Annotated in this window: 161 protein-coding genes, 2 tRNA genes, 1 other RNA gene and 1 pseudogene (2 of these 165 only partly in view); 69 read left to right on the forward strand and 96 right to left on the reverse strand. The window is 60.1% G+C overall.

Going from position 1 to position 230,686, the window contains the following annotated elements:
• The 3 genes from recJ to SH664x_RS19225 all read left to right on the forward strand — a co-directional run.
• A protein-coding gene (gene recJ / locus SH664x_RS19215; RefSeq protein ID WP_437203625.1) for a single-stranded-DNA-specific exonuclease RecJ crosses the window boundary here: on the forward strand, positions 1-328 show its 3' portion. The gene continues 1,382 nt to the left of window position 1, outside the view; 328 of the gene's 1,710 nt are visible here — the last part of the coding sequence; the start codon falls outside the window, past its left edge; its stop codon occupies positions 326-328.
• 88 nt (positions 329-416) lie between these two features.
• Positions 417-4,964, forward strand: coding sequence for an outer membrane protein assembly factor BamB family protein (locus SH664x_RS19220; protein WP_437203627.1), 4,548 nt, complete (start codon positions 417-419; stop codon positions 4,962-4,964).
• A complete protein-coding gene (locus tag SH664x_RS19225) occupies positions 4,964-6,169 on the forward strand; it encodes an amidohydrolase family protein (RefSeq protein WP_437203628.1) in 1,206 nt (401 codons plus the stop codon). The genes SH664x_RS19220 and SH664x_RS19225 overlap by 1 nt, the downstream gene beginning before the upstream one ends.
• On the opposite strand, the gene ribD is transcribed toward SH664x_RS19225, so the two are convergent.
• The 6 genes from ribD to SH664x_RS19255 form a co-directional block, all read right to left on the reverse strand.
• Positions 6,153-7,307, reverse strand: coding sequence for a bifunctional diaminohydroxyphosphoribosylaminopyrimidine deaminase/5-amino-6-(5-phosphoribosylamino)uracil reductase RibD (ribD, locus tag SH664x_RS19230; protein WP_437203630.1), 1,155 nt, complete (start codon positions 7,305-7,307; stop codon positions 6,153-6,155). The genes SH664x_RS19225 and ribD overlap by 17 nt on opposite strands.
• The gene (locus tag SH664x_RS19235) at positions 7,280-7,465 is read right to left on the reverse strand and encodes a hypothetical protein (protein WP_437203631.1); all 186 of its coding nucleotides are present in this window, start codon (positions 7,463-7,465) and stop codon (positions 7,280-7,282) included. Before SH664x_RS19235 ends, ribD begins: the two co-directional genes overlap by 28 nt.
• Before the next feature lie 50 nt (positions 7,466-7,515).
• Complete coding sequence (locus tag SH664x_RS19240) at positions 7,516-9,645, reverse strand: hypothetical protein (protein ID WP_437203633.1); 2,130 nt, start codon at positions 9,643-9,645, stop codon at positions 7,516-7,518.
• A gap of 416 nt (positions 9,646-10,061) precedes the next feature.
• A complete protein-coding gene (locus SH664x_RS19245) occupies positions 10,062-11,327 on the reverse strand; it encodes a hypothetical protein (protein ID WP_437203635.1) in 1,266 nt (421 codons plus the stop codon).
• A 126-nt stretch (positions 11,328-11,453) separates the two neighbouring features.
• On the reverse strand, positions 11,454-13,844 hold the full coding sequence (locus SH664x_RS19250) for an ABC transporter permease subunit/CPBP intramembrane protease (protein ID WP_437203636.1): 2,391 nt from the start codon (positions 13,842-13,844) through the stop codon (positions 11,454-11,456).
• Positions 13,841-14,626 carry an ATP-binding cassette domain-containing protein gene (locus SH664x_RS19255; RefSeq protein ID WP_437203638.1) on the reverse strand — a complete coding sequence of 262 codons (786 nt, stop codon included), beginning with the start codon at positions 14,624-14,626 and terminating at the stop codon, positions 13,841-13,843. Before SH664x_RS19255 ends, SH664x_RS19250 begins: the two co-directional genes overlap by 4 nt.
• Before the next feature lie 580 nt (positions 14,627-15,206).
• On the opposite strand from SH664x_RS19255, the gene SH664x_RS19260 reads away from it, so the two are divergent.
• The 5 genes from SH664x_RS19260 to SH664x_RS19280 all read left to right on the forward strand — a co-directional run bounded on the left by SH664x_RS19260 (position 15,207) and on the right by SH664x_RS19280 (position 20,369).
• Positions 15,207-15,280 (forward strand) — tRNA-Met (locus tag SH664x_RS19260).
• Between the two features lie 462 nt (positions 15,281-15,742).
• Positions 15,743-17,290, forward strand: coding sequence for a glycosyltransferase family 39 protein (locus SH664x_RS19265; protein WP_437203639.1), 1,548 nt, complete (start codon positions 15,743-15,745; stop codon positions 17,288-17,290).
• Positions 17,280-18,494 (forward strand): nucleotide sugar dehydrogenase, encoded by a 1,215-nt coding sequence (locus tag SH664x_RS19270; protein WP_437203641.1) that lies wholly within the window; start codon positions 17,280-17,282, stop codon positions 18,492-18,494. The genes SH664x_RS19265 and SH664x_RS19270 overlap by 11 nt, the downstream gene beginning before the upstream one ends.
• Positions 18,491-19,519: an NAD-dependent epimerase/dehydratase family protein gene (locus tag SH664x_RS19275; protein WP_437203642.1), complete on the forward strand. Its 1,029-nt coding sequence runs from the start codon at positions 18,491-18,493 to the stop codon at positions 19,517-19,519. The genes SH664x_RS19270 and SH664x_RS19275 overlap by 4 nt, the downstream gene beginning before the upstream one ends.
• A gap of 82 nt (positions 19,520-19,601) precedes the next feature.
• Complete coding sequence (locus SH664x_RS19280) at positions 19,602-20,369, forward strand: glycosyltransferase (protein ID WP_437203644.1); 768 nt, start codon at positions 19,602-19,604, stop codon at positions 20,367-20,369.
• A 55-nt stretch (positions 20,370-20,424) separates the two neighbouring features.
• Here the strand turns inward: SH664x_RS19280 and SH664x_RS19285 are convergent, their stop codons facing one another.
• Positions 20,425-20,778: a hypothetical protein gene (locus tag SH664x_RS19285; protein ID WP_437203645.1), complete on the reverse strand. Its 354-nt coding sequence runs from the start codon at positions 20,776-20,778 to the stop codon at positions 20,425-20,427.
• 317 nt (positions 20,779-21,095) lie between these two features.
• On the opposite strand from SH664x_RS19285, the gene SH664x_RS19290 reads away from it, so the two are divergent.
• The gene (locus SH664x_RS19290; protein WP_437203646.1) at positions 21,096-21,590 is read left to right on the forward strand and encodes a thioredoxin family protein; all 495 of its coding nucleotides are present in this window, start codon (positions 21,096-21,098) and stop codon (positions 21,588-21,590) included.
• Positions 21,591-21,830: 240 nt separating this feature from the next.
• On the opposite strand, the gene ggt is transcribed toward SH664x_RS19290, so the two are convergent.
• The 9 genes from ggt to ispG form a co-directional block, all read right to left on the reverse strand.
• Positions 21,831-23,546, reverse strand: coding sequence for a gamma-glutamyltransferase (ggt, locus tag SH664x_RS19295; RefSeq protein ID WP_437203648.1), 1,716 nt, complete (start codon positions 23,544-23,546; stop codon positions 21,831-21,833).
• Between the two features lie 56 nt (positions 23,547-23,602).
• On the reverse strand, positions 23,603-24,100 hold the full coding sequence (locus SH664x_RS19300) for a hypothetical protein (protein WP_437203650.1): 498 nt from the start codon (positions 24,098-24,100) through the stop codon (positions 23,603-23,605).
• Positions 24,101-24,178: 78 nt separating this feature from the next.
• Positions 24,179-24,622 carry a VOC family protein gene (locus SH664x_RS19305; RefSeq protein ID WP_437203652.1) on the reverse strand — a complete coding sequence of 148 codons (444 nt, stop codon included), beginning with the start codon at positions 24,620-24,622 and terminating at the stop codon, positions 24,179-24,181.
• Between the two features lie 63 nt (positions 24,623-24,685).
• The gene (locus tag SH664x_RS19310; RefSeq protein ID WP_437203653.1) at positions 24,686-25,078 is read right to left on the reverse strand and encodes a DoxX family protein; all 393 of its coding nucleotides are present in this window, start codon (positions 25,076-25,078) and stop codon (positions 24,686-24,688) included.
• 128 nt (positions 25,079-25,206) lie between these two features.
• Entirely contained in the window at positions 25,207-25,626 is a 420-nt protein-coding gene (locus SH664x_RS19315; RefSeq protein ID WP_437203654.1) for a VOC family protein, read from the reverse strand.
• Between the two features lie 41 nt (positions 25,627-25,667).
• Positions 25,668-26,162, reverse strand: coding sequence for an SRPBCC family protein (locus SH664x_RS19320; RefSeq protein ID WP_437203656.1), 495 nt, complete (start codon positions 26,160-26,162; stop codon positions 25,668-25,670).
• A gap of 804 nt (positions 26,163-26,966) precedes the next feature.
• The gene (locus SH664x_RS19325) at positions 26,967-27,560 is read right to left on the reverse strand and encodes a heme-binding beta-barrel domain-containing protein (protein WP_437203658.1); all 594 of its coding nucleotides are present in this window, start codon (positions 27,558-27,560) and stop codon (positions 26,967-26,969) included.
• Between the two features lie 278 nt (positions 27,561-27,838).
• Positions 27,839-29,152 carry a dihydroorotase gene (locus SH664x_RS19330; RefSeq protein WP_437203660.1) on the reverse strand — a complete coding sequence of 438 codons (1,314 nt, stop codon included), beginning with the start codon at positions 29,150-29,152 and terminating at the stop codon, positions 27,839-27,841.
• Positions 29,153-29,269: 117 nt separating this feature from the next.
• The gene (gene ispG, locus SH664x_RS19335; RefSeq protein ID WP_437203662.1) at positions 29,270-30,436 is read right to left on the reverse strand and encodes a (E)-4-hydroxy-3-methylbut-2-enyl-diphosphate synthase; all 1,167 of its coding nucleotides are present in this window, start codon (positions 30,434-30,436) and stop codon (positions 29,270-29,272) included.
• 299 nt (positions 30,437-30,735) lie between these two features.
• On the opposite strand from ispG, the gene ssrS reads away from it, so the two are divergent.
• Positions 30,736-30,937, forward strand: a non-coding RNA gene (gene ssrS / locus SH664x_RS19340) — 6S RNA.
• 279 nt (positions 30,938-31,216) lie between these two features.
• Here the strand turns inward: ssrS and SH664x_RS19345 are convergent.
• On the reverse strand, positions 31,217-31,990 hold the full coding sequence (locus SH664x_RS19345; RefSeq protein WP_437203664.1) for an MBL fold metallo-hydrolase: 774 nt from the start codon (positions 31,988-31,990) through the stop codon (positions 31,217-31,219).
• Positions 31,991-32,380: 390 nt separating this feature from the next.
• Between SH664x_RS19345 and ribA the strand changes: the two genes are divergently transcribed.
• Entirely contained in the window at positions 32,381-33,640 is a 1,260-nt protein-coding gene (ribA, locus tag SH664x_RS19350) for a GTP cyclohydrolase II (protein ID WP_437207275.1), read from the forward strand.
• Between the two features lie 46 nt (positions 33,641-33,686).
• Here ribA and SH664x_RS19355 read toward each other — a convergent pair whose 3' ends face one another.
• From SH664x_RS19355 to SH664x_RS19390, 8 genes are all read right to left on the reverse strand, one after another.
• Positions 33,687-34,445, reverse strand: a complete 759-nt coding sequence (locus SH664x_RS19355; protein WP_437203666.1) for an NYN domain-containing protein — start codon at positions 34,443-34,445, stop codon at positions 33,687-33,689.
• 156 nt (positions 34,446-34,601) lie between these two features.
• Positions 34,602-35,969 (reverse strand): Gfo/Idh/MocA family protein, encoded by a 1,368-nt coding sequence (locus tag SH664x_RS19360; protein WP_437203668.1) that lies wholly within the window; start codon positions 35,967-35,969, stop codon positions 34,602-34,604.
• Between the two features lie 634 nt (positions 35,970-36,603).
• A complete protein-coding gene (locus SH664x_RS19365; protein ID WP_437203670.1) occupies positions 36,604-37,428 on the reverse strand; it encodes a hypothetical protein in 825 nt (274 codons plus the stop codon).
• 369 nt (positions 37,429-37,797) lie between these two features.
• A complete protein-coding gene (locus SH664x_RS19370) occupies positions 37,798-38,997 on the reverse strand; it encodes a PmoA family protein (protein ID WP_437203672.1) in 1,200 nt (399 codons plus the stop codon).
• 93 nt (positions 38,998-39,090) lie between these two features.
• Positions 39,091-39,909, reverse strand: coding sequence for a 4-hydroxy-tetrahydrodipicolinate reductase (dapB, locus tag SH664x_RS19375; RefSeq protein WP_437203673.1), 819 nt, complete (start codon positions 39,907-39,909; stop codon positions 39,091-39,093).
• A gap of 62 nt (positions 39,910-39,971) precedes the next feature.
• On the reverse strand, positions 39,972-40,484 hold the full coding sequence (locus tag SH664x_RS19380; RefSeq protein ID WP_437203675.1) for a metallophosphoesterase family protein: 513 nt from the start codon (positions 40,482-40,484) through the stop codon (positions 39,972-39,974).
• 22 nt (positions 40,485-40,506) lie between these two features.
• On the reverse strand, positions 40,507-41,553 hold the full coding sequence (locus SH664x_RS19385; RefSeq protein WP_437203677.1) for an Ldh family oxidoreductase: 1,047 nt from the start codon (positions 41,551-41,553) through the stop codon (positions 40,507-40,509).
• Positions 41,554-41,765: 212 nt separating this feature from the next.
• Positions 41,766-42,344, reverse strand: a complete 579-nt coding sequence (locus SH664x_RS19390) for a DUF1990 family protein (protein WP_437203679.1) — start codon at positions 42,342-42,344, stop codon at positions 41,766-41,768.
• Positions 42,345-42,493: 149 nt separating this feature from the next.
• Here SH664x_RS19390 and SH664x_RS19395 point away from each other — a divergent pair, with 149 nt between their 5' ends.
• Positions 42,494-43,465 carry an MDR/zinc-dependent alcohol dehydrogenase-like family protein gene (locus SH664x_RS19395; protein WP_437203680.1) on the forward strand — a complete coding sequence of 324 codons (972 nt, stop codon included), beginning with the start codon at positions 42,494-42,496 and terminating at the stop codon, positions 43,463-43,465.
• Between the two features lie 79 nt (positions 43,466-43,544).
• On the opposite strand, the gene SH664x_RS19400 is transcribed toward SH664x_RS19395, so the two are convergent.
• The 7 genes from SH664x_RS19400 to SH664x_RS19430 all read right to left on the reverse strand — a co-directional run bounded on the left by SH664x_RS19400 (position 43,545) and on the right by SH664x_RS19430 (position 51,637).
• On the reverse strand, positions 43,545-44,918 hold the full coding sequence (locus tag SH664x_RS19400) for a hypothetical protein (RefSeq protein WP_437203681.1): 1,374 nt from the start codon (positions 44,916-44,918) through the stop codon (positions 43,545-43,547).
• Positions 44,909-45,784, reverse strand: coding sequence for a YiiX/YebB-like N1pC/P60 family cysteine hydrolase (locus tag SH664x_RS19405; protein ID WP_437203683.1), 876 nt, complete (start codon positions 45,782-45,784; stop codon positions 44,909-44,911). The genes SH664x_RS19400 and SH664x_RS19405 overlap by 10 nt, the downstream gene beginning before the upstream one ends.
• Before the next feature lie 412 nt (positions 45,785-46,196).
• Positions 46,197-46,997 (reverse strand): succinate dehydrogenase/fumarate reductase iron-sulfur subunit, encoded by an 801-nt coding sequence (locus SH664x_RS19410; protein WP_437203685.1) that lies wholly within the window; start codon positions 46,995-46,997, stop codon positions 46,197-46,199.
• Between the two features lie 60 nt (positions 46,998-47,057).
• Positions 47,058-48,992, reverse strand: coding sequence for a fumarate reductase/succinate dehydrogenase flavoprotein subunit (locus SH664x_RS19415; RefSeq protein WP_437203687.1), 1,935 nt, complete (start codon positions 48,990-48,992; stop codon positions 47,058-47,060).
• 130 nt (positions 48,993-49,122) lie between these two features.
• A complete protein-coding gene (locus SH664x_RS19420) occupies positions 49,123-49,815 on the reverse strand; it encodes a succinate dehydrogenase cytochrome b subunit (protein WP_437203688.1) in 693 nt (230 codons plus the stop codon).
• 360 nt (positions 49,816-50,175) lie between these two features.
• Entirely contained in the window at positions 50,176-51,207 is a 1,032-nt protein-coding gene (locus SH664x_RS19425) for a leucine-rich repeat domain-containing protein (RefSeq protein ID WP_437203690.1), read from the reverse strand.
• Between the two features lie 154 nt (positions 51,208-51,361).
• Positions 51,362-51,637 carry a hypothetical protein gene (locus SH664x_RS19430; RefSeq protein WP_437203692.1) on the reverse strand — a complete coding sequence of 92 codons (276 nt, stop codon included), beginning with the start codon at positions 51,635-51,637 and terminating at the stop codon, positions 51,362-51,364.
• A 599-nt stretch (positions 51,638-52,236) separates the two neighbouring features.
• Between SH664x_RS19430 and SH664x_RS19435 the strand changes: the two genes are divergently transcribed.
• Positions 52,237-55,365, forward strand: coding sequence for a secretin N-terminal domain-containing protein (locus SH664x_RS19435; RefSeq protein ID WP_437203694.1), 3,129 nt, complete (start codon positions 52,237-52,239; stop codon positions 55,363-55,365).
• 190 nt (positions 55,366-55,555) lie between these two features.
• Here SH664x_RS19435 and SH664x_RS19440 read toward each other — a convergent pair whose 3' ends face one another.
• Positions 55,556-57,562: an efflux RND transporter periplasmic adaptor subunit gene (locus SH664x_RS19440; RefSeq protein ID WP_437203696.1), complete on the reverse strand. Its 2,007-nt coding sequence runs from the start codon at positions 57,560-57,562 to the stop codon at positions 55,556-55,558.
• A gap of 592 nt (positions 57,563-58,154) precedes the next feature.
• On the opposite strand from SH664x_RS19440, the gene SH664x_RS19445 reads away from it, so the two are divergent.
• The 4 genes from SH664x_RS19445 (at position 58,155) to SH664x_RS19460 (ending at position 64,940) form a co-directional block, all read left to right on the forward strand.
• A complete protein-coding gene (locus tag SH664x_RS19445; protein WP_437203698.1) occupies positions 58,155-58,955 on the forward strand; it encodes an efflux RND transporter periplasmic adaptor subunit in 801 nt (266 codons plus the stop codon).
• Positions 58,956-59,206: 251 nt separating this feature from the next.
• Positions 59,207-61,435: a hypothetical protein gene (locus tag SH664x_RS19450; protein ID WP_437203699.1), complete on the forward strand. Its 2,229-nt coding sequence runs from the start codon at positions 59,207-59,209 to the stop codon at positions 61,433-61,435.
• A gap of 452 nt (positions 61,436-61,887) precedes the next feature.
• Positions 61,888-63,855: a TolC family protein gene (locus SH664x_RS19455; protein ID WP_437203701.1), complete on the forward strand. Its 1,968-nt coding sequence runs from the start codon at positions 61,888-61,890 to the stop codon at positions 63,853-63,855.
• Positions 63,856-64,052: 197 nt separating this feature from the next.
• Complete coding sequence (locus SH664x_RS19460) at positions 64,053-64,940, forward strand: phosphatidate cytidylyltransferase (protein WP_437203702.1); 888 nt, start codon at positions 64,053-64,055, stop codon at positions 64,938-64,940.
• Positions 64,941-65,215: 275 nt separating this feature from the next.
• On the opposite strand, the gene lpdA is transcribed toward SH664x_RS19460, so the two are convergent.
• Complete coding sequence (gene lpdA, locus SH664x_RS19465; protein ID WP_437203704.1) at positions 65,216-66,598, reverse strand: dihydrolipoyl dehydrogenase; 1,383 nt, start codon at positions 66,596-66,598, stop codon at positions 65,216-65,218.
• Between the two features lie 181 nt (positions 66,599-66,779).
• Positions 66,780-68,357, reverse strand: a complete 1,578-nt coding sequence (gene cimA, locus SH664x_RS19470) for a citramalate synthase (RefSeq protein WP_437203705.1) — start codon at positions 68,355-68,357, stop codon at positions 66,780-66,782.
• Positions 68,358-68,845: 488 nt separating this feature from the next.
• Between cimA and SH664x_RS19475 the strand changes: the two genes are divergently transcribed.
• From SH664x_RS19475 to SH664x_RS19490, 4 genes and pseudogenes are all read left to right on the forward strand, one after another.
• On the forward strand, positions 68,846-69,166 hold the full coding sequence (locus SH664x_RS19475; RefSeq protein ID WP_437203707.1) for a transposase: 321 nt from the start codon (positions 68,846-68,848) through the stop codon (positions 69,164-69,166).
• A pseudogene (locus tag SH664x_RS19480) lies at positions 69,112-69,555 on the forward strand (IS5 family transposase); the annotation flags it as partial. The gene SH664x_RS19475 and the pseudogene SH664x_RS19480, both read left to right, overlap by 55 nt.
• A gap of 260 nt (positions 69,556-69,815) precedes the next feature.
• Positions 69,816-71,933, forward strand: a complete 2,118-nt coding sequence (locus tag SH664x_RS19485) for a peptidylprolyl isomerase (protein WP_437203709.1) — start codon at positions 69,816-69,818, stop codon at positions 71,931-71,933.
• Positions 71,934-72,079: 146 nt separating this feature from the next.
• Entirely contained in the window at positions 72,080-73,873 is a 1,794-nt protein-coding gene (locus SH664x_RS19490; protein ID WP_437203711.1) for an ABC-F family ATP-binding cassette domain-containing protein, read from the forward strand.
• 218 nt (positions 73,874-74,091) lie between these two features.
• Here the strand turns inward: SH664x_RS19490 and SH664x_RS19495 are convergent, their stop codons facing one another.
• Both SH664x_RS19495 and SH664x_RS19500 read right to left on the reverse strand, forming a co-directional pair.
• Complete coding sequence (locus SH664x_RS19495) at positions 74,092-74,607, reverse strand: anti-sigma factor family protein (protein WP_437203713.1); 516 nt, start codon at positions 74,605-74,607, stop codon at positions 74,092-74,094.
• Positions 74,608-74,766: 159 nt separating this feature from the next.
• A complete protein-coding gene (locus tag SH664x_RS19500) occupies positions 74,767-75,369 on the reverse strand; it encodes an RNA polymerase sigma factor (protein ID WP_437203715.1) in 603 nt (200 codons plus the stop codon).
• A 522-nt stretch (positions 75,370-75,891) separates the two neighbouring features.
• Between SH664x_RS19500 and SH664x_RS19505 the strand changes: the two genes are divergently transcribed.
• Together SH664x_RS19505 and SH664x_RS19510 are read left to right on the forward strand one after the other, a co-directional pair.
• Positions 75,892-76,875: a DUF1559 family PulG-like putative transporter gene (locus SH664x_RS19505; RefSeq protein WP_437203717.1), complete on the forward strand. Its 984-nt coding sequence runs from the start codon at positions 75,892-75,894 to the stop codon at positions 76,873-76,875.
• 270 nt (positions 76,876-77,145) lie between these two features.
• Entirely contained in the window at positions 77,146-78,090 is a 945-nt protein-coding gene (locus SH664x_RS19510) for an epimerase (RefSeq protein ID WP_437203719.1), read from the forward strand.
• Between the two features lie 76 nt (positions 78,091-78,166).
• On the opposite strand, the gene SH664x_RS19515 is transcribed toward SH664x_RS19510, so the two are convergent.
• The 6 genes from SH664x_RS19515 to SH664x_RS19540 form a co-directional block, all read right to left on the reverse strand.
• A complete protein-coding gene (locus tag SH664x_RS19515) occupies positions 78,167-79,318 on the reverse strand; it encodes a hypothetical protein (protein ID WP_437203720.1) in 1,152 nt (383 codons plus the stop codon).
• A gap of 501 nt (positions 79,319-79,819) precedes the next feature.
• Positions 79,820-80,689, reverse strand: a complete 870-nt coding sequence (locus SH664x_RS19520) for a 4'-phosphopantetheinyl transferase family protein (protein WP_437203722.1) — start codon at positions 80,687-80,689, stop codon at positions 79,820-79,822.
• A gap of 2 nt (positions 80,690-80,691) precedes the next feature.
• A complete protein-coding gene (locus SH664x_RS19525) occupies positions 80,692-82,074 on the reverse strand; it encodes a hypothetical protein (protein ID WP_437203723.1) in 1,383 nt (460 codons plus the stop codon).
• Positions 82,075-82,082: 8 nt separating this feature from the next.
• Complete coding sequence (locus SH664x_RS19530; protein ID WP_437203724.1) at positions 82,083-82,844, reverse strand: SDR family oxidoreductase; 762 nt, start codon at positions 82,842-82,844, stop codon at positions 82,083-82,085.
• Positions 82,841-84,049: an aromatic ring-hydroxylating oxygenase subunit alpha gene (locus SH664x_RS19535; RefSeq protein WP_437203726.1), complete on the reverse strand. Its 1,209-nt coding sequence runs from the start codon at positions 84,047-84,049 to the stop codon at positions 82,841-82,843. The genes SH664x_RS19530 and SH664x_RS19535 overlap by 4 nt, the downstream gene beginning before the upstream one ends.
• 40 nt (positions 84,050-84,089) lie before the next feature.
• Positions 84,090-92,969: an SDR family NAD(P)-dependent oxidoreductase gene (locus SH664x_RS19540; protein ID WP_437203728.1), complete on the reverse strand. Its 8,880-nt coding sequence runs from the start codon at positions 92,967-92,969 to the stop codon at positions 84,090-84,092.
• 1,005 nt (positions 92,970-93,974) lie between these two features.
• Between SH664x_RS19540 and wbaP the strand changes: the two genes are divergently transcribed.
• Together wbaP and SH664x_RS19550 are read left to right on the forward strand one after the other, a co-directional pair.
• On the forward strand, positions 93,975-95,564 hold the full coding sequence (gene wbaP, locus SH664x_RS19545) for an undecaprenyl-phosphate galactose phosphotransferase WbaP (RefSeq protein ID WP_437203729.1): 1,590 nt from the start codon (positions 93,975-93,977) through the stop codon (positions 95,562-95,564).
• 458 nt (positions 95,565-96,022) lie between these two features.
• Positions 96,023-98,386, forward strand: a complete 2,364-nt coding sequence (locus SH664x_RS19550) for a polysaccharide biosynthesis tyrosine autokinase (RefSeq protein WP_437203731.1) — start codon at positions 96,023-96,025, stop codon at positions 98,384-98,386.
• Between the two features lie 128 nt (positions 98,387-98,514).
• On the opposite strand, the gene polX is transcribed toward SH664x_RS19550, so the two are convergent.
• The 3 genes from polX to SH664x_RS19565 form a co-directional block, all read right to left on the reverse strand.
• Positions 98,515-100,239 carry a DNA polymerase/3'-5' exonuclease PolX gene (gene polX, locus SH664x_RS19555; protein WP_437203733.1) on the reverse strand — a complete coding sequence of 575 codons (1,725 nt, stop codon included), beginning with the start codon at positions 100,237-100,239 and terminating at the stop codon, positions 98,515-98,517.
• A 219-nt stretch (positions 100,240-100,458) separates the two neighbouring features.
• Positions 100,459-101,967: a hypothetical protein gene (locus SH664x_RS19560; protein WP_437203735.1), complete on the reverse strand. Its 1,509-nt coding sequence runs from the start codon at positions 101,965-101,967 to the stop codon at positions 100,459-100,461.
• Between the two features lie 616 nt (positions 101,968-102,583).
• On the reverse strand, positions 102,584-103,687 hold the full coding sequence (locus SH664x_RS19565) for a Gfo/Idh/MocA family protein (protein WP_437203736.1): 1,104 nt from the start codon (positions 103,685-103,687) through the stop codon (positions 102,584-102,586).
• Between the two features lie 325 nt (positions 103,688-104,012).
• On the opposite strand from SH664x_RS19565, the gene SH664x_RS19570 reads away from it, so the two are divergent.
• On the forward strand, positions 104,013-105,161 hold the full coding sequence (locus tag SH664x_RS19570; RefSeq protein ID WP_437203738.1) for a metallophosphoesterase: 1,149 nt from the start codon (positions 104,013-104,015) through the stop codon (positions 105,159-105,161).
• A gap of 49 nt (positions 105,162-105,210) precedes the next feature.
• On the opposite strand, the gene SH664x_RS19575 is transcribed toward SH664x_RS19570, so the two are convergent.
• Positions 105,211-106,707 carry a hypothetical protein gene (locus SH664x_RS19575; RefSeq protein ID WP_437203739.1) on the reverse strand — a complete coding sequence of 499 codons (1,497 nt, stop codon included), beginning with the start codon at positions 106,705-106,707 and terminating at the stop codon, positions 105,211-105,213.
• A 385-nt stretch (positions 106,708-107,092) separates the two neighbouring features.
• On the opposite strand from SH664x_RS19575, the gene SH664x_RS19580 reads away from it, so the two are divergent.
• The 3 genes from SH664x_RS19580 to purN all read left to right on the forward strand — a co-directional run bounded on the left by SH664x_RS19580 (position 107,093) and on the right by purN (position 108,845).
• On the forward strand, positions 107,093-107,305 hold the full coding sequence (locus tag SH664x_RS19580) for a hypothetical protein (protein WP_437203741.1): 213 nt from the start codon (positions 107,093-107,095) through the stop codon (positions 107,303-107,305).
• A 156-nt stretch (positions 107,306-107,461) separates the two neighbouring features.
• Entirely contained in the window at positions 107,462-108,052 is a 591-nt protein-coding gene (locus SH664x_RS19585; RefSeq protein WP_437203743.1) for a hypothetical protein, read from the forward strand.
• A 139-nt stretch (positions 108,053-108,191) separates the two neighbouring features.
• The gene (gene purN / locus SH664x_RS19590) at positions 108,192-108,845 is read left to right on the forward strand and encodes a phosphoribosylglycinamide formyltransferase (protein WP_437203745.1); all 654 of its coding nucleotides are present in this window, start codon (positions 108,192-108,194) and stop codon (positions 108,843-108,845) included.
• Positions 108,846-109,026: 181 nt separating this feature from the next.
• Here the strand turns inward: purN and SH664x_RS19595 are convergent, their stop codons facing one another.
• Positions 109,027-112,545 carry an acyl-[ACP]--phospholipid O-acyltransferase gene (locus SH664x_RS19595; protein WP_437203746.1) on the reverse strand — a complete coding sequence of 1,173 codons (3,519 nt, stop codon included), beginning with the start codon at positions 112,543-112,545 and terminating at the stop codon, positions 109,027-109,029.
• Positions 112,546-112,750: 205 nt separating this feature from the next.
• Between SH664x_RS19595 and SH664x_RS19600 the strand changes: the two genes are divergently transcribed.
• From SH664x_RS19600 to epmA, 3 genes are all read left to right on the forward strand, one after another.
• Positions 112,751-113,956, forward strand: coding sequence for a UvrB/UvrC motif-containing protein (locus tag SH664x_RS19600; protein WP_437203747.1), 1,206 nt, complete (start codon positions 112,751-112,753; stop codon positions 113,954-113,956).
• A 139-nt stretch (positions 113,957-114,095) separates the two neighbouring features.
• Positions 114,096-115,064: a C-terminal binding protein gene (locus SH664x_RS19605; RefSeq protein ID WP_437203749.1), complete on the forward strand. Its 969-nt coding sequence runs from the start codon at positions 114,096-114,098 to the stop codon at positions 115,062-115,064.
• A gap of 190 nt (positions 115,065-115,254) precedes the next feature.
• Positions 115,255-116,262: an EF-P lysine aminoacylase EpmA gene (gene epmA, locus SH664x_RS19610; protein WP_437203750.1), complete on the forward strand. Its 1,008-nt coding sequence runs from the start codon at positions 115,255-115,257 to the stop codon at positions 116,260-116,262.
• A 228-nt stretch (positions 116,263-116,490) separates the two neighbouring features.
• Here epmA and SH664x_RS19615 read toward each other — a convergent pair whose 3' ends face one another.
• The 5 genes from SH664x_RS19615 to SH664x_RS19635 form a co-directional block, all read right to left on the reverse strand.
• The gene (locus tag SH664x_RS19615; RefSeq protein ID WP_437203752.1) at positions 116,491-116,910 is read right to left on the reverse strand and encodes a hypothetical protein; all 420 of its coding nucleotides are present in this window, start codon (positions 116,908-116,910) and stop codon (positions 116,491-116,493) included.
• Positions 116,911-116,971: 61 nt separating this feature from the next.
• On the reverse strand, positions 116,972-118,414 hold the full coding sequence (locus SH664x_RS19620) for a hypothetical protein (RefSeq protein WP_437203753.1): 1,443 nt from the start codon (positions 118,412-118,414) through the stop codon (positions 116,972-116,974).
• Positions 118,411-120,045 carry an ABC transporter permease gene (locus SH664x_RS19625; RefSeq protein ID WP_437203755.1) on the reverse strand — a complete coding sequence of 545 codons (1,635 nt, stop codon included), beginning with the start codon at positions 120,043-120,045 and terminating at the stop codon, positions 118,411-118,413. The genes SH664x_RS19620 and SH664x_RS19625 overlap by 4 nt, the downstream gene beginning before the upstream one ends.
• Before the next feature lie 58 nt (positions 120,046-120,103).
• Entirely contained in the window at positions 120,104-121,006 is a 903-nt protein-coding gene (locus tag SH664x_RS19630; RefSeq protein ID WP_437203757.1) for an ABC transporter ATP-binding protein, read from the reverse strand.
• An 877-nt stretch (positions 121,007-121,883) separates the two neighbouring features.
• Positions 121,884-122,216: a hypothetical protein gene (locus tag SH664x_RS19635; RefSeq protein WP_437203758.1), complete on the reverse strand. Its 333-nt coding sequence runs from the start codon at positions 122,214-122,216 to the stop codon at positions 121,884-121,886.
• 303 nt (positions 122,217-122,519) lie between these two features.
• Between SH664x_RS19635 and SH664x_RS19640 the strand changes: the two genes are divergently transcribed.
• A complete protein-coding gene (locus SH664x_RS19640) occupies positions 122,520-122,966 on the forward strand; it encodes a DMT family transporter (protein ID WP_437203759.1) in 447 nt (148 codons plus the stop codon).
• Positions 122,967-123,095: 129 nt separating this feature from the next.
• Here the strand turns inward: SH664x_RS19640 and SH664x_RS19645 are convergent, their stop codons facing one another.
• On the reverse strand, positions 123,096-124,814 hold the full coding sequence (locus tag SH664x_RS19645) for an ABC transporter permease (protein WP_437203760.1): 1,719 nt from the start codon (positions 124,812-124,814) through the stop codon (positions 123,096-123,098).
• Between the two features lie 332 nt (positions 124,815-125,146).
• Between SH664x_RS19645 and SH664x_RS19650 the strand changes: the two genes are divergently transcribed.
• A complete protein-coding gene (locus tag SH664x_RS19650) occupies positions 125,147-126,475 on the forward strand; it encodes a fibronectin type III domain-containing protein (RefSeq protein WP_437203762.1) in 1,329 nt (442 codons plus the stop codon).
• Between the two features lie 207 nt (positions 126,476-126,682).
• On the opposite strand, the gene SH664x_RS19655 is transcribed toward SH664x_RS19650, so the two are convergent.
• Positions 126,683-127,333 (reverse strand): hypothetical protein, encoded by a 651-nt coding sequence (locus SH664x_RS19655; RefSeq protein ID WP_437203763.1) that lies wholly within the window; start codon positions 127,331-127,333, stop codon positions 126,683-126,685.
• A gap of 146 nt (positions 127,334-127,479) precedes the next feature.
• Positions 127,480-128,529 carry a DUF1207 domain-containing protein gene (locus SH664x_RS19660; protein WP_437203764.1) on the reverse strand — a complete coding sequence of 350 codons (1,050 nt, stop codon included), beginning with the start codon at positions 128,527-128,529 and terminating at the stop codon, positions 127,480-127,482.
• Positions 128,530-128,917: 388 nt separating this feature from the next.
• On the opposite strand from SH664x_RS19660, the gene lexA reads away from it, so the two are divergent.
• The 4 genes from lexA (at position 128,918) to SH664x_RS19680 (ending at position 135,358) form a co-directional block, all read left to right on the forward strand.
• Entirely contained in the window at positions 128,918-129,538 is a 621-nt protein-coding gene (gene lexA / locus SH664x_RS19665) for a transcriptional repressor LexA (protein WP_437203766.1), read from the forward strand.
• 1,170 nt (positions 129,539-130,708) lie between these two features.
• Positions 130,709-131,680 (forward strand): DUF1559 family PulG-like putative transporter, encoded by a 972-nt coding sequence (locus tag SH664x_RS19670; protein ID WP_437203768.1) that lies wholly within the window; start codon positions 130,709-130,711, stop codon positions 131,678-131,680.
• 284 nt (positions 131,681-131,964) lie between these two features.
• Positions 131,965-132,375: a hypothetical protein gene (locus SH664x_RS19675; RefSeq protein ID WP_437203770.1), complete on the forward strand. Its 411-nt coding sequence runs from the start codon at positions 131,965-131,967 to the stop codon at positions 132,373-132,375.
• Positions 132,376-132,808: 433 nt separating this feature from the next.
• On the forward strand, positions 132,809-135,358 hold the full coding sequence (locus SH664x_RS19680) for an ATP-dependent Clp protease ATP-binding subunit (protein ID WP_437203771.1): 2,550 nt from the start codon (positions 132,809-132,811) through the stop codon (positions 135,356-135,358).
• A gap of 215 nt (positions 135,359-135,573) precedes the next feature.
• Here SH664x_RS19680 and epsC read toward each other — a convergent pair whose 3' ends face one another.
• Positions 135,574-136,548 (reverse strand): serine O-acetyltransferase EpsC, encoded by a 975-nt coding sequence (gene epsC / locus SH664x_RS19685; protein ID WP_437203773.1) that lies wholly within the window; start codon positions 136,546-136,548, stop codon positions 135,574-135,576.
• A gap of 467 nt (positions 136,549-137,015) precedes the next feature.
• On the opposite strand from epsC, the gene SH664x_RS19690 reads away from it, so the two are divergent.
• Complete coding sequence (locus tag SH664x_RS19690; protein WP_437203775.1) at positions 137,016-137,822, forward strand: CPBP family glutamic-type intramembrane protease; 807 nt, start codon at positions 137,016-137,018, stop codon at positions 137,820-137,822.
• Positions 137,823-137,953: 131 nt separating this feature from the next.
• Here the strand turns inward: SH664x_RS19690 and gatA are convergent, their stop codons facing one another.
• The 8 genes from gatA to SH664x_RS19730 form a co-directional block, all read right to left on the reverse strand.
• Complete coding sequence (gatA, locus tag SH664x_RS19695; protein WP_437203777.1) at positions 137,954-139,408, reverse strand: Asp-tRNA(Asn)/Glu-tRNA(Gln) amidotransferase subunit GatA; 1,455 nt, start codon at positions 139,406-139,408, stop codon at positions 137,954-137,956.
• A gap of 3 nt (positions 139,409-139,411) precedes the next feature.
• Entirely contained in the window at positions 139,412-139,705 is a 294-nt protein-coding gene (gene gatC / locus SH664x_RS19700) for an Asp-tRNA(Asn)/Glu-tRNA(Gln) amidotransferase subunit GatC (RefSeq protein WP_437203779.1), read from the reverse strand.
• A 274-nt stretch (positions 139,706-139,979) separates the two neighbouring features.
• Positions 139,980-140,159 carry a hypothetical protein gene (locus SH664x_RS19705; RefSeq protein ID WP_437203781.1) on the reverse strand — a complete coding sequence of 60 codons (180 nt, stop codon included), beginning with the start codon at positions 140,157-140,159 and terminating at the stop codon, positions 139,980-139,982.
• A gap of 454 nt (positions 140,160-140,613) precedes the next feature.
• Positions 140,614-141,027: a hypothetical protein gene (locus SH664x_RS19710; RefSeq protein ID WP_437203783.1), complete on the reverse strand. Its 414-nt coding sequence runs from the start codon at positions 141,025-141,027 to the stop codon at positions 140,614-140,616.
• On the reverse strand, positions 141,020-141,487 hold the full coding sequence (gene nrdR / locus SH664x_RS19715; protein WP_437203784.1) for a transcriptional regulator NrdR: 468 nt from the start codon (positions 141,485-141,487) through the stop codon (positions 141,020-141,022). The genes SH664x_RS19710 and nrdR overlap by 8 nt, the downstream gene beginning before the upstream one ends.
• A gap of 152 nt (positions 141,488-141,639) precedes the next feature.
• On the reverse strand, positions 141,640-142,368 hold the full coding sequence (locus SH664x_RS19720; protein ID WP_437203786.1) for a hypothetical protein: 729 nt from the start codon (positions 142,366-142,368) through the stop codon (positions 141,640-141,642).
• A 131-nt stretch (positions 142,369-142,499) separates the two neighbouring features.
• The gene (locus SH664x_RS19725) at positions 142,500-143,645 is read right to left on the reverse strand and encodes an alanine racemase (RefSeq protein WP_437203788.1); all 1,146 of its coding nucleotides are present in this window, start codon (positions 143,643-143,645) and stop codon (positions 142,500-142,502) included.
• A gap of 26 nt (positions 143,646-143,671) precedes the next feature.
• Positions 143,672-144,631 (reverse strand): DnaJ C-terminal domain-containing protein, encoded by a 960-nt coding sequence (locus tag SH664x_RS19730; RefSeq protein ID WP_437203790.1) that lies wholly within the window; start codon positions 144,629-144,631, stop codon positions 143,672-143,674.
• Between the two features lie 394 nt (positions 144,632-145,025).
• Between SH664x_RS19730 and SH664x_RS19735 the strand changes: the two genes are divergently transcribed.
• The 6 genes from SH664x_RS19735 (at position 145,026) to SH664x_RS19760 (ending at position 153,581) form a co-directional block, all read left to right on the forward strand.
• Positions 145,026-148,475, forward strand: a complete 3,450-nt coding sequence (locus tag SH664x_RS19735) for a pyruvate carboxylase (RefSeq protein ID WP_437203792.1) — start codon at positions 145,026-145,028, stop codon at positions 148,473-148,475.
• An 85-nt stretch (positions 148,476-148,560) separates the two neighbouring features.
• Entirely contained in the window at positions 148,561-148,992 is a 432-nt protein-coding gene (locus SH664x_RS19740) for a GNAT family N-acetyltransferase (RefSeq protein WP_437203794.1), read from the forward strand.
• Positions 148,993-149,140: 148 nt separating this feature from the next.
• The gene (locus tag SH664x_RS19745) at positions 149,141-150,190 is read left to right on the forward strand and encodes a rod shape-determining protein (RefSeq protein WP_437203796.1); all 1,050 of its coding nucleotides are present in this window, start codon (positions 149,141-149,143) and stop codon (positions 150,188-150,190) included.
• Positions 150,191-150,288: 98 nt separating this feature from the next.
• Positions 150,289-151,239 carry a rod shape-determining protein MreC gene (locus SH664x_RS19750; protein ID WP_437203798.1) on the forward strand — a complete coding sequence of 317 codons (951 nt, stop codon included), beginning with the start codon at positions 150,289-150,291 and terminating at the stop codon, positions 151,237-151,239.
• Between the two features lie 509 nt (positions 151,240-151,748).
• Positions 151,749-152,933: a DUF1559 family PulG-like putative transporter gene (locus tag SH664x_RS19755; protein ID WP_437203800.1), complete on the forward strand. Its 1,185-nt coding sequence runs from the start codon at positions 151,749-151,751 to the stop codon at positions 152,931-152,933.
• A gap of 282 nt (positions 152,934-153,215) precedes the next feature.
• Complete coding sequence (locus SH664x_RS19760; protein WP_437203802.1) at positions 153,216-153,581, forward strand: hypothetical protein; 366 nt, start codon at positions 153,216-153,218, stop codon at positions 153,579-153,581.
• Positions 153,582-153,608: 27 nt separating this feature from the next.
• Here SH664x_RS19760 and SH664x_RS19765 read toward each other — a convergent pair whose 3' ends face one another.
• The 4 genes from SH664x_RS19765 to hemP all read right to left on the reverse strand — a co-directional run bounded on the left by SH664x_RS19765 (position 153,609) and on the right by hemP (position 158,229).
• Positions 153,609-155,081, reverse strand: a complete 1,473-nt coding sequence (locus SH664x_RS19765; RefSeq protein WP_437203803.1) for a GNAT family N-acetyltransferase — start codon at positions 155,079-155,081, stop codon at positions 153,609-153,611.
• A gap of 27 nt (positions 155,082-155,108) precedes the next feature.
• Positions 155,109-156,206 carry an endonuclease/exonuclease/phosphatase family protein gene (locus tag SH664x_RS19770; RefSeq protein WP_437203805.1) on the reverse strand — a complete coding sequence of 366 codons (1,098 nt, stop codon included), beginning with the start codon at positions 156,204-156,206 and terminating at the stop codon, positions 155,109-155,111.
• Entirely contained in the window at positions 156,190-157,866 is a 1,677-nt protein-coding gene (locus SH664x_RS19775) for an NAD+ synthase (RefSeq protein WP_437203807.1), read from the reverse strand. The genes SH664x_RS19770 and SH664x_RS19775 overlap by 17 nt, the downstream gene beginning before the upstream one ends.
• A gap of 180 nt (positions 157,867-158,046) precedes the next feature.
• Positions 158,047-158,229: a hemin uptake protein HemP gene (hemP, locus tag SH664x_RS19780; protein WP_437203808.1), complete on the reverse strand. Its 183-nt coding sequence runs from the start codon at positions 158,227-158,229 to the stop codon at positions 158,047-158,049.
• Between the two features lie 289 nt (positions 158,230-158,518).
• Between hemP and SH664x_RS19785 the strand changes: the two genes are divergently transcribed.
• On the forward strand, positions 158,519-159,508 hold the full coding sequence (locus SH664x_RS19785; RefSeq protein ID WP_437203810.1) for a DUF1559 family PulG-like putative transporter: 990 nt from the start codon (positions 158,519-158,521) through the stop codon (positions 159,506-159,508).
• A gap of 99 nt (positions 159,509-159,607) precedes the next feature.
• Here SH664x_RS19785 and fmt read toward each other — a convergent pair whose 3' ends face one another.
• A complete protein-coding gene (gene fmt / locus SH664x_RS19790) occupies positions 159,608-160,591 on the reverse strand; it encodes a methionyl-tRNA formyltransferase (RefSeq protein WP_437207276.1) in 984 nt (327 codons plus the stop codon).
• 107 nt (positions 160,592-160,698) lie between these two features.
• A complete protein-coding gene (locus SH664x_RS19795) occupies positions 160,699-161,439 on the reverse strand; it encodes a metallophosphoesterase (protein WP_437203812.1) in 741 nt (246 codons plus the stop codon).
• A gap of 225 nt (positions 161,440-161,664) precedes the next feature.
• Here SH664x_RS19795 and SH664x_RS19800 point away from each other — a divergent pair, with 225 nt between their 5' ends.
• The 3 genes from SH664x_RS19800 to SH664x_RS19810 all read left to right on the forward strand — a co-directional run bounded on the left by SH664x_RS19800 (position 161,665) and on the right by SH664x_RS19810 (position 167,753).
• On the forward strand, positions 161,665-162,978 hold the full coding sequence (locus SH664x_RS19800) for a formylmethanofuran dehydrogenase subunit B (RefSeq protein ID WP_437203813.1): 1,314 nt from the start codon (positions 161,665-161,667) through the stop codon (positions 162,976-162,978).
• Positions 162,975-164,939 (forward strand): amylo-alpha-1,6-glucosidase, encoded by a 1,965-nt coding sequence (locus tag SH664x_RS19805; protein ID WP_437203815.1) that lies wholly within the window; start codon positions 162,975-162,977, stop codon positions 164,937-164,939. Before SH664x_RS19800 ends, SH664x_RS19805 begins: the two co-directional genes overlap by 4 nt.
• 63 nt (positions 164,940-165,002) lie before the next feature.
• Positions 165,003-167,753 (forward strand): MGH1-like glycoside hydrolase domain-containing protein, encoded by a 2,751-nt coding sequence (locus SH664x_RS19810; protein ID WP_437203817.1) that lies wholly within the window; start codon positions 165,003-165,005, stop codon positions 167,751-167,753.
• Positions 167,754-167,804: 51 nt separating this feature from the next.
• Here SH664x_RS19810 and SH664x_RS19815 read toward each other — a convergent pair whose 3' ends face one another.
• The 3 genes from SH664x_RS19815 to SH664x_RS19825 form a co-directional block, all read right to left on the reverse strand.
• Positions 167,805-168,038 (reverse strand): DUF1653 domain-containing protein, encoded by a 234-nt coding sequence (locus SH664x_RS19815; RefSeq protein ID WP_437203818.1) that lies wholly within the window; start codon positions 168,036-168,038, stop codon positions 167,805-167,807.
• 147 nt (positions 168,039-168,185) lie between these two features.
• Positions 168,186-169,724, reverse strand: a complete 1,539-nt coding sequence (gene miaB / locus SH664x_RS19820) for a tRNA (N6-isopentenyl adenosine(37)-C2)-methylthiotransferase MiaB (RefSeq protein WP_437203821.1) — start codon at positions 169,722-169,724, stop codon at positions 168,186-168,188.
• A gap of 260 nt (positions 169,725-169,984) precedes the next feature.
• Positions 169,985-171,409 (reverse strand): class II fumarate hydratase, encoded by a 1,425-nt coding sequence (locus SH664x_RS19825; RefSeq protein WP_437203823.1) that lies wholly within the window; start codon positions 171,407-171,409, stop codon positions 169,985-169,987.
• Between the two features lie 452 nt (positions 171,410-171,861).
• Between SH664x_RS19825 and rpsU the strand changes: the two genes are divergently transcribed.
• From rpsU to SH664x_RS19850, 5 genes are all read left to right on the forward strand, one after another.
• Positions 171,862-172,056, forward strand: a complete 195-nt coding sequence (gene rpsU / locus SH664x_RS19830; protein WP_437203824.1) for a 30S ribosomal protein S21 — start codon at positions 171,862-171,864, stop codon at positions 172,054-172,056.
• A 115-nt stretch (positions 172,057-172,171) separates the two neighbouring features.
• Entirely contained in the window at positions 172,172-172,720 is a 549-nt protein-coding gene (locus SH664x_RS19835) for an inorganic diphosphatase (protein WP_437203826.1), read from the forward strand.
• Positions 172,721-172,822: 102 nt separating this feature from the next.
• Complete coding sequence (locus SH664x_RS19840; RefSeq protein ID WP_437203827.1) at positions 172,823-174,202, forward strand: dipeptidase; 1,380 nt, start codon at positions 172,823-172,825, stop codon at positions 174,200-174,202.
• A gap of 54 nt (positions 174,203-174,256) precedes the next feature.
• On the forward strand, positions 174,257-175,540 hold the full coding sequence (gene serS / locus SH664x_RS19845) for a serine--tRNA ligase (protein WP_437203829.1): 1,284 nt from the start codon (positions 174,257-174,259) through the stop codon (positions 175,538-175,540).
• 152 nt (positions 175,541-175,692) lie between these two features.
• Positions 175,693-177,642 carry a YjhG/YagF family D-xylonate dehydratase gene (locus SH664x_RS19850; protein WP_437203831.1) on the forward strand — a complete coding sequence of 650 codons (1,950 nt, stop codon included), beginning with the start codon at positions 175,693-175,695 and terminating at the stop codon, positions 177,640-177,642.
• Between the two features lie 82 nt (positions 177,643-177,724).
• On the opposite strand, the gene SH664x_RS19855 is transcribed toward SH664x_RS19850, so the two are convergent.
• Positions 177,725-180,556, reverse strand: coding sequence for a hypothetical protein (locus SH664x_RS19855; RefSeq protein WP_437203833.1), 2,832 nt, complete (start codon positions 180,554-180,556; stop codon positions 177,725-177,727).
• A gap of 209 nt (positions 180,557-180,765) precedes the next feature.
• On the opposite strand from SH664x_RS19855, the gene prfB reads away from it, so the two are divergent.
• A protein-coding gene (prfB, locus tag SH664x_RS19860; RefSeq protein WP_437203835.1) for a peptide chain release factor 2 occupies positions 180,766-181,879 on the forward strand; the annotation gives its coding sequence in 2 pieces (ribosomal slippage) (positions 180,766-180,834 and positions 180,836-181,879; 1,113 coding nt in all).
• Between the two features lie 25 nt (positions 181,880-181,904).
• Positions 181,905-182,537 carry a DUF447 domain-containing protein gene (locus tag SH664x_RS19865; protein WP_437203837.1) on the forward strand — a complete coding sequence of 211 codons (633 nt, stop codon included), beginning with the start codon at positions 181,905-181,907 and terminating at the stop codon, positions 182,535-182,537.
• A gap of 54 nt (positions 182,538-182,591) precedes the next feature.
• On the opposite strand, the gene SH664x_RS19870 is transcribed toward SH664x_RS19865, so the two are convergent.
• Complete coding sequence (locus SH664x_RS19870; RefSeq protein ID WP_437203838.1) at positions 182,592-183,638, reverse strand: type II secretion system F family protein; 1,047 nt, start codon at positions 183,636-183,638, stop codon at positions 182,592-182,594.
• Positions 183,639-183,972: 334 nt separating this feature from the next.
• Between SH664x_RS19870 and SH664x_RS19875 the strand changes: the two genes are divergently transcribed.
• Complete coding sequence (locus SH664x_RS19875) at positions 183,973-185,004, forward strand: aldo/keto reductase (RefSeq protein ID WP_437203840.1); 1,032 nt, start codon at positions 183,973-183,975, stop codon at positions 185,002-185,004.
• Between the two features lie 113 nt (positions 185,005-185,117).
• On the opposite strand, the gene SH664x_RS19880 is transcribed toward SH664x_RS19875, so the two are convergent.
• Complete coding sequence (locus SH664x_RS19880) at positions 185,118-185,699, reverse strand: glycosyltransferase family 2 protein (protein WP_437203841.1); 582 nt, start codon at positions 185,697-185,699, stop codon at positions 185,118-185,120.
• A gap of 465 nt (positions 185,700-186,164) precedes the next feature.
• Between SH664x_RS19880 and SH664x_RS19885 the strand changes: the two genes are divergently transcribed.
• Positions 186,165-188,207 (forward strand): PrkA family serine protein kinase, encoded by a 2,043-nt coding sequence (locus SH664x_RS19885; RefSeq protein WP_437203843.1) that lies wholly within the window; start codon positions 186,165-186,167, stop codon positions 188,205-188,207.
• A gap of 372 nt (positions 188,208-188,579) precedes the next feature.
• Here the strand turns inward: SH664x_RS19885 and SH664x_RS19890 are convergent.
• The 3 genes from SH664x_RS19890 to SH664x_RS19900 all read right to left on the reverse strand — a co-directional run bounded on the left by SH664x_RS19890 (position 188,580) and on the right by SH664x_RS19900 (position 190,770).
• A tRNA-Asp gene (locus SH664x_RS19890) sits at positions 188,580-188,653 on the reverse strand.
• Positions 188,654-188,978: 325 nt separating this feature from the next.
• Positions 188,979-189,431 carry a response regulator gene (locus SH664x_RS19895; protein ID WP_437203845.1) on the reverse strand — a complete coding sequence of 151 codons (453 nt, stop codon included), beginning with the start codon at positions 189,429-189,431 and terminating at the stop codon, positions 188,979-188,981.
• A 133-nt stretch (positions 189,432-189,564) separates the two neighbouring features.
• Positions 189,565-190,770 carry a DEAD/DEAH box helicase gene (locus tag SH664x_RS19900; RefSeq protein ID WP_437203847.1) on the reverse strand — a complete coding sequence of 402 codons (1,206 nt, stop codon included), beginning with the start codon at positions 190,768-190,770 and terminating at the stop codon, positions 189,565-189,567.
• A gap of 273 nt (positions 190,771-191,043) precedes the next feature.
• Between SH664x_RS19900 and SH664x_RS19905 the strand changes: the two genes are divergently transcribed.
• From SH664x_RS19905 to SH664x_RS19920, 4 genes are all read left to right on the forward strand, one after another.
• Entirely contained in the window at positions 191,044-192,447 is a 1,404-nt protein-coding gene (locus tag SH664x_RS19905) for a hypothetical protein (protein ID WP_437203849.1), read from the forward strand.
• A 319-nt stretch (positions 192,448-192,766) separates the two neighbouring features.
• Positions 192,767-193,288: a YqgE/AlgH family protein gene (locus tag SH664x_RS19910; protein ID WP_437203850.1), complete on the forward strand. Its 522-nt coding sequence runs from the start codon at positions 192,767-192,769 to the stop codon at positions 193,286-193,288.
• 145 nt (positions 193,289-193,433) lie between these two features.
• Entirely contained in the window at positions 193,434-193,724 is a 291-nt protein-coding gene (locus SH664x_RS19915; protein WP_437203852.1) for a hypothetical protein, read from the forward strand.
• Between the two features lie 24 nt (positions 193,725-193,748).
• Positions 193,749-194,999 carry an FAD-binding oxidoreductase gene (locus tag SH664x_RS19920; protein ID WP_437203854.1) on the forward strand — a complete coding sequence of 417 codons (1,251 nt, stop codon included), beginning with the start codon at positions 193,749-193,751 and terminating at the stop codon, positions 194,997-194,999.
• Positions 195,000-195,030: 31 nt separating this feature from the next.
• Here the strand turns inward: SH664x_RS19920 and ahr are convergent, their stop codons facing one another.
• Positions 195,031-196,044, reverse strand: coding sequence for an NADPH-dependent aldehyde reductase Ahr (ahr, locus tag SH664x_RS19925; RefSeq protein WP_437203856.1), 1,014 nt, complete (start codon positions 196,042-196,044; stop codon positions 195,031-195,033).
• Positions 196,045-196,170: 126 nt separating this feature from the next.
• Entirely contained in the window at positions 196,171-196,383 is a 213-nt protein-coding gene (locus SH664x_RS19930) for a hypothetical protein (RefSeq protein WP_437203858.1), read from the reverse strand.
• Between the two features lie 488 nt (positions 196,384-196,871).
• Here SH664x_RS19930 and SH664x_RS19935 point away from each other — a divergent pair, with 488 nt between their 5' ends.
• The 4 genes from SH664x_RS19935 to SH664x_RS19950 all read left to right on the forward strand — a co-directional run bounded on the left by SH664x_RS19935 (position 196,872) and on the right by SH664x_RS19950 (position 203,362).
• Positions 196,872-197,609 (forward strand): GntR family transcriptional regulator, encoded by a 738-nt coding sequence (locus SH664x_RS19935; RefSeq protein WP_437203859.1) that lies wholly within the window; start codon positions 196,872-196,874, stop codon positions 197,607-197,609.
• Between the two features lie 19 nt (positions 197,610-197,628).
• Positions 197,629-200,820 (forward strand): DUF1553 domain-containing protein, encoded by a 3,192-nt coding sequence (locus SH664x_RS19940; RefSeq protein ID WP_437203861.1) that lies wholly within the window; start codon positions 197,629-197,631, stop codon positions 200,818-200,820.
• A 62-nt stretch (positions 200,821-200,882) separates the two neighbouring features.
• Complete coding sequence (locus SH664x_RS19945; RefSeq protein ID WP_437203864.1) at positions 200,883-202,352, forward strand: DUF1501 domain-containing protein; 1,470 nt, start codon at positions 200,883-200,885, stop codon at positions 202,350-202,352.
• 122 nt (positions 202,353-202,474) lie between these two features.
• Complete coding sequence (locus tag SH664x_RS19950) at positions 202,475-203,362, forward strand: alpha/beta hydrolase (protein ID WP_437203866.1); 888 nt, start codon at positions 202,475-202,477, stop codon at positions 203,360-203,362.
• A gap of 352 nt (positions 203,363-203,714) precedes the next feature.
• Here the strand turns inward: SH664x_RS19950 and SH664x_RS19955 are convergent, their stop codons facing one another.
• Both SH664x_RS19955 and SH664x_RS19960 read right to left on the reverse strand, forming a co-directional pair.
• Positions 203,715-204,005, reverse strand: coding sequence for a putative quinol monooxygenase (locus tag SH664x_RS19955; protein ID WP_437203868.1), 291 nt, complete (start codon positions 204,003-204,005; stop codon positions 203,715-203,717).
• Between the two features lie 351 nt (positions 204,006-204,356).
• Positions 204,357-205,436 (reverse strand): PDZ domain-containing protein, encoded by a 1,080-nt coding sequence (locus SH664x_RS19960; RefSeq protein WP_437203869.1) that lies wholly within the window; start codon positions 205,434-205,436, stop codon positions 204,357-204,359.
• 275 nt (positions 205,437-205,711) lie between these two features.
• Between SH664x_RS19960 and ilvD the strand changes: the two genes are divergently transcribed.
• Complete coding sequence (ilvD, locus tag SH664x_RS19965) at positions 205,712-207,391, forward strand: dihydroxy-acid dehydratase (RefSeq protein WP_437203871.1); 1,680 nt, start codon at positions 205,712-205,714, stop codon at positions 207,389-207,391.
• 307 nt (positions 207,392-207,698) lie between these two features.
• Here the strand turns inward: ilvD and SH664x_RS19970 are convergent, their stop codons facing one another.
• The 7 genes from SH664x_RS19970 to SH664x_RS20000 all read right to left on the reverse strand — a co-directional run bounded on the left by SH664x_RS19970 (position 207,699) and on the right by SH664x_RS20000 (position 217,703).
• Entirely contained in the window at positions 207,699-209,249 is a 1,551-nt protein-coding gene (locus SH664x_RS19970; protein WP_437203874.1) for an efflux RND transporter periplasmic adaptor subunit, read from the reverse strand.
• A gap of 294 nt (positions 209,250-209,543) precedes the next feature.
• Positions 209,544-211,520, reverse strand: coding sequence for an Hsp70 family protein (locus SH664x_RS19975; RefSeq protein WP_437203876.1), 1,977 nt, complete (start codon positions 211,518-211,520; stop codon positions 209,544-209,546).
• 241 nt (positions 211,521-211,761) lie between these two features.
• The gene (locus SH664x_RS19980) at positions 211,762-212,247 is read right to left on the reverse strand and encodes an N-acetyltransferase family protein (protein WP_437207277.1); all 486 of its coding nucleotides are present in this window, start codon (positions 212,245-212,247) and stop codon (positions 211,762-211,764) included.
• A 143-nt stretch (positions 212,248-212,390) separates the two neighbouring features.
• The gene (gene nadC / locus SH664x_RS19985) at positions 212,391-213,278 is read right to left on the reverse strand and encodes a carboxylating nicotinate-nucleotide diphosphorylase (protein WP_437203878.1); all 888 of its coding nucleotides are present in this window, start codon (positions 213,276-213,278) and stop codon (positions 212,391-212,393) included.
• A gap of 114 nt (positions 213,279-213,392) precedes the next feature.
• Entirely contained in the window at positions 213,393-214,208 is an 816-nt protein-coding gene (locus SH664x_RS19990; RefSeq protein WP_437203879.1) for a helix-turn-helix domain-containing protein, read from the reverse strand.
• Between the two features lie 266 nt (positions 214,209-214,474).
• Positions 214,475-217,243, reverse strand: a complete 2,769-nt coding sequence (locus tag SH664x_RS19995) for a serine/threonine protein kinase (RefSeq protein WP_437203882.1) — start codon at positions 217,241-217,243, stop codon at positions 214,475-214,477.
• Positions 217,244-217,409: 166 nt separating this feature from the next.
• Positions 217,410-217,703, reverse strand: a complete 294-nt coding sequence (locus tag SH664x_RS20000; RefSeq protein WP_437203883.1) for a hypothetical protein — start codon at positions 217,701-217,703, stop codon at positions 217,410-217,412.
• 235 nt (positions 217,704-217,938) lie between these two features.
• Between SH664x_RS20000 and SH664x_RS20005 the strand changes: the two genes are divergently transcribed.
• Entirely contained in the window at positions 217,939-218,658 is a 720-nt protein-coding gene (locus tag SH664x_RS20005) for a metallophosphoesterase family protein (RefSeq protein ID WP_437203885.1), read from the forward strand.
• A gap of 79 nt (positions 218,659-218,737) precedes the next feature.
• Entirely contained in the window at positions 218,738-219,742 is a 1,005-nt protein-coding gene (locus tag SH664x_RS20010; RefSeq protein WP_437203886.1) for an NAD-dependent epimerase/dehydratase family protein, read from the forward strand.
• A 177-nt stretch (positions 219,743-219,919) separates the two neighbouring features.
• Here the strand turns inward: SH664x_RS20010 and SH664x_RS20015 are convergent, their stop codons facing one another.
• The 5 genes from SH664x_RS20015 to SH664x_RS20035 form a co-directional block, all read right to left on the reverse strand.
• A complete protein-coding gene (locus SH664x_RS20015) occupies positions 219,920-220,909 on the reverse strand; it encodes an acyl-CoA desaturase (RefSeq protein WP_437203888.1) in 990 nt (329 codons plus the stop codon).
• 404 nt (positions 220,910-221,313) lie between these two features.
• Positions 221,314-222,243 (reverse strand): YihY/virulence factor BrkB family protein, encoded by a 930-nt coding sequence (locus SH664x_RS20020; protein WP_437203890.1) that lies wholly within the window; start codon positions 222,241-222,243, stop codon positions 221,314-221,316.
• A 111-nt stretch (positions 222,244-222,354) separates the two neighbouring features.
• Positions 222,355-225,141 (reverse strand): c-type cytochrome domain-containing protein, encoded by a 2,787-nt coding sequence (locus tag SH664x_RS20025; RefSeq protein ID WP_437203891.1) that lies wholly within the window; start codon positions 225,139-225,141, stop codon positions 222,355-222,357.
• A 125-nt stretch (positions 225,142-225,266) separates the two neighbouring features.
• On the reverse strand, positions 225,267-228,959 hold the full coding sequence (locus tag SH664x_RS20030) for a hypothetical protein (protein ID WP_437203893.1): 3,693 nt from the start codon (positions 228,957-228,959) through the stop codon (positions 225,267-225,269).
• An 82-nt stretch (positions 228,960-229,041) separates the two neighbouring features.
• A protein-coding gene (locus SH664x_RS20035; RefSeq protein ID WP_437203895.1) for a DUF1549 and DUF1553 domain-containing protein crosses the window boundary here: on the reverse strand, positions 229,042-230,686 show its 3' portion. Its footprint extends 824 nt past the window's final position; only the last 1,645 of its 2,469 coding nucleotides appear in the window; its start codon lies off the right edge, out of view; its stop codon occupies positions 229,042-229,044.

The following is a 230,686-nucleotide window of genomic DNA, read 5'->3' on the forward strand; positions in this document are numbered from 1 at the left end:
CCGTGAACTGGATCAACTCGGTCCGTTCGGTGCCAAGCATCGCCGTCCCGTCTTCTGCATCAACCGGGTCCAGCTGGCAGATCTTCCCACCACGATGGGAGGAGGAGGCCGACATCTCTCGCTGCGAATCCGGCAGGGGGACAAAGTTCTGCGCTGCGTCGCGTTCGGAAAAGGAGACTGGGCCGAGGAGATGTCGCAACTGCGGGGGGACTTTTCGATCTGCTTTTCGGCAGCCCTGAACTCGTTTCGCGGCTACGAATCGGTCGAGCTGCAGCTGATCGACTGGCGCCGACTGGCGGTCCCACAGGCCCCCACACCCGCCTGCTGAACAGCATTCGGCTTTGACGGATGATCACCTGCCGGTGACAATATCAGCATGACTTTGCGCACTCTCCTTTTCGCACACAGGCAGCGGCATGTCGATTGATCTGCGCCAGCTGGCGATCACAGCAGTGCTGCTGTTCGTCCCGATGATTCCGTTGGCTGAGGCTTACGGGCAGGCGGGAGATCCGGAACGGGCTGAGAACCCGCTGGGGCAGTTCTTCAAGGGGCTCGATCGTTCGATCAAGCGCGAGGCTGAGCAGATTGAATGGGCCAAGAGTGGCAAAGACCAGTTCGATGTCCGTCCCCAGCAGCGGCCCGAAGACCAGCGACGACTGCAGCGTGCCACGGAGCTGATGAAACAGGGACAATGGAACGATGCCATCGAGCTGCTGCAATTCCTCCTGGAGACCCCGGGGGATGCCTTTACGGTTGTCGGCAAGCGTGAATTTCGTTCCCTGCGAAACGAAGTGTATCGCCTGCTCAATGAGCTGCCGGCAGAAGGAAAACGAAACTACGAGAACCGCTACGCGGCCACGGCGCAGCGTCTGCTCGATCAGGCTCGACAGTCGCAGGACGAGCAACTGCTGTCGCAGGTCGCTGCCAACTATCGACTGACACCGGCGGGACGCACCGCCCTCCGACTTCTCGCGGACCGCAGTCGGGACCGAGGTGATTACGGGAACGCTGTCCAGCTGCGGATCTCCGCAGCTCAATGGGAACCAGATGCCCGGCTGCAACAGCAGGATCAACGGATTGCTGCGCTCCTGCTGGCCCGGAGCGGACGCCTGACCGAAGCGGAACTGATGGCGGCCGGTCAGAAAGAACTCATCCCACAGATCAGAAAACTGGCCGGACAGCCAAATTCGACTGCGCCGGATGTGATTGCTCTCCCGGTCCCTCGCAGCCTGCAACTCCCCTCCCCCGCCAACCCAGTCCTCTTGCCGCGCTGGACGGAACGACTGATTGAACGCTATGCGATTCGTGAACGGATCGATGAGCTGAACGACGATCTGCGGGAGCAGAATCGCGCCTTGCTGCCGACAATCACTCCACTGGTTGTCGATGACAAAGTCGCCTTTCGCACCCTGCGCAGTCTGCAGGTCCGCGACACCCGCAGCGGTGCTCTCCTCTGGGAGCGGCGGATGGACGGCAGTCCCGAAGAAATGATGACCAGTCCGGATCCCGCATTCCAGTACGTCCACGATCAGCAGCTGGAGAATAACGCCGCGGAATCCAACTTCTACGAACAGCATCAGGTGACCAGCCTGCTGTACCGTGATGAGATCTACGGCTGCCTGACCAGCGATGGCCGCTCGCTTTATGCCGTGGAAGAACAGGGGAGCGTCTCGTTTGCTGCTCCCCTCTACGCGTGGCAGCGGAATGAAGACAGCTCGGCGGGAAGAGCCCCCTGGTCGACAAACGAGATTACGGCCTACGACCTGGAAACCGGCCGGGTCTGCTGGACCATCGGCGGCAAAGATCTGGAGGAATCGTTTTCCCGTCCGCTGGCAGGGACGTTCTTCTTCGGTCCGCCGGTGCCGCGCGATGGCGAGCTCTATGTGATCGGCGAACGGGGGGGAGAGATTTCCCTGTTCTGCCTGTCCGCACAATCGGGGGAACTGAACTGGTCGCGGGGACTGGCTGCGGCAGCGCGCGGGCTGGGTGAAGATACGACCCGTCGATTCTGGCCGTGCCTTCCGCTGGTGCAGGATGGTCTGGTCGTCTGCCCGACCACGAGCGGCTGGCTGATTGCCCTGGAGCGCATGACCGGCGACCTCAAATGGGCGTTCCGGTATCCCCCCCGCATGGAAAACAGTTTCCGGGGCCGCAGCGACTATTCACTCCACTCGATCGAAGAGTTGAATCGACGCTGGATCGCCAACTACGTCCTGGCCGATCAGGGTCGTCTGGTCGTCGGTCCGCCCGAGCTTCCCGATGAATTCGGCGCGGTCCAGCCGATGCTGTTCTGCATTGATCTGCAGACCGGAAGCGAACTCTGGCGGCAGCCGAAAAACGACGGTCTCTATCTGGCCGGACTGTACGACCAGCAGGTGATCTGTGTCGGCAGCAACACCATCGTCGCGCGGCGCCTCGCCTCCAAAGGGGATGCCGCATGGACACTCCCCTTATCGCAGCGTCCTTCCGGTCGGGGCATCATCATCAACGGGAAGCTGTTCCAACCGGTCAACGGGGGAACCTTGTTGACGATCGATCTGAAGACAGGCAAGCTGGAGAGTGAGACGACGCTTCCGGGGGACAACCCGGGCCTGGGGAATCTCGCCTGGGCCGGAAAGCAGCTGATCTCGGTCTCCTACGAAGATGCTCTGGCGATCCCCGCCTCGGCTGCAGACAGTGCCGATCCGGCTTCGCCCGGCCTGCTCGCCATGCAGGAACTGCAGGCGGCCCAGCTCCTGCTGGCCAACGGCGATTCCGAAGCGGCGCTGCAAAAACTGCGGTCGCTCTCGGGAATCGCTCTCCCGGCACCACTCCGCAAAGAACTCGAAACCGCAGAGTTTCAGGCGCTCGTCAAACTGATCCGCAAATCGCCCGGGCAACGGGATCGTCTCCTCGACGAGATGCGGCAACTCGCTTCGCAGCCGGAACAGCAACAGACCCTGCTGCGGCTGGAAGCGGAGTTTTATGTCGCCGCGGGAGAATGGGAATCGGCGGTCCCGCTCTGGTTCCGGTTACTGCGCGAGTCTCCCCCGTCGACACGCTTTGAGGAAGAGACCCGTGAAATCCGGATTGATGCCTGGGTCGGCGGACGGCTGTTCGGGGTCTTCCGCTCGTTGTCCGACGAACAGAAAGACCGCTTTACGTCGCTGCTGGAGACGAACATTGAACAGCTCCCGCAGTCGCTCGAAGTCCGACAGCAACTGGCGATTGCACTGGCGTTCCATCCCCGCGGACACCGGATCGAGCTGGAACTCGCTCGCGAGGCGGAACGGGCTGGAGATCTGCCGACGGCAATCCTGCGTCGCCGACGGGCTGCGGACTCCACGGACCCCCTCCTGCAGGCGGAAGCGCTGCACGAACTGGCCACCCTGTACACCCGTTTGCAGTGGCGAGCCGATGCCGTTGACTGCTGGCAGCGGCTCCTCACCCTGCCGGCGCATCAGCTGAAGAAACAGGGCCTGCTGAACGCCGCCCGCGAATCGCTGGCAAAAGCGGAGGCCCTCCCCGCAGCTCCACCTGTGAAGTGGGCTTCAAACTGGGAAGTCGTCAGTGGCGGACCGGTTGGTGAACAGGAAGGACAATTGCCGATCACCCCTGTCGGTCAGGGAGTCCATCAATTCCAACGCTGGAGAATGCTGCACGATGAAAGTTCACAGCGCATCCGGTTCGAGGACCAGCACACCGGGAAACTCCTGTGGTCCTTTCCGTTGCGCAGCGCTCAAGGCATGGAGCATCATGCCAGTACCGGAGTGCGGCTTGTCGGTCCCTTCTGCCACATCATTCATCAGGGAATGCTGCAGACGCTCGCCTGGCCGGGGGAATCGGTCCGCTGGTCCTGGACCCCCAACGCCCGGGGCTCGGCGACCGGCCGACTCGCCGGTGTGATGGACCGCTCGAACTACAATTTGCAGTCGATCAGTTCCTTCACCAGCAATCATCTCCGGACCTATCGCAATCCGTCGGGATATCTCCTGGCGGCGAACGATCACGCCTTGCTACTCCTGTGCCGCAGCTGGGTGGCGCTCGATCCCCTCACGGGCGAGGAGCTGTGGCGTGACAAACAGGCCCCGGTCCGCGCTGTCGCCCATGCCCTCGGCTCTGACTGGTTCGTCACCCCCGTCGACTCGGTGCTGCGACTGCGATCCCCGATCGACGGATCGCTCTACGATGATCCGGAAATTGACAAGCAGCTGAAGCGGGCAGTGCTGATCGACGGGAGCGATCTGGTCCTGCTCGACAGCCATCAGAGATCGCTGCAGACCAAACAAGAGTGGACACTGCAACGTGTCACTCTGGAAGGTCAGCAACTCTGGTCGGTGCAGCTTCCGCCCGAAGCCGAACTGACGCAGCCTGATGCCGATCACCTCTTCTGGTTCAGCCGGACGCACGGGTTCGAGTTCGTCGATCTCCACAGCGGCGCCCGCACTCCCCTCCAGAACGCGCCCAAGATCCCGACGGGGACCAACCGTAAGATTTCTGTCCTGTCGGATGACGAACGGTTTTACCTGTTTATTGATGAAGGAGAGGTCCACTTCGTGTACGTCAACGGGCCCTCGATTCGGGTGACCGGCACGATCGACGCCTTTGATCGCTCCGGAAAGAAGCTCTGGAATCGCGAAATCACTCCGCTGACTAAGCCCGAAGTGAGCGAGAAAGGACAGGAAGAGGACGCAATCGAAACCAGGAAGTGGGTCCTGAATCTGCTTGTCCAGGACTTTCAGCAGATCCCGCTGCTGCTACTTGTTGGTGAGCGCTCCGGGCGCAGGGGCGAACTTTACTTTCAGCAGCTGCGGATCGTCGGCATCGACAAGCGGACCGGCGACCTGAAGTGCGACTGGTCACGCCCCACGGAATCGAGCGGCTTCGCCTATCTGCATGTGGACCTCTGGCAGAAGCTCATCGAGCTACGAACGTATCACGAGCGTTTTTTTGTTCAGCCTCAAGCAGAATCGACGGATCAATAATGCGGCTGCGTGCGCGGTGGATTTTTCCCGGTGACTCCCCACCAATTGAAAATGGCTGCATCGAAATTGCGAACGGACACGTGCAGCGACTCATCGACGAGTCTCGCGCTGCCGATCTTGATCTGGGGCAGATGGCCATTATTCCGGGGCTGATCAACGCGCATACGCATCTGGAGTTCAGTCACTTCACTCAGCCGTTGCAGCCGCTGGACCAGTTTCCCGAGTGGATTCGCAATGTGATTGCCTCGCGCAGAGACTTCACGGGTTCACCCGCCCATTCGCTGCAGCGGGGACTGACTGAATCCCGGCACAGCGGCGTCACCGGCATCGGAGAGATCGCCACGTCGAACGAGCTCTGTCGCGACGTGTTCCGTTCTTCCCCGATCGCCCCCCGCACTCTGGTCTTTCGCGAGATTCTGGGATTGCACCCCGATCGCATCGAGTCCCAGCTGGCAGAGGCCAACTCCTTCCTCGCACAACAGCCCACCCCCGAACCCATGCAAAGAGGACTCAGCCCGCACGCGCCGTACTCGCTGCACCCGGATCTGTTCCGGCGGCTCTGTGACGTTGCGGGGAACAGACGGGTCACCGTCGCCATGCATCTCGCGGAATCTCCCGCGGAGCTGCAACTGCTCCGGTCGGGAGATGGTCCGTTGCAGGAGCTGTTGACGGCACTCGGCATCTGGCAACCGAAGGAGTTCCGCACCCGGCTCAAGCCGTACGATTTCCTGCAGCGACTGTCGGAGCTGGAACGGGTCCTTGTCATCCACGGCAATTTTCTGGATGAAGACGAAGTTCAATTACTCTCGCAGCACCCGCAAATGTCCGTGGTCTACTGTCCCCGGACACACGCTGCGATGCAGGAGGGTCAACACCCGTGGCAAAAGTTGTTGCGGGAAGGAATCAATGTGGCGATCGGCACCGACAGCCGCGCTTCGAATCCCGACCTGTCCCTCTGGAATGAACTCCGCTTCCTGCAACAGCAGCACCCCCAGATTCCGGCGGAAGAACTGCTGCAGCTGGGGACCCTCAATGGGGCCCGGGCCTTGGGCTGGACCGATGTCGGACACCTGCAACCGGGAGCAATTGCCGATCTGTGCGTGATCCGTCTGAACCCAGAAGATCAGCACCACCCGAACCAGCTGTTTCAGGGAGAGGTCTGCGGTGTGCTGCAACAGGGGACCTGGGTCAGGTCGATCGTCTGACTCGTCCACGCAGGTAAAGATCACCGTCCAGGATCTCGACCGTCGGCTGCAGCAGACTGGAATGCTGCGGCATCTCCATCAGTCCGAGCCCGCCGATCGGCGCCAGAGCGGTCGCTCCTCCACACAGTTTGGAGGCGATGAAGCAATGAACTTCATCGATCAGCTGCAGATCGTGAAAGCTCCCCAGAACTCCGCTCCCTCCTTCCACCAGCAGATTGGTCATCCGGCGACGCCCCAGTTCCTTGAGCAGCGCGATGAGGTCCACGCGATCGTTTTCGGAATGTGGGCAGCACAGCACTTCCACTCCCGCACTGGTGAGCGACTCGACCCGCTCGGGGGGCGCGGATCGTCCCGTCACAACAAGCACCGGCGCTTCGCTTGCGGTTTGAACCAGCTGGGAAGTGAGGGGTAACAACGCCTGACTGTCGAGAACGATCCGGGTCGGCACGCGAGGGCCGGGGGGCCGGGCCGTCAGCAACGGGTCATCCGCACGCACGGTCCCTAGTCCTGCCAGAATGCCGTCCATCCTCCCTCGCAGCGCGTGCACTCGAGCACGCGAAACGGGATTGGAAATCCAGCGTGAGGCTCCGGTGCGGGTCGCAATCCGGCCATCCAGCGTCATCGCCCACTTGGCATGCACGTACGGCCGCTCCTGCGTAAACAGGGTTGTGAAGGGGGCCACCAGTTCCTCGGCAGCTTCCCGACACAGCCCGACGCTGACCTCAATGCCTGCTGCGCGCAGCTTCTGAAGTCCCCCGCCCGCTGTATGCGGGGCCGGATCCGGGACCGCCACAACGACCCTTTTAATTCCGGCCGCGATCACCGCGTCGGCACAGGGGGGAGTCCGGCCAAAGTGGGCGCAAGGCTCCAGAGTGACAAACAAGGTCGCTCCGCGGGCGCGGTCTCCCGCCTGCTGCAGCGCGTGCACTTCTGCATGGGGGCCTCCATAACGCTGATGCCAACCTTCTCCCAACACGCGATGGTCATCATCCACAATCACCGCCCCGACAGCCGGGTTCGGCTCCACCAGGCCGATACCCCGACGCGCCAGCGACAGCGCATGCTGCATGATGCGTTCAGCGACGTCCGTTTCTGCAGACGAAGAAGTATTCAGATCATCGGAAGGAGCGTGATCCATGAGAAACCGGTCTGCTGCAAGGGCTGCTGGATCGCAAAAAAGGGTCCACGTTCCATCGCGATTTCACCGCCGGCGATGGTGACAGAACGCAGAACGTCGGCAAAGAGAACTTTCGCAAAAGCTCTTCGCCGACGCTCTTCGATCGTACTCAGAATCACGAGAGTGAGTGTTTCCTTCAATGAAACGCTGCATCCCGTGAGGCATGGCTCTAATCAGGCAGCCAGAGCTTCGATGCCCCACCAGCGGGAGCCGCTTCCGCACTCCAGCCTGACGCCGACGACCCCGCCATCTCCGGCGTGAGGATCGCAGAATCCCAGGGGGCTTCGATTTCGAGCGTCCGGACAAACTGATCCAGATGCTCACGCACTTTCGGCAGCTTGGCTCCGTAGTAGTTCCACAGTTCCAGCAGCAGTTCACGGAAGCGGGGATGTTCGACATCGCGGGCCCGGAACGAGAGCTCGCGCATCTTCCAGACCAGCTGATGTTCGAAAGCCCCTGCCCGGGCTTTGGCCATCTGGAATCCACGCTCGAGCCAGGCCAGGGCCTCTTCGTCACGAAGCGACCGACCGCAGATGTCGGAAAGCAGCACCATCGCCTGCTCCGCTTCCGCCTCATGATTCTGCACCAGCGTCGGTCGGTGATCGACGAACTCGGTCAGCACGCGATACGCCAGATTGCAGTTCTTGGCGACCAGCGCCCGCTGACGAACGCGTTCGAACTGATCGTCCGGCAGATTGCGGATATCCAGTTGCTGAAACTGGGAAACGGATAGAGTGTTGAGGTCGAATTGCGATGTCGCACTGATCGGCTGCGGCGCGGGAACCTGAAAACGCTCCCAGAGTTCTTTCTGGTCGAGCATGACCTCCTGACGATCGAGAATGGCGTCGAGAACGCGAATGGCCGCTGCCAGCGGAACCCGCAAGGCGGCGTCGCCGATGGCGGCCTGCGGGCTTTTTCCCCCCAGAGCCTGCTGCGGTGTGGAAGGCCATGTCTCGTTGATCGACTGGGCGATGGCGGCCCGACGAAGTTCGTGACGCTGCCGTGTCGGGAAGCGGGGGGGGAAGAAGATCTGTTCCATCAGCTTCACGTCGTCCAGTGGAACGGTGCTGATGACTTCCCCTTCCTCGTCCGTCTTCTCGGAGAGCTTGATCAATTCTCCGCCGGCCTGTTCGAACAGCCGGATCGACTCATTGAGTGCGTCCCCTTCCAGACCGGTCAGATGAGCCAGCGCCGGTGCATCTTCGGTCTGATCGACCAGGGCGATACGACCAATCGTGCGCGGCAGCGTCTGCAGCGTCAGAGAAGCCGTTTCACTTTCCGGCGGCAACGGACGATCGAGAATGTCGTAAGCGGCAGCGAGCCCTGTGGCCATGGCTTCCGCATCACGCGGGACCCGGCAGACACGGTCTTCGTTGTCGAGGCGGGTCAGCAGTCGCGACAGGGATTCGACTTCGTAGGTGCGGAACACGTTCTTGACCGAGTTCTCGGGCAACTGGCGCTCCAGCAGCTGCGCGAGCGTCTCGACGTCGACAGCACGATCGAAATCGCTGTACAACCGAGCGGCCTGGTGCAATGCGGCGGCGGCCTCTTTTTCATTTCCATCCCAGGCGCGCATCAGACCGATCGTATGCCACAGCTCCGGGGAATCGGCATGTGTGGCCGTGATCTGCTGCAGCAGGTCTGCCGCTTCGGAGAAACAGCCATGCATGTACAGCCGCTGGGCCTTTTTCGCCTGCGCAGCGACATCGGCCGGGGCTTCATAGTGCGGCAGGGGATGAGCACCGCGCAGCGGATATGGGACGCTCGTGTCGGAATCGAGTTCCAGCATGGCCCGAATGGTCCGCTGCCGTTCGTGCTCACCTTCGAGCCGCAGCACAATGGCCATGTGCTGCCGGGCCGCCATGTCGTGATTATGATCGAGGTAATACGAGACCAGCTTGCCCGCCAGCAGGGCCACGACGCGCGGTTCGGCCGTCATGCTCTTGAGGAAAGCGCGGTGAATCACCTTCTTGCACGATTCGATCGGCTCGATATCGGTCATCGCCAACGCCAGCAGGGCATTGGAGAGAGGTTGTTCGGGGTTCTTACGCAAATAAGCGACGAGCCCATCCCGGGCTTCCACAGCGCGTTCATCGCTGAAGAGTGCCAGCGCCCGTTGGTTCACCAGCCACGCATTGTCGGGAAAGTCTTTCAACAGCTTATCGACAAGCTGCAAGGCCATTCGCGGCTGGTTATTCTCCTGCAGCCGCTCAATCTTCCCCATCTCCGGAAGAATCGCCTGACAGCAGAATTTGACTTTTTTGCCGCTGCCACAGGGGCAGAGTGCGTAGGAATCCATGAACACGGTTCTCCTGTGAGTGAGCAGCCGGTCTCAGTTTCCCTCGGAAATGCTGACGATCCGGCGCCGCAATATGAAAATCTTCTGATGAATATTCGTTTGATGTAATTGCAGTAGAGACAACGGCTTGAGGCTGTCTGCCAGAGACCGCATTTCCGGATCGCGGCCCAGATTCGTGCCCCCCGGAAACTGCCACTTTAATCAAAGGGAGGGGGAATTCACAGGCAGCCTGCGAGTCGCCGCCCCCTTGCGCTGGCCGCTCGCAAGTTCCGGCAGCCAGAGCACTTTGACTTTGGAATGCCCCGACCTCGTCAAGTGAAGTTGTTCGCTGACTCACGCGGGCTCCACGTTCCCGGTGGGGAACCGGTGCAAGACGGGTCTGAAAGAAACGCCCATGCAGCCCGTTGCCCCTCCGGTCAGGTGCCGGTCCCTTCACTCGCATCGCGGGGGTAGCTTTCCACCACGTCCCCCCGAAGGTGAAATGTGCTCCACGATTTCCACTTCTGGATGGCTGCCGCCCGGGCTTCGATCGTGGGAAAGTTCGCCGCATTCGAGGCATTGGTGGAGCGCCGGTCGAGAAAACCGTAGTCCGCCGCCTTCTGGCCTGTCAGCTGCACCAGTGCATACAGGGCCACATCTCCCAATTGCAGATCCGGCGGACGAACCACGCCCGGCCCTTTGCTGTTCTGCACCCGCGAGGACCGGGACAACACCATCCCATCTTCAATCAGGGGATGGAGGACTTCGATGGCGCTCTCCCCACCCCGTTTCGCCAGAAAGTCGACCGCTTCACGGGTGAGCTGAGGATTCTGTGCACCGTGACGGGCCGCCAGCACCTCTTCTGCGACAGAGAACCCGACCTCCAGGTTGAATCGTCTCGACATCTCCATCCGGCTCATCAACGAGGAGCCGACTTCAGACCCGACCCAGTGCCCGATCAGGCCGTGCATGGCCCGGACTTCCGGAGATTTCTCGATCATGCTGGTGACGCGCTGGTCCGTCAGCAACTTGTCGATCGTGTCGACGGCGATCGGGCTTGCCTTGTACCGGGGATGCGTTGCCAGCAGAACCACCGTCGCCACCGAGGCGAGATCGAGCTCGCGCGGATTGCGGCGATCGATCGCCGTCCGCAGTTCCAGGCAACGCTGCTCCAGTGCGGAGCCCCACCCTTCCGGCACCCGGACCGTCAGCATCCACAGGTCGGTTTCTTTCTGGATCATCCGCACGTACAGATTGCGGGCGGCAGGACCATCCCCCACGATGCCGTGATAAAACTCCCAGTGAGGCGCGATCGAGGGTGCCGCCTGCCAGGGATTTTCGCGAATCCAGTCGGCCTGCTCGGTAAAGGCCATCTTCTGCAGTTGATCGAGCAGCATCCGCGATCGATGCCGGACCTCAGGATCATCTGACTGCGCGGCATCCCCGACCGCCTGCATGCTCTGCACCCCCAGTTCCAGCAACTGCCGCTGCGCGGCAACACGCTGTTCAAACTGGGGATGGCCGAGTTGGCGAATCAGCTGCGGGACGGACTCCGAGCCGAATCCGGGGGTTGCCCGAACCGCCAGAATCGTCAGACAGACAATGATCGCGTGACGCAATCGCATCAGCAGTAAGCCGTCGTGCACGTCGAACTCGGAGACATTCCGCCCGGCGAGAACCGGCTGCGGAGGGACAACCTCCATGATCCGTTGCAGCCTCCCCTCTGGCAAGATCAACCTGCCATCCACACTCCCGGCGGCACGTGCGGCGCCGGTTTCTGCAACCACGGCTCCGCGCAAGAGATCCCGGTTCCAGACAGAGGAGACGGTTTACAGCACTCGAGCCGGGGTTCCGCCCACGAACGGTTCCACTGGAGCAGGAGCCGGCACCGTCTGCGGCCGGGAACGGATCAACCAGATGAGCAGTGCGGTCGCAATCACACCGCAGACCAGCAGAGTCGAGCTGCGGAACTCCAGCTGCTCGACCCCCTCTTCGGTGGAGAGAGTCAGAACACGCTCCCAGCCGGTTCCCCGCAGATCAGCAATCTTGAGTCGACTTCCAACGACCTGCATCCCATTGAACAGGAAGTGAAAGATCACCCCGGGGAGCAGGCTTTGGCTGCGGATCGCCAAGAGACCGAGCACCAGTCCCAACAGAGCGGCGTTGACCTGCATTTTGGGAATCATGTGAATGAGCCCGAACAGCAGCGATGAAATGACGATCGGCAGCACGGTATGCCGGGAACGCTGCAGGCCGCTCAGGATGAATCCCCGAAAGGCGAACTCTTCACAGACCGCCGGAGCCAGAGCAAATGCCGACAATGACAGCCAGAACGGAACCTCGGACAGCCCCATCGCCTGCATGATTTGTGAAACCCCCGGCGGAGGGGGAGGGAGATGCGGATCGAGCAGCTTGAGCAGTTCCGCCGTGAGTGGGAGCAAGGTCACCGCGAGTCCGACCCCCATGACGACAAATTTCCAGGACGGGAGGATGAACTTCATGGTCCTGCGAAAATCACTGGTCAACAGAATCGCCATCAGCAGGGGAGGCACGCCAATCGTCGCCACCAGAAACACGAACTGCGCTTTCACCATGCTGACGGGACTGGACAGGCTGTCGGCCCCCTGCATGGAAACCAGAAACACGAACTGCAGCAGTGCAATGATCACAAAACAGACCGCCGCCTCCGCGAAAGTGGGCGTCGGTTCCTTTTCCCGCAGCAGATGCTTCAGCCACAACCCGAGTTCAAAACGTTCCGCTTCCCGGAATAGGATGTCCTCGCGTTGAAACTGATCAATCGCCCACCAGAGAGCCATCAGACTGTAGGCGAAGCTGCTGACCAGCACCGGGATGGCATACAATCCCGCCGCCGCGGTCGAGGTCCCTCCCAGCAACAGCGCTTTCAGCAGCAGCGCCGGACCGATCACCGGCAGCACGCTGTAATAAGCTGTCAGCTCGATCCCCGGGTTGAGACAGAACACCGTCAGCCCCATCGTCACCATGAGCAAGGGGGTCAGATAATACTGCCCTTCCTTGCTGCTGCGGGCGAACATGGCCAATGACAGGCTCAGCGCGCTGAACAGCGCCGCCAGAGGAATCGCCAGCAGAATCACCCAGATGAGTGATGAGAACGGGGGAAAGGAGAGGTCTCCCAGGGGGGCCGATTTCACCGATCCGACTGCGGAGAGCATGTGCTTTCCCGTGAACCCCATGCTGGTCAGATTCAGCAGCGCCGTCATCAGGCTGAATCCCATCACCGTCAGAAATTTCCCGAGCACAATTTCCGTACGGGTCGCCGGCGAGATGAGGAGCGTTTCCATCGTCCCCCGCTCTTTTTCTCCCGCGCCCAGGTCAATCGCGGGATAGAACGCGCCCGTGACGGACATAATCACCAGCAACGCCGGAAAGATTTTACTCCAGACGTTGGCCGCCAGCTGGTGGGCCTCCGCCAGATCGACCGAGGTGACCGGCACCGGATTGGAAAGGTTGAGCGGCAGCTGGGCCGCCCGCAGCCGGACTTCCAGCAGCGCTTCATCCCATTTCCGCAGAGCCTTCCGCACCCGCTGATAGGCGATCTCGGATTTCTCATCTGCGCTGTTATGCAGAATCACCGGTCGGGGAATGTCGAGAGTCCCGCTCCCCTCCTGCTTGAGACGAAGTTCGTCGCTGACTTTTCGGTACTGTTCACCGAAATTCCGGGGAAAGACGATCAGCACCTGTGCCGGAGCTTTCGAGAACCAACTTTCCACCTGTTGCCGGAGTTGCTTTTCTTCTGCCAGCAGGTCAGCACCCTCGGGCGCATCGGCAGGGAGCCGATCGAGCTGCTGCTGCACACTCGCCAGCTGTTCAATCTGTGGCCGCTGCTGTTCCACCTGCTGGAGATAATTCCTGAGCAACTCCTGGTCTTCAGGAGGCTGTGCCTCCAGTGCACCGGGCCGATCGGTGATGACATCCAGTTTTTCGACGTCGGCCGGATGTTCAAAATAGGTCGAGTCAAAACGATCACCATCCAGCAGTGAGGGCTCGGGCAGCTGATCCGCTCCGACGATCACGACCTTCCGGGTCTGTTCGGAAAACGTCACCGTCATCTGCACCATGCCAATTCCCAGTGCGGGATACAGCAGCAACGGCAGCACGGCGACCATGAACAACGTCCGGCGATCGCGGAGCTGATCACGGACCTCACGCTGAAAGATCAGCTTGATATTCTTCCAGCTCATGACTGCGCAGTCTCCGCTTCCGCACCGGACACGGCAGCCGGTTGCCGGTCAAAGTCTCTGATCAATTTGAAGAACACCTCTTCGATGTCGGGCTGACCGAACTCGGCCGCCAGTTCCGGGACCGTCCCCGTCGCGAGAATCCGCCCGCGATGAATGATCGCGACGCGGTCGCAGAGCTTTTCCACTTCCCGCATGATGTGGGTGGAAAAGATGATGCACTTTCCCTGTTCGCGCAAACTGTCGATCGTTTCCAGGACGGCGCGGGCCACCAGCACATCAAGTCCGGATGTCGGCTCATCGAAGATCAGCACCGGTGGATCGTGCACGATCGTGCGGGCAATCGAAACCTTCTGCTTCATCCCGGTCGACATCTTGCTTCCCAGGACATCGCGAATTTCATTCATCTGCAGGGTCTGAAAGATCTCTTCCAGCCGGGCCCGCAGTCGATCATCGGGAATGCCGTACAGCTTTCCGTAATACTCCACCATCTCCCACGCGGTCATGCGGTCGTAGATGCCCGTGTTGGAAGACATGAAACCGATGTTGGCCCGAACCTGTTCGGGATGCTGCACGACATCGTGCCCGGCAATGTGGGCAAAGCCGGCTGTCGGCTGCAGCACGGTGCTGAGAATTCGCAAACAGGTTGTCTTGCCGGCGCCGTTGGGGCCGAGCAGCCCGAAGATCTCGCCGGCTTTCACTTCGAACGAGACATGATCCAGCGCATAGGTCGGCCCCCGTTTGAAGTCATCGAACTGTTTGGTCAGGTCAGAAACGCGAATCATGCGATGAAAGCATTCCGTCAGTCAGACAGTTTCTCCCGCGGGCAGAGAGAGTTGTCTGGAAGGTGATACGAATCCATTCTTACTCTCGAATCCGGAAGGGGATGCCCGCCGGGGAGCATCCTTCCCGGGATTATTCGAATGACAGACCTCAAGAGTCCGTTTTTTCTTCTTCGATCCTCGGAAGGAAATCCGGATTCATTCGGACCGGAGTCCGATTCGCCGGACTGTGACTGAAAGATGTCAATTCGCCACCAATTTTTCTATCCCGAGAGGATTGTGATTTTTCACCGGCCCGTTCTTACCACGCAGAGAGGGGCTGTGACCGTCACACGGCTGGCAGCGCGGGAACCGCCATGAGCAACCGGCGCCTGGCAAATCCGGAGCGGACGACCGGAAGAACGGAGTTCAGGCAGCCGCCCCCTTCATTCCGGCCTCCCGATTGTCTGGAATTTAACGATCCGGCGGACTCATCAAACAACGTGGGGACGGAGTTCTTTGCGATTCGACGCCAAAACCCCCAGATTCCTCCAAAAAACTGGGTCGACAATTGCCCGGCGTCCGATACTATGGGTCTACGCAACGCGGGGTGGAGCAGCCCGGTAGCTCGCGAGGCTCATAACCTCGAGGTCGTCGGTTCGAATCCGGCCCCCGCCACTTTGACAGATTTCCCGAAACCGTTTTGATTTCGGAAGTTCGTCACCCATTCGAAGAAAGCCGAGGTCACAAGCCTCGGCTTTTTGCATTGGGATTCTGGTTCGGAAGCTCCCCCTCCTCCGACGGGCGAGAGCATTGATCGCCGCTGCCTTGCCACGCGGATGCCAGCAATTCGCGAAACGAAACTCTTGTTGCGCGAACACGGGAGAGTTTTGCTGACGCCCCCCGCGGGAAGTCCCCTCCACAACCGGTAACGTCGGCCGAGACATGTTGAAAGGGGACCCGCCGGCAGCCGAAACGCCGCCCCCCTCCTCTGCGCCGGTAGATTAAATCTTAAAATGCTCTAAAACTGGGAGATCCAGTCTTCTGCAGACCGCAGCAGCTGGCCCTGTTCAATGCTCAATCGGCAGCGCAGGATTCCAGCAACCGCCACCCGCTCGATCGAGGGCGAAAGCGCAGAGCATGAACACCCTCGCCCCCTCCGCAGCCCCCCCCGAACCCGGCCAGCGCAGCATCCCCCGGGATCTTGCGTGGCTGGCGCTGTTCGCTGCCCTGTTTCTTCTCCTGCGAATTCCTGCGATGTTCTGCCAGCCAGGAGGAATGGACGAAGACTGGTTTGCGATCCCAGGCTGGACGGTCGCTCACGAAGGGATTCCCCGGGTCCCGTTCGCCCCGGAGCGAAACCCCGAAAGCTATTTCTGGGAAGTGGACACCATGCTGTTCGCGCTCCCCCCGGCTTTCCATTACTGGCAGGCCCCCTTCTTCTGGATTTTTCCCGCGGGAAACGGCACGGCCCGGCTGGCGTCGGCCATTGCCGGAGTCCTCGCGCTCGGGGTCCTGTTCCTGATCGCTTTACGATTGCTGCAGGACCGTATCGCCGCGTTGCTCGCCGTGGGTCTGTTTTCACTCGCCCGGACCTTTTACTTCCCCGCCACCTTTGCGCGGCCCGACATGCTCTGCGGACTGTTCGGACTGACGGCCATACTCTCCATGACGTACTGGGAATCTGCACGACAGAGTCGATGGCTGATCGCGACGGGCATTTCGCTGGGATTGGCGGGCCTGACGCATCCGTTTGCGCTCGTGTTCGCCCTGCAGGCCTGGTTCTGGCTGCTGCTGGAGCGTCGGAACTGGCTGCAGTTCGTGAAAGAATCCTCGCTGCTGATCGGAGTCAGTCTGGTGACATTCAGCCTGTGGCTCCCGCTGATCGCAGCCCACCCAGAGATCTTTCGGGCCCAATTCTTCAGCAATGTTCTGAACCGCTCTCTGACAACAGAAGGGGACGCCCCCCGCGCGGGCCTGCTGCAGGTTCTCCGTTATCAGGCGCAGCTGCTGAATGAGCACGCAGGCCCGATCCAGCTGGGAATGATGGGGGCGGGCATCTTTACGGTCGCTCAAAGCGCCTGGCGCCGGCGACGACCGGGAGAGTGCACACTGCTGGCGCTGACCCTCTCCTCCATACTGCTGCTGGTGGCCCTGCAGGGGCGTCATCCGACAAAAGGTTACTGGGTTTATCCAGCGGCACTGGCGTTCATTGGCGTTGGCCAGCTGGCTGCAATCGCTTTTCGCTGGACCGGCGAGCGTCTTGGCAGATGGGGACAGGGAATTCTTGTGCTGGGCCTGGGAGCGCTGCTGATTCCGGGAAGCGGACTGCGGGCGTCACTGGTCTATGCTCAAAACTACAACAGCTCCGATTATCACGCCTCACGATTCATTCGCAGGATCTTGGATCAATATCCCGCCGCAGCGACGTATCTGGTTGATCCGGCGTATGTCTTCGACAGCCAGCTAGCGGGTCGGAAGACCATCCTCGGCGTGGTCCACCCCTCTTACTTTCACGCACAGGAGCATCCATTCGATTATTATCTCGTCAGCCGCTACGGAATTGAAAATGGGATTCCGCAGCAGTTGAACACGGACCGGATTGCTCAATATGGTAAGAGAGACGACCCTTTCGCCTGTTATCTCGAAGTCCATCGACCCCGCCAGCGACCGAACCATGCAAACTGAGTCATCACGTCCGGACCGTGTGGCCGTTGTCGGCGGAGCGGGACATGTTGGACTGCCCCTGGCAATTCTGGTCTGTGATCGCGGTTTTGATGTCACGGTCGTCGACATCAGCACCGCCACGCTGGACAGGATTCGTGGCGGGGAGATGCCCTTCTTTGAACGGGGAGCCGACGAACTGCTGCAGAAAGTACTGAAGTCGGGACGGTTCCAGTTGACCGAGAGCAACTCCGCTCTGTCCGATCAGGACATCGTCATCGTGACGATCGGGACCCCGGTGGACGAGTACCTCGACCCGGATGTCCGCACCTTCGATCGCGTGATGAATGGTGTCCTCGACGTCATGCACGATGGCCAGATGCTGGTGATTCGCAGCACAGTCTTCCCCGGCGTGACCGACCGGCTGATTCGTCAGGTCGCGGACCGTGGCCTGAAACTCGACATCGTCTACTGCCCGGAGCGGATCGCGCAGGGCTATGCGGTTCATGAGTTGATCAAGCTGCCGCAGATCGTCTCCGGCAGCAGCCCGCAGGCAGTGCAGCGGGCCGCCGGTTTCTTCAAAGCACTCGGAGCCGAGGTGATCGAGCTCCAGCCTGTCGAGGCGGAACTGGCCAAGCTGTTCACGAATTCCTACCGCTACATGAACTTTGCCATCGCCAACCAGTTCTACATGCTGGCCGAGCGGCATGGCGCCGACTTCGAACGAATTCGTCACGCGGTGACGTACAACTACCCGCGAATGCAGGGCTTCTCCGGGGCGGGCTTCGCTGCCGGTCCCTGTCTGCTCAAGGACACGATGCAGCTCGCTTCGTTCAATCACAACCTGCTGACCCTCGGCCAGCATGCCATGATGGTCAACGAGGCACTGCCGCACTTTGTCGTGGAACAACTCAAACGCAAGCACGAACTGTATCCACTTACGGTCGGCGTCCTCGGCATGGCGTTCAAGGGGAACTGCGACGACCCTCGCAGCTCGCTCTCCTATAAACTGAGAAAGATCCTGAAACTCGAATGCCGCCGCGTGCTCTGCACCGACGTCTACATTCAGGATCCTGAATTTGTCCCGCTGGAAACCTGCATCGCGGAATCGGATCTGCTGATTCTCGGTGCCTGCCACGAGGAATACCGTTCGATCTCGACAACCAAACCGATTGTCGATGTCTTCGGCTTCCTTCCCCGCCCACAGTCGACAGAAAGTCATTCGTGAGCAAACGCATTCTGATTACCGGCTCGGCCGGATTCATCGGCTCCTACGTGGTGAAAGAATTTCTCGACGCCGGGTGGAACGTCGTCGGGGTCGATAACTTCTCCAAGTATGGAGAGTTGACTCCCGCGCACATCAATCATCCCCACTACGAATTTCATCGGGGTGATGCGAAAGATGTCGATCTGCTGAAGAAGCTGCTGCGCGGGTGCGATCACATGATCGCGGGCGCTGCGATGATCGGTGGAATTGCGTACTTCCATCGCCTCGCCTTCGACCTCATCGCGGAAAACGAACGGATCACCGCCGCCGCCTTTGAGGCCGCCATCGACGCCTTCCAGAACGGACAACTGCAGAAGATCACGGTCCTCAGTTCATCGATGGTGTTTGAGAACGCCACCGAGTTCCCGACTCCCGAGACCGCGGTCAAGACATCCCCTCCCCCGACGTCGACTTACGGTTTTCAGAAGCTCGCCTGCGAGTACTTCGCGTACGGAGCCTGGACGCAGTACCAGCTCCCCTACACGGTGATTCGCCCGTTCAACTGCGTCGGCATCGGCGAACGTCGGGCCACCAGCGATGAAGAAGTCCTCTCGGGCGATATTCAGCTGGCCCTCAGCCATGTTGTCCCCGACCTCGCCCAGAAAGTTCTGAAGGGACAGGATCCCCTACACATCCTCGGCGACGGGAATCAGGTTCGTCACTATACCTACGGCGGTGATCTGGCGCGGGGCATCCGCGTCTGCGTCGAGCATCCCGCCGCCCGGAACGAAGACTTCAACATCTCGACCGCTGTGGCGACCACCGTGCTTGAGCTGGCCGAGCTGATCTGGAACAAAGTCCACCTCGGAAAGAAGCCGTTCCGCTTCCTCAGCGACGAACCGTTCGCCCACGATGTGCAGCATCGGTCCCCCAACGTCGAGAAGGCCCGCCGTATTCTGGGATTCGAAGCGACGACGCCGCTGTCGGAGGTTCTCGATGAAGTCCTCCCCTGGATCCGCGAACAGATTACCTTGGGAACCATCTGACCGGGGCTCCCAAAGAACGGAATGATGGGAATGAGGCCGAAGGAATTGTGATCGTGATGCTTTACGGGAACAGGCGATTCGCATGACTTCGGCACCGATACTTTCCCTGATTGTGCCCGTGTTCAACGAGCATGAGAACTTCCCCCGGCTCGTGGAGCGGGTGGAATCGCAGCTGCAGCTCCCGTTTCGCATGGTCATGGTCTATGACTTCGACGGCGATTCGACAGTACCAGTCGCGCGGGAACTGGCAGCCACACGACCGTGGCTGGAACTGGTGCGCAATGACCTCGGCCGTGGACCGGCGAACGCCATCCGCGCCGGGTTTCAGCATGTCGACAGAGGCCCGGCACTGGTGGTCATGGCCGACCTGTCGGATGATCTGCGGGACATCCCCGAGATGCTGCGACTCTATTCCGAAGGGAACCGGATCGTTTGTGCCTCACGCTATATGCGGGGCGGGAAGCAGATCGGGGGACCGTGGCTGAAGCGGACCATGAGTCGAACAGCCGGAGTTTCACTCCGCTGGCTGGTCCGGTTTCCCACGCATGATGCGACCAACAATTTCCGCCTGTACGATGCGGCACTGGTCAACGATCTCGGCATCGAGAGCGAACGGGGCTTCGAGATTGCCCTCGAACTGACCGCCAAAGCGTTCGCCCGAGGCGAGAAGATCGCCCAGGTTCCGACCACCTGGACCGATCGCACCGCCGGAACGTCGACCTTCCAGATCCGCAAATGGTTGCCGCTCTATCTGAAGTGGTATCGCTACGCCCTGCTGGCCGGAGTCGGGCTCGTCCCTGACAGGAAGGTCAAGGGGAGCCCCACACCTGAGCCGGCACCGCGGCGCTGACCACCGAGTTCCTTCATTCGCAGCCCTCGCGAATGCAGCACCCGGCGGAGGCGTGTCATTCCTCTCGTGGCCGCATCAGCTTCCAGACGGTTTTCGAGTAATCCTCATCCAGCCGTGCCAGCTGCGACAGTCGGATATCGAGCGTCCGGTGCTGCCCTTTGGCATTCCTGACGAACACAAACGGCAGACAGAGCGCTTCAATCCGCAGAGGACCGGCTGGCCGTCGGGGACAATACGAATACCGCTGCGGCGTCATCGCAGATGACTCCACGAAGCACTCGCCCGCAGGAAACGTGGGGACTTCCACCACTTCCTGCAGCACAGCGATAAAGTCGCCGCAGCGCAGATCTTCCGGGCCGACCGGTCTGGCCATCGTCGAGGAACGGTGCTTGTGCAGTTGTGTCTTCATCACAGAGCTGACACAGCAAAGCGCCCGTGGTTCGTGTGATTGCAGAATGTCCCAGTCCCCTGCGGCAACGGAATCCGCGGTGGGGCCATCCCGTGGAAGGACACCGACCGCGCTGAACAGGCTCCAAGGCACTGCAGTGAAAAGCGGTGGGAAAGGGGCGAACTGCCGCATTATTTCAATGCACTTGGGGGTCGAGTGCCGGAATCTGCAGAGTTTTGAGACCGCTTCCTCCGATAAGAAACGCAGGGCGGAGTCTCTCGGTTGGCAATCAGCAGTCTTTGCCGATCGCAGTCTTATTGCAACAGGGATGGGTATCGATGAAATTGCTCTCTGTCGTCACGGCTGTTTCATTGTCAGTCGGCATGTTGTCGATCGCTGTCGTTGCTGCCCCGCCCACTCTCGGCTTCGGACAGAAACCGGCAGCCGTCCCGATCCGCTGGCAGAGTGACCTCCGCGCAGCCCATCGTCAGGCGGTGGCTGAGAACAAGCCGATCATGATCGTCTTCGGCGCGGAGTGGTGCGGCTTCTGCAAGAAGCTCGAAAAGCAGACGCTCGAAACGCCGCAGATGTCACAGTACATCAACGAGTCGTTCATTCCGGTGCATCTCGACCTCGACAAGGAAAAGCGGATCGGTGAGATCCTCGAGGTGGAAGCGCTCCCCTGCACCATCATTCTCAGCCCGAATGCAGACCTGCTGGGGCGGATCGACGGCTACCACAAGCCCGATCCGTTTCATCAGAAGCTGGCAGCCGCCCGAGCGAGCTTCACCACCGTCCGTACCGCCGCCGACGCCGCGCCGGCCCGCAAATAAACGGCACGGTTGAAGGGACCCGCGCAGGAGTCTTTGGCGGAATGTGGCTGCCCGGTTTTGGCCCCGGTTCCCGACGACTGTTCAGGAGGCAGCGGCGGTGCCTCCCCGGACGATGCAACGCCGGTGGGAAATGTTCTCCTCCCCCCTCCGACCATTCTTCTCGGAGAGAGGCCGGGTTCCGCCCGGATCTGATGAACCGGGACGCCCGCTCCACAGGGGCACGGAGCATCCCGATCGGCTTCACGGCTTGGCCGCATCGACTCCCATTACGCTCCCGCTGCGACGCTTATCAGCCACGCCGGTCAAGACTCCCGTGGCAGGATCGCGCTGAATTGAGTGCGCATCCCCCTGCCGCTTGCCATTGACCACCTTGTGTCCCATTTTCTTCAGCGATGCGACCAGCTCGGCGTATTTTGGATCGTCCCCATCTTCGAGGTGCAATTCATCCGGCAGCCACTGGTGATGCTGACGAGGTGCCGCTACGGCGTCCACCAGCGGCATCTCGAACACCAGCGAATTCAGAACGACACAGAAGACCGTGTTGATAATCGTGCGGCCTCCCGGGCTGCCGGTCGCCAGGACGACTTCATTGTCCTTCACGACAATCACGGGGCATTGTGAACTGAGCATGCGCTTGCCGGGAGCAATTTCATTGGCGGGCGTTCCGATGTTCCCTTTCAGGTCGGTATGCCCCGGCTTCACGTTGAAGTCGGTCATCTCGTTGTTGAGCAGGAAGCCCGCCCCCCGCACCACCACACGCGATCCCCAGCTCGCCTGCAGCGTGTAGGTGTTCGAAACCGCCATGCCCTGCGCATCGATCACGGAGAAGTGAGTGGTCGACGGGGATTCGGGGGTGAGTGTGATCTCCTCCGCCAGATCGACGCTCGGCGTGGCCTTGTCGAGTGAGATGGATTCGGCCACCTTTTCGGCGAAGTCGCGCTGGGTCAGCTTCGCAGGAACAGCCACGAAATCAGCATCTCCCAGATAACGGGCCCGATTCACAAAGGCCCGCCGCATCGCTTCGGTCATCAGATGCACGGTCTCGGGGGACCAGCGGCCTTTGCTTTTCAGGTCAAACTTGTCGAGCATCTGCAGCATGAGCACCAGACAGGTTCCTCCCGAGCTGGGAGGGGGAGCCCCATAGATGTCGTAGCCGTGGAAATTCACATGGACCGGCTTCCGGATCTTCGGCTCATAGCTGGCAAGATCTTTGGCGGTGATCAATCCATTCCCTGCCTGCATTTCCTGCACGATCTGTTCGGCAATGGGCCCTGTGTAAAATGCCTCGGGCCCCTGCTCCGCGAGAATTTCGAGTGTCTTTGCCAGTTCCGGCTGCACGAACCGATCGCCCGGTTTCCACGGGCTGCCGTCCGGCTTGCCGTAATACGAGATGAAGGTCGTTAAGGGTCGCGTGGTGCCGAGCATCAGCACGTCGTTCATGGAACGGGCGAGCCCTTCATCCACCACGAATCCATCGCGGGCGAGCTTCACGGAAGGGGCCACCAGCTTGCTCCACGGGAGCGTGCCATATTCCTTGTGAGCCAGAGCGAGTCCCCGAACCGTCCCCGGCACACCGACCACCTTGGCGGTCAGTCGGGACTCGTTGAAATCAAACATTGTCGAAGTTGCAGCCGCGGGCGCCTGCTCGCGGTATTCCACACAAACAACCGGGCGGCCATCGACCGGCCGCACCATCATGAAGCCTCCCCCTCCGATGTTCCCCGCTTCCGGCCATGTCACTTCCAGTGCCAGCGCCACGGCGATGCTGGCATCCACGGCGTTTCCCCCCATCGCCAGAATCTCGACACCGGCCTGTGCCGCCGGCTCCGAAACACAGGCGACCATCCCTCCGGTACTGGTCACGGCAACGGCCCGCTCCTGAGCCATTGTCAATCCAGGTGCCAGCCACACGGCACAGACCAGAGCCATTTCGAGACGCAGAGATTTGAAAAGCATTGTTCTCATGGCAACCCACATCGAAGACTAGGTAATGCTGCTGCGCGACGGACGGGTCATCGCGCTGACGCCTGTTGGCGAATTTGAACCGCAAGCTGGTTTCGAATATAGCTTCTTAGCTCCGGCGAGGGAGTAATCGGCGCGGATTTTACCCACTGCCGAACATTGGCCAGAATCAGGAACGGGGTTGCAATCAGCCCCATTGGCGTCCACCAGCCCATCAGCACCAGTTTCAACGTGGTCCAGGTCAGCCGCTTTCGGCCACAGTCCTGACAGCAGAGGAGCCGCTCCTGAATGTCCTCGCGAAACGGTCTTTCGATCAACGGATGACTCAAGGTATACACGTCGACGGGACCTTCCCCCTGACAAAGGGGACACTGGTCAAAATGCGCATTGACCAGCGTTTCCACGGAATCCTCCGGGATGTGGTACTCGATCAACTTGATCTGTCGCGTGAGATGCCGCTGATGACAGGAGCGATTGCAGTATTTGAAGGAGCCGTCGCGAGCCCCCGCCAGAATAAGAAATGCGCCACAGGTCTGACACCGTGCCATCGCTCAATTCCTGCGAACAGATTTCTCTCGCGCACGTCCCGACGGTGTTTCACCCGGAGTTCACCGGCAGGAGGGTGATTACATCGGCGGCAAGGATTCCATCCGTCGCTGCATTTCTTGCGGAGAGACCTCTTCAATCCGGTGTGAGAGAATCCACTGATGACCGAAGGGATCTTCAATGCGACCTCCGCGGTAGCCGTAGAAATGGTCCTGCACCGGGAAGATCACTTTGGCTCCGGCAGCCACAGCCCGTTCGAACGCTGCATCGGCGTTCTCGACAAGCAGATTGAGAATCACCGTCGTCTTGCCGGTCGTCTGCGGGCTGCTGTTGTAACGGGGATCTTCCTCACTGAGCATGATCACCCCCCCGGCCAGTTCCAGCTCGGCATGCACCACCATTTCCCCAGCGGTCAGGTGCATCGCGTTGACGGCTCCGAGAGCCTTGACGTACCAGTCAATGGCTGCGGCAGCGTTCTTCACAGCCAGCATCGGGCTGAGCGGCGGGAGTGAGGGGTTGTACATCGCGGGCCTCTTTCTCAGGCAGTTTCGTTACCGGTTCAGGGACGACCGCAACTTCGATTCGGCTCACTTCTGGAACGGCAGCAGCACCCGCAGGCGGGAGTCTCGCAGAAACAGCCCCAGCCAGGTCACAACGCCAATCATGACAGGTCCAATGAAAGGCTCGGACACCCGCAGATGCGTGGCGGTCGCTCCTCCCAGATAGCCTGTCAGCAGAATCGCACCGAGCGTGCGGGTCCAGGGAAAGACATACAGCAACGTGCAGACCAGTTCGACCACTCCCAGTGGAACCGCCAGCTCAACGGGATACCCCATCTTTGGCATTCCCTCAAGAACCGGCTGCGCCCGGGCAAGTTTCATCACCGCGCTCATCAGCAGCAACAGCACGACAAGCGTGCTCAGCACTCGTCCTGTCCAGATCATCCATTTCGGAGAGGGGGCGGGAGCTTCCAGACTCATGGTTTGCTTTCTTTCAGGACACGTTGACCTGACCGATCTGCAGGTCACTTCAGTTGCGGCGCAATACGGGTCCAGATTTGCAGGTGGCTGCTGAACTCAGCCAGCTGAACATCGACAGACTGGCTTCTTTATGACCCCGGGAACGGAGCGGGGACCAGCACCATCCACATCACTCCGAAGCGGTCTTCGACCATGCCGAAGCTCGGTGAGAAGAACGTGGCGGTCAACGGCATCTCGACCCGTCCTCCATCGGACAATGCCGCAAACAGGCGTTCGGCGGTGGATGTCTCCGCAGCGTTCAGAGCCAGGGCAAAGCCCTTAAAGGAAGGGGTATTTCCGCAGTACCCGTCGGAGGCCATGATCTTCGTCTCGCCGATCCGGAACAGCGAATGCATGACCTTGTTTTCGGATCCCGGAGGGATCTCTGTCGGCGTCGGACTTTCGCCGAAGCGGATCACTGCGAGGACCTCCGCCCCGACCGCCTGCTGATAAAACTCAAGTGCTTCCTCACACCGTCCATCAAAATACAGATACGTTTCGACGTTCATGAGAACTCCTTGACGGGTTGTGACAGCTCCGGGTGCACGCATCAGCCAGGTGTCTTGGCAACTTCGGCTTCGACGAGCGTCTTCAGATTCTTCAATCCCTGTTCGAACTGGTCCCCCATGAGTTTGTCCATGTTGACAAACAAACCCATCGCCTTCGTGACGAACGTGTTCGGTCCCCAGGTCGACCAGGTCAATTCCGTCTGCTCCCCTTCGGGCGCTAACACAAACTGGGTGTCTGTGGTGCATTCCATCGGGACCACAAAGTTCAACCGGATCAAGACCCGTTTGTCCGGATCACTTTCGATGATGGTCATCGTCCCTTCACCCACCTGACTGTTGCCAGCCCAGGCCATTTTGGCTTCCGCACCGGCCTCAGGTCCTTCAAATTTGTATTTCGCTTCCGGGTCGAGTTTCGCCCAGGGAGACCAGGCATTCCACAGGTGCAGATTGTTGACGTGAGGAAAGACGACCGCTGGAGGAGCAGCGATCGTGATCTTGCGCGTGACTGCGCAGTTCGTCCGGCTGCAGCAGCACAAGAATCAGAAACGTGCAGAAAGAAGCGAGCAGAAAGGCCAGAAAATAAAGCCTCCGCGGACGGGGGCCCCCCTGCGGAGCCAAAGAAGCAGGTGTGGAAGGTTGAGGATCATTCATGGCGTTTGACTTCAGGGGGAATACTGTTCGATCTTTGCCGCATGCTGGTGGGACTCTCTTCGACTCACCCTCCCCGTTCGCTGCCCGGGTAGGCCATTCGCGGAACCCGACAGGAAAGCAGACATTCCGGGGTCCAGCAGTCTCCGGGTGCGTTGAGGCTGGGTAACACTCGTCCTACGGAGGTCGGGACTGCGATCGAAGAAAAAAGGCCCAGGGCGACACACAGGAGTACTCTGATTTTGACCGACCTGTCCCGGCGACGTGTCGTCGAGCTCTGCATCATTCAAGAGACGTACTGCACGGGCACAGGATTGAGCAATCTGCTCCGGCACACATCTTGAGGCCCCTCATCCAAATTGGCAACGCTGCTGGCAGCCCCCCTTGCCTCGACTTCTCAACAGACCGGCCGAGAAGACAACCAACCAAACCGAGCCGGCATCTGGTTCGTGGACTCACGTCCGCGCGTTATCGACCAGGCGACGACAACTGCCTGCGGTTCAATGTCGTGATGCTCGAGCAGCGGCGCGGATCGTTCACATCCAGCAGGAACGAGTCGCGGAGCGATCTGTGCGGATCAGCCCCGAAATCGTCATCGTCACGTGAGGAGGTCGAAAGCCGCCCCTGCCCAACGCCGCAGGTGACGTTCCCTGCCCGGGACGCTCGCCGGGGGCACTGAAAAAAGCAGCCTGCTAGTGTGCGGTGTGAAGCACGTGCTTGCGGTTGGCCGCACTGCGACGGCCCCGCTGCAACTCGCCCACATCGTGGAACTCCACCAGTCCCCGGCCGGGAACCAGCATGGTTGTCATCCGCTCGAACTTGAGCTCATTTTCGTCGAAGACAATTCGGGTCTCCTGACGAGTCATGCTGAGCGGGCGATTGGTACTGCCGATATTCAGAATCCCGCCATCGATTGTCTCGCCGCTGGCGATCAGGGTCGCGGCGTATTTTCCGCGAATCTGAGTGAGTTCACTGCGACAGGAAAGACAGGTTCCAAACGGAATGACCGACAGCTGGAAAATCTGATTCGTCAGCGGTGCCCAGAGCCAGTAGCCACTCTCTTCGTACAGCTGGGTTTCCAGGGAGATCGAATCGACGACCCGCAGCGTGTAGGAAATCGGGTAGGCCCACTGATTTTCGAGATGATTGTAGATCGCGGGCCGACGCTCGAAGGAACGAATCTCCAGCGCCTTGGTAACACCCTGATCCGAACGGTGCGTGGACTCGCCCGCCCACGTTCCAATCAAGGCTTCCAGTGGTCCCCAGTCGTCACGGGGTTCCGTCATTTCCGCGTTCCTTTGGAGGTCACACCGTCGCAAACTGCGGCCCGGTATGATCTCAGATCGCGGCGGCGAGCCTTGGGAAGCCAAAAAAATCGTGTCGCGTACGCTGATTTTCAGAAGTTGTCGCAACGCTTCTGGCAGACGACAGCAAGGTCCGCCGCACGAGGCCTACTAGCGACACAACCTCTGTCGCAGACAATGGATACAACAACCATTAACATCGCGAGTCACCCAGAAGCCGGACAATCTAGGAAGCCTGGGAAACGACAAGAAATCAGTTCCTATTGATTCCTGTCGTATGTGGCCTCCTGGCCACGAGTGGTTGCAACGATTTTTCCGTCCACACACGCCGTACTACCCATCACCACGGTCCGCTCGATGCTCCCTTGCAGCGTCACCCCGTCCCACGGAGACCAGCCCGATTTCGTCAGCTGCTCGGCATTCCGAACGGTATGCGTTTTCTGAAGGTCGACGAGAACCAGATCCGCGTCGAAACCCTCACGGATGGCCCCCTTCCGGGCGATGCTCCAGACCCTAGCGGGGGCTGCACACATCCACTCGACAACCTGCTCCAGAGTGCAGAGGCCCCGGTGCGCGGCATCCAGCATCAACAGCAGCGAGTTCTCAACGGCGGGCAAGCCGGAAGGAGACTGCGGATACGCCTGTTGTTTTTCGGACAGAGTATGCGGAGCGTGATCCGTGGCAATGACTTCAATTGTGCCGTCACGCAATCCCTCCCACAGCGCGGCATTGTCGGCAGCGGTTTTGATCGAAGGATTCATCTGCACCAGCGTGCCCAGCCGGGCGTAATCTTCGACCTGAAAGAACAGGTGATGGGGACAGGCCTCCGCGGTGACCCAGTGGGGCCGGCCTCGCAGAAAAGCCACTTCTTCCGCGGTCGACACGTGCAGAACATGAAAACGGTGCCGATGGCGAATTGCCAGATCGACCGCCCGCCGCGTGGCGATCTGGGCGGCGACGTGGTCACGAATGCGGGAGTGGTCGGCAACGTCGGTGCTCCCGCTGAAGCGCGCCTTGTTGGTCCGGACCGTGGATTCATCTTCGCAATGCGCACAGATCGGCAATGTGGTTTCGGCAAAGATCCGTTCCAGGGCAGATTGTTCATCCACGAGCAGATTGCCGGTGCTGGAGCCGATGAAGATCTTGATTCCCGGGGTTCGTTGCGCCTGCTGGAGCACGTCCAGATTGTCTGCCGTCGCCCCGATATAGAAGCCGTAATTCACAACGGATTTTGATGCGGCCCGGTCGAGCTTGTCATGCAGCGCAGCAAGTGTGACCGTGGCCGGGTTCGTGTTCGGCATCTCCAGAAATGTGGTCACACCGCCCCGGGCGCAGGCCCAGCTTCCGGTCTGCAGATCCTCTTTGTGCTCCAGCCCCGGCTCCCGGAAGTGGACCTGATCATCGATCACCCCCGGCAGGACATGCAGCCCGCGGGCGTCGATCGTCTCATCCCGCCGGGCGGTCGCGGGTGGATCGATCGCGAGAATCCGTTCCCCTTCGAGCAGCAGATCGACCTGCCGGACCCCTTCCGGCAGAACGCAGCGGGCATTGGAAATCAGAGTGCGGTGGAGCATGGCGTTCGTGTAGACGGCTTAAGGTGAAACCGACCGCCGGACATGCGCCGGTCGTGTTCAAGGAAACTGAGTTCGTACAGATCCGGTGCCCGGCAGGGATGGGCCCCCGTCCAGATGTCAGGGTGCACTCACTGTCTGACCCGATTTCCGCTGGATGACCGCATCGAGTTCCGACCGCAGTTTCGGCAGGATTTCTTCGTAGGTGAATGCTCCCAGCGCTTCGGTTCCCCGCTTCAGATTGACGTGCGTCGGACCACACCACAGCCCCAGGTCCGCATCGTCCGTCTCACCAGGTCCGTTCACACGGCAGCCCATGACCGCGATCGTGATCGCGTACTGTTTGGCATAGGCGGTCATCTCCTTCACCTGCTGAGCGAGTTCGATAAACGCCTCGTTCTCCACGCGCGAGCAACTCGGACAGCTGATGATGTTCAGCGTATTGGTTCCGAAATCCACCACCGAACGGACACGTCCGGCGGCGATATCGGCCAGAATCTTTCGACCGGCATCGATCTCCTCTGACTTGCGGGAATTGGGCACCGTGAGCGATACCCGGATCGTGTCGCCGATCCCCTTGCTGATCAGCTGTTCGAACGCGACACGGGTTTTAATGATGCCATCGGGGGGCATCCCCGCTTCGGTCACCCCCAGATGCAGCGGGACATCGGGCCGGGTTTCGGCAAATCGGCGATTGACTTCAATGACGTGCCGCGGATCAGAATCCTTCAGCGAGACGCAGTAGCGGGTGAAGTCGAGCGAATCGAGAAAATCGCAGTGATCGAACGCGCTTTCGAGCATCGGCGAAATGGAATCGGCCGGGTCGTACTTCTGCTTTTTCGCCGGATCGACCGAACCGCAGTTGACGCCGACACGCAATGCACAATCGTTGTCTCGGGCAATGCCTGCCAGATAGCGGACTTTCTCCTGCCACGGCTTCTCACGTTCGTGGTGATACAGATGCCCCGGGTTGTACCGCAGCTTGGCGACATGCGGCGCGACCGCTTCCGCGAGGCGATAATTCTCCTGCAGGTCGACCGACAGGTTGGCGGTCACCTGCCTGGCGATCTCGGCCAGTGCCTCAGCATCTTTTTTACTGTCGACCGCCACACGCACGACATCGGCCCCGGCTGCCACGAGCTGGTTGATCTGCTCGACGGTGGCATCGATGTTCTGCGTATGAGTCGCCGTCATGCTCTGCACGGCAATCGGCTGCCCGTTGCCAATGGTGACGGAGCCGATTCGCACCGGGCGAGTCGGGTTGCGAGGTAACGTCCTTTGTTCCACGAACGCATCCATTTTGTGTCATGCACCGGGCTGCGACGCCGTCCGGGCTCATCAGAATTCAGGGATGGGAGCGGCAGCATCCGCGGGACCTGCCGGAGTGACAATCACACAGGGGACTATCATAGTGTCCTGCCCGCCTGAAGGCAGCACCAGTCCCTGCGGAACCGCAAGCAGTCGTTGAATGCAACGAAAAAACGTCGAAAACTGATCGTTTCCACCGAGTGAAAAAAGCGAGCAGACAGGGGCTTGTTCGTGCTCAGGGTGAGCGATACGATCTGGATGTTGGATCCACGATTCAACCACCTCTGCGGTGTTCGATACCGGACTGTATTTGTAGACCCGACTTCCATCCCGCAGGGAATCGTCCTGATTGGCCGCGTGTTTCTTCGCGCGTTCCGGAGATTCTTCGGAAGGCTGCGATTCACACAACCCGGTCAGGCGGTACCCACCTTAAACTGCGGGTCTGGACAAGCCAGTCCGCCGGCACAGTGCGGAGGTTTTTTGCTTTCTGAGGGGGGGGACGCGTTCCCGGAGAACGTCGCCGTGTGAAGAACGTCGCCGCCACGCCTCTCGCGATTCAAGGCGACTTCCCCCCGCCCAGAGGCCATTGCCAGCCATCGCCGCCGATCGGTACAGCCTGCCGATTTGGCCTCCAGATTGGCCTCACCGCGACAGAACGCCTTGCGTAGAGCGGGGAGGAACCAATTTCCTCCCCGGCTCAGCGGTGGCGACGCCACCCGGGAAGCGGGTCGCGCCAGAGCATCTCGCAAAAAACCTCGCTCAAGCCTTGGCGAGCTCTTCGTCCCATTCATCCAGCAGCGGCCAATCGACCGCACAGGTGCCGAAATCGGCCCGATGCTGATAGCGATCCAGCCGATCGAGCGTGACCTGCAACATCGCATTATCTTTTTTGAAGCAGGGACCGTGGCTGGGGAGCAGCCATTCCACATCACTCTCCTGAATCCGCTTGAGCGAGCGGATGAAGGCGGGAATGTCGGACCCATGATGAGCGTCGATATTCCCGACACAGCCATCACGATAAATATTGTCGCCGGAGAACAGCAGATTCCCCATGCGGAACGACAACTGGGCCGGTGCGTGTCCCGGAGTATGCCAGACTTCCAGTTCGAGGTTCCCGATCTTCAGGCGGTCCCCCTCCTGAATCGTCTGATCGAATTTGATCGCCGGGAGCGGAATGGATATGCCCTGAGCGGAAATCTCCGCATAGGTCATGATCCGTTCCCCTTCTGCCATCAAGGTGGCGGCGTTGGGATGACCGATCACCTGCGCCTGCGGCATCAGTTCTTTGGCCCGCTTGAGCCCCTGAATGTGATCCACGTCGGCATGGGTGGCAATCAGGTATTTGCACTGCGACAACGGAAAATCGAGCATCCGGATAATCGACACGATGTCATTGAGCGTGTCTTCGTATCCAATATCGATCAGGGCCCATTCGTCCCCGTCAAATACCAGATACACGCAGCAGCCAAGTCGGCGCCGGGCCTGATGATTCATCTCGAGGACGTGAGGAAACAGTTCACGTCGGGATTTCATGATGGCTCTCTTCTCGGATATGGCTGGGCAGAGTGACTGTTCTGCGTGGCTGATGGGAATCCGGAGATTCTAGCAGGATCTCCTTGAAGTCTGCCACACTTACAAGCGCCGACTCGCGGTTGATGGGTCGAATGACCAAATTCATCGTGGACTGACCGTTTCATTGGCAATTGCTCCCCGCGGATCACAGTAAAAATTGATGTGCCCGTCGAATTCCTCGAGAAAAACCGGAGCCCTCCGTTCTGAAACCCGTGATCCTGCGAACCTGCCGGCGGCGAGGTCATCTTTCTGGAGTTCACCCCCTATAATGAAATGAGCGCGGCCGGATGTGTCGCGCTCCGCGGAGGGAAACCCCTCCCCGTGGTGATGCGAATGAACCGGAATGCGATGATGACCGAACAGCAGCCTGTCAAACTCAGCTCTCTGGATGAGGCCCTGAACCGCCTGCGCGCCGGCGGAATGATTATCGTCCTCGACGCACAGGAGCGGGAAAACGAAGGGGACCTGATCTGCGCTGCCGAGTTCGCCACGCCGGAGATTGTCAACTTCATGCTCCGTGAAGCGGCCGGAGTGCTCTGCGCTCCTCTCCAGCAGGATGTGGCCGAACGCCTGCAACTCTCCCCCGTCGTCGATCGCGATTCGAATACCTCACCCCATCAGACCCCCTTTCTGATTCAGGTCGACCACCGCGACAGCGGCACCGGCGTCAGCACCACCGCCCGAGCGAATACATTGCGTGCTCTCGCCAGTCCGCAGTCGAAGCCCCGCGACTTCGTCAAACCAGGACATATCTCCCCCCTGCTCGCTAAAGAGGGTGGGGTCCTGCGCCGGGCTGGTCATACCGAAGCAGCGGTCGACCTTATGAAACTGGCGGGGTTGACGCCGGTCGGCTGCCTGATCGAAATCTGCAGCCAGCGCGGTGACGGCATGGCGGATCTCCAAGAACTCACAGAATTCAGTCGCAAGCATGACCTGCCGATGATCACCATCGCCCAGATCATCCAGCACCGCCGCATCCGTGAGAACCTGATTCACCGCGAAGCTGAAGTGGTGATTCCCACCGCAGACTATGGGAGCCCGACGTTTCTTTCTTACCGGGTCGATCACGACTCGCAAGAACCCCTGGCCATTGTCTGGGGAGATCTCAAATCCGTTTCCGCTCCGCTGGTCCGCATGCACTCCAGCTGCTTCACCGGTGATATTCTGGGCTCCCTCCGCTGTGACTGTGGCGACCAGTTGCATCTGGCGATGCAGATGATCGTCAACGAAGGCTGCGGCGTGGTGGTCTATCTGCCGCAGGAAGGAAGGGGGATCGGTCTGACCGCGAAGCTGAAGGCTTATCAGCTGCAGGATCAGGGACTGGATACCGTGGAGGCGAATCACCGGCTCGGGTTTAAGGCGGACCTGCGGGATTACATGGTCGGCCTGCAAATTCTGAAGGATCTCGGACTGGAGAAGATCCGGATTCTCACCAACAACCCGAAGAAGACCGAAGCCTTCGAGGAATGGGTCGATCTGAAAGTGGTCGAGCAGGTTCCGATTGTCGCCCCCCCGCACGAGCACCGCAGCCGGTACATGGATACCAAGCGCAAGAAGATGGGACACCTGCTTCCCGAACTGCCGCAGACGGGTCGCGATACGGAGGGTTGAGCCAGCGGAGGATGGCCCCGGGGGACAGCGCTGCCTCGCGGGCCCCTCAAGTCTCTAGCCGTCTCCGAACTTTAAAGTTCCCGCGGCTCCCTTCCTCGTGCTCCAGTTCAATCAGCTGTCCCGCCTGCAGGTCCTTCAGCAGGTCCACAAAGCTGTGATAGCCGTAGTATCCCTCATTGAATCCGGGGTAGACCCGACGAATCGCCTGTTTGAGCATGGAACTCCAGACGTAATCGTAGTCCTGTTCGAGTGAGGCCAGGACCTCCAGCACTCTGTCGGCGGCCTGCTGCTTCTTGCCGCTCTCCAGTTTGACTTTGACCGGCTGGGGTTTCGAAGCAGAACGAATGAGATCGTCGTAATAAATGAACTCGTCGCAATTGGCGATCAGCAGGTCTGAGGTCGAACTTTTGGCTCCGCAGCCCAGCACCCTCTTGTTATTTTCCTTGAGCTTGGAAACCAGCGGAGAGAAGTCGCTGTCGCCGGAGATCAGGGCGAAGACGTCGATGTGCTGCTTGGAATAACAGAGGTCCAGCGCATCGACAACCATATGAATGTCGGCGCTGTTCTTGCCGCTCATCCGGGTCTGCGGAATGTCGATCAGCTCGATTCCCTGTCCATGGAACTGGCGCAGCTCGTCCTGATAGTGACTCCAGTCGCAGTAGGCCCGCTTGAAGACAATCCGCCCTTTCTCCAGCAGTCGCTTCAATACGAGCTCGATCTGGAATTTGCCCGCTTTCATATGCCGGACACCCAGAGCAAGGTTCTCGAAATCCACAAAGACCGCAATCAATGGTTCCACTGACATGCTGTGGGTCCGCCGGGTTGCTGAAATCAAATCTGCCGACGGTCATGATAGATCGGCGGGGGGCGATTGGGTATCAGTCGCCGGAATTCTGCCGCGCAACAAAAACGCCCCGGGCCGAAGCTCGGGGCGATGGACGTTCATTCACAAGACCTGGGATCAGGCATCGAGATATTGACCGTAGTTCCCACGGTATTCCTTTTTGACCAGCTTCTGCACTTCCGGTGCATTGGTGGCCACCATCTTCTCGGCATCCCATTCGATCTTCTTGCCGTCACCCTTGGCAGCGGCGTAGACCGCCAGGTTCCCCAGCAGGATCGTTTCGGTCAGCGGGCCAGCGTAGTCGATGAAGTTCGATTTCGCCTGCTTCAGCTCACCCGTGATTGCCTGATGGAACTCCGTGAAGTGACCGGGCGACTTTACAAACTCGACTTCGGGAATCGGGACTTCCTTCCCTTCCTTGTCGAGCAGCACCCACGATTCGCCGTAGTCGTTGTAGGAATACAAGGTCAGGTCTTCACCGATGATGATCGACCCGCGCGGCTTGGCGTCTCCCTTGGCACCGCGAAGTTCGTAGCCATTGAGCAGCGACTCTTCCGGACGGAAACCCCCATCATACCAGTGCACGGGAACGAGGCCGTCACCTTTCGGCTGGGCAAACTCGAACACAATCTTCGAGGCATTCGGATAGCTGTCGTGATTGTGTCCGGTGCAGTGGGCCTGAATCGTCTTCGGATTGGCCAGCCCCAGACCGGCAAACGGCATGTTGAAGGTATGGCAGGCCATATCCCCGAGTGCTCCGGTGCCGAAGTCCCACCAGCCGCGCCAGCTGAACGGGTGATACCCTTCTCCGTACGGACGCTCTGGTGCCGGGCCAAGCCACAGATCCCATTTCAGGCTGGCCGGTGGGCTCTTGGCCTCGGGACGATCGCCCCCCTGCGGCCAGACGGGGCGATTGGTGAAGACATGCACTTCCTTGATCTTCCCCAGAATGCCGGACTTGATCAGGGATTCGGCCTTTCGCAGACCGTCCATGGAGGTTCCCTGATTTCCCATCTGGGTCGCCACGCCGGTCTGCTGGGCGATCTCCTGCAGTCGACGTGATTCCCAGACCGTGTGTGTGAGGGGCTTCTGGCAGTAAACCGCCTTCCCCATCTTCATGGCCATGGCCGCTGCGGGAGCATGCGTGTGGTCGGGCGTTGAAACGGTCACCGCATCGATCTTGTCGCCGAGCTTGTCGAGCATCTCGCGGAAGTCGAAGAACTTCTCAGCGTTTTCGAAACCGGGCCGGGTCGCTGACTTCTGGAGTTTATCGTCGTCGATATCGCAGATCGCCACGATCTCGCCATGCTTGGCCGCATCGGCGGAGTCGCTGGCCCCCTTGCCGGTCACACCGATGCAGGCATACCGGACCTTGTTCAGCGGGGACGGGTTTTGAGCAAACCCTGACTTGTGTCCCACCCAGACAGCAGCACCGACGGCCGCTGTGTTTTTGACAAAATCACGACGCGATAAACCGGACGACATAAAAGTTCCTCTCGAAAGGTCGCATTCCGGAAACGGCCTCAGCACCACTTCCGTAAGACTGGGATTCCTCAGAACCAAACGTGAGCTTAACGGACAACATAGGCATTTTCATCCCACATCCCGGCGCAGCAGCACTCCGAACTCACGCCACAAAGACATCATTTTTGAAGGCGACTGACAGCGCACTGATCGTGGACGCAAAAGGGCTCTGCACGGGAGTCCCAACCGCGTTTCCACCAACGTGGCATGAGATACTATTTGCAGCCTGAAGCTGTCCGGAAAGAACCGGAATCCGAAGAAAGACGCGGGAAATCAGAAATTTCCCTGAGCAAGTCGGGCCAGGTCGGACCGCCGCACCGAAATCATTGACGCAAGGGGAGACGCCGCCCACTCCCCCCGCGTTCTTCCGGGACTTTCAAAGAAATCGTTCGCAAAAGAAATTCAGGGGGCACAGCAGAAGAACTTCCGCGGGCACCAGAGATGCAGCTTCGGGAACGGCCTCGTCTCCGCAGACTTAGCCACTCGTCCCTTCAGCATCTTCTGACTTTTGATTGCCCCCTCCTCGTCTCGTGAACTGTTAGCACCTCACGAGACGGAACGCGTGCTGCGAGGGGACGGGAAAGTGCCGTCTGCTCTAGCGGACGTGGGCCAGCAGCCGCTGCTGATACTCATGGAAGCTGACCCAGCGGACTTCCTTCGACTGCAGCTTCTGCTCCCAGTGATTGATGTGTCGGCGATCCGCAGACTGGAATTCCCACGCAAAGGTATGATCAGCCCGCAGGCGAATCGGCTCGTTCAGATGCAGGCTGAGATCAACCTGCACCGGCAGCAGTGCGCGGTCCCGCATGGCGGTGTTGAGCTTGATCCGGGCCGCCGGATAAGTCGAATGCGGATGCAGCACATAGTTGAGCCGAGCCGCCCAGTCGGCATAGTGGAGATAGTTGGCAACACAGTCCGGCCGGTTCACATTCGCCGTCTTGACTCCATAATTCAGAGCACCGCCGTTCAGGCTGAGACGGTTCTGAGCGGCGTCAAACGCCTCGTGGAATTCGGGCTGCAGCTGAAACCGGATTGACGCCGCAATCTTGGTCGCAGCAGCATCCTGCCGCGCAGCGAGCTCCTCGATGTACTTCTGCGACTCGATCTGCGCGGTCTCCAGAAACTGATTGAGCTCGCTGAAGGAGACCTCAGTCGCAGTCAGATCCCGGCTGATGACGATAAACCGGTGATGCATCGGTTCGAAGATGACCACTTCACCCACTTCGTCCATGTAGTCATAGACTTTGCCGGCGTGAAACAGCGTGAGACTGTTGGAGAGAATGCGGCTCTGCTCGGGCCCGCGGGACAGATCGGTCACCCGGGTATAGACCCGCATATCCTGTGCACAAAGCGGGACGACGTTCAGAAGTGCGCACACGGTTGCGAACATCGAAAGCGCGAGACGTGAGGGTGCAATCACGCTGACCTCCGTGAGGATCGTTGAATTCAGGCAGGATGGGGCGGGTCAGCCGGGCACGATGTGAGAATCGTGGGGGAAAAGGATCAGGCGAACCGCTCTGACGGGGAAATCGAGATGTGAGCCGGGACTCTAAGCCCCTCCGCAAAACTGCGACAAGCGGAAACAGCCATATCGGGACTGTTCCCGGGCCCTCCGGTAAAGACTGCCGCAAGAGCCTGTCGACGCGCAGCGACACTTCCCCCAGCTTGCCACCCCGCCCTGTCGAAGGGCCACTTCGCCCAGGGTCCTGTGATCAAACTGTACAACCCGGCTGTCGGCTCTCGGCGGGGAACGTGGACGTGAATCGTCCTCCCACCCTCAGCTGCGACTTTACGGAGTCCATTCGATCTGCGGCGGTTCGGCGTAGTCCTTCCAGATCGATGCAAGTCGGTCGGCATCGAAGGGACCGTCGTTGGCCAGATACAGATAACGGCCGGAATAGGTTGCTCCCGGAGCGATATCAAACGCGCCGAGCACAGGAGGCGAGAAGACGAAATAGGGCATCTTGTCATGAATCCGCACCGGCTGCGGACTGCGAAAATTGCCGGGGTGCGAGAAGACAGCTAGCCCGGCCGGCTGCTCGTCGACCAGTCCGTGCATCAGAATCCAGTTCGGACGTGTGTGATTGCCGGTGCTCCGGTTCTTTCCTTCGCTGGTCAGAAAGTCGAAGCCCGGCTGTCGCCGCCAGACCCAGTTCCCGCGGGCCGCCATTCCTCCGTAGTGGTACTCTTCAATCCGGAGTGGCAAGGGGGTGATGTTCTTCTGCACAAACGAGATTTCAAACAGATGCCCCTCCCCGGTGGCCCAGCCGGTGACCGACCAGACCTCATCGAGAATGTCGCGAGGCGCGCCCTCTTTGAGAAACTGAATCGCCGCGAGACGGCATTGGAACGAGCCGAGAACCGGTCCGCTCGTCATGCCGAGCACTTCGCGATGTTCAACGGTCCCCTCCCCTTTGGCCTGGTTCCAGAAATCGACATGTTCTCCGTCGTAGGTCGTGTTGACCCACGCATTGAACAGCGCGTGCTGGTGATAATGGTCGGGAGGCATTTCATCTGTCACCAGCTTCCCCTGCGGCGTGAACACCGGATGAATGTGTCCGCTGCGACGATATCGGGGATCCGCTTCAGCCGGCGCAGGGACAACGTCGATGTGATACGACAGCGCGGGTCGACCATCGATCTCCATCCGCAATGTGCCCCCCTGCTCCTGAACGGTCACGCGGTTGGGAAACGATTCCGCTCCCGCTGGCGCTGCGCGAAGGTCATATCGACGGGTCCCTTGCGCAGCGAGTTCACCCAGGAGGAATGCCGCTTTCCCCTTCTCAACCAACTGCACCGGAATCAGCTGTCCCGACTCCAGATCGCGCAGCTGCAGTGCCGCAGCGTTCGCCAGGGATTCCGGCAGACTGGCCTCGACCGGACAGTTTTTCCGTTCGTAAGTCCCCGCGCGCAGCGTGAACTCTTCGGCACAGAGGTGCGAAATCAAGATGCAGCAGACCACCGGAAGAGCACGCAGCATATGGAGCATCAGGATCATCCCAGGCAAGACTGAATGGCTGTACTGACGATGGCCCGCTGTTCAAATGAAATTCAGGGACTCGCGCGACCCTCCCCGAGTGACTTACAGTCCGAGGACGTCGGCCATCGAGTAGACACCGGCCGATTGCGAGGCAACAAACTTCGCAGCAGCCAATGCTCCATGCACGTAGCTGTCGCGGGTCTGTCCCCGGACGTAGACTTCCAGCGTCTCGCCGAGCATGCCGAACACGATCTGATGCTCACCGACGTTGTCTCCGGTCCGGAGCGCGTGGAATCCGATCTCCTGACGGGGACGCTGCCCGGTCTGACCATGTCGGCCGTGCCGCTGCTCCGACTGCCCCATCTCTTCAGCGACGATCTGGCCGAACTTCAATGCCGTCCCACTGGGAGCATCTTCCTTGAAGCGATGATGCCGCTCCACGATCTCCACATCGACTCCGGTTGGCAGATCTTTCAGCGCACGCGAAGCTTCGCGGACCAGCTTCATCGCCACATTCACCGCCAGACTCATACTGGGTGAGATGACAATCGCTGTCTCCTGGGCGGCGGAGAGAAGTTCCTGCCGTTGATGCTCAGACAGTCCCGTGGTTGCTTCCACGAGAGGAATGCGGCGCTCGGCGCAGAGCTGCGCGATCGCGACAGCCCCTTCCGGTGTGGAGAAGTCAATGACGACATCCAGCTTCTCCGGCAGTTCAGCCGAGAACGGAACGCCGATCCGTCCGACACCGGCCACTTCGCCGGCATCCTTTCCCAGGGCGGGGGAATCGGGCCGCTCGATCGCCCCCACGAGTTTCAGTCCGGGATCCGCATGAATCAGGGCCACCAGCCGTTGCCCCATACGGCCCGCGGCTCCGTTCACAGCGACACGGATGGGGTCTTGTACCTGTGATGCGTGAGACATTCCTCAACCTGCAAATCTAACTTGAGAATTCAAAAACGAACCCGCAGCGACCGGCTGCGAATTCAGGAATCAGGATCATCCAGCAGGAGACGTTGGACCGTCAGGGTCGGCAGATCCACGATCGCGAACGAATGCGGATTCGCCCGGTGAATCGCGCCGGGATTGAGAACCAGCGTCTTCCCTTCCAGATGATGTTCGAACTTGTGCGTGTGACCGTAGCAGACCAGATCATAAGTATTGGAGGCAGTCGCCGAAACGTACTGCACCAGATCATCTCCATGCAGAAACGCGATCGACCGCCCTCCCAGCTTCAGCGAACCGAACCGCTCGTGGCAGGTCTGCCCACAATCCTCGATCGTGCGTCGCAGCAGCGCCAGACCTGCATCGCAGTTGCCGAACACAAAATGCGTCGGCCACGGGTTGAACAGGGGGATCACTTCCGGGGACACAATGTCTCCACAGTGCAGAACAGCGGCGATGGAATGCTCTTTCAGCAGTTCGACAGCGTGACGGGTGCGGGGCAGATCCCCATGCGTATCGCTGACGACGCCGATCTGCAGTGACGATGCGGACATGGCGTCCCCCCATTCCACTCTGTCACACAGAGAGTTTGACGTTCAGCGAAGCCGCCAGTTCGTTGATCTGCCGCCAGGTTTCATCCGGGATGTCGACCCCCTGAGCCAGACGCTGCTGCTTGCGACGCTGTTCAATTTCTCCGGGCATCAGAATTTCGTCGACCCCGGGCAGCCGACGGCAACCCTTGATCGACTCCAGATAAGTGGCCATCCACCGGTCGTATTCGGAGCGGGGCAGGAACCGCTCGATCTCGAGCAGGTGCAGCCAGACGCCGTTGGCACCGCGGGGAAGATCTTCGCGGCAGACGCCACTGCCCGACAGAATGCCGCAGAGCACATCGACCATCACCGACAGGCCGAAGCCCTTGTGACCCATCAAGGCGCCCCCCAGCGGAAGGATCGCTCCGTAGGGCTTGTTGTAGTAAGCATTCGGATCACACGACGGCTGACCGTGGCCGTCGATAATCAGGCCTTCGGGAATCATTTCCCCTTTCTGCTTGGAAACCCGCAGCTTCCCCTCCGCGGTAGCACTCGTTGTCATGTCGAGCACCAGTGCATCGCGACCGGCCGGAGCGGCGATGCTGATCGGATTCGTTCCGAGGCGGCGATCGATCCCCCCGAAGGGAGCCACCCCCCCCGGCCCCGGGGCATTCACCGCCATCAGGGCGACCATGCCGTTGTTGGCCGCCTCGTGGGTGTAGGCTCCCAGCCGACCGATGTGATTCACGTTCCGCATCAGCACGGTGGCCAGACCCGTTTCCTTCGCCTTCTGGAGCGCGAGGTCCAGTCCAAAGCGAGTGGTCACCTGACCGAAATTGAAGTGTCCGTCGAGAACCGCGTACGACGGCCCGTCCTTCAGCACTTCCGCCTGTGCTCCGAGCTTCACGTGGCCGTCACGCACGAAATCGACGTACTGATTCAACCGCATCACGCCGTGGCTATCGTGACCGACGATGTTTGCATCCGCCAGCTCGGAGGCGACGGTCGCGGCATCTTCCACCGAGGCGCCTGCCCCCACGAGAATGTCCTGAGCCAACCGGAACAGCTGATCGTGTTGAAACGTGGGCATTTGAAATCCAGCAAGAGAGAGACGAATTCAGAAAGGACTCGAAGACAAAACAGAACCAGGATCAGGGGCACTCAGGACAGTGGTCAGGATCAAGCACCGGACCTGCTCAGCTCCCGCCGGGAGCACCCCTTTCTGTCGATCTGTCATTTCAGAAACCGCAGTATAGGAGCGGTTCGATCAGAAAAAAATCGACTCCGACGCCTGTTGATCCGTCAGCCGGAGTGTCGCTGCAGGAATTCATGACGAATCCGTTGCAGGGCGGCCCGCGTGCAATACGCCTGAAACGGAAGGGCAATGCCGGTCCAGCGCGCCAACGCATTGGCCGCCTGCGAAAATGTGTGAATGCGGGCCGTCACGCAGCCATCGCTGAGCAGCAGCAGAAACTCCGCCTCCCCCTGTTCGGCATGTCCCTGCAGCGTACCATAGCGGAAGCTGACCCGCTCTGATGAGCGCTGAACATCGAGGACACGCACCGCGAAGACCAACTTCAGCGACAACGGACCGGGGGGCAGAAACGCCTGCTGAACAATGATGTCACCCGGCCGCATGAGTCGACCGGACCGGGACCAGTCCCCGGCAAACGTCAGGATGCGTGCCGGAAAGACTTCGTACCTCAGCAGAAAGTCAGTTGCCCCTGTGTCCAGACTGTGGACCGGACAAGGCGTGTCGATCAACAGCTCCGTTGTCTTCTCCGGAAGTTGACTGGCATCTCGGTAGGAGAGGGACAGGTCGCGTGCCTGGTCGAGGCAAGCAGCCAGCGCAGCACTGTGATCGCGAATCGAAAGTTGCATGGTGGCCGAGGACGAATCAAGGTATGGTGCCCGAAGTCTCGTCTCATTAGAGCAGGTGCAGGGGTGGATTGTCTGTTCCGGACCACCGCCTCACGTGGCCTCCTGTATTTGAGCACTGGTGCTTTTTCCTCCAGCAGCCCGATGGTTCCATGCGTGCAGTCACTTTCTCTGATCGCCTCCCTCTCTTCACCGACTCGCATACGCCGACACCGCATCCCACACACATTCCGATCCGCGTGCTGCAAGCCGGCATCTGCGAAACAGATCTGCAGCTGATTCAGGGATACATGAACTTTCGCGGAGTGCTCGGGCACGAATTCGTCGGCATCGCGGAAACCGGTCGATTCGCCGGCCAGCGTGTGGTGGGGGAGATCAATTGTGCCTGCCGTCAATGCGATGCCTGCGAGCGCTCGCTGGAAAGCCATTGTCCGCATCGGACCGTGCTGGGGATTCTGAATCACGATGGAGCGTTCGCCGACCGGGTCTGGCTGCCCGAGGCGAACCTGCATCTCATGCCTGACCATGTCAGTAATGACGCCGCTGTCTTTGTGGAACCGTTGGCGGCCGCCTTTCAGATTCCGGCGCAGGTCGACCTGGCTCCGTACCGCAATGTGGTCATTCTCGGAGATGGTCGGCTCGGGAATCTTTGCGCGCAGGTGTTGGCTCTGCTCGGTTGCGATCCGCTGGTGGTCGGCAAGCACCCCGAAAAGCTGGAGCGACTATCCCGCAAAGGAATTCGCACAACGTTGCTGGAACACTTGCCTGCTGCCCGCACGGCCGATCTCGTGGTCGACTGCACCGGATCAGCCAGCGGCTTCCCCACCGCCTGTCGACTGGTGCGTCCCCGCGGAGCCATTGTGCTGAAAACCACGGTGGCGGGTGAAAACGGACCGAACCTCGCTCCGGTGGTCATTGATGAAGTGCGGGTGTTCGGTTCCCGCTGCGGTCCGTTTGCCCCGGCCATCCGCGCGCTGGCCGAGGGGAGCATCGAGGTCGAGTCGCTGATCACCGCCCGTTATCCGCTCGAAGCTGCCCGTGAGGCATTTGAAACCGCCCAGCAGAAAAATCATCTCAAGGTGCTCTTCGAGATTGCGGGGCCGACTGCCTCTTCGAACATCTGACTTCATCACCTCGCAAGGGTAAGTGGCGGCACGCATTGCGGGACTCGAGCGAACGGAGCCATGCGGACGCTCCCCTGTTCTACGGCACCAGGACCGGCACGCGTGAGATCCGAAAGGGGACCACTTCGTTCACAATCAGCGTCGGAACATCGTAGATCAGCGACGCGGGAGCAATTCCATTCGCTTCCGGAATCACGCAGCGCAGCGTCTGCACATTTCCGAGCACTTCAATCACTTCCCGCTCGGTCACCGGCAGCGATTGCCCCTGCTCTCCTTCCCCGCGGAGATTCCGGTAGAGCATCGCCAGGCGATGCGATTCCCAGAACAGCTCGGGAGGATACGTCACCCGCAATGTCACCGTAGTTTCGGCGGCAGTGCGAACCGCCTGCACCAGCTGCACCTGAATGCGTCCACCCGTTGCGGTCATGCCCGGCTGATCAAGCGACAATCTGACCGGGACCCGTTGTGCTGCACAGCAGACTTCCAGTGTTCCCTCAAGCGTTGCCTGTGATCCGGTGATCGCATCGTCCCAATGAAAATCGAGTGTTCCGCGCGCTGACTGACGGTTGAACGAAAGATCGATGGTGGCCGACGGACTGAAAGGCCTCAGCAACACCTCATCGATCCGGCACTGAATCTGATTCGCCCGCAATGTGGCGAAGAATGGCTGCACGCGCGGCTCCACATCCACCTGCAACTGCATGCGCAGCGGCAACGGTGCTCCCCCGGGCGGTTGCTCCCGCACAATATGCAGGGCGTCGATCCGGAAGCAGTCCACAACGTCCAGAATCTCAGCGGGCCGACGGTTCGACGACGCCACCACCAACTGCCCCTCCCGATTCCAGTGCCATCCGACCTGCCCCTGTGCGCAGATCCTGCGGAGCATTGTCCAGAAGGGAGCCGCCACATCATCCAGCACCACGGGTCGCTGCTGCTCATCGGGCTGCAGTTCCTGGCGAATCGCATTGCCGCTGGCAGCGGACAACTTGATGAGCGCCTCCTCCAGTGACACCTGCGACGGCCTCTCCGCCAGCGCCGGCAAAGGCTTCTTCAGCATCTGACCGGCGATCCGGGCTTCAATGTCCCGATACGCTGAGGTAGCCACATCCGGATTCGCCCCGGCTGGGAGTTGCGACCTCCAGAGGAGAGGCAGCACAGCCGCTCCTTGCGCGACCAGCTGATCGCGGGCTTGTTGCCGAACCGCTTCATCAACATGCTGCAGGTCGCTGATCCAGGTGGAAAGCATTTGCGGCGTTGCGGGAACAGCCTCCTGCCCCAGAGCGGCGCTGTTCATCATGAACGCGAGCAGGCCCCACAGCCACACAAGGCGACGATCGACTTTTTCACGATCCGAGGAGTGCACATCAACCCGGCTGCGACACGCGGCGTTGTCATGCTCCCTCCGGTCACGGGCCGCGCGGGGACGGCGATGAGCAACTTGCTCTAGCGGCACAAAACCCATCCTGAAAGCTTGGTGGTGCAGGAGGCCAGTGCACTGCGGGTCCCCTGCCAGAGGCGGGCACACATCCCGGTGGTCTCCGGCACAGGGGTCAGCACGACCGGTACCGGAACGATCTCCCCGACCTGATAGACCTGGTACATCACGATCCCCGCAACCAGACTCGCCGGTGACACCCGGACCGGATTTTTCGCCTGCAGCCAGTCGATCGAGATCAGGGCATCGGTCACATACTCCGCACAATGCAGACCCGAATTGCGTCGACCCGTGAGGTGATGTTTGACAGAATAGGGCCGGCCGAGTTCACCCCGGAGCGTGAGTTCGAAAGTCGCTGCTTCCTCCGCTGTGAAGGGACGGACCGGATGCAACAGCGACACCTGTTCCACCTGCAGGGCGAGCAGAAATTCCCGCAGCGGCAGCTTCCGCACCCCGATGCCGCTGGTGCTGTCATAGACGAACGGTTCATCCCCTTCGAAGACGACCGCTCCCACGTGCGTATAGGAACTCCACGTAAAGATCCGGACAGCCAGGCAATCCCCTTCTGTGAAAATCAGAGAGCCGGTCTGGCACTGGGCGCGGATGCAATCCACTGCTTCATCGAAACTCGCCGGGACCACCTTCGCATCGGGAACCGGGACCGGGGAGTTCAGACTCGCGAACTGCCGGGAAGGAGCGATTTCCCGATCTGCTGCGCCCGACAGTTTTACAATCGCCGGGAGCAATCGACGGGAGTCGAACACGAACGGAGCAGCCGACTCCGTCTCCCGAAGAGAGGTCGGCATCGTCGCGGACGAGCCGGATTCCGATCCCCAGACCGGAGTTGCGGCCCACAGCATCAGAAACAGCAGAGATCGTGTCATGGCTGCCTCCCCGCTCAATCTTTCCAGAATCGTAGGCAGACATCGTACCTCTGCCCATCCCGATCCGGGAAGGATTCCGAAGAAGACCGGGACACCGAAGAGCGGTGTCCTTCCCGGAAACGGAGAACACCCGCGTCCGGAGTAGGGCGGAAAGTCGCCACGTCAATCCGCTGTCTGCCGCAAGAAAACTGCGGAATCACGCTCACGGGCCACTTCCGCGAGAGTCGGTGAGGGCCTGTCGGAAACAGTGCCATCACCGCGACTGAGGGGTGCCCCTCATGCGGACCACCGTACTCATTCGGCCCAGACATCACTGGCGGCGATCTGACACTTGATTCCCCCCATCAGGTCCGGAACCAGCACTCATCCCTGCAAATGAGAGGTGCGTGAGGACCGTGACAAGCAGCCGGCGCTAGCCGACACCGCCGGTTTCCGCTTTCTCTTCGCGAGAGAAGAGCGTCGCCTTGAAGTACTCGCGATTCAGACGGGCGATGTGTGTGACGGAAATGCCGGCCGGGCAAGCGGCTTCACACTCATAGGTGTTGGTGCAGGAACCGAACCCTTCCTGATCCATCTGCGCCACCATCCGCAGCACGCGGCGAGACCGTTCCGGTCCCCCTTGCGGAAGCTGGGACAGCTGCGACACCTTGGCCGAGGTAAACAGCATGGCCGAGGCATTCTTACAGGCGGCAACGCAGGCTCCGCAGCCAATACAGGCGGCGGCATCCATGGCCGATTCCTGGTCGTGCCGGGGAACGGGAATGCAGTTCCCGTCCTGGGCCTGTCCAGTGTTCACCGACACGAAGCCCCCGGCCTCGATGATCCGGTCAAAGGCACTGCGGTTGACCGCGAGGTCCTTGATGACCGGGAACGCGTCCGCGCGCCACGGTTCGATCACGATCGTATCGCCATCCTGGAACCGACGCATATGCAGCTGGCAGGTGGTCGTCTCACGATCAGGACCATGAGCCTGACCGTTAATCATGACACCACACATGCCGCAGATCCCTTCGCGGCAATCGTGGTCGAAGGCGACCGGATCTTCTCCGTGATGAATCAGCTGCTCGTTCAGAATGTCGAGCATCTCCAGAAACGACATGTCGGGAGAGATCGATTGCAGCTTGTATTCACGAAACTCGCCCCGGTCCTGGGGGCCATTCTGCCGCCAGACCTTGAGCTTGAGATTCAGTGCGTTCTTCGTGTGGCTGGTCATGTCCGTAAACTCTTCCGTCGAAGCCTGGCTGCCGGGGCAGCTGGGGTTTCGCCATGAAAACTATTTGTAACTTCGGGCGGTCATCTTCAACGTTTCGAAGTGCAGCTGTTCCTGATGGCGCACCGGTGCGCTGGCGTCGCCGGTGTACTGCCAGGCCGCCACATGGGCGAAGTTGTCATCGTCGCGACGGGCTTCGCCATCTTCGGACCGGAACTCTTCGCGGAAGTGACCACCGCACGATTCGCGGCGTTCCAGTGCGTCGAGCACCATCAATTCGCCAAACTCGAGGAAGTCGGCCACGCGGCCGGCGTATTCGAGCTGCTGATTGAACTGCGCGCCGTTGCCGGGCACATTGACCGTCCGCCAGAACTCGTCCCGCAGAGAGCGAATCTTCTGCAGGGCGTCCTGCAGGCCTTCGGCGTTGCGGGCCATGCCGCAGTTGTTCCAGAGAATCTCGCCCAGTGCCCGGTGAAAGCTGGTGACGGTCCGGTTCCCTTTGATCTTCAGCAGGCGGTCGATGCGGCCGACCGCTTCCTTCCGGACTTCTTCGAACTTTGGATGCGCGGTGGTGACCGGCTTGAGGTTCCCGGAAGCGAGGTGGTTGCCGACGGTATAGGGAATCACGAAGTAGCCATCCGCGAGTCCCTGCATCAGGGCACTGGCTCCGAGGCGGTTGGCGCCGTGGTCGGAGAAGTTGGCTTCCCCCAGCACGTACAGTCCCGGCACGGTGCTCTGCAGATGGTAATCGACCCACAGCCCCCCCATCGTGTAGTGGACGGCGGGGTAGATCCGCATCGGCACTTCATAGGGGTTTTCGTCGGTGATCTTCTGATACATGTGGAACAGGTTGCCGTACTTGCTGCGGATAACCGCTTCCCCCTGTTCCTTGATGGCCCGCTGGAAGTCGAGATAGACCGCCATGCCGGTCTCGCCGATTCCGTAACCGGCATCGCAGCGTTCTTTGGCGGCGCGGCTGGCCACGTCGCGGGGAACCATGTTCCCGTAGGCGGGATAACGCCGTTCGAGGTAGTAATCCCGTTCTTCTTCGGGAATATCGCCCGGCTGGCGGGTGTCGTCCGGCTTCTTGGGAACCCACACCCGGCCGTCATTCCGCAGACTCTCGCTCATCAGTGTCAGCTTGGACTGATAGTCCCCCTTCACCGGAATGCAGGTCGGGTGGATCTGCGTAAAGCAGGGATTGGCGAAGTAGGCACCCCGCTTGTAGCAGCGCCAGGCTGCGGTGACGTTGCAGCCTTTGGCATTCGTGGAGAGATAGAACGCGTTGCCGTATCCGCCGGTGCAGAGCAGCACCGCATGAGCGGCGTGGGTTTCGAACTCACCGGTGGTCAGGTTTCGGCAGACAATTCCCCGGGCCATGCCGTCGACCACGACGAGGTCGAGCATTTCGCGGCGGGCGAACAGCTTGGCTTTCCCCGTGCCGACCTGCCGCATCAACGCACTGTAGGCTCCCAGCAACAGCTGTTGTCCGGTCTGTCCCCGGCAGTAAAACGTTCGCGAGACCTGGGCCCCCCCGAAGGTCCGGTTGGCCAGCAGCCCCCCGTATTCGCGGGCAAAGGGAACCCCCTGAGCGACGCACTGGTCGATGATGTTCGGACTGATCTGGGCGAGGCGGTAGACATTCGCTTCGCGGGCGCGGAAGTCGCCCCCTTTGATCGTGTCGTAGAAGAGGCGGTAGACCGAGTCGCCATCGTTCGGATAGTTCTTGGCGGCGTTGATCCCCCCCTGAGCGGCGATACTGTGTGCCCGGCGCGGGGAATCCTGAAAACAGAACACCTTGACGTTATAGCCCAGTTCCGCCAGCGAAGCCGCGGCCGAGGCGCCGGCCAGACCGGTCCCCACCACGATGATGTCGTACTTCCGCTTGTTATTGGGGGCGACCAGCTTGAGGTCGTTCTTGCAGCGATCCCATTTCTCGGAGAGCGGCCCCTCGGGAACGCGGGGGTCAAGGATCGAGTTGGACGAAGTTTGTGTCATTGGTCAGTTCTCGGTTGTCATTGAAGTCAGACCAGCCTGCGTGCTTCCCGGTGGTTCAATGACAAACAACCACGGAGAAATGACAAATCCACTCTGGACCGACGTCTTGAAAAATCGTGCCCGGCTTTCCTCAGCCGGCGATCGCTCCCCAGTCCCGAATCCAGGCCACCACGGGGAAGCTGCCGAAGCCGACAGCCACCACAAAGCCAAAGATCCAGGAGGCGTAGCGGATTCCCATGGTGTATTTCGAATGGTTCCAGCCCAGCGACTGGAAGGCACTCTGCAAGCCGTGCGAGACGTGATACCCCAGCACGACCGATCCAATCAGGTAAATCAGTCCGCGTGAGGCGGTGGAGACAATCACCCGGGCCTTGGCAAACGGCTCGCTCTCTTCAAGTGCGGCGCGCCATCCGATTTCAAACTTGAAATCGCTGACATGCACGATGATGAACACCAGGACGATCATCCCGGTCAGCAGCATCGTCTGGTCTGGGGTCCAGCCACTGAGCACGATGCGGTCCCCCCGCTTCGATTCAGCGAGCGAGTAACCCTGCTTGCGGGCCGCCTGATTGGAGACCTGCAACCCGATGGCCAGCCCAATGTGCAGAGCCAGCGAAACGTAAAGCAGAATCTCCGCCGGAATCAGCAGTTCCGGGCTGGCATGCAGCTTCTTGGCGTACTCGTTGTAGACACCTTCACCGACATAGAGCAGCAGATTGCCGCCCAGATGCACGACGAGGAAGAAGCACAGGAACAGCCCCGTGAATGCCATGACATACTTCCGACCGACGGAAGATGTGAAAAAGGCCTTGAGCCAGTTCAACTTTCGGCTCCTTCGTATTCGGCTATCCCGTTTCCGCTTGGCTGCGACGGTGGAGCATTCATCAGAAAATTCGAATTGTTTTCGGCTGAAATCGGTGCCGCGCAGGCCATCAATCTGCGTTGATATATTCTGGCCAACACGAGCAGCCGCTGGAAAGCGGCTTTCGGATTATAGGCGCGGAGGGCTTGCCTGCAATGCGCCCGGCAAGTTCCCGTTCTGTTCTCGATTTCGAGCATCACCACGCGAAATCCATTGATTTTTACCTCGTCCCCCCGGTCCGGACCGATCGTCCTCCCGCAGGCAAAGCCTGTCGCGGAGAGGGCGGTTTGCTGCGGATTTGGAGGAAATCGACCGATCGCCTCAGGAGCCGGAAGCAGGAGTGGACTTCCGGAATTCGCCGGCATCGTACCGGGTCCAGAATTCCTGGGCGGACAGCGCCGGCTTTTCCCCTTCAAAGGAGATATCGATTTCCCGCAGGGAAGGCATTGAGCGAATCGCGTCAATTCCGTGTGTGATTCTGTCAGGTGAGAAGATCAGCCGCGATAACCGCAGTTCAGCCAGCGGTGTGAGGTCAGTCACCGCGCTGCCGGCCAGATTCAGCCGCTCCAGCGATTTCAACGAGCGGAGCGGCGACAGGTCCGTGACGGGAGTCCCCTGAATATCGAGGCTGACCAGTGACGTCCCCGCAAGGGGAGCGAGATCAGTGACCGCCGTCTCCCGCAGCCACAGCGTGCCGATCTGCGCGGTCTGGAGATCATCGAGCTGCTTGATCTTCGCCTGACACAGATTCAGTTCCTCCAGCCGTTTCCCGGCGAGCGGGGAAAGGTCGGTCACCGGACATTGATTCAGCCACAGTTTCCGGACAGGCACCTTCTTCAGCGGGGAGAGATCTTCAACAACACCCCCTTCGAGGTAAAGTTCACTGAGCTTCGCGGCGCTGGCGAGTGGTGTCAGATCCCGCACCTGAGTCCGCGAGGCATCGACGAATTCAAGCGTCGTAAAGTTCAGCGGGCTGATCTCGGCTATCGGACAGCCGGCGAAGGCGATCTTCTGCAGCGACATCCCCTGCAGCGGAGCGAGATCGGTGACTTTGGTCTCCGAGAGATCAATGACTTTCAACGGCTGTCCGCGCAGCGGTTCGAGCGAAGTGACCCCACTCTGCACCAGACCGGCGGTGACAAATCCGCCCCCGCTGCGCTCAAAATGGGCGTTGTCATTGGCCTGCAGCCGCTTGCGCATTTCGTCAGCGGAGACAAATGGCAGGGACGAGGAGGAACTCGCGACCACAGGCAGCTGGACATCCTCATCCGGGCTCGCGGCCGATTCGGTGGGAGGACGGGAGCAACCGGCGCAGGCGGTTGCGATCGCAAATAGCAGGAGGGTGGAACGCACTCTCGGCTCCTGAAGGGAATGTCACGAAAATGGAAATTGTTGAAGCATGGCAGAGTGGACCGCCATCGGGCGGGGTATTTGGGAAGCGTTTGGCGGGTCCGGGGACCCACAGGCTCGCCCGCGATCACCATCGCTGTTCCGGAGCGATCCGGAATCAGGAGCGTTTGAGCGAACCGGACTGCAGATCCTTGACAACTTCCGCCAGAATCGCCGCATCCTTCTTCTCCATCACGTTTTGAATACGTCCCGGAGGAACCTTCAGCCGCTCCATGGCCTCCAGTGCAGCGCCCCACAGCTTCTCTTTCTGCTTTTCCCCTTTCGCCAGATACAGGCTGGTCACCAGTTCTCCCAGCCGCTGTTCATCGATCTGGTCCCGGTTGTCGTAGAACCGCGAGATGATCTTCTTCTGATACGGCGTATAGTCTTTCATGGAAGGTATTTCAGTCTAGAGAACATTCGCTTTTGTGGTACCCGTTCTCGCCGCGCGAAATTGAGCATTTCATCACGCGAAACACTTGCTGTGCGGACACAGAAAAGAGCAACCTGCTCTCATCGAGGCGGTCACTGGGCCGGAAGCAGCCCGGGGTTCGGGAAATCGTATCCGGGCAGCGGTTCGAGCGTAAAGGCCGCAACATCCGTCACAAACCCTACGACCACTGCAGGCAAAGAGACCAAATCCCTGCAAATTTCGCTCGGGATCTGGAAAATTTCCCCCGAACTGTCCCCCTCCGGCGTATCTACGACCGGTTGATTGCGGTCTTGTCCGTGGGGTGGAAACAGAACACCGGAGAGCGAACGGGATTCGTCGGCGGAAATCTTTCACGGGCGATAGAAAAAAGTTTCCGCCGGTCATCCCCGCCAAGTATGATCGCTGGAGTCTTTCGGGCGTACTGATTTTGGACAGGGGCGACTTTCGACGGGTCGTGGTGCGTGTCTCCTGCATCGCAACATGGTCGACGCGATGCGGTCACAGCAAACCGCTTCCGTTGATCGCTTCGGGGCTTTCATTCTGCTGATCGGGAACTTTCAGTGTCATATCCAATGCGCCTGACTGCCTGTTGTTTTGCGATCGGCCTGCTGTTCCCTTCCCTGGGGGAAGCTGCCCCGTCGACGCGACTCCTCCCCCGGCTGGAACTCCCGTCGGCAGAAGGCTTTTCAACGGCAGGAACGATAGAGAAGGCTGTTTTTCTCGCGCAAGCCGCACCCGCGCAGCCCCCTCAGCCCTCTTCTGGTCCGATTGTCATCGGCCCGGATGGAAAGCCGGTCATCCCCGGACAGAACAAGCCCCCCAAATCCGGCGAAAGCAAGCCGGGTGAAACCAAGCCAGGTGAAGAAGGCAAGAAGCCGGACGATGCCAACAAAGAAGGGGCCCAGGTCGTCAAACGGCCGACCAAGCCAACAGACAAGGTCGACCCCCAAGAACTGGAAGTCCGCCCCGATGCCGATGGCCGCATCGCCTTCAACTTCAATGGTCAACCTTGGCCACGCGTACTGGAATGGCTGGCGGATGTCTCGAAACTGAGCCTCGACTGGCAGGAGCTGCCCGATGGCTTTTTGAACCTCCGCACCCAGCGGACCTATTCGCTCAACGAGGCGCAGGATCTGATCAACCGGCACCTGCTGGCCCGAGGATTCACCATGTTGCGGTCGGGCGAGATGCTGACCGTGGTCAACATCTCCAAGATGAACCCGGCACTCGTTCCCCGCATCTCCCCGGAGGAACTGGAGCAGCAGCCCGACTACGACTTCGTCAAAGTCTCGTTCCCCCTGAAGTGGATTCTCGCAGAGAAAGGAGTTGAAGAGTTCAAGCCGATGCTCAGCCCCAACGGGAACCTCACGGCTCTGAAGGAAGTGAACCGCATCGAGGCGATGGATGCTGTTGTCAATCTGCGCGATATCTACCGCACGCTGCAGATGGAGCAGTCGGCAGACGCCACGAAAAGCACGGTCGTCCGCGAGTTCAAACTCAAACATCGCCGCGCATCGGAAGTGATTCTCCTGCTGGAAACCATGCTGGGGCTCGATAACAAGAAACGCCCCTCAGGCGGAGGAGGCGGTAATCGAGGGGGCGATCAAAACGCCATGATGATGCAGCAGATGCAACAGCAAATGCAGCAGATGCAGCAACAGCAGCAGAATCAGAATCGTGGCAATCAGCCGGCGGGAAGTTCCAGTCCCGCACAGGAACCGCGACTGGTCGTGAATGAACGCGAAAACAGCATTCTCGCCAATGCCCCTCCTGACAAGATGGAAATCATCTCGCAAATGGTGGAGGCCATTGACGTTCCCAGTGAGAATGCAACCCAGCTGCTGGGGAACGTCACGGGTGTGAAGTCCTACCGGCTCTCCACCATCGCGCCGCAGCCATTACTGGAGATTCTCAAGGAACTGGGCGATCTCTCCCCGCAGTCGCGGCTGCAGGTCGACGAGAAGAACAGCACACTGATTCTCTTCGGAACACTTTCCGATCACTACACCGTGCAGACGCTGATTCAGCGGCTGGATGGAAGCACCCGCAAGTTCGACGTCATTCCGCTGCGCCGCACGACCGCCGATCAGGTGGCCGGAACGATCCAGTACATGCTCAGCGGCAAGGATGACGAGAAGAACAAAAACAACAACCGCTACGGCTACTTCAGCTTCTACGGCCAGCAGCAGACGTCCAATGACAATGAGGAAAAGCGTCCGTTCAAGGTCGACGCCGATGTCGAACACAACCGACTGCTGGTCTGGGCCAACGAAGCGGAGATGAAAGAGGTCTACAACCTGCTCGCCAAGATGGGTGAAGTCGTTCCCGGTTACTCGAACCCGGAGACGGTCCGGACCCTCGAATTGCCGAGTGGCCCCGAAGGAGACAAGCTGCTGGAACGGGTGCAGCAGATGTGGCCCGACAATCGCCTGCAGGTTCTCCCCGGCCCGGAAGTCAAAGCCACCTCACCGTCGGTGCCGGAGCCGTTGCAGCCAGCACCCGCTCCCCGCGAAGAACGTCCCGCAGCCAGCACTTCCGGAAACCCGGGCGCCGCCCCACAGCTTCCTCTGCAGCTCGCCCTTTTCGGCGACGACCTTCCCGGGTCAGCAGATCATCCACTCGCCTTGCCCCGCGATCCCCTGCAGATGCCCCAGGCAGCTGCCGGAGAACCGTTGCCGTCCCGGCAGTCCGGACAGCAGCCCGAGTCTCCGATTCTGCTGCGACGCGGTCCCAATGGACAGGTGATGATCCGCTCCGAGGATGTGGAAGCGCTGGATCAGCTCGAAGACCTGATCAATCAACTCGCCCCCCCTCGTCGTGACTACAAAGTCTTTCAGTTGAAGTACCCCAACACCTACGCGCTCGATATCGAATGGATTCTCAAGGATTATTTCGCGGAGGATGACAAGAAGAAAACCGGTAACTCCTATATGGACTACTGGTACGGTTACTCCAGCAACAACAGTAACGACAAGGGGTCGCTGCGGATGTCGCAGCGCAAGCCGCTCAAGATCATCTCGGACGAACCGTCGAAAACGGTTCTCGTGCAGGGGGCGACCCCCCAACAACTGGCGATTATCGAAGACCTCATCAGTGTCTACGACCGTCCAACGTCGACCGACCCGCAAACCGTCCGGGTCACCGAGTATTTCACCATCAAATACTCGGATGCCAAAACCGTCGGCACGACCATCAAGCAGGTCTATCGCGACCTGCTCAGTGCGAGTGATCCCGCCCTGCAGCCCAAACAGCAGGGGCAGAACAATGAGCAGCGGAGCATCACCTACAACTGGGGAAACACCTCATCTCCCAAAGACCGCACCTCCAGCATGGAAGAACCACGGCGGTTTAAAGGATTGCTCTCCGTCGGGGTGGATGAAGTTTCGAACACGATCGTCATCTCGGCGATCGGGCTGTTGATGCCGGAAATCCGTGAGCTGATCACCCGACTCGACGAGGCGGCCAACCCCCATACAACCATTCAGGTGATGTCGGTGCAGCATGCCGACGTCAAGCTGATGAAAGAACAGTTCGATAAGGTCTTCGGGTTTCAGGCGAACGTCCGCTCGTCACGGACCGGAGATCGCCGTCGCTCTCAGAACGAAGACCTGCAGAACCAGAACGGCAATCAAAACAACAACCAGAACAACAACAATAATAATAACCGCGACAGCTTCGACGACTTCTAGCGCAGGGGGCTCGTTTCCATCCCCGCGCAGCAAGCGTTTCACATCATGAAATGCTGACTTCCGCGTGACGAGGAGGGGCAATCAATCGCCGGAATGCTCTCACGCGGGAACTCTGTCAGGTCGCGCCCGCTGCAATGTTGGCCTGTCGACTGTCGGCCTCCTGCAATGCCGGCGGGCAGGCGGCACAGCCTCAGAACCAGAGCCGCTGCTGCAGAAATTCCACCACGTCCCCGAAGAGGACATAGAACAGACTCTTCTTGCCGCACTCAATCTTGGCGATGACTTCCGCTCCGATGTTTCTGTTGGGCAGATCCGCGGGATCGATGTCCGCGTAGCACTCGAAAATCGTCCCCTCTTTCTCGGATTGGTTCGACCGCGTGGCAATGTTCGTGAGCTCGCCGCGATGGCTCGTCTCAACCGATGTGGCCAGCACGTACTCCACCGGCAACTTGCCATCGGCTGACTTCCGCATCGCAGTCATCACATGCCCCATGCGGTACTCGGGAACTTCGAGCTCCAGCCGCCAGGGTCCCTCGGGCTGCATGACTTCCAGCAGCACTTCGCCTCGACGGACAGGCCGATTCTGTAAGAGTTGCTTCAGCTGGAAGGTCGCCACCACACCGTCCGCCGGAGCCCGGACGATCAGCTTTTCCAGACGGCTCTGCAGCTTGCGGAGTTTGGCCTCCGCACTTTCGAGCTCGACCTTGGACTTCGCCAGCTCACCCCGAATCCGGGCCAGGTCTTCAGGCTTGGTCCCTCGCTGAACGGCGTGCTCCTGATTCATTAACGACGAAATGAGCTTTCGCTTTTCCAGAATTTCGCTTTCGGTGGCGACCCGTTCCGCATCGAGCTCGTCACTTTCGAGCGTGATCAGCGGCTCTCCCGCTTTGACCTGCTGACCGCTGTCAACCAGGATTTCTCGAACATCCCCATCCCAGGGGGCAAAGACTTCGTGCTGACGAACAGGCATCGCCTGCCCCTTCCCTTCGACCCGATATTCCCAGGGGACAAAGGCCAGCGCCAGACCCAGCGCGGTTGTCCCGGCAAGGATCGCTCCCGCAATCCAGAGGCGGCGGCCTTTGAACCAGCGGACTCCCCGGCCGAGTGCCCGCCACACCGGGAGCAGAAAGATCGATTCATATCGTTCGCAGTTGTCGATGGCAGTTTCGATATGCTCGGTGAGCAGCTGAGTCCGCTCCAGCACGGTCTGCTTGGGGCGGGCCTCGGTCGCCTGTTCCACGATCAGACAGCCGATAATCTTGCGCTCGGGGCGAGACCGCCGGTTCTCCTCCTGCTGTTCATCGGGCATGAACGGCGCGGGTTGTCGTAGCGGGACCAGCTGCACCATGCGGGTGCGGCTCTCGGCCAGATAATTGGCGAGCGGTTCCTCCAGCGGCAACGGCAGATCTTCGATGGTACCGCGATAAGTGACCGTATTCCCGAGCCTGATGGCAGCATCGGCCAGGCGCGACATCAGCTGCACCAGATTGGCCCGCTGCTGGACGCCATCCTGCCCGCTGACGCCGTAAATCTTGGTCCGCCGTCCATGTTTGAGGGCGATGCTGAGCCGATCGCAGCCGATCAGCAGCCGGCCATCGTTCACGGCGACGGCGATCGTCCGCTTCAGATCGAGTGTCTGCTGGAGCTTCAGCAGAAACGCGTCAAACTTTTTCCAGAACTCTGAGGCGGGAGCGGCGACCTGCTGGTTTGCCTGCTCCTGCAGAAAGCGATTGAAATACGCCACCAGCGTATCGGCCGTCTCTTTGAGCTGGGCAATGCGTTCCGGCGTCGGCACGTTGAACGTAAAAAGTTCGAACAGCCGGATCGGCGCCTGCTTGGTGGGAACAGGAGCAATGATGATGCTGTGCGGTTTGAGTCCCGCTTCCGGGACTGAGCGATCCGTAATGGCCACGGTCTTCTGCTGCCGCAGGGTTTGCATCAGGAGCGAAACGTGGTCGGGATCGATGTGATAGAACCCGTCCACAGCCAGCGTTTCGAGCTTGGCCCCCGCCAGCATCCGCATCTCCTGCGCGGACTGGAACTCGACGATCGCTGCTGCAGCCAGACGTTCCTGTTCGACGACCGCCAGAATCAGATCGCGGGCGAACGCTTCCAGAGTCAGGGATTCATCCAGCAACGCTTCACAGCGTTTCCGGAGCTGGTCGACGCGCGATGAAGGGAGTGAGTCGCCGGACATAACCCTGGTTCGTTATTCTATGATGTCGTGGAACGGGCTGACGTTGCCGACAAGCCGGGGCCTATTAGAGCAGGTTGCTCTTTCCGGTGCCCGTGCGGCGGGCGTTTCGATTGATAAACTGCACAACTTCGCGCGGCGCGAGCGGGCTGTTCATCAATCAAAATGCACCGGAGCAGGTTGCTCCAGTCAGCGCCCGCGGAGCCTCTGGTTTCATGGAAGTGCTGCCCCCCTCCGCGGGGGAGAACGGGTATATCAGAAATGAAAATGCCCGAGCAGCGAATTGGGCAACTTTTTTAGTAGCTGTGGAAACGAATCGGAGATTCGCACTTGCCAGCGGGAAGGCAATCGGGGATTTTCCCCCTGCAGTGAGCGATATCACGCGCCGGGACTTCCCTTCTCGCGGCGCGGAGAGGTGTTGTTGATCAACCGGAACGCGCGCTGCGCGGGAACTGCCAAGCGTCACCTGCTCGAACGAGAAAGTGTCATGTCCGGTATTCTGCGTAAACTGCATCGGATTGTTTGCGGACTGTGTCTATTGGGGGTGTTCTCCCACAGAGGTGCCTCGGCAGAGGAGATCACAGTCGAAGACTGCATGACCTCGTTCGTCGAGAAGGTCACGTTTTCGACCGATCGGACCGGTGTGCTGCTGACCGTGCGGGAAGAGGGGGAAACCGTCAAACCTCAGGAAATCGTCATCCGTCTCAAAGATGAAGTGCCGGTGGCGCAGCTGGCGGTTGCCACCGCCAAAGCGGAGAGCGATGCCGATATTCATGCCGCAGTCAAAGCCGCCGAGGCGGCCCGGGTCGAGGCCGAAGCCGCACGTGATGCCAACCGTAAATCACCCGCCAACAGCCCCGCCTTCCCGCTGATTCAGGTGCAGAAGCTGCAGCTCAATGCCGAGGCAGCAGACCTGAAAATCGAGCAGGCAAAGACCGAAAAACGAGTCAACGAGCTGATGCGGGATCAGGCTGCCGCGGAACTGGCGACCTTTCGGATTCACTCCGGAATCGGCGGCATGGTGACACATGCTTACAAGCGTCCGGGAGAAGGCGTGCAGCAGGGGGAGCCGGTGCTGCAGGTCGTGAATACCGATCGGCTGCGGGTAGAAGGGTACGTCAATGATGTCGACGTGTTTCAGCTGAAAGTGGGGCAACCGGTCACCGTGACGCTCGACGTTCCCGACTCGGCGACAGAGCTGAAGCAGAAAAAATTCGGCGGAAAACTGGGGTTCATCGATGTGTCGATTCAGCCGCTGGGGAAAGTGATTCGGGTCTGGGCGGAGATTGACAACTCGGAAGGCCTGCTGCGGGAAGGACTGAAAGGGACCATGACAATTGACACGGCGGCCAAAGAGGACAGGTCGGCACTCACTGCTCCCGCTCTGACACGTTAGAGTCGACTCCACTTTCCAGTCTCCACACAGGCAGCGTTTCATGGACTGGAGGGTGCACTTGCCCCCAGGCAGGGACGGACTGCTCAAGGATTCAGAGCCGCAACGGGAACAAGTGAAGTCGACAGTCGAGAATGAAGCATCGTGTTGTGGCTCTCGGAATCCGAGCAGCTCAGGTCAGGTGGACCAGCAAGGTTAGTTTCTGAAACACCCCGCTCCTTCCCCAGGACCGGGGCTCAACGTCGTTAGCGCTGATGCAGATCCAGACACCCTCCACCGCACTTCGCCCCTCTTCCCAGCGGCCTGTTCCGCTGCGCAGGCGAAATGACCTCGTGGTGGAAGAGATTTACTACCGCGACATCCCATTTCCGGTCATCAAAGACCCGGTCGCGCTGAAGTATTACCGGCTGCAGCCTGAACAGTACGAAATCTTGAATCTGCTGAACGGTCAGCGCAGCCTCGAAGAACTCCGTGATGGTCTGCAGGCCAGGTTCCCGACGGTGCACATCACTCCGGTCGATGTCCAGTCGCTGATTACCGACCTGCACGAGAAAGGTCTGCTGATCAGCGAGCGCGCCGGTCAGGGCGAAACCGCATTAAAGAAACAGCACGAGGCCCGGCTGAAGAAGATTCGCGAAGTCGCGATGAACCCGCTGTACATGAAGCTGCCGGGATGGGATCCCGATCGGACGCTGACCCGGCTCGATCCGTGGTTCGGCTGGCTGTTCGACCTGCCGGCGATCTGCTGCATGCTCGGAGTGATTGCGCTGTCGTGGTTGTTCATTGCGATCCGGTTCGACGAAGTCCGTCAGCGCCTGCCGGAATTCCAGCAGTTCTTCAGCTGGCCGAACCTGATGTATCTCTGGCTGACGCTGGCGGGCGCCAAAACAATCCATGAGTTCGGGCACGGACTCTCCTGCAAACATTACGGCCGCGAATGCCACTCCATGGGGGTGATGCTGCTGGTCTTCAGTCCGACACTCTATTGCGATGTCACCGATTCGTGGATGCTGAAGAACAAATGGCAGCGGATCATGATCGGCGCCGCCGGCATGTACGTCGAAATGATTCTGGCCGCGGTGGCAATTTTCACCTGGTACAACACCCAGCCGGGCCTGCTGAATCACCTGGCGCTGAATGTCTTCTTTGTTTCGACCGTGACGACGGTGATTTTCAATCTGAACCCGTTGCTGCGCTATGACGGCTATTACATGCTTTCCGATTTTCTGGAGATCCCGAATCTTCGGCCGAAGGCGAGCAAGCTGATGCAGGAGGCTTTCAAATGGTGGGCACTGGGAATCGAATCGCCACCGGACCCCTTCATGCCGACCTCGGGGAAGTTCTGGTTCATCACGTTTGTCATCGCTTCGGCGATTTATCGCTGGGTGGTGCTGTTTGCGGTGACCTTTTTTTTGTATACGGTTCTGAAGCCCTATCGGCTGCAAAGCCTAGGGGTGATGATGGCCATCGGTTCGCTGGCCGGAGTCTTCATCGGTCTGTTCTGGAACCTGTTCCGGATGCTCTCCATGCCTCGTAACGATCCCCTCAGCCGCGTCAAAATCATCGGCACGATGATACTGCTGGCAGGGGTCATCGGCGGCGTGCTGATGATTCGGGTGCCCTGGTACGAAGAGGCGGCGTTCTACGTCGAGCCGGTGGGCGTGCAGAACGTCTACAACCTCGTGCCGGGGATGATCACTCAGGTGCATGTCCGACCGGGGGACGAGGTCGAGGCGGGGGCAAACATCGCCACCCTCACACTGCCGGAACTCGACGACAAGCGGGACCGCCTGCTCGATGAGCAACGTGTGCAGCAGCTCGAACCCGACATTTACCGGCAGCTGAAGGATCTGGACGGCAAGAACCTGGCGGAACAGCGGTTGGCGAGCCTCGCCGATCAATTGGCCGACCTGAATGAGCAACGCCGGCATCTGACGATTCAGGCTCCAGTCGCCGGTCGCGTCGTCGCGGCGCCCCGGGTCGATGTCGCGAAGCCGACACTCCTCAAAGAGCGGCTGCCGAGCTGGCACGGTACTCCTCTTGATGAAGAGAACTGGGGAGCATTGCTCGAACCGCGCACGCAGATCTGCAGCATCGCGCCGACGGAGAAATTCCATGCGGTGCTGCTCATCAATCAGGCGGACCGACATGACATCCGGCTGGGTGAAAAGGTCCGGATGAAGCTGGATTATGCTCCGCACCGGGTCCTGAACGGCACCATCACCGCGTTCTCGGACCGCGAGCTGGAGATCGCCCCCCCCGCCCTGTCGAACAAGTATGGAGGACCGCTGGCGACGGTGACTGACCCGCAGGGACGCGAAAAGCTGGCCAGCGGTGTGTATCAGGCCGATGTCGATTTCGACGAGGATCCGGGGGAACTGCGACTGGGGCTGCGAGGCCGGGCCCGCTTCATCGTCGAGACCCGTACGCTTTATGACTGGCTACGGCGGTGGTTCCGGCAGACGTTTCACTTCCGTCTGTGATCAACGCAGCCACCTGCTTCCGGCCGATTCTGCCATTCGGGGGCATTCCTTCGCTTGCGGATCATTCGGATTCGAAGCGACTCCTGCGTCTGTTCGTTCTCGCCCTGACTCGCTGCAGCAAAAAACGAGATTCCTTAGGGATCTACCAGTTGAAACTGGGAACTCTGGGAAGCCGTTACCGCTCACAGAACGGCGCCCGCTTATTCTCGCTGAATCGAATGTGATGATTTGAACTGTCGGGGAAACTCGTCCGAAATATGTCCTGCAGAGGGTGAATTCGGAAGAAGCCGACGTGCGGATTCCGAACACGAGTCGCCGGCCGTTGAAGAGATTGCATCCGCGCGTCTTTTCGGGGCAGCAGCAGCCGACTTGACCGGGTAGAAATTTTGGCGCCGGATGGCGGGGCGGGTTCCGCATCCGACGACGGCCCCCTGACAGGGCATTGGATCACAATGAATTTGCGTCAGCAATCTGCGGATTCTGCGCCGGCACTTCGCCGCGGCCTGACGCTGCTGCTGTGTATCTGTTTTCTTGTGCAGTCCAGCGGGTGCCGGCCACCGCATGGCCGAATCCAATATCTCACGGACAAGCGACCCGCCGACTACATTTCGCATGTCGAGCGGATCAACTATGTCGACGTCGACCAGCCTCCCGGTTCGGATGTCAGCTTTGCCGTACTGCCACGAACATTACGGCAGACAGAGCACGAAGAAATCTGGGATCTGACGCTGGCGGAGTGCATTCAGCTGGCACTGACCAACAGCACCGTCATTCGCAACGCCGGTCAGTTCCTCAGCCCCGGAAATCCGGTGTTGTCGAACCCGGATTACGCACCGACCGTCTACGATCCTGCGATTCAGGAAACCGGGGTGCTGTTCGGGCAACGAGGGGTGGAGGCTGCCCTCTCCGACTTCGACACCCAGTTCACAACCCAGATGCTGTTTGGGCGGAATGAAACCGTTCAGAACAACACTCTGTCAACGGGGTTGCCCGCAGGGGACACGTTGCTGCAGGAAACGGGGGTCTTTAATACTTCGCTGCAGAAATCGCTGGCCACGGGGGGCATTATCTCCGTCAGCCAGAGCTGGAATTACATGGGCCAGAACGTCGGAACCCCGCCGCAGTTGTTTCCGTCTGTTTATCAGGGAACGCTGCAGATGCAGTACCGCCAGCCGTTGCTGGCCGGAGCGGGGGTCGAGTTCACGCGCATCGCCGGACCGGTCTCCGACAACATTCAGGGAATCACCGGCGTGCAACAAGGGGTGATCATCGCCCGCATCAATAACGATATCGCACTCGCCGATTTCGAACGCTCGGTGCAACAGATGGTTCACGATGTCGAAGTCAGCTACTGGCAGCTGCATTCCACATACAAAACCTATGCAGTGCTGGTGCAGTCGCGGGACGAAGCCCTGATTTCGTGGCGCAAGGTCGATTCGCAGCTGCTGGCCGACACCGGCGAAGGGGGAGCCCATGAGGCCGAACTCCGCGATATCTACCTTGAGGCGCAGGGACGCACAGAAGTTGCCCGCGATGGAATTTATGCAGCAGAAGCCCAGCTGCGACTGATGCTGGGACTCCCCGTCAACGATGGGCGGGTGATTCGTCCTCTTGATGAACCGGTGACAGCCGAATTCATCCCCGACTGGTCCACCTCGCTGGCCAGTGCCTTTTCACTCCGCCCGGAGATTCGTCGGCAGAAATGGAATATCCGCAGCCTCGAACTGCAGCTGAAAGCGGCTCAGAACCTCACCCGTCCACGGCTCGACTTTGTCTCCAACGCGCAGATGAACGGTTTTGGCGACGACCTGCTCGATCAAGGGAACGGAACTCCGAGCGGACAGTTTTCCAGTGCGTACGAAGATCTCTTCAGTGGAAAGCAGACCGGCTGGAATCTGGGACTGGAATTCTCGGTTCCACTTGGACGACGGTATGCCTTTGCACAGGTCCGCACGACGGAGCTGCGACTCGCCAAGGCGCAGGCGATGCTGGGAACGCAGGAAGAGGAAATCAGCCACGAAGTGGCGGCGGCGTTCCGCGATCTTGCCCGCACGTACATGATGCTGGAGAACGCCTACAACCGCCTCACCACGGCGCGGCAACGCCGGGAACTGGTGCAGGCGCAGTACGAAGCCAACGCCGAGCGCTACACACTCGATGCATTGGTACGGGCCCACCAGGCGCTGGCTCAGGCAGAACTGACATTCACCACATCACTCGGCGAATACAACGTCGCCATCGCCGACCTCTATTTCCGGACCGGCCAGACGCTGCGGGTCAACAGCATTCACCTGCTCGAGGGTCCCTGGACCGATGCAGCGTATTGCGATGCAAATCGCCGCTACCAGGAGCGTCAACATGCAACACCCACACCCGTCAGTGACATGTTGACCCTGCCGGAGCCCTTCCCGCAGCAGTGACCGCGCTGCCCGATCGGACCGAACGAACCTGACCGGTAAACTCACTGCAGCCCACCGATGCGGAGGAGGGAGCCTCATCAGGAAAATGATCGCGGCAGTCGCGCGTCGGCCCGTTGCGTTTAGCGGCGGTTACCCGCATACTTCTGACGGTATGATTCTCCTGGTGGCGTAAGCCGCCGCCCGATGAAGTAAGACGCATGCTTGCCTGGCGACTCGGCCTGTCGGCCCTGATCATCCCGCTCCTGTTCGGGATCTTTTATCTCGACGTGAAAGCCGGGACCAAAGCCTATTATCTGCTCGGCCTGGCGATGTTGCTCGCCTGGCGCAGCACGATTGAACTGGTCGACATGTTTCGGGGACGATTCCCCCGTCTGCAGCTGCCGCTGCTGACGTTGTGTGTCTCGGTAATTGTGGCGGCCGGTTGGCTGATTCACTGGCGACTGCCGGGAACGACATTCGACCTGACCCCCATCACGGTCGCGTTTGCGCTGTCGTTTCTGTTGATCTGCGCTTCGGAAGCCCTTCGTTTCCGCGCCCCCGGTGGAATTGTGGAAACGCTGGGGGCCTCCACATTCATTATCGGCTATGCCGGGTTGCTGCTGGCACTGACCGCACAGCTGCGGTGGATCGCCGGCCCGCAGACCGGCTATGTCGCGCTCGGTTCGCTGCTGGTCTGTGTGAAGGGGGGAGACATCGGTGCTTACACGTTCGGTCGACTCTTTGGCCGGAAGAAGATGGCCCCTGCGCTGAGTCCCGGCAAGACCTGGGAAGGGGGCTATGGAGCCGTGGTCGTGGCGGCGCTCTGCAGCTGGCTGTGGTTCCGGTTCGCCGCACCCTACCTGATCCCCGGGGCACAACCGGGAGAACTCACCGCGATCCTGTTTTATGGAGCCCTGCTGGGGGTCATCGGAGCACTCGGTGATTTATGTGAATCACTGTTGAAGCGGGATGTCGGCGTCAAAGACTCCGGAAAGTTTCTGCCGGGGTTCGGCGGGCTGCTCGATCTGCTCGACAGCGTGCTGTACGGTGGTCCCGTGGCGCTCGTTCTGTGGAAGCTGCTGCCGCTGCTGCAGCTGGAGAAATGACCTCGCGGCAACCCGCCGAGTGTTCGACTGCTGAGTGTACAACTGCCGGGACATCGGGCTGCACCGGTGACCTGTCCCGCGACCCCGAACACTCTCGTGTGGCGTCTCGAAAATGTTCACCAGCGCAGGTGGAATGGAATCGCGTAAGTCTGCAGGCTCTCTGGGGAACCTCGCTGACGCTTCGGGCTCAGGGAAGTGGAAAGCTCCAATGAAAACAGGCACAGCGATCCGCGACCGCTGTGCCTGAGTGAGGTTCTGTCGAACAGCATCAACGATTACATATTCAGTGTCCGGCCATCGACTGCCAGTGCGGCTTCCTTCACCGCTTCGCTCAACGTCGGGTGAGCGTGGCAGCAACGGGCGATGTCTTCGCTGGTGGCGCCGAATTCAATTGCAGCCACTGCTTCGGCGATCAGCTCGCCGGCATGCGGGCCGATGATGTGCACGCCCAGAATGCGGTCGGTTTTCTTGTCGGCCAGCATCTTGACCTTGCCGTCGATATGTCCCCCTGCGCGGGCACGTCCATTGGCTGCGAACGGGAAGGAACCTTTACGGTATTCCACGCCCGCCTCTTTCAGCTGCTCTTCGGTTTTGCCGACCGTGGCAATTTCCGGTTCGGTGTAGACCACGCCGGGGATCGCCCCGTAGTTCACGTGACCGTAGCCGGAATATAGCTGTTCGATACAGGCGACCCCTTCTTCTTCCGCCTTATGGGCGAGCATCGCTCCGCCGATCACATCGCCGATGGCGAAGATTCCCGGAACGCTGGTCTGCAGATGCTCATCCACCTTAATGAAGCCCCGCTGATCCACCGCCACACCGACTGCATCAAGGCCAAGGTTTTCGGTGTTGGGCTTGCGACCGACCGCCACGAGCACCTTGTTACAGGTGATGGCCCCCCCTCCTTCGACCTGGACGTGGCACTGCTTCCCTTCGATCTTGACGCCGGTGACTTTCGTCTTCAGCTGGAATTCGAAGCCCTGCTTTTTGAAGATCTTCATCGCCTCGGCGGCGGTTTCGCCATCCATCCCCGGAAGAATGCGATCCAGGAATTCGAGAACGGTCACCTTGGCACCGAGTCGGCGCCAGACGGTTCCCATTTCCAGTCCGATGTAGCCGGCGCCGATCACGACGAGGTGTTCGGGAACTTCACTGAAGCTGAGAGCTTCGGTGCTGGTGCCGACGTATTCCCCGTCGACCTGAATCCCCGGAGGAATGGCCGACTGGCTGCCGGTGGCGATCAGAATGTTGGTTCCGGTAATTGTTTCCGGGGTGGCTCCTTCGATCGCCACTTCACCCGGCTTGACGATGCGGGCGTGCCCCAGAAATCGCTTGATCTTGTTTTTCTTCATCAGGCCATCGAGACCCCCCGCCATGGTGCTGACCACCTTGGTCTTGTGATCCATCATGCCGGCCAGATCGAGCGAGACTTCGCTGATCTTGATTCCCCGCTTGGAGAATGTGGTGTGAGCCTGTTCGTAAAGATGGCTGGTTTCGAGCAGCGCCTTGCTGGGAATGCAGCCGACCCGCAGACAGGTTCCCCCGAGCTGTTTTTCTTTCTCAATAATGGCGACGGTCTTGCCAAATTGAGCTGCCCGGATGGCAGCGATATATCCCCCGGGACCTCCCCCGATCACAATCAGATCAAAATCAGCCATGGACTCGACTTTTTAAAGTGCTGGTCAAATTGCTCAAAATTCTGCAGAGCGACCCTTGGTTCATAGAGATTTTCCCCCGAGAGTTCAATCGGCAGATGGCACATTCCGGGGTTCGAGGGAGAGAACCGGCCCAATCCGGCAGATTTTGTGCGGTCCGGGCTCTCCCCGCTCCGGCAGAATTCTACGCCGAAACCGCCCCGTCATCCTTGAAGAGCTTGAATTCGATCGCGTCCATCAGGGCCAGCCAGCTGGCTTCGATCACGTTTTCACTGACGCCGATCGTGCTCCAGACGTCGTTTTCGTCGGCACTTTCGATCACCACCCGCACACTGGCGGCGGTCCCCCCGGCCGAATTGATGACACGCACCTTGTAGTCGACCAGCCGCATTCCGTTCAGGGAAGGAAACAGCGGACTCAGCGCCTTCCGCAGTGCATTGTCGAGGGCATTGACCGGACCATCCCCCTCCGCCACTTCATGACGGATCGGGCCGTCGCCGTTCATCTTCAGCTTGACGGTCGCTTCCGTCATCGGCACGCCTTCCGAAGTCGTCTCCACATTCACCCGGTAATGCAGGCGGTGAAACTTCGGGACGTACGAGCCGGCCGTTTTCTTCACCAGCAGGTCGAACGACGCCTCGGCCGCTTCGAACTGGTAACCCAGGTTCTCCAATTCCTGCACCCGGGCGAGAATCTGCGCCATCAGCTGCGGATCCTGATCGAGATTGTACTTCGAGGTCTTCGCCACAATGTTCGACCGGCCCGAGAGCTCGCTGACCAGAATCCGCCGTTCGTTCCCAACCGTCTCGGGATTGATGTGCTCGTAGCTGTGGGCGATGCGGTTGACCGCATGCACATGCATCCCTCCCTTGTGGGCAAAGGCACTCCGACCGACATAAGCCTGGCCGGAGCGGAAATTCATGTTCGCCAGTTCGTACACATAACGTGACAGCTCGGTCAGGTGGGCCAGCCCCTGTCCGTGCTGGAGCACTTTGGCCTTTTTCTTGAGCGCCAGGTTGGCTGCCAGGCTGATCAGGTCGGCATTCCCGCAACGTTCCCCGATCCCGTTGATCGTTCCCTGCACCTGCACTGCTCCGATATCGACGGCGGCCAGCGAGTTGGCTACCGCCATATCGCAGTCGTTATGACAATGAATTCCGAGCGGAACACGGATTTCCCGCTGCACCGCCTTGAGTGTCTCCACGATCCGCTCGGGGAGACTGCCGCCGTTGGTATCGCAACAGACGATGAGCTCCGCTCCCCCTTCCTGGGCAGCGAGGAACGTCCGCAGGGCATAGTCGGGGTTGGCGGCAAAGCCATCGAAGAAATGCTCGGCGTCATAAAAGACGCGTCGACCCTCGGCCTTCAGGTAGGCGATCGAGTCGCGGATCATCGCCAGATTCTCTTCGAGATCGACTCGCAAGACCTCAAGCACATGCAGGTCCCACGTTTTGCCCACGACCGTGCAGACCGGCGCAAGCGAGTCCCGCAGCGCCAGCATACCGATGTCCTGATCGGCACTGACTCCCTTGCGGCGGGTCATGCCAAAGGCACAGACCTGTGCATGCTGCAATTCGAGATCGCGGACCCGGGTGAAGTACTCCAGATCCTTTTCATTGGAGAGGGGATAGCCCCCCTCGATGAAATCAAAGCCCATGTCATCGAGCTTTTTGGTAATGAGCAGTTTGTCCTGAAGAGAGAAGTTGACCCCTTCACCCTGACTGCCGTCGCGCAGGGTCGTGTCGTACAACTGAATTTCCATCGTGAAAGCCTATCTTCGCGGAGACCTGCTCTAAAACAACAAAAAAACCCCCTCAGATCAGCAGGGATCTGAGGGGGTGATCGTGACAAAAACGGTCAATCCCCGGATCCCGGACATGCAATAATCGAAATTCCGCTAATCAGCGGATTGCGACGATCGATGGATGTCCGGAGGGAAAGATTCAAAAGATGCCTCAAGTTATCTTCAGTACTGTTTCCAAAAATAGAAGATCGCCGACACAAGCGTCAACTGCGGAGTCCGATTTTTCTGAGAGTGTCCTGAGCCAGTTTCACAACCTTTAGATTACTGAACAGGATTGGCAAGGGATGTGCTTATGAGCAGGGTGAAAGGAGTCTTTCATGCTCATTACTCTGTCGAAATGGCCCGCGAGACGGCGGCCGAACAGGACAGGGTCCAGGACGGCCCCGAAGCCCTTTCTCTCTGATGCACAATGGTTTCTGATCGCGGATCTGTTTCCTGATCTTCCGGTGGGACCGCGTGGAGGACGCCCTTGGCGATCTTCTCGTGAGTGCTTGGAAGGCGTTCTGTGGGTACTGATTACAGGGGCCCGTTGGAAAGATTTACCAGAACGATACCCCTCACCAGTCACCTGTTGGCGACGCCATCGTGACTGGACTCGAAACGGGGTCTTTCGTGCAGCCTGGGATCGATTGCTCAGCAAGCTGCTACAGCGACGTGGCATCGACTGGGAAGAAGCGATCGGTGATGGCTCGTTTTCACGGGCAAAAAAAGGGGTGACGACGTGGGACGTTGTCATCGTGGCAACGGAACCCGCATCCTCCTCCTGACTGATGGACGAGGCATTCCACTCTCGGCATATACCACCTCTGCCAATTACAGCGAGGTGACCACGATCCAAACATTGATTGATCAATGCCCTCCACACGGCAAGCCGCGTCGCCTGCTGTACGATAAAGCTGCCGATGCCGACTGGTTGAGGGAACATCTTCTGTCCCGTGGCATCGAACTGATCTGCCCGCACCGAGACAAACGAACCAAGCCTCGACTGCAGGACGGTCGAGCATTGCGGCGATACGAACGCCGATACCGAATTGAGCGCACTTTCAGTTGGCTGCAGAACTGCCGCCGATTGATCACTCGCTGGGAATACTACGCCGAACTGTTCGAAGGCTTCGTTCACTTAGCCTGCCTGTACACCATCATCAAAGGGTTGTGAAACTACCTCCTGCCGCGGGTCGCCGTCTCCCCCGCACTGCCTTGTCTGGCGCGTCGGGCACATAACGACAGAAACGGTTGCAGCGATTATTTGCATTGCGCATCGGAAGTTACGTCCCGTCACTCCCCAGAAATTCTGCTGCTGCGATGGACTTCAGCCGATGAGACACCTATTGTGAAAATGGGTAATTATAAGCGGCTGCCACTGCTGTACGGCTTCGGGCTTTCCGCGTGCACTCGATTTAATGAAGAGATCAGGGCATGACATTCTCAGCGAGCATCCGTCGACTGCTGGCTTCAGCGACCGCTTTCCGCCCACAGGCCCGGCGCCGTACCGCACTCCTTCCCTGGATCATCGAGCACTGTGAAGAGCGCGTGCTGCTGGCGGGGAACGTGCTCGCCTCCGTCACAAACGGCACATTGACACTGAAAGGTGATCTCTCCAACAACTCCGTGCAGGTCGAAGTCAAAGGGGGAAACGTCGTCGTCAGCGGTCTTGACGGGACGACCATCAATGGCCAGGCCTCTTTCATTGCGGTCACCGGCGCGACGCAACTGTCCGGTGATCTGATCGCCGACCTCGGCGCAGGCCACGATAAGCTCGTGCTCAGCGACCACCTGACGGTGAAAGGAAGCGTGCTGATTGAAGATGCTGTCGGAAATACCACCGTCGGCCTCAATTCGGTCACCGTGGAAAAGGACCTGACGATCCAGACCTCCGCCGGAACAGATTCCGTCAGCCTCGAAGAGGTGACCATCGGAGGCCGCGCACGCATTCACACCGGTGGAGCAGCCGATCTGGTGGCTCTGCTCAAAGTTGAGGTGGCCGGCTCAACCCAGATCACCACCGGCGGTGGGTCTGATGGCATCTCGCTGGATGAGTGCGAGTTCTCGGGCTCTGTCGAACTGCGGACCGCCAGCGGCGACGATACGGTTCATGTCCGTGAATCCACGGTCGCAGGCCGCTTTGAAATGTGGGCCGGAACCGGGAACGACTTTGTGATGTTCGAGGATTCCACGGTGTCAGGCCAGACCCGGATTCTGCTGGAAAAAGGGAACGATTCCTTTATCGCTGAAGGGACCACCCGCTTCTCAAAGCGGGCGGTGATCCTGGGAATGGCGGGGCGTCGGGATGCCTTTGATCTCTCCGGCGAAACCACATTCGTGCGGGGCCGCGTACTCAGCAGTTTCCGCAAGCGAACTGTTGCCGACAGCCTGATCAACTCGAAGCTGAACGCAGCCAACACCGGACTGCTGACCCGCGCCGACGCGCTGCGAACGGCAATTGGGGAAACCGCCGAACCGTTCTCCCTGACCGCTGGGGTGACCTCCACGGAAGAGACCACAGCCGGGACAGGCACGACCATTACGCGTCTTTCGCAGATCGAAATCTCGGGGGTGACCTCACCGGGAGCCACCGTCACCGTCGATTCCGACAGCGATGGCCAGTACGACGATGTTTCAGTCGTGGCGGATGCGGATGGAAAATACTCCTTCGAGATCCCCGTCAATGTGGGGGCACAGGTCATCAAGGTCAAGGCGACCAATACGGATGGAGAAACGACCACCAAAGAGGTCAACGTCCATCGGGCCGTCGGCTCGGTTGTCGAGATGGTCACATCGCTCGGCAAATTCCAGGTCGAGCTCTATGACACGGAAGCGCCGCTGACCGTGGCCAACTTCAAGAGCTATCTGACCGATTACGTGAACTCGATCATTCATCGCTCCACAAAGACATCAACGGAAGGGCTGACCGTCATCCAAGGGGGTGGGTTTGTTCTCGACGGCACCGAACTCGAACAGGTGACTCCCAAGGCGCCCGTCGTCAATGAGTTCGCACCCATCAACTCCAACCTGCGCGGCAAGCTCGCCCTGGCGCTGCCCGCCAACAATATCGATGGCGGAACCAGCCAGTGGTTCATCAACGTCACTGACAACGCGGGGATCGATACCGGCTCCTACACCGTCTTCGGCGAAGTGGTCGGGACCGGCATGACCATCGTCGACGCCATCTCCGCGCTCGGAACGATGAACCTGAATTCGATGTATTCCTCCTCCGGCTCGGCACTGGGGACTGTTCCGGTCCGGAATTATGTCGGCTTCACCCAACCGATCACCGGCGTGCTGGATGTAGATGTCAACAGCACCATGGTGAACGGAACAGGGACCTCCTTCACCACGCAGTTGTCTGTCGGTTCGCGGATTCAGATCGGCAACCATGTCTCGATGGTCACCCAGATCGTGAGTGATACGCAGCTTGTTCTGGCTGCAGCTCCGACGACAACCATCAGTGATGCCGCCGCACGCACCGATGCCAAGCCGACCGCCGATCAACTCGTGGTCTTCTCCGGCATCAACGAGATTCTGCCGCTGGCGTAGGGGACGTCCCGAACGGTCGAGAATGCGTCGGCGCGGTGAGCCCCGCGCCGCGGCATCGCCCCTTGAAAGAGCAGCAAGGGCTTTACCCAGCCTGACCGCAGCCGTAACATCTTTGCTTCGACATTGGCAAAGGGATTGCGACTTCCATGGCTGTGCTGCTTCAACTACGTGACGCCGAAAAGAGTTACGGCGACCAAATGCTCCTCGACCAGACCTCGGTCACACTCTACGAGGGGGTCAAGGTCGGCTTCGTCGGTCGCAACGGCGCCGGAAAGTCGACATTGCTGCGCGTGCTGCTCGGTGAGGAAGAACTCGACAGCGGCGAAGTGACACGACATCCCGGACTGCGGGTCGGCTATCTGCGTCAGCACGATCCGTTTCAGGAGGGGGAATCCGCGCACGACTTTCTGATGCGCGATTCCGGACAACCCGACTGGAAGTGCGGCGAAGTCGCGGGGCAGTTCGAACTCAAAGGGGATTACCTTTACGGTCCGGTGAAGGCGCTCTCGGGAGGTTGGCAGACCCGCGTCAAACTGGCTGCGCTGCTGCTGCACGAACCGAACCTGCTGCTGCTCGATGAACCGACCAACTTCCTCGACCTCCGCACCCAGATTCTGCTCGAACACTTTCTGAAAGACTTCGATCAGGCCTGCCTGATCGTCTCGCACGACCGGGCGTTCCTCGGGTCCACCTGCAACACGACTCTGGATCTGACGCGGGGGAAGCTGACGATGTACCCCGGTCCGATTGAAGCCTTCCTGGAGTACGAGGCCGAACGCCGGGAACACGATGAACGGGCAAATGCTGCGGTGATCGCCAAACAGAAGCACCTGCAGAAGTTCATCGACAAAAACAAAGCCCGCGCGAGCACAGCCACCCGGGCGAAGTCCAAAGAGAAACAACTCGAGAAGCTGCAAACCGTTGAAATCGCCAACGATGAACCGATCGCCCACATGCGGGCACCGGTGGTCGTTCCACGTCAGGGACCGGCCGTGCGATGCCAGAATGTGGCGATTGGTTACCGCGACCACCAAGTCGCCAGCGACATCAACATCGAAATCGATCATGGCGAGCGGACCGCAATCGTCGGGGATAACGGTCAGGGAAAGACAACACTCCTCAGGACGCTCGTCGATTCCCTCCCCCCGCTGTCAGGAAATGTCCGCTGGGGATTCGGCTGCGAGATTGGTGTCTACGCACAGCACGTCTACTCCAGTTTGCCGCCGGACCAGACGGTGCTCGAATATCTGGATCGGGCAGCCAAGCCCGGCACCACGACGCAGCAACTGCTGGCTGGTGCGGGGGCCTTGCTCTTTCGCGGCGGCCACGTCAAGAAGCGGATCGGTGTCCTCTCCGGGGGGGAACGCGCACGACTCTGTATGGCCGGCCTGCTGCTGGGGACCTACAACGTTCTGGTCCTCGACGAACCGGGGAACCACCTGGACGTTGAGACGGTCGAGTCGCTGACACAGGCCCTTTTGAACTATGAAGGGACGGTGCTGTTCACCAGCCACGACCGGCACTTCATGAAGAACGTGGCGACCTCGATTATTGAAGTCCGCGATGGACATGTGCGGAACTATGGGGGTGGTTACGACGCTTATCTGTACTACGTCAACAAAGAGATCGAGGATGGTGAGCGGGAACTCGCTAAATCCCGGCTCTCCAAACCGCCCGCAGCCAAGACGGCAAAGGTCGCTGCGATTGCCCCCCCTGCCCCCAAACGGGACGAACGGGCCCTGCGCAAAGAGCTGACCAATCTCGAACGGTCGATCGCCAGGCTCGATCAGCAGAAACGGGAAGCCAACACAAAGCTGCTGGCCGCCACCGACCCCAAGGAAGCCCTCGAACTGCACAATCAGGTGACCGCGGTGACACAGGAGCTCAGCGCGGCCGAAGACCGCTGGTGTGAGATTCAGGCGGAACTCGAGGGGGCCTGAAAGCCGGTCGTCACCTCCGCAGTGGCCGCAGCGGTGGAGCCAGCGGTGGTGGTGACCTTGCGAGGCGAGTTTCGCGCCCGAGAGAGAGAGCTACTCGCTTACTCGGGCCCCTCCGCTGGAGCAGGTTGCTCTTTCCAACGCCCGCGCAGCAAGCGTTTCACATGATGAAATGCTCATTTCCGCATGGCGCGCACGGGGACATCAACAGCGAAGAGGCTCTACGGGATCGAATTCTTGACCGGTTGGACAGACTGCTTGTTCGAGCGGACGCGCTGATCCGCTTCGCGCGCCTCCCGGCTGACCCGGGAATAGGGAGGGGACGTCCGAGCCTCACCGGCCCATCCTGAGAGCGGAGGAGCCACCTGACGACCGACACCATGCTCGACCGGATGGTGAGACGTCTCGGGACTGTGGGGCCAGGCAGCCACCAACAGCAAAGCTGCGACGGCGACGGAAACGATGGGCATCCAGCCCGGTCGGTTCCAGCCCGAGCGTGGCGGCCGAGGCTGTGACAGCCGTGCAGCCAGTTCCGGCCAAAGGCTTCCTCGCGTTTCGTAAGTGCCCGTCTGCGTCGACTGCGCCAGCGCGGCCATGGACTGCTTCAACTGCCGCAGATGCTGTCGGCATTCCTCGCAGGTTGCGAGATGTCGGCGCGTCTCTTCCCAGGCGGATGAATCGACTTCATCCTGTCCCAGATGTAATGCAATTTCATGTTTTGCGTCACGACACTTCATCTGACGTACTCTTTATCTCGATGGGATCTGTGTCTCACACAGCAGCGGTTCCACAGCAGCTGTTCCACGGTGGCGATTCTACTGTGGCGATTCCATGGCGTCCGAACGGACATTCTCAGGCGATACAACAGGGAAAGCCCCGCTCCTCTCCCTGAGTGACTATTGACGTCGCTTTTCCCACAACTCCTGAAACCGGTTCCGGGCCTCGGCCACCCGCCAGCGAATCGTTGCTTCGCGACGATCGAGGATGGCTGCAATCTCCGAAGTGGAAAAATTCTCAAGATCCCGCAGCACCAGCACCGTGCTGTACTTCTCGGGCAGCTGCTGAATCACCAGCCGCACTTCCTGCTGCAGGTCTTTCTCCGGGCGGGGATCGTCCACCTGCGGATCAATCCACTGCTCACTGCTGCGATCCGAGAACAACAAGGTCCATAATCGACGTTTGCGACGGCGATGATGATCCAGCGCCAGATTCACGGCAATCCGGAAGAGCCAGGGGGAGAATCGTCGCGAGGGATCAAATTGGTCGAGCCGCTCATAGACCCTCAGGAAGGTTTCCTGTGCGAGGTCTTCCGCCAGATCCAGGTCTGTCACGAACCTCAGCAAGACACGCATCAGTCGACGCTCGTACCGCTGGACCAGCTGCCCGAAGGCGAGCTGATCTCCCCGTTTGGTATCGTCGACGAGGCGGGCATCGGTTGGTTGTGGCCCGCTTTCATATGCTGCATCGACTTCGTCCATCCGTCGCGTATCTGCTCGCATGGCTCGCCTCTCGAAAATTCGCTACAGCAATTACGCAGCTTTCAGACGAAGTGTTGGAAAGATTTTCGCAAGGGCTGAAATTCGGCCAGCCGACACATCCCCCTACCCAATTCTTAACACAACCAATAACCACCATGCAGCTTAAGACATTTCCCAACCGCATATAGACTCACTCGTCGTCCGTCAGACGCTTCCGAGAAAAGCCTGTCCAATATGCCACAAGTTGCATCAAACGCATCGGCAGATTCTGGGGGCCGAATCTGAAAATCATTGTCGAATCAGCCGGCTCACACGCAAGTCATTCTTGATGCCTTCTGCAATCCGCATGGATGTGGACGCAATTTCGTTCTGATCAGATCCGAATTTGCACCGATATTCCAGAAAATATCAAAACTCTCAGTTTGACATTTTTGTTGAATAAATTTATATCCACTACCGAATTGGTGTTATATCCAGCTTTCTTGGCGATCATCGCCGAGGTCAGGTGGCATCTTTTATTCGTGATTCTCTGGGACTTCAGCCATGCGTGCAAGAAAATTGGGGTTTACGCTGATCGAACTCCTCGTCGTGATCGCGATCATGGCGACGCTCGTTGCACTGCTCCTGCCAGCCGTGCAACAGGCACGTGAGGCTGCCCGCCGCTCGCAGTGCAAAAACAACCTCAAGCAGTTGGGGCTGGCACTTCACAACTATCACTCGACCTTCGACTGCTTCCCTTACGGTATGGTTCCGGGAACGAACCGAACGGATGCGGCATCACAGTATTTCCGGGCGCGGCCGAATGACGGCTGGTTCCGGATGCTGCTTCCCTATATCGATCAGGCGGCACTGGCCAACAGCATGGACTCCGGCTTCCCGGCAGTTCACAAAGACTCCGGAAACCGTGCATTGGTTGTCGGAAAAACGTTTTCGATCATGACCTGCCCCACCAATCCATATGCAGACGTCGGACGGCGGGCAACGACGCAGCAGTTCGCCGGCAGCGGCGGGGACGTGCAGGCTTCGATGTATCGGGCTGTGGCTGGGACCGCCGATGTCGGCGCGGGCCTCCCACGGGATTGCTCCACCGCAGCCCGCAGCTTTTGCCGCCACAGTGATGGCGTCACCAAAGGTGGCTATGAGGTGACTCACCTCGACAACACCACCGTTCGCGGCATTTTCGGGCATGGTGTGACCCGGCTGGGACTGCGGGATATCACCGACGGCTCTTCAAATACGTTCATGCTGGGGGAGACCAAGCCGCATTTCTGTCAGGACGGGTCGGTCTGGGGTGCCACGCCTTCCCTCTTCCACGTTCGCCTGAACTCATTCCATATGGCCGAAGTGGAGCGGGCGATGGAAATCAACAACTCGGTCTGCGCCGGTCACGCGAGCTACCACGTCGGCGGAGCTCAGTTTGCGATGGGAGATGGCTCGGTCCACTTTATCAGTGAGAACATCGACTACGCGGTCTACTGCTACCTGGGGGACCGGTATGACGGAAACGCTGTGAATGCTGGATTTTGATCATTCGCAGGGTTGAATTCACTGCCGCAGCTCGCACTCCCACGGGAATGCGAGCTGTTTTTTTGCGCTCCGCGAGCCTGAATTCGTCGCAATCCAGAATTGATCCAGATCGGTGGTGAAAATCGGGGAGTGATCTCGGTTCTGTCTTGAGCATTTTGACATTCAATTGCCCCTCTTTGCGGCGCTGCCGTCAGCATTTCCCCATACGAAACGCTGGCTGCGGGGCCACACGCAGAGCAACCTGCTCGAGTCCTTGTTCTGGAAACCCCGATGACAACCTCTCAAGTTGACCGTGGCCGTGTGGTGATTGCCGGGGGAAGCGGCTTTCTTGGAAGGTCTCTCACACAACATCTGACTGAAGCCGGGTGGTCCGTCGTGATCCTTTCCCGCAATCCTCAGCCCGACAAGACAGGTTGGTCACAACGCGAGTGGGACGCCCGCACGGTCGGTCCCTGGTTTGAGTCGCTCGAAGGAGCCGATGCGTTGGTGAATCTGACCGGGCGAACGGTGGACTGTGTCAAAACGCCGGAGAATCAGGACGAAATCCTGCGTTCTCGCGTCGAGTCCACTCGCGTGCTCGGAGAGGCGATGCGGATGCTGACAAATCCGCCCCCGGTCTGGCTCCAGATGAGCACGGCTCACATTTACGGAGACCCTCCGTCGCTGTGGTGTGACGAAAGCTCTCCCTGCGGATACGGCTTGGCTCCCACAGTCGCACAGGCGTGGGAGCAGGAGTTCGCAGCGGCCCTGTTGCCGTCACAGCGCTCGGTCGTGCTGCGAACGAGTTTCGTGATTGGTCGACGCCGGGGAAACTGGGGAGGAGCACTGGACCGTTTGGTGCCACTGGCTCGCTGGGGACTGGGAGGGACCGTCGGTTCCGGCACCCAGGGGATGAGCTGGATCCACGAATTGGATCTCAACAGGCTGTTCGAACGGGGACTCACTGACGCGACAATGCGGGGGACCTACATCGCATCTGCACCGCATCCGGTGCCGAATCGCGAGTTCATGCGGACCCTGCGTGATGTCCTGGGAATGCCGATCGGAATCCCCGCGTTGAATTGGATGGTGCGATTGGCTGCGCCGCTGATGCGGACCGATCCGGAATTGGCTCTCTACGGACGGTATGTTGTTTCCCGAAGACTGCGCGAAGAAGGTTTTGAGTTTCGCTTTCCCGAACTCAGGGCCGCCTTGCAAGACCTGCTGCCGCACTGAAGCTGGGGAGTGCCCGTCGTGCGTGGCAGGCTGAACCGACATCAGGCTCCCGCCAGGGGCGACTCAAAGGGCAGGCCTACCGCGCGGCGGCCTGCGTGTCCGGCAGGCTTTCCAAAAGTTCTGCCAGAGTCTGCGCGGGGCGATCGGTTGTCCCTCGCAGCAGAAGCTGCACTTCGCTGACCGGCAGGCTGGCACGATAGGTGTTCCTCACCGCGCTGACGATCGGATCGGCGGGGTAGAGTCCCATCATCTTGAAGTCGCCAAAACGGATCTGCGCCTGCACCGTGGGAGCGGTCCGTCCCAGCCGGAGGTCGGGCATGACAAGCGCCTGCAACGACTGCAACCCGTCGGAGGTCCCGAAGACGGTCAGCCGGGGGTCTCCCGCACCGGGATACAGGTGCAGGAAGATCAACTCATATTCATCGACCGGCAGGGGGTGGCTGGGATCATCACGCTTGTACGCGAAGGTCAGCACCATCGTGCGCGGATAGCGGGCCTCTTCCGGATTGTTGGGATCGGTAAAGAACCCCAGAACGCGAAACTGGCTGACCGCCTGACCGATCATTGGCTCGGCTTCGAGGGTCTGTGTGGGTGAGTTCTTGGCGAAGAAGGCAGCCTGCAGCTGTCCCTGAAAATAATTGCCGTGGACCGGATCGGACTGGACCGTCGGCTGAATCGCCAGCAGATGATCGGCGAGGTAGCTTTCGATCGTGGACTTGGAAAGTTTGGGAAGGGCCCGGCGGGCGGAAGGTTCGATTTCCAGACCGACGATACAAGCTGTCAACCGGCTTAGCCCCTTCGCATTGGGTGTCGGGGTGACGGACGATCCGGGCGGCTGCAACCGGCAACTGCGACCAGCGGCCAGTCGATATGCGTTGGCCAAGGCCTCTTTGGACCACGGAATCTCACGCAGTCGGGGGAGATCCGTCGAGAGGGGCAGCGGTTCGACATTGCGTGCCGGGGACGTCGACAGTGATCCGAGAACCGGCGGGAGCTGGAGCTCGTTGGGGCTTTCCACATCTTCAGCAGGCGGGGTCAGCGGCGGGACGTCGGCCCCGGCTTCCACTTCCGATCCCGGTTCGGTCTGAACCTTCGACCGGGGGGGAATAAACTTGTGGGCGACGGCTTTCTCCCAATCCCCGTCGAACATGCCGAAGACGACAACCACTCCCACCGTAGCAATGAGCAGCGTGATGGTGACAAAAATCAAGAATCCATTATGCCTCATTGATTGATTCCGGCTGAGTGAGAGCGATGTCGAATCTCAAGTGCGATTCGAGGGATCATGAACTCCGTTTGAATGATCAAGTCTGCTTGCAGGGGTGACGGGCCGCGTTGAAAACGTCAGCTCCCGTACTCTGCCTCTGTCTGAAACTTCGGACTGGACCGGCCCTTCGTCGCATCTCCGGTGCAGAGACTCACTGTGCGACAACCGGGCCGCACGGCAACGATGCTGCGTTGTGACGTTTCTGCGCTGTTCCTCATGCAACTGTTCGGAGACTCCACGACTGCACTTTAAGACGTTGTCGTCGAGCTTCCTGATCAGCTGTCGGCTTCTCAAACCGCTGGATACAAAAATTTCGCGAATTCGACCAGAGGAACTGCCAGCCATCCGGGCCGAGAGCAACGTTGTTCTGACCTGTTCCCCCACGGCAAGCGTTTCATCCGCTGAAAGGCTCACTGCCGCTTGGCGAGAACGGGTCAGTCCCAAAATCACGCTGCTTTCGTGTCAGGGAAGTTTACCAGTTGCCCGATATTTGACCACTGTCGATTCCACTCCAAAGTGACGTAATTCCTCGCGAATATTCTGCTTGTGGTCATTCCAGAGCTGAGGAAGCCACCCAGTCGCCGCAAGTTCCGGGCTTCCCGAAAGAGGTTCCTCCGTCCCGCAGCAAAGTGTTCCGACAACTCTCCGGGGGCTGCTGAGGTTCTCGCCGGGCGAATGCAGGCTGACTGCGGTGAACTGTCCGGCATCCTGCTCAAACGGGAACAGGTGACAGGCGAAGTCCGTGCCGAGGTTCTGCCCCTGCAGAGTGGCGCCGGGAGCCGCCTCTGACAGGGAGAGACGGACGTCCAGCAATGATCGCTGTTCGAGATCCCCCCCCGCCTTGAGGACCGCCTCTTTGGCTGTCCAAAGTCGACGCAACCGGGTTTCCCGCTGAGCGGGCTCCGCATCATTCAGAAACTCCTGCTCGTCCGGATGCAGCGCGATGCGGGCAATCGCGCTGACATTGAGCGGAACGGACGCCTCTTCCAGATCAAGCCCAATGGAGATTGCCGGATGACCGATGGCGATGGCCGAAGTCTCCCCGCTGTGAGAGACACTGAACGTCAGTGGTGCTGCGCCCGAGGGTGTGGTGAGTCGCGGTGCTCCGGTGATGGGCCATTGAATCTCCCGCGGGCTGCAGAGCAGTTCGTGAGCGGCGATCCAGCGGCCGAATCCACGGGTCACGAGGAACTGCCGCCGTTTGTCCGGATCGAGATACCTCCGGGCGCGGCCTAGTTCGGCTTCGGAGAGAACATCCCCTGGAAAGTTCCGGACGTCTTCCACCATCCGGAAAATCCAGATGTCGCACTCAGCCTGATTCATCAACGCCATGTTCAGGGTGTCCCAACCGCAGTCAGCAGATGTTTCAGCAGAGATTCCGCGAACCGCGCTGTTTCCTGCTGATTCAGGAATCGGGCATTGCAGCGGACCGTAAGATTCAGCCGGTTGTTTGTTTCGCAGAAGGCCGCACTGATCGGAACACGCGGAACGGGTGGAGCAAACCCTGCAATCTCCTGCAGCTGCAGTTCTCCAGTCAACGCCGGGAGCTGATAATCGCGTGGTCGGCGTTTGAAGCCCCGCGTCGTGTCTCCCAGACAGGTGAACTGAATGGTTGGGGTCAGCAGTTGGAGGCGTTCGACCAGTGCCACCGCTCCGGGAATGGAATCGGCCAGGGCCAGCCCGTTCAGGAACTCGACTCCAATATACCGCTGCTTCACATACTGCATTTCTCCCCGCACGCTGGCCAGCAGTTCGTCGAAACTGTTCCAGTTGGCCCGGCGCCGCAGAATGGCCACTCCCAATCGGTTGCAGGCGGGACATCTGGCATCGGAAGGCCGACGGAGATCGACCGGATTCAGAATCGTGATGTAGCGGCGACCCGTCTGCTGCGGGAAACATTCCGCAAACGCGGCGAATGTGGCGGCGAGTCCCAGATCGTTGACAGTCTGTTGTCGCTGTTTCAGCGTCTGACGCAGACTCTCGGTCTGATCAATCGAGAGCGAGTGCTCCGCGAGCCAGGCTGTTCTGCCTGACTGCGGGGGATATTTCCGGGGCAGGCGGGAGGTTCGGCCCCGCAGCGTGATATGCAGATTCCGCAGACTCTCTTTCAAGCCGATGGGAGCACGAAAGGTTTGAAACTGATGCCGCCGGAAAAGCAATCGCTGATCGTATGGCGGATCGCGCAGCGGCTCCTGCTGGCAGAGCTGGTCATAGGTCCAGAACCAGTCAACGAGAAACTGGCGGGCTCCCTGACCATCGCAACAGGCGTGGTGGAAGTCGAGCAGCACCAGAACGCCGCCTGACGATGTCCAGACCTGTGTCCGCAGGCCGGAGGTCTCCCGCAGATCAATGGCCGGAATCTCCTGCAGCGCAGGAGACACCAGATCCTCGGTTGGCGGGTGCACAATCATCGGGGGAGGATGCGGCAAGGGGGACCAGGCGAACTCACGTTCCGAACTCTGCACTAACCGACTCAACAGCAACGGCTGTCGCGCGAGGGCCCGGTCGTATGCGGCGCTCAGCAAGTCGATCTGACATGGTCCGTGAAACCGCATGATCACACGAAAGACCAGCGGCGTGTCCGGGGTGTCATGCCGGAGCATGAAGCGTTCAAAGACCGTCAACGGAAGATCGGCGGCCGGCGTTACCGCCTCCGCCGCGGAAACAGGCGAGGACTCATGCAGAGACTTTGGTTGTGAGATGTCGTTGGTTTGCATGAGACCGTTCAGATGCGTATGCAGGCTCCACCGTCGACAACGAGAGTCTGTCCCTGGATCAGATCGCTGAGCGGACTCGCCAGAAAGGCGACCGCATCGGCGACATGTTCCGCTTCCAGACGGGGCTGTTTGACCAGCATCCACTTTCGCGAGGCCTCAAGCAACTCAGCGCTGCCGGGCATGGTCTTGACCGCGTTGGTTTCCACCATCCCCGACAGAACGGCATTGAAGTTGATTCCCGTTTTCCCAAGTTCAAACGCGAAATGCCGTACGAGACTCTCAAGTGCTGCCTTCGAAGCTCCGATCGCCCCATAGTTGGCAAAGCCCCGCATCGATCCGTGGCTGGAGATGGCAACGACCTTTCCGTTCCCGGATGCCTGGAGATGCGTCGCCGCCGCTTTCGTCAGCCAGATCAGCGGCGCGGCATTCGTCTGGAGAATGCTGTCCCAGCTCGCTGGCGACACTTCCAGCAGCGGTCGGAATCCCCCCGCCGCGGCATTACTGACGACAATATCGAGCCGTCCCAGATGCTCGACAACGGCGTCCACAGCAGCCTGCACTTCGTCTGCATCGGAAATGTCGGCCCGGACCGCAATCGCTCGGCCGCCGGCGGCCTGAATCTGCCGGACGGTCTCGGTGGCGGCGTCGCGCGAAGACAGAAAATTGACCGCGACATCCGCACCGAGTTGCGACAGCCGGAGCGCACAGGCGCGGCCAATCCCCCGCCCTCCTCCGGTCACGAGTGCCGTTTTCCCCTTCAGGTCAATCATTCCGTCGTTCCGCATCTATCTGAATGTTCGCATCCGGTTGCTGTCGAAGAGGGGGAAGTGGTTGCCTCGGCGGCCGCCCCGGACACGATGACACCGGAATCAATCCGCTTTTTGACGAAGGTCTGCAGGGCGTGGAGACGTTCTTCACAGCGTCCCAGCAGGCCGGGCCGGGTCGCAGCCATCGTCCCACGCTGGACAGCAGGAAAGATGGCGACGTCTTCATTGAGAATCTGTTTGGTCACAAAGGGTGTGAACATCCCCCACAGGCGGGTCAGCGCGCCCGCCACCATTCCCCGACCGTGCGCCTCACGGCTGAAGTGAAAGGCGTAGCTCCAGGACTGCGTCGGCCCGGCCGGACAAACAACCTGGGCCACGGAAATCGAGTTCACATGCGAGATCAGCAGATTCGGAAACACGTGGTGATGCGAGTACGTTTCGATAAAGGGCTTCTTCATCAGGTGCATCATGAATCGCTCGGTGTCCCGGAGTCGACGATCCAGCCAGCGCGGCGTCAGGAACTGCGTCTGGAATGACGTTCCGTTGTCGTGAACAAAATGTTCGCTGCGGGATTCCCCGGGGTCTTCCACGAAGGTCTGGGGATGGACCACGGGGATGTGATAACTCTCCAACGCGCCTTCCACCGGAATTTTCCAGTTGACCGCATAGTCGAAGCGAAACTTCCTGGCCATGCGGTATTCGGGAAGCGAGAACCATTCGGCAAAGAGGGGGAAGCGGTCCCCGATCCACTCTTCGAAACTCGGACCCGACTCCGAGAGGCGAATGAAAATCAGTTCCCCGCACCGCGCCACGGGAAAGCGGTCGAGCGCATAGCGTCGATGATCAAAGTGCGGAAAGTTGCTCGCGCCCGGCAGTTTGCGGGTCCGGCCATCAGCTCCGTATTCCCAGCCATGATAAGGGCAGGCCAGCCGAAGAGACCGCCCTGCACTCCGGCTGACGATCTGACACTGGCGATGGGCACACACATTGCGCAGGGCGACGATTTCCCCCGCAAAGTTTCTGAGAACGACGGGAACTCCCAGCAGTTCCAGCGACACAAACTGTCCCGGCTCGCGCAGCTCTGATCCGCTGGCCACGAGGTGCCAGCTGGTACTGAACACGGCTGCGTATTCCTGCTGCCAGTGCTCCGGCGAGGAATAAGCCGCCGGGGGAAGAGGCGGTTCCAGCGATGTCTTGCTGTGATACATGAGGTCACTTTCGCGCGGCGATTGTCCGGCCGGCAGGGCGTTACAGTCCTGTCAGCCAGCCGACACGATAGCCCTCCGCGCTCGCCAGCACATCCCCATTTCCTCCCAGCAGCCGAAATGACAGCTGCATCCCCCGCTCATCCGCCTGTTCGGACTGCACGATCACGAGGCACGATTCACCGGGATCAGGCAGACGGCCGAGTCGCAGACGCGCGAATTTCACCGGCAGGCTGGGGCGTTGCTGAAGTGCTCCGGCGAGCATGGCGGCCCCGTACAGACAGGCGTCGAGCGCTGACAGATGGATCGACCAGCCGCTGGTCGGGCGTTCTTCTCCGGCAATCTGCACGTTGGCGTTGGCCGAGATGATTCCATAAAGCGTGTTGTCCAGCACACTGATCCGCTGCAGGCCATGCAGATCAGGACCATGAAAAATGGCCCCTCCTTCAGCCGGATACTGGACCGGCTGCCAGTGGAGGTGATCGATCGCGGGACGGGTCTCACGAACCTTCCACGGCTGGGGCGCGGTAAGGACCTGCCCCTGGAAATAAAGCTGATTGGCAGAGACCAGCCGCCCGTCGCGACGATGCAGGTCAGCGACCAGTCGACAGGCCGCTGCGGTGCCGGATTGAGGTTCCGCCTGCACCCGTAACGTGAGCGGCTCAGGGGTCGACCATTTCACGGCCTGACGGGCTTCGACATCGCGTAACTCGGTCACGAACGGAGCGCTGGTGACCGCGCGACCCCCTTCCGCCAGCAACTCCATGGCTGCCACGAACGGCAGAGTCGGCTTCTGCTGCACCAGATGCTGCGACAGGAAGCGGTCCCGCTGGGGATGGAGTTCCACTGGGAAGACACCGGTCTCCGCGGGGAGGCCCCGTTGATCCGGATCAAGCATCGGGAGCGGCCGGGGACTGACTGCCGTCCCCCGTTCAGCAAAGTAAAACTTGCGAACGTAGCGCCGATCGGTGATCAGCACTTCCGGCTCATCCCCCCCGAATTCGATCTCGTTGATGAGGTGCGTGATCCCCTCCACCGCCGGCATGAACTTCATTTGAATCATCTCGAGGGCCAGCCGGGTCTCCGGCTTCATCGCCATCCCGATATCCCCCCACGCATGCCAGTGGAAGGTGACGGCGGCGACTTCAGGGCGTTCACTGCGATAGCGATCAATCAGCTTGGCGAGTGAATCATTCGCCAGCGAGTAGTCGGTGTGTCCATTGGCGCCGAAACGTCCGCTGATGGAGCCGAAGGCAATCAGCCATTCCAGCGGATCCTGTCGGGTCGCTTCCATGAGGGCAATCGCCCCGTCGATCTTCGCCCGCAGACATTGGTCGACCTTGTCGGCCCGTTTACGATCGAACCGGGCATCCTGTCCGTAGCCGGCTCCGTGGATGACGCCCCGAATCGGACCGCTCTGCTCACGCACCTGCTGGAGTATCCCCTGAAGTGCTTCGCCATCGGAAATATCACAGGCGTGATAGCGAGCGGTGACTCCGGCTCGCTGCATCTCCCGGAGCGTTCTGTCGATTTCGACCGCTTTTTCCAGATCACGGGCAGCGGCAATCGGGTTCTCGCCCCGCAGATCCGCCTGATGCCGCACCATGCGTTTGAAGGCAGCCAGATCCTCTTCCGCCGCCTGACGCAGCTCGTTGGTCAGCTGGGGAACAGGAGCGGTGCCGATCAGATGCAACTTCAACCCATAGCGAACAGCCAGCTCCCGGGCGATGACGGCGGTAATCCCCCGACCTCCCCCGGTCACCACCCAGACGCCTCCCCGCTGGGGGAATCGCGGAGTGCTGTGTGCTCCCGGTTGCGGCAACGGCCGATGCACTGGCGTGACCAGCAATCGCTCGGTTCCATGCAGAGCGATTTCCGTCTCGTACGAGGGGGCAGCCAACTCGCGAAAGACGCCTTCCACGATTTCAGGAACGGTGGTGTCGCGGCTGACATCAATCGATTTCATGGGCGTCAGCCGATATCCCCGGCTCCAGGCCTCGACGGACATGGCTTTGACGAGCGCACTCAGCCCCCCTTCAGGACTGACCACCCCCTTGCCGCTGAACCCGAAATCGCCTCCCAGATTCTGCACCGCCACGAAACTGGACGAATCAAACGTTCCCGCATCGATCTGATGCTGCATCCACCGCTGACAGGTTCGATACGGAACTTCGAGAGCGCTGAAGCGGCGGGCGTTCCAATCCGTCGACCCGATCCCGTGCAGGGCGTCGGGATCATGGGAAGTGGTGATGAACAGATGCGGTGTCTGTTCGACAGCCCAGAGCTGGTCAAGCCATTGATCCAGTCCGCTCAGGTCGGAGAATTCCGGCAGCAGATGGCAGGTCTGCCCCAGAGCATTGCAGCGTTGCTGGATCTGCAGCGCGAGTTCGTTCTGTCCCAGAACCAGTGCGGCACCAGACAGGACCGGAGCTTCGGGCAACCCGGCGCGGATCGGAACGGGAATCACCCGCAGCGCCAGCCGCATCGTCTGTTCGGGGAGCAGACTGGCCGAATTGTCCAGTTCGTCAGCGGTGATCGTCGCGAGTTCTCCCGAGAGAACAGTCGCTGGTTCCAGCTGCGGCCGCTGTTGAAGAGCGACCGCTCCATTGGAAGCCGAAGAAGTTAAGGAGGTGTCGTTGCGAAATTCGGTCGAAGCGGCAGAACTTCCTTCGTTCCGGGATTCCGGCGGGTGATCGAAATTCGTAACGGGTCGACGAAAAGAATCGGCGATTGAATTTTCGTGAGGCACCGCGCCGTTCGATTTGGGAAGTCGGGACTCTGTCGGGCTTTCGATGGAGCCATTGCGCGGAGTCGACGACTGCGGCTGGTGATGTCCTTTTTCATCCACCGTCACCTGAAACGCGGTGGAACCACTGTGAGGCAGTTCGGCTCGCAGGAAGTCCAGAATCGATCGGAGCGTCGGGAAGCTCGTCAAGGTAATCCGGTTCGATGCAATCGACTGCAGGTCGTACTGCTGCTGTAGTTCTCCCAGCAGCTGGGCTTGCTTGATGCTGTCGATTCCCAGTTCTGCTTCCAGATCGGCATCGAGATCCACGACGTCCCGCGGGTAGCCCGTCTGGTCAACGACAAGATCAACCAGAAACCGTTGAATCGCCTCCAGATCAAAATCGGCGGCGGGAGTAACAGCGGGCGTCGCTTCGACCGAAGCCGGCCCTTCCCCGACGGCGTTTGGAATCCGGCTGACAATCAGCTGCGCGATCTGTTCGAGAGTCTGAATGTCACCCAGTCCGATATTCGCGGGAGCGACATCGATCCGGAAGTTCTCAGCCAGTTCGCCAATGATCTGAGCCTTCTTGATACTGTCGACACCGAGGTCGGCTTCAAGATCGGCCTGAAAATCGATGACGTCCGGGTCGTAGCCGGTCAGGTCGATCAACACGGTTTTCAGGTAGGAGCGGACCTGCTGGTCGGTGACCGCCGGAGAGAGTGGTTCCGCAACGGAATTTGTCGTCAGTCGTGGCTCAGGCGCGATCGCGAAGGGGGGCTGCGGGGCGTGACCATTCGTCCCGGGCGCAGATGTCGGCTGAGGTTCGACGGTCGCAGCACGGACCGTCTTCGCCGGGGCCGACTGTCGTTTCCGGTGAACGTCAATCACTGCGACTTCAATCTCCGGAGTTGCCGCCGGCAATCGCTCGGCCGTCTGGAGAACAGGGACCGGAGGGACCTCGCGCGGAGCAGCGGAGTCATCGTCGAGGGCGATGATCTCACAGGCTCCCTGCACCAGCAGGCGGCGTTCGATCGGATCCCGTCCCGGAACGTCGAGACTCAGACAGAGGGCCCTTTCCCCGGCGATCTCCTGATTCAATCGGGAGAGAATGGTGTTGGGACCAACCTCCAGCAGCAGCGTCACGCCATCCTGGAGCAGTCGCTCGACACAGGGAGCATATAACACCGGCCGGGTCAGCTGTTGAACCAGACTGTTGCGGAGATCCTGCGGCTCGGCACAGTAGCGGACGGTCGTCGTCGACAGGAAACCACAACGAGGGGGAGCGAACCGCTCGCGGGAAAATGCCTGATCGAGGAGTTGTTCCGCTGCGGTCAGCCGGGCGGTGTGGTAAGCCAGCGGCACCGGAATGGCGACCGAGGCGAGGTCATGCTGGTTGAGATGTTGCCGCAGTTGTTCCACATGCGCGAGCTCTGTGGCGATGACTGTTTGCCGAGGGGCATTGTGATGGGTGATCTCCGCCGGCAGCGATTGCTGACGGAGAGCATTGGCCACTTCGGCAGGAGTTCCCCGAACGGAAATCAGCTGTCCCGGTTCACGCAACGTCATCGCCACGGAATCCGAACGGGCTTTGACCATCCGGACCCCCTGCGCGGGTGTCAGGACTCCCGCGGTCACCAGGGCGGCATACTCACCGAAGCTATGACCGATCACCAGATCGGGTCGGCCCGTGAGGCCTTCGAGTTCGCTGGAGAGCGCGAGACCCAGTCCGAATGTCCACAGCTGGTTCCACCAGATGTCGTGCGGCGGGCAACTCCCCCCGGATCGAATCCGCTGCGTGAAGCCTTCGAGATGCAATTCCTCCAACGTCTGGTCGACCTGTTGAAGGATTTGTCGGGAGCGGGGATGCTGCAGGGCCAGCTCAGGCAGTTCGGAATGCTGGGATCCCTGTCCGGAGAAGCACCACGCTGTCCTGGGGGCGCTCTGCGCCTGCCAGAGAATCGCCCGTTCCGTCTCAAGGACACCCGCCTGTTTGCCACGCTCCAGTTGCCGGGCGACCGACTGCAGCCGCTCTGTCCACTGTGCCGAATCTTCCGCCAGGACAACCAGCCGGAAGGGGGCCGATGAGGAAAACCGCGAGGGGAGCCTGCCCCAGGCGGACTGCGGATCGGCGATCGCCGCATTAATCTGCTGAAGCAATTCAGTACAGGTACTCGCCTGCAGCCGAGTCAGCTGCAACCTGGTCCCCTGTGTCAGTTTCGATTCTCCGGCTGGCATGCGCGCGGTTTTTGGTCGTAGAGTCGGTTGTGATGTCTGAATGACGGCAGGAGTGGGAGACAATCCCGCGTTTTCCGTAGCGGCAGCCCTGATTTCCGAGAGCGATTCGCCTGTGGGAGCGGCTGTCTGCAAATGCCGATCCGAAGTCCGCATATGGACTTCGTACAGGCTCCGGTCTTCGCACGAACTGCTGAGGATCACAGCTTGCGCCGATTTGTGCGATTCAGCCTGCACCGACACTTTAATCATGCGGATCAGACTCTGTGACCCTGAGAGATAGCCGATCTGGCGAGTCAGTTCACGGTCGAAGGCATGCGCCGGCAGGGACTCGGTTTTCGGTTTGCGCTCGACTTGATCAATCACCCCCAGAATCGTTTCACCCGCGGCAACTGCATCGGAGAGCCGGCGCAGCAACAGGACAGCCACCCCTTCACCGGGGAGGATTCGACTCCCATCGTCGGGAAGGTCATCCGGATCGCCCGACCGCACCAGCCGACCTTGCAGATCGAGTTTCTCGAACGCAGTCAGATCCATCGCCCGTTGAGCGGTCCCGCAAATCGCGAGATCCCATTCGCCGGAGCGCAACTGATCCATCGCCGTGCTCAGCCCGGCCAGATCGGAAGCATTCTCGGCATCGATGGCGTACGCTCCCCCCATCAGGTCAAACACTTTGGCAATGCGTGAGGCGAGCGTGCTGGCGGTGAAGCTTCCCGTCTCGTCCAGCAGTGCCGACCGTTGATCGAGTACCCGGCGGCAATAATTCTCCACAATCTGTTCGACCGCCGGCGCGGGAGTTCCCCGTCGGCTGAGGGACTGACGGACCCGTCGTGAGATTTCCGGGAGTCGCAGTCCCAATTGCAGACTGCTGCCGAAATCTCCTCCGAAAAGGGTGCCGATCACAACTCCCGTCCGCTGGCGGTCGACTGACCAGCGTCCCCCATCGAATTCCTGAATCGCCTGCTGCACGGCGTCGAGCAGCATCATCTGGATCGGATTCGATTTCTCCGCCTGTTTGGGAGGAATCCGAAAACCGGCCGGATTGAATTTGTAATCACGAATGAAGCCCCCGTGGAAAGTCGGGGTCGAAAAGGGCTGCGGCGTGGCGTGGGAATGAACCGCGACCCCCGACCGCCAGCGATCGCCGGGTGGAGGGCCAATCATCGAGCGGCCGCTCTGCAGCAGCTGCCGGAACTCTGCCAGCGAATCGGCTCCGGGCAGAACGACTCCTCGTCCGACAATGGCGATCGGTTCCGCGACATCGCGGGACTTCGCCGGGGACAATGTTGGTGATGGGGACAATGTTGGTGATGAGGACAACGAGAGCGGGAGGTTGGCGGTTTCAGCAGCTTGAGCCCCCTCCAATACCGGAACATGAGCATTCAGTCCGCCGATCCCGAACGAACTGACCCCCGCGCGACGGTGCTTGCCCTGTCGATTCCAGGTCCGGCGACGGGTCACGATTTCAATCTGCCCCCGGCTCCAGTCAAACTTCTGATTGGGATTCTGAAAATTCAACGAGGGAGCAAACTCACCCCGCCGCAGCGACAGCAGTACCTTGATCAGTCCCACAATGCCGGACGTTTCCAGCGTGTGCCCCAGATTGGATTTCACGCTCCCCATGAACAGTGGCGTCGAAGTGCCGGCAGAGTCACGTTCCGCGAGAAGTCCGGCGACCGCTTCCAGCTCGGAAGCATCACCGACCTGTGTGCTGGTGGCGTGTGCCTCCAGATAGTCGATTTCCAACGGATGCCCGCCGGAATAAGCGCGTCGAATCGCGAGTTGCTGTCCCTCCTTGCGCGGCGCCCACAACGACTTGCCTTTGCCGTCCGACGAGATGCCGACACCTGTCAGGACTCCGAGAACCGGCAGCTGGTGGTGCACAGCGGTCGAGAGCCGGGTGACGACAATGGCCGCATACCCTTCGGAGCTGATCAGTCCACTGGCATTCTGATCGAACGGGCAGGACTCCCCATCGCTGCAGGCCTGTGACTGGGAAAAGAGAATCAAATTGTCGACGCCGTTTGTGGTCGCTCCTCCCACAATGGCCGCTTCGATCCGCCCGAGTCGCAAGGCCTGCATTGCCTGCTGTAATGCAAACAGTGACGAGGCGCACGCGGCATCACAGACGATTCGCGGACCTGTCAGGCCCAGCGCTGACGCGGGAAGCATCGCGGCGAGATTCGCCTGATATTGTTGAAACTGCGTGGAGGAGCGGGAAGGTGCTGTCTCGCGGATGCCACGAACCACTTCGTTCACGACATCGCGACGGACAGCTTCGGGAAGCCGACGGAACTCATCCACATCGTTCAGGAAATCGAGCCCCTCTTCGATCTGCAAGGCAAGATTCAGACGCCCGCCCAGCTGAGTTGCTCCGGAGTGCCCGACATAGACTCCGGCATTCCGGAACAGGGGATGACTCGACAGAACCGGACACTGACGCCACGCCCGCGCAGCGACGTCCGCGAAGCGGAGATGGACCGTGTCATAAATCTGCGCCACCGCAGCACTGCGTCCGAGATGCTGCGTCTCGAGTGGACTGTCAGGGACAAAGCCCCCCATCGTGGTGTAGGTTTTTCCCGGCTCACCCCGCCGGGGCGAATAATACAGTTCGCGATCCAGCTCCGTCGGTGTCAACGAACGGTAACTGCGCCGGCCTTCGAACAGCAGCTCTTCAAACTCGTGAAGATTCGTCGCTCCTGGAAGGAGACATTCCATCGCGACGACAGCGAGTGGCTCGTTCTGGAATCGAGAGGTGTTGTTCGAGCCGTTGCTGGCGGCACGGGAGGCTGATTGAGTCGGTGTTTTATCCGCGAGACGGTGCGGCTGCGGTTGGTCGCCGGATGAGGAGGAGATCGACGCCAGCTTTCGGACAGCGTTTTCTCCCCCCAGACTGCGGGTGACTTCGACAGCGGTGATCGAAGGACAATTCTCGATTCCACAGACCCGCAGCGCCGGGAGAAGCCGCGATTGATCGAATTTCGGATCATCTCTGAAATATGGGGAGAACGTCTCGTAAAAAAGTTGCGTCAGTTCATCCGTCGAAGTCATCCGCAGCGGCTGAGCCCGCAATCGCGTTCGCTCAGGGATGGCTGCCAGGAACGCACGGTCGAGCTCGCGGATGCTCGTTCCGGTCGGCGACGTGAGATGATACGTCTGTCCATGCAGTTCCGGCCGGAGGAAAATGTCGACCAGGGTTCGTGCCGTCCAGTCCACGGGGACGAGGTTCTTCCGCTCATCTCCGGTCAGCCCGACCAACCGCAGCAGCTCGCCGGGGGCGAGTTCCGGATTTTGCGCGGCGATCGCCTGATAGACGGCAAACGCGGCGTAGATCGTACGATCTCCATCAATCGCACCGGGGGATTGCGGATCGATAATGATCGACGGGCGGTAAATCGTTAGCGAATCAATCGAGCGGTGGGAGTGCAATAACTGCTCGCACTGCAACTTGCTCTGCTCGTAGTCGTTGGCGAACGGTTGCCCGCACTGGAGTTCATCCTCGCGGACACGCCCCGTCCTCAGTCCACAGACATACGCGGACGAAACGTAGTGGAACCGGTGGATCGCCGCCCTTTTGCAGACCTCCAGAAGTTGTCGGGTCCCTTCCACATTGGTTCTGTACGGTTCCCCCTGTGGATGCTGATTGGCCGGCTTGAACGATAGGCTGGCACCCGAATGGATGACCTGAGAACACGAGGCGGCCAGCCAATCCTGATCTTCTTGACTGAGTCCAAGGTTTGGAGAAGCAAGGTTGCCTTTGACGATTTTGGGTGGTGAAAATTGCTTTCCCAGCACCCGACTTGTAGCTTTTAGCTGCGACTCGATTCGCTGCTCTGCCGATTCTTGCCGCAGGTTGCGTACTAACACTGCAACCGGTGAGTGGCGACGCAAAAGTTCTGTCAGGATCGAACGGCCTAACAGACCTGTTGCGCCTGTGAGCAGTGTGTAGGTCTTGGAAGCCATGCACCAGCCAAAGTTCTGTAGGATTCTGGAGATCCGTTACGCGAGGCGAACTGGACCACCGTTTTCAACGCACGTTGAACGAGTGTCTTCGTGGGCTGGTAACCCCTCGGAGAGTTTATGGACAGTCCGTGCCGATTGCACGGACTGGGTTTGAAAATAGATACCCCCGACTTGAACCGTTTTGCGAACTTTGGGGGATTGTCCGCTCAGCATAAACGATTAATGGAAAGCTGACATGACCCATTCTGAAGAGTTGCTGCCTCCTCTCCAGATCGCCCAACGGAATTTTTCGGGATAATCGGCGAACAGATTCGACCTTCGCGAGATTATGGGTTCTATGGGCAAAAGGATGCTGGCGCGATTCCCGTCATTTCCACGATCTACCTGCAGAGACAGCGGAGGAGCGCGATTGTAACGCTGGTGTCACATCGGGGGGCGATCCACGGCCCCAGTCCCATCAGCCGTGCATGATACATGCACCCATTTGTTGCAAACGTGGAACGTCGCACCGCAGCCGGACAATGAATGGCCGTAAAAATGAGAGAAATTGACCTGTTCTACTTGAATTCTGTAGCGCAATCATGACGATGGGGCTGCCTTTTGCGCCGGTGCTGAATGCAGGCTGGGCAAAAATTGCTCAAGAAGTGTGCAAACGGAGTCTGAAATTCAGTGGGCGACTGAATCAAACCGGATGGATCCGAAGGGGTGGTTTCGATGCGGGAAGCTTGATGAGTTTGAGACAAGGGGGGGCAATCCCTGTCAAACACTCGAAAATCTCACGCATCCGATGAAGAGACAGCAGTCACAGGCGGAACATTGCACAAACAGTGTGAGTCTGTTTGAACGAAGCTGGATCTGACACGCTGACGCATGGCGGCGTCGGAACGAAAACTGCAAAGCGTTTTCGTGGATTCAACACGTGCCAAAGGATTGATGCAGGTTCGGCCTCCTTCGCCGCCATCGGACGGCATGGTCGGATCTTCCACAGTTGAAGAGATACATCGTATGCCCACCAAATTCTCAGCCACCGTCGACTATGCCGAGGATCTTCAGCGGTCGAAACTGCTGGATTCTACGCCAGTTTGCCAAATGGGCACGATTGAAGCGGCAGGAGGTTCCGCTCACCGGACCTCGCGGACAACTCGTTCCGCTCGCCCCTTGCAATCCTTCCTCGCCCAGGTCGCTCAGGACCTCAGAACGGGCCTTCCGTTGCTGCTGGCTGATGCATTGGGATTGATCATCGCCTTCACAGGTGCCGCACTGGTGGCCAATCTTGTGTTGACCAAAGCGGTCCCTTTCAGTTTGTTCAGCTTTACTCAGTCGGGACGCTATGCCAGCTGCCTGCTGATCTACGCGCTGCTGGGACTTTATCCCGGCGTCGGGCTCAATCCGATTGTCGAACTCAAAAACCAGATTCTCGGCACCGTGACCGCATTCCTGGGATTGGTGATCGCGGGAATCGCCCACAATTCCGGCGTGACACCGCAAACAACGGTGACCCTCGTGGCTGGCCTGTTCGCGCTGTTTCTGGTCCCGTTGGCCCGGGCCCAAGCCCGCGATCTGTTGGGGCGAACCACCTGGTGGTCACAACCCGCGCTGATCATCGGCGGAGGATCGGCGGGCTCCGTACTGTACGACACGCTGCTGAAGCGCCGCGGGATCGGCTTGCGGCCCATCGGAGTTCTCGACGATCTGGAGAGCATGGACGATGACACGCCTGTGCACCGGCGTTATCTCGGCCCCCTCAGCCAAGTAGACCGGATTGCCGCTGAACAGAAAGTCCATTGGGCTCTGATTGCCCTGCATGATCGACCCCAGGATTCCGTCGGACGTGCACTGGAGCAATGCCAATGCATTCCTCATGTCATTGTCGTGCCGGGGTTTGAAGAACTGCCGAGTCTCTGGAATCGCGCGCACGATCTGGGAGGTGTGATGGGAATTCATTTGCGGGAACGACTCCTCTGTCCTTCCGCGCAAATCCTCAAAAGAACATTCGACCTGACAGTCGTGATCCTGGGATGCATCGCCATCAGCCCGCTGCTGCTCGGATTGCTGGCCTTCAGCTGGATCGCCACCCGCAGCTTTTCGCCCGGCCCGATGTTCTATGGTCAGGAGCGGATCGGTAAGGATGGCAAGCGGTTTCTCGCCTGGAAGTTCCGCACGATGGTTGTGGGGGCCGAACAGATTCTTCAGCAGTACCTGAAGGAGAATCCGGAAGCTCGCGAAGAATGGAACGCCAACCAGAAGCTGCGAAATGATCCTCGCATCATCCCGGGGATCGGTGAAATTCTTCGCAAGACGAGCCTCGACGAGTTGCCTCAGTTGTGGAATGTCTTCCGGGGGGAAATGAGTCTTATCGGACCGCGACCGATCACTCCGTGTCAGATTCAGATGTACGGGACTGGTTTTAATCTCTACCGGAAAGTTCGTCCGGGAATCACCGGCCTGTGGCAGATCTCCGGGCGAAATCTGACGACCTTCAGCCAGCGTGCGCAGTTCGATGCGTACTACGTCCGGAACTGGTCGCTGTGGATGGACCTGTTTATTTTTGCTCGCACCGTGAAGACGGTGATTTTACGCGAAGGTGCGTTTTAGACGGTTTTACGAGTTTCCTGCGTTCCACTAATTTTACCGACAACGCCGCAAGGGAGTGCGGTCGGGCGAATGCCTCAGCAGGAGACATTTCCATCAGCCGGGACAAGGAGGTCGCTTTCTGCCCCGCTCTGAACAGAACTCCGCAAATTGCAACAGCGGAGAGGCCGCCAGGGAATTTCCGGACCCCATTCCGGCAGAATTCCAATTGCACTCCATTTTCGGCGCGCGAAGTGCTCCCTTTTGAGACACTTCAGAAGACGTCAAAAGGCAGCGGCGTGCCGGTCAACTTGCTCCAGCTTCCCGAAGCGAGCGACTGAGCCGATCTGTCAGTAAAAAACCGCGGACTGCACCTCAATAAGCTGGAATTGCGAAATTCCTGTGGGAGAATCAAAATGAGTTCTGATTATGAGGGGCGACCCGCGTCGCGACTCAGATTTTCTCCGACGAATGGCAGTTCCATGATCAGCGAGAGTGCACAGGATAAGCCCGCCCCCTTTCGCGGGCAGAACAGCCATGCTAACGGCATTCAAAGCCTCGATCTTGTGCAGACAGTCCGCCGACAGTTCTGGCTGTTGGCAGCGTGCACTGCTCTGGGGATGTTTCTCTCGGTCCTGTACTGGGCCTTTGCGCAAGACTGGTACGAGAGCCGCGCAAAAATGCTGGTGACGGTGAAAGATCCGGGATTGGCCAGCAAAGAAGGTATGAAGGCTGTCGGTCAGGCGGAAGTTCAGGACGATGTGCTCGCCAACCACATGGAAATCGTCTCCAGCCGCTTCCTGATCGGGAAGGCGCTGGAACGGGGCCACTTCGCTGAATTGCCATCGATCGCTTCGCATCTGACACCCGATTCGGATGCAATCGATTACATCCGTGGCAATCTCTCCTTGACCAAAGGGGGAGAAGGGGTGGCCCGCAACGCACGAACATTGAACGTGGCTTTGCGACATACGGATCCGCAAGACGCACAAAAGGTTTTGCAGGCACTCGTCTATGAATACGAAGGGTTCCTGGATGATCAGGTGAGTCGCGTGATGGGAGAAGCCAACCGGCTGATCCTCGAGGCCCGCTCTCAGGTCGAACGTGACTTGAAGGAAGCAGAAACTAAATACATCGAGGCCCGACGCAACGCTCCCGTCATCTTCCAGGGGGATGGGTCGAGCAACGTGTTTCTGGAAAAATTCCGCCGGTTTGAAACTGAACTTGTGGACGTGGAAATTCAGCGCTCCGCCATCAGCACCCGCCTGCAGAAGGTGCAGGATGCCCTCAACAATGTCAACGACAATGAAGGAATTCAGGAGAAGCTGGCCCTGATCGACACGGACAGTCTGGACCGGTTGGGGACTTTTGCCGGACTGCAGGTGAACGCTGCCCAGAGTGCCGAGTTCGTGGCCTCGCAGCCCATCCGTATGCAGGAAGCTGTTGCCAAAACCCAAGGTTTGCTGGAGTTGCAGTCACAGAAGCAGAAACTCGAATCGAATTTCGGTCCCGGTCATCCTGAGGTCGCCAACCTCGAAGGGCAGATCAAGTTACTCGAGCGGATGATCAACAACACCCGCGAAGAAACCGCCATCTCCAACGTGTTTGGCAGTTTGACTCCTGAGTTGCTCCTCAGTTCATATGTCGGATTCCTGAAGCACGACCTCGCCTCGCTCGACGAAAAGAAGGCCAAGCTGACGGCTTTGGCCAGTGTTGCTGAACAGGAATCGAAGAAGCTGGTGGAATTCGAACTCCAGGACCGCATGCTCAAGGCGGACATTGACCGCCGACAGGGACTCTACGATGGAATCGTCGATCAGCTGCGCAATCTGGATACGGCCAGCGGTCTGAGTGGTTATATCCACGAGGTGCTGGAATCCCCCCGTCTGGGCAAACGGGTTTGGCCCAAGCTGTCCATCTGCCTGCTCGGGGGAATGCTGCTCGGATTGACGGGCGGTCTAGGTCTGGGACTCGTGAATGATCAGGTCGATGCTCGCTTCCGCAGCCCGGCCGAGATCACAGAATCGACCGGGATTCCCGTGGTCGGTCAGATTGGTCACATCCGCAAGGCCCGTGGAAAGAAAGGGGCTGAGCGGTTCGTCGTGGATCCGCAGGCCCCCGAAGCCGAATCCTTCCGACTGTTGCGAACGTATTTGTTACGTGATGTGAAATCGGGGCGGCTCAAGCGCCTGTCGGTGACCAGTTGCCAGACAAAGGACGGAAAATCGACCATTGTGGCCAACACGGGTGTGATGTTCGCCGATGCGGGGATCCGGACGCTGATCGTGGACGGCGACATGCGGGCGCCGACGGTTCATCGTTTCTTCGATATGCAAAACCAGGTCGGTTTGTCCGATTTGCTGCAGGGGAAGCTCGATTTGGATGCCGCGATTCAGTCTCCAGGCATCGATGGACTCCACATCATTCCGGCAGGCACACCCGTCCGCAATCCGGCCGAGTTACTGCAGTCCGAAGCCTTTGATGAACTGTTGACGACGCTCGAATCGCAGTTTGACCTCGTCATCGTGGACTCCGGGCCGATTCTGTGGGTTTCGGATCCAGCGATCATTGCGCAGAAGTGCAAGGCGACCTTCCTGGTCATCCGTTCGTCGACCGACACCCGTCGGCAGGTTCAGGAGGCGGCCCGTCGATTGCAGACCGCGGAAGTGGAAGTGCCCGGGTGCATCATCAACACCTACGGCAGCAGCAAAGAGTTCACCCGCGATAATGGCTACGCATCGCCGTACCACTATTACTACAGCGGCTACTACCGCGGATACGGTCACCGCGTGGAAGAAGCTGCCGAAGCTGCCAAGAAAGAGCAGTCCAACGGCAGCCATTCCTAGTGCGGGCAGAGGGCGGGTCCACCCTTTGCGAATTCAAGGAGCTGGCGTGTTGAGCGGTCCGCACCGGGACGCGGGTTTGCGCCTCGCTCACGCAAGACGCTGGCCTCAAAGGGGAGGGACGGTCGCTTCTACCGTCGACGCTGTTGCAGCAACTGCATGAACTCGTCGAACGGAAGGGCGTTCGCCACATCGCGGCGGGTGAGCCCCGCGCGACGTGCCTGATCGACGCCGTACTCCAGCACGTCATAGCCTTCGGGGGAGTGAGCGTCGGTGTTGATGACGATGGGAATGCCATAGGCCTTCGCTGCCGCCGCCTGCAGATCATCAAGGTCGAGACGCTCGGGATGGGCGTTAATCTCCATCATGACCCCCTGCTCCGCTGCCGCCTGAAAGATCTCTGGAAAATCGATGTCCGCAGGCGCCCGGCGCGTCACTAACCGGCCGCTGGGATGCCCGATCGCACAGACATACGGGTTGTGAATGGCATTGAGCAGACGTTTCATGATCTGCTCTTTCGGCTGTTTGAGACCGTAATGGAGTACCGCGAGCACCCATTCCGCTTCTGCGAGAACATCATCCGGAAGATCCAGTTCCGCATTCTCCAGAATGTCGCATTCGATCCCGCACAGCACGTGAATGTCATCGAACTCTTCGCGCACCCGCCGAATCTCCTGCCAGTGAGCCCGCAGGCGTTCGGGACTCAGTCCATTCGCCATTGAGACACGTTGCGAATGGTCGGTCACGGCGATGTATTTCAATCCCCGTTCCCGCGCAGCGAGAATCATCTGCCGGATTGTCGCAGTGCCGTCGCTGGCGGTCGTATGAAGATGCAGATCCCCCTGAATATCACCGATCGTCAGCAACTCCGGGAGTCGATCCTGTTCGGCCAGTTCGATTTCTCCCCGATTCTCGCGGAGTTCCGGGGGAATCCATTTCAGGCCGACCGCCGCGTAGACCTCTTCTTCTGTCTTGCCTGCGACCAGATCGTCTCCCCGATACAGACCATACTCGTTCAGTTTCAGTCCCCGTTCCTGGGCCCGTCGTCTGATGACGATGTTGTGGTCTTTCGAGCCCGTGAAATATTGCAGCGCAGCCCCGAATGATTCAGCGGGAACGACGCGCAGATCCAGCTCCAGTCCGGAACGCAGGCGCACGCGCTGTTTGGTCTCGCCGCGCGAGAGAACCTCTGCCACCAGGGGATGCGCTGCCAGACGTTCCATCACCGCTTCGCTGTCGGAAGAGATCGCGAGCAGATCGAGATCGGCGCAGCTCTCCCGTCGACGCCGGCAGCTTCCGGCCACCTCGGCCCGACTGACGACCGGGAGCGACCGTAAGTCCGCGAGCAGTGTCTCCGCAGCAAGTCGCGCCGGCGCGATGGAGTACCGCTGACCGATCTGCTCCACCTGCTGTAGCCCAGCGAGGATGGTTTGTTCCGTCTTCTTGCCAAACCCTTTCAGCGGCGCGATGCGACCCGCTTCCGCAGCCGCTTTCAGGTCGTCCAGCGACTGGATGCCCAGTTCCTGATGCAGCCGCGCCGCCTTCTTTGGTCCCAGTCCCGGCAGTCGCAACAGCTGCAGCAGCGATCGAGGAAACGCGGCGTGCAGTTCCTCGAGCATGGGAAACGTTCCCGTGTGCACGAGACTTTCAATCTTCGACGCGATGTCTTTCCCGATGCCGGGCAAGTCTGTGAGCGGAGCCGCTCCCGATTCCGCCAAAGAGGCAATCGGCTCGACAAGATCAGCGACTGTTTGCGCGGCATTGCGATAGGCCCGCACGCGAAACGAATTTGCACCCTGCAATTCGAGCAGGTCGGCCGTCTCTTCAAAGACAGCGGCGATCTCGCGATTGTTCATATTCCCGGCATCGGTTGAGTGGATTAAAGAGGGGCGGTCAGTGGTTGATTCCCCGAGCCGACAGGGACTCAGGCCCGCCACGAGGAGATGTGCGGTGGTGAATGTCTCTCACATGGTCCGCGAACATTCCGGAGACGCTCTCCACGAAAAAAGCCCCCGGTGAGCGGATCACCAGGGGCCAGTATAGCGTGTTCAGAAGAGCCGGCGGGTAGACGTCGGTCAGTTGTTTTTGGAGGAACTTCCGCGGAAGCGGGCGGGGATCTGATCTTTCGGAAGCCGCTTGCCACCCAGCACGTCGTCGGTGGCCGCTGGCCGGGTCCCGGTTTTCAGATTGAACGGACGCTCATCACCCACGTTGAAGAGGCGTTGCTGGGGCTCGTGGCCAATGTAATTCAGGAAGTCACTGAACTTGATCGCCCGGATCCCCTGGCGGCGGGCTTCTTTCAGCAGGGCATCCCGCTGAGCCATCACGTCCTTGATCTCCTGCTGCTTGTCGGCGTCCGACAGTGGGAAATCGGTCGGGTCTTCGGTATCTCCGATCACCAGATATTTGGTCTTCACAGTCAGTTTGCCGTCGGCCGGAATGCGCTCGCCCTTGTCGTTCACTTCGACTTCGATTCCGGAGCCATTGGTTTCCAGAATGTTGTGCAGCAGTTCGCGATCGCTTTTGCCATCCTGATCCATGTCCAGCACACCGACAAAGGAGAAGTACTCCTTGCTCCCCTTGCTCCAGGCGGGGGAGTAGATCGGGTCATCAGGCTGAATCGGGCGGCTGACGTCTTCGGTCAGAATCCGCGCTTCGGCGAGATGCTTATCAATGATATTCGTGACCTGAATCTTAGCCTTGATGTCGGCTCGCCCCCGCCCAACGCCCAGATTGTTGCGGGTGTAGACGCTGAACGAGATGTGTTTCCGCAGATTGTCGTCGCTGCCGAGATTAATCCAGACGGTGCGGGTGGTGTTGTCCACGCGGACAATCGCTCCATCCGGCTTGTCGAAGCTCAGGTTTTCGAGGTCGTACAGCTGTTGTGTTTTGAAGTCCAGCTGATTTTCAAGCTCGGTGATCTCGGCGTCTTTCTGGCGGGTGGTGTTGACCAGTTCGTCGTGCAGGGTTTCTTTCTCGGCCCGTTCCCGCAAATACTCGCTTCGCCACTTGGAGATTTCCTGATCCTTGCCGGCGATCAGTTCGTTGCGATCGGCAATGGTCTTCTGCAGCTGGCTTTCCGAACTCGCCTGAGAAGCGGAGAGTTTTTCTTTTTCGGCCAGATGCATCGCCAGTTCCTGAGCGAGGCGGGCTTTTGTCTCCTGCACGCCGTTCTGCTCGGCCTGGGCCTGCATCTTGGTTTCATTCAACGTCGAGCGCAGCGACTGAAGCGTGGCAGCCACAGTCGGATTCGCGGGGTTCGGCTGCACCTGATCCATGCCGTACTGCGACAGGTCCCGTTTGACGGCCCAGACGACGGTGTTTTCCGGAGCGTTTTCCGCCGGACCGATCTCGGTAAAATCGGGGTATCCCAGCAGCTTCTTCAGCGTGCCGATTTCAGAGACGGCGGTGTTGAGTGCATTCGTCTGCACCGACGCCTTTTCGGTTTCCGCTTTCGCCTTTGCGGCGAGCAACGTGTTCTCTTTGGCGACCATGTAGCAGACGATGGCCAGGATCACGGTGGTCGCGACAAAAAAGACGAGCGAAAAATGGACGGCGGTTGGCTTGGAAGAAGACGCTGCCATGAAAAATCCTCTGAGGAATCACGACCGGTGGCCGCGGCCCCCGCTCTTACCGATCGGCAAGATCCGGAAAGCCCGCAGGGACATCACCACCGCGGTCCCCGCGGGAGCAATGACATTGAAAATCGACGACAGGAAATAGCGCGGTCCGGGCGCTGATCTGAACTCGCCTAGTCATTCTCGAATAGAATGAGCCGGAACTTCAGTGCGCGGTCGCGAAACCGGGGAATCGTTATATTCGTGGGAACGACACATTCCGCACGATGAACCCTCGATGCGGCCGCTTTCCGGTCAGTTCAAGTGTACGGCTCGGGCAAGCTGGGTCAAGTACGCATTCATTCAATGTGCGGCGGCAGCTGGAGTTGCGCCAGCTGTACCGATTGCGCGACTCGTATGCGTCGACCACCGCCGCGCAAAAGCGAGGCGTGCCGACGGAAAGTTTTAGAACCCGCCCGCACGCCTGACACACGATCGACACAGCCGTCATAGACAGAACCACTTCCGCCCACGACGGACTGAGAGCATTTTGACTCTTGCTTGCCCCGTCCCCGCGACGCGGATGTCCACCTTTCACCACCCGCAACGCCGGCAGCGCGGGCTCTGGAAAGAGCCACCTGCTCTAGTCGACATTCAGATCGAGCTTCACCCAACCCTGATCCGCGCTCGAGGCGAGCACCGCATCCGCCACCGCCTGAGCAGCTGCGCCATGGTCAAAACCGGGCACCGCCGGTCGGTTTTCCACGATCGCTGAAACCAGTTCGTAGATCAGATCGTAGCGGAAGACCGTGCTGGGAACTCCTTCGTATGGATTGCGTGGGCTACCGGGAATGACCAGAAATTCTTCCGGAACCTCGAGCGGTTGCATCGTCTCTCCCGTCTTGCCAACGAGAATGACATTCGGCTCCTGCAACCGATAAACCGCGGAGGCCTCGGAGCCGTTCACTTCGGCCCATTCGTGACCGAAGCCGTTGTGATGGTATCCTTTCATCACGGTACTCCCCTCCCAGACGCCGACGGCACCGCTCTGAAAACGTCCGATCAGAGCCGACCAGTCATCCACTTCCGAGGGGGGACAGGCTTTGCCGTCGACCGTCTGATCGCGCGGACAGAACTGCGCCACCGCTCCGCAGATCGCCTGCAGCGGCCCCATCAGGTCCATCGCCAGATCGATCCGGTGAATGGTCATATCGAACAGGTCACCCGCGCCGGCATGCCGCTTGTATTGTCGCCAGCCCCAGCTGGTCTCCGGCCAGTCGAGAAACCGCTGGCTCCGGAAATGTCTCGGTTCACCGAGCAACCCCGACTTCACCAGATGGCTCAGATATCGCATCGCCGGGGCAAAGCGGTAGGTAAACGCGGTCATGTGACGGACCCCTTGATCGCGGGCCGCCTGATACATTTCCTTCGATTGCTGGAAGTTCAGCCCCAGCGGCTTTTCGCACATCAGATGCTTTCCCCCTGCGATGCAGGCGAGCGCAATCGGATGATGCGTATCGTTCGGCGTGGCGATGATCACAGCATCGACATCGGGGTCACGGGCCAGGTCTTCGTAGTCGCTGTAGAGCTTGTTCACCTGCCAGTCGTGGCGACGCTTTTCCAGCAGCTCCTTGTTGGGATCGCAGACCGCCACGAGTTCTGCCCGTGAATCGAGACGAATTCCCGGAACGTGGTGATAATCGGAGACCGCGCCTGCTCCGATGATGCCAAATCGAACCTTCTGCATTGCCGTGCTCTTCTCCAGGATGTTTGTTCAGCGCATCAGCCAGCCGTCAGCAGCCGACAATGCGGTTCGGAGAACCCGAAGGGACTTCTGCCGCAGGAATTCCGCGAGAAACAGGGAAGGTTTCCCCGCGTCCGCGCGTGCAGAATATCGTCCCGTCACCCGCAATTAAAGAGGATCCGATGCGATTCAACATCTCTTCTGTTCCTACTGATGTTTCGCCCCCGTCCGGAACCACATTACACTTCCTCCCGGGTTGAACGTTCCTCCCGCAGGGGGACCATTCCCGGAAAAGGATGTCACCCGCATTCCTGATCGCAGACGATTCATGCTGAACTTCGCACTGCTCTGCCTGATCATCGTTGGTCACACCACGCTGTGGATCAGTTTCGTCAATCGCACGCACGCCTTGAAACTTCGCGAAGGAGTGCTGCGGCAGTTGCGGCATTTGCATGACATCATGATTGTGGCTTTCCCGCCGGTTCTTTTGTGGCGGGTCGGTTGGGAAGGCCCCCGGCTCCTGCGAGGGGGATCCTGGCTGGATGTCACCCCGTTCTGGCAACTGGTCATGACAGCGTGCATGGGGGGAGTGTTCGGGCTGATAGTGAGCCTGTGTCGAATGCGTCTGCACGGGGCCCGGCAACAGCAGACAGAACAGCGTGCGCAGACTTTCGATGTGGCTGCCGAACTGGGAGAGCGACCGGTCGCCTCCGGCCCCTATTTCTTTCTGACCCGACTTCCCCGCAACGAGCAGTTTCAGATCGAGGTGAATGAAAAGATCCTGCACCTGCCACGGCTTCCCGAAGAATGGCAAGGGCTGTCGATTCTGCACCTGTCCGACTGGCATTTGCAGGGAACTGTGAGGAAAGACTATTTCGTCCGCGCCACGGAACTGGCGCAGGAGACTGAGTGCGATCTGATCTGCTTCACCGGAGACCTGATCGACAACCTCGCCCAGCTCGACTGGCTCCCAACGACGTTGGGAGCATTGCGTGCCCCGCTGGGACAGTATTTCATTCTGGGGAATCACGACTGGTATCAGGCCCCGCAACAGATTCGAACGGGTCTCGCGACTCTGGGCTGGACCGATGTCGGTTCGCGATGTCTGATTCGCGACTACCGTGGCCAGGTGCTGGAGATTGCGGGGGACGAAACTCCATGGCTCGGGCAAGCTCCCCGATTTTCCTCCAACCCGGCGAGCTTTCGCCTGCTGTTGAGCCATACCCCGGATCATATTGTCCGGGCCCGCACTCAGAACGTGGATCTGATGCTCTCCGGGCACAATCACGGTGGACAGATCCGCTTTCCGGTGCTGGGGCCGATCTATTCCCCCAGTCTGTATGGCTGCAAATATGCCTCGGGACTGTTTCAGGAGGGGGAGACCCTGCTGCATGTGTCGCGAGGATTATCCGGCCGACACCCGCTGCGCTGGCGCTGTCGCCCGGAGGTCTCGAAGCTCGTGCTGCGAAGTTCGTGAGCGGTGCGGGAAACCGCGCTCAAGGCCGAAGGCCGGCGCGACGAGCAGCTCATGAGCTCGAAGACTCCGTCGACGGTTCCGGTGGCTCGGAAGCGGAAGCCGGTTCACTGGGAGGCAGCGGCCGCAGCACGAGCACGCGACGATCCTCGTCGACTTCAGCAATGAGCGCGTAGTCGATGCCGGCAACGATGTCATTCAGCTTTCGCGGAGTGGCAAACCGCACTACACACTCCTGCTCGTCCCACTTCCGGAAATAGAGGGGACGCTCGAGAGAAGTCCACAGCTGCGCAGCGACCTGTGTGTGCTCCTGAAGCGTGTACCCGCGCAGAATGACCAGCAGCTGATCTTCGGCAGGGAGTTTGGTCAGCACCTCTTCGCGAACTTCCAGTTCCTTCGCCAGATTCAATGCCAGTTGGTGGACTCTCGCCATTCTCGGGTCGCGTGGTGCGGGGAGTGGTCGTCGTCGGGATGGGATGACATTGCGGCCCCGGCCTGTGGTCGCAGCGGAACCTTTCGGCGCTGTGGACGGAGGAGGAGGAGGAGGAGGAGGAGTCGCTGAGGAAGCTGGCGCCTGTGTGCCGGGCTGAGGGGCCACCGCAACCGGGGGTTGTGGAATCGCCGAGGGAGCTGCAGCAGTTGCATGAGGACTCACAATCCCGGGCGCCGGGACTGCCGGCATTGTGGAAGGGGATGCGGTGGCTGTGACGCGGATCTGGGGTGGAGTGGGCATGGAGTTCCCGGACGAAGCGGCATGGGCCGACCGGCTCACCGCAGCCGGAGGAGTGATGCCCGGTGTCGTGACCACCGGCTTGTCCGCATCGAGTGGACTCTGAACGACTCCCCACCGCGCACCGGAAGCGGGAACAGGAGGACTTTCCGGCATGTCGATCGAAGCCTCCTCCTTCGCGATTGTCGGTTCGAGGAGGCGGGTCGATGAGAACTGCTGCAACAGCACAATCCCCAGGCAGGTGAGGCCCGGAAGCAGCAGGTCGCCCCCCTCCCAGTGGCGTGCTTCTCCCCGAATTCGGCAGATCTGCAGACCGAGAAATCCTAATCCAAACAGACCGGCCGCCAGCAGCAGCAACTGGTTGACGGACAACACCCCCAGCGCGGCACGCTCGCCCCCTGTTGTCAGCAGCACCAGCAGAGCAACGGTCAAAGCGATGGCTGTCCAGGAGTTTTTTTGCAGGCGGCTGCGTGGGGGCCGGACCGTCGCAGTGTCCGACGCCGTGTCCGACGTCAGAGGAACAGCCTCAGTTAGCGGCGGGGCAGACGTTTCTTCCGTGGGCGGAGTGCGTGACAGCGCCGGGAGCGGGAGAGAAACGCTCGCGCCGACATCCCCGTCGAGCACCTTCCAGCGGGGTGAAGGAACGGGGGATGTGTCGTCGATGGGAACGAGCTGGGGATCAGCTGGTAATTCGAGGATCGCCCCCCGTTCGGGGAGTGTGATGACTTCCTTGCAGGCGGGACACCGAATACGGCGACCGGGGCGGGACAGCCTGAGCTGCGCCTGACAGTGAGGACAGTCAATCACTGTGGGAGACATGATCTGCTTCCGGCAGAAGTCACAGAGAATTGCCCGAAACCCGCGAAGAGAGCGACCACGCCGTCAAGGCTGCGAAAACGACTGCTGGACCCCGACCGTGCTCAGTATCCTCTTGAAGATCGGGGAAGGCAATGGCGGGTGGGGGAGCGACCGGCGATTTGGAAGCAACGTCTGTGCGGGACGTGACGAAGTTCTGGCGCGGTCGCAACAGCCACGATCGGCTGCACCGTCTCCGATTGCTGTGGGTGGTCCGGGAGGCCCCGTCTCGAAGTGGATGTTGTCTGCAGAAACGAATATTCTTGATTCGTTAAACAGGTCACGCCGACGCGGCGTAAACTTCTGGTGAGCCCGGGTGAAACCGGCAGGGCTGATGAGGAGCAGATTCGTGGCAGAAACCGATTCCCCGACACAAAGTGAAGCTCAACGCCGTTACCGTGAATTCATGGAGCTGCTCCCTTTGACCTTGGCTCTGGCGGGGTTACCGACCAGTGATAGCGGCCGCTATTACAACGAAGAGCAGATTGAGACCCGACTCTTTACCATTCGTTACGCATACAAAGCCGCCCAGGGACTGGTCCGGCAGATTGCGGTTCGCTGAAACTTGTCTGTGACGACTCCTTCGTGACGTCGCGGCCATGACGGTCACCTGTTGTGGCGCAGGTCGACAGGGGGACGCGCAGGCGCGCATTTCGGCGGAACTCCATCCGGCAGCGCGATCAGGCGACAGCGGCAGAATTCCGAGAAAGAGGCTCCCATGCTGCCGACTGAAAATTCCTGGCCACTGATTGTTGTTCTTCTGCTGATTGCGTCCGGTCTGGGGGCAGGCTGGTTCCTGCAGCGTCGGGCCCCCTACCTGATCGGCATCGCGATTGCGGTCGGGCTGATGATCGCCGCTTTGATCGTCGACGCCCAGGTCGTCACCTTGCGGGAAAAACTGACCCAGGATGTGTATGACATGACATCCGCGTTCCAGCAGCGAGATCTGGACCGCACCATCCAGTTCGTGTCCCCGCAGGCCCGGAGCCTGCGCATGAAAATCGGGACCGCCTACAATGTCCTCAAGCTGGAAGATGACATGCGGGTGACCGACGTTCAGGTCGAACTTTTCGGCGAAGACACCCGCGCGACCACGCGGTTCCGGGTGAATGTGACGGTTGACGTCAATATGCCGAATACCGCGGAATACCGGGACCGAATCGCCACTCGCTGGGAGGCGAAGTGGCAGCTGGAAGGGAACGAATGGCGGATGATCGATATCTTCGAGCTGCATCCTTACACTGGTGTGAGAATGGACCGGCTGGACCCCTACGGGTCGATGGTTGAGAAAATCTATCCGAACAACTGATGACGGGCCGGAACGAGATCTTCCGGCGCGGGATCGGTGGTGAGATCCCCTCCACGGGCGTTCGGATGGCACGTTCCGATTGAGTGCTCGATTCCTAGCCGAGACCGCTTCCCCTTCCGCAGAGGCAGATGACAACGCGATGGCCGCCGACTCCCGTCCTTCCAGTTCCGAATTCCGCATTGCCGTGCTCGTTTCAGGCAGCGGAACCACGCTGCTGAATCTGTTAAAGCGTATCGAGCAGCAAGAATTGACGGCCGAGATCCCCCTGGTCGTCGCCAGCCGCGATTGCCTCGGTGCCGAACGGGCGCTGCAGCGCGGGCTCCCCACGTGGGTGCTGAAGCGGACGGATTACGCCTCTTCTGTTGCGTACAGCAACGACCTGTTCCATCGACTGCGTGAAGAGCGGATCGACCTGGTCGTGCTGGCGGGGTTCCTGAGCCGGATCATGATTCCGGAAGATTTTCAGCACCGGGTGATGAACATTCACCCCGCGTTGATTCCTTCCTTCGCCGGCCGGGGAATGTACGGCCAGCGGGTACATGAAGCGGTCGTCAGCCGGGGTTGCAAGGTCTCGGGCTGCACAGTCCATTTCTGCGACAATGAATACGACAACGGACCGATCATCCTGCAGGGGGCCGTGCCGGTGCAGGATGAGGACGATGCACACACGCTGGGAGCCCGGGTCTTCGCACTGGAGTGCGAACTCTACCCGCAGGCGATTCGACTCTTTCAGCAGCAGCGTCTCCGGGTTGAATCAGGACGGGTCCGGGTGCTCCCCGCCGCGGATCAATAGCAACCCGGCTGTGGAATATCCGCACCGGCCCCCATGGCATCTCTCCGCCCGTTCTTGCCGCGCACGGCGCGAGCACCGGAAAGAGCATTCTGCCTGCTCACCTCCTGTCCGCGCCATGCGGAGCTGCGATTCCTTCCAATCGAGACACTCGCAGGGCGGGCAGTGGAAAGAGCCACCGGCTCTAGCAGTTGCTCGTCTCGGGGGCCACTGCTTGCAGCGCCAGCTCTTTGAGTCCGCGCAGATCGAGCTTTCCCGTCCCCAGAATGGGGATCGTGTCCACCTGAATAAACGAATCCGCTGACGGCAGCCACAACTTGGGAAGCCCCGCTTCCGCGAGTTCGCGAATAACCTGCTGAACCGGTTTGCACAGCTGGGTGTAGAGGACCACGATTCGCTCACCCCGGTCGTCGTCCGGCACCGAAGTGACCGCGAGGGTGATTGCCCCTTCATCACCTCCCGGTGGTTCGCAGATGCGATAGAGCTCCTGTTCGATCCGGACGTGCGGCACCATCTCGCCGCCGATCTTCGAGAACCGGCTCTGACGACCGGTAATGGTCACAAAGCCGTCGGTATCGATGACCGCAATATCACCGGTGTTGTACCAGCCATCGTGCACCACCTGATCGGTCTTTTCCTGTTCGTGCAGATACCCCTGCATGACATTGGGACCTTTGATCAGCAGGAGCCCCTCAGTCCCGATTCCGCGATTCTCGCCCGTTTCCGGATCAACCACCTTGGCGGTGACTCCGGGGAGCGGCCGACCGACCGTCCCCAGCTTGGTTCCCTGTTGAAAGACATTCCGCGAACGGTGGTCAGGAATGTTGACCGCAGCCACCGGAGACAGCTCGGTCGTTCCGTAGCCTTCCGTCGGCAGAATTCCGAATTTCTCTTCGAAATCTTTCGCCAGTTCGACCGGGAGTTTTTCAGCACCGACAACGATCAGGTCGACCGATTTGAAGTTCTCCTGATCGCAACGTCGCAGGTACATTTTCAGGAACGTGGGAGTCGCCATCATGATCGTGGCAGCATGATCCTGACAGAGTCGGCCGACGACTTTGGCGTCCAGCGGGTTCGGGTGATAGATCCCGCGGACGTTGTAACACATCGGCAACCAGAGACAGGCGGTGTAGCCGAACGAATGGAAGAACGGCAGCACACCCAGCAGGGCATCCTTGTCGCTGAGGTTGAGCAGCTCATCGACCGCTTCGATGTTGGAACCGATGTTGGCGTGAGAGAGCACCACTCCCTTCGGCTCGCCGGTGGAACCCGATGTAAAGACGATCGTCAGTGTTTCGTCCGGAGAAATGCGGGTCAGCCCCAGCAGCCGTTCGAGAATCGGCGCCGGGATTGCATACGCTCCGAGAGCCGCCATCATCCGGTCGAAACCGGTCACCTGTGATTTCAGGTCTTCCAGATAGACGAACTCGGCCCCTTCCAGAGCATACGGTTTCTTCTCCAGAAACTTGCGGCTGGTGAGCACATGCTTGAGACCCGCTTTCCGCACGCAGTAGTTCAGCACATCGTCGGAGAGCGTGTAATTCAGGTTGACGGCCACCCGCCCATCAAGAGCGACAGCCATGTTCGCCAGACAGCCCCCGACCGAGGGAGGCAGCAGCAGCCCGACATTTTTTTCCTGGGCCGAGAAGACGCTGCGTCGCAGCACCCGCCGCAGAGCTAACGTCCCCGCCAGCAACCGGCCTCCGGTCAGGGCGGTCTTCATGGAGTCGACAACCTTGCCGCGCTGCAACGACTTCTTGCAATGCCGGATGAAACGACGAGCCGGGATCAGATCTTTTTTCGCGCTCATGAGTGTGGCCTCCGCACCAAGACGCTCGACTTCTTGTCGAACAAGAGCGGCATCACTGACGTTGAAAAGAGGACGCCCGAAAGAGAGGTCGACGGTGCCGAACAAATTTCGGGGCTTCCTCCAGAATAACTGATTCCATCTCCAGCTGAAGATGCTTCCCCACATTCCGTGCAAATATGCGGGAATGATCGGAGCGTTCGTCCCCTGCACGATCTTCAGCAACCCCCGTTGAAAGGGCTGCAGCTGGCCCGTGCGGGTCAATCCCCCCTCCGCATAGATACAGACAACCTCACCGCGCTGAATCGCTTCCCGGGCCACGGTGAGCGATTTCACGATGGCTTTGGGCCCGTCACTGGCGCGAATCGGGATCGCATTCATGATTTCTCCCAGCGGCTTGAGAATCGGCATCTGGGTGAAATCGGTATAGATCAGAAACCGGATCAGCCGGGGGAGGGCGCACGTCATCAGGACGCCGTCCATGAAGGAAACATGGTTACAGACAATCAGCGCCCCCCCGTGGGCGGGTACGTTCTCCTGCCCACGCACCCGCAACCGATACAGGCACCGGGCCAGCAGCCACAAGACAAACCGAAACGCCAGATCGGGCATCAGCCAGACCAGGTAAATCAGCACCGGAATCGTGATCAGACTGGTCACGACGAAAATCGATGTCGCGCTGAAGTGGAAAATGCCGCTGAGCAGGTAGTACATGCCGCACGAGAACACGATCATGCCGTACGAGATGAAGTAACTTCCCGCGAGGATCGTTCCCCGGTTTTTGCGATCGCTGCAGAACTGGAGATAGGCCTCAAGCGGGACGTCAAAAATCCCCGCGCTCACCCCCAGGAAGAACAGCCCCACGCACGAACCCCAGTACGCGATTTGACCGGTTGCGGGGAGGAGCGGATTCACCAGCATCCCCGAGCAGAACACCGTCAGCGAACTGACGATGATCCCGAACGCCCCGACCGGAAGCATGCCCAGCTCGACCGATCCCATTGTCCAGTACCCCGCCAGCAGGCTGCCGACGCCGACGCCGGCGATCAGAATTCCGAACAGCAGTCCGATGGCGGTCTTGTTCAACCCGAGAACGGTTTCTCCATAGGGGTCGACGTTCAACTGAGACAGGGACGCCAGAAAGTAAAAGAAACCGATCCCCAGCGCAGCGCGCATAATACGCCAATCGGTATTGAGCACCTTGAGCGCGGGAACAATATCCAGCACAGGATTCCACGTCGGCCGACGGTCGGGGTCGGCAGCGCTGGAGAATCCGATCCACAAGCTGCAGCCGAGTCCCAGTAACGAGATGCTGAGCAGTCCGACAGCGGCCGGCCAGACGTTCCTCCACTGGCCGCTGCCCAGAGCCGGTTCCGTCAGATCATACAGCGAGAAGCCGGCGATCGTCCCCAGACCAATCGCGATGAACGTACAGGTCGCCATGATGCCGTTCCCCCGGGCGAGCCGGTTGGTCGGCAGAATCTCCGGAAGGCTGCCGAATTTTGCCGGAGCAAACAGCGCGCTGTGAATCCCCATCAGAAAGACGAGACCGAACAGCACCCAGGCATTGCCGTAAACGATCGTCAGCACGGCCAGCAACATGATCAGGACTTCCGCAGCCTTGCAGCCGACGATCACCGCTTTTTTGGGAAACCGGTCCGCCAGCCAGCCCGCAATCGGGGTGAACAGCAGATAGGGGAGTGTCAGACAGACTCCTCCCAGTGCGACGGCTTCTTCTGTGCCGATGATCGGCTGAGCGATCGGAACCGCCAGCCAACGGAAAAAGTTGTCGTTGAAGGCACCCAGAAACTGAGTCACAACGAGGCTGACGAAGCTGACCGAATTCAGTCGGCCGCTTTGATTTTTCTCTTCCAAAGGTTTGTCTTCGACCAGCATGGTGAGGATCCAGGGAGGCGTTGGCGTGGTGGAAACGCTTCCTGAGGGCGAGTTTTCGGCGAGATTATCATGCGGCTTTTATTCCCAAAAGACCAAGATTGTCGCAACAGCCGGTCGCTTGGCAGTTTAAGGCCGGAGCGCGGGTTTCCGGAGAAGTCGGGACCGAATATGATCCGGAGCGCCGACCTCCAGGGAGGGGAAATCCATGCCGCCGAAACGAATCCAGCTGGCGACGACGGACGATCTGAAGGAATTTCTCGGGAACAGCCGCTATGAGGCGGTGCTGGCCCCCGCGCGTTCGCTGCCGCTCACCGCGTCACGCAAAGAGATTCGGCAGAGTCTTCGCCAGGAAGTCACGTCGGGCGCCGGCGTTTACGGGATGGCCGACGCCGAAGGGCGATTGATTTATGTCGGCATGTCGCGACGGCTGCGACACCGCCTGCTCTCCTATTTTACCTCGCAGGCCCGACGCAAGAAGGAAGCCCGGATCGGTCGACACGCGAAAACCCTGTTCTGGCAACCGGCAGCCCATGAACTGATCGCCTGGCTGCGGGAACGGGAGCTGATCCGGCAGTTTCGCCCGAACTTCAACGTGCAGGGACATCCGACCCGGATGAAGCTCGGCTATATCGTTTTGCCGCAGCAGACCGCCCCCTCCTTCCAGTTGGCGCCAAAAATCCCCCGCTCGCACGCCGGTCTGTGGGGGCCGATGCCCCTCACCCGGTGGACCCGGCAGGGAATCGTGGAACTTAATTTTCACTTCGGCCTGCGGGATTGTCCCCGCGAGACCCCGATGTACTTTCAGGGAGCCCCCCCACCACCCGAGGGGACGGAGCCGGCCGCCTGCATCCGGGCCGATCTGGGGACTTGCCTGGCCCCCTGTATTGGAAACTGTACCCGCAAGGCCTACGACAGGAGGCTGCAGCTGGCCTGCCGGTTCCTGTCCGGAGAAAAAGCGCCGGTCCTGGAGGAACTGCAGCAGGAGTTGAAAGCCGCGGCCCAGGAACTTCGTTTCGAGAAAGCGGCCAAGCTGCGAGATCGACTCGCCGCGCTGCAGCGAATCGACCTGCATCTGCGTCGCTTCCACGACTGGCGGAGCCAGGCCCATTTCATTTATCCCGTAACGTCCGGTCTGGATGGACAGGAATGGTGGCTGATTGCCGTTCGGGGAGTGATTGAACAGGCGGTTCCGCGACCGCGGACGGCGGACGAGAAGCAATGCCTGCTGGAGCGGTTGCAGCAAATCCGGCTCGCTCTGGGGGGCGAGGGAGAGCGATCAACTTTGACCGGACCGGATGAGTTCGCCGCAGCCCGACTTCTGTTCCGCTGGTTCCGCCTGCACGAGGATGAAAAAGAGAGACGGTTATCGCTCGCGAAGGGGAGCCGTCTTTGCCAAAATTCGCGCCAATAGAGCTGTTGGCCCAGTCCACTCCCCGCGCAGCTGGCATTTTTGTTCGCTGAAGTGCTCGCGACCGCGTGACGAGGACAGCTCGGTCAAATGTCCGAATGCTCTAATTATCACCGTCCCGAGCGATCGAAAGCACGTAACGATGGCGAATCATCGCGTTCTGATTACAGACCATCCCTGGCCGGGGATTGATATCGAGCAGCGGATCTTTGCCCCCTACGGCATTGAAATCATTGATGCCCCCGCGGAAGACGAAGCCACGCTGGCACGGCTGGCGGCCGATGTCGATGCGATCGCGACCTGCTGGGCGAAGGTGACGCCGAAAGTGATCGAGGCCGCCAAATCCTGCCGGGTGGTCTGCCGGATGGGAATCGGACTCGACAATATCGCTATTCCCACGGCGACATCACTGGGGATGCTGGTCACGAATATCCCCGATTACTGCGTGGAAGAAGTGGCCGATCACGCCCTGGCACTGATTCTGGCACTCGCCCGGGATATCGGGTTCTTTCACCTGCGGACCAAGAAGGGGGAATACAATCTCAAGGCAGGGCCGACCATGCATCGGCTGCGGGGGCGGACGCTGGGCCTCCTGGGTCTGGGAGCCACCGGCAAGGCGCTGTTCCAGCGGGCTCAGGCACTCGGGTTCCAGGTGCAGGCTCACACCGCCTCGGGCAATGATCATGGCACCGGTTGCAGGATGGTCTCTTTCGAAGAGCTGATCACCACCTCGGATGTCATTTCGCTGCACGCGCCGCTGACCGACGGAACCCGCAACCTCTTCAATACGGAAGCATTCCAGAAGATGCGACGCGGCATGATCTTGGTCAACACCGCCCGTGGAGCGCTGATTGATCACGATGCCCTGTGGGAAGCCATTCAGGGTGGGATCGTGCATGGAGCGGGACTGGACGTCTTCAATCCGGAACCCCCCGATCTCACCAATCCGCTCTTTCACGATGAGCGGGTCATCGTGACTCCGCATGCCGCCTTCGTTTCGGAAGAATCCCTGATCGAGCTGCGCGAGCGGGTCGCCCGGCAGATCGTGGCAGTCCTGAGCGGCGAACTGCCGGAGAATATCCGGAACCCGGAAGTATTGCAGGACAAGTAACCGAGACCGCGAGGTTCTGTGCCGTGCCGCGAGAGCAGTTAGACTTTTAATGGCTCCGCCCTCGCCGCGCGGATGTCAGCATTTCACGTCACGAAACGCTCGCTGCGCGGGCACTGGAAAGAGCAACCTGCTCTCGGCAGCTGCTCCAGTCTGATCCGTTCACGGCCGGCGCTGCCGCTGTGCAGAGGGGATGATGACCGAATCCATATCCGACTTCGCTCCGACCGCTGCGCTGGAAACGTTGCGGCGCCGCGCTGCGCTGCTGGCTGAGATCCGCGCATATTTTGCACGGCAGAGTTACTGGGAAGTCGAGACGCCACTGCTGTCGCGGGACTGTTGCATCGACGCCTGGATCGATCCGTTCACGGTGCCGCTGCCGCAGCAACAGACTGGATATCTGCAGACCTCGCCCGAGTTCGCCATGAAGCGGCTGCTGGTTGCCGGTGCCGACCGCATTGTGCAGATTTCCAAGGTCTTTCGGCGCGAAGAGGCCGGACCGCTGCACAACTCGGAATTCACCATGATCGAGTGGTACGCCCGAAACAGCGACCATCATGAGCAGATGGAGTTTGTCGAGGGACTCGTTCGGCACTGCTGGCAGTTTGCGGAACAACACGGGTGGGGACCGACGCCCAGACCTCTCCCCTCCCCGTTTCTGCGCCTGACCTACGAAGAGGCGTTCGTCCGCTTCGCCGGGATCTCTCCCGCACGCGCCACAATGAGTGAACTGACCCGTGCAGCTGAGAGATTTGTGCCATCGAGGTCGCTCCGGAATGCCGATCGGGATGATGTGCTGAATGTCCTGCTGGCAGAAGAGGTCGAACCCCGACTGCGACAGCTGTCGGCGGTGTTCCTGTATGACTACCCTGCCAGCCAGTCGGCTCTCGCCCGGATCCGCAATGATGATCCTCCCGTGGCCGAGCGGTTCGAGCTTTATCTCGGCGGCCGAGAACTCTGCAATGGCTATCACGAACTGACCGATCTGCAGGAGCTGCGGGAACGGATGGTGAAACTGGCTGCGAGGCGCCAGCAGCTGGGACAGTCTCCGTTGCCGACCGAAAGTCGCCTGCTCCAGGCGATGGAGGCGGGACTTCCTCCCTGTGCAGGGGTGGCGCTAGGGTTGGATCGTCTGGTAATGGGGGCACTGGGCGCGGATTCGATCCGCGATGTCATCCCGTTTCCGTTCGACCGGGCCTGAGTCCGTAAGCGCTCTCTGACTTCTGAAGACCGGAGGTTGCAGGTCACGCCAGGGCCCGCTTTAGTCGCTAGAGCAGGTTGCTCTTTCCAGTCCCCGCGCAGCAGGCGTTTCCTGCGATGAAAGGCGCAGATCCGCGTGGCAAGAACGGGTCGATCAACAGACAAAATCCCCGAACGGCAGCTCCCGCTTCAACTGACAGCGGATCCGAAAATGGACGCTGCATCCGGATCAGTGATGGGCGGAGTGGCCGTGTGCAGGTTCTTCGACAGGGGCTTCATCGAAACGACAGAGCTTGCCGCAGGCCCCCGAAAGCTGCACCGATCCACAGAACGACGCGATCACCAGCAGCCCGGTGACAAACACCCCTTTGCCAACCACATTGTCCGCTTTCAGCCCGTAGATGTAGTGGAACCCGGACTCCGGCACGGAGATTGAAGACCAGACGAGAATCGTCGTGAGCGCCAGCAGGATGACCCCGATCAGGCCACCTTGCATCAGGACCGGATAGAGCTTTCTCCAGTTCACCGCGAACAGCCAGAAAGCAACCCACAGCAGGAGCGGAGTCCAGGGAGAGATGGCCGCCACCAGAGCGACAAACAGCCCGGTCAGAGCCTGAATCACCTGCAGCAACGACTGGAACAGGGCCATCTTCTTCCCTCCCGATTGTCAGGACGTCAGGAACTCCGCTGGCACAATGCTCGGCTCAAGCTTACAGCTTTCCCTGCCAGCGCAGGAACCGCTGGGTCAGATCGTCGCGCAGCTCCTGCTTGGAAGGATCATTCCACAACGCCTTGAGCGGGAAGTTTTCCGGGACAGGTTTGTGGTTGAGTTCCAGCACCTGCTGCCAGATCAGAATCGATTTGAAGGCATCTTCGACGATCTCGTTTTCATCGTCGACCAGCACGTTCGTGTTCTCACCGATCTGGTACTCTTTGATCACCTGTGCGAGGTTCTCGAGACCTTTCTCCAGGTGAATCTGCGATTCTTCGAAGTCCTGAACCTCACGGAACAGACGCCGGCCTTCGGCCAGCTGATAACGGGCCTGCATCATCGCTTCCCGTTTTTCGATATCGCAGTGTTTCTTCCAGAAGGGATAGGAGGTCATCTTGCGATAGCGCTCCTGCCAGTCAACCTTCTCGGTCATGTCCCGATTTTCAGACTCCGCGATCTGAGCCAATTCCGCCAGACCCGCTTCATCATTTTCGAGCACAATGACTCCACCGGCACTGGTCGGCAGGCGTCGACGACCATAGATGTTGACCCATTCCTTGTACGCTTCTTCCCAGGCGGAGCGGATTGTTTCCGCCCAGACCCGGTACGCTTCTTCCCGTTTTTCCTTCGGCAGCTCGGTCAGGTCGATCTTCAGACCATCCTTCTGGGTGGACTTGGCGTAGTCCATCAGTGAGCGGTACGGGTAAGCGACGAACAGGGAGAGATCCATCTTGTGCTGCTCGACACCCGGATGATCCAGCGTGTCGTTGGCCTTCTGATACCATTCCCGCGCGACGAGGTAGTTGTCTTTTCCTTCGGGATTCAATTCTTCATCGGGTCCATTCTTCCAGCGTTCGGTATCCGGATCGACCAGAAAGAACTCGCGGAAGGCCTCGTGCTCATCGGAGTTTCCGATCTTGCGGCCGAGGTAGTCTCCCATGCAGTAGAACAGTTCCGGAGCCAGGCGGTTCCGCTCGGTTCCCCGCTTCAGGAACTTGGCCCCCTGTTTCACCCAGTAATAACGGTCGGAGACCTGATCGCATTCTGCGGAAACGTTGAATGCCAGGTTCCACGCCTGAAATTCCCACACCGCCTTAAAGTGGGGCTGCAGGAGGATGATCGACTCGACGGTGCTCTGCAGCAGCGAGAAGTTCTTGGTGTCTTTGTAGTGGTCGGCCTGATTCCAGAGAACGCTGGCAGCAACTCCCCGCAGACCGAGCAGCACCAGGTTCATGGTGGCGCTGGTGGGGTCGACATCTCCCAGGCTGGCTTCGCCCAGGTCATGCTCGCTGCGTGACTTGGCGAGAAAACTGGTCATCCCTTCGGATGTCCCGTTTTCCATGCGTCCGGCCGGGGCGCCCAGTAACACGATCGGCACGATCAGCGCAATGCCGATGACCGCGTAGATCACTTTCCATTGCTTGACGGTGAGATGGCTCATTTGTGTTCCAGCTCGCGAAGTTGAAGACTGAAATAACCGAGAATGAAGAGCGGAATAAAGTATCCCAGCGTGATGAGAATGCTCGGCAGCAGCAGCCCCACAAAGGGGACGTCAAAGCCGTTCGCCGGATACTCGCTGGTGTTGAAATATTTTAGGTCCGGGATCAGTCGCAGGACTACCTCTAAAAGCATCCAAACGACGCCGTCCATCAATTTAATCAGGTCGGTCCCCACGTTCTGCGGAAGCGGCGACATCACGTTCATCTGGGTGACAAGTCGATACATCGACTCGAAGACTCCCCCACCGACCACTTCACCGCGGGTCCGCAGCTCCGTGAGCGACTCGGCCAGCTTGTCGTGGAAGAAGTACCCCGTGAAGATCACGCTCGATGTAAAGATCGTGGCGACCGGGCCTTTCAGGAAGCAGCTGGCGGTGGTTCCGATCATCACAATCAAAACCAGCAGCAGTTCGAGTCCCAGACAGGACTTCGCATAGGTACTGAAGAAGGATCGATCGGGCAGACGGATGAACAGGTCCCGTTCGGCCACCCCCAGATACTGGGAGGGATCGACGCAACTGACCTCGATCGTCAGTTTGCCGTCATGGACGAGATCGTCGAAGATGTCGACCTCTTTCTCTGTACCGGTGACGTCATAGGCGTCGCTGTATTTCCGCTTGCGGGGAATCTCGACCACAGCGTCTTCCGTCCCCGTTGCGAACTCCTTCACCGGGAAGGTGCCGACGAGCACCTTCTGGCCAGTTTTGGGATTCACCAGCGTGAGGGTGAAGCGGATGTCCTGCCGGATATCTCCTTTGACCGTTCTAAACGCCTCGAACTTTTGCTCCAGGCGCAGCTTCCCTTCCTTCTTCATGGCGGGCAGGTTCAGATTGTCGAAGGTCCACGTCGCTGCGGCTTTGGTCGCCCCGGCGAGGAAGGAGCGGTAGCCCCAGATATCGCCGGTGTTGACACCGCCCGAAGCGGGATTCCCCTGCTGGTCGACATACGTCACTTTCCCGTAGGTCGGCACACGGGCAATCAACTGTTTCTGGGAATACTCCGGGACCTGTCGCAGGATCCAGACGTAACCCAGCACAGAGGTGACGAGCAGCACCACGGTCAGCACGCCGATATAACCGAGCATCCGGCCCAGAACGATTTCACTGCGGCGGACTGGCTTGGTCACCACGGTATGCAGCGAGCGGGCTTTGATATCCGCAGGCAGTCCCCAGCAGGAAACCAGCAGCGCCATCAGCACCAGCAGGAAGTTCATGCAGGTCATCACGAAGCTGACGTAAGGCTTGGCAGGACGGTCCATCTGACCGCCCCCGAGAAACCAGCCAGCGAACATGAACAGGGCCAGAAACAGAAATCCGACCGCGAATGTCTTGCGGCGCCACGCTTCTTTGAACGTCAGCCGGGCGACCGCCATGATGCGGCGCCCCGACAGGTAGAACAGATCGCGCATCCCCTGACGGATGGTCATCCGCGTCAGGCGCCCGCCGGATTTGCCGTGGGTTGCGTACGAAACGACCAGACCGACAAGAAAGGCGACCAGGCCGCAGGCGAGAACCACCCCCAGCCAGATCAGAAAGGCGATGCCAAATTGAAAATCAGGGACCTCGTTAACCATCGCTAGGCTCTTCCATCAACAGGCGAGAAGGACAACCCCGGAAGCTTCGACCGCAACATTAGCTGCGATCGCTGGCGGGGCGTTCTCCAGGTTCGAACCGACGTCCGGGGCGGGCTTCGCTTTCTGCCACGGTACGCAGGAAGAGTTCTTCAAGGGACGAGGTCGGATGCGAAACGCTCCGCAGGTCGGCACCATGCTTTTTCAGCACCTGCTCGACTTCCCGCTGCACTTCAGGACTCAGCTCACTGGTGAGGAGCTGGGTTTCGTTCTTCTTCTGCAGCAGATCCTGCACGCTGCCGATCACTTTCAGCTCGCCCCGGAAGAGGATCGCGATCCGGTCGCAGACGTCCTGGACGTCCGCCAGCAGGTGGCTGCTCATGACGACGGTTTTGCCTTCGTCGCGGAGCTTGAGGATCATGTCCTTCATGTCGGCACTTCCCAGCGGATCGAGACCACTGGTCGGTTCATCGAGAAGCACCAGCTCGGGATCGTTGATCAATGCCTGAGCCAGACCGATACGTCGGGTCATCCCCTTGGAATACTCTTTCAGCTGTCGCTTCCGGGCCCCTTCCAGGCCGACCAGCTTGATCAGCTCATCGCGACGCTGCTTGCGGACGGCAGGCGACATTTTGAACAACCGGCCATAGAAATCGAGAGTTTCATCCGCGTTCAAAAACCGGTAGAGGTATGATTCTTCGGGCAGGTAGCCGATGCGTTCATTTTTCTCCACATCGTGTGCAGGGCGGCCGAGAATCCGCACTTGACCTTCTGTCGGAAAGAGCAGTCCCAGCAGCAGCTTCAGAGTGGTGGTCTTGCCGGAACCGTTGGGACCCAGCAGACCAAAGATTTCCCCTTTTTTGACTTCCAGGCTGAGGGAGTTGAGGGCGCGAACCTTGGGGCGGCCCCAGAAGTCGCGATACGTTTTACTCAGGTTGCGAATTTCAATCACGGAGTCGGACACGCGTCGATCCCTTTGCACTGGCCGAGAGCTTGAACCAGCTCGTGCGGTAACACGGAAACAAACCGGAATAAATACGAATTGAGAATGACCGCGTGGCAAAAATATGACGCGGAAACTGAGTGCTGGGTTGCACAATCGACAATCGGATGAAAACAGTCCTGATTACTCTACGGAACCGGCTCTGAGGTTTCAAGAAACGCCAGCCTTGACAGAGAGCACACAGCAGCTAGCCCCTGCGGCTCGAAACGGTTATGCGTTGTTGGTGACTCTGGGCCGCCGCCGGAGTTCTGAAATTGGGTCACGCTCGCCCGGAGCTGGGACCGTGGCGTAAAAGCAACAGGCGCGGCGGAGCATGGACTCATTTGAGCCCCCCGGCGCCCACATGGTGTCCTCGGATTGTTCCGCTTTCGCCACGCGAATGGAAAAGCCCCCCCCTGCTCTGTCGACCCTTAAGAGAGAGCGACCGATACGCATCGGTTCCGGAAGCGGGGGGTCAGCACGTGCTCCGCTCAAGAGTCTTCTCGAGCAAGAACCCACCTTCCCGCGGAGGACCGATCGGGAGTCCACGCGCAGCCCGCAAGGGCGGGAGCGGCGACTTTACGAGGATCGTTACCGGAAGTCGGGACCAGGAATGAGTTTTCACTCCGGAGAATACGGACCTCTCACAGAGAATCGCAGAGCTGGACCATCAGGTTGCTGGATCTCCAGTTCTCAATCACTTGCCGGCGAACAACCCGGACGACCTGCCGCCGGTCCGGTCGATCCTCTTGCGACGATCAGGCCGACTGCCGTGACGGAGCAGGTCATGCGGGCATTCCAGAGAGAGAGATCCGGCCGATCGCTGGGCACCAAGCCTGAAGCGAAGGCCGACGGGTCGTCACGAGCGGATGCGGAAACGTCGGGGGTAGTGCTGCACGGTTTTGGTCATCTCGTAAGAGATCAGATAGTCGCGATTTCCCAGTCGCAGTCGATCCCCCGGCATGAGTGGTCCCTCCTCGAGAGGAGCGTCATTGACCATGAGACCGTCATAGTCCCGGGCGGCCCGGAGCACCAGCTGCCCTCCAATCTCTTCGAGGCTGCAGACGCCACATTTCATTTTCACGCGCGGGCAAACTTCTCCTTGCTCGTTCATTTCCAGCGATGCGGGGAATTGATCAATCAGTGTCACACCTGTTTTTTTCGTACCAATTTCGTAAAGCCGAACCCGCATAAGCGTTGACTCCTCCTGAATGAAACCCACCGTGCTTCATCTCTTAGCAGACGGAGTGCCGCGAGGAGACAATTCACCACAAACACTTTCCAGAAAATGCCTTGCAAACTTTCAACACCAGCTCCACCATGAAAAATTGCAGACAGCCTGCGGAGAAAACGGGCAGCGCATCTCAAGAAACGGGCGAATCCGGAAGCACCAGTCGACTGTCCCGAAGCTGGCCTGTCCGTAGTCGGCAGTCGCCTACGATTGCAGTACAACTGATTCAGCGGTCCAGGACCTCAACAAATTCCAGAGAGAACTATGCAGACTGTGCTTTTACTATTGCTGGCGACGCTGGCCGGAGTCGTCGTCCCCTTCCAAAGCATCGTGAATGGCCGACTCGGACAACTGGTGAACAACCCGTTCCTGGCGGCTTTTATTTCGTTCCTGGGGGGTACGGTCGCACTGGCGGTTCTGGCAGCGTTGTGGCAGGGAGGAGTTCCTCGCTTGCCGGACGGGGTTTACGTTCCCTGGCACCTCTGCACAGGGGGACTGGCAGGGGTGGTCTTCATCACGGTGGTGCTGCTCCTTGTCCCGAAGATCGGCACCGCAGAAGTCCTCTCAGCCACGATTGCGGGACAACTGATGATGTCGCTGGTCGTCGACCACCTGGGACTGGTCGGCATGCCCCGCGTTCCGATCTCCGGAACCAGGCTGCTGGGAGTCGTCGTACTGCTCGTAGGAACGTGGCTCGTCAAACGGGGCTGAACGGGGGGGAGATTGCTCGTTCCGGTCCCCGCGCAGCAAGCGCTTCGGCTGGTGACAGACTGATTTCCGCGTGGCGCGGGCGGGGCAATCAAAATGCTCCATCCCGCACCGCGAGATGCTCGCCTCCGTTCAGGAAGCGGCCGCTGCGGCCCCGGAGAGAGACTCATCATCGGCGTCGGTCTGCAACTCGGTCTCCTGACGGGTGGGAGCCTGTTCCACCCGTCCCAGCAACCGGTCGGCATGCTTGAGGCAATACCACCGGAGTCCTCCCCACGCGACCGCATAGAGCGCCAGAATCACGACCAGCAGCAAAGTCCGGGGGCCAACTTCTGTCGACTGCGAAATGCGTGTGAATTCGTACCAGTCTTCCAGTTGCGTCACGATCGTGGCGGGGCTGAGCTGAATCACCCAGTTGAGCACACGGGGAATCGACCACTGCATCGACTCGAAGATGAGCTGAATAAGCGGACCAAGCCCCGCCCACACAGAGACAGCCATCAGCGTGAGCAGTACCGCTTTCACCTGCGAGTGGATTTTCAGTCCCACCAGAAAGGCGAGCCAGCTGGTCAGGTGGAGCAGGACCACCACATAGCCGAGCGACAGCAGCAGGTAGGTCAGGTTCTGCTGGAAGTCTCGCAGATAATGATGCGACACGATGATCGTCACAAACGGGACCAGCAGGACCCACAGCAGCCGTCGCACGCCGGCCAGCTTCTGCAGCATCAGATTCCGCCCGCTGATCGGGACGGTCAGCAGGGAATCGAGTGTCTGCCGCGAACGCTCTGACGTCACCACTCCTCCGGCGTGAATGCAGATCAGCGCAATGGAGATGCCCCAGAGCAGGTAGCTGAGAACGGTCAGCGAGGAGGTCTGGCTGATACTGCTCAGGCTGATGGTCTGAGCGGTCACAAGGACCGGAACTTCCAGCAGCACCAGCACCCGGAAGAGATAGCGTGCGGTTCCCAGTGATTTTTTGGTCGATTCCCGCCAGGCGATCGGATTGGACTCCGGAAACTTTCCATGATCTTTGACCAGCACGATCCCGCCCGTGACACTGTTCATGTCCTGAAAGACGAGGTCGATCTGCTGAAAGAGTTGCAGGATAAAATTGCGTGGGGGGACGAACGCCCGGCTCACCACGCAGTCACAGGCCACGACGAACGAAATGCCCGCGAGAAACGAGGTTCCCATCACGGAGGTGACCGCAGCGAAGAGGCTATCCCTGTCCATGGCATCGACCACCATGATCCCGGCTGCCGAGACGGGACAACAGAACATGGATAGTCCCAGCATCAGGTAGGTCGCCAGAAAGGCCTCCACGGTCGTGCGGCAGAAGGCGGAACACATCACGCCGATGGAAGCCACCTGGATCACGCTCGACACCAGAATGACCATCGCGGCCAGCAGTTGGCTCGACGTCACCCCCCCATATCCATAGGCCACCGCCAGCAAGGGAAACGACAGCACCACGAAGCAGAGCATGGGAATGGACCGGCTGAGCAGCTTCTGCAGAACGATCTTCCAGGGGGGCATGGGTGTCAGCAGCAGCAGCGTCAACGTGTCCCGCTCTTTCTCGGCTGTCAGTGCGCTGCAACTGGTCGCCGGGAGCAACACGAGGATCCCCGCCAACTGCAGTAAGACCAGACTCTGAAAGATCCGCCGCCCCTCTCCCAGCCTGGCGATGGGATCGACACTCGACTGCTCATGGCCATAGAGAATCAGAAGGCCGCACCCGAACAACGCAGCGGCATACAGGAAGCGGACAATATAAGTGCGCCGACGGTTGGATTGCTCGATCAGCTCTTTCTGGAGCAACGGAAACCAGGTCGTCGATTGACCGCGCTGCATGCGTTTGCCCTCAACCCCTCGGTGCCAGTCCCTGTTCACCGACCTATTTGAACCGGAAGCCGAGCGGGATGCCACCTCCTCCGGCGATCCGCGCGAGGCGGTCAATAGTCGCCCCCTGCTCTACGCAGAAACGTCTCCTCCGGAAGGGGAGAATTCTTCAAAAAACCGGAAAGGGCCGGCCCCTCACGACCCTCGCACCCCTTCTTTACCGGGATTTCACACTCTGCAACGCTATTCCTCAATCAGTGCTGAAAAGTATACTTTTCTCACGCGTCCGCTTTCAGCCGCAAGGCTCTCCTTCCTTCCGCCAGACTTTGCTCCGAGGATTGTTCATGTCTTCGCTCTCCCGCCGACTGTTTCTGGGAACTTCGCTCGCCGGTTTGACCGCCTCGACTCTCTATGGAAAGGATTCAGCCTCCTCCAAGGGGGTGGAACTTCCTCCCGTCATGGAACTCCCCCCGTTCCAGCCAGACACTCTGTTCCTGACCTGGCAACGTGACCCGACCACCACCATGACCGTGCAGTGGGTCGGGACCGTGGGAGAGACCGATGACCCCACGATCTACTATTCGACCGAACCGGAAGGCCCCTGGTCGCGAGTCGAAACGGTTCGTCGCCCTTATGGAGTGACCGATCTCAAAGTCTTTCGCGCTGAATTGACGAAATTGACGCCAGGGACGGATTATCATTTCCGCATCGGGAAAATGTCGCCGCGGTACCGCTTCCGGACCATGCCGTCGAAAGCGACCAACGCCATTTCGTTCATCTCCGGCGGCGATGTCGGCGTGAATTCCCATTCCATCGCCAACAATATTCAGGCGGCCCGTCAGGACCCAATGTTTGCCGTGATCGGCGGCGATCTCGGTTACGACAACGGAAAATCGGTCGCCACCAGCCTGGCGTTTGTTCGCAACTATTCGAAACACATGGTGACGCGGCAGGGTCACATGATTCCGATGATCGCCGCCCTGGGGAACCATGAAGTCGACGGGGGATACCTCCAGCCCCGCGAAAAGGCTCCGTTCTTCTTCGCCCTGTTCGACGGCCTGTACCCGGAAACGTCTTACCAGACTCTGGACTTCGGCGACTATCTGAGCCTGGTGCTGCTCGATACCGCTCACATCAGCGAGATTGGTGGAGCGCAGGCGAGCTGGCTGCACGACATCCTCAAGGCCCGCGTGGACCATCCGAATGTGATGGTCGTCAATCACGTCCCGGCGTATCCCTCCTTCCGATTGTCCAAAGCCGACGGGACTGGAACCGGTTCCGGCAACCGCGAACACTGGACGCCGCTGTTCGATAAATACCGCGTTCCGATCGTGCTGGAACACCACGACCACACCTTCAAGCGGACCAAGCCGATGCTGGACGGGATGCCGCACAAGGACGGCGTCCTGTATCTGGGAGATGGCTCGTGGGGGCGGCTGCGGGCGCCGAAAGGGCTGGCGGAACTCCCCTACCTGTCCGCCACCAGCGAAGACTATCACCTGAGCCTGCATCGAATCGAAGGGGATGAGCGCTTCCATCTGGCAATGGACGAATTCGGCCGCGTGATGGATGTGACCCGCACCGGACAGCGAGCCACCGGAGCGGTCAGCCTGTCGGCCCCCCGGACCCGGTTGTCGTCCGATACGCTGTGGACCGCTGCGGCACACAGCTGATCGGTCGAGCAACAGCCTCCCGGTGTGGGGCTCTGGGAAGTGAAATCGCAACGTGCGGGGGATGATTTCCTCCGCACGTTTCTTTTTTGGCCGGGCCCGGGACAATCGAGAATTTCGACCTTTGATCAGCCTGCTCTCGCCACACGGACACCGGCATTTCATCTCACGAAACGCTGGCTGCGCGGAGACCGGAAAGAGCCACCGGCTTTAGCCAGCCGACGGGCTCTGGTCTGTGATGAGTTCAAAGCACTCCGACCGGTCAAAGCCCTGTTTTCTCCACCGTCGAAAATGCCTGTGTCCCTCGAGTGAGGGGAGCGACATGTGGGCCGGTGAGAAGCGGGATTGGAGGAGAATCGTCGTGGTCACGCGGGAGTCCAGGGTTTTCCAGCCCCATAATCTCCACGGCGACACCCGTTTGATTTCCGCAATTCCGACCACGAATTCGTGAGGCCTCAGAGACAATCGATAGATGGCGTCAAACAGGCGTGACTCGTTGGTCGCATTGATCTCAACAAGTCTGATCCTCTCGCCGGAATCGGCCGAGTAGGTGAAGTCCTCCAGGTAGAGGTCCTCACAGTACAGATGCCAGAGCGGCTGAGCCCACGACTCCCACGTGGCGCCACCCGCAGCGGTCATGCGGACAAAGTTTCTGGCCCCTCCCCCCTCATCGAGCACAATCTCGATGAGCCCCCTGCCAGCCAGCGCGATCACCCGGGCTTCGAGGTCTCGACGGGTCATTGCATGGGGTTCGACAAACCAGTTGACTTTCAGAACCTCTGGGTCTCCCAGAAGGACTTCCAGACGCACTCCGCCTGTCGCGACCGCATCCAGGACCCAGTAGTCGTTATTGTCCAGCATGACCTACCATCCCGTCGTTACGGGTTGAACTCGATCTTCCAGGGGCGCCTTTTGTCGATGTTCCCGTTCCAGTTCTCACCGCGCGGACATGAGCACATCATCTCACGAAACGCTGGCTGCGCGGGGACCGGAAAGAGACATCGCCTCTAGAAATCATACCAGAGACCGATGCCGGTCAGATTCTCGTGCTGGTCGAAGAAAGACCATTGGAGCGAAGGTCCGCTGTAGTGCTGCAGTCCGAATCGCAGCAGGTGTCCGGATTGCTCGCTGCGCCAGGCCCACCCAGCCTCCACGTTGATGCTGCCGCTCATGCCGAATTCCTGGCGGAGGTGTCCGTTGGCCGCTGCAAAGGGGGCTCCTCTCCAACCGGTCGCGGCGAACGGAAAGTATTGGACCCCGAACTGCAGCTCAACCGGTTCGGCCCCCCCGTTGGCGTTGAGGGCGTAGGCAATTTCTCCATACACCTGCAGGTTTGTGATGACGTCGTAAGTCACGCCGGCCAGGACGGAATCCCGCACATAGTTGAGCCGGTTGTAGCCCGGATTGTTGAGCAGAAACTCGTCCCCCAGATGGGAACTGAGGTGGGCAAACCCGGTCTTCCAGCGCCAGCGCCCTTCGCGCCAGGTGAAGACCAGACCGCAGCGGTAGTCAGCTGCCTCAAACGGATCAGAGTCTTCATTCGGATCGATCCGCCCCAGAGCGGCACCCTCGATATCGACCTGAAAGCCTTCCGCATCCCAGCCCTTCGTCCCCTTCCGGATCAGACCGAGCCGGCCCCCCATCACCATGTCCCAGCGCTGGCCGTTGTCGTAACCCCACAGCCATTGGGAAGCGAAGCGGGGTTCCTTCTCGCCCGCCAGGTAGGAGTGGTACAGCAGCCCCTGAGGAAGCAGCTGCCACTCACGATTGCAGTCGGGTGCACATTGCGCAGGGGCAACCGGGAGCAGTGAAGGCTGAAAATACTGCGGCGGCTCCTCATCTTCCGACGGTGGAAGGAGCGGAGGGACCGCGTAAGCCGCCGGCACGGTTCCCCCACCGTTCCCTGTCAGATCAGGGGACTCTGTCGAGAGCAGCGAGTCGGGCCAGTCCACAAACGAGCCGGCGCGGATCCAATCCTGATCCGCCTGGGCTGACGGGATCCCGATCCACCCCAGACAGGCCAGCACTGAGAGCGCTATCAGTTGCGACCGTACCATGACCGAGTGTGCCTCACCTTCCGGAACTTCGACCGGCTGACCGGATGGCCAACCCGAGTTCCGCTGGTGAGCTATCGGCGGCTTTTAGGGATAGAATCTTCTGGAACAGTTCTTCCGAGACTGCTTCGGGCGACAGCCGCTGGGGTCGCACCACCTGCGCCGACTGTGCGGGCCAGTGCCCCACAGAGCCCCGTTTTTTTGCCCGATTCTTTCAAGATCGGTCGAGAATGGCTCAAAATAGGGTACACCTGATCATTGCACATCGGTATATTAGGAAACATCTGAAGCCAGCGATGCCGCGGGGGAGAGTTGGTCTCATTCCCCATCCGCGAAACCTCATCTGGCGATTCAACTCGGGGAAGTTGCCCCCTTGTGATGGAGCATGACGATGGCCGAAGCCGCGAAGCAGTCTGATTCTTCCAAGCTGACGACCCGCCAGCTGGCGATCTACGATTTCATCAAGGAGCGGATTCTCAAGAGAGGCTATGGTCCGACCGTTCGGGAAATTGGCAGCAGCTTTGGCATTCGTTCTCCCAACGGGGTGATGTGCCATCTGAAAGCCTTGGAAAAGAAGGGGCTGATTACCCGCGAACAGAACATGTCCCGGGCCATTCAGCTGACAGAGACGCTGCACCGGGGAAAAACGAGTCTGCCCCTGGCGGGGACGATCGCTGCGGGAACCCCCGTGCTGGCCGTGGAGCAGTCGGAACAGGTCGATTTTCAGGACCTGTTCGAGGATGCGGATCTCTTCTGCCTGCGGGTCCGAGGGGACTCCATGATCGAAGATCATATCGCCGACGGTGATTATGCCGTGATCCGGAAGCAGCCGACGGCCCGCGATGGCGAAATCGTGGCAGCCCTCGTCGATGGGGAAGACGCCACACTCAAGCGGTTCTATCGGGAAAACGGCCGCTTCCGGCTGGAACCGGCGAACTCGTCAATGAAGCCGATTTTCAGTGAGAACGTCGAGATCCTCGGCGTCCTCCAGAGCGTGATTCGACGTTACTGATTGCCTGGAGATGCAAAACAGTCAGTTCTGATGAAGCAGCCTGTCCTCGCAGGCTGTTTTTTTCGCGGCACTGAACCGGGTGAGCCCCCACTTCGCACTCGTCTGCAACTTCACTGACCCGAAGAGATGGATTTCAGTCGATTTCCTTACAGTGAACCCCTGCCATACATCTCACGGTGGCTTCGCATCATTCGGCACCAGTTGTACCATCTTCCCAGACTCTTCCTCCTCAGCCTCTTGGCTGCGTGCGACTCAATCGATCCACGCTACGTCATCGACGTCAGGAAGTCTGACCGCGCGAGAATCAGAGCGCGCTGAATCCCGGATGAATTCGGCCCTGACATCTCTTAGAGGGGACGCAGGTATCGAGCCCATCTTGCTTCCACACAGCGCCTGCTGCGCCTTGACGCCTGATGCGGTGTTAATGGGTTGGGTCTCCCATAAGGCAATCTGCACGGACCACAGCGAGTGGAACACCTCGCTCCAATCTGACCCCTGAGAAATTCAAAAAAATCGCGGGGAATTCGGACAGTTGCTTCCCGACTTGTGATGGGCATCGAATCGCAGAGGTCTGCTCTCTGGCGCGGATTGTCTGCCCTGATGCGTCCAGCAACTGAACTCCGATCGACATCTGCTAATTAGCGACGTGTGCCGTCGATAACTAGCGATCCATAAACAGCACAACGTAGCACAAAAACAACAGTCACACATTTCTGACATTTCAGTGTCGGGCGAATCTGTTTTTTTTGTGGATGCTCCCCTGTTTTGTGGCTGAAAAAACTCCACAGACAGGATGTTTCCGGCACGGATGCCTTCGTGTTCCGTTATCCCGCAAATCGGGGCCTCAATTCGATTTGTTATTCATCAATCGTTGTGCAGTCGGAGTCCCGGCTGCGCTCCTCCATAAAAAAGCACAAACACGAAATTGACCTGCACGCAGTAGCGCCTTTAATCACTGAGTGAATGCTTTTGCCAATCTCTCGGTAAGCGGCGCTACGTCGAAGATCCCGCGTTTGCCGCGATCTCACGTTTCTGAGTCTCGCGACTGCAGCTCCAATCAAATTTCAGCTGGCTTCGTCTTCAATTGAGGGCGGGGCGGCATTTCCTTTTGCGCCGAATGTTTCTTTGGCTTTTCGCTTCCTTGGTTTCCTTGAATCTCGCAGGTCACACATGAAAGTACGTCGCAGGTCCGGATTCACATTGATCGAGCTGCTGGTGGTGATTGCCATCATCGCGGTGCTGATCGCCCTGTTGCTCCCTGCTGTGCAGCAGGCACGGGAGTCGGCACGCATGACGCAGTGCCGCAACAATCTCAAACAGCTGGGACTGGCGTTCCATAACTATCACGACACGTACAATGCCTTCCCGCCCGGGGGATTTCCGATTACATCGACAGGGGGCCAGGCGGTCCGGGCGACTTATCCGCTGGGCTGGGTTCCGCGGCTGTTCCCGTTCATCGAGCAGGGAGCCCGTTTCCAGGCCATGGAAGCCCTCAACAAAGACTACCTGACCACCCGCTCACCGTACCGTTTGGATGACTCTGACAATCCGATCTTTGGCCCGGTGCCGGGTCTGGCCTGTCCTTCTTCGCCCTTGGGCGATCGGGCTTCCGATCATCCGGTGAGTGCCAACTTCCAGTTTGCGAACACTCAGGGTGCCCTCCACTACCGTGCGAACGGCGGAGCGTTCGGTGTCGACATGTTCACCAACTACTCCGACGCCGAGCGTCACTGGTCCCGCTCCGGGGTGATTTATCCCATGAGCAAGGTCAACTTCCGGGATATCACCGACGGCACGACCAACACGCTGCTGCTGGGTGAAATCTCCAGCACCACCGGCTGGCGGAACGGGATGGCCTCGGCCAACTTCACCGGGATCAAGCCCTGGACCTGGGGTTTCGCAGCCAACGCCAGCGCCACCGCCTTCCTCATGATCGACCACAAGATGGTGCAGCTGCCGATCGGTGTGCCAAACGTGACATTCCTGGCCAACAACACTCCGTATTTCAGCGAGCACACGGGTCGGGGTGCCAACTTCGCCATGTGTGACGGCAGTGCCCGGTTCCTGTCCAGCAACATGGACCTGAACACGCTGCGGAATCTGGCCACACGCGGTGAAGGTGAACCGATTGGCGAGTTCTAGAGCTGCTTGATCGATCCCGTCTCAACGAGGTGCGATTTTCTTCTGAAAGCGCAACGTCGCGAGGTGCGGAGCAAGCACTCTCACCCTCACTGGGTGCTGACGATTCCGGGCAGGACGGTACTGGAGACATTCCAGCTCCGTCCTGTCACGAGGGTTCGTGTTCTGACTGCTCGCGGATGTCTGTCGCCACAATGCCGGATCTCCGCGAGCCTCTTCTCTCCGGGGACTTTTTTCCGCGGAGCTGTCGATTTCGCCCTGATCCTTGCAGTTGAAGGCCTCTCCCGATGTCCAGATTTGTCATCGCCTTTCAGTTTTTGAGTGGATTGCTGTTAGCCGGTGGACTCGTTGGCTGTGCCGAACAAGGTCCAAACCTTGCGCCGGTCAAAGGGAAGGTGACCTTTAACGGAAAGCCGTTGCCGATGGGGACGGTGATTTTCACTCCCAATCAGGATGGACCGTACGCCACGGGTGAAATCGCCGAGGATGGAACGTTCGTCATGACCACGTTCAAGCCGGGCGACGGTGCCCTGGTCGGTTCCCACAGCGTGATGATCAACGCGGTCGACGGGTCCAATCCCGAGGCCCCTCCCAAGGCCATCATCCCGATGAAGTACCTGAACCAGATGTCCGGCCTGAAGGCGACGGTTGAGCCGAACATCGAGAACGTGGTGGAATTCGAACTGGGCGGAAAGTAACCCCGGAACGAGATCCTGCTTGATTCAAGTAAGATTTCCCGGCTTTTCCCAAGCACCCGCCACAATTCCGCCCCTTCATCGCCCCCTGTCGTGCTTCCGTGGCACGGTTCCCAGGGGGCTTTTTGCTGCCTCCGCCGAAAATCCGCCATTCCCGCCGAGCCCAGTTCATTGCGCCCAGGCGACTCTCAAAACTCCGGATCCGCCTGACCAACCGGTCCGGGAATTTCCGGCCGGAATTCCCGCCAGTCGATTTGCCGGAAAACCCGAATCTTGTCCCCCTTACAAATGCGGACTAGAATTCGGGGATGCTTGTGGGGAACCCCCGGGCGGACCTTTGTCAAGACGTTGTTTTCGCGCCTTCGCGAACGACGGCTTCCTCTTGAGGAAGGGACGTGCGGCCGGCCGCAAGCCTAGAGGGAAAGAGGAAATCTCTATGTACGAACGATTTACGGACCGCGCCCGCAAAGTGATGCAGCTGGCGAACCAGGAAGCCCAGCGGTTCAACCATGAATATATCGGGACTGAGCACATCCTGCTGGGGCTGGTGAAGGAAGGCTCGGGAGTCGCCGCCAACGTACTGAAAAACCTGGATGTGGATCTCCGGAAGATCCGTCTGGAAGTGGAGAAGATTGTCCAGTCCGGGCCGGATCTGGTGACGATGGGGAAACTGCCGCAGACCCCGCGAGCCAAAAAAGTCATTGAATACGCCATGGAAGAGGCTCGAAACCTCAACCATAACTACGTTGGTACGGAGCACTTGCTGCTCGGCCTGCTTCGCGAGCAGGAGGGTGTGGCCGCTCAGGTGCTGATGAACCTGGGGCTGAAGCTCGAAGACGTCCGGGAGGAAGTTCTTAATCTGCTCGGCCACGGGATCGAGGGGGCCGAGACCTCCGAACGGGGAGGCGCTCCGGCAGGGGGCAAGGCCAATCGCAGCAAGACTCCGGCACTCGACAGCTTCGGTCGCGATCTGACCGAACTCGCCCGCCAGTCGAAGCTCGATCCGGTCATCGGCCGGGAAAACGAGATCGAGCGGGTCACGCAGATCCTCTGCCGTCGTCAGAAGAACAACCCGGTGCTGCTCGGTGAAGCCGGCGTCGGAAAAACGGCGATCGTCGAAGGGTTCGCCCAGATGGTCGTGGAGGGGAGTGTTCCCGAACTGCTCCGTGAAAAGCGGATCGTGGTGCTGGACCTGGCAATGATGGTCGCCGGCACGAAGTATCGCGGTCAGTTTGAGGAGCGGATCAAGGCTGTGATGAACGAAGTTCGTCGCGCCAAGAATGTGATTCTGTTCATCGACGAGTTGCACACTCTGGTTGGCGCCGGTGGCGCGGAAGGTGCGATCGATGCCTCCAACGTGCTGAAGCCCGCCCTGAGCCGTGGGGAACTGCAGTGCATCGGAGCGACGACGCTCGATGAGTACCGCAAGTACATCGAAAAAGACAGCGCCCTCGAACGCCGCTTCCAGATGGTGATGGTCGATCCCCCCAGCAAGGAGCAGGCGGTCGAGATCCTCAAGGGGCTGCGGGACCGTTACGAGACCCATCACAAGGTGCAGTACACGGACGATGCTCTCGAGAAGTCCGTGGAGCTGTCGAACCGTTACATTTCCGGCCGCTGCCTGCCGGACAAGGCGATCGACGTGATCGACGAAGCGGGAGCCCGCATTCGCCTGAAGTCGATGGTCCGTCCGCCCGACCTCAAGGAACTCGAAGAAGATATCGAACGGCTGAACACCCAGAAGGAAGAAGCTGTCGCGAATCAGGACTTCGAAAAAGCCGCCTCGCTGCGCGATCAGGCCGACAAACTGAAGCGCAAGAAGGAATCGATCACCCGGGAGTGGCGGCAGAAGTCGCAGACCACCGATGGCGTGGTCGATGCCGAAGTGATTGCCGAAGTGGTCGCCAAGATGACCGGCGTGCCGCTGACCCGGCTCTCCAGCGAAGACACGGTCCGCCTGCTGGAGATGGAAAAGTACCTGCACAAGCGCGTGGTCAACCAGGACGAGGCGATCAAGCTCGTCTCCAAGGCCGTGCGTCGCAGCCGCAGCGGATTGAAAGACCCCAAGCGACCGACCGCCACCTTCCTGTTCTCCGGTCCGACCGGGGTGGGGAAGACGTTGCTGGCCAAGTCTCTCGCCGAGTTCATGTTCGGTGATGAAGATGCCCTGATTCAGATCGACATGAGTGAGTACCAGGAACGGCACAACATCAGCCGTCTGATCGGTGCGCCTCCGGGATATGTCGGTTACGAAGAAGGGGGTCAGCTCACCGAGAAGATCCGCCGACGACCATACGCCGTGGTGCTGCTCGACGAAATCGAAAAGGCCCATCCGGACATCTACAACATGCTGTTGCAGATCATGGAAGAAGGGCATTTGACCGACAGCTTCGGCCGCCGCGTCGACTTCAAGAACACGATTCTGATCATGACCACCAACGTGGGTGCCAAGGCGATTTCGTCGCCGGCGTTCGGCTTCAACACCGCGCTGGGCGAAGCCGCCCACGAGGAAATGAAGAAGAACGTGATGGGCGAAGTCAGCAAGCGGTTCAAGCCCGAGTTCATCGGTCGTCTCGACGAAGTCGTGGTCTTCCACAAGCTGTCGGACGACGACATGAAGATGATCATCGACTACGAACTCTCCAAGGTTCGCGAGCGGTTGAAAGAACGGGGCCTGATTCTCGAACTGACCGACGAAGCCAAGCAGCTGGTGATCGACAAGAGCCGCAGCGAGCAGAGTGATCGCGACCACAACGATTACGGTGCCCGTCCACTGCGTCGGGCCGTGGAAATCTATGTGGAAGATCCGCTCGCCGAGGAACTGCTGCGAGGTGTCTTCGACGGCAAGAACCACATCACCGTGAAGACGCGTGAAGTGGGAGATGAACGGCAGCTGGACTTCATCGGGGATTACCGCGATCCATCCGGTGAGCCGGTGCTGGCAGGGGCCGGGACTTCCGGCGAAGCCGCTCCCGAAGCAACCTGATCCCGTCAGGTGACCTCTCACGATTGAGCATCCCGGTCGCTGTCAAAGGCGACCGGGATTTTTTTGTGGCCACGACGGGCGTCGCCCGATCGTTCGTGCGACAGCCCTGGCGGAGAGATCGCGCTGCTCGCCGTCCCTCGGCACCGCGAACGATGGTGCCGCTAGTTGCGTCACCCGACAGCGTCACCCGACAGCGTCACCCGACAGCGGCGGACTCAGATGTGATACTCGATCTCGTGGCTTTCCGGTTTGGCACCGGACGTATCCCGCAATCGCAGCGACGGAGTTTCAATTGTCACGATCGTATTCGGTGGCACGCTCTTGGTGAGCCAGACGCTGGCGCCGATGACGGAGTTGGCTCCAATCGTGGTCGAGCCGCCGAGGATGGTGGCGTTCGCATAGACCACCACGCCATCTTCGATCGTGGGATGCCGGCGGGTGCCCCGAACAAGGTTGCCGTTCGAGTCCTTGACGAAGCTCAGTGCTCCCAGCGTGACCCCCTGATAGACCTTGACGTGCTTTCCGATCACGCAGGTCTCGCCAATCACCACACCGGTCCCGTGGTCAATGAAGAAGTGTGAGCCGATCTGGGCCCCTGGATGAATATCGATGCCGGTCAGGCTATGGGAATATTCCGAAATCATTCTCGGGATCAGCGGGATCTTCTGCAGATAGAGCTGATGGGCAATGCGGTGCACCGTCACCGCTGCCAAACCGGGATAGCAGAAAATAATTTCATCCAGTCCGCTGGCTGCCGGATCGCCATCATAGGCGGCTTTCACATCGGTGGTCAGCAGGGTCCGCATCTCGGGGATCGATTCCAGAAACCGGATGGCTTCAGTCTGGCCCCGGGCTTCAAAGTCGAGCAGATGCTTTTTGTCGCAGGCGCTCCCGTGCGTGCGGTCATACTCATAGCGCAGCGCCCGCGCGAACTGCACCGTCAACTTGTCGTGGAGGCTGTCGATCAGGTCCCCGACAAAGTAGCTGACGTTCCCCATGTGGAGATTCTGCCGACGGCGGTAGCCCGGAAACAGAATTTCCTTGATGTCTTCCACGACGTCGGTGATGGCAGACGTATTGGGCAGGGGGCAATGCCCGAGGTGATGAGCAGTCCCTTCGTCGTGGTAGCTGTCGACGATCCGTTCTGTCAGGGAACTGAGCTGCTCTTTGAGACGAAAGTCTGTCGCCATCGATGTGTCCGCTTCTCCTCGATTGGCAGATGATGTCTGCCACGCCACGCACGCCGCCCGGCCAGACGATTCCGAAAAGCGTCTCCGCCAGAATTAGCTTACCGCACCGGCAAAATCGGCGTCAAAACCACAGCCGCGCCACTCCCTGTGATCGGCATGCGTTGCATCGACACCTCCTTGCCCGGGGCTGCATCGAAACTTGCGACCCGCACCGCAGGGCGAATCGCCAAACCCAAATATCCGTCACCACTTTTCAAAACACCGCAGACTGCCAGCCAAATTCAGAAAACTGAACAGGCCAATCCTGCCGAACCAGTAAACAGCCCCGGTCGACGGGCCCCAGCCCAATCGGCAGTCGGGGCACCTGAGGACCTGCTTCCCTGCGAGAACACCGGCCGGACATCCGGACACGCCGATCGCAGCCACAGGTTCAGGGGAGGTTTCCACTTTTGGCGCTGACGACTGGCATGTCATCCTCCGCACCTCCGACAACGGCTTCCCCTCCGCTCGCTGATTACTGGGTTGCTGCCCGCCAGCCCTGGACATCGCTGTTGTTTGTGCTGCCGTTCCTCGCTGTGTATGAGCTCGGAGTGCTGTTTCCCATTCTGCCGGGAGAACCCAGAAACGGGGCCGACCTCTGGATCCGGCAGGCACTGCAGAACATCGGCTGCAGCAGCGACTGGCTGTTCCCCTTGCTGGTGCCGGTGATCCTGCTGAGCTGGCAGGTGTGGAAACGGCTCTCGTGGAAATGCAGCTATGAAACACTCGCCGGCATGTTGGCAGAGAGCCTGCTCTTTGCCCTGTTGCTGGTCGGAATGGGCCGCTGCCTGCACTCCGTGATGCCGGCACAGGTCGCGTCCGCTGCAGCTTCTCCTTCGGTGCTGTCGTATCTGGGAGCGGGGATATACGAGGAGCTGCTGTTCCGGCTGATGCTGCTCCCCCTGCTGTATGCGGTGATCCGGTTTATCGGGCTCCCCGGGAAGCTGTCGGCCGTCACGGCGATCATCATCTCCAGCCTGCTGTTCGCCGCAGCCCACTATGTCGAGACCACATCGCTGCTGTCACCGACCGAGTTGATGGCTGCGCTCAGCAGCATTGTGGAACGCTCCGCCGAGTGGAGCGGCTTTGCCTTTCGCTGCGCAGCGGGAATCGTCTTTGCCACGCTGTTCTGGGTGCGGGGCTTCGGCATCGCAGTCGGAGCACATCTCTGTTACGACCTGATCGTCGGCCTGCTGCTCAATGGCCTGCGGGCGGTCGAACCCTCCGCCGGCTGAGGGTAGGACTTTTCCACGCGGGTTGCCGTGAGAGCAGATTCGCTTTAGAAGTGCCCTTTCTCGACATGCGAAAATGAGCACTCCCACCCACGAAACGCCTGCTGCGCGGGCACCGGTAAGAGCAACCTGCTCTAACAGGTGCGGGTCGACCAGTCGGTTGCCTGTTCGTACTGACGGGCGGCGCGGAACAATTTCTCCTCGGCAAACGCGGGGCCGAGCAGCTGCATGCCGATCGGCAAATTGCCCGAGGTGAATCCGCAGGGGACGGAGATTCCCGGAATCCCGGCGAGATTCGCACCGATCGTGTAGATGTCGTTGAGGTACATCTGCAGCGGATCTCCCGCCAGCTCTCCAATGCGGAAGGCGGCTGTCGGACTGCTAGGAGTGAGAATCAGATCAACCTGCGAAAAGGCTTGCTGATAGTCCTGCGCGATCAGTCGGCGGACCTTCAGAGCCTTCAGGTAATACGCGTCGTAGTACCCGGAAGAGAGGGCATAAGTGCCGATCATGATGCGGCGTTTGACCTCGGCGCCGAAGCCCTCCCCGCGGCTCGCTTCATACATGTCGACCATGTTCGAGAACGAAGAAGAGCGGTGCCCGTAATGGACCCCATCGTAGCGGGCCAGATTGCTCGAGGCTTCGCAGGGAGCAATCACGTAATACGCCGCCACTCCATAGCGTTCGTGCGGCAACTGAACGTTGAGGATCTTGGCTCCCAGCTGGCGATAGACCTCGACCGCGGCCGTGAACGCCTGCGAAACTTCGGGATCAACACCCTGACGGAGATGCTCGGGCACGACTCCGATTTTGAAACCCGCGAGCGGTTGCCGGACCTGTTCAGCAAAGTGCGTGGCAGGTTGCGGAACAGAGGTGGAGTCGCGTTGATCGTGTCCGGCAATGACGTCGGTCAGCAGGGCCGCATCTTCGACAGAGCGGGTGAACGGGCCGATCTGATCGAGTGAACTGGCAAACGCCACCAGCCCGTAGCGGGAAACCCGTCCGTAGGTGGGCTTGAGACCGACCACACCGCAGAAGGCAGCGGGCTGCCGAATCGAACCACCGGTATCCGATCCGAGTGCGACGGGAGCCATCCCCGCAGCGACAGCAGCGGCCGATCCCCCACTCGAGCCCCCCGGTGCGCAGGCCAGGTTCCAGGGGTTCTTTGTCTTCTGAAAAGCGGAGTTCTCGCAAGAGGACCCCATGGCAAATTCATCGAGGTTCGTCCGGCCGATCAGAATGGCGTCTTCCGCCCGGAGACGTTCGATTACGTGAGCGTCGTACGGGGGAGAGAAGTTTTCCAGCATGCGGCTGGCGCAGGAAGTCTTCCAGCCTTTGACGCAGAGATTGTCCTTCACCGCGACCGGCAGGCCCGCCAGCCGCCCCAGCGATTCGCCCGCAGCCCGCTTGCGGTCGACTTCCGCAGCGGCACGCCGTGCCCCCTCTTCATCAACCGAGAGGAAAGCCTGAATCTCGCCGTCGCGTTCACGGATGCGCTGCAGGTGATCCTCGATAACCTGAGTCGCAGTGACCTCGTTTGTGTTCAGGAGCTGCAGCAGCTCGGTGGCTGTCTTACCGCACAGAGTCATCGATTACGCTCCTTCCAGAATCTGCGGAACCAGGAAGTAGCGTCCATCCGATTTGGGGGCGTTGGCCAAGGCGTCGTCCCGATCGAGCGAGGGGACCGGCACATCCGCGCGAAACACGTTCGCGAGGTCGGCAGTATGCGCCATGGGAAGCACGTCGGTCGTGTCGATTTCGTTCAACACCGTCACGTAGTCGAGAATGCGTGACAGTTGTTCCCCGAACTGTTGCTGTTCTGCGGGGGAGAGTTTCAGGCGGGACAGCCTGGCAACCTTGATTACATCGTCTTGAGAGAGCGTCATCGCGTGTTCATTCCGCTACAAAGGAGCGGAGATGATGACAGTTTGAGGAGACGGGAACAAGCGCGCCGCCTCCCCGGAAATGCCGTCGGTGACCACACTCCGCATCCGGAACTGCGGGCGGGTGAGTCCTTGCGGGCGGAGCAGGAAAACACCGCGCACGACACGCAGTCCCCCCGGGCGAACGGGAGAATTTTGACGGACCGCGTGCTGTCAGAGACCGTCGAGCCCAGTTGCGTACTGGTTCTGCGCAGTAATGGTTCTGCGCGGCGCCGACTCAGTAGCGGTACTGGTTCTGTTCCAGATCCTTCTGGCGCATTTCGTCCAGAATAACCGGATGCCATTCGCTGTCGCGTTCATCCAGGGGAGCATAGTTGTGGCGCGCCCAGGTCCGCAGACGGATTTCCTCAACCGGGTCAACTTCCAGGACCGGTTCCCACACGACCGCAGTGTTCATCAATTTCTCCTCAGGAACTGGAGTTCTAACCTCAACAGCCTGCGCCGAGTCCTGCGACGACATTTATTTTGGCAAAGAACCAATCGCTTTCATGCGATACACCGACGATTCGGTGATTTCCAACTGCCACGCTAGCAACGAATCCAGAGTCCTTCAAGCAAAAAGCCAGCGGTCGCAGCCCTTTTTTTGCCCTCGGTTTCACCCCTCCGAGAGGTCTGGGGGCGAGCCAGTTTCGCCGGCGATCCAGCAGTTCGCAGCCTGAAAAAGGCCGCGGCTTCCTGCCGGAGAATTCATGCGGCAGGCTCGGTCGCCCGCAAGCTTCCCGGGCAGAGGAAGAATTCCCCCTACCCCGTCTGCGGGCAGTGCTCATTCGCAAAGAATTTCGGAAGAGGCCCCATTAAATCTTGAGGAAATTTCGGCATTTCCCAGCCGTGCCTGACGAGATGCACCCGCTTCAGGTGCCGTGGTCGAATGCGAAAATCTCGTCGAGGGCTGCCGTCCAAGGGAGCGGCTCCCGGTCTCCCTTCAGTACCTGCAGCTCTTTTTCGATCCGGCCGATCGCTTCTTCCCCCCGGACACAGACCGCTGCCGGCCAGCCCTGTCGGGTCCGACCGTACGATTGGCACCAGATCCCCTGCACGACGATGATCCGGGCGAGCGGGTACATCTCCAGCACGTCGAGGATGTCGGCCGGGGAATATTCATCGGGCGAGTGCTGACAGACGAGCAGTACGTCGGCCGGAACGGAGGCCGCAAACAGCTCGGCGAGCGAGGCAAATCCCCGGACGGCTCGCGCCGAACGCATGGCGTGGGAGACCACCTGTTCCATACCCGTGGTCTCGCCGATCACCAGCAGCTGTTCAATCATCTGTGCGAATTCCCCGGCTGCGGAGCAGCTGCAGTTCTTCGACGAAATCATTGACGTCCTGAAACGATCGGTACACCGAAGCAAACCGGACGAATGCCACCTGATCAATCTGGCGGAGCGCTTCGCAGACCTTCTCGCCGATATAGCGGGAAGGGACCTCCCGTTCGAAGGTCTCGTAGACCGCCAGTTCCACGCTGCCGATGATCTTTTCGATCTGGTCGGGGCTGACGGGGCGTTTGTAGCAGGCTTTCTCGATGCCGGCGCGGATTCGTTCCGGATCGAACGGGACGCGGGAATCGTCCTTCTTGATCACCTTCAGCGGTGATTCTTCCATCTTTTCATAGGTAGTGAAGCGACGCCCGCAGTGCAGGCATTCGCGACGACGCCGGATGACGAACTCCTGGCTTCCCCGGGAGTCCACCACCTTGCTTTCCCCCTGACGGCAAAATGGACACAGCATGCAGTTCTCTCAATCCCTCGCGCGACGATTCTCAGGATCCTTCAGTCGAACCACCCGCAGTCCTCTCCAAGATAGCCAAAATCCCCTGAGAAACGAATGGCCAGCCCCCTGTTCCGGGGAAAAAAGGGGAGACCGCAACCCGCCTCGCCAGCCTATTTCGAACCGGTCTCGCGATCGATTTTCGCCTGCAGTTTTTTGCGAATCTTGCGGGATTGTCCCTGCAGCGCCGAATCGACCGCGGCCTGTGAACCTTCCCCCAGCAGCTTGGCCAGATCGCCGGTCACAATCCCGATCCGGTCGACCTCCAGATCGGTCAGCTGCAGGTTGACATCAGCCACCTGCGGATGCAGATTCAACCTCGGCAATGGCGTGTCCCACGAGAATTCCAGCTTGGGACTCGTTTCCAGCACGAGCCGCACATTCACGCTCGCATTCGAAACCGTGGTGCCGTTGATTCCCTTGACCCCGTAAGTCCAAAGAGCAAATGTCGCCTTGCACCGCGCCTTCAGCTTGAGCGTCACGATGAACCGCAACAGTCCGGCTTCTGTGGCGGGCTCCTGTTCGATCTCCAGCTTCAACGTCTCTTCCGGTTTGATCAAGCGAACTTCGTAGCGCTGCCAGAAGCCGTGATTGACCCGCTGCTTCCGCTTGGAGATCCGCAGGCCGTCGATGTCGACGCCGTCAAAACGGTTGGCGGTCTTGCCCCATTTCTTTTCGTCGATGTACTCGTCGTCGACCGATTCCAGCACGATGCCGCGCACGAGTTCGGAGAGCGTCGGTGCCGGAGCAGGCAGCGACTCCTGCGCGATCACACGCCGAAGTGTCGGCAGGACTCCCAGGAGTGCGAAGAGAACAGATCGTCTCGACTGAAACTGGTGCATCGGTCGCTACCTGAAAGCCCGCACCCCGACGGAATCGTCCCGACGGACCCCTCCGCCACTCCCTGTCTGCCCGCGGCTCACGAGTGTAATGGCCCTGCGAATTTCCTCAGAGATCAATTCCCTGCGCCCCCTTACCCCAGCGGCCAGATTTCCTCCACCCTTCCCTGTCGCACGCCGTACAGCCAGCGATGTCCCGCGAGAGCCCCCCACAGGTTGGTCGGGGCGACTTCCACCGTCTCACCGATCACTAGATCCTGTGACTCGGGACCCAGCTCCAACGTCGTCCGCAACAGATCGACCGCGACAACGCGGGCATCGGCGAACGAACGTCCAATGGAACTCCTTTCCACGCGCAGCCCCTCCGCCTCACCGACTGCCAGCCGGCCGGCATCGATCACACCCCGCTCCAGCTTCGGTCGACTCAGGACGGTACTGAGAACATGAAAGGAACCTGGTCCAGCATCCGGACGGGAAGGAAACAGAGCTGCGCTTCCCTGCACTTCCGTCACCGCAGGCTGCGCACAAGCCAGCTCCACCGGAAAGCCGGGTCCCGCGGAAACGATCGGACAGGCGAGCCCCTTGCGGGCCATGTTGTCGCGGAACTCTTCCAGCAGCGAGAGTGCGGAAAGGAGCCGCTTTTCGCGACGATCGGTCAAAGCGGTGGGGATCTCATCGGCGTCGGGGGAGGTGGCTGCCGCAGCAGGAGCATGCCCCGTCACTCCCACAACATCCACGTTCGGCAGCCGCTGCAGCCCCTCAGCCAGCTCGACCGCATCCCAGCCGGGACGAACGCCGCTTTGATTCAAACCGAGATTGATCTCGACCAGCAGGCGGACTCGCCCCCCGGCAGCCACGCAGGCTGCTGAAAGGGCTTCGGCCTGCACATAGTGATCACACGAGACCAGCACATCATGGAGATGACCGAGCTGCAGCAACCGCCGCAGGCATCGCGCGCCGACCACCGGACCGTGAATGAGAATTCCGGCAGTCGCGGGGACCGTCAGCCCGCTGATCGACTGGTGACAGGGGGCTGCATAGCCCTGCGCACCGGCAGCGATCAGGCGGGGCACCAATCCCGCCAGCAGCGGAGGAACCAGTGGCCGCCACTGCTTCCCCACGTTCTGGCAGATCGCGGCCTGTTGCCGGGCTGTGAACTCGAAGCGATCAAGATCCACGCAGAGAGCGGGAGTCTCCAGATCGGATCGACACCCGCGGGGCGGCGGTGTTGCGGCAGAAGTTTCAGCCCCTGTCCCCAGCGGACGGGTCTGTTCAGGCATGTTGTCCGCGCTGCCTGTCACTTCGACTACCACAGCATGGCCCGCGGGTTGTCCGGATTGCGCTCGGCGAATTCCTTCATCAGTTCCTGAGAGCGCTCGTCGATGTTTTTCGGCGGCACAATTTTGATGACGACCAATTCATCCCCGGCGACGTGGGATTTGGTGCTTTCGAAGCCCTTCCCCTTCAGTCGCAGTTTGGCACCGGACGCGGTTCCGGGAGGGAGAGTCATCGAGACCACCCCTTCGGTCAACGTGGGGACATCGATTTTCCCCCCCAGCGTCGCTTCCGCGAGGCTGACCGGCACATCAACCAGTACGTTGTTGCCTTCCCGTCGGAAGTAGGGATGCGCTGCCACCTGCACGGTGACCAGCAGATCCCCCGCCGGGCCCCCGAGGGCACCGGGCTGTCCCTGTCCGGCCAGTCGAATCGTCTTACCGTCTTCGATCCCGGCGGGAATTTTAATCGCGAGTCGTTCCGACTGGCCGTCACGCTGCAGCGTCAGGTCATAGGTGCCGCCGGTCGCCGCGGTCAGGAAAGGAACCTGGATCGAGGTGGTCAGGTCTTCGCCTCGTTGGGGTCGTGGCTGGCGCTGTCGGCCTCCGCGACCCCCGCCCCCGCCCCCGCCGAACATCCCTCCGAAGAGATCACCGAGGTCGACCGCCCCGCCCCCGCCGAAGATGTCGCGCAAGTCGATATCGACGGGTCCCCCCTGCCGGAAGGCATCTGCTCCCCCGCCGAAGGGGTTCTGCCCTTCCCGCATGTGCTTCCAGTTCGTGCCGAACTGGTCGTACTTCTTGCGTTTATCCTCATCTCCCAGGACGTCGTACGCCTCGGCTGCGGCCTTGAACCGTTCTGCAGCGGCGTTGTCTCCCGGCTTGGCGTCGGGATGGTTTTCCCTCGCGATTTTCTTGAACGCCTTGCGGATTTTCTCCGCGGAAGCGTCTTTGGGAACTCCGAGAACCTGATAGTAATCCGTATTGGCCATGTCAGAATCTTAGCAGGTTGGTCAAGTTGGGCGAGGACCGCGACGACGGGGTTTCCGGGAGAAAATCCCGACCGGCAGCGCGGACAGGAATCGGGTGAACAGGGATTGATGTTGATCGGGCGGCAGCCCCCGGTCGCACCCGAAATCCTGTGATTTTTCCACCTGTGACAGCGCCGGACCACAGAATCCGGAGAGCGCCCCCACGAAATTTCGGCGGCAGACTTGCAAGTCATGCAAGCGAACGGATACGACCACAACTAATGGCTTTGACACCTGCAGCTCCGCGCAGGGGCAGCCAATGCCGTGCGGCTTCGATCCGCCTGTCACGGAATTCCATTTCGCAACCAGCGATTGCGGAAACGCCCTCTGTCCGAGACCTCAAGCTCCAGTTCCCATGCCTACAAAAAAAATCCGCAAACTGCTGGTCGCCAACCGCAGCGAAATTGCCATTCGTGTCTTCCGTACGGCTTCCGAACTTGGAATTCGAACCGTGGCGATTTACGCCTATGAAGACCGGTTCGCGCTGCACCGCTTCAAGGCGGACGAGGCCTATCAGGTCGGAAAACCGGGCGAACCGATCCGATCGTACCTCGACATCCCCTCGATTATCGCCGTTGCCAAAGAAGTGGGCGTCGATGCCATCCACCCCGGGTACGGCTTCCTCTCGGAAAAGCCGGAGTTCGCCCGGGCATGCGCCGAGGCGGGAATTATCTTCGTCGGGCCCAAGGTCGAATCGCTGGAAAATCTGGGGGACAAGACTGCAGCCCGTCGGATCGCCATCAAGGCGGAGGTCCCGGTGCTGGCCGGAACTGACAAGCCGCTGGAGAACGGCCAGCAGGGACTTGAACTGGCTGAGAAGCTCGGCTACCCGGTGATTCTGAAAGCGGCCCACGGCGGCGGAGGCCGCGGAATGCGGATTGTGGAATCGGCAGACCAACTGGTCCCCAACTATGAAAATGCCCGACAGGAATCGCTGACCGCCTTTGGCAGTCCGGACATCTTTATCGAGAAGTTCATCCGTCGCGCGCGGCACATTGAAGTGCAGCTGATGGGGGACCAGTACGGCAATCTCGTGCATCTGTACGAGCGGGACTGCTCGGTGCAGCGTCGGCATCAGAAAGTGATCGAGATCGCGCCGGCGGTGAATCTGGCCCCGGCACTGCGGGAGGAAATCTGCGCCGCCGCCATCAAAATCGGCCAGCAGGTCAACTATGAGAACGCCGGAACTGTCGAGTTCCTCGTCGATTCTGACACGCAGAAATTCTACTTTATCGAAGTCAATCCCCGCATTCAGGTGGAACATACGGTGACCGAAGAGGTGACCGGCTGCGATGTGGTGCGAGCCCAGATTCTCGTGGCCCAGGGAGTCCCCCTGAGCGACGCGGAAATCGGGATCGGCTCGCAGGCAGACGTGAAAGTGAACGGCTTCGCGCTGCAGTGCCGTGTCACCACCGAAGACCCTGCCAACAACTTTGTCCCTGACTATGGGCGGATCGCCCACTACCGCTCCGCGAGCGGCATGGGAATTCGTCTCGATGCGGGGACGGCGTTCTCCGGGGCCTTCGTGCACCCTTACTACGATTCGCTGATGGTCAAGGTCACCGCACGAGGCCGACGGTTTATCGATGCGGTCCGGCGGATGAACCGCTGCCTGCAGGAATTCCGCGTGCGGGGTGTGAAGACCAATATCCCCTTCCTGCTGAACGTGCTCGCCCACCCCGATTTTCTCGAAGGGCGTTGCACCACGACGTTCATCGACCACACGCCCGAACTCTTCGAATTCAAGAAACGCCGCGACCGCGCCACCCGCATTCTGAGCTTCATCGGCGAAACCGTGGTGAACGGGAATCCGCTGGTGAAAGGCCGACCGGTCGCCACCCGTCGCGATCCTGCCCCGCTGCCGAAGTACAACGCCGCCGGGCCTCGACCGGCCGGAACCCGCGACAAGTTCAAGGAACTCGGCGCTGAGAAGTTCGCGCAGTGGACCCGCGACCAGAAGCGGCTGCTGATCACCGACACTACCTTCCGGGATGCCCACCAGTCGCTGCACGCCACCCGCTTCCGCAGCTTCGACATGCTGAAGGTCGCTGAGGCATATTCCTATCTGCTGCCGCAACTGTTCTCTCTCGAAATGTGGGGGGGAGCGACCTTCGATACCTCGATGCGGTTCCTCAAGGAATGCCCCTGGGAGCGGCTCGACCGTCTCCGCAGCGAGTGTCCGAACATTCTCTTCCAGATGTTGCTGCGGGCCTCCAGCGCGGTCGGTTATGCAAACTATCCGGACAACGCGGTGAAAGCGTTCGTCAAGGAATCGGCGGCTTCGGGAATCGACGTCTTCCGGGTCTTCGATGCGCTCAACTGGACCGACAACATGCTTCCGGCGATGGAAGCGGTAAACGAAGCCGGCGCGATCTGTGAAGCGGCGATCTGCTACACCGGCGATCTGCTGAATCCCAAGCGGACGAAGTACAACCTGCAGTATTACGTCAATCTGGCCAAGGAACTGGAGAAGCGAGGGGCTCACTTCCTGGCGATCAAGGACATGGCCGGCCTGTGCAAGCCCGAAGCGGCTCATCTGCTGGTTTCCACGCTGAAGCAGGAAGTCGGTCTGCCGATTCATTTCCATACGCACGATACCGCCGGAATTCAGGCGGCCTCGCTGCTGCTCGCCTCCAACGCGGGGGTCGATGTGGTCGATGCGGCAATGGCCCCGATGTCGGGAGGCACCTCGCAGGTGAATCTCAACACGCTCTGCGAGTCGCTGCGAAATCAGTCCCGCGATACGGAACTCGATACCGTGGCGCTCGATGACCTCGCTGAGTACTGGCGGGTCGTCCGCGAATTCTATCTGCCGTTCGAAAGCGTCGTGCTCCCCGGCACAGCCGACCTCTACAACCACGAAATGCCCGGAGGTCAGTACACCAACCTCTTCGAACAGGCCCGCGCTCTGGGCATGGCTTCCCGATGGCCCGATATCTGCCACGCCTACGCGGATGTGAACCAGCTGTTCGGGGATATCGTCAAGGTGACGCCGACCTCGAAGGCTGTGGGGGATATGGCGCTGTTCATGGTCGCCAACGAACTGACGTCGACCGACCTGATGAACAGCGATCGGGAACTCGCCTTTCCGGAATCGGTGATCGATCTGATCAGCGGAGCGATGGGACAGCCTCCCGGAGGCTTCCCCGCCGCGGTGAAGCAACGAATCCTCAAAGGTCGGCCGGAGTTCACGGAACGACCGGGAGCGACCCTGCCGCCGATCAACTTTGAAGAAGTCGCCGCCAAGCTGGAACCGGTCCTGGGTCGCAAGCCGACGCACCGCGATGTCCTCAGCTCGGTCATGTATCCGCAGGTGTTTAAGGAATTCGCGGTCCATCGTCGCGATTACGGAGATACCAGCGTCCTGCCGACGCCGGTCTTCTTCTTCGGGATGCAGGCGGGTGAAGAGTTCGGCGCTGACATCGAACAGGGAAAGACGCTGTTCATCAAGTTTGTGGCGACGGGAACTCCGCATCCGGACGGCACGCGAACCGTCTTCTTCGAACTGAACGGACAGCCGCGCGATGTGACGATCGACGATCGTTCCGTGGAATCGACCGTTCACAAAAACATCCAGGCCGACCCCGCCAACCCGACGCACATCGCCGCCAACATGCCGGGGATGGTGGTCAGCGTGGCGGTTCAGGCAGGAGACAAAGTCAGCAAGGGTCAGAAGCTGCTTGTGGTCGAAGCCATGAAGATGCAAACGACAATCAACGCCGACCGCGATGGCAAGATCGGTCAGTTGCTCGTCAATTCCGGAACACAGGTCTCTACCGGAGATTTGCTGCTGACAATCGAATAGAGAATTTCGGTTTTCGAACAACTCTCCGCAACGCAGAACCGGGCCCCCGCCCCCCTGTTCGAACAGACCTGCTGGAGGTTCGACCATGTCCGTGATGTTGGAATCAATGACCGCAGCCGATGCGCCAGCGGTCATCCAGTTCTGGTCGAAACAACCGGGAATGGGACTCGGGCCGAGCGACACCCCCGAGGGGATCGCAGCCTATCTCCAGAGAAACCCGGAGCTGAGCTGGGTGGCCCGCTGCGGGGATCGGGTCGTCGGCGCTGTCCTCTGCGGACATGATGGTCGTCGAGGCTCTCTGCATCATCTCGCGGTGGACAGGGAATTCCAGCGGCAGGGGATCGCCCGATCGCTGGTCGAGGCCTGCCTGAGCGGGCTGCATCGGCAGGGTCTCACCAAGTGCAACATCTTCGTCTATGCGGCCAACGTGGAGGGGTGCCAGTTCTGGTCCCATCTGGGCTGGACGACACGCCACGATCTGCTGACCCTGCAGCAGAACACAGCCCCCGCATCGTAACCCTTTCCACAACAAACAGTTACCAACGACTACGACGCCCCGGAAACGGGTAGCGTCTCCGTTCGGCTGATCTTGCCTCTTTTTCGCAAACCCTGATACAGTCCCGCGCTGCTGCAATTCCTCAATGGACTGAGAGTACGGCAACGGAATGCTGAATCGGCTGCGAGACTGGCTTTGCCCGGACATGGGCATCGACCTGGGGACGGTGAATACACTCATCGCCGTCCGCGGGGAAGGTGTCGTGCTGGATGAGCCCTCGGTGCTGGCACTCGAAAAGTCCTCGCGGCGAATTCTGGGTCGCGGAACCGCAATCGGCAAACTGGCCCGACAGATGGTCGGCCGCACTCCCGATTCCATCGTGGCGATCAGCCCGGTCCGTCATGGCGTGATTACCGACTTCGAACTCTGCGAAGCGATGCTGCGGTATTTCTTCGCGAAGGCCTCCCGTCAGGGGGGTGGGATGCGACCCCGGGTGATTGTCGCGGTCCCTTCCGAAATTTCGACGGTGGAGAAGCGGGCGGTCTACAACAGTGTGGAGCGCGCGGGAGCAGGAAAGATCTTTCTGATCGACAAAGCCAAGGCGGCCAGCATCGGTGCGGGACTGCCGATCAGTGAACCTCTCGCCAGTCTCGTCTGCGATATCGGCGGCGGAACCACCGAAGCGGCTGTACTCAGTCTGGGCGAAGTGGTCGCCACGAAGTCGGTTCGCGTGGCGGGCGAAGACATGAACGAAGCGATCGTCGACTATGTCCGTCGGGCCTATTCGCTCCGCATCGGCAAGCCGACTGCCGAACACCTGAAGATTGAAATCGGGAGCGCTGCGCCGCTCGATACCGAACTCTCCGCCGAGGTGCGGGGACTCGACAGCATCAGCGGCATTCCCCGGAAGGCAATCCTCACGAGCGAAGAGATCCGCGAGGCGCTCGGCGAGTGCCTGTGGAAAATCGTGAGCTGCCTGAAAGGGACAATCGAACAATGTGATCCCGAACTGATCGGCGATCTGGCGGATACGGGGCTCGTGCTCACCGGCGGCGGAGCCCTGCTGAGAAACATTGATTTCTTCCTGCGGGAACACCTTGGGATTCCAGTACGGATTGACGCGGAACCACTCACCACAGTCGCCCGTGGAACAGCCATCTGCCTCGAACATCTCCAGCATTGGCGCAAGAACTTTCAGACAGAAGGAGTCGGGTTTTAGAGCAGGTCGCCGCTGCTCCGGTTCAATCCCCCGCGATCACAGCCAGGCATCCAGAATGGAAATGGCCACCTGCCCTTTTTCAGTCCATTGAATGCACAATGACCTCCTCACGGTACCGGACATCTCTGCTGATCTGGACCGGCTGGCTGCTGGTGACGATCGTGCTGCGCCAGGGACCAACGTCACTCGTCGTCAATCTGCGGGCGGGTTTTCGGGAGGTGACCGGAGTCGCTCTGGCTGTCTGTGAAGGGTCTACCGCCCGCGTGCGGGAATACTGCCAGCGCTGGCAGCTACCGCAGTCCACGGATGCGAAGGAATTCGCTCAACTCCAAGCTGAAAACCGCGTGTTGCAGTCACTGGTCGTCGACCTGCAGCAGCAGGTTCAGCGTTCTGCCCGGCCGGCAACGCCTCCCGCCGATGATCAGTCATCCGCATTAACCGAAGTCGTGGCGGTTGATGCGGCGGTGATCGGCGTGCAGGGGGATGCGCTGCGGTCCAACCAGCGGATGCTGGTCTCGCTGGGCAAGCGCGAAGGACTGCTCGGCGAAGAACTCGTGCTGCAGGGGGAAGGGGTGCTGCTGGATCGCGGAACAGACTTCGGCCTCACGAGCGATCAGCTGGTCACCGCGGGCAAACAGCTGTTCGGTCGAACAATGAAATCCGGAAAATGGACCACTCTGGTGCAGCCGGTGACCGACGCCGAATTCCGGATGGCGGCGCGGATCATTCGCATCTCACCGCTGGGGCCGGTTCTGGGCCCCCGAGGGGTGCTCGCCGGAACCGGTGGTGGTTGCCGTCTGGAAGAAGTGGGAGCAACCGAAGCCGTGGCACCGGGCGACTATGTCTACACCGATCCTCTGGCCGCCCCTCACGGCGAGCCGATTTATATTGGTCGGATCCGCACAGCCAATGTCAGCGCCACGGCCACGCAGTGGACCATTGATGTCGACCCCGCTGCTCCGGCGGGTGAAGTCCCGAGTCGACTGCAGGTGCTCCGCGTGAACTTCAGCGCGAACCGGCAGGTCGGAATTCTGCGCGAGCGACAGTAAGTCGCTACCTGATGCGTTCTCCCCGTGCGACTCTCTCACAGCAGGTTGCGGTTTCCAGTACCCGCACAAGCGTTTCTTCTTGTGAGATGCTGACATGCGATTGGGGACAACAGGGCTATCAAAAGCCCAAATGCCCTTACGTCACTCTCGTCACGGAACTGTCGCGGTGATTCGCATGCGACACATGCAGCCTTCTCCTCTCAAGCACGACACCATTCGATGGCCGAATTTCGCGGCAACTTCATCGATCCTTTAACAAGCCGACTTAGTCTCACTGCTCAACGTTGAGACAGATTCTTTTCGACTCATTCGTGCAGATTGCTCTCTTCAATCCTCGCGCAGCATGCGTTTCGTCTGAGGAAAAACTCACCTCGGGGTAACGACAGCGGGCAGACTTTCGTTTCGGCAGCCGATCCGAATTGCAACAGGCAGGTCTTCACAGCAATTCAACAGTCTCGTGTCTGATTCATGAGTGTTCATTGTCCGAAAGCAAAACCATGAAGATGTGTTTGAAAAAACGACGAAAACAACAACAGACCTTCGCATTTTCGCGAGGGGAACGGGCAGCCTTCACGCTGATTGAACTGCTCGTGGTGATCGCCATCATCGCCGTGCTGATTGCGCTGCTGTTGCCGGCAGTGCAGCAGGCACGCGAAGCAGCCCGTCGCAGCCAGTGCAAAAACAATCTGAAGCAGATCGGGCTGGCGGTGCATAACTTCGAAAGCACCTATCGGAAGCTGCCCCATTCGGGTCAGTGTGACAGTACGGGCGGCGCCAGCACAACTTACATGTCGCAGTCCACTCCCACCCTGCTGCTCCCTTATATCGATCAGGCCACAACCTTTAATCTGATGGACCACCAGTACACTTACGATCAGATGAAAGGGGACTCGAACTACACCACGACGAACCTGAATCCCTTATCGCAGGGGCGGGTCTATAACGATCCCAGCCATGCGAACACGACGAAAGCGGCCCAGACCCACATCGCCTCCTTCATTTGCCCGAGTACTCCGATGGACCCGGGACTCCGCTCGCCCGACGGTTTCGGCCTGTGGGACTATATGTTCATCGCCGTTTCCGATATCGAAGACGGAACCCCCTCCACGTCGGGTTCCACAATCGGCGCGATCGGAACCCGGGCCCCCAGCGGCGCCCGCCGCGTGGAAGTGACGATGCAGGGAATGCTCGGCTGCGATGTCAACCGCGGCTTCCGCGATGTCACCGACGGCCTGTCGAACACGATACTCTGCATCGAAGATGCAGGCCGCGCGCATCCCGAATCCGGTATCGGTTCCATGTCGACCCGTCCTTCGCCCATCGCTTCTGAAGGCCCGGCGTGGGATTCTTCCGGTGTCGGAACCGCAGTGACACCCAGCGGCGGCCGCCGGATGTATGCCTGGGCTGATCCGGATGCCGGCACAAACGGGCTCTCCGGTCCGAGCAATGCCATCGCGCCCGGTTCCAAAAAGGCCCGGATCAACAATTCCCATACGCCCTTCAACGGACCGCCCGAATGCAGCTGGTCGGTCAACAACTGTGGTCCGAACGACGAGCCGTTCAGCTGGCACACTGGCGGCTGCAATGTGGTCATGGGGGATGGAGCGGTCCGGTTTCTCAGCGAGAACATGGATACGCTGACACTGAAGTGGCTCGCGGCCGCCGCTGATAACCGTCCGCTTGGCGAATTCTAGAACAGGTTGCTCTTTCCAGTCCCCGCGCAGCCAGCGTTTCGTCTGGTAAAATGCTGACATCCGCATGGCGAGAACGCGGCAATCTTACGTTACCTTGCTCTCAGAAACGAAACGCAAAATTCTGCGATCGCCGACAGGGTTGATCCCACCGACAGACGGGAACGGATCACCCTGTCGCGTCATCTGTTTCATCGAAATCTTCGAAGTCACATCGGCCCGGAGGAATCGTCGGCCCTCCTCTTCGCAGCGCTGATGATTCCTCGCCGCGCACAAGGAATGTCCATGTTGAGAAGTCCTCTGTTGTTCATGCTCCTGGCGATGGGATGCAGCGCGGGAGTTTCGGTCCCGCAGAACGCTCCGCCAGTCGATGTGAGCGGAACCGCGACCGCTGGCGGCAAACCGCTTTCCGAAATCAGTATCGCCCTGCAGCCCACCGGACAGGGAATGCCGTCCGGATTCAAAGTGGTGAATGGTGCGTTTCAGGGAAAGGTGATTCCCGGAAAATATGCCTGGTTCGTTGCTCCGCTGAGTTCGTCGAAAGGGAACGATGTCTACAAAACCATTCCGGCGGTGTTCCGTGAAAGCAGCCTCGATCGGCAGATCGAAATCACCGGACCGACGACCTCGCTGGTGTTCCAGCTCGATTGAACAGGAAGCGGTTGTCTCCCGTGGGCTCTACAGTCCCTCACGGACGCGGCGCTGTTCCGCGAGAGCGTAGTCGACCAGTTTTCCGGCGAGGGGCTCATACGTTTTGATCGGTGCGCGCTCCAGCGGCTCAATTAGATAGGCAAGTCGCAACACGTCACCGGAATCCGAAAAGTGCGGGGCGACACCAATGAAACCGAAGCCGTACTGCTCCAGCTGCTCCGCGACGACCGCCGTCGCGGGATCGTTGAGCGGCAGTTCTGCATAGACCGCTTCCATGTGCGAATGCTCGACCAGCTGTCGGAGCGAGTGGGCGATCATGCGAGCGGTCTCGGTTCCGGGTTGGTCCGCGCGGACGAAGGCTTTGCCGCCGCCGACATCCATCTGAATCGTCAATGTCCCCGCTCCGGTCGGGGTCTGGGGCTCCAGAAATTCCACAGCACAGCCGCCTGTCGTGTAGAGCTCACGGACGATCTGCTGATGACGGTCGGGAACACTGATGCGGCGGGGGAGTGGTGCCGTCAACCAGTGAAAGTAGAGCAGACAGGTGACCCGCTGCGGTTGTTCCGTCGAGATGTTGCGAAAGGATTCGGTACGAGGGGCAATTGCCAGATCGGCCGCCATGACATGGGCGCCGTGCGCCACATCGGACTTCTGAGTCACGGTGTGAACCGAAACCGCATCAGCGTACCAGCCGCTCAGATGCAGTTCTTCGATGGCCGCCAGCGCAGCCTGCTTCATCTTTTCCAGCAACCCCCGTCCCCGATGGGCGGGGTCGACCACCGCCTGTCCCCCTTCCGCCACCGGTCCCGGCTGGTTCCGCTCCACCGCATAATGTCCGGCCACTTTGCCGTCGACCCGCCCCACCGCCACGAACGACAGATTGGTCTCCTGCGCATTGAGGGCCGCGATCCGCTCCGGGTAATAGACATCCTCATTGAAGTACGTGTTTCCGTACGCCCGGTACATCAGCTGCGACACCTGCACCGCTTCCTCGGGGCGCATCCGGCGGATGTCGTAATCCTGAGGAGGAGCGAGCGGCGCGTTCTCATCGAAGGCGGGAAGGTCCGGATGGGTCCCGGCAATGTGTTCGTCAGACATCCACTTGATGATCTGCAGTGCCTTCCCTTCCCGGCCGAAGCTGAGCCAGTGCATTTCATCAACCGCACTCAGCAGCCCCGGATAGGGAAGTGCCAGTGTGCCGGTCGCTCCCTGACCATCGTGCAACTGACGTTCGAGCAATGCCACATCGACGGGAATGCCAAAATCTCGAATGCGGATCTCCAGCTTCCCTCCGGACTCCTGAATGATCAGCCGGATCTTGCCGGACTCTCCCGGAGGATAGGCGTGGTCGATCGCATTTCTGATCGTGTCGAGAATCAGTTGCTGCAACTGCGCGGAGAGTGCACTGTCGAGTGGAAGTTGTCGCAGCGCCTCCGTGACCAGTCCGGTCACTCCGGGAAGGACACGCTGTTCGTTGCTGACGAGCAGTTCAAATTGCACAGGAGTGATCCTGAAGAAATAAAGAGGTCATGATGACGGACCGGTGGGGCGGGCAACCGCTTCGCTTTTTTGCTTCTCCGGCTTCGGAGACGCAGAGTGAGGCGCGAGCGGGCCTTTGTCCTGCGATGGCTTCGGAATCTGAAAAACGACCGACACCGGTCGGTGATCCGAACGAATGTCCGGCCCCACCTCACGGTTCACGATGACCACTTCGGGTGAGACCAGGACATGGTCGATGGGAATCCGCAACAAGGGTCGACCTTCCGGCCAGGTCGATTGCACGCCGAAGCCGGTACGGCTGTCCTGCAGATTTCCGTCTCTCAGGAGATCATGAAAATAGGGGGAACCGGAAGTGACGTTGAGGTCTCCCAGCAGCACGAGGGGGAGCTTCCGATCACGGGCCAGTTCCGCGAGCTGCTGCAGCTGCAGATTGCGATACGAACGCCCCAGCAGATTTGGAGGAGGGGGATGCGTGGCGATCACCTGAAAGGGCTGTCCCTGTGCATTGAGCGTCGCAACGAGTGTGGGAATTCCCAGTGCAGGCGAGAGCAGGAGCTGCTCGTCGGTGAGAGGAAAGCGGCTGAACAGGGCGATCCCGAAAGCGCCGTCGCCCGGCTCGCTCAGGGAATGCGGATACACCTGCTGCAGGCTCGACAGCCGCTGCTGCCAGCGCGGCGTGAATTCGTTGAAGACGACGAAATCGGGATCTGTCTCCCGCACGTATTTCAGCACCGCGTCGGCATCTTGATTGCCGAGATACAGATTGATCGTGGCTGCGCGAATGCGTGTCGTGTCGAGTAACGGGGAGTGTTGAGGCCACCACAGAGGAGCGAGATTGCTGCCGTGCATCACAACAATCCCGGCTGCCACAGCAGCCCACAACCAGTGCCGGCTGGCGAGTGCGACCATCAGCCACAGGCTGGCGGCGGTCAGATACTGGACACGAAAGTGCGTAAAAAGGTCGAACGCCGGATGGACTCGTGCCAGACCGATGAAGAGGGCGATGAGCGCCAAAGCACTGATGCTCAGGGAAACCAGCCAGTGCGCCGCCGCCTGAGCCAGATTCCGCTTCCCGGATACTGGCAGGCGGAGTGTGAACGGAGTCGGTTCAGCCGGCTGGTTCATTCAGTCCCTCGAAGCCCCGGGCCGCCATCGGCATTCTGCGTCCCGATCCGAATGCCCGCTGGGAGAGTTTGATCCCGGGGGGCATCTGTCGACGCTTGAATTCATTCCGGTCGAGTCGACGGACCACCCATTGAACGGTCTCGCGGGGAAACTGCCGCGCCAGCTCGGCGGGGGAGAGTTCTTCGTCGATCAGGCCCTGCAGGATGGCATCCAGAACCGGATAAGGAGGGAGCGTATCCTGATCGAACTGGTTGGGAGCCAGCTCGGCACTGGGGGCTTTGTCGATCACATTCACGGGAATGACTTCCCGACTCTCTATCTCGTTGATGTAGCGGGACAGCGCGTAGACATCCCGCTTGTAAAGGTCCGACAGGACCGCAAAGCCGCCACACATGTCTCCGTAGAGCGTGCAGTAGCCGACGGCCAGTTCACTTTTGTTTCCGGTCGCGAGTGCCAGCCAGCCGTAGCGGTTGCTGCGGGTCATCACGCAGGCCCCCCGGATGCGGGCCTGCAGGTTCTGATCAGCCAGCCCTCCCGGCTCCGAGGCGAGATCTCCTTCGATGGTCGGCAGTTGTTCGTAAGCCCGATGAACGGAATCAATCGGAATCGTTTTCCAGTCCATGCCGAGATTGCGCGCGAGGAGTTCGGCATCGCTGAGACTGTGATCGCTGCTGTAGCGGCTCGGCATCAACAGTCCGTGCACCCGTTCAGGACCGACCGCCCGGGCGGCGATACAGGCGGCGAGAGCACTGTCGATCCCCCCTGACAGGCCGAGGACACAGTCCGTGAAGCCGCACTTCGCCATGTAGTCGCCAAGTCCGAGTGTCAGCGCGCTCAGCAACTCTTCTTCACGTCGCAGCGGAGGAGGAACCACCGCGTCCGGAAGCGGATTGGTTTCCAGAATCTGGAAGTCCGCCGCAAAACCGGACAGCAGCAGGACCGGTTCTCCCGCTGCATTCAGGGCGAAGCTGTGTCCATCGAAGACCAGATCATCGTTGCCGCCGACCTGATTGACGAACAGAAACGGTCGACGGTGCCGGGCAATGTGGTCCTGAAAGAGTTTGAACCGCCGTGCGACCTTGCCGTATTCGTAGGGACTGGCCGACAGGTTGATGAACAGGTCGACTCCCTGTTCTGCCAGTGTCGCCACCGGATCTTTCTGCGACGCCGCGGGGAGATGATAGAAGGTCTCATCGGTTCCCCACCACGCGTCTTCGCAGATGTGCACCCCCAGCTTCAATCCGAGGAACGAAACCGGTTCGATCTGCGCAGCCGGAAGGAAGTAACGCTTCTCATCAAAGACATCGTAGTTGGGAAGCAGCAGTTTGTGACGGTTGGCGGCCACCCGTCCCTCGAACAGCAGGCTGGCGGAGTTGGCAAGACTTCCCCCGGGACAGCCGCGGTGTGTGGGGTGTCCCACGAGGATGCCGAATTCGGAGGTCGAGTGCCGGGCCAGCTGATCGACGGCCGCATCACAGGCTGCCACGAACCCTTGTCGCCGCAACAGATCTTTCGGGGGATAGCCGCTGACTGCGAGTTCTGACGTCACGAGGAGTTGAGCCCCCGCCAGTCGGGCCGCGTCGGCCGCAGCGGCGATCTGTCGACAATTCCCTTCGAGATCACCGACCACGGGATTCAGTTGAGCGAGAGCAATGCGCATGAGTCGGGGTGCCAGACAGGCCGCCTTGAATCAGAAAGAGGATCCGTCTTCTGCATCATGGCGTACGACGGCCGGTTCAACCAGCATCGGCTGTCACTGCTGCGCAGATTCGGAAGAGTTGCCGGTTTCTCGCCTCCCGTCAGGAGAGAACGGGGTGCGTCGCGGGAGCCCCGGGAGAGATCACTTATGCAGGATCAGCTTGCCGTTCTTGGTGAGACGGAGGCGGTAAAGGTCCTCACCGTGGCGAATGGTGACTTCTTTTCGATTCCGAAAGAGTTCTGCCGAATCGAGTTGTGGCGAATCTGTGCCAGCGGGACGAGGCTGGTCGGCTGCGGGTTGGGAAGGCGTCGGGATCCCAGTCATGGGCCGATTCCAGGCTAAAGATTACGGTCACATTACAAAGGGGACGATGGGTCGTTGCGGAAATCTCCGCGTTGGGTAGGTTATCCGACATTGAGACTCAGTGTCAACAATGTCTGGGCTGCGGCTGACGATTTTCTTCACTGACGGGCCAAATGCACCTGTTGTTGATCGACCCGTTCCCGCCACGCGATGTTGCCCTGCCGATCAGGCGAAAATCGCACGTCACGGGGACGGAAGAAAGCACCCTGCTCCTGCTCCGGATTCACCCTTTCACAGAAGGTCAGTGGCGATGTCCTTAACGCTCCGCCGTCGTGCATTTACTCTCATCGAGCTCCTGGTGGTCATTGCGATCATCGCCGTCCTGATCGCACTCCTCCTGCCTGCCGTCCAGCAGGCGCGCGAAGCAGCCCGTCGCAGCCAATGCAAAAACAATCTGAAGCAGATCGGGCTGGCGCTCCACAACTATCACGACGTTTACACCCTCTTTCCTCCTGGCGGCACCTGGCCCCACCCGGTCGGCGCCAGCGGCAAAGCCGGGGGACCGTTCTCCCCCCAGGCCCGCCTTCTCCCCTATCTGGAGGGGGGAAACCTGGCCAACCTCATCGATTTCAGCAAGCCGTACGGAGACCAGACGAGCGTCTCCAAAGTCCGGGTCGCTCCCTACATCTGCCCCACCGATCCTCAGGACCGGATGACCGATAACGGCAACCACTGGTCCTTCACCTATGCTGCTCACGTCGGTAACTGGTTCATCTTTGATGCTTCCAACCAGACGGTCGGAAACGGAGCATTCGGACACAACAGCCGCTATTCCACCCGCGATTTCACCGACGGCACCAGCAACACCCTCATGTTCTCCGAGGTTAAGGCGTTCCAGCCCTATGTCCGGCCGAATGCCGACCCGGCATCGACGACCATCCCCGCGAACGTCGGCGCACTCAGCATTCCGACTGGACTGACCGTCAGCACGAGTGCCCACACGGAATGGGTCGAGGGGCGTTCGCCGCAGTACAGCTTCACCACCACCTTCGGCCCCAACACGGTCGTCCCATATTCCGGGGCGGAGAGTGTCGACTACATCTCCCGCACGGAAGTGGCCACATATGCCGCCACCGCGTCAGCCTCTTACGGCGCGATCACTTCCCGCAGCTACCACCCGGGCCTCGTCAACACGCAGATGGGAGATGGCTCGGTCCGTTCCATTTCCAGCAACATCGACCTGAACACCTGGCGGGCATTGGGAAGCCGTGACGGCGGCGAAGTCACGGGAGAATTCTAGCGCCGGTTGCTCTGGCCTGTCCCCGCGCAGCCAACGTTTCGTCTGGTAAAATGCTGACTTCTGCGTGAGCGGGAGAATGTCATCAAAAGTCAAAATGCTCTATAGCGTGCGCGGAGGCAACGTTTCCGCGCCGAATTCTCCTCCGCTGACGTTGGTCCCGCGCAGGAATTCCGACGTCTGCATGGCCCGCTTCCCCGCCGGCTGCAGACGGCTCACACGGACAGCGCCGCAGCCGGTCTTGATGAGCAGGTCCCCCTCTTTCGAGAGGATTGCCTCCCCCGGACGATACGAGCCCCGCGCCAGTCCGTGATCGGTTTCAGCCAGCGGATCGACATCGAGAATCAGCATTCGCTGCGGCGCCCGGGCCGGCAGATGGAGATACGTGTAAGCCATCGGCCAGGGTTGCATCGCCCGCACATGCCAGCCGATCTTTTCCGCCGGGAGTGACCAGTCGATGAGCCCCGCCTCCTTCGGAATCTTGGGGGCCTTCGTCACCAGAGTGGCATCCTGAAAGTGACGTTCCTCGGTCCCCTGCTCCATGCGATCGAGAACGCTGATCGTCAGATCGGCCGCGAGCACCGCCAGCCGGTCATGCAGTTCGCCGCTCGTCTCTTTGGGACCAATCGGCGTTCGGACGACTCCCAGAATCGGACCGGCATCGAGCTTCGGCTCAATCTGAAAGATCGTGACTCCCGATTCGGTTTCTCCATTCCAGACGGCGTACTGCACGGGAGCCGCCCCGCGATACTTGGGAAGCAGAGAGCCATGCAGGTTGATCGCCCCCCGGCGGGGAATTGCCAGCAGGCTGGCCGAGAGGATCTGACCATAAGCAGCCACCACAAACAGATCGGCGTTGAACGCCTTCAGCCGTTCCAGAGATTCCGGTGCATTGGCCTTTTCCGGCTGAAAGACCTCGAGTCCGGCCTGTCGAGCCCGCTCCTTCAGCGGATTCACATGCTGATGATGCCCCTTGCCGGTGCGATCAGGCTGCGTCACCAGCCCGACAACATTCCGTCCCGAAGCCAACAGCCGCTCAAACGCGGGAAGGGCAAACGCACCCGTTCCCATCATCACCAGACGCATGGACACGAAGAAAACTCCTGCAGCATATGACCTGCCTTCCGCAGGTCATCCACGTTCGAATGGATGACCTGTGCGACCAGCGGACAGTTCACTGCGATCGATATTGCTCACACGCCGGACGGACTTGAATTCGCATCCGGCAGAATCACCTCCCGTTTCACAATCCGGAATTTTCCCGATCCGATCGGTGCGCCGCAATTGTGAAAGGTCACATTTCGCAAATGATAGTGATCCACAGAGCGATGCGTATGTCCGAAGCAGACATGCTCGACACCTGTTTCCGGACCATGACCGATGTGCTCCATGTAAGACAGAATCCGCCGGGCCACCCGCTTGCGGGGATAGACCGCCGTGGGAGCAATCCGATGCAGCTGAGCGCGTATCACCAGATCGTATAGCGTGTGTTGCAGCGGAGAACGGGTCGTATGACGAAAGCTGTCCCGCTGCCGTTCAAGAATGGCTGCTGTCGTGGTGCGATCGGCCACATCGCCGTGCAGAAAGAGGGTGTTCCCCAGCCGATGATAGAAACGGCTCCAGGTAAAGTTCGTCAGTTCTCCTTGCAACTGCGGGAGCGCTGCGTGCATCAGCGGGTGGTCATCGTGGTTTCCGCAGAGAAAGTGAACCGAACAATTCCCCGTTCTGTCGACGAATTCCCGCAGCCAGAGACTGGCCGCCCGCGCGGTCGCTTCGTCGCTCCCGAGTGTCGACCAGCGAAAGTCAAAGATATCCCCTCCGAGGATGAACTGGTCGCAATCGCGGGCGACTTCGATCATCCGGTCGAGATGCCGTGACGCTGTGGAACGTTTCGCGAACAGATGCAGGTCGGAAACAAAGCAGATTTTGGGCATGCGACGACCAATTCGGCGGGCTACTGCAGCTCACTTGAAGCGCCCTCAATTTTTGTCTGGCAGGATCCGGTTTGCCAAGTGACCGTTTTTCCCGGGAGTTGATTTTTGTGGAATTCGGCCGAGGGGTCGGATTCTGCCGGTTTCAAATCCATCTGTTATCATATCATCCCTGTCCGGCAGCACCCGTTTCGTCCGCTTCGCACGTTGCTCAACCAGAAATCGGTCATGACCGAGTTTTCCCATGTCCCTTGTCCCGCCTGCAGCTGCCTCTGCGACGATCTGGTCGTACGGGTCGAGGGGCATGACGTGTTGCCGGTTCGCAACGCCTGCAGCACGTTCGGCAGCTGGGTGAAGAAAATCAGCCAATCGCGCGCTCCACTGGCGGCTGTCGACGGTGTGGAATGCGATCTCTCGACCGCAATTTCCACCGCTGTGCCGCTGTTGCAGCAAAGCCATTCCCCGTTGCTCTATGGCTTCGGCCGCTCGACCGTCGGCGACACGCGGAACGCTCTGGAGCTGGCCGAGAGGCTGCGAGGGACGATCGACACCACCGCTTCTGTCGGGCACGGGCGGGGAGTGCTCGCCTTTCAGCAGGTGGGGGAATCGACCTGCACTCTGGGTGAAGTCCGACAGCGGGCCGATCTGATTCTGTTCTGGAATGCCGATCCGGTGGCGAGCCATCCCCGCTTTTTTGAACGGTTTATCGACACGCCTCCGGGGGAGTTTCTGCCGGGAGGCCGTACCGACCGCTTCGTGATCGTGATCAATGCCGAGGAGACGGCCACCGACTCCCGCGCTGATCTTGTCCTGCGGACTCAACCGGGCCGCGAGCTCGATGTCGTCTGGGCATTGCGACAATTGCTCCGCGACCCGCAGGCCCCCCTGCCCGACTCTTGCGGGCTTGAGTCTGCACAACTTTCTGGACTGCTGGAACGACTTCAGAACTGCCGCTACGGCGTCGTTTTTCATGGACTGAACCAGATCAACTCCCCTGCGGAACAACTGACGATCGAGGGACTCTCGCGGCTGGTGATGGAGCTGAATGCTGTCACCCGCTGCTGCCTGCGAAGCCTGGGTGGGGGACGACACACAGCCGATCAGGTGCTGACCTGGCAGACCGGATTCCCATTCGCTATCAACTTGGGTGCGGGCTATCCCCGTTATGCACCGGACGAGTTTTCGGGCCCGAAGATGCTCGCCCGGGGTGAAGTCGACTGCTGTGTGCTGATCGGCACGGAATCGCTGACAAGATTTCCAGCTGAAGCGCTCGATCAACTCGACCGGATTCCCACACTGGTCCTCAGCAATCCGGATGAGCCTCTTCCTTTCACGCCGACCATTCGCATCACGACGGCGGTGAACGGACTGTTTGCTGCGGGGACGGCGTATCGTCTGGACGATGTCCCCCTGACATTACGTCAACTGGTCGACAGTCCGTACCCCGCGGAAGGAGTGGTGTTCGACGCCCTCTGCCGACAGATCTCCTTCCGGCCCCGAACAGCCGATCACGCCCTGCCATCTCTTGAGCCGACCGCATGACTCGCGATGAACAGGAATGGCTGGAAACCGATGGTCTCGGCGGCTTCGCATCCGGCACCGTCAGCGGCCGCCGTTCGCGTCGCTATCATGCCCTGCTGCTGACCGCCCGGCACCCGCCCGCCGACCGCCTGGTCCTGATCAATGGCTTCGAGGCGAGTGTCACCACCGCAGCCGGGACCTGTGCCATCTCGTCACAGCACTATGTGCCGGATGTCATTCACCCGCACGGCGACCGGCACCTCGTCTCTTTTACGTCGACTCCCTGGCCGACGTGGGTCTACGATCTGCCGAACGGAGCCGTCATCCGGTGCGAGCTGTTCATCCCGCACGGTCGATCGGCGCTGGTCCTGCGCTGGAGCCTGGTCGAAGAGGTGGTCGACAGCGCCAGCCTGAACGTCCGCTTTCTGCATTCCGGCCGCGACTATCATGCTCTTCATCGCGAGAACTCCCTGTTCTCGTTCGAGCCGCAGCGACTCAACAATGCCTTGCTGTTTCGTCCCTATCCGGATGTCCCGGGTGCGTTGATCGAGACCAACGGCAGCTATCAGCAGGAGCCCCTCTGGTACCGGCAGTTTTGTTATGCACTGGAGGCGGAACGGGGACTCGATTTCGTGGAAGACCTCGCTTCCCCCGGATCGTTCCGGTTCGACCTGCAGCGCGGACCGGCACTCTGCCTGCTGACGGCGGAAGGCCCCGACAGTTTCAGCGTTTCACCCGGGGAGCGACTCGATGAAGTCATTCGCGAACTGGAAACCGCCGAGCGCTCGCGGCGGGCCGCTTTCAAGTCTCCACTCCATTTTGCAGCGGACCAGTATCTGGTGAAACGGGGTGAGGGGCTGACCATTGTGGCGGGCTATCCGTGGTTTCTCGACTGGGGACGCGACACGTTCCTCTCCTTGCGCGGGCTCTGTCTGGCAACGGGACGAGTCCAGGCTGCCGGTCAGATTCTCCGCGAGTGGTCGACACAGGTTTCCGGCGGAATGCTTCCCAACCGCTTCCCGGATCAGGGAACCGAGCCCGAATACAATTCGGTCGATGCCGCACTCTGGTTCATCATCGCGGTGAACGACTTCCTGTTGGCTGCGGGGACTGACTGTTCACCCACAGAAAGGGAGCAACTGCTCGCAGCGGTGGACGCCATTCTGGAGGGCTATTCACACGGGACCCGTTACCAGATCGGTGCGGATCACGATGGGCTGCTGAAGGCGGGAGAGCCCGGTGTTCAGCTGACATGGATGGACGCCAAAGTCGGTGACTGGGTGGTCACGCCGCGCATTGGCAAGCCGGTCGAAATTCAGGCGTTGTGGATCAATGCCCTGCGCATCGGGGCTCAGTCCAACGACCGGTGGAAACGCCCGTTTCAGCTGGCATCGACCTCCTTTCGCGTCCGCTTCTGGAATCCCGCGCAGCAGTGCCTGTTCGACGTCATCGACAGCGATCATCGTCCCGGGGCGGTCGATGCGTCGATTCGACCGAACCAGATACTCGCGGTCGGCGGGCTCCCGTATGGACTCCTCGACGATCAGCAGGCGCGACAGGTCGTCGACATTGTCGAACAGAAGTTGCTGACCCCCTGCGGACCGCGGACTCTCGATCCGGACTCCCCCGCCTATCACCCGCATTACACCGGGGGCGTCCGGGAGCGCGATGAGGCTTATCATCAGGGAACCGTTTGGCCCTGGCTGATCGGCCCCTTCGTCGAGGCCTGGCTGCGGGTTCACCAAGAGGATCCCCACGCTCGCGCCACCGCGCGACAACGCTTCCTGCAGCCACTGCTGGAGACAACGACACAGTTCGGACTGGGACACGTCTGCGAGATCGCCGATGGTGAACCGACAGCATTTCCCGAAGGGCCCCGGCAACGGCTGCGCGGCTGCCCGTTTCAGGCGTGGTCAGTCGGAGAGCTGCTGCGCGTCCTCAAACTGCTCGACGAGCCTGCCCCAACGCCGACAGCGAACTGACTGAAGCAGGACTCAGCGACCCCACTCCCGCCCGCACATGATGAGAATCGACTGGAGTCACAGATGATCAGACGGACCGCAGGGAACGATGCCCCGCAGCAGGACCAGCAGGGAATCCGTACCGGTGAGCAGGTCCGGACGGCAGAAGATCTGCGACTGCTGGCAGACCGCGACCGCGCCGAAAACTGGAAGCGCTGGGGTCCCTACCTCGCGGAGCGTCAATGGGGGACAGTGCGCGAAGACTATTCCGCGACCGGAGAGTGCTGGTCCTACCTGCCGCATGATCATGCGCGCAGCCGCGCCTATCGCTGGGGGGAAGATGGGCTTCTCGGTTTCTGCGACCGCGAGTGCCGCCTCTGCTTCGCGGTCACCCTCTGGAATGGTCACGATCCGATTCTGAAAGAACGACTGTTCGGACTGGGGGGCCCCGAAGGGAATCACGGCGAAGATGTCAAAGAGTGTTACTACTACCTCGACTCGTCCCCGACCCACTCGTACTTCAAGGCCCTCTACAAATATCCGCAGAATGAATTTCCCTACCGCTGGCTGGTGGAAGAAAACGCCCGCCGCGATCGCAACCAGCCCGAGTTCGAACTGATCGACACCGGCATCTTCAACGACAATCGCTATTTTGATGTGTTCGTCGAATATGCGAAAGCTTCGCCGGACGACATTCTGATCCGGCTGACGGTGGTCAATCGAGGTCCGGAGACCGCCACACTGCAACTGCTCCCCACGTTATGGTTCCGCAATTCATGGAGCTGGGGCTGCGAGCACGATGGCTGTGATCCCAAGCCGCACATGCAGCAACGTGGCCCGGGAGAAGTCGGCTGCGAGCATGTCACACTCGGAAAATTCCGGTTCTTTGCGGGTGCGGATCCGGCGGGTAACACGCCCGATTTCCTCTTCACCCAGAATGAAACCAACTACCAGCGCATCTTCCAGACCGCCAACTCCAGCCCGCAGGTCAAAGACAGTTTTCACGACTACGTGATTCACGGCCAGACCTCGGCGGTCGAAGCAGGTCGTTATGGAACCAAGTGCGCTGCGCAGTACCGGCTGGAGATTCCCGCGGGAGGTGAGCAAACCGTCCAGCTGCGGCTCGTTCCGGAACGTGAAGTTCCGGCCGCACCCTTCGGGCCTGAGTTCAGCAAGACCTTTGCACAACGCATCCGCGAAACAGACGACTTTTATGAGGCCGCCCTCCCGGCCGCGCAGACGCCGGCAGAACGTCTCATCGCCCGGCAGGCGTACGCCGGGCTGCTGTGGTCCAAGCAGTTCTATCACTATGTGATCAAGGACTGGCTGCAGGGAGATCCCCACCAGCCCGCTCCCCCCGCAGGTCATCGCTTCGCCCGCAACACGGAATGGTTGCACCTGTTCAATCGCGATGTGGTTTCCATGCCGGACAAATGGGAGTACCCCTGGTACGCCGCCTGGGATCTCGCTTTTCACATGCTGCCGTTCGCGGAGATTGATGGAGAGTTTGCCAAACAGCAGCTGCTCCTCTTCCTGCGTGAATGGTACATGCATCCCAACGGGCAGCTCCCGGCCTACGAGTTTGCGTTTGGCGATGTCAATCCGCCGGTGCATGCCTGGGCCTGCTGGCGGGTCTTCAAAATCACCGGCGACAAGGGCCGCCGCGACTACAACTTCCTGAAACGGGCCTTCCAGAAGTTGCTGATCAACTTCACCTGGTGGGTCAATCGCAAAGATCCGCAGGGGCGTAATCTCTTCTCGGGCGGCTTTCTAGGCCTCGACAATATTGGAGTGTTTGACCGCTCGAAGCCGCTCCCCAACGGAGGCTCGCTCGAGCAGGCGGATGCCACCGCGTGGATGGCCTTCTTCTGCTCCACCATGCTGTCGATGGCACTGGAGATTGCCTCGGTCGATGACACCTACGAAGACATCGCCTCCAAGTTCTTCGAACATTTTGTCGCGATCGTCGATGCCATGAACAGCCTCGGCGGAACCGGCCTGTGGAACGATGAAGACGGGCAGTATTACGACATGCTGAACGTCAACGACACGACGATTCCGCTGCGCATCCGATCGATGGTGGGCATCATTCCTCTCTTCGCGGTGGAAATTCTCGACCAGCGGATCATCGACAAGCTCCCCGGCTTCAAGAAGCGGATGGACTGGTTCCTCCAGCATCGTAGCGACCTGGCCCGGCATATCTCGTATTGCGATCTCGATGGGAATGCGCCGGATCATCCCGCTTACGCGCGGCGGCTGCTGGCGATCCCCTCCCGTGAGCGGCTCGAGCGGATGCTCCGTTATCTGCTCGATGAAAATGAATTCCTCTCGCAGTACGGCATTCGCGCGCTCTCCAAGGTGCACGAACAGCAACCGTACGTGCTGAAGATGGGGGGTGAGGAGCAGTGCGTCCAGTACGTTCCCGGTGAGTCGAACACGCCCCTCTTTGGCGGCAACTCCAACTGGCGGGGACCGATCTGGTTTCCGGTCAACTATCTCCTGATCGAAGCCCTCGAGCGCTATCACCACTTTTACGGTGACACCCTAAAGGTCGAATGCCCGGTCGGCTCGGGAACCTGGCTGAACCTGCAGGAGGTCGCCCGCGAGATTTCCCGTCGGCTCAAATCACTGTTTCTCCCCGATGAGCAGGGGCGGCGTCCCTGCCACGGCGAGGACCAGCGCTACGCCAACGACCCCCACTGGCGGGATCTGGTTCTGTTTTACGAATACTTCCACGGCGACAACGGGCGTGGCTGTGGCGCGAGTCACCAGACCGGCTGGACCTCTCTGGTGGCGAGGTTGCTCCGGGATTGCGAGGCGAGCTCCGCCCGGTAGACAAGCTTGCTCTTCAGTTTCCCGACGTCAGCACGAACCGGCTGTCTCAGATCACTGCGCGGGGGGCGTTTGCTCAGGCCCGAGATAGCCGAACCGGGGAACCTGTTCCCCGGCGACGACGACCGTTTCCAGAAACATCGCCGCCGGACGGACCCACAGCCCACGATCACCATAGTCCTGGCGATAGACCACAAGCTCCTCTTCGGTCTCGCTGTGCCGGGCAATTCCGAGCACGAGGTAGTCCTGCCCCTTGTAATGGCGATAGCGCCCTGGACGAATCGTCATCACAGAATCCCCGGTCTCAATGAATCACTGAAAAGGCAACCGTTCCTGCGCAGGCAGCGTCCCGTGTGCCGCGAGTCTCGCCTTCGCTGACAAGAACGGGGCACTCAACAGCACCGATGCTCCCGATTCACGCACACAGAGTGACACTTACATCAGTACCGGCAGCAGACCTTCGGTTCCCGGTTGAATATGCCGCGTCGCGATGTTTCCGAGCAGCGTGGTCTGGGTGACGTCATCGATATCGATTTCGGCGAGTGTTCCCGCCAATCGGGGATTCCCGGGGAAGACGACGATCCGGTCACACTTGGTGCGGCCGACCAGCTGAATCGGTCCGACGTACGTTTCCAGTGGCGATCCTTGCTCAGCGAGACCTGTCCCGGGGCCGATGTTGAGCTGGACAAACTCGTTCTTCACTGGTGGAGCGGCGTGGTCATGGAACTCCGGACCGGCCGGAGCGGCGGCTCCCGCCTTTTTACTCGGACCTTCGACCAGCACTTCCACCCGCCGGCCGATGAAGGCGGCGTTGTCTTCTTCGCTGATTTCGTTCTGCACCCGCAGCAGTTCGTTGTTCCGCTGCCGTTTCACTTCTTCGGGAACATCATCCTCATACAGGTCATAGGCCTTGGTCCCCAGTCGCGGGCTGTATTTGAAGATGAAGCTGTTCTTGAAGCGGAACTCGCGCACCGTATCGACCGACCGTTGAAACGCTGCATCCGTTTCACCGCAGAAACCGACGATGAAGTCGCTGCTGACGGCACATCCCGGCAGATACTCTGCGATGCGGGCCATCATGTCGCGATAGATTTCAACGGTATAACCCCGCTTCATCTTCTTCAGCTGGTCGTTGCAACCGTGCTGCAACGGCACATGCAGATAGCGGGCGACCTTGGGCAGGTCGCGAATCGCCACCAGCAGATCGGTCGTCATATCTTTCGGGTAGTTGGTCACGAACTTGATCCGGTCGATTCCCGGAACATCATGAATCAGCGCCAGCAGATCGCTGAGCCGGAAGTTCTTCCCGTCCTGCAGATGGTGATACGAATTCACCGTCTGCCCCAGCAGCGTGATTTCCTTGACTCCCTGTGAGGCGAGCAGTTCGGTCTCGCGCAGAATATCGCGCGGGGGGCGGGACTGTTCCGGTCCGCGCGTGCTGGGGACCACGCAATAGGTACAGAACTTATCGCAGCCGATCATAATCCGCACATAGGCCTGCCACGGACTGGGACGCATCGTCGGGTCGCGCAGCGGATCGTAGCTCTCGAAGCTGCCGGCCACTTCATCGCGCGAGCCAGCCTTGCGGTCGAGCGAAATCGCCAGCTGCTTCTTCCGCGTGGCGCGGACCTCATCCACCAGATCAGGGATTTCGGCAAGTTGCCCCGTGCCGACAACGAGGTCGACATGCGGCGCCTTTTTGAAAATCAGTTCCTGATCTTTCTGCGCCATGCAGCCCATGACGCCGATCACCAGATCACGGTTTTTGCGTTTGCCGTATTTGAACCGTCCGATCGAGCTGTAGGTCTTGTGCTCGGCATTTTCGCGTACGCTGCAGGTGTTGAACAGAATCGTGTCCGCCTGCTGCGGATCGTTCGTCAGCTCATAGCCCCGTTGCCGCAGCGCGGCGACGACCAGTTCGCTGTCCAGCACATTCATCTGACAGCCGACAGTTTCGATATAAAGACGGTGCATACGATTGAATCAGGTCTCAAGGGGAAGCGGGCAGGCGAAACAGATGTCGGCTGTGACGAGCGGAATCATCCCGTGACCCGGGACTGACCCGACCTTCACCCTGGCAGCCTGCGTGCCGACCACACAGCATAGGCGAACTCCCCCCCGGGAATCGAGATCAACAGCCGATCACCGACCGGACCGGGCCCGCCGCCACGGGGACGACGGGCCGGTTCGATCGTTGTTTTTTCACGGGGAAACGACTCCGGATGCGGCCGGAATCAGGCCTGCGGTTCGGTCATGCTCATCGGATCGAGCGCGGCGTTCAGGACGTCAATCGGAAGAATATTCTTCTCCACGCAGAGTTCCCGGATCGTTTTTCCCGTCTTGAACGCTTCTTTCGCCAGCTGGGCCGCCAGCTCGTAGCCGATATGCGGATTCAGGCTGGTGACCATCGACAGGCTCTTTTCGACCCCCGCCTCGCAAGCTTCGGCGTTGGCTTCGAGCCCCTCGGCACACAGGTCGACGAACGCGTTGGTCCCCTTCGACAGGAGCATAATCGACTCCAGTGTCGTCTGCCCCATCACCGGCATCATGATGTTCAACTGGAAACTCCCCCCGGCCGCTCCGCTGACCGTGATGCAGCCATCGTTACCGATCACCCGGGCGCAGACCTGCATCAGGCTCTCGCACATCACCGGGTTGACCTTGCCCGGCATAATGGAGCTGCCCGGCTGCAAGTCGGGAATCTGCACTTCGTAGAAGCCGCAGCGCGGCCCCGATCCGAGCCAGCGAATGTTGTTCGCCACGTTGAACAGAGTGGTGGCAATCGTCTTCAACTGGCCATGACATTCCACCAGTCCATCGCGCTGGGCGTTGGCTTCGAAGTGATCTTCTGCTTCCACGAACGAAATACCCGTCTGCTCCGCCAGCACTTCCGCCACACGGCAACCGAATTCCGGGTGGGTGTTGATCCCCGAACCGACCGCCGTGCCGCCGACGGGAAGCTCGGTGACCGCCTGCAGTGCCCGGTCGGCACGCTCGATCGACAGTTCCAGCTGACGGGCGAAGCCTCCGAATTCCTGTCCCAGCCGCAGCGGTGTGGCATCGGCGAGGTGGGTGCGTCCGATCTTGATAATTTGGTCCCAGTCACGGGCGTGACGCGCGAGCACCTTCTGGAATTTTTTGAGAGCCGGAATCAGCTGCTGATGAATCGACAGCGCGACCGCCACATGAATGGCTGTCGGGAAGGTGTCGTTCGTGCTCTGCCCCATATTGACGTGATCGTTGGGGTGGATCGTCTTCTTCGCCTGAAAACGGTCTTCGCCGATCAGTTCGACCGCCCGGTTCGAGATCACCTCGTTGGCGTTCATGTTGCTCGATGTCCCCGACCCGGTCTGAAAGACGTCGATCGGGAACTCGCTGTCGAATTTTCCCTGAGCCACTTCCTGAGCCGCCTGCAGCATGGCCTCCACCTGGGCCTGAGTCAGGGGGTTCTTGCCGCTGCCGGTCAGCTTGTCGAGATCGCGATTCGCCACTCCGCAGGCATACTTCACCAGTCCCATCGCGTGGATCAGATCGGGGTGGAGAGTCCAGCCGGAAACAGGAAAGTTCTCAACGGCGCGCTGGGTCTGGGCGCTGTAGTAAGCCTTGGCGGGAACCTGGACTTCCCCCATGGAGTCTTTTTCGATGCGGTATTCTGACATGGAACTTCTGACTGGCAGAGTGTGGATGGAAAATTGCGGTCGTCCGTTGCTGTTTTGAAGAATCCCCGTCCGGCGGTCAAGCAAGTCGAGCCGGAGCTGGCGGATTTGTCAGGCGCGGCAGCGTGTCTGAGTCGGCTGGCCCACAGACGCATCAACACATCCTCATACCACAAAACAGCTTGCAACCTGCTCGAGCACGGGCCCTGCGTCGCGCGGCAATCACAAAGGCTGTAAGCAGTTGAAGCGAAGTTCTGGAGAAAAAAGTTTCCACAAAGGGCAGCTTGCCTCAACGCCCAAAGTCGATATACTGGCAATCCTTTTGCTGAAACTCGGCAGAGCCTGCCCCGTTTCCCAATTTGCTGCGAACAGAGTCGGTCCGGTAGCTGTCCGTCCACTCTGATTCCTAAATAATTTCACTGTAACGGCTTGTGGCCGTCATCCAGGAGAGTTTTGTGGTTCGATTGCGTTTGCGAGATAATGAATCCGTGCAGGACGCAGTGCGTCGGTTCCGGAAGCTGGTGGAGCACAGTGGCGTGAAGAAGGAACTCCGGAAGCGCGAGTTCTACGAAAAGCCCAGCGAACAGAATCGCCGTGAACGCCGCCGGGCCAAGAATCGCGCCCGCATGAATCAGATGATGAATGGCTGAGCCGGTTAATATGTTGTTTCACCCCGCAGTGGGGTGACTGCCTGGAAGCACGCCTCAGAGCGTGCTTTTTCAGTTTCCAGATCCAATTTGCCTTGAACGGGCTAAAGGCCGCGACATGACGCACGCCTGGCATGATGTCACTCCCGGGGAGAACCTTCCCAACGAATTCACCACTGTCATTGAGATCCCGATGGGATCGAGCGTGAAGTACGAACTGGACAAGCAGACCGGACTTCTGAAGGTCGACCGCATCCTGTACTCCGCTGTTTACTATCCGGCGAACTACGGTTTCATCCCTCAGACCTACGCCGAAGATGACGATCCGCTGGACGTGCTGGTCCTCTGCCAGGAGCCGGTGGCCCCGCTGACTCTGGTTCACTCCCGCGTCGTCGGCCTGATGACGATGGTCGACATGGGCAAAAAGGACCACAAGATTCTGGCGGTCGCTTCTCACGATCCCGAGTACAACGGTCTGCTGCAGTTCGACGAGTTGCCGATTCACCGCCTGTCGATGCTGCGGCGGTTCTTCCAGGATTACAAACTCCTGGAAGGGAAGTCGGTGGAAGTCGACGAGTTCCAGCCGGTGGAAGCGGCGCTGCCGATCATCGAACGGGCTCTCGAAGAATACAGCACTCGACGTCGACGCGGCTTTATCGATCGCTGACGAGTGATCGAGAGCGGTCACCACGACCAGCGGGATCACTTGCTTCCGCTGACTGGGACGCCGCAGGTCTCCCCGTCCTTCAGGTCTCGGAACATAGACGACATGACTGCTCCTTCCATCGCCACGGTCGAGCGCTGGCTGCAGGACAACGCCGACGCGAATGTCGCCGACCTGATATCGCTGCTCCGCATTCCCAGCGTCAGCGCCGATTCCCGCCACCGTGCCGACATGGGACGTGCGGCCGAGTTTCTCCGCTCGCAGCTGGCCGAATGCGGCTGTGACGCCGAAGTGGTCCCGACCGCCGGACATGGAATCGTGTTCGCCTCGTGGACCAAGAAGCCGGGCGCGCCAACCGCGCTTGTCTATGGCCACTACGATGTGCAGCCTGCAGACCCGCTGAATGAGTGGCATTCTCCTCCGTTCGAGCCGGTCATTCGCGATGGCCAGATTTACGCTCGCGGAGCAACGGACGACAAAGGGCAGATGCTCACACATGTGAAGTCGGTCGCCGCCTGGCTGCGAGCAACCGGCGAACTTCCAATCAACGTGAAATTCGTCATCGAAGGCGAAGAGGAAGTCGGCAGCAACAATCTGGATCGTTTTCTCTCCGACAACCGCGAGAAGTGTGCCTGCGATATCGTCGTGGTCAGCGACACGTCCCAATACGCTCCCGGGATTCCGGCGGTCACCTATGGACTGCGGGGCATCACCGCCTGCGAAGTGACCGTTTATGGCCCTGCACAGGATGTTCACAGCGGCGTCTTCGGCGGAGCGATCGCTAACCCGGTGAATGGGCTCGCGCAGCTGATCGCCCTGCTGCACAAAGAGGGCCGCGTTCAGGTTCCCGGTTTTTATGATGACGTCGTTCCGCTGACCGACAATGAGCGGGCAGCGTTCGCCGCACTCCCCTTTGACGAGCAGAGCTTTCTCGACAGTCTCGGCGTACCGGCCCCTTCCGGCGAGGCGGGCTTTTCCACCATCGAACGCCGCTGGGCACGCCCCACTTGCGACGTCAACGGCATCACCGGCGGTTATCAGGGGGAAGGACCGAAAACGATCGTCCCCTCCAAGGCCTCTGCCAAGATCACCTGTCGGCTCGTGCCGAACCAGTCTGCCGATGCGATTGTCGAACAGCTTGGTCAGTTCCTGCGAGACAACTGCCCCCCCGGCCTGCGCATCGAGTTTCGTCCGCATCACGGCTGCGATGCGGTCGTCTGCGACCTGCACAGCCCGTTCATGAAGTCTGCCTCGGCAGCCATTGAAAAGGCGTTCGGCCGTCCGCCCGTCATGATTCGTGAAGGGGGATCGATCCCCGTCGTGGCCACCTTTAAGCGGCTGCTGGGAGTCGACACCCTGCTGCTCGGCTGGGGCCAGAACACCGACAATCTGCACGGTCCTAACGAACATTTCTCCCTCGACTCGTTCCATCGCGGCACTCTGGCGAGTGCCTGGCTGTGGCACGAGATTGCAAACAACACCTGAATTCAGCGGGCTGAGACCCCTCCCGCCGACTCTGTCCTGAATCGATGATTTCCCATGCTCGACCTGCAATTCATCTGCGACAACATCGGACTGATTGAAGAGAACTGCCGCAACCGGGGCGTCACGGTCGATCTGCCGCAACTCCTCCGCCTGCGCGAGAGCCGGGGAACGCTCATCACCGAAGGAGACCAGCTCCGGCACGAGCAGAAAGAAATTGCCGCACAGATCCCCAAAGCCACCGCTGCGGATCGCCCGACTCTCGTGGAACGGGGCAAACAACTGAAGGCGGAAGTGACCCGCAACGAGGCAGCGCTGCGTGAAGTTGAAGCCGAACTCAAGGCAGAACAGTCACGCATTCCCAACCTGTCGCACCCCGACGCTCCGATCGGCGGCGAAGCCGATTCCAAAGTCGTCCGCGAATGGGGAATGAAACCGAAATTCGACTTCAAGCCGCTCGACCATGTCGATCTGGCTCACAAACTCGACCTCGTCGATTTTGAAGCGGGTGCCCGCGTGGCCGGCTCCGGATTTTATTACCTGAAAAACGAAGCGGTGCTGCTCGAACTGGCACTTGTGCAGTACGCCATCAATAAAGTTCGGGCGGAAGGCTTCACTCTTTACACGACTCCCGACCTGGCCCGCGATGAAGTTCTCGAAGGGATCGGCTTCAACCCCCGCGGACCCGAAACGCAGATCTACTCAGTGCAGGGGACCGACCTGTCGCTGGTCGCGACCGCTGAGATCACACTGGGGGGAGCCTACCGCGATCAGATCCTGAATATCGGCGACCTGCCGCTGAAGCTGGCGGGGCTCTCGCACTGTTTCCGGACAGAAGCCGGGGGGCACGGCAAAGCGGTCCGCGGCATCTATCGCGTGCATCAGTTCACCAAAGTCGAGATGTTCGGCTACACCGCGCCGGACGTGCAGGCCTCCGATGCACTGCAGCAGACCATCGTCCGCATCGAAGAAGAAATCTTTCAGGGACTGGGCATTCCTTATCGCGTGCTCGACACCGCCACCGGCGATCTCGGCGGACCGGCCTATCGCAAGTTCGACCTCGAAGCCTGGATGCCCGGCCGGGGCGAAGCGGGCGAATACGGCGAAATCACATCCGCTTCGAACTGCACCGACTTCCAGTCACGTCGACTCGGAATCCGCTGCAAGTCACCCGACAAAAAGGGAACGCAGTTCGTGCACACGCTGAACGGCACGGCCGTCGCTGTGACCCGCGCGATGATTGCCCTGCTCGAAAATTATCAGCAGGCGGATGGCAGTGTGGTCGTCCCTGAAGTACTCCGCCCGTGGGTGGGAGTCGATCGCATCCTGCCGAAACGCTGAAGTCCCTCACCTGTCGTGGTCCCCCGTTTCCGCCTGTCTAGAGCATTTTGAATTTGATTACACCCTCCTCGCCACGCGGAAGTCAGCATTTCACCAAATGAAACGCTTGCTGCGCAGGCACTGCAAAGAGCAACCGGCTCTAGAAGTCCGATATGTTCGGTAGCGACCCCTCGATTTATGACCTGCTCACCGAGGGAGAGGGGCCGTCTGGCTCGTTGCCACTGACCGAGGAAATGCTCCGTCACAGCCCGAGCGGTGATCTCTTCGGACTGACACAGGATGCCGGAATGGGCTGGGATCCGCAGCAGCTGCTGCGGGATCACGTTCTCATTCTCAGCACGATGGGGGGCATTCGCGCAGAGGATGGCCATCCGATCGCATTGGGATATCACACCGGGCACTGGGAGATCGGCCTGCTGATGCGGGCGGCTGCCGAAGAACTCAACCGCCTGCAGTGCCTTCCCTTCGCGGGCTATGTCTCCGACCCCTGCGACGGCCGTTCCAATGGGACGACCGCCATGATGGACAGCCTCGCTTACCGCAATGATGCGGCCGTGGTGCTCAAGCGATTGATTCGTTCACTTCCGGTCCGCAAGGGCGTCATCGGCGTCGCCACCTGCGACAAAGGTCTCCCCGCAATGATGATGGCGGTGGCGGCACAGCATCAGCTCCCCTGTATCATCGTTCCCGGAGGAGTGACCCTGCCTGCCACGGGAGCAGAAAACGCGGGGAAGGTGCAATCGATCGGCGCCCGCTTCGCACAGGGAGAAATTGACCTGCAGTACGCCGCGGACATGGGGTGCCGGGCGTGTGGGTCACCGGGGGGAGGCTGTCAGTTTCTGGGAACGGCTGCGACCTCTCAGGTGGTGGCGGAAGCGCTGGGACTCTGTCTGCCGCACACGGCTCTGGCCCCCTCGGGACAGGCGGTCTGGCGCGATGCCGCCGTGCGCTCCGCAGCTGCGCTGGTTCAGATGATCGCCCGCAAAGAGACGATGAGCACCTTGCTGACGGATGGGGCCATCCGGAATGCTATGGTGGTGCACGCCGCCTTCGGCGGTTCCACGAATCTGCTGCTGCACATTCCGGCGGTCGCTTTCGAAGCCGGCTTGCGACGGCCGACCGTCGAGGATTGGAATCGCATCAACCGGCAGACGCCCCGACTCGTCGATGTCCTGCCGAACGGTCCGGTCGGGCACCCGACTGTCCGCGTCTTTCTCGCCGGCGGGGTTCCCGAGGTGATGCTGCACCTGCGGAATCTGAATCTCCTTGACCTTGAAGTCCGCACCGCAACGGGGTCTGCACTCGGCGAAGTTCTCGCTGCCTGGGAAGTCTCCGAACGTCGTGAACGCTTCCGTGAGCTCCTGCGCGAACGCGATGGAGTCGAGCCCGATGAAGTGATCTTCAGCCCCGCGGCAGCGCGGGCCCGCAAGCTGACGAGCACCGTCACATTCCCGGTCGGCAACATCGCCCCGGAAGGCTCGGTCATCAAGAGTACCGCCATCGATCCGAGTCTACTCGATGAACAGGGAGTGTATCGCAAGCTGGGCCCCGCGCGGGTCTTCACCAGCGAACGGGAAGCGATTGCGGCCGTGAAAGGCCAGCACCCCTTTCCGATCCGGCCGGGTGACATTCTCGTGCTGATGTGCCGGGGGCCACTCGGTTCCGGCATGGAAGAGACCTATCAGATCACCGGCGCCCTGCGTTACCTCAAATGGGGTAAGGAAGTCGCAGTCGTCACCGATGCCCGCTTTTCCGGAGTCTCCACCGGCGCCTGCATTGGGCACGTCGGCCCCGAAGCACTGGCGCAAGGCCCGATCGGTAAGCTGCGGGACGGTGACCTCGTCGAGATTGTGATCGACTGCAAGAACCTGACCGGAACACTGAACTATGTCGGGAGCGAGGAACAGCGACTCTCTCCTGAGGAAGGAGCCGCCGAGTTGGCGCAGCGGGCCCCTTCGGTTCCCCTGCTGCCTGACCCACTGCTCCCCCCCGACACGCTAATGTGGGCGTTGCTGCAGCAACTCGGAGGCGGGACCTGGGGCGGGTGTGTTTACGATCCCGCTGCGCTGGCCAAGGCGTTGCAGCAGCCTGTTTCGCAATAGGCCACTCGCGCCTGTGTGCTTGAGGGAAGTCAAAAACGACGCTCGCTGACGCTTCGGGCTCTGAGGAATTCCAATGGGAGCACTATGAAAACGTCAGTTCCACATCGCACAGTTCGTACGGGGCGATCTCGAGCACCACGCCATCCGCTTCCACGTTCAGCGTGACGATCGACTTTCCATTGAAGTCGAGCTGCCGTGCACTGACCGGAGTCCGAAAACAACGTAGCCGGGTCGTTCGCCCCCGTCCCTCGGTTTCCAGTAAACGAACAACGATCGAATTGTCTTTCGCAGAGGGGAGCAGTCGTGTCAACTGCACATTGGCAGCGTTGACCTGAAAGAACCAGCCCGCCTGCGCAGCCCCCTGAGGACGGCTTTCCGTGGCTACTGTGACGGGCGGCAGAAAGGCATCGAGCTGTGCCTGCAGCGGGTAAGGAGCATCTATCGCCAGCACGAAGCGGAACTGTCGCGACTCCTCCCCTTCCACCACGAGCAGCGAATCGATCATCCGTTCCCCAGTGCGGCGGTGGAAGATCAATCCGGAGGTCAGAATCGTGGTGCGATAGTTCTCGTCGGCGATCTCCACGTATTGCGGAGCCTCGATCCGCGCGGCCTTCACTCCGTGAGCCCCCTGCTGCATCGAGGCGGTGACCGCCACGCTCTCATGCTTCCATGCAAATCGGCAGGCGACGTAATTCGTCCACGGATCTCCAGTCGGCGCCTGCGGCAGGTCGAGTTCAATCTCAACTTCTACGTTTGGTTTCCCCCGCACGACACGCGTCACTTGCCGGTAAGTTCCCAGCACTGCGGCGGTCTGCTGATCAATCAGCTCGCCCCGCGTTTCGATTTCTCCAATCAGCGGACCGGCACTCAGAATTCGTGACTCGCGCAGCTGCATCGCCGTATAGAACGTGTCGAATGTCCGAGGTTCATCCCCTTCGTGCACGGTGACCGTTTTTTCATAAGGGAAACGCCAGGCAATCTGCTGACTGATCCGGTTGGGGCTGCGCTGGTAAGTCAGAATCTGGGCAATCCCGCCGGTCACTTCGCTCAGATGGACTTCGAACAAGTCGTTCCGCAGCGTCAGTCCCTCAGCCATCTTCACCTTGCCGGGAACAGTGGGGGGCAACGTCTCTTCATTGTTGGCCAGCCAGAGAAATCCGCAGGGAGGCACTTCCACCAGCGCGCGGCAGCCCTGCTCATCGATCTGCTGATTCAGAACAGAGTCGTGTGGAGCGGGCGCCCCCTGCGGCCAATGCACCAGTGTCTTCCGGGAAAAGGAACAGGGGTTCGCAATCAGCATGCCCGGCCCTGATCTCCCCGAGCCACAGAGCAACTTTACCAGTGCTGCGGTCCCCATCTCTTCGGCGGCAGCGATCGACTGATCCGCCTGCGACTGGGCCTCGGCATCGGCTTCCGGATGTGCCAGCTCCAGCTGTTGTTCCAGCGCAGCATCCCGCTCCGCAGAGATCCGCCCGCTGCGAATGAACTCTGTCGCCCCCGCCAGCCAGGCGGCCCGCTGAAAGCGAAGGCGCCGGTCCCAGTTGGCCACCCAACGACTGAGGGGATTCGCCAGCCGCCGCGCGACGGTCTGCACCAGCTCCGGAGAAAAATATCCCCCTGCGGCAAAACTGGATCGCCGCCCCGGAGCACTCGCCAACTGGAAATATTCGGAGAGAAAGACAAACCGTCCCAATACAGGCGCATATGCATGAGCCCGCCGCAGATCTTCAAAGAACGGAGTCCGCAGATCGGGCCAACGGACAAACAGGACCGCGGCCGAATGGTCCGAGTCCATCGACTCCGACATCCGCAGCGGAAACTTCAGCATCCCCGCAGCGGAATCGGCCGCCAGCGGAATCCGGCTGTAAGCGTCGATCGACTCGCCGTCACTCCCCTCCCAGCTGAGGTGGGTCTGTTCTTCTTCGGGGTAGGTTCCATCGTCCAGCAGGAGATGGAGCGCCCCCTCGTAATCTAGACGCCGCAGGAGCGCGGGGAGGTGTGTTCCCAACCCGAAGCGCTTCCGTCCCCAGACCGTGGGCACCTTGCCGAACAGCTTACGGTACAGCCCCCGCCCCTGCTGCAGATGCCAGAGAGTCGAATCGAGCGGCTGAAGCGTGGTCATCAGCTCGACATCGTCTCCGCCGATCAATTCGACCTTCTGCTGTTCGAGGGCCGTGCGGACCCGCGGGCCCCACGCGGCATCGCTCCTGTCGATTGCTTCCCACGTCCGACCGGGCGCCATCAGATTCACGGGAACGTTCGTCTCAAGTAACGTCGACAGGGCCGGGCCAGCCAGCGTAGGAGTCACCAGGCAAACGTCGATGAGATAGCATTCCACCGGATAAAACCGTTCGCGGCATTCCTGCAGATGTTCGAAGCAGTGCCCCAGATGCGTGCGCGCCGTCTCATTGTCCTGCTGCAGGGCTGCCGCGGCCGCCGCTTTGACATCGCGCAGCAATTGAAGATCGTCGACATGGCTGAAGTTTCGCATGTGCCGTGTCAGCAGTTCGACCTGCAGCCACGCCATGCCGAGGGCAAAAAAGTCGGCCACGAGGTCCGGATCGAGATCTGCCGAGACAGTCTCGTGCGCGAGAGCGGCCTCAAGCATTTTGCTCCGCTCATGTTCTCCGCGGACCACCGTGACCCCGGCGGCGAGCGCATCCTCGATCGCGTTGTAGGGCATGATGTCTTCGCACTCGATCGGCACGATCATCAGCCGGCCCGGGGCGTAGTCCGGGTACTCATCATCGGCCCGCATCCAACGCGGAAGAGCATCGGCTTCCGCCAGCAACTGGGGATGCCAGAGGACCGCAAATGCGTTCAGCAGGCTCGCGGCCGGACGTTCTCCCAGTTCGGTCGGGAAGTCTTCCAGACTGTGGCAGGGCATCAGGGCGATGAGCTGGCGATAAGGCATGATTTCAGACAAATCCTGGGAAAAAACCGGGAGCTGCCAGTTTACGCCAGAACCGGAGCCACTTGAACTGCGGGGAGGTTTAAAACGGTTCCCCCGACTTCAGAATTCCCTGTCGGCCCAAGATCGGGTGGCGGATCACTGGGCTCCCGTCACCCGGACCGGTAAACTGCCGTTTTCCGCCTTTTTGCCCCTCGCCAAGAACGAGTCTCATGGAAAGCGAACTTCGAGATCAGGCCGCCAGTTTGATGGAGCGCATCGTCCTGTTAAAGGACTCTCTTTGACTACGACGTCATGCTCCTTCGGGCTCGCGAGCTCGATGAATTGATGTCGACTCCCAACTTCTGGGATCACCAGGAAAAAGCGCAATCGGTCATCGCCGAGCTGCGCCGATTGAATGCGCTGCTTAAACCGCTGTCGCAACTCAGTCAGGGTGCGGATGACATCCAGGTGCTGATGGAGTTCGCCGAAGAGGATGAAGCTCCGGAAACCATCGCTGAGATTCGCGATCTGATCGACTCGCTGGGCAAGTTGCTCGAAGGGACCGAACTGCAGGCGAGCATGAAGAATCCCGAAGACGCCGGAAACGCCTACATGGTGATTCAGGCGGGTGAAGGGGGAACCGACTCTGCGGACTTCGCCGAAATGCTGATGCGCATGTATCTGCGCTGGGCGGAGCGAAACGGTTTCGAAATGGAAGAAATCGACCGCTCGGACGGCGAAGAGGCAGGCATCCGCAATGTTACCCTGCTGGTCAAGGGGGACTATGCATTCGGTTACCTCAAAGGGGAAACCGGCAACCATCGCCTGATCCGCATCAGCCCGTTCGATTCGGCTGGCCGTCGTCACACCGCATTTGCGGCGGTCGACGTCACACCCGACCTGGGCGATGCGGCCGACATCGAAATCGACTGGGAAAGCGGCAAGGAAGTCCGTGAAGACGTCTTCCGGGCCGGCGGAGCGGGGGGCCAGAAGGTCAACAAAACCAGCTCGGCCATCCGACTGACCCACTTCCCCAGCGGTGTCGTGGTGCAGTGCCAGAACGAGCGCAGCCAGCATCAGAACCGGGCTCTGGCCCGCAAGATGCTGATTGCCAAGCTCTACCAGCTGGAACAGGAGAAGCAGGAACAGGCCAATGCCGCCCGCCGTGGAGAGAAATCGAAGATCGGCTTCGGAGGCCAGACGATCCGGCACTACGTGCTGCAGCCGCAGCAGTTTGTGAAGGACGATCGCTCGGAACTGAAGCAGAGCAATCCACTGGAAGTGCTCGACGGGGCCCTCGAACCCTTTATCGAAGCCTATCTGCGCTGGAGTATTGCGAAGTAAAGCGCGCCGCTAGTGACAGCGGGGGGTGCCCGCTGTCTGGGTCACTCTGATGGTGATTCCGACGATGATTCTGGAAGGCCTGTGTACGACGCGGAACACCGAAGGGAAAATCAACATCGCTCCGATGGGGCCGATCGTTGATGAAGAACTGAAGACGTTCCGCTTTCGACCGTATCAATCCTCGACCACGTTCGCGAACCTGCAGGCGACACGCTGCGGCGTCTTTCATGTCACTGATGACATGCTGATGATCGCCCAGGCGGCGATCGGCCGCTGGATTCAATACCCCAAGCTGTTCCCCGCGCTGGAGATCGAGGGAGCGGTGATTGCCGATGCCTGCCGCTGGTATGAGTTCACGGTCACGTCGATCGACGACTCCGAGATTCGCAGCGAAGTCATCACCACCGTCCGTCACGCCGGCAAGCTGCGTGATTTCTTCGGCATGAACCGGGCCAAATCCGCCGTGCTGGAAACAGCCATCATGGCGACCCGCCTGCATCTGCTTCCCCATCCGGAGATTCGCAAGCAGATGGAACAGTTCGCTGTCATCGTCGACAAGACCGCCGGAGAACGGGACCGAGCGGCATTTGAGCTGTTGCGGGAATATCTTGAACGCCGACTGATCGACGATGCCTCCTCGTCGCCAGAAGAACGCTGAGCGGCCCGGACGGGAGTTCCCTCGGCGCCATCCACGCGTGACAGAGGCCACTGCTCACATTCGGTTCACGTCTTTGAGTGCCCCATCCAGAATATTCAGGTACCAGAAGACAATCCGGAAGACGAAGAAGATGATAAACATCGCCACGCAGGCCCAGATCGCCCAGCCGAGTGCGGCGGTCAAGGCCTTCAGGCTGCGGCGGGCTTCTTCCTCGAACTGAGGGCTGAGCCGGTCCAGTTCCTCGGGCACGGTCCCCGAAGTCTCTGCCACCAGCACGATCTCCAGAAACTCCTGCGAGAACAGGCCACTCTGCGTCAGGGCGTCGGTCAGCGTTTCACCGTTCATGACATCACTGATGATCGTCGGCGCAGCCGCGATGTACGCGCCGTTCGAAGTCGCCCGCAGACTGGACTCCAGACTCGGTTCGATCGGCATGCCCGCCTGCTGGGTCAGAGAAAATGCCCACGAAAAGCGTGCAATGGCAAAATTCTGCAGACAGGTCCCAACGATCGGAATCTGCAACAGGATCCGATGCAGCAGTTTCTGGCCGGACAGCGTGGACTGCGCCAGCTTGTACAGCACAAAGACCGCTGCCAGTCCGATCGCCCAGCCACCAAACCAGACCAGGGCGCCGCTGGTCCCGAGCAGGCCGAAACCGAGCACATCCTGCGGAGCGCCGGTGCTGCTGCCGATGATCCCCAGCAACCAGATCATGAAGCCAATAATCAACACTGCGGCCGCGAACTGCAGCATCGGCATCGAGATCTGGCTGATGAAATCCTTGCGCAAACGGATGTTGTTTTCGTAGTGCTGCGCCAGCGCTTTCAGCACCTCCGGCAGCGAGCCGGTCGCTTCTCCCACCTGCAGCAGGTTCACAAATAAATGGGGAAAGTAATCCTGGTGGGCCTCGAACGCCGCGGTTACCGTCCCGCCCGATTTAATCTGCTGGAGGATATCATTCAGAGCAGCCGACATCCGGGGATCGGCTTTGCGGGCCGCCAACTGAAACGCGCGCAGAATGTCGATGCCGGCAGCGAGCGACGTGCCCAGACTGCGGCACAGGGTGACCATCTGCTGGTGTGTCGCACGGGGCTGAAACATGAACTGCTTCCTGAGCGGACCAGATCCGGCGACTCCTGCTGAAACCGGAAATGTGGCAGAAGCAGGCGAACCTGAGGGGCGAACCGGGATCCTGAAAGTCGGAGACGAAGGAATCGCGGACCGGCGATCCACATGGCCGGGCACGCCTTTCCGTCTGTCCAGTCTATCTCAAGGTCTCCGCTCGCGGCGACCCACTTGACGTCCCCCCGCTGGCGAATTCACGATCGGCCCCAGGCGGGCCGCGCTCTTCCTCTCCCAAGGATTCTTTAGCACGACGGCAGGTGTCGTTTATGATCACCCAGAACAATCGCTTCCCCGACAGAAGGAGTTCGTAATGGAGTTTCGTCAACTTGGTGGATCCGGCCTGAAAGTTCCTGTTCTCTGCCTGGGAACCGGCACCTTTGGGGGACAGGGAGACGTGTTCAAGTCGTGGGGTCAGACCGACGTCGCGGAAGCGACAAAGCTGGTGGACATCTGCCTCGAAGCGGGAGTCAACATGTTCGACTCCGCGAACACTTATTCCTTCGGCCAGGCGGAAGAGATTCTGGGGCAGGCGATCAAAGGCCGCCGCGACCAGGTGCTGATTTCGACCAAGGCGACGTTCGCGATTGGCACCGGCCCGAACGATGTCGGGTCCTCGCGCTGGCATCTGCTGAAAGCGATCGACAACAGCCTGAAGCGGCTGGGAACGGATTATATCGACCTGTTTCAGCTGCACGGCTTTGATGCCCTCACGCCCGTGGATGAGGTGATGAGCACACTCGACCGGCTCGTGCAGGTGGGGAAGATCCGCTACATCGGCTGCTCGAACTTTTCGGGATGGCATCTGATGAAAGCGCTCGCCACTTCAGATCGCTACGGCTGGACACGCTTCGTGGCTCATCAGGCTTATTACTCCCTGATCGGCCGGGACTACGAATGGGAACTGATGCCCCTCGCGCTCGACCAGAAGGTGGGAGCCGTCGTCTGGTCGCCACTCGGCTGGGGTCGACTGACCGGCAAGATCCGTCGCGGCCAGCCGGTCCCGGAGAACAGTCGACGGCAGGGGCAGTCGTCGAACGATGTCGGCCCGCAACTGGACGATGAATACGTCTATCAAGTGGTGGATGCCCTCGACTCCGTGGCCCAGGAGACCGGCAAGACGGTGCCGCAAATTGCCCTCAACTGGCTCCTCACGCGACCTACGGTCTCCACCGTCATCATCGGCGCCCGCAACGAAGAACAGCTGCGACAGAATCTGGGTGCGGTCGGCTGGTCTCTGACTCCGGAACAGATCGCCCGTCTCGATGCCGCCAGCGCCACACGGGTCGCTTATCCGTACTGGCACCAGCGACTCTTCGCCAAGCGGAATCCACTGCCGGTGTAACGGGTAGCGCCCCGAAGTGTCGCGGTTGTGCCCTCGACTCCAGGCAAAGCACAGAAAGGAAACGCTGCCGGAGGAACCTCTCATGGAGTGTGCCTCCGCGCGCGCCTGTCCTTTCACAGATGCATGCCGATCACAATCGGCACGAAGCGGATTCGGGGTCGATGCCGCTGCAACTTCTGCAGCCAGCGGAAATCGGTGCCGATGTCGGTGCAGCCATCGCCCCACAGTTCCTGCAGCGCCAAACTCTTCCGGACGCAAACGCACATCGTGTCGAGATCGCCGAAATGAAAAGTCCCTTCCCAGCGACGGGGAAGAGTCACCATCCCGACGCTTTTGCGCAGGCGATGCCGCGTCTGCACGATGCCGATCTCGGCGTCCACCGCAGCGGCATATAACGTGGTCAGCGCGTGCGGTTCATAGAGATTGTCATCATCCCAGAAGCAGACGTAATCCCCCCGGGCCAGCTGCACTCCCCGATCTTTGGCCGCAGCGCCCGCACAGCCACCCGGTTGTTCGAGTTCACAATATCGGGCCCCCGCCCGGCGGCACAAAAAGCGCGCCGTCGGATCGACACTGTCGGAAACAATCAGATGTTCGACCGCCAGCCCCCCCACACTCTGCTGCTGAAACTGTCGCAGACAGAGCGCCAGCTGCGCGGGACGCTGATGTGTCGCAGTAATCACCGTCAGGTGCATGCGGGCTCCGGATGGCTGGCAGGGACGAGTCGTGGCGGGCTTCAACCGGGGAGTTGCGGTTGCGCCCGATCCCGCGGTCCAGCGTATCTCCCCTGCCCCGGCCGTGAGGGAAAATCCTGTGCAACCGGGCTGCGGGAAGGTGCCAATTCGGGAACGCGAAAATTCTTGGTCTTGCCACAAACAGCGGGCCAGTGATAATACTCAAGGTGCTGGATGGGTCCGGATCACCTGATCACGGTGACCATCCAGTATCCCGAAACGGTATGCGGTGTTCCCCACGGTTCACCATTCCCCGCGCTCTCCGTTCCTTTGGCAACCCGGCAGTTCACCCTGGACGGTGGTGACGTCCTTGCTCGCGGTTTTCTTTTTCTCCGCACGCTTTGCGGTTGAAACTTTTTCCGTCATCAAGACCTCACATCGTCCCAGAGCGCTGCCGGAACAGGCTTTCCTTTGGAGGTATTTCGCGTGACCACGGGACAAGCACTTCTCGCTGAGATTTCGTCGCGCCAGAACACCGACCAGTTCCGGCACGAGCACTGGCAAGGAACTTTTGCCGAGTATCTCGATCTCGTCAAAAAGAATCCGCACATCGTGCGAACCTCATATCAACGCATATACGACATGATCGTGGCAGATGGAACCTACCCCGTAGAAGGTTCCAAAGACCTGATCCGCTACCGGTTCTTCGACGATCCGCACCACGAAGGCGAAGACGCCATCTTCGGGCTGACCCGTCCGCTGCTGGAACTCGTCAACGTTTTCCGTTCCGCCGCACTGAAATACGGAACCGAACGCCGCGTGCTGCTGCTGCATGGTCCCGTCGGCAGTTCCAAGTCGACCATCGCCCGGCTGCTGAAACGGGGGCTCGAACGTTATTCCCGTTCTGATGAAGGAGCGCTGTACACCTTCGGCTGGAAGGAGGACGACGGCAGCATCACCTGGGATCCGATGAACTGCGAGCCGTTGCTGCTGGTTCCTCAGGCTCATCGGGACGAACTGGCTGCGTTTCTGAACAAGGACCGCACCGACGACGGCTACGACATCGAAATCGAAGGACAGGTCTGCCCGCTCTCACGCTGGCACTTTCAGGAACGGCTCCGCAAATTCGATGGGGACTGGACGAAGGTGTTGGAAACGGTGGTCGTCAAGCGGGTCTTCCTGTCGGAACAGGATCGCGTCGGGATCGGCACGTTCCAGCCCAAGGACGAAAAGAACCAGGATTCCACCGAACTGACCGGAGACATCAACTACCGCAAGATTGCGGAGTTCGGAGCCGAGTCGGACCCCCGCGCGTTCAATTTCGACGGCGAATTCAACGTCGCCAACCGCGGCATGATCGAGTTCATTGAGGTCCTCAAACTCGATGTGGCCTTTCTGTATGACCTGCTCGGGGCCTCGCAGGAACACAAGATCAAGCCGAAAAAGTTCGCCCAGACCGACATCGACACGGTGATTATCGGGCACACCAACGAGCCCGAATACCGCAAGCTGCAGTCAAACGAATTCATGGAAGCGTTGCGGGACAGGACGATCAAAATCGACGTCCCCTATGTCACCACGCTGAATGAAGAAGTCAAAATCTACAACAAGAGCTACCACCCCAAACGCGTCCGCGGGAAGCATATTGCCCCACACACGCTGGAAGTGGCCGCCATGTGGGCGGTGCTCACCCGACTCGAACAGCCCAAGCATCATGGCCTGTCGCTGATGCAGAAGCTCAAGCTGTACAACGGCAAAACGCTCCCCGGTTTCACCGCCGAAAACATCAAACAGCTGCACAAGGAAGCCAAGCACGAGGGACTCGAAGGGATCAGCCCCCGCTACGTACAGGACAAGATTTCCAACGCGCTGGTCGTCAATACGCAAGCCACGAGCATTAACCCGTTCATGATCATGAATGAACTGGAGTCCGGCTTGCGACACCACTCCCTGATCGGCAGCGACGACATTCGCGAGCATTACCGGCAGCTGATTTCCGTCGTGAAGGAGGAGTACACCGACATCGTGAAAAACGAGGTGCAGCGAGCCATCGCCGCCGACGAAGATGCTCTCACCCGGCTGTGCGCGAATTACATCGACAATGTGAAGGCGTACACGCAGCACGAAAAAGTCAAGAACCGTTTCACCGGTGATGATGAACAGCCCGATGAACGGTTGATGCGCTCGATCGAAGAAAAGATTGATATCCCCGAATCGCGGAAGGATGATTTCCGACGCGAGATCATGAACTACATCGGGGCTCTAGCGATCGACGGTAAGACGTTCAACTACAAGACCAACGAACGCTTGCAGAAAGCGCTCGAAATGAAGCTGTTCGAAGACCAGAAAGATTCGATCAAGCTGACGAGTCTCGTTTCGCAGGTGGTCGACAAGGACACGCAGCAGAAGATCGACATCGTCAAGAGCCGACTGATCCGGACCTACGGGTACAACGATGAATCGGCCACCGACGTGCTGCAGTATGTCGCCAGCATCTTCGCGCGGGGAGACGTCAAAGAGGACAGTTAGGACAGAGCACTCGTTCCAGTGCCCGCGCAGCCGGCGTTTTCGAGAGGGAAATGCTGGCCGCGTGGAGAAGACGGGGCAACCAAAGTCCAAATTTCCGCAGAAACGTCCGTCGTGTCACCGCGAGTTGGCGGGCCACTGAGTTTTGACGCCGCACTCCAGAAGGAGCGCAGCGCTCGAAAATTCAACACGTTCATCTCGGGGGGGGAGAGGGGAACAACTCACGATCGGCAGGTCGATCGCCACGAGCCGTATCGTTCGGCGCGTCGAGGGTCTGTGCCCGCCCTCAAGAAGAAGAAGAAGCCCGATGCTCTGAATGTCGGGCGGTCTCCGGAGCCAGCGTGCTCCGAAGTCCTGATGCAGCAAGGAAAAAAGCGAGGCGGACGGGACTTGAACCCGCAACCCCCGGATCGACAGTCCGGTACTCTAACCAATTGAGCTACCGCCCCGGCTGCAAGACGCAAGTTTATGGATGACCAGATTCATCGTCAACGATGCGGCGAACTTTTAGAGGTTTTGCAGCAGACTGGGAGAATTACAACCCCCACAGGCGGCAGCCCCGCCACATCTGGAAACCGTCGAGGCTCACAAAGCCAAACCATCGGAAACTGCTGGAGCGACCGGCTAGCCTCCCCCCTGGCCAGAATCTCCGTGTCTTCTCCGGCATAAGCAGGGACGCACCGCTGCTCACTGAGGTTCAGTCTGGAACAGATCGATTTTCGATCTGTTGACTCGGCGCACACCGGACCAGAACCGTGCAACAACCGAACTGCCTCAACCGAACTGCCGGGAGAGGATCATGTCCTGCTTCCAGTAGCCCTTCAGCTTTTCGATCAACGGCAGAAACTTGTCGAGTTCCAGTGGCTTCATCAGGAAGCCCTGAACGTCGAGAGACTGAAATTCCCCTTCGGCCTGCTCACCGGCAGTCCCCGTCATGATGACGACGGGAATCTCCTTGAGGGCCGCCGTCTGGCGGATCAGAGTCAGTAGCGTGCGGCCGTCAATCTCCGGCAGATGAAGATCGAGCAGAACCAGATCAGGCCGGGGAGCACGGGCGTATCGCTTGTCCTGCAACAGAAAATCACGGGCTTCCGCGCCGTTGCTGACCCAGGACAGTCTGTGATCGAGGCCGCTGTTCGCTAACGCCCCAATGGCCATCCGTGCGGCCATCAGGCTGTCTTCGACCAGCAGGATTTCCATTGGACGGCCAATGGGTTCCGAAGTCATACCGCTCTCTTGCTTAGTCAGTCGTGTCGACTCAGCTACGAACTTCCCACACAAAGTGGGTAAAAGCAAGTTTTCTGTTCGGATTCCCGAAACCGACGACCACCGTCACCCGTGCCCGCAGATATCGATTGACTCAGATGAGTTCTGCGAAAATTTCATCCCACTCAGAATCTTCGGACTTCTTCGTCTGAAAGATGACATCTTCTTCGACAGTCCGCACTTCGCGAGACTGAAAAGCCGTGAACTCGTCGACGCTGTACTCTTCGAGCAGGCAATTGATCCGCTGCTCGATATTCGTGAGTTCTTTCCCTTGCTCCGGTGTCACGAAAGTGATCGCTCGGCCATCGGAGTTCGAGGAGAGCCGACCGGTGCGGCCGACGCGATGCACGTAATCGTCGGAGGTCTGCGGCAGATCATAGTTGATGATGTGCGAAATGCCGCTGATGTCGATTCCCCGCCCCACGATATCGGTGGCAATCACCAGCCGGGCCTTGCCCGCGCGCAACTCTCGAATGACCCGCTCGCGCTGACGCTGCTGCAAGTCCCCATGAATCACCGTTACCTGCTTCAGCCGCTTCTGCAATCGGTCGTGCAGCATCTGGGCCCGACGTTTGGTCCGACAGAAGACCAGCGCCTGCGCCGGCCGTTCCCGCAACAGCACGCGCACCAGCAGCGGAAACTTCAGCTTGTCTTCCACCGTGCAGAAGTACTGCTGAATCGTTTCGACCACGACACTGTCTTCGGACAGGTCGATCCTCCGCGGATTGTGCATAAACCGCCGCGCCAATGTCTCGACCGGTTCGTCGAGTGTGGCTGAGAGCAGCAGCGTCTGCCGCTTGGGATTGCACGACTTCAGGATCCGTTCGATATCTTTGCGAAACCCGATGTCCAGCATCCGGTCCGCTTCATCCAGCACGACAAAACGAACGGCATCGAGATTCAATGCCCGCCTCTGCAGCATGTCGATCACGCGACCGGGAGTCCCGATCACAATTTGCGGACAGCGTTCGAGCGCCCGCAACTGAGGGTTGATAGGCCGCCCTCCCACCAGCAGCACCGACTGCACATGGCTGCTGTGACCAGCGAGCTTGTTGACTTCGGCTTCCACCTGTTCGCTGAGTTCGCGCGTCGGGCAGAGAATCACAGCCTGAACCTCAGTCGCCGTGCGGTCCAGCATCTGCAGAATGGGAAGTGCGAACGCCCCGGTTTTCCCTGTTCCCGTTCTCGCCTGACCAATGCTGTCATGCCCGGTCAGCACCTGGGGAATAAACGCAGCCTGAATCGGAGTCGGAGAAGAAAATCCGATTTCATTAAGAGCTTCAAGAATCTGCGAACTCAATCCGAGATCCGCGAAAGTACGATGGCCTTCTGACTGTTCCATAAAGAGCAAATTTACTTCAAGTGACGATTGAACCAGATGCACATTGCAAGTTTCCGCCGCCCCGCCACGAAAGATGCGTTGAAAGACAATACCACGCATCAGGTTACAGCTATCACCACAGCCGGTCAAGAAACTTCCGGCCCTAACAGGTGCGTGAGGTAGGGTATCTGAGCAAATCCTGCTCACGAAACTGAGTCCACCCTCGCAGCGAAAGCCCCCGACGCCCCCTCCATGGCCACCGAATCCCCTAAGCACGACTATGCCGAGGTGCAGGCACGCCTCATGCGCATGCTCGATTCGGTACGACTGGAAAAGCCGGAAGATCCCGCCAAAAAACCACCGGCCCAACAGAAGGAGTGCCCCAACTGCGGCTCACAGGAGTCGTGGGGGATTTCCTCCTGGTGTCCGGCCTGTGGCTATTATCCCAAACTCGGACGGGTGGTTTCGGCGGGAGAAGAAACCTCACCGGAAGACCTGTCACCGCCACTCGACCTGAGCTGGACCCGACCCCTGTTGATCGGCATGTTCCTGCTCCTTCTGGAAAGTGTCGCCATCCGCCTGATCTTTCCCGACATCCAGGTCCGCAGCCAATGGGCGACCGCTCAGCTGGCACTGGGTGGACTGACGTTTCTCGTCTCACATGTGCTGGCTTATGCCGTGGCGGCCGGAACCTCCGACAAGATCTCTCCCTCGAATCTCTTTTTTGGTCCCGGCGCGATCTGGGCCGTGGCCTTCAAAAACCCCGAGAAGTCATCGCGTCTGCTGTGTGCTGCAGGCTGCAGCCTGACCGCCATGGTGCTGGCGCTGGGGGTGATCGGCTTCGACTGGAACAGCCTCGCCGGAAAACCAGCGCCAAAAAAGAAGAAGATGAACCCGATCAAAGCGTTCGTCAAAGCCGCGGCCACCACGGGAACCGCCATGAGCATGGCCCAGGGGGGAGGCAACGCTGAAGAAGAGGAAGAGGAACCGACAGCCCTCGGCGGGGGAGGTGGCGGAGGCCTCGCACTCCCGCCCTCCGGAAGAAATGGCTCATTTGAAGATTCACTGAAAGACTTCGCCGACGTCGCCGGTGCCGACACAATGGCCCAAAGCACAGGAAATCCCTCGGGAAGAGGAGGCTCAAACAGCTCCGGCAGTCTCGAAAAATCGATCGGGGCCATGGCTGGAACTGTCGGCATGAACGGGACAGGCGGGGCTGCCGGTTCACCCACAACTGGTGTGCCTGCGAGCGGGGCTTCTGTCGAGACCGCTCCACTCGCGCGCGCGGTCAAAAAGGCTCCTCCAACGTCCAGCGGTGAAGAACGCTCCCGCCAGGAAGAGTTTGTGATCTTCGGATTTCTGACGAACGGTGCGGGTGAAATCCGGTCCGTTCTGCTGGCAGAGCGGAGCCGCGACTCCGCCCGATTCGCGGGAAAGCTCTCACTGGACGGCATCGACCCCGCCGTCCGTGAACAGCTGCAGTCAGAGTTGGAAAACCTCCGGACCGCCCGGCCACCCCTGAAGACTCCTTACCACGCAAACTGGGTTCGACCGGTCGTCACCTGTGAAGTGGCCCACACGGGACGGGGAGCAGACGGCCAGCTGAAAGACGGCTATCTCGTGGACTTTTCGAATCGCGATCAGCCTGCCCCGTAGCCCCCCCGAGCCCAAGACGCTGGAGCGGTTGCCCCTGGCCGCCGCGGAATTGGCCTCTCGCTCGTCCCCCCTTCCGCGGGAAAAATCTTCAGACATTCCGGGACAGAACGGATCTGTTCGGCGCCTGGACGGGGAGTTATAATTCTCTCCGTGACAGGACTCTCGCAGTTCTGCGAGAAAGGCACCCAGGCCTTAACTGACAACTGAGCACCTTGCGTTCGACCCTTGTCGTTCGCGAGCCCTTTCCTTCTGTCAGTTCCAGTGTCGGCGCGGTATGAACGAATCACTACGAGGCCACTTTTTGATAGCGGGTTGCCGGTTGCGCGACCCCAACTTTTTCAAAACGGTGGTACTGATTGTGGAACATGGTCCCGATGGAGCGATGGGCCTGGTGGTCAATCGCCCTTCGGCCGTCACCGTCTCCCGGGCACTGACTGGCCATCTCGAACTTCCCCAGAATCAGGACCCGGTTTATCTGGGGGGGCCTGTTGAACCCGCAGCCCTCTTCGTCATTCACGACTGCGAGGATCTCGACCCGACCGAAGATTTCGTGGTTCCCGGAATCTACATGGGAAGCAGCACCGAAGTCTTCGAGAGCATCGTCTCCAATGGCTGCTCGCAACAGGACCGCCTGAACTACCGCGTTTATTGCGGCTGCGCCGGCTGGAGTGGTGGACAGCTCGAAGGAGAACTCGAACGGGGAGACTGGCTGACGATTCCGGCCGACCCGCAATACGTGTTTCACTCCGATCCGTATGCGGTCTGGGATGATCTGCTCTGCCGCTCGTTGCGGGCAAACCGTATTCTCCCCCAGCAGTCCGAACACCCGGAGTGGAACTGACTCCCCTTGCCGGAGGTCCGCACTCTCCTGGTGAACAGGCCACACCACGGAACACGGATGCGCCCGTTCCGCTCTGCTCTTCCGTTTTGCAGACGCTCACTCGCGGACAAATGCTGAATCGACAGAAATGAGTTAGCATGTCCGCATGCCTCCCAGTGCTCATTCTGTCATTCTGATCTCTCTGGCGGCGGGCCTGTTGCTTCAGCTGGCTGCCGTCCGTTTCGTCTTTGCGCGCGCCATTCGTGCGGACGGGGATCAGCTGGAGCAATCCGGGATCCCCACGCGATTTGTCAGTCCGGGCTTCTGGGCACTGGCGACGCTGGGGGGTGGAATGCTGACAGTCATCACGTACTGGCTGATTCATCATTCGAGCCTCACCGCGCGGCGAGCCACTGAAGCGGAAAAAGGGCTCGCCGAAATCCGCAATCTTCGCTGATCACTTCCCCGCAGAAAGACTCCCGTGTCCACGACTGAATGGCAGCCTGCCACCGCGACAGAACTCGCTTCGCTCATGCAGGAAAACTTTTCCGGACCACGCCAACGACTCACGCCCGCGGGTGGCCGGACCATGTGGCCCGCCGGAACTAGCGCAGTCAGCGGCGACAGCATTACCGTTTCAACAACCGGCCTGAGCCGGCTGATCGATTACCCGACGCGCGATCTGACCATTACTGTGGAAGCCGGCATGCGGGTCGCCGAACTCCGCAAAATTCTCAAAGCCCAGGAGCAACAACTCCCCATCGATATTCCGCAGGCAGACCGGGCGACGATCGGCGGCGCCATTGCGACCAACACCAGTGGCCCGGGACGATTCGGCTACGGCACATTGCGGGACTACGTGATCGGCATCTCAGCTGTCGATGGCCAGGGCCGTCTCTACTCCGCCGGCGGAAGGGTCGTAAAAAACGTGGCCGGCTACGACCTGTGCAAACTCTTGATCGGTTCCCGAGGGACATTGGGAATTATCACCCAGGTCACGTTCAAACTCCGTCCCCGGGCGGCCTCCACGGAGTTCGTCTGCGTCCCGGTCCGATCCGCACTTCAGGCGGAACAGCTGCTCGCGGGACTGAACACCTCGGAGACACGTCCGATGGTGCTCGACCTCGTGAATCAACCTCTCGTGAATGATCTTCAGCGGCAGGCGGATGTGACATTGCCGACAGCGGAGTCAGTGCTCTGCATTGGCTTCGCCGCCACCGCCGTGGAAACAGCCTGGCAGGTAGAAAAAGTGCGTGAGGAACTCCGCAGGATTCACAGCGAGGACCTTGTTCACCTGCCCTCAGACGCGGCACTCCGACTGTGGCAGGCACTGACAGAATCTCCCGCGCAGGTGACCACGCCACTCAGCCTGCAGGCGAGCCTGCTGCCGTCGCGGGTCGGTGAACTGGTCCAGCTCGCCACGGGACAAGGCTGCGGTGTGCAGGCTCACGCCGGCGATGGAGTCGTCCTGATCCACCTGCCGGCAGACTGCAACAGCGCCCCGGCAGCGCAGCAAAGATTGGATCCCCTGCAGGAGTTCATCGCGCGCGGTGCCGGAGACCTGCAGGTCTTCCGTGGTCATCCGGACTGGCACGTGCCGAACCTGTCGACCCGTTCTTCCGCTCGCGTCCACGAGATTCAGCGGGAGATCCAGCGTGCACTGGATCCCGCTTCACTGCTCTCCCCACTTGAGACCAACAGGGGCAAAGCTGACAAGAGTCTTCAGGGGTGAGCGACAGTATTGCACTGCGGAACCTGCCACCTCAAAAATCGGCATTGAGGACAATCCGATAGCGCGCCTTGCCCGCCTTGAGATGGGCGAAGGCGTCGTTGATGCGGCTCATCGGGAAGTATTCGACCTGGGGAGCAATCTGATGACGGGCTGCGAATTCCAGCATCGTGCTGATCATGTTCGGACTCCCCGTGGGTGAGCCGGAAACCTGCTTCTGCCCGAAGATCAGCCCGAACGTGGAAATCGCGAGCGGTTCCAGCACCGCCCCGACGACATGCATTCGCCCCTGTGGCCTCAGCATCCCGAGCATCAGATCCCAGTTGAGGGTGACATTCACCGTGACCAGCAACAGATCGAGCGTCCCGGCAGCCTGAGCCATTGCCTGAGGATCACGGCTGGAGATCACCCGGTGAGCTCCAAAGCTGCGGGCTTCGTCAGCCTTTGACTCACTCGAGGTGAGCGCTGTCACTTCGCAACCCCACGCGTTGGCAAATTTCAACGCCATGTGCCCCAGACCACCAATTCCGACGACGCCGACCCGACCACTCGGTGGGACACCGTACGTGGCGAGCGGTGAGAAGACGGTCACCCCTCCGCAAAGGAGTGGACCGGCGGAGGCAGGATCCAGATTTTCCGGGAGCGGAATGGCCCAGGCCCAATGGGTCCGTACCTTTTCCGCAAACCCACCGTAATGCCCGAGGATCGTCGGCTGGGCCTGCGCACAAAGTTGATGAACTCCCCCCAGACATTGCCGACAGTGCATACAGCTGCCGGAGTTCCAGCCGACTCCGACTCGTTGGCCGACCTGCAGCCCTTTTGCGGCCGACCCGAGCGCGACGACCCGGCCAATCACTTCGTGGCCCAGCACACTCGGGTAAGAAGAATTGCCCCATTCATTGTCGGCAACCGAAAGGTCGGAGTGGCAGACGCCACACGTCTCGACCTGAACTTCCACCTCTTCGGGGGCCAGATCTCCCGTCTCGTAACTCCACGGCTGGAGTTCCTGACCAGCACCCGGGACAGCCCAACACCGAATCGAACCCATGTTGCGTCTCCTAGTCAGATGTGACGAGCGAGACGCGATCATAAAACGTCAGCAGCAGAACTTCACGCAACAAACGGTCGGCAAGCGACCAGCCATGCTCCCGAAATCAGCCGAGTGGGCAGACGCCTAGCCCAGAAGTCGACGCATCGTGGCGATTCCGAAACGGGTGCGGGACAGGTTTTTCAGTTCGAAGTATTCGGACTGGCTCCCGATCGTCTGCTGAATGTCGAAACCGTTGGCCTGCCCGAGGATACGATCCGCCTGCGGCCAGGCATGCGCCACAATGTGGAACAGGTTTTCGGCTTCGATCGCCGGATCGCTGTGGATGACTTCTCCCATGGCTGCTGCCCTTTTTATGACTCACGTGGGGGTGAATCGAATGCAATGGAGGAATGAATCTCTCCCGCTTGGATCAAATTCTATGCCTATGCGAAATTTATTTGGGCTGAAATTTTTTCGATTTTGATGACGCCTGCCTGTGCGCGCGAAAATCCTCCTTTTGGATAGAGCGGAGGGCACGACCGGAAACGCATTTTGCCTCACGGCATCCACATTAAATATGACTTGAAGAAGGTTTCATAACTTCTTAAATTCAATCGGTTGGCCCTGCGTGTGTGCGGTCTGCCTCAGGACTCACGGCGTCAGCGGTGGGTCTTCGGGCTGCCTCACCCCATGAAATTTACAGAATTCAGTAGTCCAGATCGTCGACTTCGACGGTTCAATAAATATAATCTTCCCGGTTTGCATGGAATCCGTTGGTGATTCTCTATTCTCCACGCGTGCAGCCTGGACGGTTTCGACATGGTCCCCCACTGGAGAGACGTCCCATGAGTTCAATTTCCCTCGCACGCGATCAGGCTGACGATGAAGCCTCACGCGCAGGGCTGGAGCAGCCCTGCAGCCACGGCCAACGACGGCAAATGGTGACGGGACTGCTGATCAAGGAGATCTTTCACGGCCGTCTCAAAGCCGGAAAACATCTGGTGATCAAAGATCTGGCCGAACGGTATCAGGTCAGCCCCACCCCCATCCGTGAGGCCCTGATCTGCCTCGAAACGATCGGCATTATCGACTTCGTCCCCAATCGGGGAGCAGTCGTCCGCAAGGTCTCCGCCGGGGACGTGCGGGAAGTCGCACAGGTGCGACGCGCCCTCGAATGCGAAGCCACCCGCCTGGCCTGCGGCCGGCTGGATCTCTCGCAACTGCATGCACTGGCTGAAGAATTCCGCAAAATACACAAGATCAAACGTCGATCTGCGGCCCTGGTTGCGAAAGCCCGCAAGCTCGACGACGATTTACACGATCTGATTGCAGAGTCCTGTGGCAATCGGTTTCTGATGCAGGAACTTTCGCGGCTCAAGCTGCTGTTCCGTGCATTTCGGGATACCGCCTGGGAACAGAACGCCAATACATCAGACCCTTTCCGCTGCGTGGAAGAAGCTGCCGAGCACCTGGCAATTCTCACCGCACTGATTGAAGGCAACGCCAAGGCCGCCTGCCAGGCGATGTCTCGACATATTCGTTCCGGAGTTCGATACTGGAGTCGTGCCCTGCCTCGTACGTAACTGATTAAGGATCGAGCGTATGAATCGTCCGTTCCGAGCCCCCTCCCTTTCCAGGCACCCACCCCTTCGCCTGATTCGGCTCGCAGTCAAGCAGGTTGCTGTCTGCAGCGCCTGGCTGCTTCTCTCGGCGACAGCCCAGGCCGGGACACCACTGCAATACAACCGCGATGTGCGGCCGATTCTGGCCGAGCACTGCTTCAACTGCCACGGCCCGGACAGCGCCTCCCGCAAGGCCGACCTGCGACTGGACCAGCGGGAGGCCGCCATCGAGCTCGGAGCGATCACACCGGGCGATCCGGCCAACAGCGAACTGCTGCGACGTGTGAACTCGCATGATCCCGACGAGATCATGCCCCCCGCCGAGACCAAAAAGAGTCTCACGGACGCCCAGAAGAAAACTCTGGCCGAATGGATTCTGCAGGGGGCGGAATACCAGCCTCACTGGTCGCTGATCGCTCCCATTCGACCGCCAGTCCCCCAGCCGCAAGACCGCTCATGGGTCCGCAACCCGATTGACGCGTTCATTCTGGAAGGCCTCCGGGCAGCTCACTTGAGCCCTGCTCCGGAAGCGGACAAATCCACCCTGCTGCGACGAGTCTGTCTCGATCTCACCGGCCTCCCTCCGACCCCGGAAATGACACAGTCGTTCCTCAACGACTCTGCCCCCGATGCTTACGAAAAGATTGTCGACCAGCTCCTCGCATCGCCGGCCTGGGGTGAACATCGGGGACGCTACTGGCTCGACTATGCCCGCTATGCGGACACCCACGGCGTCCATTTCGACAACTACCGCGAAATGTGGTCGTATCGTGACTGGGTCATTCAGGCCTTCAATTCCAACATGCCGTATGACCAGTTCACGATCGAGAACCTCGCGGGGGACCTGCTCCCGAATTCCTCTCTCGAACAGCAGATTGGCTCAGGCTTCAACCGCTGCAACATCACCACCAACGAAGGGGGAATCATCGATGAGGAATATCTCGTCCTGTATACCCGAGACCGTGTCGAAACGACCTCGCAGATCTGGCTCGGCCTGACCGCAGGCTGCGCTGTCTGCCACACGCACAAGTTCGATCCCCTGACCCAGCGTGAGTTCTATGAACTCGCTGCCTACTTCAACAACACGACCCAGAAAGCCAAAGACGGCAACATTCCAAACACGCCGCCGGTCATCGTGGTTCCGGAACCGGCCGACCGTATGACCTGGAAAGAGCTGAACCGCTCCGCCGCCGAACTTGATGCGCGAATCGCCCAGCGACGTGAAGCGACGGCCGAACAGTTTCAGCAATGGCTGGCCACAGCGACTCCCGGCGCCGTGACTGACAATCTCCCGCAGGCCGGACTGGAACTGCTGGCCCCTCTGACAGACACATCCTCCAGCGCACTGGTCCGCAATCAGGAAGTGCCAATGGAGTTCGATGCCGGGTCAAAATGGCAAGCCGACCGCAGCGGCCATGTGCAGACCTACCTCGTCAGCAAGGCCGATTCCCCCGAGTTTTCGGACGCCGGAGATTTTGAATTCGATCAGCCGTTCACCATCTCGGCCTGGGTCAAACTTCCCGCCAAAGGAAAAGGGACCATCGTCGGTCGCATGCAGGGGTCGACGGGCTGGGAACTGTTCGCCACCAATCTCGGCGTCGGCCTGCGCATCTCGCATTCCGACATGGAGTCGTTGTCGAACACCCCCCGCCGCCGTGTTGAAGCGGACAAATGGACTCATGTCATTCTCTCCTATGACGGTTCCGGCAAGTCCGGCGGGCTGGCTGCTTATTTCAATGGGGAACCCGCCGACTTCCGTCCGAACTTCGGGACCGTTTCTCATTCCATCCGCAACAATGCTCCGCTGCGGATCGGAAGGAATGAAAGGGATTCGTCGCTAGAGGGACTCGGCCTGCAGGATCTGCGGATCTACAACCGATTGCTGGCCCCCTACGAAATCGAAGCACTCGGCGCGTCGGACAAACTGTCCGCCATCATCGCCAAACCGGCAGAGAGGCGAACTCCTCAGGAGACCGACCGCCTGCAGAACTGGTGGCTTCCGACGCTGGATGATTCGGCACGTCAGCTGGCGGCTGATCGTCGCGAGATTCAGCGGGAACAGGACATCATCGCGCAGCGGGGAACGATCGCCCACGTGATGAATGAAAAGCCGGAAATGCCGACTGCCCACATCCTCAATCGGGGCGAGTACGACCAGCGGACCGAGCAGGTGACTGCCAAAACTCCGGCGATGCTCCCCCCCTTGCCGGCCGAGTTTCCGAATAATCGACTCGGCTTTGCACAATGGCTGCTGCTGCCGGAACATCCGCTGACCGCGCGGGTCACCGTCAACCGGTTCTGGCAGGAGGTCTTCGGTACCGGACTGGTCAAGACCGCGGGAGATTTCGGAGTGATGGGGGAACTCCCCTCGCATCCTGAACTGCTGGACTGGCTGGCCGTCGAGTTCCGCGAACAGGGCTGGGATGTGAAGCAACTGTTCCGGATGTTCGTCACTTCCGCCACGTACCGGCAATCGGCGGTCGCGACTCCGGAAAAGATTGAGGCGGACCCGTCGAACCGTTTGCTCTCGCGCGGACCGCGCTTCCGGATGGATGCCGAGATGGTCCGCGATTACGCCCTCGCAGCCAGCGGTGAACTGGTCGCGAAAATCGGCGGGCCGAGCGTTCGACCGTATCAGCCCCCCGGAATCTGGGAAGCGATCGCCATGAAGGGGAGCAACACCGGCAACTACAAACAAGGAACCGGCGACGAACTTTATCGCCGCAGCCTCTACACCTTCGTCAAGCGGATGGCCCCCCCCGCGTCGCTCGAGCTGTTCAACTCCCCGAACCGTGAAGTCTGCACGGTTCGTCGGGAACGGACCAACACGCCACTGCAGGCCCTCGTTACGCTGAACGATGAGCAGTTCGTCGAAGCGGCCCGGCAACTGGCGCAGCGGGCCATCCTCGAAGGAGGACCGGACACCGGCAAACGGCTGCAGGTCATCAGCCTGCGGCTGCTCGCACGCGATTTCTCCACACGCGAGGTCGCTGTCATCGAGTCTTCACTCGCCGGTCTGGTGGCGTATTACAACGAGCACCCGGAAGAAGCGGGACAGGTCATCGCGTATGGCGAATCCAAGGCAGATCCCCAGCTGTCGGCTCCGGAGCTGGCTGCCTGGACCATGCTTTGTAACCAACTGATGAACCTCGACGAAGTGCTGAACAAATAGCTGCCCCCCCCTGGGGCCAATGACGGAACCGATTGCTGCGGAACAACCAGAAGGGCAAAGCGATGTCGCTCTTTGATGACTACCGTCTGAACCTCACGCGTCGGCATTTTCTGGGACAGGGGACACACCTGCTCGGTGGCGCAGCACTGGCGACGCTGCTCGGCCAGGGGACAGGTCACGCCAGCAGTCCCGCGGGAGCCCCGGCTGCCAGTCTCGGAGCGGTTCCCACCCACTTCCCCGCCAAGGTGAAGCAGGTCATTTACCTGCATATGGTCGGCGGCCCATCCCAGATGGACCTGTACGATTACAAGCCGGTCATGAATGACTGGTACGACAAGGACCTGCCGGAGTCGATTCGCCAGGGACAGCGGCTCACCACGATGACGTCGGGGCAGGCGCGGTTCCCGATCGCTCCTTCCAAGTACAAATTTGAACCGTGCGGTGAATCGGGTCTGCATGTCTCTGAAATGCTGCCTTACACCAAAAAGATGATCGACGATATGGTCGTCATCCGCAGCATGCATACCGAGGCGATCAACCACGAGCCCGCCATCTGCTACATCCAGACCGGAAATCAGGTGACCGGCCGCCCCTGCCTCGGCTCCTGGGCTTCGTACGGGCTGGGTGCCCTGAATGCGAACCTGCCGACTTTTGTGGTCATGATTGCCACCCCGACGAACACCGAGCAGGTGCAGGCGATTTCTGCGCGGCTCTGGTCCTCGGGCTATCTTCCCGGAGAACATGCCGCCACGTCGCTGCGCACGAGCGGAGACCCGATCCTGTACATCAACAATCCTCCAGGGGTCTCTTCGCAGGTCCGACGGCAAACTCTCGACGGACTGAAGGCCCTCAACGAAATGACCTACGAGTCTCTGGGAGATCCGGAAACCCGCACGCGGATCCAGCAGTACGAACTGGCTTACCGCATGCAGTCCAGCGTGCCGGATCTCACCGACCTCAGTCAGGAATCCGCACACACCTACGAACTGTACGGCGAGGAAGCCCGCAAGCCTGGGACCTTCGCCAATACGGTCCTGCTCGCCCGTCGCATGGTCGAGAGGGGTGTCCGCTTTGTGCAGATCTATCACAACAACTGGGACCACCACGGCAACCTGGCGGGACGGATGCCGGATCAATGCCGCGACGTCGACCAGCCCTGTTACGCCCTCGTGCAGGACCTGAAACAACGGGGCCTGCTGGACGAAACCCTTGTCATCTGGGGGGGTGAGTTCGGACGGACCATCTATTCGCAGGGGAATCTGTCCAAGACCAACTATGGTCGCGACCACCACCCTCGCTGCTTCACCATGTGGATGGCGGGAGAAGGCGTGAAGTCGGGGCTTGTCTACGGCGAGACGGACGACTTCTCGTATAACATCATTAAAGACCCCGTACACATCCGGGACTTCCACGCAACGGTGCTGCACCTGCTGGGCTATGACCACGAACGCCTGACGTTCAAATATCAGGGGCTCGACCAGCGCCTGACCGGAGTCATCCCCGCCCACGTGGTGACGGACCTGCTCGCCTGACGACAGCCCCACGGACCCGTTTCCACGTGCGCGTTCCTCGGATGTTCAATCCGGAACGGAACGTTGAAACGGCCCTGCATCAGCAGTACGCTGCACGCTCACCTACTAATGGGAGAGACGTGATGCGACGCTGCCTTGCCCTCTGTTTACTGGCATTGAACGGGTTCCTGACCGGCAGCGTGGACGCTGCACTTCCAGAACCGATTCCGCTGTGGCCCCAGGGAGCGCCGGGGGCTGTCGGAACGGATGCCGACGACCAGCCTTGCCTGTACCTCTTTCCGGTTCCTGCGGAAACCAGCACCGGCACGACCGTCATTGTGTTTCCGGGGGGAGGCTATCGGCATCTGGCGATGCAGCACGAAGGCGAAGATGTCGCCCGCTGGCTCAACACATTCGGCGTGACGGCGGTCGTGCTGAAATATCGCCTCAGCCCGAAGTATCGCCATCCTTCACCGCTGCAGGACGCCCAGCAGGCAGTTCGGTATGTGCGGGCCAACGCCGAGAAACTGCAAATCAATGGCGCCCGGGTGGGGGTCTGGGGATTCTCGGCCGGCGGACATCTGGCAGCCACACTGTCGACTCATTTCGACAACGGTCAACCGGATAGCAGTGACGTTCTGGCCCGGCAAAGCTGCCGACCGGACTTCGCAATTCTGTCGTACCCGGTGATCTCGTTTGGTGAAGACTTCACACATTCGGGTTCGCGGAAGAATTTGCTCGGTGAAACTCCCGACCCGGAGCTGGTGAAATCACTCTCCAATGAAACTCAGGTGACTGCCGACACGCCCCCCACGTTCCTGTTTCACACCAGTGCCGATAAAGGGGTTCCCCCGCAGAACAGCATCGCTTATTACCTGGCGCTGCATAAAAACGGTGTCCCGGTGGAAATGCACATCTACGAGCCGGGCAAGCACGGGCTGGGACTGGCTCCCAATGATGAGCATCTCAACGCCTGGAAAGATCGTCTCGCCGCGTGGCTGAAGCTGCATGGCTGGCTGACCAAAAGCTAGAGGATCTTGGCTTTTGAGGTCAGGGTACTCGCCACGCGGATGTGAGCATTTCACCAAATGAAACGCTTGCTGCGCGGGCACAGGACAGAGCAACCTGCCCTCGCGCCAACCCCATTCACGCCGGACGTCCTCGATGCCGAGCCCAAAAGTCCCGTGCCAGCTGCACGGGACTTTTTTTGTCCCTGAAAAGGAGCCCCATGGGGAGGCAGTCTTGCCAGCGCCGGAGTGAGCGCTGGCCAAGCAATCTGCCCGACAGCGAATCTCGACGATGTTTGGCCTTCTGGCGGCGGAATACCTCGCGTTCAATCAAAGTTTGTCGCCGCAACGCCGCCACACTTCCCCGGAATCGGGGCTAACCTTCGATGGTTGACCAGATCCGCAGGTCACGTTCGGCGACCCATTGTGGTGCCAGGCTGGCGAAATACTTCAGGTGCTCGGATTCGCAATGAGCATCAAACGCAGCCTGGTCGTCGTACTTCTCGTAAAGAAAGACCTTATCCGGCTCCTCTTCCCGCCAGCAGACGTCGAACTGGCGACAACCGGTCTCGCGTGTCAGCGAACGTTGGGCATGTGCACAGACTTCCCGGCGAAACGTTTCAATCTGTCCGGGCTGTACGCGAAATTCAACGGTCACCACCAGCATGGAATCGGCTCTCGGTTTGAAGACAAGGGACTCGAATCGAGCAGGTTGCTCTGTCCTGTGCCCGCGCAGCAAGCGTTTCGTGTGCTGAAATGTTCATTTCCGCGTGGCGAGAACGAGGACATCAACATCAAAGATGCTCGAGACTCCGCCCCTGACAGGGGGGAGTCATCACCGATCATCGCGACGAGGACTCGTGCCGTCAATTCGAGGGAACGACGCTGTCTCAGGCTCCAAAGAGTGCGTGGGCGATGCATGAACAGCCCTCGCTTTGCAGTGCCGCTGAAAACGCACCTGAAAACGCCCCGAGACTAACGGCACGCTGGAGACCATTCGCTCCCCCGCGGTGGGGGCTCAATCGACCGAGACCGGCACCGAAGGAGGAGAAGGCTCCTGGCTGGCCAGCGGGGGTGCCGGCGGGGGATATTTGCCGAGCTTCATGTCGTCGACGAGCGGGACAATCAGGTCGGCGGGCAGAATGTAACTTTCCACGCGACCCGCCCGGGCAATGTTGATCCCCACCGCTTTCCCGTCCAGTGCGATCACCGGACCGCCACACTCTTCCGGACGAATGACGCTGTCGTGCTGATACACCGCCGCAAAGCCATCCTGACGCTCACTGAGCGGACCATTCAATTGGTTGTGAAACGAAATCTGCGCCAGCGCCTGATCAAAGGGCCTCGCCAGCCTCACCCCGGCGAGCAACTCTTCCTGCTCGCGCCGTACGAGCAGATCAACTGTGTCTCCCGCGTGATAACGAAGGAGCGTCTGTTCCAGCGTCCGTCCCGATTCGACCAGTTGGTCATTGACCTTCAAGACCAGATCTCCTTCCCGCAGCCCGGCAGCCAGTGCTCCGCTATGGGGTTGAACGGTGCGAATGCGCGGAACTTCAAAACTTTCGAGGGTCACTCCCATCACTCCCCGCCCTCGGACCGCGACCGCACGTCGGGCAGCGCTCAGCACCCCGACAGCAACGGGATCTGCGGTTGGAGAAACCGTGACCAGCCAGCTGCCGATATCCGGCGCCTCGAAGTTCCAGCGAATGGGAGTCAACGCGTCGGCCGAAATTTTCAGCAGCGCCAGATCATGCTGCAAATGATAGCCCCGAAATTCAAACTGCAGCCGTTGTCCTCCGGGCAGTTCAACACGCGTGGCATGTTCCAGCTGGCTCGCCTTGGTGATAATCCAGCCATCGGGAGCGACAACTGTTCCGAGGGCCACCTGATCATCCTCGGCGAGAATTCGCACGGTCGAGCGGCTGGAGGGAGCGGCGAGCCCCTGAAACGCATTCCGGATCAGTCGTCCGCTGACCAGATAGCTCTGCGGCAGATGGGTCACCGATTGCTGCGCCGACAGGCTGGGGGACAATCCCGCACCAATTGCCAGAACCAGCAAACAGCTGCTCCGCGACAGGAGATGGCGAACTTGGATCATGGCAACGCCTTACCCCGCAAGAGGACTCAAGCGAATGTTATCGTATACAGCCCGGCAAATTCATCGCAACGGGAGCGACCCAAACTTCCGTCCCGGGGGCAAAATCCGCTTCGGAAGTTCTCGGGGGGCCAATCCCTTCGCCGCGGTCGTCTCCCCACCGTTCAACACTCGACGCTGCTCTGCGGATTCGTCAAACTTGCCGATTCGAAATTCAAGCTGAACCCGGATCACACTGTCAGTGTCAACTGCCGTAACAGGATCCCGCCGGAAGAACCATGAGCGCACTCAACAAAATTTCTGCCCGTATTACCCAGCCACGCTCCCAGGGCGCGTCACAGGCGATGCTGTACGCGACCGGCCTGGACGAAGCCGACATGAATAAAGGGCAGGTCGGCATCGCCAGCTGCTGGTACGAGGGGAACTCGTGCAACATGCATCTCCTCGAGCTGGCCGCCCAGGTAAAGAAGGGAGTCGCGGCGGCCGGACTGGTCGGCATGCGGTTCAACACCATCGGCGTCAGCGATGGAATCTCGATGGGAACCGAAGGGATGAGCTTCTCCCTGCAGTCCCGCGACCTGATCGCAGACTCGATTGAGACGGTGATGGGAGCGCAGTGGTATGACGGTCTGATCACGCTCCCCGGCTGCGACAAGAATATGCCGGGCTGCATTATGGCGATGGGACGGCTCGATCGGCCGGCATTGATGGTCTACGGCGGCACCATCAAGCCGGGCTGCTCCTCCAAGGGAGAAAAGCTGGATATCGTCTCGGCCTTTCAGTCGTATGGCCAGTACCTCGCCGGTGCGATCTCCGATGAACAGCGCCAGGAAATCGTGCGGAAATCCTGCCCCGGCGCCGGCGCCTGCGGCGGAATGTACACCGCCAACACCATGGCCAGCGCCATCGAAGCGATGGGCATGTCACTCCCCTACTCCTCCTCGATCCCCGCGGAAGATCCCGCGAAGCTGCAGGAGTGTCTCGACGCCGGCGCAGCCATCCGCCGCCTGATGGAACTGGAACTGACTCCCCGCAAGATCATCACCCGCGAAGCGCTGGAAAATGCGATGGTGGTGGTGATGGCTCTCGGCGGCTCCACGAATGCGGTGCTGCACCTGCTGGCGATCGCCCGCAGCGTCAATGTCGAACTCACCATCGATGACTTCCAGAAAGTCTCGGATCGGGTTCCCTTCCTGGCCGACCTGAAGCCTTCCGGAAAGTTCGTCATGGAAGACCTTCACGATGTCGGCGGGACTCCCGCTGTGCTGAAATATCTCCTGGATGAAGGCTACCTCAATGGCGACTGCCTGACGGTCACCGGAAAAACGCTGGGAGAGAACGTCGCCAACGTCCCCGGCCTGAAGAAGGGACAAGCTGTCGTTCACGATCTGCAGCACCCCATCAAAAAGACCGGGCACATCCGCATCATGCGGGGGAATGTCTCGCCGCTGGGTGCGGTGGCCAAGATTACCGGCAAGGAAGGGCTGACGTTCACCGGCCCGGCACTCTGTTACGACAGCGAAGAAGAGATGCTGCACGGGCTGGAGCGGAAGGAGATTCAGGGGGGCGAGGTGATCGTGATTCGTTACGAAGGCCCCAAGGGGGGACCGGGCATGCCCGAGATGCTGACTCCGACCAGCGCTCTGATGGGTGCCGGCCTGGGAGACAAGGTGGCCCTGATCACCGATGGCCGCTTCTCCGGCGGTTCGCACGGCTTCATCATCGGTCACGTCACTCCCGAGGCCCAGGAAGGGGGGACGATCGCCCTGCTGCAGAATGGCGACATCATCACCATCGACGCCGAAAAGAACGAGATCAACGTCAACCTGACCGACGAAGAACTGAACGCCCGTAAGGCGAACTGGCAGGCTCCTCCGTATAAGTTCACGCGGGGGACGCTCTACAAGTACATCAAGAACGTTTCCAACGCGTCACTGGGCTGCGTCACCGACGAATAACCCCTCTCTTGGCTGACAACGGACGATTCCCAACCCGGGATCGTCCGTTTTTCTTTTGATCCACGCCATGTGGCATTGGTGCATCGACAGGTCGTTCTGCACGGGGATGCACCCGGCAGGCATCACGTTGTCAGCGGACCGTTTGAGCGTGCGTCGGGCACAGTTCGCAATGAACCGGTTCGAGCTAGACGGACGTCACGCAGGCTCTCCGCTCAGCAGGAAAGCGCTCCCCGGAGGCGGTCACCACCGGACCACAGGGGCAGACTGACGCCAGGGACGTCATCGCCGGGTTTTCACGGCACCGACCTTACAGCGCCGGCAACGACCACTTGCTTTCGCCAGCGTCGGCATAGGTGCGGCTCTGCAGAGCGTTGATCCGCTGGGCACAGGTGACCCGGGGGCGCAGGACGACTTCTTCCCCGTCCTGCAGTCCTTCCACAATTTCCGCACTGCTCTCGTTGATCAGACCGACCGTGACCGGCCGGGTTTCGATGTTATTCCCTCGGCGGACAAAGGCGGTCATCTGACCACCGATATCAACGATCGACGAGAGGGGAACAGTGAGCGCGTCAGAACGGCGGTCGGCCAGGATGTCGACCATCGCCGACATTCCCGGAGCAATCTTCTTTCGGGCTTCACTGTCCACCGTCAGACTGACCAGCACTCCGTATTCCCGCAGATCGGGATTCGGGAACCGGCCGGTAAAGGGGACACTGGAGACCATCGTCACTTCTCCGGCATAGGACTCCGACGGAGCCGCATCGACGCGAACCTGAACTGCGTGCCCGGCCTGGATCATCCGAATCCGTGATTCGTGCATCCGGACCCGCACCACCAGCTGATCGCGATCGGGCAGCAGCGCGAGCATTTGCCGGGGCTGAACGGTAATGCCTTCCGTGATCATCTGGTTGTCACGACGGTGGATCATCACTTCCCCGGCCCGGGGAGCCACGACGGTGCAGGCGGCAATCGCCTGCTCGTAGCGGAAGACGTCCCCTTTCAGAATCTCAACCGATTTCTGGCAGGCCCGCAACTGAATCTCGCGGAACCGATTGGAAATGCTCACCCGCATTTTGGCCCGTTCAAACTCGTTGTGGGCGATGTCCGCTTCCGCCTTCATCTGGGTCAGCGTTCGCTGGTGGGTAAAGTCGCGGAAGACTTCCAGATCCGATTTCGCGGCCTGATGAGCCTGGGCCGCGCGCATCAATGCCAGACGCTCGTTCTCGGCGTCGATCGGCGCTTTGTAGCCGACACGGACCATATCGGAGACGAATTTGTGCTTATCCTGCGCCCGGCTCCACTCCTCTTCCGCCAGAGCCACTTTCGCCTCCAGCGTATGCAGCTGCTGCGGGTATCCCCCCTCCTGGTAGCCGGCGAGGGACAGATCGGCCAGCGTGACCGCCAGCTTGGCGGCCTCAATCCGATTCTCGTTCGTCAGCTGCTGGATCTGCTGCTCCTGACGAGCCCGCTCCAGCTGGGCTTCCGCGTTGACCAGCGCAATCTGACGGACCTTGAGACGTTCATCCAGTGCGGATGTATCAAACCGGGCAATGACCTCACCCTTCTTGACCCGTTGTCCATCGGGAGCAATCCACAACAGGCGGGTGGGCCACTCGCACTGGCTGCGAATATAGACATTCTCCACCCCTTCCAGCTCACCCCGCGACGAAACAACCAGTTCCATCGAAGACCGCGAAGCGGCGACAAAGCCATCCGGAGGGACGACGGGAAAGTTTTCGCCGACACCGTATGAGATGACGGGGATGCAGAGAACCGCAGCCAGAATGACCAGCAGGCAGATGCGGCGAAACGTCAATGCGGTGCACAAGGACGTATGCCGAATTGGGGAGTTCGTCATGGTGTCCAACTTTGCATTCTCTCGATTCATCGGGAAAACGGTCGCGTGAGGCAGGAGTGACCGCTGACGAAATCGACAGAATTTTTATGGGGAGGTCGGGGAGCGCGAGTGGGACTCGCAACCGAGGTAGTCTAACTTTTCGGGGTTTCGGCTTCCAAGCCAGAACCACATCAAATTAGAGAACTTTGATTTTACGGTTGATTTTCGCGGGCATTTCTGATTCTCCCGCCATGTCTGCGAGGAGAAACCTGCGATCAACAAACCGTCAATTCGATGTTCACCCCTAAAATCGTCCTATTGGTCCCGCTTCTTGCGAAGATTCTGCCCCCCAGTCTCCCGCGGAGGGGGAAGGACCGGGATCGGCTCGGTCTGATCAGTATGGATTGACGCGTTCTCGTCTCCGGGAAACGGTTGCAACGGCCGGGAGGGGGCCGGTTTGTTTGTTTTTTTCGAGTCACAACGACGGCATTCCCCGCGGAGGCCCAGGATGGCACCGCATTGATTGCAGAGCGGAACAGGCCGATCCGCGTCTTCCAACTTCGAACGCCGGACGGGGGGGATCAGCGGGGCCGCCTGTGTTCTTCGCCCACCGCCGGGAGGGTCCTGTGACGGCACAACATCAGGGGACGGTTGCGATTTCGGATTCCGGGACGGCGTACGGACGACGGTCGCGGTCGGCAGGTCCTGATCGGAGGGGATCATCACGAACGGATCGATCACCGGCGGAGCGGGAGTCGGCACTTGCTGTCGCTGCGGCGGAGTGCGGGCGATGACCGTGGTGGCTGCGGAACCACTCGTGAGATCGATCGCCTCGACATGAATCCGGGCTTCTTCGTCGTAACTGATCGTCACTTCCACCGGGGAACCGGCCGGCATGTTGTCGGGAAGCCCCGTGATCTTGCAGTCACCAATCTCGACATAGGGCTCTTCCGCAGCGGTTCCACTCTCGATGATATGCAGGTGAACATAGTTCTGATTGGGGAGCGCCGTACCGAAGCGCTGACGGTAGGCACACGGCAATGGCGTGTTCGCCGGAATCAGATAATGGGCCCTGCGCTCGGCCGACTCTTTGTCGCGAACCAGAATGCCGAGTCCTCGTCCACTGACGCTCTGCTGACGGACCTGCCCCAGCTTGGCCTGCGCAGTTCCCAGCAGCGATGTCGATTCCAGCTTGCGGCCACTTTGCAGCATGCCGGCATAGTAGGCGGCTCCATGACAGATCGACTGGTCGGGCGACAGAGTGTGATTCGGGGTTGTGCCGCTGATCCGGTTCAACATGTTCCGCACCATCGGCATGCGTGAGGAGCCTCCGGTCACGAGAACCGCATCCACCTGAGCCCAGCCCCGACCCTGGGTCCGCAGCAGCTGATTGGTGATCGTCGTCAGACGTTCCAGCAACGGATGAGAGAGGAGTTCAAAGTAGTCCCGCTCGATCACATAGGCCTTGCGGCGACCTTCATGCTGCACCACCAGCGTGGAACGGGGACGGACACTCAGACTCCGCTTCACCTGTTCGACTTCCAGGGTGAGTGCCTGCAGGCTCTCCCGGTCGAGTCGGGGATCGCTGATCGACTGTTTGATGTATTCATCACAGGCAAACTCTTCGAGCAGCTTGTTCCAGTCGAGCCCTCCGAGCTTGAGATCTCCCCCCGAAGCCAGCACCTGCACATTGGACTTGTTGTACTTCACCAGCGACAGATCGAACGTCCCGCCCCCCAGGTCAAACACGAGCACCGTCTGCTCTTCCGCCAGTTCCGCAAACCACATCCCCTCGCCCAGCACATAACAAAGCGCAGCCGCCACCGGCTCATTGATGATGTCGACCCGTTCCAGTCCTGCCTGCAGGCCAGCTTCGACGGTATCCTGCCGCTGCAGATCGCTGAACTGCGCGGGAACCGTGATCACCGCGTGACGAATCTTCCCCAGCACTTCTTCCGCGCTGGTCAGCAGACTTTTCAGAATGAACGCTGCGATATCTTTCGGACGGTATGGGCGACCATCCATCACCCACACCTTGTTGCGGTCTCCCATGAACCGCTTCGCATGCAGGACCGCCCGCTCCGGATAGGTGATCGATTGTCGCAGTGCTTCCGTCCCGACCAGCACTTCATGTTCATCGAACAGGACGACGGAAGGCGTCGACAGCTCTCCCGCCGAATTCGCCGCCGTGACCGGCTGCCCTTGTGAAGTCAGATAGGCCAGAGAGGAATACGTTGTCCCCAGATCGATTCCCACGGGAACCGTCGCAGCCCGGACATTCCCAGTCGCCATGCAGCACCTCTGCCAAAGATGAGACCAGATCCACTTCCATCGTAGCAGGCTCAGCGGCCGGAATCCCCGGACTCAAGCATTCGTGGACCGGGTGACGGGCAGACAGCCGCCCCCTGTGATGCGACGCCCTCACGAAAACGGGGAACCTGACGTCAGATCCACCCGATTTCCGATAACAGAAAAAAAGCTGCTCAAAGAATTGGCGACAATGCGGATCCGTACGGTTTTTCCGGAACGGGGCTCAGTCCAGCCGCTGAAACATCACCAGGGCGTTGACATCACCCTGCTCGGGATGGGCAAAGGCCCCGGGAAGCGTGCCGACGACCTGAAAGCCGATCGACTTCCAGAGCCGGACCGCCGTCAGGTTTGTGCTGACCACGAAATTGAACTGCATCGCCCGATAACCTTGAGCACGAGCCACCTCCAGCGAATGCAGTCCCATCCGCCGGGCAATTCCCCGCCGGCGCGCCGCAGTCGAAGTCGCATAGCCACAGTTGGCGACATGTGCTCCACCACCGGGATAATTCGGCCGCAAATAGAAGGTGCCCAGAATGGCTCCCTGTTCCTCCGCAACATAGACCTGACGATCCGAATGGAACCAGAACGCGAGCGCCTGTTCGCGACTCATTTCGCGAGGAAGTGCGTAAGTGACCCCTTCCCGGATCACCGGGTTCAGAATTGCCCAGACCCCCTCGGCATCGTCGGGACCTGCCCTTCTGATGGTCAGCTGCGAGTCTGACGAAGCGGGAGAAGAAGCGCTCACTGGAACCTCACTCGATCGAACGTGAACAGAACAGGAGTCGCTACGCCGGGATCACTCGTGGCCAGTCGACGAATGAACTGCGCCGGGCTGCGTAGGAGCCACCGGCGTTAACCTCCCCAGTCGAAGCCGATGTCGAGCGCGGGGGCGGAGTGCGTCAGCGCGCCAATGCTGATCCGGTCGATCCCTGTCCGGGCAATCGCCGCGACTGTGTTCAGGTTCACTCCCCCCGAAGCTTCCAGTTGAACCGTCGGAGCCAGGGAATCCCGCAGGGCAAGCCCTTCGGACAGCTGCGCGGTCGACATGTTGTCGAGCAAAACGATATCGGGCCCAGCGGGAAGCACCTCCTGCAGCTGAGCGAGGGAATCGACTTCCACCTCGACAATCATCCCCTCGGGGGCCTGACGGCGGGCTTCCCGAATCGCATCGGCCAGTGAATGCCCCGACTCCAGCCACCAGGCCAGATGATTGTCTTTGATCAATACGGCGTCATACAGGCCAATCCGATGATTCTGCCCGCCGCCGCAGCGGACTGCGAACTTCTGCAGTCGTCGTAACCCGGGCAGGGTCTTGCGGGTGTCGAGAATTACCGCCCGAGTCCCTTGGACGGCTTCCACATAGGTGCGAGTAAGCGAGGCGACACCGCTCAGCAGCGTCAGGAAGTTCAGCGCAGTCCGCTCGGCCGTCAGGAGGGTCCGCATGGAACCTTCCACGGTGGCGATCACCGTTCCACTCTGCAGCGGCGCACCGTCACGGCAATGCAGGTCGTAGCGGACATTCGGGTTGAGCTGCTCGAACACCTGCCGGGCGACCGCCGCTCCCGACAGCACCCCCGCAGCACGCGAGACAATCTGCACCCGCCCCTGAGCCGACTCCGGGACCAGCGAATCGGTGGTGATGTCAGACAGACCCGCAAGATCTTCTGTCAGCGCGAGAGAAATCAGCTGCCGGGCGTCGGCAATTTCGTCCGCCTGCATCAGGACAGTGGAAGGTGACATGTCGCACGCTGTTTCAGGAGAAGAAAAACAGGAGTTGACCCTGCTCAGGGTGCAGGGGGAGTCTGCACCGGCTCGAACAGCTTGCGGGCGAAGACCTCGAGATCCTGATAGGACTCACAGCAGGCACTGTACCGCATTCGCGCGCAGGGCATCGGTAATGCCGGCACCGCCAATCACCAGGGCGACATCGTTATCCTTCGCCAGCTGAGACAGGCTGTCGTAGGCCACCAGAAACATCTCGACGTCACGAATCACCGACATGCTCAGCCAGAACAACCTGGGCCGGGTATCACAGATGGCCTGTCGCAACGAGAGCAGTGGCAGCATGCTGCCGAGTGAACTCGCGCGCCAACCCAATTCCCGCAGCACGAGTTCCGCCATCGACGATGCCAGCGTATAAGAATCCCCGTCGACTGTTCCCCCGACCGCCAGGGGGGCTGTGGGGGGGAGTTCGGGCAGGGCCCGACGAACTTCGTACACGACCCGCTGGCAGAGTTCGTTCGCCCGGCGCTCCTGATAAACCGCCAGCTTCCCCGCTGCGAGCCGACCGGAAATTTCCTGATAGGCGCCGTGCAGCAGGTCATCGCAGATGACGCTCATCGGAATTTTGGCGAGGTAGGCGTTCAATACAATTTCGACGCCGACTTCTTCGTTCCCCTCCACCATCGCCTGAATCAGCCGATCACGCTGTTCCACGACTTTCCGGACGTGACCTCCCAGAGTTGCCGGAGGGAGGCCGAGCAGCTCGGGATGACGAATTTCGTATCCGAACTTCCGGAGAAAGGTCAGCACACCATTGACCGGCAGCCGGCGATGACCTCCCGCGGTGCGGACAGACGGAATTAAACCTTGATCACACCAGCGTTTCAGCGAAGACTCGCTGACATCAATGGCCTGGGCAACCTGCTTCGGGGTAACCAAATCTTTCACGCAAATCCGCTTTTCTACGACCGTACTCGATGTGGGCTCAGGTGATTTTAGACTTCTCGGCTGTGATACCAAACGAGTCCACAGAAATCGCCCGAAAGCCCCTGCCCCATCACGCTCTGCCGGTCTGCAGCTGAAGTGCTGCTGTTCGGGGACTGAAAGACCAGCCGTCACACGTCGGCTGCGGAGACGGCCCTTTCACCGCGGGGAGCGACGCTCTCTCACAGGCGAATCGCCTGCTGCGTGGGGACTGCAGAGAGCAAACTGCTTTAATAGCCGGCCGAACTGGTGCGAGGACTGGAAGGGCGGGCGGGCTGTGGAAACTTCACCGGCAGACGTGGAAACATCCAGTCAACTCCGGCATTTTGACGATCGCCCGAGGCGTTCTCCGCAGGATTGATAAAATCGGAACTCTCGTCCTGACGGAGATGGAGATCGGATGGCTGGATGGTGTGCAGAGCGGTCCAGTCCATTTCCATCGGCAGTTCCAGCAGATTGACATCGACCAGATTATGTGGATGCGTGCCGAACTGGTCGGCCGTCAGGCGATGCACATCCAGAAAGCGGGACGATGTGGACGTGATCACGCAGAGTGGACCGGCGAGTTGAAAAAAACTCGGGTCACGATGATTAGCCACCAGCAGTCGGTCCAACAGCGATTCATAGCCTTGATGTCCGCTGATCGAGACCAAAGGATACTCTTTCTGATCCACCCGGATCACGCTGTCACTGATCGCGAGTTGCAGTTCGGGGAGCGTGCCATGCTCTCCGGAGGTTGCCTGCATGACACCCCGTCCGAGGACCGCGGTGACATGACTCAGGGCCAGATGGATCGCCTCCTGCGAACCGGCTTCGACATAGTCATTTTCCGTCGACTCCGAACCATCGATCCGCAACAACGACCAGGCCAGTGCCAGACCGACGTTATCCAGCCGATAGTTGGCACTCTGCACATCCCGTTGACAGGCAAAGTCCATTTGTCCCCGGCAGAGGCAGCCGTTGAGCTCGACGGAGGTCTGTCGGGCATTCATCCGATCGGACAGCAGGGCGCCGATTTCTGCATCGGGACTCATGGGAACATGCACCAGCATGGCCGGCAGCATCTGGGGATTCACCATCGTGAACGACACCCCTCGCGCCGTCAGCATCGACTGGCTTTCCAGCGACAGCAGGGCCCATTCGGAAGTGGAATCGGGGGTGACGACCATTTCGAGATCAAGGTCGTACAGTTCGATCACTCCCCGCTCGACACGCAGCATTTCGACCACACGTGAGAACGAGCCGCTCTGATTTGTCCCCGTCAGGTCAAACCGGAGGACAGGGCGATAGCCGGGTGCGGGCCGGATACGAAGACGCTTGTTGAGCACCTGCAGGGTTTCGGTCACCGTGAGCGTGCCGTTACTGCGAATTTCAATCACGGCATTGTCGACGGCAGCCAGGCAGGCAGCCGCAAGCGTGGGCATCGCCTGATTCTCTTCAGGCCCCGGTTGCAGAATCATAATCTGATCGGTTGGTGCCGGAGGAGCCAGTGGAGTCTGTGTCTCAACGGCAACAGGGGGTGCGCCCAGGGACGATCGGACCGGTTGCGGCAACGGGTCAATCGTCGGCACCGGAACCGTCGACGGAGGGGGAGTGGCCGAGTCGAGCAGTTGCTTCAGGCTCTCCTGCAGTGCGATCAGCCCTTGAGGAAGGGGAACCTCGGGAGAGGCTGACGACGGGGCAGGATCTGCCGGCACGGAGGGATTGGGAGTGCTCGCCACCTGAGGGGGATCCGGGACCGGGAGGACGATTTCCGGAGCCGCAACCGGGCCCGCTGGAAGCGGAATGGATTCACCCGGGGAAACATCGGGAGCCGCACTGTGACGAGGCTGATCGAGATGCAGCTGATCGATGCCGAAGACCAGCACCAGGAGCAGTGCCCCGACGGTCATCCAGGTTCGCGTCCCTTCCCACCACGGACTTTTCCGTGAAGCGAGCGGCGCCCGCCAGATCATCGATTCCGGAGCGGCCGGTTCGAGCCCCAGTGCATTCGCAATCGGCAGCAGATCGCTGATCAGGCTCTCGGCCGACTGGTACCGCTCATCGGGGTTGCTGGCCATCATGCGCTGCACGACGCGGGAGAGCTGCGGGCTGACGCGTAGATTCTTCTGTGCGGGATCGGGAGCGGTCGAGCGGTGATGGTTCATCACCTTCTCAAACATCGTGCCGGTCGGATAGGGGGGCTCTCCGGTCAACATGTGATAGAGAGTACAGCCGAGCGAATAGATATCGCTGCGAACGTCGACATTGCGGGCATCCATCGCCTGTTCGGGAGCGATATAATCGAACGTCCCCAGTGCGGTTCCGGCAATGGTCAAATCGCGGGAAATTTCGGGATTGATCTGCCGGGCCAGACCGAGATCGACGAGCTTGGCCCGTCCGGTCGGCGTGATAATGATGTTGGAAGGCTTGATGTCGCGGTGGACGACATTGGCTGCCGAAGTGTTCCGCAGGGCTTCCGCAATCTGCAGGGTGAAGCTGACGGCGTCGCTGGGGTTCAACCGCCCCCGCTGGGCAATGAAGTTGCGGACGTTGGTCCCGGTCACAAACTCAAAGGCGATAAAATGGAGCCCGTGCTCCTCGCCGATGTAATACACCCGGGCGATGTTGTCGTGATCCAGCCGGGCCGCCGACCGCCCCTCATTCTGGAAGCGGACCACCGAATCGGGATCAGAGGAATGGTCCGGAGCCAGAACCTTCAGCGCGACCACGCGATCCAGCCGCTGGTCGATCGCACGAAACACCGCCCCCATTCCGCCGCGGCCGATCCGCTCCTCGATCACAAAGTGTCCCAGTGAGAGACCTGTCACGGGAGGAATGCTGGCGGAATCTTCTTTCGCTTTCGGGGGAAAGAGCTGGCTGACCAGATCGTGATAAGCAGCGCGAGGGACGACCGGCCGGGGTTCCGCAGGCAAGGGCAACCCCTGCGGCAGAGGACGCACGAATGTGAGTCCCAGACCGCCCGTGGCACCCGAGGGATGACTTCCCGAATCCGGCATCAGCCCGCAGTCCTTCTTTCCCGATCCCTGATTGACATGTCCATCTTCCGATTCTGCGAAGCGGCCAAGCCGGCCGGCCCAGCCTGTTGCACGGTCCCGACCGGACTATCGTAGACCGCAATGGATCGGGGGTGGGCCATTCTGCTTTCCACCCGCTTCCGGTTTCTCAGCCTGTGTTTCGTTTGACATCATGATCGATCGCAACCAGATATTCGGAAAGCTGTGTGGTCAATTGTCGTGAGAAATCGTCCGATTCCAAGACGGTGTCGACCGCATTGCGAACCGTGCGATCACTCGCATCGTTAAACCCCGAATGATCAGACCCTTGCCGTGCCATCCGAAGCAGCCCATGAGCCTTGGGGATGAATCCGTGTTCCAGATGATGAATCAGCTCGCGACAGAGCCGTTCTGCTTCCGTCAACTTGTGCTGCAGCGTCATGTTGTCGAGATGTTGGCTCATGGGCTACTCTGTTACGAGAGAACACGTACGAGAGAACACGACCGATCGCCGGACCAGATGTCCCGGCGTAAGTGCGGATTGCCGAAACTGCAGAAGGGAGTCACATTGTAACCTGTCTGCGGGTCACAGCGTCAAACGGTTTCAAAAAATTCACGATTCGACGCCCCCGGCCCACCCTCACCGTTTTCGACAGAATGTCTGTCACCGGAACAACTTCCAGCGTTGGCCATCGACCATGCGTACTCTTGTCGTCGCCGACATCCATTCCAATTGGGCGGCCTTACGGTCCATTCAGGAAGAGTTCGACCGCTGCATCGTCCTGGGAGACATTGTCGACTACGGAACGCATCCCCTCCCCTGTATCGACTGGGTCCGTCGTCATGCGGATGCGACGGTGCGGGGGAATCACGATCATGCCGTGGCTCAAAGAGTGGTCGCCACCGGAAGTTCGGGTTTTCGTCGCCTGGCTGCGGCTGCCCGCCCCTTGCATTGGGATCTGATCGACCCGCAACGGACCAAGTTCCTGGCGAGGCTGCCGGTCACCGCACACTTTCGAGCCGATCAATGGAATATGTTGCTCGTGCACGCCACCCCCCGTGATCCGATGGATGAGTATCTGGGTGAAGATGCACAGGCCTGGCGGCAACGGCTGGAGGGGGCTCAAGCGGACTTCGTCTGTGTCGGCCATTCGCACATGCCATTTCACCTGAACCTCGGTAACGTGCAGGTGCTGAATCCGGGGAGCGTCGGCCAGCCGCGTGACGGTGACCCGCGCGCGGCCTACGCCATCATCGAAGATGGACAGGTGACCTTGAAGCGTGTGGAATACGACATCGATGAATGTCTGGCGCAGATGCGCGAAGCGGGCATGGCCGATTGGGCTGTCCGCCTGTCAGAACTGGTTCTCCGACGCGGCGGCAATCTGACCCGCGAGGAAATGGACGCGATCCAGTAACCTCCCGAAGGCCGATGCTTCTTCCCCCGCGCTGCCGGGTCGATTCAATTATTTCAAAAGGATGGGAACAGCCAGAATCATGCGTGCCTTGGTCACGGGTGGAGGAGGATTTCTGGGGCGCTATCTCGTGGAGCTGCTGCTCGACCGGGGAGAGGAAGTGCGCATCTTCTCCCGGGGCTCCTATCCGGAGCTTTCCGCACAAGGGGTCGACGTCCAGCAGGGGGACCTGCGTGATGCCGCTGCGGTCGAACGGGCGGTGAGCGGCATGGACTCCGTTTTTCATGTGGCGGCTCTGCCCGGCATCTGGGGAAAGTGGGAGATGTTCCACGGAATCAACACCCGGGGAACCGGCCACGTTCTGCAGGCCTGCCTGAAACACAATGTCCGCAAGCTGATTTATACGAGCTCGCCAAGTGTGGTCTACGATGGCCAGACCCATCTCGACGCCGATGAGACGCTCCCCTATCCCGCCCGCTACCTGTGTCACTATCCTCATTCCAAAGCGATTGCAGAACGGGAGGTCCTCGCCGCCAACGGACAACAAGGGCTGTTGACGATGGCGCTGCGTCCGCACCTCATCTGGGGTCCCCGGGACAATCATTTGATTCCGAGGCTGATCCACAACGCACGGGCCGGGAAAATCGCGAGGATCGGCGATGGCCACAACCTGATCTCCATGTCTTATGTGGAGAACACCGCCGCCGCCCATCTGCAGGCACACGATGCCCTGAATGCAGGGGCTCGCTGTGCCGGGGAGGCTTATTTCGTTAATGAGCTGCAACCTGTCCGTCTCTGGGACTGGATTGATGAGCTGCTGGCTCTGGCCGGATTACCTCCTCTGCAGCGAACCGTCTCAGCGCGTACCGCGTACTGCGCCGGGGCCATGCTCGAAGCCATTTTTACTTGCCTCCGTCTCTCGGGCGAACCGCGGATGACCCGGTTTCTCGCGCTGCAGCTCAGCCAGTCACACACCTATTCCACCGAGAAGGCCCGCCGCGATTTCGGCTATCAACCGGTCGTCTCTTACGCCGAGGCGATGCGGAGGATCACTCCCGATCTGCAGCGACTGGGAGGCCGGTCCTGAAGCCCGCCGTCTGGGAATTCGCGGCTCTCGGCGTTCTGATTTGAGCCATTCCGCTCACGAAATACTTGCCGCGCGAAAATCCGGCAAGAGCAGCTGGCCCCTGGAGACGATGCAATAAAAAACGCCGCAGTCCGGGGACCACGGCGTTTCGGGAATTTGCAGTTCAATCGGCGGGACTCACACCGCTTCAGCGTGAGCTGTCCGCTCGGCGGGGATCCGGTCATCGACATCGGTCGCCTGTCCGATCGCCCGCAGGAAGCTGATGGTCCACCAGGTCATGTCCACTTCCCACCACCGGTGACCAGCCCGCGCCAGTCGCGGATGGGCGTGGTGATTGTTATGCCAGCCTTCACCGTAGCTGAGCAGAGCCACCCACCACAGATTGCGGGATGCGTCGGTCGTCTTGTAATTCCGGTAGCCCCACAGATGGGTCGCCGAGTTCACAAACCAGGTGCTGTGGTAAGCGAAGACCATCCGCACACACATGCCCCACAGCAGCATCGGCCAGCCCCCGGCGAGGTACAGCACGACTGCGGTCACCGTCAGCCACAGACCAAAGGTCTTTTCGAAGAACATCATCATCGGATCGCGGAGCAGATCGGGTGCGTAGTGCTGGTACAGCAACCGCTGCTTGCGGCTGTTGGTCTTGAGCATCATCCACCACAGGTGCGACCACCACGGTCCTTCCAGCGGTGAGTGCGGGTCTCCCGGCTGATCCGAATGGCCGTGATGCACGCGATGGGTGGCCGTCCAGTTCAGCGGTGTCCCTTCGCCGGCAATCGAGCCGATCAGCGTGCCGATGAACTTGGAGGGATTCTTCAACTTCAACGAACGGTGAGACAGGCAGCGGTGGTAGGTCATGCAGATGCCGATGCTGCATGTCAGCCAGTGCAGCACCACCGTCACCAGAATCGCCTGCCAGGTCACAAAGAACAGGGCCGCGACCGCGCCGATGTGCATCAGCGCCATCCAGCCGGCGATCACCCAGTCGACATTTTTCAGCTTCAGATTGTCACTGTAAAAGTATGCCAGCAGTTCCGCACGTTCTTTCGCGGTCTGGCTCAGCTGCTTGGGGGCAGACTTCGAACTTTCCGGAGACACGGGAAGATTTTCATCAATCAGGGAGATGCCGGCTTCAGGTTCGGCATCGAAGAGGGTCGCAGACATGATTTCAGACTTTCGCTAAGAGCAGGTATCTCGAATCGCCGGGCTCGTCCGGGGGTACTGTCGTTTGATCAAATCAAGCGGTGGTTATCAGCCTTCCGGAAGGCCTCGACGGCTCCTTGAGGCTTGATTTTCTATCAGAATCTTCGGAGCGAGTGTGTCTGGAGGTGGCGAAAGTTCAGTCAAAGTTGCGCGCGAAGTGTCAAAGCTTTGTCACCAGCGTCAACGCAACCACAAACGGTTCCCCAGAAACACCTTACAACCCCAGACACCTTGAGACACGTCCATTTTTCAGGGCGAATTTGATCCGGATCGGGAGATTTGTCACTGGCTGTGACAGAGCGTGGAGGGCTCCGTGCCGAGCGAATAGCGATCCGATCGCCCACGCGATCGAGAGCAGACTGCGTTCAAGGAACGGCAGCGACTCCGGGGGCGTTCGCAGTACTCGCCTTGGGCTGAACGAGATACCCGGGCGCCGGCACGATGCGGCTGCCACGAGTCCGGGCGAAGACCTCGGTGAACTCCGCCCCGAGGAGCAGAATCATCGTGTTGTAATAGACCCACGTCAGCAGCAGGACCAACGCCCCTCCGGCTCCATAGGCATTGAGATCGAGTCGACCCAGATAGAACCCGAGCAGATTCTTTCCCAGCAGAAACAGCAGTCCGGTGACAGCGGCTCCCACCCAGATATCGAACCATGGAATCCGCACATCGGGCAGCCACTTGAAGAGAAGCGCAAACAGCACCATCACGATCAGGAAGGTAATCCCCCCGTGCCCCGCCGTCGTCAACAACACCTCATATTCGCCCGGCAACATCTGATTCAGCGAATTGACCACGATTCCCAGCACCGTGGTCAGCACCAGCGAAGCCAGCAGCAGAGCAGCCACCACGAGGATCACTCCAAACGAAAGTGCCCGTTTGATCAGCATCTGCCGGATTGCCCCGTTGCGGGGGTCGCTCCGTACGTTCCAGACCTTGTTCAACGCCACTTGCAGTTCCGTCAGCAGACTGGTGGAGCCCACCAGCAGCACGATGATATGAATCGTCATTGCCAACGGTCCCTGTTGCAGTCGCTGAGCGGCGCGCATCATTTCGAACAGCTGGTCAGTCCCGGGAGCGCCGAGCAGCTGCACCAGCTCGGTCTGCAAGTGCTCGCGCACCACCTGTTCATTCCAGAGCAGGCTGGTCACCGTCATCACAATCAGGACCAGCGGCGGGATCGAAAAGACGGCATAAAAAGCGAGTGCCGCCGCCAACGTCATACAGCCGTCCTCCAGAAACTCCTCGACGATCTTCCTGAAGAATCGTCCTGCGGTCAGAGGGAGGTTCGGCATGATCGGCATTCAGCTGGAGACGGGAATTCTTCTCGCGTTCGATCATAACCATCGTTCGACGCGACGCGCACAAAAAGGAGCTGAATTCCTGATCGTCACGCAGCTGCGGGTTCAGGGAGCGTCTGTCGCAGGCGGCGGGTCGAACCGTTCCACCACTTCGCCGTTCTGACCGTTCCAGACCCGTACCACTCCATCTTCCCCACCGGCGATAATCCAGTGGCCATCGGCAGTGGCAGCCAGTGCATACAGAAAATCCTGAGCGCCGGTGAAAGTCGACAGTGTTTTGCCATCGGCCGTGTTCAACAGCTTCACATTCCGATCACCGCACGCCGCCACCAGACGGTCTGTGATTCCCAGATACTCCAGGGCGGTCACCTGTTTGGCGAAGCCCTCAATCGTGCGTCGCTGTTCGCCGGTTTCGGTGTTCCAGATCTTGATCGTCTGATCGGCTCCACCGCTGGCGAGCGAACTGCCGTCCGCCTGAAAGGCGACACTCAGCACGTGATCGGTATGACCTTCAAACGAGCGGACCAGCACACCGTCGGACATCCGGAACAGCCGGACAAACTTGTCCGCCGCGGCAGAGGCGAGCCAGGCACCATCCCGCGAAACCGCCAGATCGACCACCGCATCCACATGGGGATCGGGAATCGACCGGATCATCTGTCGGCTCGCGACGTCCCAGATCTGGATCTCACCACTCCGTGAGGGTTCCCCGCCTCCGGTCACCAGCAACCGGCTATCCGGACTCCAGGCGAGAGCCTGAACACGATCAATGAGCACCGACTGTTCCACATCCAGCGGAGCGTCGACAGGCGGCCCGAGAGTCCCCTTCCAGACCCAGCGTCGGCGAAAGTTCCAGATCGTCGCCAGACCTTCGGCATCCACCCCCAGCACCAGCCCGCTGGCGGTCACGGTCGTCATGACCGGGGCGGTGTCAGGATAGACAAAATGCTCGATCGGCTTGCCGTCGGTGATTCGCCAGCTCTGCACTGGCTGATCGAGGCCGGCGGTCAACAGGGTCGAACCGCTTAACGTCACCGCCAGACATTGCACCGCGCGGGCGGACTCGGCGAGTTGCTGGCGTAACGGCTCCAGCTCACCGGAGAGCTGCTGCTGCCGTTGCTGGAGTTCGGCGACCTGCCCCTGACGTTGTTCAAGCTGTTGCCGGGCGTTGTTGAGCGACTGTTCTGCCAGGGTCACATTGCGAGCCGCCGAGGTCGATTGATCCCGGGCTGCGGTCAGTGCCTGCTCCCCTTTGGTCTTCTCACCCTGCAGCGATTCCTGCTGTTTTTTTAGTGATTCATTCGCGGGCTCGTCGATCAGCTGGCTGGCGAGCTCCGTCAACTTGCGTTCCACATCGGCGAGGGTTGTCGCGGCGGCAGTGAGGGCAGTCTGCGCGGTCTGCTGCTCTTCGCGGCTTTTCTCGAGAGACGCCGAGCGCTGCGCCACGTCGTCGGTCGCGGCACCCACGGCCGCGGTCGCATGGGCCAGTTGTTGCCCGGCAATGGCCGCAGCGTCTTCGGCCCGCTGCAGCGCGAGCCGCCGCTCCAGATCGCCGGAAATCTCTGCCAGCTGTTCTCCCTGGCGGTTCCAGATGCGGACGATGCGGTTTGCGGCTGCCGCGACGATGGTGTTTCCATCGGGGGTCATCGCAACCGCCAGCACTTCCGCGCCCGCAGGATAAACCTGAATGGCCCCGCCTTCTTCGAAACTCCAGAGCCGAACCGTCTGATCCTGACTTCCCGAGACGAGACTGTTGGAGGGATTGGAGATGGCGAGCGAGGTAATCTCTTTTGTGTGCCCTGCGAACTCTTTCAGGCAGACGGACGCGGGAGCCTCTGTTGTCGGCCAGGACCAGGTACGAATCACGTGATCCGTGTGTGCGGTGACGAGTTCCGGACCCTGCCCCCGAATCGCCAGTGCTGTGGCCGGCAACTTCGTGTCCAGTTGGCTCCGGACTTCACCGGTATCGCTGTCGTGCAGTTGAATCAGTCCGGCCGGAGTGAGCGTCACCAGCGTCTGATTGTCGGGAGAAAAAGCCATCGCAACGAACTTGCCGACCTCACAGACAATCTGGGCACCGGCGGTCGCGGCTTCGGGATGCCACAGCCGGATGCAACCACTCTCCAGCAGAAACGCAGCACGGCTCCCATCGGCGGAGAGGGTCAAGGCCCGCACCGGTTCTCCCAGGGACAGTTCGGCAAGGCGGGTTGCCGGCTGGCGTTCCCAGAGCTTCACCTCTCGATAGCCACCCGAGGCGAGCAGCTTGCCATCCGGGCTGATTGCCAGTGAGTGCACGAAATCGCGATGAGCCACGCCGCCCCCGTAGAGTGGCGCCTCTTTCCTGCGCAGCCCGAGCAGCAGCGGATCAGTCAATCGACCGATTTCCTGCTGAGCGATCAGATCGTAAAGAAAAATGCGATTCCCTCGACCGGCGGCGAGGTAACGCTCTTCGGGGCAGAGAGCGAGGCTGTACACCGCCCGGTAGGTTTCCGGAATCGGCTGCCAGTCGAGCGAGCGGGACCCCTGACGTTTCCCGGCGGTGGCCCCTTCTGCAATCCACCGCTTCAGGAGTTCCAGTTCAGCCGGCGTCAGCGTGCGCGCCCGGACCTTGTTCGGCAACGGAGGCATGAACGGCTCATCATGATGCGCAGCCACTCGAAAGATCAGGCTTTCTTCCGGCTTGCCGGCAACCAGCCCCGGGCCGGAATCACCGCCGCGCAGCATCAATTCCGCTGACTCCAGCACCAGCCCCCCTTCGTGCACAGAGGAGTTGTGGCAGGCGATACAGTTCGATTCGAGAATCGGATAGAGATCTTCGTAGAAGTCGACAGGACGTTCGACTTGCGAATCAACCGGAGCTGTCGGCTCCTGCGCCAGAGTGACTGAACGCAAGGCGCAGAGACCAGACAGCAACGCCACCAGGAAGACCCGGCAACGATTCGCGAAACTCTCTGATCGTCGCTGCGCTGCGATCGCAGTCTGCGTCCTCCTGACGAGCATGGGCTTCCTACTCCACATCATGGGGCACCGCTCTTGACCGTCAGGCTGACAGGGACGTCGACCGTCTGCACCCCATCCTGATCGACCGTGGCCCGAATCGTGAACTGCACGGTCTGTGATTCTGCTTTTTCGACAGCGACAATGTTGAGGACCGCATGCGATTCCCCGGGCTCCAGCTGTTGGGGCGCGGCCTCGATTATTCCGTTGACGGAACGTCCCTGCAGTGCGAGGGACACCGGTCCTTCAAAACCATTCTGACGGGTCACCTGCACTTCGATCGACAGCGGAGTCTCCGAAGAGAGGACCGCATCCGGCGGGAGTTTGGCCGTCAGGTGAACCGGCGCCGGTTTCACCGTCAGGACCACCGGAGTCACGGGAGGATTGAAATGCACTTGCCGGGGCTCGGCCTCGCGGATGGCCTCATTCATCTCCCGCTCGGCGTTCTGTCGGGTCCGGTCGATCGCAGTGAACGATTCTTCGGCCGCTTTCTCGACCATTTCGGATTGCGAAAAAGCGTTCTCAGCAGCACTCAACTCGGTTTGCGCCTTCCGCAACTCCAGCTGCGCGGACTGCAACGCACTTTCTGATTGAGTGAACATCAGCTGCTGGGCCTTCAGCCGGGCCTTGGCCGTCTCGTTGAGTTGATGAGCCGCCTCTTTGCGAGCCGCTTCTGCGGAGTGTGTTTCTGTGGCCAGCTCCTGGGCGGTCTTCAGTGCATCGCGGGCGAGAAGCAGATCGCTGCGGGATTTTCTGAGTTCTTCCACCGCTTTCACGGCTGCGTCGAGATCCCCCTGATTCAGCGGCACGACCGCCGGAGCGCCCCCCTGCCCCGATTCCGATTCCCCTCCGGCGGGTTGCACGCCTTCCGGAAGGGTCTGCTCGCGCAAACGCTGCAGCGCCGCTTCCGCCGCCGCCAGCTGCTTCTCCGTCTGGGCAATCAGATCGTCGTGCGCTTTCAGCCGGGCTGCCGCAGCTTTCGCGCTCTGTTCTCCCTGCGTCCATTCTGCTGTCCTCTGGGACAGATCTTCAGAGGTCTGTTTGAACGTCTGCTCCGCCGCAGCCAAGATGGGCCGCAGGGCATCGAGTTCCTGCTGTTTCTGCGACAACACTGACTGCGCCAGATGCTGTTTCTGATAGGCCCCGTTGAGAGCCGCTGCAGCATCCGCTTTCTTTTTCCCCGCCGCATCCACAATTTTGCGGGCGTTCTCCGCCTGTTGCCGGAAGCGTTCGTGCCGCTCTTTCATGCGTTCGGCCCGAGCCGGGTTGCGCCGCAACGTGACTTCCGATTGACCACGCAGATCGAGCGTATAAACGCCGGGAGCCAGCTGATCCCCGATGAACAGTCGCAGCTGTTCGGCCTGCAGCCCTTCACCAAACGGCATCGGGGTGACATCGAGTCCGGCAGGATTCTCGCCGGCCTGGGCCTGAACCGTCACCTTCCCCTGAAACTCTCCCCGTCGATACAGAGAGACCGGAATCTGCAGCTCACTCCCCTGACAGGCTTCCAGCTGATGAACATCAGCCAGCAGCTGAAACGGAGCAGCATCCTGCATGACGCTGACGTACACTCCATCGGTGATGCGGCAAATGGCAGGCTGCACATCGTGGAAACTCCAGATGACGGTGGCGGCACGAACTCCCCGCGTCACCTGTCGGACGGTGGCGACTCGCTGCTCCTGAGCGGTCCGCAGATGTTCGATCAGTCCCGATTTCTTCTGCTCCAGTTGTGCCAGTTCCGCATCGCGTCGACGCTGAGCCTCCTGCAGCTTAGCCAGTTCCTGCTGACGGAATTCCGAACGTTTCCGCAGCGACTCATCATCCGGCTTCGCCTGGGCGGCTTCCCGCGCTGACTGCGCCTGCAGTGTGGAATCGGCCAGTGCGGTCGCATTCCGGCCTGTCGCATTCCGCAATTCGTTCAACGAGTTCTCGACGCCGGCGAGTTCCTTTTTCAGCGTCAACTCCGCCTGTTGAGCCCGAGGGTCATTGACGTCGGCCGTTCCCAGCAGTTCCACGCGGTACAACCCGGGCTGAATTTCATCCGTCGCGGTCAGGACAACCTGTCCCGAATTCTCTTTGGCGCCGATGACCACGGAAGGGCACGCCAGACCGGGGGGAAGCTGCGAAGCCGTAATCCGCACCGGACCTTCAAAACCATCCCTGCGAAAGACGTAAACCGTGTATTGCAGGTTGTCGCCCCGGCGTAATCCGGCCGGCCAGACCTGTCCCGGCATCGGCGGAGTCGGCACAGCCACCAGCCGGAAATCGGGCGTCAACGGCCGGACCGCCAGACGATAGAACAGACTCGGGTCTCCGCGAGATTCGCCATAACGATCACGCAGGCGGATTTCGTACAGCCCGCTCTCCGGAATCTCGACCCGCACGGTCGGATCGTCAGTCCGGGTCTCAAACAGGTTCATGCTCAGGTTGGAAACCACATCATCCTGCGCGGCGATCTGCTTGAAGGTCTCTACTCCGTCCGCATTGGTTTTCACCTGCTGCAGCGTCAGGACCGGGTCGGCCAGACTGCCGCAGCGTTCACTGCAGACATCGATGGCCAGCAGTTCTCCCGCCTGGGCTTCGAACCGGAAGAGATCGAGATCGCGAGGGGTACCGAACGTGCCGCAGATTTCCATCGGCAACATCAGTCGCTGGGCCTGTCCGGAGAGGCCGTTGGGCTCGGCTTCTTTCTGCACGGGCCCGGGAGAAATGCCGATTCGGACCGGATTCGAGGTTTGTCCGGCTGCGGTCTGCAATCGATACGTAAACGCATCCTGCCCCGCAGCGAGCGGACTGGTCCGCTGGTCCGTCGACAGTCGGTCCACTTCGTCGGGAACTGCAATTTGGACATCCAGTTTTTCCAGCGTCTGACCGCGCAGCTGCTGACCTGTGAGTTGTCCACCGGGGAGGTTATAGCCCCACAGCGTGAACGTGCCGGTGACACCGGCTGTGGCTGCGGGAGGATCAATCAGCTCGATGTAAGGATCGGTATTCACTGCCAGGCGATAACCGTATTCGGGGCCTCCCCGATAGGTGAGATCATGCAGCTGAATGAGATATTCCCGATCGGCGGGGACATCGAAGAGAATGACCGGGTCGTCCCCTTTGACGTTTCGGGACGTGGCCAGCCGGCGACGACCGGTGTTGTCGTACACGGAAATCACACCGTGCAACCGGGAGTCGATCCTCTCTCCCCAGCAGTCGATGACGATTCGCTGTCCCTTCTTGCCAAAGAAGCGGAACCAGTCGACATCGTTCGCGGCGTCCAGGCAGCCGTTCGCCACGGTATTCAGATCAATCCAGGTCGCCCGCTGCGGAGTATTGTTCTCGCCGCTCTCTTTCAGCTCCGGACGCGATCCGACAAGAAATCGACGGGGATTGCTGTACCCCCACAATCCTCCACAGCGGACCTCATAAGTTCCGGGGGGAACATCGGCCGGGATGCGGACCGTGAACTGGTCTTCACTGGCGGTCATCTCTCCATCCCGCTCGACCATCTTGGGGCGGGCGGTGATCCCCGGATGCGAAAACGCGAGCTGCTTCAGATCATCGAGATCGGAACCGGCGGTGATTCTGACGTCGAACTCGGTGCCGACCTGTCCTCCCGCGGGCGCCACAGCAAACAGGACTGTCTGCGGCAACTGGCCCGGCGCGATCCGGGACAATCCCAGACACAGGATCACGACAAGACAGATTCGCGTTACGGCAGACATCGGAGACCCGTCACAGGGGAGGAGACACAGGCAAACAGCACGCAGGGCTCAGTGAAACAAAAGACGGAGTGAAACAAAGGAATTAGTGGTTAAACAGGAACTCTTTGGTATTGATCAACGCCCAGAGAATGTCCTCATAGGCCATCGTGATCTTGTCGGCATGACGTTCGATATGTGCCAGCGCGATCTGCACCTCTTCAGGCTGCGGGTCACGGGCATAGACCCAGCGATACAGCTCACGGACCCGCTCCTCATGCGGACGATCACTCTGCCCGGCGAGGAGGTGGGCCCGACCTCCGGCCGAGGCAATCTTGTTCTGCACGTCCTGACTGTTCAGCAGATGCAGACTCTGCGCCAGATTGGCCGCCTGTGACCGTTCGCATTCGCAGGCGCTGTCTCCCTGCGGCTGACCAAACACCCGCAGGAAGTAAGGCGCGGTCGACACATCGGGAAGCTCCACAGCCCGCGTGCCGGGGGGCATCCCCTGAAAGGTCTGCGACGACAACGTGACCTGATGAAAAGCGTCGTACAGAGCCTCAGCGGTCAGACGTTGCGGGTAATAGCGGGAAAAGTTCTGCTTGTCTTTCAGATTGAACTCATTGGGAGTTGAACTCAGCTGGTACGTCGACGACTGGCAGATGGTGCGAATCAGCTGCTTCAGGTCGAAGTCGCTTGCGATGAACGACTCGGCCAGTCGGTCCAGCAGTTCGGGATTCGTTGGGGGATTGGTGGCCCGCATATCGTCTTCGGGCTCGACCAGTCCCCGGCTGAAAAAGTGCTTCCAGTAGCGGTTTACCAGGGCCCGGGCAAAGAACGGGTTCTCCGGATCGGCCATCCAGTCTGCCAGATAAAACCGGGGATCACGATCCGACGGAATCTGCACCGCCGGTTGCCCCAACGGGGAGGGTGGCCGCATGACTCCGCTCCGGGGATTCGGACTCTGCGCCACTCCGTCGTTGTGATAAATGCGTCGATCACGGGAGTTCCGCGCCACTTCCGCACCGAGTTCCTTCTTCCCGATTCGGCTGAAGAAGGCGGCCAGCCCGTAGTAGTCATCCTGGCTCCAGCGCTCGTAGGGATGATGGTGACAGCGCGCACACTGGATGCGCACACCGAGGAAGAGCTGCGCGGTGTCTTCCACCTGTTGATCCAGGCTGGCGACTTCCCGGTACCACGTGACGGGCGGGTTCAGCCCCGGGTCGCCGCTGGCGGTCACAATGTCGCGCACAAACTCATCGTACGGTTGATTGCGGTAGAGGCTGTCCCAGATCCACTGGTGAAAATTGAATGTCCCCGCCTGATCTCCATCCTGCCGCTTCTTGTTGCGGAGGATCATGTTCCACTTGTTGGCGAAATAGTCGGCATACTCCGGCCGATTCAGCAGTTCCTCGATCAGGCGGTCACGCTTCTCCGGGCTGCTGTCCGCGAGGAACTCCCGGACCTCCGGTTCCGTCGGGAGGGTCCCGGTAATATCGATCGAGACCCGCCGCATGAACGTGGCATCATCACAGAGCGGAGAGGGAGGAATCCCCAGTGATCGCAGCTTGCGAAAGACTTCGTCATCGATGAAGTTGCGCGACGGAGGGGTTTCCGTCACAGCCACTCCGAGCGGAATCGTGGCGCGGAAGGTTGCGACCTGCCCCTGATAACGAGCCATCACCGCCACTTCCCCGGACAGATCGAGCGTGGAGACCAGACCGGTCTCCGAACTTTCCGCCAGTTCGACA

The sequence above is a fragment of the Planctomicrobium aquicomposti genome (genome assembly GCF_051466325.1).
GTDB lineage: Bacteria > Planctomycetota > Planctomycetia > Planctomycetales > Planctomycetaceae > Planctomicrobium.

Excerpts from the sequence above, each read along its gene's own strand:
- SH664x_RS19670 (WP_437203768.1), top strand. The coding sequence starts at position 130,709 with ATGAAAGTACGTCGCAGGTCCGGATTCACATTGATCGAGCTGCTGGTG.
- polX (WP_437203733.1), bottom strand. The coding sequence starts at position 100,239 with ATGAACAATCGCGAGATCGCCGCTGTCTTTGAAGAGACGGCCGACCTG.
- SH664x_RS19810 (WP_437203817.1), top strand. The coding sequence starts at position 165,003 with ATGATCAGACGGACCGCAGGGAACGATGCCCCGCAGCAGGACCAGCAG.
- SH664x_RS19705 (WP_437203781.1), bottom strand. The coding sequence starts at position 140,159 with ATGAACACTGCGGTCGTGTGGGAACCGGTCCTGGAAGTTGACCCGGTT.
- SH664x_RS19895 (WP_437203845.1), bottom strand. The coding sequence starts at position 189,431 with ATGACTTCGGAACCCATTGGCCGTCCAATGGAAATCCTGCTGGTCGAA.
- SH664x_RS19725 (WP_437203788.1), bottom strand. The coding sequence starts at position 143,645 with ATGCCTGAACAGACCCGTCCGCTGGGGACAGGGGCTGAAACTTCTGCC.
- SH664x_RS19940 (WP_437203861.1), top strand. The coding sequence starts at position 197,629 with ATGAATCGTCCGTTCCGAGCCCCCTCCCTTTCCAGGCACCCACCCCTT.
- SH664x_RS19970 (WP_437203874.1), bottom strand. The coding sequence starts at position 209,249 with ATGACGAACTCCCCAATTCGGCATACGTCCTTGTGCACCGCATTGACG.
- SH664x_RS19390 (WP_437203679.1), bottom strand. The coding sequence starts at position 42,344 with ATGCAACTTTCGATTCGCGATCACAGTGCTGCGCTGGCTGCTTGCCTC.
- ahr (WP_437203856.1), bottom strand. The coding sequence starts at position 196,044 with ATGGGTTCGATTCGGTGTTGGGCTGTCCCGGGTGCTGGTCAGGAACTC.
- SH664x_RS19245 (WP_437203635.1), bottom strand. The coding sequence starts at position 11,327 with ATGGAGGTTGTCCCTCCGCAGCCGGTTCTCGCCGGGCGGAATGTCTCC.
- SH664x_RS19950 (WP_437203866.1), top strand. The coding sequence starts at position 202,475 with ATGCGACGCTGCCTTGCCCTCTGTTTACTGGCATTGAACGGGTTCCTG.
- SH664x_RS19510 (WP_437203719.1), top strand. The coding sequence starts at position 77,146 with ATGACAACCTCTCAAGTTGACCGTGGCCGTGTGGTGATTGCCGGGGGA.
- SH664x_RS19720 (WP_437203786.1), bottom strand. The coding sequence starts at position 142,368 with ATGCACCAGTTTCAGTCGAGACGATCTGTTCTCTTCGCACTCCTGGGA.
- lpdA (WP_437203704.1), bottom strand. The coding sequence starts at position 66,598 with ATGGCTGATTTTGATCTGATTGTGATCGGGGGAGGTCCCGGGGGATAT.
- cimA (WP_437203705.1), bottom strand. The coding sequence starts at position 68,357 with ATGGAAATTCAGTTGTACGACACGACCCTGCGCGACGGCAGTCAGGGT.
- purN (WP_437203745.1), top strand. The coding sequence starts at position 108,192 with ATGGCCGCCGACTCCCGTCCTTCCAGTTCCGAATTCCGCATTGCCGTG.
- SH664x_RS19450 (WP_437203699.1), top strand. The coding sequence starts at position 59,207 with ATGCAGATCCAGACACCCTCCACCGCACTTCGCCCCTCTTCCCAGCGG.
- SH664x_RS19880 (WP_437203841.1), bottom strand. The coding sequence starts at position 185,699 with ATGCACCTGACGGTGATTACTGCGACACATCAGCGTCCCGCGCAGCTG.
- SH664x_RS19525 (WP_437203723.1), bottom strand. The coding sequence starts at position 82,074 with ATGCAAACCAACGACATCTCACAACCAAAGTCTCTGCATGAGTCCTCG.
- SH664x_RS19585 (WP_437203743.1), top strand. The coding sequence starts at position 107,462 with ATGCTGCCGACTGAAAATTCCTGGCCACTGATTGTTGTTCTTCTGCTG.
- SH664x_RS19255 (WP_437203638.1), bottom strand. The coding sequence starts at position 14,626 with ATGATTCGCGTTTCTGACCTGACCAAACAGTTCGATGACTTCAAACGG.
- SH664x_RS19605 (WP_437203749.1), top strand. The coding sequence starts at position 114,096 with ATGGCGAATCATCGCGTTCTGATTACAGACCATCCCTGGCCGGGGATT.
- SH664x_RS19760 (WP_437203802.1), top strand. The coding sequence starts at position 153,216 with ATGTTGAGAAGTCCTCTGTTGTTCATGCTCCTGGCGATGGGATGCAGC.
- SH664x_RS19710 (WP_437203783.1), bottom strand. The coding sequence starts at position 141,027 with ATGATTGAACAGCTGCTGGTGATCGGCGAGACCACGGGTATGGAACAG.
- SH664x_RS19855 (WP_437203833.1), bottom strand. The coding sequence starts at position 180,556 with ATGCCTTATCGCCAGCTCATCGCCCTGATGCCCTGCCACAGTCTGGAA.
- SH664x_RS19775 (WP_437203807.1), bottom strand. The coding sequence starts at position 157,866 with ATGCGCATTGCTCTCGCTCAACTGAATCCCGTGGTCGGTGATCTCGAA.
- SH664x_RS19840 (WP_437203827.1), top strand. The coding sequence starts at position 172,823 with ATGACTGCTCCTTCCATCGCCACGGTCGAGCGCTGGCTGCAGGACAAC.
- SH664x_RS19535 (WP_437203726.1), bottom strand. The coding sequence starts at position 84,049 with ATGTATCACAGCAAGACATCGCTGGAACCGCCTCTTCCCCCGGCGGCT.
- ilvD (WP_437203871.1), top strand. The coding sequence starts at position 205,712 with ATGAGCGCACTCAACAAAATTTCTGCCCGTATTACCCAGCCACGCTCC.
- SH664x_RS19455 (WP_437203701.1), top strand. The coding sequence starts at position 61,888 with ATGAATTTGCGTCAGCAATCTGCGGATTCTGCGCCGGCACTTCGCCGC.
- SH664x_RS19440 (WP_437203696.1), bottom strand. The coding sequence starts at position 57,562 with ATGTCCGGCGACTCACTCCCTTCATCGCGCGTCGACCAGCTCCGGAAA.
- SH664x_RS19570 (WP_437203738.1), top strand. The coding sequence starts at position 104,013 with ATGCTGAACTTCGCACTGCTCTGCCTGATCATCGTTGGTCACACCACG.
- hemP (WP_437203808.1), bottom strand. The coding sequence starts at position 158,229 with ATGACTGGGATCCCGACGCCTTCCCAACCCGCAGCCGACCAGCCTCGT.
- SH664x_RS19395 (WP_437203680.1), top strand. The coding sequence starts at position 42,494 with ATGCGTGCAGTCACTTTCTCTGATCGCCTCCCTCTCTTCACCGACTCG.
- SH664x_RS19640 (WP_437203759.1), top strand. The coding sequence starts at position 122,520 with ATGCAGACTGTGCTTTTACTATTGCTGGCGACGCTGGCCGGAGTCGTC.
- SH664x_RS19315 (WP_437203654.1), bottom strand. The coding sequence starts at position 25,626 with ATGAACGTCGAAACGTATCTGTATTTTGATGGACGGTGTGAGGAAGCA.
- SH664x_RS19410 (WP_437203685.1), bottom strand. The coding sequence starts at position 46,997 with ATGACCAGCCACACGAAGAACGCACTGAATCTCAAGCTCAAGGTCTGG.
- SH664x_RS19490 (WP_437203711.1), top strand. The coding sequence starts at position 72,080 with ATGGCTGTGCTGCTTCAACTACGTGACGCCGAAAAGAGTTACGGCGAC.
- SH664x_RS19850 (WP_437203831.1), top strand. The coding sequence starts at position 175,693 with ATGTTCGGTAGCGACCCCTCGATTTATGACCTGCTCACCGAGGGAGAG.
- epmA (WP_437203750.1), top strand. The coding sequence starts at position 115,255 with ATGATGACCGAATCCATATCCGACTTCGCTCCGACCGCTGCGCTGGAA.
- SH664x_RS19265 (WP_437203639.1), top strand. The coding sequence starts at position 15,743 with ATGAACACCCTCGCCCCCTCCGCAGCCCCCCCCGAACCCGGCCAGCGC.
- SH664x_RS19405 (WP_437203683.1), bottom strand. The coding sequence starts at position 45,784 with ATGACACGATCTCTGCTGTTTCTGATGCTGTGGGCCGCAACTCCGGTC.
- SH664x_RS19530 (WP_437203724.1), bottom strand. The coding sequence starts at position 82,844 with ATGATTGACCTGAAGGGGAAAACGGCACTCGTGACCGGAGGAGGGCGG.
- SH664x_RS20010 (WP_437203886.1), top strand. The coding sequence starts at position 218,738 with ATGCGTGCCTTGGTCACGGGTGGAGGAGGATTTCTGGGGCGCTATCTC.
- SH664x_RS19595 (WP_437203746.1), bottom strand. The coding sequence starts at position 112,545 with ATGCTGGTCGAAGACAAACCTTTGGAAGAGAAAAATCAAAGCGGCCGA.
- SH664x_RS19280 (WP_437203644.1), top strand. The coding sequence starts at position 19,602 with ATGACTTCGGCACCGATACTTTCCCTGATTGTGCCCGTGTTCAACGAG.
- SH664x_RS19430 (WP_437203692.1), bottom strand. The coding sequence starts at position 51,637 with ATGAAAGACTATACGCCGTATCAGAAGAAGATCATCTCGCGGTTCTAC.
- nadC (WP_437203878.1), bottom strand. The coding sequence starts at position 213,278 with ATGTCACCTTCCACTGTCCTGATGCAGGCGGACGAAATTGCCGACGCC.
- SH664x_RS19935 (WP_437203859.1), top strand. The coding sequence starts at position 196,872 with ATGAGTTCAATTTCCCTCGCACGCGATCAGGCTGACGATGAAGCCTCA.
- SH664x_RS19930 (WP_437203858.1), bottom strand. The coding sequence starts at position 196,383 with ATGGGAGAAGTCATCCACAGCGATCCGGCGATCGAAGCCGAAAACCTG.
- SH664x_RS19740 (WP_437203794.1), top strand. The coding sequence starts at position 148,561 with ATGTCCGTGATGTTGGAATCAATGACCGCAGCCGATGCGCCAGCGGTC.
- SH664x_RS19515 (WP_437203720.1), bottom strand. The coding sequence starts at position 79,318 with ATGAGGCATAATGGATTCTTGATTTTTGTCACCATCACGCTGCTCATT.
- SH664x_RS19220 (WP_437203627.1), top strand. The coding sequence starts at position 417 with ATGTCGATTGATCTGCGCCAGCTGGCGATCACAGCAGTGCTGCTGTTC.
- SH664x_RS19305 (WP_437203652.1), bottom strand. The coding sequence starts at position 24,622 with ATGTACAACCCCTCACTCCCGCCGCTCAGCCCGATGCTGGCTGTGAAG.
- SH664x_RS19800 (WP_437203813.1), top strand. The coding sequence starts at position 161,665 with ATGACCGAGTTTTCCCATGTCCCTTGTCCCGCCTGCAGCTGCCTCTGC.
- SH664x_RS19975 (WP_437203876.1), bottom strand. The coding sequence starts at position 211,520 with ATGGCGACTGGGAATGTCCGGGCTGCGACGGTTCCCGTGGGAATCGAT.
- SH664x_RS19825 (WP_437203823.1), bottom strand. The coding sequence starts at position 171,409 with ATGTCAGAATACCGCATCGAAAAAGACTCCATGGGGGAAGTCCAGGTT.
- SH664x_RS19565 (WP_437203736.1), bottom strand. The coding sequence starts at position 103,687 with ATGCAGAAGGTTCGATTTGGCATCATCGGAGCAGGCGCGGTCTCCGAT.
- SH664x_RS19370 (WP_437203672.1), bottom strand. The coding sequence starts at position 38,997 with ATGCTCCATATGCTGCGTGCTCTTCCGGTGGTCTGCTGCATCTTGATT.
- SH664x_RS19290 (WP_437203646.1), top strand. The coding sequence starts at position 21,096 with ATGAAATTGCTCTCTGTCGTCACGGCTGTTTCATTGTCAGTCGGCATG.
- SH664x_RS19385 (WP_437203677.1), bottom strand. The coding sequence starts at position 41,553 with ATGCCCACGTTTCAACACGATCAGCTGTTCCGGTTGGCTCAGGACATT.
- SH664x_RS19995 (WP_437203882.1), bottom strand. The coding sequence starts at position 217,243 with ATGCCGGATTCGGGAAGTCATCCCTCGGGTGCCACGGGCGGTCTGGGA.
- fmt (WP_437207276.1), bottom strand. The coding sequence starts at position 160,591 with ATGCGTCTGGTGATGATGGGAACGGGTGCGTTTGCCCTTCCCGCGTTT.
- SH664x_RS19460 (WP_437203702.1), top strand. The coding sequence starts at position 64,053 with ATGCTTGCCTGGCGACTCGGCCTGTCGGCCCTGATCATCCCGCTCCTG.
- SH664x_RS20015 (WP_437203888.1), bottom strand. The coding sequence starts at position 220,909 with ATGTCTGCGACCCTCTTCGATGCCGAACCTGAAGCCGGCATCTCCCTG.
- SH664x_RS19415 (WP_437203687.1), bottom strand. The coding sequence starts at position 48,992 with ATGACACAAACTTCGTCCAACTCGATCCTTGACCCCCGCGTTCCCGAG.
- SH664x_RS19915 (WP_437203852.1), top strand. The coding sequence starts at position 193,434 with ATGCCTCCCAGTGCTCATTCTGTCATTCTGATCTCTCTGGCGGCGGGC.
- lexA (WP_437203766.1), top strand. The coding sequence starts at position 128,918 with ATGGCCGAAGCCGCGAAGCAGTCTGATTCTTCCAAGCTGACGACCCGC.
- SH664x_RS19495 (WP_437203713.1), bottom strand. The coding sequence starts at position 74,607 with ATGAAGTGTCGTGACGCAAAACATGAAATTGCATTACATCTGGGACAG.
- SH664x_RS19875 (WP_437203840.1), top strand. The coding sequence starts at position 183,973 with ATGGAGTTTCGTCAACTTGGTGGATCCGGCCTGAAAGTTCCTGTTCTC.
- SH664x_RS19625 (WP_437203755.1), bottom strand. The coding sequence starts at position 120,045 with ATGGTTAACGAGGTCCCTGATTTTCAATTTGGCATCGCCTTTCTGATC.
- ribD (WP_437203630.1), bottom strand. The coding sequence starts at position 7,307 with ATGGATCACGCTCCTTCCGATGATCTGAATACTTCTTCGTCTGCAGAA.
- ribA (WP_437207275.1), top strand. The coding sequence starts at position 32,381 with ATGACCGAACAGCAGCCTGTCAAACTCAGCTCTCTGGATGAGGCCCTG.
- SH664x_RS19615 (WP_437203752.1), bottom strand. The coding sequence starts at position 116,910 with ATGGCCCTGTTCCAGTCGTTGCTGCAGGTGATTCAGGCTCTGACCGGG.
- SH664x_RS19540 (WP_437203728.1), bottom strand. The coding sequence starts at position 92,969 with ATGGCTTCCAAGACCTACACACTGCTCACAGGCGCAACAGGTCTGTTA.
- SH664x_RS19240 (WP_437203633.1), bottom strand. The coding sequence starts at position 9,645 with ATGGATTCCTACGCACTCTGCCCCTGTGGCAGCGGCAAAAAAGTCAAA.
- SH664x_RS19330 (WP_437203660.1), bottom strand. The coding sequence starts at position 29,152 with ATGCTCCACCGCACTCTGATTTCCAATGCCCGCTGCGTTCTGCCGGAA.
- SH664x_RS19325 (WP_437203658.1), bottom strand. The coding sequence starts at position 27,560 with ATGACGGAACCCCGTGACGACTGGGGACCACTGGAAGCCTTGATTGGA.
- SH664x_RS19380 (WP_437203675.1), bottom strand. The coding sequence starts at position 40,484 with ATGTCCGCATCGTCACTGCAGATCGGCGTCGTCAGCGATACGCATGGG.
- SH664x_RS19770 (WP_437203805.1), bottom strand. The coding sequence starts at position 156,206 with ATGAACCAGCCGGCTGAACCGACTCCGTTCACACTCCGCCTGCCAGTA.
- gatA (WP_437203777.1), bottom strand. The coding sequence starts at position 139,408 with ATGACTCTGTGCGGTAAGACAGCCACCGAGCTGCTGCAGCTCCTGAAC.
- ggt (WP_437203648.1), bottom strand. The coding sequence starts at position 23,546 with ATGCTTTTCAAATCTCTGCGTCTCGAAATGGCTCTGGTCTGTGCCGTG.
- SH664x_RS19955 (WP_437203868.1), bottom strand. The coding sequence starts at position 204,005 with ATGCTGGTGGTGACCGTTGAATTTCGCGTACAGCCCGGACAGATTGAA.
- epsC (WP_437203773.1), bottom strand. The coding sequence starts at position 136,548 with ATGGCGACAGACTTTCGTCTCAAAGAGCAGCTCAGTTCCCTGACAGAA.
- SH664x_RS19520 (WP_437203722.1), bottom strand. The coding sequence starts at position 80,689 with ATGGCGTTGATGAATCAGGCTGAGTGCGACATCTGGATTTTCCGGATG.
- SH664x_RS19360 (WP_437203668.1), bottom strand. The coding sequence starts at position 35,969 with ATGTCGTCCGGTTTATCGCGTCGTGATTTTGTCAAAAACACAGCGGCC.
- wbaP (WP_437203729.1), top strand. The coding sequence starts at position 93,975 with ATGCCCACCAAATTCTCAGCCACCGTCGACTATGCCGAGGATCTTCAG.
- SH664x_RS19225 (WP_437203628.1), top strand. The coding sequence starts at position 4,964 with ATGCGGCTGCGTGCGCGGTGGATTTTTCCCGGTGACTCCCCACCAATT.
- SH664x_RS20000 (WP_437203883.1), bottom strand. The coding sequence starts at position 217,703 with ATGAGCCAACATCTCGACAACATGACGCTGCAGCACAAGTTGACGGAA.
- SH664x_RS19600 (WP_437203747.1), top strand. The coding sequence starts at position 112,751 with ATGCCGCCGAAACGAATCCAGCTGGCGACGACGGACGATCTGAAGGAA.
- SH664x_RS19560 (WP_437203735.1), bottom strand. The coding sequence starts at position 101,967 with ATGGCAGCGTCTTCTTCCAAGCCAACCGCCGTCCATTTTTCGCTCGTC.
- SH664x_RS19355 (WP_437203666.1), bottom strand. The coding sequence starts at position 34,445 with ATGTCAGTGGAACCATTGATTGCGGTCTTTGTGGATTTCGAGAACCTT.
- SH664x_RS19500 (WP_437203715.1), bottom strand. The coding sequence starts at position 75,369 with ATGCGAGCAGATACGCGACGGATGGACGAAGTCGATGCAGCATATGAA.
- SH664x_RS19300 (WP_437203650.1), bottom strand. The coding sequence starts at position 24,100 with ATGGCACGGTGTCAGACCTGTGGCGCATTTCTTATTCTGGCGGGGGCT.
- SH664x_RS19795 (WP_437203812.1), bottom strand. The coding sequence starts at position 161,439 with ATGCCCAAAATCTGCTTTGTTTCCGACCTGCATCTGTTCGCGAAACGT.
- SH664x_RS20030 (WP_437203893.1), bottom strand. The coding sequence starts at position 228,959 with ATGTCTGCCGTAACGCGAATCTGTCTTGTCGTGATCCTGTGTCTGGGA.
- SH664x_RS19945 (WP_437203864.1), top strand. The coding sequence starts at position 200,883 with ATGTCGCTCTTTGATGACTACCGTCTGAACCTCACGCGTCGGCATTTT.
- SH664x_RS19815 (WP_437203818.1), bottom strand. The coding sequence starts at position 168,038 with ATGACGATTCGTCCAGGGCGCTATCGCCATTACAAGGGGCAGGACTAC.
- miaB (WP_437203821.1), bottom strand. The coding sequence starts at position 169,724 with ATGCACCGTCTTTATATCGAAACTGTCGGCTGTCAGATGAATGTGCTG.
- SH664x_RS19575 (WP_437203739.1), bottom strand. The coding sequence starts at position 106,707 with ATGTCTCCCACAGTGATTGACTGTCCTCACTGTCAGGCGCAGCTCAGG.
- SH664x_RS19310 (WP_437203653.1), bottom strand. The coding sequence starts at position 25,078 with ATGAGTCTGGAAGCTCCCGCCCCCTCTCCGAAATGGATGATCTGGACA.
- SH664x_RS19635 (WP_437203758.1), bottom strand. The coding sequence starts at position 122,216 with ATGCGGGTTCGGCTTTACGAAATTGGTACGAAAAAAACAGGTGTGACA.
- SH664x_RS19650 (WP_437203762.1), top strand. The coding sequence starts at position 125,147 with ATGTCTTCGCTCTCCCGCCGACTGTTTCTGGGAACTTCGCTCGCCGGT.
- SH664x_RS19835 (WP_437203826.1), top strand. The coding sequence starts at position 172,172 with ATGACGCACGCCTGGCATGATGTCACTCCCGGGGAGAACCTTCCCAAC.
- SH664x_RS19620 (WP_437203753.1), bottom strand. The coding sequence starts at position 118,414 with ATGAGCCATCTCACCGTCAAGCAATGGAAAGTGATCTACGCGGTCATC.
- SH664x_RS19505 (WP_437203717.1), top strand. The coding sequence starts at position 75,892 with ATGCGTGCAAGAAAATTGGGGTTTACGCTGATCGAACTCCTCGTCGTG.
- SH664x_RS19270 (WP_437203641.1), top strand. The coding sequence starts at position 17,280 with ATGCAAACTGAGTCATCACGTCCGGACCGTGTGGCCGTTGTCGGCGGA.
- SH664x_RS20020 (WP_437203890.1), bottom strand. The coding sequence starts at position 222,243 with ATGCCGAACCTCCCTCTGACCGCAGGACGATTCTTCAGGAAGATCGTC.
- SH664x_RS19730 (WP_437203790.1), bottom strand. The coding sequence starts at position 144,631 with ATGGCCAATACGGATTACTATCAGGTTCTCGGAGTTCCCAAAGACGCT.
- SH664x_RS19735 (WP_437203792.1), top strand. The coding sequence starts at position 145,026 with ATGCCTACAAAAAAAATCCGCAAACTGCTGGTCGCCAACCGCAGCGAA.
- SH664x_RS19785 (WP_437203810.1), top strand. The coding sequence starts at position 158,519 with ATGTCCTTAACGCTCCGCCGTCGTGCATTTACTCTCATCGAGCTCCTG.
- SH664x_RS19680 (WP_437203771.1), top strand. The coding sequence starts at position 132,809 with ATGTACGAACGATTTACGGACCGCGCCCGCAAAGTGATGCAGCTGGCG.
- SH664x_RS19655 (WP_437203763.1), bottom strand. The coding sequence starts at position 127,333 with ATGCTGGACAATAACGACTACTGGGTCCTGGATGCGGTCGCGACAGGC.
- gatC (WP_437203779.1), bottom strand. The coding sequence starts at position 139,705 with ATGACGCTCTCTCAAGACGATGTAATCAAGGTTGCCAGGCTGTCCCGC.
- SH664x_RS19905 (WP_437203849.1), top strand. The coding sequence starts at position 191,044 with ATGGCCACCGAATCCCCTAAGCACGACTATGCCGAGGTGCAGGCACGC.
- SH664x_RS19645 (WP_437203760.1), bottom strand. The coding sequence starts at position 124,814 with ATGCAGCGCGGTCAATCGACGACCTGGTTTCCGTTGCTCCAGAAAGAG.
- SH664x_RS19750 (WP_437203798.1), top strand. The coding sequence starts at position 150,289 with ATGACCTCCTCACGGTACCGGACATCTCTGCTGATCTGGACCGGCTGG.
- SH664x_RS19960 (WP_437203869.1), bottom strand. The coding sequence starts at position 205,436 with ATGATCCAAGTTCGCCATCTCCTGTCGCGGAGCAGCTGTTTGCTGGTT.
- serS (WP_437203829.1), top strand. The coding sequence starts at position 174,257 with ATGCTCGACCTGCAATTCATCTGCGACAACATCGGACTGATTGAAGAG.
- dapB (WP_437203673.1), bottom strand. The coding sequence starts at position 39,909 with ATGTCTCACGCATCACAGGTACAAGACCCCATCCGTGTCGCTGTGAAC.
- SH664x_RS19285 (WP_437203645.1), bottom strand. The coding sequence starts at position 20,778 with ATGAAGACACAACTGCACAAGCACCGTTCCTCGACGATGGCCAGACCG.
- SH664x_RS19485 (WP_437203709.1), top strand. The coding sequence starts at position 69,816 with ATGACATTCTCAGCGAGCATCCGTCGACTGCTGGCTTCAGCGACCGCT.
- SH664x_RS19805 (WP_437203815.1), top strand. The coding sequence starts at position 162,975 with ATGACTCGCGATGAACAGGAATGGCTGGAAACCGATGGTCTCGGCGGC.
- SH664x_RS20005 (WP_437203885.1), top strand. The coding sequence starts at position 217,939 with ATGCGTACTCTTGTCGTCGCCGACATCCATTCCAATTGGGCGGCCTTA.
- SH664x_RS19660 (WP_437203764.1), bottom strand. The coding sequence starts at position 128,529 with ATGGTACGGTCGCAACTGATAGCGCTCTCAGTGCTGGCCTGTCTGGGG.
- SH664x_RS19675 (WP_437203770.1), top strand. The coding sequence starts at position 131,965 with ATGTCCAGATTTGTCATCGCCTTTCAGTTTTTGAGTGGATTGCTGTTA.
- SH664x_RS19690 (WP_437203775.1), top strand. The coding sequence starts at position 137,016 with ATGTCATCCTCCGCACCTCCGACAACGGCTTCCCCTCCGCTCGCTGAT.
- SH664x_RS19550 (WP_437203731.1), top strand. The coding sequence starts at position 96,023 with ATGATCAGCGAGAGTGCACAGGATAAGCCCGCCCCCTTTCGCGGGCAG.
- SH664x_RS19345 (WP_437203664.1), bottom strand. The coding sequence starts at position 31,990 with ATGAAATCCCGACGTGAACTGTTTCCTCACGTCCTCGAGATGAATCAT.
- SH664x_RS19445 (WP_437203698.1), top strand. The coding sequence starts at position 58,155 with ATGACCTCGTTCGTCGAGAAGGTCACGTTTTCGACCGATCGGACCGGT.
- nrdR (WP_437203784.1), bottom strand. The coding sequence starts at position 141,487 with ATGCTGTGTCCATTTTGCCGTCAGGGGGAAAGCAAGGTGGTGGACTCC.
- SH664x_RS19745 (WP_437203796.1), top strand. The coding sequence starts at position 149,141 with ATGCTGAATCGGCTGCGAGACTGGCTTTGCCCGGACATGGGCATCGAC.
- SH664x_RS19870 (WP_437203838.1), bottom strand. The coding sequence starts at position 183,638 with ATGTTTCAGCCCCGTGCGACACACCAGCAGATGGTCACCCTGTGCCGC.
- SH664x_RS19250 (WP_437203636.1), bottom strand. The coding sequence starts at position 13,844 with ATGAGCTGGAAGAATATCAAGCTGATCTTTCAGCGTGAGGTCCGTGAT.